This window comes from Gluconobacter sp. NFX36 (genome assembly GCF_049887835.1).
GTDB lineage: Bacteria > Pseudomonadota > Alphaproteobacteria > Acetobacterales > Acetobacteraceae > Gluconobacter > Gluconobacter japonicus_A.
This window is the reverse complement of the sequence record NZ_JAGEKJ010000008.1, coordinates 1-172,628: the sequence shown is the minus strand read 5'-3', so window position 1 is coordinate 172,628 and position 172,628 is coordinate 1. Positions and strand designations below refer to the sequence as shown.

General features: G+C 53.3%; 128 protein-coding genes, 5 pseudogenes and 4 riboswitches. Of the genes and pseudogenes, 58 read left to right on the top strand and 75 right to left on the bottom strand.

The window, feature by feature from the left end; all coding sequences use genetic code 11:
- From J4P41_RS10315 to J4P41_RS10285, 7 genes are all read left to right on the top strand, one after another.
- Positions 1–595, top strand: a 595-nt coding sequence (locus J4P41_RS10315; protein ID WP_426067058.1) for an autotransporter strand-loop-strand O-heptosyltransferase, incomplete at its 5' end; no start/stop codon positions are given.
- The gene (locus J4P41_RS10310; RefSeq protein WP_426067057.1) at positions 592–1,938 is read left to right on the top strand and encodes an autotransporter strand-loop-strand O-heptosyltransferase; all 1,347 of its coding nucleotides are present in this window, start codon (positions 592–594) and stop codon (positions 1,936–1,938) included. The genes J4P41_RS10315 and J4P41_RS10310, both read left to right, overlap by 4 nt.
- Positions 1,939–2,345: 407 nt before the next feature.
- Complete coding sequence (locus J4P41_RS10305; RefSeq protein WP_426067055.1) at positions 2,346–3,329, top strand: DUF1852 domain-containing protein; 984 nt, start codon at positions 2,346–2,348, stop codon at positions 3,327–3,329.
- 29 nt (positions 3,330–3,358) lie between these two features.
- Positions 3,359–4,387, top strand: coding sequence for a methionine synthase (locus tag J4P41_RS10300; protein WP_426067054.1), 1,029 nt, complete (start codon positions 3,359–3,361; stop codon positions 4,385–4,387).
- 601 nt (positions 4,388–4,988) lie between these two features.
- Positions 4,989–5,882, top strand: coding sequence for a LysR family transcriptional regulator (locus J4P41_RS10295; RefSeq protein ID WP_426067053.1), 894 nt, complete (start codon positions 4,989–4,991; stop codon positions 5,880–5,882).
- 1,033 nt (positions 5,883–6,915) lie between these two features.
- On the top strand, positions 6,916–8,142 hold the full coding sequence (locus J4P41_RS10290) for a dicarboxylate/amino acid:cation symporter (RefSeq protein WP_426067052.1): 1,227 nt from the start codon (positions 6,916–6,918) through the stop codon (positions 8,140–8,142).
- 1,112 nt (positions 8,143–9,254) lie between these two features.
- Positions 9,255–10,166 (top strand): NAD(P)-dependent oxidoreductase, encoded by a 912-nt coding sequence (locus J4P41_RS10285; RefSeq protein ID WP_426067051.1) that lies wholly within the window; start codon positions 9,255–9,257, stop codon positions 10,164–10,166.
- 164 nt (positions 10,167–10,330) lie between these two features.
- On the opposite strand, the gene J4P41_RS10280 is transcribed toward J4P41_RS10285, so the two are convergent.
- Positions 10,331–11,035: a GntR family transcriptional regulator gene (locus J4P41_RS10280; protein WP_426067050.1), complete on the bottom strand. Its 705-nt coding sequence runs from the start codon at positions 11,033–11,035 to the stop codon at positions 10,331–10,333.
- A 159-nt stretch (positions 11,036–11,194) separates the two neighbouring features.
- On the opposite strand from J4P41_RS10280, the gene J4P41_RS10275 reads away from it, so the two are divergent.
- From J4P41_RS10275 to J4P41_RS10265, 3 genes are all read left to right on the top strand, one after another.
- Positions 11,195–13,462, top strand: coding sequence for a TonB-dependent receptor (locus J4P41_RS10275; RefSeq protein ID WP_426067049.1), 2,268 nt, complete (start codon positions 11,195–11,197; stop codon positions 13,460–13,462).
- A gap of 85 nt (positions 13,463–13,547) precedes the next feature.
- Positions 13,548–14,861, top strand: coding sequence for a cation:dicarboxylate symporter family transporter (locus J4P41_RS10270; RefSeq protein ID WP_426067048.1), 1,314 nt, complete (start codon positions 13,548–13,550; stop codon positions 14,859–14,861).
- Positions 14,858–15,919, top strand: coding sequence for an Ldh family oxidoreductase (locus tag J4P41_RS10265; protein ID WP_426067047.1), 1,062 nt, complete (start codon positions 14,858–14,860; stop codon positions 15,917–15,919). The genes J4P41_RS10270 and J4P41_RS10265 overlap by 4 nt, the downstream gene beginning before the upstream one ends.
- 38 nt (positions 15,920–15,957) lie before the next feature.
- Here J4P41_RS10265 and J4P41_RS10260 read toward each other — a convergent pair whose 3' ends face one another.
- The 11 genes from J4P41_RS10260 to J4P41_RS10210 form a co-directional block, all read right to left on the bottom strand.
- On the bottom strand, positions 15,958–17,721 hold the full coding sequence (locus tag J4P41_RS10260) for a dihydroxyacetone kinase family protein (RefSeq protein ID WP_426067045.1): 1,764 nt from the start codon (positions 17,719–17,721) through the stop codon (positions 15,958–15,960).
- A gap of 40 nt (positions 17,722–17,761) precedes the next feature.
- Positions 17,762–18,781 carry an ABC transporter permease gene (locus J4P41_RS10255; protein ID WP_062018610.1) on the bottom strand — a complete coding sequence of 340 codons (1,020 nt, stop codon included), beginning with the start codon at positions 18,779–18,781 and terminating at the stop codon, positions 17,762–17,764.
- Positions 18,771–20,276, bottom strand: coding sequence for a sugar ABC transporter ATP-binding protein (locus J4P41_RS10250; protein ID WP_023941867.1), 1,506 nt, complete (start codon positions 20,274–20,276; stop codon positions 18,771–18,773). The genes J4P41_RS10255 and J4P41_RS10250 overlap by 11 nt, the downstream gene beginning before the upstream one ends.
- Positions 20,277–20,304: 28 nt before the next feature.
- Positions 20,305–21,225 (bottom strand): substrate-binding domain-containing protein, encoded by a 921-nt coding sequence (locus tag J4P41_RS10245; protein ID WP_426067044.1) that lies wholly within the window; start codon positions 21,223–21,225, stop codon positions 20,305–20,307.
- 60 nt (positions 21,226–21,285) lie between these two features.
- Positions 21,286–21,768: an RpiB/LacA/LacB family sugar-phosphate isomerase gene (locus J4P41_RS10240; RefSeq protein ID WP_426067042.1), complete on the bottom strand. Its 483-nt coding sequence runs from the start codon at positions 21,766–21,768 to the stop codon at positions 21,286–21,288.
- 14 nt (positions 21,769–21,782) lie between these two features.
- A complete protein-coding gene (locus J4P41_RS10235) occupies positions 21,783–22,622 on the bottom strand; it encodes a DeoR/GlpR family DNA-binding transcription regulator (RefSeq protein WP_426067041.1) in 840 nt (279 codons plus the stop codon).
- Entirely contained in the window at positions 22,619–23,383 is a 765-nt protein-coding gene (locus J4P41_RS10230; RefSeq protein ID WP_426067040.1) for a triose-phosphate isomerase, read from the bottom strand. Before J4P41_RS10230 ends, J4P41_RS10235 begins: the two co-directional genes overlap by 4 nt.
- Before the next feature lie 436 nt (positions 23,384–23,819).
- Positions 23,820–25,460, bottom strand: a complete 1,641-nt coding sequence (locus J4P41_RS10225) for a lactate permease LctP family transporter (protein ID WP_426067039.1) — start codon at positions 25,458–25,460, stop codon at positions 23,820–23,822.
- Positions 25,461–25,529: 69 nt separating this feature from the next.
- Entirely contained in the window at positions 25,530–26,996 is a 1,467-nt protein-coding gene (locus J4P41_RS10220) for a carbohydrate porin (RefSeq protein WP_426067038.1), read from the bottom strand.
- Between the two features lie 201 nt (positions 26,997–27,197).
- Positions 27,198–28,346 (bottom strand): FMN-dependent L-lactate dehydrogenase LldD, encoded by a 1,149-nt coding sequence (gene lldD / locus J4P41_RS10215; protein ID WP_426067037.1) that lies wholly within the window; start codon positions 28,344–28,346, stop codon positions 27,198–27,200.
- Between the two features lie 488 nt (positions 28,347–28,834).
- A complete protein-coding gene (locus J4P41_RS10210; protein WP_062018618.1) occupies positions 28,835–29,764 on the bottom strand; it encodes a LysR family transcriptional regulator in 930 nt (309 codons plus the stop codon).
- Between the two features lie 101 nt (positions 29,765–29,865).
- Here J4P41_RS10210 and J4P41_RS10205 point away from each other — a divergent pair, with 101 nt between their 5' ends.
- Complete coding sequence (locus tag J4P41_RS10205; protein ID WP_426067035.1) at positions 29,866–31,557, top strand: alpha-keto acid decarboxylase family protein; 1,692 nt, start codon at positions 29,866–29,868, stop codon at positions 31,555–31,557.
- A 189-nt stretch (positions 31,558–31,746) separates the two neighbouring features.
- Positions 31,747–34,179, top strand: coding sequence for a membrane-bound PQQ-dependent dehydrogenase, glucose/quinate/shikimate family (locus J4P41_RS10200; protein ID WP_426067034.1), 2,433 nt, complete (start codon positions 31,747–31,749; stop codon positions 34,177–34,179).
- 140 nt (positions 34,180–34,319) lie between these two features.
- Here the strand turns inward: J4P41_RS10200 and J4P41_RS10195 are convergent, their stop codons facing one another.
- From J4P41_RS10195 to J4P41_RS10185, 3 genes are read right to left on the bottom strand one after another with little or no spacing between them, the layout of a single operon-like run.
- Positions 34,320–35,825: an efflux transporter outer membrane subunit gene (locus J4P41_RS10195; protein ID WP_426067033.1), complete on the bottom strand. Its 1,506-nt coding sequence runs from the start codon at positions 35,823–35,825 to the stop codon at positions 34,320–34,322.
- A gap of 8 nt (positions 35,826–35,833) precedes the next feature.
- A complete protein-coding gene (locus J4P41_RS10190; RefSeq protein WP_426067031.1) occupies positions 35,834–36,910 on the bottom strand; it encodes an HlyD family secretion protein in 1,077 nt (358 codons plus the stop codon).
- An 18-nt stretch (positions 36,911–36,928) separates the two neighbouring features.
- The gene (locus J4P41_RS10185) at positions 36,929–38,593 is read right to left on the bottom strand and encodes an MFS transporter (RefSeq protein WP_426067030.1); all 1,665 of its coding nucleotides are present in this window, start codon (positions 38,591–38,593) and stop codon (positions 36,929–36,931) included.
- Positions 38,594–38,785: 192 nt separating this feature from the next.
- Here J4P41_RS10185 and J4P41_RS10180 point away from each other — a divergent pair.
- A pseudogene (locus J4P41_RS10180) lies at positions 38,786–39,721 on the top strand (LysR family transcriptional regulator); the annotation flags it as partial.
- Positions 39,716–39,836 (top strand): annotated as a pseudogene (locus tag J4P41_RS10175) (IS5/IS1182 family transposase); the annotation flags it as partial. The pseudogenes J4P41_RS10180 and J4P41_RS10175, both read left to right, overlap by 6 nt.
- 13 nt (positions 39,837–39,849) lie before the next feature.
- On the opposite strand, the gene J4P41_RS10170 reads toward J4P41_RS10175, so the two are convergent.
- On the bottom strand, positions 39,850–40,167 hold the full coding sequence (locus J4P41_RS10170) for a transposase (RefSeq protein ID WP_426067029.1): 318 nt from the start codon (positions 40,165–40,167) through the stop codon (positions 39,850–39,852).
- A gap of 455 nt (positions 40,168–40,622) precedes the next feature.
- Between J4P41_RS10170 and J4P41_RS10165 the strand changes: the two are divergent.
- A pseudogene (locus tag J4P41_RS10165) lies at positions 40,623–40,913 on the top strand (transposase); the annotation flags it as partial.
- A gap of 20 nt (positions 40,914–40,933) precedes the next feature.
- Here J4P41_RS10165 and J4P41_RS10160 read toward each other — a convergent pair.
- The 9 genes from J4P41_RS10160 to J4P41_RS10120 form a co-directional block, all read right to left on the bottom strand.
- Positions 40,934–42,391 carry a carbohydrate porin gene (locus J4P41_RS10160; protein ID WP_010504743.1) on the bottom strand — a complete coding sequence of 486 codons (1,458 nt, stop codon included), beginning with the start codon at positions 42,389–42,391 and terminating at the stop codon, positions 40,934–40,936.
- On the bottom strand, positions 42,388–42,798 hold the full coding sequence (locus tag J4P41_RS10155; protein ID WP_426067028.1) for a GlcG/HbpS family heme-binding protein: 411 nt from the start codon (positions 42,796–42,798) through the stop codon (positions 42,388–42,390). The genes J4P41_RS10160 and J4P41_RS10155 overlap by 4 nt, the downstream gene beginning before the upstream one ends.
- Positions 42,799–42,902: 104 nt before the next feature.
- On the bottom strand, positions 42,903–44,537 hold the full coding sequence (locus J4P41_RS10150) for a GMC family oxidoreductase (protein WP_426067027.1): 1,635 nt from the start codon (positions 44,535–44,537) through the stop codon (positions 42,903–42,905).
- Between the two features lie 21 nt (positions 44,538–44,558).
- Positions 44,559–46,019 (bottom strand): cytochrome c, encoded by a 1,461-nt coding sequence (locus J4P41_RS10145; RefSeq protein WP_426067067.1) that lies wholly within the window; start codon positions 46,017–46,019, stop codon positions 44,559–44,561.
- An 18-nt stretch (positions 46,020–46,037) separates the two neighbouring features.
- Positions 46,038–46,589, bottom strand: a complete 552-nt coding sequence (locus tag J4P41_RS10140) for a sorbitol dehydrogenase family protein (RefSeq protein ID WP_426067026.1) — start codon at positions 46,587–46,589, stop codon at positions 46,038–46,040.
- Positions 46,590–47,001: 412 nt separating this feature from the next.
- Positions 47,002–48,648: a TolC family protein gene (locus J4P41_RS10135; protein WP_426067025.1), complete on the bottom strand. Its 1,647-nt coding sequence runs from the start codon at positions 48,646–48,648 to the stop codon at positions 47,002–47,004.
- The gene (locus J4P41_RS10130; RefSeq protein WP_426067024.1) at positions 48,645–50,480 is read right to left on the bottom strand and encodes an FUSC family protein; all 1,836 of its coding nucleotides are present in this window, start codon (positions 50,478–50,480) and stop codon (positions 48,645–48,647) included. The genes J4P41_RS10135 and J4P41_RS10130 overlap by 4 nt, the downstream gene beginning before the upstream one ends.
- Positions 50,461–51,510, bottom strand: coding sequence for a multidrug transporter subunit MdtN (mdtN, locus tag J4P41_RS10125; protein ID WP_426067066.1), 1,050 nt, complete (start codon positions 51,508–51,510; stop codon positions 50,461–50,463). Before mdtN ends, J4P41_RS10130 begins: the two co-directional genes overlap by 20 nt.
- A gap of 2 nt (positions 51,511–51,512) precedes the next feature.
- Positions 51,513–51,671, bottom strand: a complete 159-nt coding sequence (locus J4P41_RS10120; RefSeq protein WP_234931137.1) for a hypothetical protein — start codon at positions 51,669–51,671, stop codon at positions 51,513–51,515.
- 419 nt (positions 51,672–52,090) lie between these two features.
- On the opposite strand from J4P41_RS10120, the gene J4P41_RS10115 reads away from it, so the two are divergent.
- On the top strand, positions 52,091–54,445 hold the full coding sequence (locus J4P41_RS10115; protein ID WP_426067023.1) for a TonB-dependent receptor: 2,355 nt from the start codon (positions 52,091–52,093) through the stop codon (positions 54,443–54,445).
- Between the two features lie 70 nt (positions 54,446–54,515).
- Here the strand turns inward: J4P41_RS10115 and J4P41_RS10110 are convergent, their stop codons facing one another.
- The 3 genes from J4P41_RS10110 to ybaK all read right to left on the bottom strand — a co-directional run bounded on the left by J4P41_RS10110 (position 54,516) and on the right by ybaK (position 57,470).
- On the bottom strand, positions 54,516–55,634 hold the full coding sequence (locus J4P41_RS10110; RefSeq protein ID WP_426067022.1) for an SMP-30/gluconolactonase/LRE family protein: 1,119 nt from the start codon (positions 55,632–55,634) through the stop codon (positions 54,516–54,518).
- A 128-nt stretch (positions 55,635–55,762) separates the two neighbouring features.
- Positions 55,763–57,007, bottom strand: a complete 1,245-nt coding sequence (locus J4P41_RS10105; protein WP_426067020.1) for a DNA/RNA helicase domain-containing protein — start codon at positions 57,005–57,007, stop codon at positions 55,763–55,765.
- Positions 56,991–57,470, bottom strand: a complete 480-nt coding sequence (ybaK, locus tag J4P41_RS10100) for a Cys-tRNA(Pro) deacylase (RefSeq protein ID WP_426067019.1) — start codon at positions 57,468–57,470, stop codon at positions 56,991–56,993. Before ybaK ends, J4P41_RS10105 begins: the two co-directional genes overlap by 17 nt.
- Before the next feature lie 717 nt (positions 57,471–58,187).
- On the opposite strand from ybaK, the gene J4P41_RS10095 reads away from it, so the two are divergent.
- Both J4P41_RS10095 and J4P41_RS10090 read left to right on the top strand, forming a co-directional pair.
- Complete coding sequence (locus J4P41_RS10095; RefSeq protein ID WP_426067018.1) at positions 58,188–60,602, top strand: TonB-dependent receptor; 2,415 nt, start codon at positions 58,188–58,190, stop codon at positions 60,600–60,602.
- A gap of 88 nt (positions 60,603–60,690) precedes the next feature.
- A riboswitch (Fluoride riboswitch) is annotated at positions 60,691–60,772 on the top strand.
- A 15-nt stretch (positions 60,773–60,787) separates the two neighbouring features.
- A complete protein-coding gene (locus J4P41_RS10090) occupies positions 60,788–62,122 on the top strand; it encodes a voltage-gated chloride channel family protein (protein WP_426067016.1) in 1,335 nt (444 codons plus the stop codon).
- A gap of 2 nt (positions 62,123–62,124) precedes the next feature.
- Here J4P41_RS10090 and J4P41_RS10085 read toward each other — a convergent pair whose 3' ends face one another.
- Genes J4P41_RS10085 through J4P41_RS10070 form a run of 4 tightly spaced genes read right to left on the bottom strand, consistent with a single transcriptional unit; the run spans position 62,125 to position 66,353 of the window.
- Positions 62,125–62,412, bottom strand: coding sequence for a hypothetical protein (locus J4P41_RS10085; RefSeq protein WP_426067015.1), 288 nt, complete (start codon positions 62,410–62,412; stop codon positions 62,125–62,127).
- A complete protein-coding gene (locus J4P41_RS10080; RefSeq protein ID WP_426067014.1) occupies positions 62,409–63,872 on the bottom strand; it encodes a PepSY-associated TM helix domain-containing protein in 1,464 nt (487 codons plus the stop codon). Before J4P41_RS10080 ends, J4P41_RS10085 begins: the two co-directional genes overlap by 4 nt.
- Entirely contained in the window at positions 63,869–64,138 is a 270-nt protein-coding gene (locus tag J4P41_RS10075) for a hypothetical protein (RefSeq protein ID WP_426067013.1), read from the bottom strand. The genes J4P41_RS10080 and J4P41_RS10075 overlap by 4 nt, the downstream gene beginning before the upstream one ends.
- 10 nt (positions 64,139–64,148) lie before the next feature.
- Entirely contained in the window at positions 64,149–66,353 is a 2,205-nt protein-coding gene (locus J4P41_RS10070) for a TonB-dependent siderophore receptor (RefSeq protein ID WP_426067065.1), read from the bottom strand.
- A 330-nt stretch (positions 66,354–66,683) separates the two neighbouring features.
- Between J4P41_RS10070 and shc the strand changes: the two genes are divergently transcribed.
- Positions 66,684–68,711, top strand: a complete 2,028-nt coding sequence (gene shc / locus J4P41_RS10065) for a squalene--hopene cyclase (RefSeq protein WP_426067012.1) — start codon at positions 66,684–66,686, stop codon at positions 68,709–68,711.
- A gap of 187 nt (positions 68,712–68,898) precedes the next feature.
- Here the strand turns inward: shc and J4P41_RS10060 are convergent, their stop codons facing one another.
- Positions 68,899–71,175, bottom strand: a complete 2,277-nt coding sequence (locus tag J4P41_RS10060; protein WP_426067064.1) for a TonB-dependent receptor — start codon at positions 71,173–71,175, stop codon at positions 68,899–68,901.
- 822 nt (positions 71,176–71,997) lie between these two features.
- Positions 71,998–72,750 (bottom strand): glucosamine-6-phosphate deaminase, encoded by a 753-nt coding sequence (nagB, locus tag J4P41_RS10055; protein WP_211568764.1) that lies wholly within the window; start codon positions 72,748–72,750, stop codon positions 71,998–72,000.
- 332 nt (positions 72,751–73,082) lie between these two features.
- Between nagB and J4P41_RS10050 the strand changes: the two genes are divergently transcribed.
- The 5 genes from J4P41_RS10050 (at position 73,083) to J4P41_RS10030 (ending at position 80,514) form a co-directional block, all read left to right on the top strand.
- Positions 73,083–73,340, top strand: a complete 258-nt coding sequence (locus tag J4P41_RS10050; protein ID WP_034880038.1) for a metal-sensing transcriptional repressor — start codon at positions 73,083–73,085, stop codon at positions 73,338–73,340.
- A 19-nt stretch (positions 73,341–73,359) separates the two neighbouring features.
- Complete coding sequence (locus J4P41_RS10045; protein ID WP_426067011.1) at positions 73,360–74,643, top strand: TolC family protein; 1,284 nt, start codon at positions 73,360–73,362, stop codon at positions 74,641–74,643.
- The gene (locus tag J4P41_RS10040) at positions 74,640–75,794 is read left to right on the top strand and encodes an efflux RND transporter periplasmic adaptor subunit (RefSeq protein WP_426067010.1); all 1,155 of its coding nucleotides are present in this window, start codon (positions 74,640–74,642) and stop codon (positions 75,792–75,794) included. Before J4P41_RS10045 ends, J4P41_RS10040 begins: the two co-directional genes overlap by 4 nt.
- A gap of 10 nt (positions 75,795–75,804) precedes the next feature.
- On the top strand, positions 75,805–78,885 hold the full coding sequence (locus J4P41_RS10035) for an efflux RND transporter permease subunit (RefSeq protein WP_426067009.1): 3,081 nt from the start codon (positions 75,805–75,807) through the stop codon (positions 78,883–78,885).
- A gap of 411 nt (positions 78,886–79,296) precedes the next feature.
- Positions 79,297–80,514, top strand: coding sequence for a cation:proton antiporter (locus J4P41_RS10030; protein ID WP_426067008.1), 1,218 nt, complete (start codon positions 79,297–79,299; stop codon positions 80,512–80,514).
- Positions 80,515–80,560: 46 nt separating this feature from the next.
- On the opposite strand, the gene J4P41_RS10025 is transcribed toward J4P41_RS10030, so the two are convergent.
- On the bottom strand, positions 80,561–83,194 hold the full coding sequence (locus J4P41_RS10025) for a M1 family metallopeptidase (RefSeq protein WP_426067007.1): 2,634 nt from the start codon (positions 83,192–83,194) through the stop codon (positions 80,561–80,563).
- 204 nt (positions 83,195–83,398) lie between these two features.
- Here J4P41_RS10025 and panS point away from each other — a divergent pair, with 204 nt between their 5' ends.
- Entirely contained in the window at positions 83,399–84,334 is a 936-nt protein-coding gene (panS, locus tag J4P41_RS10020) for a ketopantoate/pantoate/pantothenate transporter PanS (RefSeq protein ID WP_426067006.1), read from the top strand.
- On the opposite strand, the gene J4P41_RS10015 is transcribed toward panS, so the two are convergent.
- Positions 84,316–85,221 (bottom strand): LysR family transcriptional regulator, encoded by a 906-nt coding sequence (locus tag J4P41_RS10015; RefSeq protein ID WP_426067005.1) that lies wholly within the window; start codon positions 85,219–85,221, stop codon positions 84,316–84,318. The genes panS and J4P41_RS10015 overlap by 19 nt on opposite strands.
- Before the next feature lie 119 nt (positions 85,222–85,340).
- Between J4P41_RS10015 and J4P41_RS10010 the strand changes: the two genes are divergently transcribed.
- The gene (locus tag J4P41_RS10010; RefSeq protein WP_426067003.1) at positions 85,341–86,231 is read left to right on the top strand and encodes an NAD-dependent epimerase/dehydratase family protein; all 891 of its coding nucleotides are present in this window, start codon (positions 85,341–85,343) and stop codon (positions 86,229–86,231) included.
- A gap of 47 nt (positions 86,232–86,278) precedes the next feature.
- Here the strand turns inward: J4P41_RS10010 and J4P41_RS10005 are convergent, their stop codons facing one another.
- The gene (locus tag J4P41_RS10005) at positions 86,279–87,997 is read right to left on the bottom strand and encodes a M20/M25/M40 family metallo-hydrolase (protein WP_426067002.1); all 1,719 of its coding nucleotides are present in this window, start codon (positions 87,995–87,997) and stop codon (positions 86,279–86,281) included.
- Between the two features lie 124 nt (positions 87,998–88,121).
- Between J4P41_RS10005 and J4P41_RS10000 the strand changes: the two are divergent.
- Positions 88,122–88,637, top strand: a pseudogene (locus J4P41_RS10000) (histidine phosphatase family protein); the annotation flags it as partial.
- A gap of 40 nt (positions 88,638–88,677) precedes the next feature.
- On the opposite strand, the gene bluB reads toward J4P41_RS10000, so the two are convergent.
- From bluB to cobT, 5 genes are all read right to left on the bottom strand, one after another.
- Entirely contained in the window at positions 88,678–89,316 is a 639-nt protein-coding gene (gene bluB, locus J4P41_RS09995) for a 5,6-dimethylbenzimidazole synthase (protein WP_426067001.1), read from the bottom strand.
- A gap of 22 nt (positions 89,317–89,338) precedes the next feature.
- Positions 89,339–90,055: a CbtA family protein gene (locus J4P41_RS09990; RefSeq protein ID WP_426067000.1), complete on the bottom strand. Its 717-nt coding sequence runs from the start codon at positions 90,053–90,055 to the stop codon at positions 89,339–89,341.
- Between the two features lie 15 nt (positions 90,056–90,070).
- Positions 90,071–90,289 carry a CbtB domain-containing protein gene (locus tag J4P41_RS09985; protein ID WP_194257867.1) on the bottom strand — a complete coding sequence of 73 codons (219 nt, stop codon included), beginning with the start codon at positions 90,287–90,289 and terminating at the stop codon, positions 90,071–90,073.
- Positions 90,290–90,323: 34 nt separating this feature from the next.
- A riboswitch (cobalamin riboswitch) is annotated at positions 90,324–90,461 on the bottom strand.
- On the bottom strand, positions 90,458–91,225 hold the full coding sequence (gene cobS / locus J4P41_RS09980; RefSeq protein WP_426066999.1) for an adenosylcobinamide-GDP ribazoletransferase: 768 nt from the start codon (positions 91,223–91,225) through the stop codon (positions 90,458–90,460). Its footprint overlaps the riboswitch before it by 4 nt.
- Entirely contained in the window at positions 91,222–92,283 is a 1,062-nt protein-coding gene (gene cobT, locus J4P41_RS09975) for a nicotinate-nucleotide--dimethylbenzimidazole phosphoribosyltransferase (protein WP_426066997.1), read from the bottom strand. Before cobT ends, cobS begins: the two co-directional genes overlap by 4 nt.
- 60 nt (positions 92,284–92,343) lie before the next feature.
- Here cobT and cobU point away from each other — a divergent pair, with 60 nt between their 5' ends.
- From cobU to cobJ, 8 genes are all read left to right on the top strand, one after another.
- Positions 92,344–92,874 (top strand): bifunctional adenosylcobinamide kinase/adenosylcobinamide-phosphate guanylyltransferase, encoded by a 531-nt coding sequence (cobU, locus tag J4P41_RS09970; RefSeq protein WP_426067063.1) that lies wholly within the window; start codon positions 92,344–92,346, stop codon positions 92,872–92,874.
- Between the two features lie 37 nt (positions 92,875–92,911).
- A riboswitch (cobalamin riboswitch) is annotated at positions 92,912–93,145 on the top strand.
- Positions 93,146–93,265: 120 nt separating this feature from the next.
- Positions 93,266–93,658, top strand: a complete 393-nt coding sequence (locus J4P41_RS09965; RefSeq protein WP_010503290.1) for a DUF1636 family protein — start codon at positions 93,266–93,268, stop codon at positions 93,656–93,658.
- Positions 93,655–94,707 (top strand): cobalamin biosynthesis protein CobW, encoded by a 1,053-nt coding sequence (cobW, locus tag J4P41_RS09960; RefSeq protein ID WP_426066995.1) that lies wholly within the window; start codon positions 93,655–93,657, stop codon positions 94,705–94,707. Before J4P41_RS09965 ends, cobW begins: the two co-directional genes overlap by 4 nt.
- A gap of 7 nt (positions 94,708–94,714) precedes the next feature.
- Positions 94,715–98,083 carry a cobaltochelatase subunit CobN gene (cobN, locus tag J4P41_RS09955; protein ID WP_426066993.1) on the top strand — a complete coding sequence of 1,123 codons (3,369 nt, stop codon included), beginning with the start codon at positions 94,715–94,717 and terminating at the stop codon, positions 98,081–98,083.
- Positions 98,080–99,264: a precorrin-3B synthase gene (gene cobG / locus J4P41_RS09950; RefSeq protein ID WP_426066992.1), complete on the top strand. Its 1,185-nt coding sequence runs from the start codon at positions 98,080–98,082 to the stop codon at positions 99,262–99,264. Before cobN ends, cobG begins: the two co-directional genes overlap by 4 nt.
- Positions 99,261–99,902, top strand: a complete 642-nt coding sequence (locus tag J4P41_RS09945) for a precorrin-8X methylmutase (RefSeq protein WP_426066991.1) — start codon at positions 99,261–99,263, stop codon at positions 99,900–99,902. The genes cobG and J4P41_RS09945 overlap by 4 nt, the downstream gene beginning before the upstream one ends.
- Positions 99,899–100,624, top strand: coding sequence for a precorrin-2 C(20)-methyltransferase (locus tag J4P41_RS09940; protein ID WP_426066990.1), 726 nt, complete (start codon positions 99,899–99,901; stop codon positions 100,622–100,624). The genes J4P41_RS09945 and J4P41_RS09940 overlap by 4 nt, the downstream gene beginning before the upstream one ends.
- A complete protein-coding gene (cobJ, locus tag J4P41_RS09935; RefSeq protein WP_282859208.1) occupies positions 100,621–101,373 on the top strand; it encodes a precorrin-3B C(17)-methyltransferase in 753 nt (250 codons plus the stop codon). Before J4P41_RS09940 ends, cobJ begins: the two co-directional genes overlap by 4 nt.
- Here cobJ and J4P41_RS09930 read toward each other — a convergent pair.
- Positions 101,346–102,107 (bottom strand): cobalt-precorrin-6A reductase, encoded by a 762-nt coding sequence (locus tag J4P41_RS09930; protein ID WP_426066989.1) that lies wholly within the window; start codon positions 102,105–102,107, stop codon positions 101,346–101,348. The genes cobJ and J4P41_RS09930 overlap by 28 nt on opposite strands.
- 29 nt (positions 102,108–102,136) lie before the next feature.
- Between J4P41_RS09930 and cbiE the strand changes: the two genes are divergently transcribed.
- The 3 genes from cbiE to cobM are packed head-to-tail and all read left to right on the top strand — an operon-like array spanning position 102,137 to position 104,504.
- The gene (gene cbiE / locus J4P41_RS09925) at positions 102,137–103,357 is read left to right on the top strand and encodes a precorrin-6y C5,15-methyltransferase (decarboxylating) subunit CbiE (RefSeq protein WP_426066988.1); all 1,221 of its coding nucleotides are present in this window, start codon (positions 102,137–102,139) and stop codon (positions 103,355–103,357) included.
- Positions 103,354–103,740 (top strand): cobalamin biosynthesis protein, encoded by a 387-nt coding sequence (locus J4P41_RS09920; protein ID WP_426066987.1) that lies wholly within the window; start codon positions 103,354–103,356, stop codon positions 103,738–103,740. Before cbiE ends, J4P41_RS09920 begins: the two co-directional genes overlap by 4 nt.
- Positions 103,737–104,504, top strand: coding sequence for a precorrin-4 C(11)-methyltransferase (cobM, locus tag J4P41_RS09915; protein WP_426066986.1), 768 nt, complete (start codon positions 103,737–103,739; stop codon positions 104,502–104,504). The genes J4P41_RS09920 and cobM overlap by 4 nt, the downstream gene beginning before the upstream one ends.
- On the opposite strand, the gene J4P41_RS09910 is transcribed toward cobM, so the two are convergent.
- A complete protein-coding gene (locus J4P41_RS09910; protein ID WP_426066985.1) occupies positions 104,468–105,640 on the bottom strand; it encodes a cobalt-precorrin-5B (C(1))-methyltransferase in 1,173 nt (390 codons plus the stop codon). The genes cobM and J4P41_RS09910 overlap by 37 nt on opposite strands.
- On the opposite strand from J4P41_RS09910, the gene J4P41_RS09905 reads away from it, so the two are divergent.
- The 3 genes from J4P41_RS09905 to J4P41_RS09895 are packed head-to-tail and all read left to right on the top strand — an operon-like array spanning position 105,634 to position 109,033.
- The gene (locus J4P41_RS09905) at positions 105,634–106,956 is read left to right on the top strand and encodes a cobyrinate a,c-diamide synthase (protein ID WP_426066984.1); all 1,323 of its coding nucleotides are present in this window, start codon (positions 105,634–105,636) and stop codon (positions 106,954–106,956) included. The genes J4P41_RS09910 and J4P41_RS09905 overlap by 7 nt on opposite strands.
- Positions 106,953–107,561 (top strand): cob(I)yrinic acid a,c-diamide adenosyltransferase, encoded by a 609-nt coding sequence (cobO, locus tag J4P41_RS09900; RefSeq protein ID WP_010503276.1) that lies wholly within the window; start codon positions 106,953–106,955, stop codon positions 107,559–107,561. Before J4P41_RS09905 ends, cobO begins: the two co-directional genes overlap by 4 nt.
- Before the next feature lie 29 nt (positions 107,562–107,590).
- Positions 107,591–109,033 (top strand): cobyric acid synthase, encoded by a 1,443-nt coding sequence (locus tag J4P41_RS09895; RefSeq protein WP_426067062.1) that lies wholly within the window; start codon positions 107,591–107,593, stop codon positions 109,031–109,033.
- A gap of 6 nt (positions 109,034–109,039) precedes the next feature.
- Here J4P41_RS09895 and cbiB read toward each other — a convergent pair whose 3' ends face one another.
- Positions 109,040–110,032, bottom strand: a complete 993-nt coding sequence (cbiB, locus tag J4P41_RS09890) for an adenosylcobinamide-phosphate synthase CbiB (RefSeq protein ID WP_426066983.1) — start codon at positions 110,030–110,032, stop codon at positions 109,040–109,042.
- Between the two features lie 36 nt (positions 110,033–110,068).
- Here cbiB and cobD point away from each other — a divergent pair, with 36 nt between their 5' ends.
- From cobD to glgP, 3 genes are all read left to right on the top strand, one after another.
- Positions 110,069–111,106, top strand: coding sequence for a threonine-phosphate decarboxylase CobD (gene cobD, locus J4P41_RS09885; protein ID WP_426066982.1), 1,038 nt, complete (start codon positions 110,069–110,071; stop codon positions 111,104–111,106).
- On the top strand, positions 111,103–111,687 hold the full coding sequence (locus tag J4P41_RS09880; RefSeq protein ID WP_426066981.1) for a histidine phosphatase family protein: 585 nt from the start codon (positions 111,103–111,105) through the stop codon (positions 111,685–111,687). Before cobD ends, J4P41_RS09880 begins: the two co-directional genes overlap by 4 nt.
- A gap of 501 nt (positions 111,688–112,188) precedes the next feature.
- Positions 112,189–114,696 (top strand): alpha-glucan family phosphorylase, encoded by a 2,508-nt coding sequence (gene glgP, locus J4P41_RS09875; RefSeq protein WP_426066980.1) that lies wholly within the window; start codon positions 112,189–112,191, stop codon positions 114,694–114,696.
- Positions 114,697–115,133: 437 nt separating this feature from the next.
- Here glgP and J4P41_RS09870 read toward each other — a convergent pair whose 3' ends face one another.
- Positions 115,134–117,449, bottom strand: coding sequence for a TonB-dependent siderophore receptor (locus J4P41_RS09870; RefSeq protein WP_426066979.1), 2,316 nt, complete (start codon positions 117,447–117,449; stop codon positions 115,134–115,136).
- 347 nt (positions 117,450–117,796) lie between these two features.
- Positions 117,797–117,998, top strand: a riboswitch (cobalamin riboswitch).
- A 94-nt stretch (positions 117,999–118,092) separates the two neighbouring features.
- Between J4P41_RS09870 and J4P41_RS09865 the strand changes: the two genes are divergently transcribed.
- The 4 genes from J4P41_RS09865 to J4P41_RS09850 are packed head-to-tail and all read left to right on the top strand — an operon-like array spanning position 118,093 to position 123,015.
- Complete coding sequence (locus J4P41_RS09865) at positions 118,093–120,318, top strand: TonB-dependent receptor (protein WP_426066978.1); 2,226 nt, start codon at positions 118,093–118,095, stop codon at positions 120,316–120,318.
- Between the two features lie 2 nt (positions 120,319–120,320).
- Complete coding sequence (locus J4P41_RS09860) at positions 120,321–121,079, top strand: ABC transporter ATP-binding protein (protein ID WP_426066977.1); 759 nt, start codon at positions 120,321–120,323, stop codon at positions 121,077–121,079.
- Positions 121,076–122,026 carry an ABC transporter substrate-binding protein gene (locus J4P41_RS09855; protein WP_426066976.1) on the top strand — a complete coding sequence of 317 codons (951 nt, stop codon included), beginning with the start codon at positions 121,076–121,078 and terminating at the stop codon, positions 122,024–122,026. Before J4P41_RS09860 ends, J4P41_RS09855 begins: the two co-directional genes overlap by 4 nt.
- Positions 122,023–123,015 carry a FecCD family ABC transporter permease gene (locus J4P41_RS09850; RefSeq protein WP_426066974.1) on the top strand — a complete coding sequence of 331 codons (993 nt, stop codon included), beginning with the start codon at positions 122,023–122,025 and terminating at the stop codon, positions 123,013–123,015. The genes J4P41_RS09855 and J4P41_RS09850 overlap by 4 nt, the downstream gene beginning before the upstream one ends.
- A gap of 10 nt (positions 123,016–123,025) precedes the next feature.
- On the opposite strand, the gene J4P41_RS09845 is transcribed toward J4P41_RS09850, so the two are convergent.
- Positions 123,026–123,781, bottom strand: coding sequence for an SDR family oxidoreductase (locus J4P41_RS09845; RefSeq protein WP_426066972.1), 756 nt, complete (start codon positions 123,779–123,781; stop codon positions 123,026–123,028).
- Between the two features lie 39 nt (positions 123,782–123,820).
- Positions 123,821–125,161 (bottom strand): gluconate:H+ symporter, encoded by a 1,341-nt coding sequence (locus tag J4P41_RS09840; RefSeq protein WP_062018881.1) that lies wholly within the window; start codon positions 125,159–125,161, stop codon positions 123,821–123,823.
- A 384-nt stretch (positions 125,162–125,545) separates the two neighbouring features.
- Here J4P41_RS09840 and J4P41_RS09835 point away from each other — a divergent pair, with 384 nt between their 5' ends.
- The gene (locus J4P41_RS09835; protein WP_426066970.1) at positions 125,546–126,556 is read left to right on the top strand and encodes an LLM class flavin-dependent oxidoreductase; all 1,011 of its coding nucleotides are present in this window, start codon (positions 125,546–125,548) and stop codon (positions 126,554–126,556) included.
- On the opposite strand, the gene J4P41_RS09830 is transcribed toward J4P41_RS09835, so the two are convergent.
- From J4P41_RS09830 to J4P41_RS09790, 9 genes are read right to left on the bottom strand one after another with little or no spacing between them, the layout of a single operon-like run.
- Positions 126,536–127,753 carry a tetratricopeptide repeat protein gene (locus tag J4P41_RS09830; protein ID WP_426066969.1) on the bottom strand — a complete coding sequence of 406 codons (1,218 nt, stop codon included), beginning with the start codon at positions 127,751–127,753 and terminating at the stop codon, positions 126,536–126,538. The two genes, J4P41_RS09835 and J4P41_RS09830, sit on opposite strands and share 21 nt — an antisense overlap.
- Entirely contained in the window at positions 127,750–128,613 is an 864-nt protein-coding gene (locus J4P41_RS09825) for an alpha/beta fold hydrolase (protein ID WP_426066968.1), read from the bottom strand. Before J4P41_RS09825 ends, J4P41_RS09830 begins: the two co-directional genes overlap by 4 nt.
- Positions 128,606–129,646, bottom strand: a complete 1,041-nt coding sequence (locus J4P41_RS09820; protein WP_426066967.1) for a P1 family peptidase — start codon at positions 129,644–129,646, stop codon at positions 128,606–128,608. Before J4P41_RS09820 ends, J4P41_RS09825 begins: the two co-directional genes overlap by 8 nt.
- Positions 129,647–129,659: 13 nt before the next feature.
- Positions 129,660–130,433, bottom strand: coding sequence for an ATP-binding cassette domain-containing protein (locus J4P41_RS09815; protein WP_211568807.1), 774 nt, complete (start codon positions 130,431–130,433; stop codon positions 129,660–129,662).
- Entirely contained in the window at positions 130,430–131,263 is an 834-nt protein-coding gene (locus J4P41_RS09810; RefSeq protein ID WP_426066965.1) for an ATP-binding cassette domain-containing protein, read from the bottom strand. Before J4P41_RS09810 ends, J4P41_RS09815 begins: the two co-directional genes overlap by 4 nt.
- Positions 131,260–132,093 carry an ABC transporter permease gene (locus J4P41_RS09805; protein ID WP_426066964.1) on the bottom strand — a complete coding sequence of 278 codons (834 nt, stop codon included), beginning with the start codon at positions 132,091–132,093 and terminating at the stop codon, positions 131,260–131,262. The genes J4P41_RS09810 and J4P41_RS09805 overlap by 4 nt, the downstream gene beginning before the upstream one ends.
- Positions 132,090–133,037: an ABC transporter permease gene (locus tag J4P41_RS09800; RefSeq protein ID WP_426066963.1), complete on the bottom strand. Its 948-nt coding sequence runs from the start codon at positions 133,035–133,037 to the stop codon at positions 132,090–132,092. The genes J4P41_RS09805 and J4P41_RS09800 overlap by 4 nt, the downstream gene beginning before the upstream one ends.
- On the bottom strand, positions 133,034–134,515 hold the full coding sequence (locus J4P41_RS09795; protein WP_426066962.1) for an ABC transporter substrate-binding protein: 1,482 nt from the start codon (positions 134,513–134,515) through the stop codon (positions 133,034–133,036). Before J4P41_RS09795 ends, J4P41_RS09800 begins: the two co-directional genes overlap by 4 nt.
- Positions 134,512–135,840: an LLM class flavin-dependent oxidoreductase gene (locus J4P41_RS09790; protein WP_426066961.1), complete on the bottom strand. Its 1,329-nt coding sequence runs from the start codon at positions 135,838–135,840 to the stop codon at positions 134,512–134,514. The genes J4P41_RS09795 and J4P41_RS09790 overlap by 4 nt, the downstream gene beginning before the upstream one ends.
- Positions 135,841–135,994: 154 nt before the next feature.
- Between J4P41_RS09790 and J4P41_RS09785 the strand changes: the two genes are divergently transcribed.
- Positions 135,995–138,352: a TonB-dependent receptor gene (locus J4P41_RS09785; protein ID WP_426066960.1), complete on the top strand. Its 2,358-nt coding sequence runs from the start codon at positions 135,995–135,997 to the stop codon at positions 138,350–138,352.
- Between the two features lie 44 nt (positions 138,353–138,396).
- On the opposite strand, the gene J4P41_RS09780 is transcribed toward J4P41_RS09785, so the two are convergent.
- From J4P41_RS09780 to J4P41_RS09770, 3 genes are all read right to left on the bottom strand, one after another.
- Positions 138,397–141,087 carry a TonB-dependent receptor plug domain-containing protein gene (locus J4P41_RS09780; protein ID WP_426066959.1) on the bottom strand — a complete coding sequence of 897 codons (2,691 nt, stop codon included), beginning with the start codon at positions 141,085–141,087 and terminating at the stop codon, positions 138,397–138,399.
- Between the two features lie 100 nt (positions 141,088–141,187).
- Complete coding sequence (locus J4P41_RS09775; RefSeq protein WP_034880080.1) at positions 141,188–142,126, bottom strand: DUF4880 domain-containing protein; 939 nt, start codon at positions 142,124–142,126, stop codon at positions 141,188–141,190.
- Complete coding sequence (locus tag J4P41_RS09770) at positions 142,123–142,623, bottom strand: RNA polymerase sigma factor (protein WP_023941980.1); 501 nt, start codon at positions 142,621–142,623, stop codon at positions 142,123–142,125. The genes J4P41_RS09775 and J4P41_RS09770 overlap by 4 nt, the downstream gene beginning before the upstream one ends.
- Before the next feature lie 162 nt (positions 142,624–142,785).
- Between J4P41_RS09770 and J4P41_RS09765 the strand changes: the two genes are divergently transcribed.
- The gene (locus J4P41_RS09765) at positions 142,786–144,381 is read left to right on the top strand and encodes an alkaline phosphatase D family protein (protein ID WP_426066958.1); all 1,596 of its coding nucleotides are present in this window, start codon (positions 142,786–142,788) and stop codon (positions 144,379–144,381) included.
- Positions 144,382–144,395: 14 nt separating this feature from the next.
- Here the strand turns inward: J4P41_RS09765 and J4P41_RS09760 are convergent, their stop codons facing one another.
- The 6 genes from J4P41_RS09760 to J4P41_RS09735 all read right to left on the bottom strand — a co-directional run bounded on the left by J4P41_RS09760 (position 144,396) and on the right by J4P41_RS09735 (position 151,516).
- Complete coding sequence (locus tag J4P41_RS09760; protein ID WP_211568817.1) at positions 144,396–145,616, bottom strand: multidrug effflux MFS transporter; 1,221 nt, start codon at positions 145,614–145,616, stop codon at positions 144,396–144,398.
- Positions 145,609–146,346, bottom strand: coding sequence for a DeoR/GlpR family DNA-binding transcription regulator (locus J4P41_RS09755; protein WP_426067061.1), 738 nt, complete (start codon positions 146,344–146,346; stop codon positions 145,609–145,611). The genes J4P41_RS09760 and J4P41_RS09755 overlap by 8 nt, the downstream gene beginning before the upstream one ends.
- A 135-nt stretch (positions 146,347–146,481) precedes the next feature.
- Positions 146,482–147,927, bottom strand: a complete 1,446-nt coding sequence (locus J4P41_RS09750) for an outer membrane beta-barrel protein (RefSeq protein WP_426066956.1) — start codon at positions 147,925–147,927, stop codon at positions 146,482–146,484.
- A 48-nt stretch (positions 147,928–147,975) separates the two neighbouring features.
- Positions 147,976–149,340, bottom strand: a complete 1,365-nt coding sequence (eat, locus tag J4P41_RS09745) for an ethanolamine permease (RefSeq protein ID WP_426066955.1) — start codon at positions 149,338–149,340, stop codon at positions 147,976–147,978.
- Positions 149,337–150,131, bottom strand: a complete 795-nt coding sequence (eutC, locus tag J4P41_RS09740; RefSeq protein ID WP_426066954.1) for an ethanolamine ammonia-lyase subunit EutC — start codon at positions 150,129–150,131, stop codon at positions 149,337–149,339. The genes eat and eutC overlap by 4 nt, the downstream gene beginning before the upstream one ends.
- Before the next feature lie 2 nt (positions 150,132–150,133).
- Positions 150,134–151,516, bottom strand: coding sequence for an ethanolamine ammonia-lyase subunit EutB (locus tag J4P41_RS09735; protein ID WP_426066953.1), 1,383 nt, complete (start codon positions 151,514–151,516; stop codon positions 150,134–150,136).
- Positions 151,517–151,698: 182 nt separating this feature from the next.
- Here J4P41_RS09735 and qhpR point away from each other — a divergent pair, with 182 nt between their 5' ends.
- The 4 genes from qhpR (at position 151,699) to J4P41_RS09715 (ending at position 155,994) form a co-directional block, all read left to right on the top strand.
- Positions 151,699–152,760, top strand: a complete 1,062-nt coding sequence (gene qhpR / locus J4P41_RS09730; RefSeq protein ID WP_426066951.1) for an AraC-like transcriptional regulator QhpR — start codon at positions 151,699–151,701, stop codon at positions 152,758–152,760.
- Between the two features lie 40 nt (positions 152,761–152,800).
- Positions 152,801–153,223 (top strand): alternative ribosome rescue aminoacyl-tRNA hydrolase ArfB, encoded by a 423-nt coding sequence (gene arfB / locus J4P41_RS09725; RefSeq protein ID WP_426066949.1) that lies wholly within the window; start codon positions 152,801–152,803, stop codon positions 153,221–153,223.
- A gap of 14 nt (positions 153,224–153,237) precedes the next feature.
- Positions 153,238–153,783, top strand: coding sequence for a DsbA family protein (locus J4P41_RS09720; protein WP_426067060.1), 546 nt, complete (start codon positions 153,238–153,240; stop codon positions 153,781–153,783).
- An 81-nt stretch (positions 153,784–153,864) separates the two neighbouring features.
- On the top strand, positions 153,865–155,994 hold the full coding sequence (locus J4P41_RS09715) for a M3 family metallopeptidase (protein WP_426066948.1): 2,130 nt from the start codon (positions 153,865–153,867) through the stop codon (positions 155,992–155,994).
- A 4-nt stretch (positions 155,995–155,998) separates the two neighbouring features.
- Here J4P41_RS09715 and J4P41_RS09710 read toward each other — a convergent pair whose 3' ends face one another.
- Together J4P41_RS09710 and J4P41_RS09705 are read right to left on the bottom strand one after the other, a co-directional pair.
- A complete protein-coding gene (locus J4P41_RS09710) occupies positions 155,999–157,171 on the bottom strand; it encodes a cytochrome-c peroxidase (protein ID WP_426066947.1) in 1,173 nt (390 codons plus the stop codon).
- Between the two features lie 155 nt (positions 157,172–157,326).
- On the bottom strand, positions 157,327–158,982 hold the full coding sequence (locus J4P41_RS09705) for a phospholipase C (protein ID WP_426066945.1): 1,656 nt from the start codon (positions 158,980–158,982) through the stop codon (positions 157,327–157,329).
- A gap of 334 nt (positions 158,983–159,316) precedes the next feature.
- Here J4P41_RS09705 and J4P41_RS09700 point away from each other — a divergent pair, with 334 nt between their 5' ends.
- The 3 genes from J4P41_RS09700 (at position 159,317) to J4P41_RS09690 (ending at position 165,268) form a co-directional block, all read left to right on the top strand.
- Positions 159,317–160,669: an inorganic phosphate transporter gene (locus J4P41_RS09700; protein WP_426066943.1), complete on the top strand. Its 1,353-nt coding sequence runs from the start codon at positions 159,317–159,319 to the stop codon at positions 160,667–160,669.
- 189 nt (positions 160,670–160,858) lie between these two features.
- A complete protein-coding gene (locus J4P41_RS09695) occupies positions 160,859–163,228 on the top strand; it encodes a TonB-dependent receptor (protein ID WP_426066941.1) in 2,370 nt (789 codons plus the stop codon).
- A gap of 12 nt (positions 163,229–163,240) precedes the next feature.
- Positions 163,241–165,268: a phosphocholine-specific phospholipase C gene (locus J4P41_RS09690; RefSeq protein WP_426066939.1), complete on the top strand. Its 2,028-nt coding sequence runs from the start codon at positions 163,241–163,243 to the stop codon at positions 165,266–165,268.
- A 42-nt stretch (positions 165,269–165,310) separates the two neighbouring features.
- Here J4P41_RS09690 and J4P41_RS09685 read toward each other — a convergent pair whose 3' ends face one another.
- The 7 genes and pseudogenes from J4P41_RS09685 to J4P41_RS09655 all read right to left on the bottom strand — a co-directional run.
- Positions 165,311–166,084: an SDR family NAD(P)-dependent oxidoreductase gene (locus J4P41_RS09685; protein ID WP_061930817.1), complete on the bottom strand. Its 774-nt coding sequence runs from the start codon at positions 166,082–166,084 to the stop codon at positions 165,311–165,313.
- Between the two features lie 17 nt (positions 166,085–166,101).
- Positions 166,102–167,205 (bottom strand): ABC transporter ATP-binding protein, encoded by a 1,104-nt coding sequence (locus tag J4P41_RS09680; RefSeq protein ID WP_426066937.1) that lies wholly within the window; start codon positions 167,203–167,205, stop codon positions 166,102–166,104.
- 53 nt (positions 167,206–167,258) lie between these two features.
- Positions 167,259–168,086 (bottom strand): carbohydrate ABC transporter permease, encoded by an 828-nt coding sequence (locus tag J4P41_RS09675; protein WP_426066936.1) that lies wholly within the window; start codon positions 168,084–168,086, stop codon positions 167,259–167,261.
- 1 nt (position 168,087) lies between these two features.
- A complete protein-coding gene (locus J4P41_RS09670; protein ID WP_062024792.1) occupies positions 168,088–168,996 on the bottom strand; it encodes a carbohydrate ABC transporter permease in 909 nt (302 codons plus the stop codon).
- 12 nt (positions 168,997–169,008) lie between these two features.
- The gene (locus tag J4P41_RS09665) at positions 169,009–170,325 is read right to left on the bottom strand and encodes an ABC transporter substrate-binding protein (protein ID WP_426066935.1); all 1,317 of its coding nucleotides are present in this window, start codon (positions 170,323–170,325) and stop codon (positions 169,009–169,011) included.
- A gap of 32 nt (positions 170,326–170,357) precedes the next feature.
- Positions 170,358–172,004, bottom strand: coding sequence for an FGGY-family carbohydrate kinase (locus J4P41_RS09660; protein ID WP_426066934.1), 1,647 nt, complete (start codon positions 172,002–172,004; stop codon positions 170,358–170,360).
- Positions 172,005–172,330: 326 nt separating this feature from the next.
- Positions 172,331–172,628 (bottom strand): annotated as a pseudogene (locus J4P41_RS09655) (hypothetical protein); the annotation flags it as partial.

Below are 172,628 nucleotides of genomic sequence, written 5' to 3'. Positions count from 1 at the left end.
ACCGGCGATGGACCGTGATCTGCTCAAAACGCAGAGCGAAAGTCACCCCGGAAACCCTCAATCAAAGCGCCAAAAAACTAAAATCATCAGACAAGCGCATCAACAAACAGTTCTTCGATCCCTCCAGCTTATTCAGGAGCTAAAGACCCGAGGGTATCGTGTGTTCTGTATTGACAGAGAACACGTTAATGGCAGTGGTACTGTCTGGAACCACATCCCATTTGGCGCGGAGGATAAAACAGGCGCTCTTCCGCTTTCTGAGCGGGCGCGATGGATAAAATATGCCGAATTTTTCATAGGGCTTTCCAGCGGATTAAGCTGGCTCGCCTGGTGCGTAGGCACAACGCCTGTTGTGCTTATCAGTGGTTTTACCCGACCGGAAAATGAATTCTCTACGCCATATCGCGTCATAAACTGGCATGCCTGCAACGGCTGCTCAAACGATATTCGTTGCGTTCTCGATACCTCCAATTACCTCTGGTGCCCGCGCCATGAGGGGACACCCAGACAGTTCGAGTGTTCCAAACTGATCGCCCCAGAACAGGTCATGGACATTATCAAGACAATTCCCAACCTTCTAGAGGATACGCCATGACCGACCCAAAGGCGGCCGACATCTTCAAATCCATTCTGCAGGTTGGCAAAATTCCTGATTCAGCAGGCCCTGCGCCCAGTTTGAAAGACGCTGATCAAAACAAGGCGAATGAAAGTTCAGCTTCGTCGGGTGATGCGGACAATCAAGGCGGTATTCTGACTGCTGCTGCCATTCCCACACAGGAGGGACCGGAAGGAATCAGATATGATTTCAATATTGGATTGCGTGTTCAGGTTCCGGAAGGAAAATGGCGCGTACGCTTCTTTGATCTTGATACCGAAACGGTTTTTTTCGATGGAGAAGGAAGCAAATGCACTTTTGGCAGCCGAAAAAAACACTATCTGAGGGCAAAAATAGAAGTATTCCGGGACGGGGTGCTCATTTTTTCTCATATTTATGATGCTACCGATCGACCTGTCGCTATCTTGATGCCGGGCGGAACCATTGGTGATAGCATTGCATGGTTCACCTACGCGGCTCGCTTCAAAAAACAACATGGATGCAAACTTGTTGTTGTTCTCGCAGATCAGATGAAGGAACTTCTGGAGCCATCCTATCCAGATATCACTTTCATTCTTAGAAAAGATTATCTCTTAAAAAACAACGAATACTACGCAACGTATCATCTTGGCCTGTTCTTTGAGGATGAAGATAATTCCTGGCAGCCGGCAGATTTCCGGATGGTCGGACTTCATCGCACTGCAGGATATATCCTTGGTGTTTCTCCCGAGGAAGAACGTCCACAACTTGTTATTTCAGGTCAAAGGCCAATCGAGGAGCCATATGTTGTCATTGCGACGCAGGCAAGTTCCCAGTGCAAATACTGGAACAATCCCGAAGGATGGCATGATGTCATAGAATTCCTCAAACGATCCGGTTATCGTGTTGTTTGTATCGATAAAGATATGGTCTGGGGACAAGGTCTGCACTGGAACCAGATTCCGAATGGATGCGAAGATCAAACTGGTGCTCGCCCTCTTTCGGAACGCGCGAACTGGCTCAAGCATGCGGAATTTTTTGTTGGCCTCTCAAGCGGGTTAAGCTGGCTTGCTTGGGCTGCAGGAACACCCGTTGTGATGATTTCCGGTTTTACCCATCCGACGAATGAGTTCGAAACGCCGTATAGAGTCTTCAATACTCATGTATGTAATAGTTGCTGGCACGATATTCGTCATCCCTTCGAACACAGCAATTTTCTTTTCTGCCCTCGCCACAAAGACACACCCCGACAGTTCGAGTGTACACGGCATATTAGTTCGGGCCATGTGATTGCCGCCATTGAGGAAGCAATATCCCATATTTGCATAGAAACAGACGTCACAGCCAGAACATGCCGGGTGTAGCGAGGCAAATGGCTAGGAAGAAAACGGTAGGGCATTTGTGATCGCGTGTTGCGACATGCCTTCCGTCCTTGAGGCGTCAACCAGGCGATTTGAAATTTTTTTTGGCCGTAGGATCGAAATCGTGTGATGTGCCGCGAGGGAGGGCGTATCAATTATGACGGTCTGTGGATCTGCTCCCCCAAGTGTTAAAGCTAGAATTTTCTGGACGTAGATATGTATGCATGAATTTCATGTTTTTATGAAATAAAATCATTTTTTCTCACTAATCCTCTCGGGCATAACAGCATCCAACGCGTCTCAACATAACCGGCCTGAAAATCGCCGATTGGAAGCTGCACACACGTAAAATTCTCCATAGGTTCATAGCCTGATCTGGGGAATTTTTGCCCGAGCAAGGTGAAACAGGAATGTCTGCCAAATTTACGTTCTCGATCAAGAAAACCCGGTTTGATGAAGACTACACGCCTTCAGACGAAACACGCCTGACAACCAATTTCGCCAATCTAGCCAGAGGTGAACACCGGCAGGAAAATCTCCAGAAAGTCTTGCAGATGATTGATAACCGTTTTAACTCCCTTGCACACTGGGATAACCCGAAAGCAGATCGTTATTCTGTTAATCTTGATATTATTTCTATTGAAATGACAATCAATACGGGTGCAAGATCAGATGTCTTTCCACTTATAGAAATTCTCAATACGATCATTATTGATAGAATTAAAAACGAACAGATCTCGGGTATTACCGGAAATAGTTTTTCTTCTTATGTTCGTGATTACGATTTCAGTATTTTTCTCCCGGAACACAATCAGGGGCGCTTTGAGTTTCAGGTTCCCGATCATTATGGAGATCTGCATGGCAATCTGTTCAAATCGGCGATCCATTCGGACGCTTACAAAGCTCTGTTTGGCAAGAACCCTGTCATCTGTCTGAGCGTTTCTAGTAATAGAAGCTACCATCGGACAGAAAACCATCATCCGGTTTTGGGTACCGAATATGAACAGCGAGAGTTTTCTCTGACCGATCAGTATTTCGGGAAAATGGGCATGCAGGTTCGGTATTTCATGCCTGCTTTTGCCAGCGCTCCTTTGGCGTTCTATTTTATCGGCGATCTTTTGTCGGACTATTCCGATCTGGAACTGATCAGCACAATCAGCACGATGGAATCTTTCCAGAAGATCTATCGTCCTGAAATCTACAATGCCAACTCCCCAGCGTCCGACTGCTATCAGCCGAGCCTGACGCATCAGGATTATTCACTGACCAGGATCGTTTATGACCGTGAGGAGCGTAGCAGGCTGGCCGTTGAACAGGGAAAGTTTACGGAAGAACGCTTTATCAAGCCGTATCAGGATCTGCTTGAGCAGTGGTCTGTCCAGTTTCCTGTCTGATCCATCAAAAACACCAAGGCCGAATGATCATGAAAACACTTCTCCCGACCTCGACCGCCGGCAGTCTCCCAAAACCTTCATGGCTCGCAAAGCCGGAAACGCTTTGGTCCCATTGGAAACTGCAGGGTGAGGAACTTGTCGAAGGCAAGCAGGATGCCCTTCGTCTGACACTGGACAATCAGGACCGTGCCGGCATTGATATCGTCAGCGATGGCGAGCAGACACGCCAGCATTTCGTTACAACGTTTATCGAGCATCTGAGCGGCGTCGATTTCGAGAATCGTCAGACTGTCAAAATCCGCAATCGCTACGACGCAAGCGTCCCGTCCGTTGTGGGTGCTGTATCGCGCGAAAAGCCTGTCTTCGTCGAAGATGCCAGGTTTCTGCGCAAACTTACGAAGAAGTCGATCAAATGGGCTCTTCCTGGTCCCATGACCATGATCGATACCCTGCATGACGCGCATTACAAGAGTCGAGAAAAACTAGCTTGGGAATTTGCCGGAATCCTGAACCAGGAAGCTCGCGAACTTGAAGCCGCTGGTGTCGATATCATTCAGTTCGATGAACCTGCCTTCAACGTTTTCTTTGATGAAGTGAATGACTGGGGCATTGCGACTCTGGAAAAGGCTATTGAAGGCCTGAAGTGCGAAACAGCCGTTCATATCTGTTATGGCTACGGTATCAAGGCGAATATCGACTGGAAAAATACTCTGGGCTCGGAATGGAGACAGTATGAGGAGATTTTCCCCAAGCTGCAGCAGTCGAACATCGATCTTATCTCGCTGGAGTGTCAGAACTCGCGCGTTCCGATGGATCTCATCGAACTCATCCGTGGCAAGAAAGTGATGGTCGGCGCCATCGACGTAGCTACCAGTACTGTTGAAACCCCCGAAGAGGTCGCCAGCACCTTGCGGAAAGCTCTACAGTTTGTCGATGCAGACAAACTGTATCCGTCGACCAATTGCGGAATGACGCCGCTGTCTCGGCAGGTCGCAACGGGAAAATTGAACGCTCTGAGCGCAGGGGCTGCAATTGTTCGGAAAGAACTCTCTGCTTAATTGTTTGAGTTTTCGCTTTAAGCAAGAGGTACGCTGTGTGCGCGGAGTAACGTGGAGAGTAAAATCTTCTCCACGTTCTCGAAATTTCTAGCGACTTCAGTAGATCTGGGGCAGCTTACTGCGCAGTAAAGTGCCAGCGGAAAGTAGACTCAATTTTTGATAATTTTTATATCCGCCGGTTGGAGTTTATCCTCTTTTTTCAGCGAGTGTGCCCAGAATTAGCACAGACAGGAGTTTTTGAACCGCTCTGGGCGTAAGAAGGCTGCGGCAAATTTGGTAAATAGTTAGAAACAAGATTTCTGATCTTCGGGCTCCTATGTCTCGCCATCATATGATGATTTTTGAAAACGTCGAAGAATCGGAGGATGCTTTTTGATGCGAGACGCGGACGATATTTTGGTAGAAGGAAATAATTAAGGCTTAATTCTATCGTTATATTCTGAAAGATCTTCGTTATGGCTTCCTGCTACATGGCAGTGACATGCTCTTAACTGGTAATATAACGTATGAAAATTTCATCTTAGAGACAGGTTTTAAATAATGAATATAAATGATAATTTTTGATGATTGTATAAATTCAATGCATACCATTTGGTGAGACATGGCCATTCTCGAACGCAATCATCTGATGATCATCCAGGAAGTCGCCCGGGAAGGATCGCTCACAGCTGCGGGAGCACGGTTGAATCTGACACAGCCTGCTCTTAGCCATGCTGTCCGCAAGATTGAGAATCAGCTCGGTGTGAAGATATGGCGACGGGAGGGGCGGTCCTTGGTTCTCACGCAGGCCGGCCAGTGGCTTCTCTCCCTTGCGGACCGTCTACTTCCCCAATTTTCTCTCGCGGAAGAGCGGCTGGAACAGTTTGCTAACGGCGAACGGGGTATTCTCAGGATCGGGATGGAGTGTCATCCCTGTTATCAATGGCTACTCAACGTTGTTTCGCCTTACCTTGAGCGTTGGCCGAAAGTGGATGTCGATGTTCGTCAGAAGTTCCAGTTTGGCGGGATTGGGGCATTGTTGAGTAACGAAATCGATATTCTTGTAACCCCTGACCCTCTTTATAAGCCGGGTCTCATTTTTACTCCTGTTTTTGATTATGAACTTGTTCTTGTCGTAGGAAGTTCTCACAAATTGCATGGTTTGACATTTATTACGCCCGAACAACTGGCAGATGAAACGCTTATTACCTACCCGGTTCCTGCTGAAAGGTTGGATATCTATACCCAGTTTCTTCAGCCTGCTGGTATTGCCCCACGTCAGCAAAAGCAGATCGAAACTACCGATATCATGCTGGTGATGGTCGCGCATGGTAGAGGTATTGCAGTTCTTCCGCGCTGGCTGGTCGAAGAATATGCATCACGTTTTGATTTGCATTCCATGAGGATTGGTAAACGTGGAATTGCTAAACAGATTTTTCTGGGGCGCCGCGAAGCAGATGAGGATCTGCAATATCTCAAGGATTTTGTACACTTTGCTGCTGACCCGCAGGGATGATGTAAGCGTTATGTTTCAAAAGCTCAATGCGTTTTAGCTGCTCACAGCAGGTGATTTTATGACTATGTCTGACGAAATCCTCTTCCGACATGTGGATTAGCGTCGTAAGCCTCGTCGGCGATAAAGGCTTTGGGATAGACGTCATGGAACAAGAGTTGTGCTTCAGTGATTGTTGCCCTTTACTCGGGCGTCCAGGAAAGCATCGCAGTCTTTCCCGCAGCATCGACAATGACAGGGATTTTGATGGTCAGTCCGCCATGCTATCGCCCGATGACCTGATCCACGTCTCTGACCTTTTTAAATAGGCGTTGCCAGACACGAGCTTCGAATGAACGCCTGTGAGGCAATCCACAAGAGACTAAACTCAGATGACATGGCACGCCATTTCGTGCCGTTCTGATGGTGCCAGAAAATCGCAGATATCGTCTGTTGAAGGAGCCTAGGCCGGGCCTTGCTTTTCGGACGGACTTCTTCATAACAACTGTCAGCCAGAGGTCGACAAGGCACATCATCTATATCTGAATACATGAGGCTGGATTGACCTGTCTGCGGTGGCTGAATCCTTCTTTGCGAAGAGTGACTGACTTGAGGCCTTGATGAGAGCTGATCTCGCTATGGCGGCGCTAAAAGATGTCATTGCCTTGTGTCAACCTTTGATTTTATCGTGCTCATGAACGAAAAGGGAAACTGCTGGGACAATGGACAAGCAGTGAGCGTCTTCAATAACCTTTAAGGCTGAACTCTTGTGACGGAAGGCTTGGGGCACGCGGAAGAAAAGCCGAGCAAGCCACAACACTCTGTCTCAACAGAGCCTACAACCTACAGAGACTGTTTTAGTGCCCTCCTAGATCATGACGCGAAGCGGCTTAACAGACAGCCCATGGCTCATCTTGAGCGGGACATGTCCAGAGGAGAGATACCAAAAAATGATCTTGAAGGAATTGTCTAATTTTGTTGATTGCGATGCGATATATTTCTACTTTCCCGTGTCTCCTGCATAGAAGGCAAACGTTAAATTAAAGGAACCAATTTGTTGCATAAAAACCGGATGGTGCTGCTCATTCTTGCCGCAATGATACTGGGGAGCTTGGTAGGAGGTGTCGCGCATGCGTTTTTCCCATCTCCTGCAACACAGCAGATGATTGCCGGTGATCTGTCGATTGGTTCGACCGTATTTTTGCGGCTTATCAAAATGATTTTGGCCCCCCTGATTTTCTCCACACTTGTTGTTGGGATCGGTCATATGTCTGATGCTGCCGCGGTTGGAAGGATTGGCGGCAAGGCCATGTTATGGTTTGTCTGTGCGTCTTTGTTGTCTCTCACTCTTGGTGTGGTTCTTGTAAATATTTTCCAGCCAGGTGTGGGTATGCACAAAGTCAATATGATGACAGATACCCATCTGGCGGCGCATTCGTTAACTTTAGACGGCTTTATCCAGCATATGGTTCCGGATTCCATTTTCCGTGCGATGACGGATAATGAAGTTCTTCAGATTGTGGTCTTCTCAATTTTCTTTGGTATTGCCTGCGCGTCTCTGCCAGGTAAGGCAAGAGCTGTTTTGGAATGGGCGGAAAGCCTATCCTACATTATATTGAAGGTGACCGCATATGTTATGATGATTGCCCCTCTGGCCGTCTTTTGTGCCATGGCAGCGACTGTCACAACGAATGGATTTTCCATTTTGACTATCTATGGAAAGTTCATGGGGGAGTTCTATCTTGCACTCGCAATCCTGTGGGCGGTTTTGATTGGCATTGCATTCGCCTTTCTCGGTACGAAGGCCAAAAGACTTGTGGGCCTGATGCGTGAACCATTTCTTTTAGCATTTTCAACAGCCAGTTCCGAGGCTGCTTATCCGCTCATCCTGGAGCAGCTGGCCAAGCTGCCCGTATCACGGAAGGTTTCGTCTTTCGTTCTTCCACTTGGCTATTCCTTCAATCTTGATGGCACGATGATGTACTGTACTTTCGCTAGTATATTCATTGCCCAAGCATACGATATTGCACTTTCCTGGAGCACGCAGATTGCCATGCTTCTTGTACTGATGCTGACAAGTAAGGGAATGGCAGGAATTCCAAGAGCATCTTCAGTTGTGATTGTTGCGACACTTGGACAGTTTAATATTCCAGAAGAAGGAATTCTGTTGATTCTTGGAATCGATACTTTTTTGGATATGGGACGATCCGCCACGAATGTGATCGGAAATTCTTTGGCTGCCGCAGTGATTGATAAATGGGAGGGCACGCGCCCAAGTGTCTAGTTATCAGATGTTGAGGTTCGGGATCTGTTGATCTTATGGGGAAGGCTTCAGACTTTTCAAGAAGACTGAAGTCGAGCGTGGCCTGTGTTTTCCGACGGACACATAACCGGATCGTTGCGTCCTTTTTTCAAAGAAACGCGGCCGCACTGTGCGTTGATGAAGCTCACGCATTAAGGCGCGTTATCTATTTGTGCTGCGTTGGTATGATGCGATGGGCAACCCGGGGCACAAAGCGCACTTTACAGTTTATAGAAATGTTGGAGTGCCGAAAGAGTGGGGCTGAGGGGGCGATCTATCGGTGCGGTCTTCAAAACTGTTCTTAAAAAAGAATGTAGGACGCCCAATTTGGAAAATCAAAGACAGGGGATCGTCTGACATATCGTCCGACAAGCGCTCAGGGTGATTTGGTATCCTTCAACAGGCGCGTTGCTGATGCTCAACCGGAGCTATATAGCTCTTTATGGCAAGTATGATACAGTCTGTATTTCCCGATGATGCGTGGTTGGTCCGGGAACTTCTGATCCAGACGGCCTGTCCGAAAAGCAAAACTCCGCCTCGCGATTTGCGACGGAGCATGTCGGCGATTTTCTGACGTCATCAGAATGAGGCGAAGTGTCGATCCATTCCGCCTGAACTTGGCCATCGATGGGCGGCAGCTCAACTCTTCATCCGTACTGCTGGTCAGGATCGTCTACAACATGCGTAGCTTTCTGTTCTTTGAGAGGATCAGTGCAGCCGCATAGCGATCCTGGGCTCAATTCCTGAACTCCTCTGTGCGAGCGCGCGTAGTGCTGTAGCTGAGGAGGGAGTCATGGAGCCTGCCGGAACCTGTCAGTCAGCACATTTTTTCGACGCCTATGGTCATGACACGATGTCCGATCCTGAAAATCCGCCTTTGGGTATGCAAATTCGTGACACGACGGCGTGTCTGTTGCACGCTTCTGCCAGGTGATCATGGGGGCTGATTGTATCCGGAGAGTTCATCCTCGAAGGAGTGAGGAGTAATTGGGCGCATACGAGGCTGAATATGGCTTGCCAAAGCCGGTGTGCGAAGAACGTTAGCAATAAAATGCCATCTGACATTGCTCAGATGGGAAACGGGAGAGAGTGTTATGAAGATCGGATTTGTAGGGCTCGGTGCCATGGGGCACCCTATGGCAAGGCGTCTTCTCGATGCAGGACATGAGGTTGTTGTTTACAACCGAACTGCAACGAAAGCGGACGATCTGGTGGCACATGGGGCGACACGATGCGAAACTCCTGCTTCTGTTGCCCGGGATAGCGAAATCGTTTTCTCGATGATGTTAGACGATGCGACCACCGAAGAAATAACGTTTGGTAAGGACGGGATCGCAGTTGGACTGACATCACAGGCCATCCATGTCTGTTGCAGCACAATCTCGCTGACTCTGGCGCGACGGCTGAGAGACGGGCACACCGAGCGTGGGCAGATCTATGTCAGTGCCAATGTTCTCGGTCGACCGCCTGCAGCCGAAGCGGGAGAGTTGTTCGTCATGGCTGGTGGAGCCAGTCAAGCATTGGATCGGTTGGAACCAGTATTAAAATGCTTTGGGCCGAAAATCTTCAGGCTGGGCGATGACCCGATCCAAGCCAATCTTGCAAAACTGTCTTTGAATTTTATGATTTATTCGACCATTGAACAAATGGCAGAAGTCTTTGCGCTCAACGAAAAAGCGGGGACTGATCCGCGGAAAATTTTCGAAGTCATGACAGGTAGTTTTTATGACGCGCCGGTTCACATGAACTACGGTCAGCTGATGGTCAATCAAGACTTTGATTCCCCTGGGGCGCCTGTGACACTTGGACTGAAAGATATTGGGATGTTCCTGGATGCGGGTGGAGATTACGCAGTTCCATTGCCTTATGCCTCTATCGTCCGGGATCGCCTGTTGAGTGCTATTAGTGCAGGCGATGCTGATAGAGATTTTGTTGTTCTTATGGAGCGTGTACGTCAGAGCAGTGGTTTGAGATCGGAAGCAAGAAAGGATAAAGAGAATAATTGATGAATATGCAGAAAGTTCTGGAAAATACACGCTTGTAAGTGTGGAGGGTGACTGGTCCAGGCAGGAAGTGGAAGGTCTTATAACTGAGGATCATATTCTTCCTGTCTTGAGATATCGCGAACAAAATTCGTGTGGTTGGATTGAAAAAATGGGAACAGAAGCGATTATGTATTTCCAGGGAGGTTAGAGATTTCATAAACCCGTAAGGGAGAATCTTTTTTTATTGATCTGTTACTTAAAGCCTTATCAAGATGGGAGAAATGTTCGTTCATAATCTTGATCGCCTCCCTTTTATCGTTTTTTCTTAGTGAATTTACCATATCCCTGTGGTTGTTGCAGGATATTTGAGCTTCATGTGTAGACTGGTAAAGGGTTGCTATTAATAAAATTCTGGCCGTAAGCGTTTCAAGTATTTCAACAACAACAGAATTTCCATAAATTTCTGCAAGTTTAACGTGGAAATGCCCAAGCAGATAACTTCTTTTAGCGAGATCCCGCGCATCAATGGCTTTTTGTTGTTCGGTGACATGGTTTTCTAGTTCATTTAGAGCTCCTTGAGGAATGTTTTTCTGGGTAAAAAGGAGGCCAATTTCAACGGATCGGCGGGCCTCAATTGTCTCTCGGGCTTCCTCGATGGTGGGCTCGATAACAAACCAGCCCCGACGAGGTGAAACGGCCACAATGCCGCGACTGCTAAGGCGCATCATGGCCTCTCTTACCAACGTGCGGGAAACGCCGAATGTCTGTCCTAAATCTTTTTCGCCCAGTCTTTCACCGGGTAAAATTTTTCCTGAAAGGATGGCCGTCATGATGCGGTCTTCAATTGCGATGCCGCTGCATGGCAATGCGCTTGTGATATCGTTGCACATAAAAAAATTTTATGAACCTGCCCTAGCATAAGTGCAAGTGGGTTGGTGGTTCACATTCAAAACATTCCGGGTCCGTCTCTTTTTTGGTGGCGTTCAATGTGAATTTGTCTTATCTGGTATACAAGATTCGCAATGCCCGTGAATCATCAGATTTTCTGAATGCCCCATCCTGTCGATCTGGAAACGCCAGCGGTTGCAGCGACGAAGCAGGGGGTACATTCCGCATACGGGCGCACACACAGTGCGAAACGTCACGCACCAACGGCTTTGTCTGCGTCTGGTAGTGAAACGGTGCATGTCAGTGTCCGCCGTGGTGTGACGGGAGCTGGCCAGCACGAGGCGCATTCCGAGACCGTTTTGTCGCGCCAGGAACTTCAGAACCGGAATGTCCGACAGTTGACGGATATCGTTCGCGTTGCACCCAACCTGACAATTCAGCCCTCTTTTGGCAGTTCTGCGCTGAATTTTGCGCTTCGTGGCGTAGGGTTGATGGACTTTACCCAGAACAACACTCCGTCCGTCATGCCTTATGTGGATGGGGTGGCCTATCCGGTTAGTATTATGACGTCCGGAATGCTCTTTGACATGGATGATATTTCCGTTGCGCCCGGGGCGTCCGGTTTCACTCATGGACAGTCCACGACAGGGGGCGAGATCAATTTTCACACGGCAGATCCAACGCCTGACTTTCATGCTGGCCTGACAGAAGATATTGCCAGCTACGGGCGCAACCGCGTCGAAGGATATGTCTCCGGACCACTCTCCAAGTCTGTTTCGTTCCGTCTGGCAGGGCAATCCATGACCGGCGGAGGCTTTCAGCATAATTCCAAGGGAGAAGGATATGGCAATGCCAATATCGGTGCCCTTCGCGGGAAGCTTCGCTGGAAGATTGACGAAACTTCAACACTGGATATTGGCGGTCACTGGACGACGGATCAGTCTGAGTCGTCATCGGGTCATAACCTGTACAACAGCTATGGCGTTCCCATTACGTCCGATATCATGGAGACTGAATGGGGGCTTGATCCCCGTTTTGCAAAGATCATTGGTATTAACGCGAACAACAAGAAACCGCGTGAAGACAATATGTTCTGGGGTGCCAATGTTCGATACACCAAGGATTTCAACTGGGGTCGACTATGGACTCTGAGCGCGTTTGAAACGGTCGACGAGCATGAACTGACCAATCAGACGAATTCTGTTGCGTCCTATGGTAATATGTTCCGCAACAACCAGACAAATGTGTTCTCACAGGAAGTCAAACTTGAGTCTCTGAATCCGCATGCCAAATTTCATTGGGAAGTGGGCATGTATTACAGCCGGGCTCGGATGGCACAGAACTTTTGGTATGATTCCTCTGACCGGCCCAATACCACGCCATTGAACCAGACGTCTTATCGCCAGAATCAGCAGAACTTCAACCAGTACGTCCAGCTCTCTTACCGGGTTTTGCCCAAGCTGACTTTAATCGGGGCCATCAGCCACGAATCTGATGATCGTCAGATGTTGAATGTTCTCAGTACAAATTATGATCTGAATACGGGTGCCAGAACACGCGTCCAGAACTTTGGTAACTCCGGAGCACTGACCAACCAGTTTGCCGGACGTGTCGGGGCACAGTACCAGTTCAAGCCGAACATCATGGGTTATGTGATGTTCTCGCGTGGTTTCAAGCCGGGTGGATTCTCTGCCAATATCACCCAGGAAGCCAGCCAGCTGAAGCCTTTCAAGGTCGAACAGGTCCTGACTTACGAGGGTGGTTTCAAGACCATGCTCTTTAACCGCCGTTTGCGCTTTAATGCCGCAGGGTTCTATTACGACTATCGTGACCAGCAGCTTCTGGGCACCATTCTTGTGCCTCCGTATGGCGTACTTGGCGGTTATGTGAACGCTCCGCGCTCCAATATCTATGGCGCTGAGTTTGACATGGAAGCGCATCCGTTCAGTGGTCTCGTCCTGACACAGAATTTCGGTTACCAGAACGGTTCCTATTCCCAGTTCCAGAGCCTTAACCGTGGTGCAACCACAGCCCAGTTTGCCGCAACAGGTGTCTGGTCGCCGGTCAACACGAACTACAATGGCTATAATATGGGGCTGGCAAATCTGACGCTGTCTGGCGCTGCCACCTACTCATGGTCGATGTTCCGCGACTACAAGATGACTTTCGACGTGGATTACAACTATCGTGGGGCACAGACGCAGCCGCAGCACATTGGTGACGGTGGCATTTACCGTGCCCCGGCATACTTCCTCGTAAACTCCTTCCTGACCTTTGCCGCACCGAAACAGCATTGGTCTGTCACGGTGTATGGCCAGAATCTTGCGGATCGTCGCTACTGGCTCTCCGGTGGTACACAGGCGACATTCTATGGCGTGATGGCTGGTCTACCACGTTTCGTGGGTGCAAAGATGAACGTAACATACTGAAGGCAGAAGATTGGAGGCCTGTGATCCAGAAGGATTTCTCCTCCTGGATCAAGGTTTCTGAAACGATAGTAAGAAGAAGAGCTGGATGAAAAACGACACGACCCTCCCGGCAGGTGCAAAGCACAGGTTTCGTCCAGGAATTTTCTCTCAGGTGGTCGCGGCGACATGTCTGGGCGTTTTTCTGGGCCTGTTTGTTCCGCACCTGGCAGGAGAGTGCCGGTGGCTGACGGATCTGTTCCTGCGGCTTATCCTGATGGCTGTTGGTCCTCTCCTGTTTTGTATCGTTGTGACCGGCATCACAGGAGCCGGATCTCTGAGTGCCGTGGGACGTCTCGGTTTTCGATCGCTGATCTATTTTGAAGGCATGACAACGCTTGTGCTTCTGCTCTCAGTCGGGGCTGCAATGCTGCTTCGACCGGGGCGGGGAATGACCTTCACGCCAAGCGCGGAAGATCTGCATATTGTTTCGTCCTATGAAGCGAACGCCCATGTTCTGCACGGGCAGGGTTTTACCGGTTTTATTCTGGGTCTGATTCCACGCTCTCCAGTCGCAGCATTTGCTGATGGAAACATTCTGCAAATTCTGTTTTTCGCTATTCTGGTTGGCTGCTGCCTGTCCCGCATTGGGGATGCAGGGGCGCCTGTGACGCGCCTGATTGAAAGTCTTTCGACACTTTTCTCGCGTATGATGCGCCTGATCATTGCTCTTGCGCCGCTGGGTGTACTTGGGGCTGTTGCTACAACCGTTGCTGAATACGGTTTGGATGCCATTGGTCGGCTGGCATCGTTTGTTGTGCTCTATTTTGTGGCGATTGCCGTTTTCATCGTGGTGATTCTTGGCGGCTGTCTGCTGGCCTGCGGTGTGCATCCAGGGCGTTTTGCCCGTTATTTCCGTGAAGAAATCCTGATTGTCACGGCGACGACCAGTTCAGATTCCGTACTTCCCAGCATTATGGCCAAGCTGGAGACTATGGGTATTCCTCGACAAGTGGTGGGGCTTGTTGTGCCAGCGGGGTATTCCCTCAATCTGGATGCGCTCTCCATCTATCTCGGCTTTGCCATTGTCTTTCTGGCTGACGTTACCGGAACACCCCTGACCCTGACCCAGATGCTCTCCATGCTGGCGACGGCACTGATTACCTCCAAGGGCGCGCATGGTGTACCAGGCATTGCGATTGTTGTGCTTGCAGCGACACTGTCTGCTGCTCCGTCGATCCCTCTATCCAGTCTGGTCCTGCTGCTGGCTGTGGACTGGTTTATCGGAATTGCGCGCGCTGTGGGTAATTTGGCCGGAAACTGTGTAGCGCCCGTTGTTATGGCAGTCTGGAACGGGTCTCTTGATCGTAGTCGCGTTCAGGACGTTCTGGCCCCTCGTGGAAAAATGGGAGCTTCTTCATGAATGGCATGACGAACGTTCATTATTATCCGGAAGCCGTTCTTTCCAAGCAGGTCAAAGCCCAACTGGTTCATGCCGGTGCGCAGGACAGGGATGCGGACGCTACGACACGGGCTCTTCTGCATGCGTCCCGGATTGGTGTGGACAGTCATGGCGTCCGTCTGGTGGGGCATTACGTCCGGTTGCTCCAAACCGGGGGAATCAATCCGCGGCCCTCCACTGTTTTTGAAAGGACCGGGCCTGCGACTGGTCAACTGAACGCTGACGGTGGGCTTGCCCATCCTGCAGCCTATCGCGCCATGGATGAAGCCGTCCTGCTCGCGCGGGAGGCCGGGATCGGAGCTGTGGGCGTGCATCATTCCTCCCATTTTGGGGCGGCTGGGGCATTTGTGGTGGAAGCTGCCCGACAAGGCATGATCGGTCTGATCATGAGCAATTCTGATGCTGCTGTGTCCCTTTTTGGGGGAGCGCAACCGTTCCATGGGACAAATCCGATTGCCATGGCAGCGCCTGTGAAGAACTCCGATCCATGGTTCATGGACATTGCCACATCTTCCATCCCTTTCAATCGTGTGAAGCTTTATCGCTCGCTGGGTCTCCCGTTACCTGCGGGGGCTGCGGCGGACAATTCCGGGTATGCCACGCAGGACGCGTTGGCGGCATCTTTTCTTCAACCTCTTGGGGGAGAGGATTTCGGCTTTAAGGGCGCTGCACTGGCAGGATTGGTGACAATATTGGCTGGCGCATTGACGGGGGCAGCGTTGGACCCGGTTATGGTCGGGACAGATGAAGAGCAGAACTCCCGGAAGCGCCAGAATGTCGGCCATTTTGCGATTGCAATAGATCCGGCAAGGTTTGTCGGGCAGACTGCCTATGATTTAGCGATGGGCAGCTATCTGGATCTTCTGCGCAGCAGTCCGTCAGTAGATCCGCAACACCCTGTGATGGCGCCGGGAGATCGTGAATGGGCGGAAGCCAGACGACGGATCATCACAGGTATTCCGATTGATCTTGAAACCGAACGGGCCCTTCAACTGGATGGATCGAAAAGCTATTTATAATGATAGCTTTTCGATTTTTTCATCCTGACAAAAGGATATTATAGGCTGGCAGATTGGTGCCGTTGGTCTGTGGGGTAATAATTTTCCTGTAGTGATGCTTGCAGTTTTTGACCTACGACATCAGTGCAGAGAGCAAGAGACAGAGCGCCCGCATCGGGATGGCCCTTGCTTCTTTCCCCATGTGTTCGGGCGCGACCAAGCTTTGGCAGCAGGTCCTTTGTGGCTTCTGCGGCGGCCTGAGAGGCCTTGGCAGCTTGTGCCCATGCTTGTGGAAGGGGCGTTGCTTCAGCAAGTTGGGTCTCAAGTGTTTCGACAAATGGAACGAGCGCATCAATCAAGGTTTTGTCGCCGGGTTTGGCCTTACCCAAGGTCATGATGCGTTCCATGGCCTGTCGGGCACCCAATGCGAGATGTTGGGAGGAGGGGAGAGCATTATCGTCCAGAGCCAGACTGAATGCTCTCAGGCCTTCGCCCCAAAGCGCGCCAGATGTCCCGCCTGCGCGGTCCGCCCACGCATCTGCCGCAGCGGACAGGACCGTGGCAGGACCAGCTCCGGAGGCTGCGGCTTTGGAAGCGGCTGCCCGTGCCGCTGCTGACCCTCGGGCCATGCCCTGCCCATGATCTCCGTCGCCAGCTACGGCATCAATATGGCCAAGTTCCGCCTCTGCTTGGGCGAGAGCGTCTGCCAGATGAGCCATCATGTCAGAAACGCACTGTCCTCCATGGCGGCCCGCGGCTGTTGAGGATTTCATGTAGGTAACGCTGTTCTCAGTGGCAAGATCCTCAGGCTGCGTCTCTACGTCTCCGATCTGGCCGTGGCGTAGGGCGGCCGTATCGACGGGGGCACGCCAGAGTTGTTCCAGTTGCTCGTCAAGCCAGGTCAGGGTTAGGGAGCAGCCTGCCATATCAAGGCTTGTAACGTATTCTCCAACCAGGGGAGCAATGGCCGTTAGTCCGGCTTTTTCAAGCAGAGGGGCAAGAGCTTCCCAAAGAACAAAAAGCTCTTCCTGTTTCGTGCTTCCTAGGCCGTTCAGGGTAATGGCAACGCGGCGCGGTGCATCCGCCGGGAGTTCGCTGACAACCTTGTCCAGAAGGATCTGGGCGAGGGCCTGAGGCGCGGGAATGTTGTCTTCCCCGATGCCGGGTTCCCCGTGGACTCCCAGTCCAAGAGCCATGCGGGTGGAGGGAACATGGAACAGCTTGTCTTTCTCTCCGGGGAGTGTGCAGCCATCGAATGCCACGCCAAAGGTTCTCGTTTGGCGGTTCACCCGGTGCCCGATTTCCTCGACGGCATCCAGATCAAGGCCGGCTTCGGCGGCAGCTCCGACGATCTTGAAGATTGTCAGATCACCCGCGATGCCTCGGCGGCGTTCTCTCTCGCCTTCGGTGGCGCTGGCAACATCATCCATCGTGGCAAGGATGCGCACGTCGTAGCCTTCCGCGCGTAGTCTGTCTGCAGCGATGCCGAAGTTCAGGACGTCTCCGGCATAATTTCCGAAACCGAGGAGAATGCCTCCTCCCAGATCTGCTTGACGGACCACGCTCTGGATGGCCTGGGTGGATGGTGAAGCGAAGATGTCGCCTGCAATGGCTGCATCCGCAAAACCGCTGCCGACATACCCGATGAAAGCGGGGTAGTGGCCGGAGCCACCTCCGACAACTACGGCGACTTTTCCTTGCGTTCCCGGTTTGGCACGCATGACGCCACCACGGATCATTTTGACAAGATCTCTATGGACCATGCTGTATCCATGGAGTGCAGAGGCTGCGAATTCAGAGGCATTGCCGCAGATTTTGGTCATCTAAGTCTCTCCTTTTGCAGGATGGAAAGCTGCGGACGGGTCAGGACGCGTCGCGGTTGAGGTAATGGCGTGCGAGAGAGTCCAGAGAGATGGCCAGCACAACGATGCCGCCGCTCACAATGGACTGCCAGTAAGGCGAGATGCCGAAGAGGACGATGATGTCCTCAATGATGCCAATGATGACGGCGCCAAACACGGCTCCGACCGGGCTTCCCAGTCCCCCTGTAGTGGCAACTCCGCCAATGACAGCTGCGGCGATGGGGGAGAGGACCCAGGTGTCACCAATCGAGGGCTGAGCAGTTCCGAGACGGGCCACCATCAGGATACCGGCTAGCGCGGACAGGAAACCAGCCAGAGCAAAAGCTCCAACGCGAATGGCGTTGACGCGGATGCCGAGCATTTTTGCGGCCTGTGGATTGCTGCCGATTGCGTAGATGTAACGCCCGACAGGGGTGCGCATCATGACGAAGGCAACGATTGTCAGGCAGACGAGGAGGATCAGGAAGGGGACGGGTAGTCCGAAAACCAGGCCTCTACCCAGAAAGCTGATTTCATGTGGCACGCCTGTGATGGCAACGCCACGGGTGGCCACAAGATTGGCACCGCCATAGACGCCTGCCATGCCGATGGTCAGCACGAGGGAATGTAGCCGCAATTGGGTGATGAGCAGACCGTTCAGCAGGCCGCATCCAGCGCCCATCAGTAGGCACAGGCCGAGGGAAAGCCAGGGATTTAGCCCCATCTGCACCATCAGCATGCCTCCAACGACACCGGCCAGGCCACCGATGGCCCCGACGGACAGATCAAGTTCTCCAAGGATCATCAGGACGGCCTGTCCAATCGTAACCAGCCCAATAAAGGCCAGTGCACGCGCAATGATGATCATGTTGAAAGACGTCAGGAAGTGCGGGGAGAGCAGGCAGGAGATCCCGAAAATCAGGATCATCGCGCCAATGACGCCTCCAAGTGGGTTGGCAATCATCCGGGCGATCAGCGTGCGCAGGGAGGACGCCTTAGGAGGGGTGGGGGTAGCTCCGGGGAGTGTAGTTTCAAGCGACATGGCGGGTCTCCGTGGCGCCGATGATCGCGCCGACAAGCGTGTTGACGTCAGTGGTGGCCTGATCGAACGAACCGGTGGTGCGGCCGTCGTACATGGTGATGATGCGGGTGGCGCAGCGTTGGAGCTCGGTCATTTCGGACGACACGAGAATGATGCCGACGCCTTCTTCGGCGAGTTGCTGCATGATGCGATAAATCTGGAATTTGGTTCCGATATCGATCCCTTTTGTGGGTTCATCGAAAATCAGGATACGGGGGCGCCGGGCCATGGCACGGCCAATAATGGCTTTTTGCTGGTTTCCACCAGACAGATAAACAATCTTCTTGGCGGCTGACGATGTGCGGACATCGAACTTCTCAATCGTGTCGGAGACGATGGATTTCTCTTTGCCGGAAGAAATGATTCCGCCGCGTTTCATCTTTTCCAGAACGGACAGGCTGATATTTTCCCGCACACTCAACAGCGGGAAAATGCCATGATGCTTCCGTTCTTCGGAGAGATAGACCATTCCCATGGCAACGGCGCGATCCGTCCGTCCACGTGGAATTTCTTTATCGCTCAAGATGCAGCGACCGGCTTTTGCAGAATGGTACCCGAACATGGTCTGCATGACTTCTGACCGGCCAGCACCGACAAGCCCTGCAAAGCCAAGGATTTCGCCTTTGCGAAGCTGAAACGAGACGTCCGAGAAGCCGGGGCCTGTCAATCCTTCCACGCGAAGCAGAATATCGTTGTCGTCAATCGCGCCACGAGGCTGGAATTTTTCTTCCAGTTGAACGGAATTGCCAGACATGAGACGGATAAGATGCTCTTCCGTCATGCCGTCCATGGGAAACGTACCGACGCTTCGTCCGTTCCGAAGAACAGTGACTGTATCGCCAAGACTGAAAATTTCTTCCATCTTGTGTGAGACGAAAACGATGGCACATCCACTGTCGCGCAGCGTGGTGATGATGCGGAACAGGTGCTCTGTCTCATTGGCCGTCAGGGACGATGTTGGTTCATCCAGGATCAGGACCTTGAATTCGTCGCGGCAGGCTGCGCGTGCAATCTGGAGCAACTGCTGGTCTGGCACGCTGATGCGACTGACAGTTTGTCCTGGGCGGGCATGAATGCCAAATCGTTCAATGAACTTTGCAGCTTCCGCTTCCATCGCCTTGCGGGAAATGGTCACGCGACCAAATCCCGAATGATGGAAGGGCATGAACATGTTTTCCGCCACCGTCATGGACGGGAACAGATTCAGTTCCTGCGGGACGTAAGCGATACGGGAGAACAGGCTATGATCGGCAAGAGCATCATGCCCCTCGATCAGCACTTTTCCTTCATCGGGTTTGACCAGACCCGTCAGGGTTTTGATCAGCGTCGATTTTCCCGCGCCGTTTTCGCCAGCGAGAATATGGATCTTGCCCGGTTCAAGTGTCAGATCGACGTGGTCAAGCGCGACCACGCCGGGGTAGCTTTTACGGACAGCTTCTACCTGAAGAACCGCCATGATCGTGCCTCCTGCTTCAGAGCAGAGTTTAGAGAGATTTCTTGGTGATAACGTCGATGCCCGTATCGATGTATTTTGGGGTTTTTTGGCCCATTGCGCTCTGCCAAGCGGAGACGACGGCCCAGTAGCCCTGCATTTCCGGACGGCTGGAGGCTGTGGATTCAGCAACGCCATCCTTAATGAGCTGAAGCATGTCATTCAGGTTATCGAGGCCGACTTCCTGTACCTTACCCGCTTTTCCGCTTTCACGAATGGCCTGACCGATGCCCACTGGCCCGGAAGCGTCACACGCGACCCATCCAGCAAGATTGGGGTGAGCCTGCATAATGGCAGAGGCCTGTTTCTGACCGGTCTCGATGCTGTCGTTATCAATCCCTGTCGCGACGACTTTGATATCGGGATATTTTGCGAACACCTTCTTCTCGCACTCTGCTCGCAGGGTGTGGTTTGGTGCGGTCGGGACGCCCATCATGATGGCGACTTCACCTTTCTTACCAATCAGCGTGGCGAGACGTTCGGCCGCAATCGTTCCCTGCTCGCAGAAGTCCGCGCCAACAGCCGTGATGTTCATGCCTTCCGGGGGGAGGGAGTCGAACACGGTCATGGGGATTTTCTGCTCGATGGCTTCATCCATCGTGGCGCGATTACCCTTTTCGTCGAGCAGATCGAGGATCAACCCATCTGGATGGGTCGCAATGGCGCGCTCGATAATGTCGTTCTGGGAGGACACATCAGCGGTTTGGGGCGCGCGATATTCGATCTCAATCTTCTGGCCAGTTGTCTTGGCAATCATATCGGCTGCAGCGTGGGCACCGTTATTGAGCTTGTCGAACCAGGGATGGACGACCTTCGGGATCAGCACGAACCGTAGTGGTGTGTTGCTGTCGGTGGCCTGTGCTGCCAAGGGCGTTGCTGCCAGGAGAGCGCCAAGGAAAAGAGCTTTCTTCATGTTTCTGTCTTTCCGTATGATCCGTTCCGGTCCCGTTCCGGAAAACGGTACGATGTGATGTCAGCAGCTTGTTGTTGGCAGATGGTGCTCGGAATACTTCCGGCTCAGCGTCTCAATTCCGGCCACGTTGCCTGCTGAAGGGCCAGACGGGTCAAAGCTGTGTGCCAGCCAGGCATCCACAATGCTCTTGGCCAATTCCGGTCCGATGACTCGTGCACCCATGGTGATGATCTGGGCATCGTTGGAGAGCGCGGCACGTTCGGCGGAATAGGTGTCATGCGTCAGGGCCGCACGGATACCGGGAATTTTGTTGGCGGAAATGCACACGCCAATTCCTGTTCCACAGCACAGGATACCGCGATCAAAATTACCCTCCGTGATGGCAAGACCAACCCGTTCACTCAGTTCGGAATAAAGTTCCGGCTGGTTGTCTTCGGGGTGAGACATATCAACAATGGTATGAGGTGTTGTGGCTTGCAGATGTGCTGCAATGAGAGAGGCCAAGCCTTCACCAGCCTTATCGCCACCAATTGCGATACGCATGTTTTTCTCCATTCTTAAGGGAGGTATTCAGGAGTAACGTTGGCTTTATTCACCCTCGTGACGGGTATTTCCGCAATTTCCAGGTTAATCCCGGCGTTGCGGAGTGCGTCTTCCAGGTCCTTTTCAAGACCTGAGTCCGTAATCACCACGTCAAATTCCGTCAGATCAGAAAAACGGTTGAGCGTGATGACGCCGAATTTGGTGCTATCCACCAGCAGGATGCGCCGGTCGGAGATATTCATCAGAGCCTGTTTGGCTTTGATGATGTCCTGCTCCTGATGGTAGGCTGTCATTCCGCGAATTGCTGCCACGGACAGGAACAATGTGTTGACGCGCAGGGATGCCGCAGCCTGCTCGCACAACGTTCCGAAGAAGGCGTCGAAATCCGTGTTATAGCGACCGCCAAGCAGCAGAAGATTAACGTTGGCATTGCTGGTGAACAGGTTGGCTGTTCCCATGCTGTTCGTCACAACTGTCAGAGCAAGATTTTCTGTCAGACGTTCTGCAAGGAAACGGGATGTGGTGGAATCATCCAGTGCAATGATTTCTCCGTCCTGCACGAAGGTTGTGGCCAAGGCTGCGATTGCCTTTTTGGCTTCGACGGCACGGTGGCTGCGCTGGTCCGTGCTGCCTTCCGAGAAGGCTTTGGGCACAGTTGTGACGCCGCCATGAACACGTCGCAGAACGCCGCGTTCTGACAGAACTTGCAAGTCACGGTGGATGGTCATTCTGCTCGTCACAAAATGGCCTGCCAGTTCGTCGATCTGAGCGCCGCCCCGATCCCGGACGTAATCCAGAATATTCTGGCGGCGTGCAGAAACGGAGCGTGTTTCGAAAGCTGTCGGGGCAGTCATGCGACGACGCCTTCTGCCAGAGCATGGAAATGGTCGACATTCCAGGCTGCGCGCCCAACGAACACTCCGTTGACGTTTTGGAGGCGGCTGTAACCGGACGCGTTGTCCTGATTGACGCTTCCGCCATAGAGAAGGCGTACCGCGGAACCTGCTTCCATTCCTGCAAAATTGACCAGAACATTCCGCAGATGGTTATGGGCTTTATCAATAAACGGCACATCGGCAGGCCGTCCACCTGCTCCAATGGCCCAGACAGGCTCATACGCCATCAGAACTCTTGGGATGTTTTGTTCGGAAACGCCGTGCAGAGCGATTTTCAACTGCCGGGCGAGCGTTTCCAGTGTGACATCATGAGAATATTCTTCAGCGGTATCACCGATACAGACGAGTGGTCTTAATCCATGATGCAGCGCGGACTTTACCTTGAGATTAACGGTCCAGTCCGTTTCTCCGAAATGTGTGCGACGTTCTGAATGACCGATTTCAACCAGTTCTGCCCCACATTCGGAAATCATGACGGGTGATATTTCTCCCGTCCAGGCACCGCTGTCTTCCCAGTGCATATTCTGGGCGCCAACGATCACACGGCTTCCTGAGAGACTGTCACAGACATCCCTCAAAGACGTAAAAGGTGGGATGACGAACGGTTGAATGGTTGCCGGGAATGATAACCGGGCCAGTCTGTTGGCAGCTTCAGCGGCGGCTGAAGGGCCTTTGTTCATCTTCCAGCTTGTACCAACCCAGGTAGCGTCACGCTCCATCGCTCATCTCCGATTCGAGCATCTCATACGTAACGACTACACTGTTATATATAACTGTGACAATGATATAATTATCTCATAAAAAAGCTCTCATATCTGATTTTTGTGTTCCGTTTCGGAGTTGGTTAGGCCTTAAAATAATATAAATAATTGTTTTATAAGGAAATATATGGGGTTTCCGCTATGGTGGACGGTATGGTCATAAATTGACACTCATCACACCAATATGTGATTTAAGTGTTGTTTTTATGGGATTTTTGTTTGCTGCGAAATGAGCGTTCTTGGCATGTTATGATTGTTTTGCATGAAAAGGGCTTGTAGCCCTTGGACAAAAAAGGCTGACGGACGCCTGATTTGCGCGTCCATCAGCCAGTATAGTTTTTGAATTTACAGAGCCCAGAGCCGTCTTTTATCAGAAGGCCACCAGGATCGGGATCTAACCAAACAGATAGATCCGTATTATGAGCAGGCTACTCACCATAAGAACAAGTAAGATGCTCCATTTCAGTGTGAATTTGAGCATTTCTCCTTCGCGTCCAACAATTCCGACGGCGGCACAGGCCACGGCAATGGACTGGGGCGAAATCATTTTTCCTACTGAACCCCCTACAGCATTGGCGGCGACGAGCAGGGGGCCGCTGACATTAATCTGTTGACCTGTGGCTGCCTGTAATCCTCCGAACAGAGCGTTTGAGGATGTATCCGATCCTGTGAGGAAAACACCCAGCCATCCAAGGATTGGAGACAGAAATGTAAAGGCGGAAGATGTGGCGGCAAACAGGAGAGCAAGCGTTGCAGACAAGCCGGAGTAGTTTGCCAGATAAGCAAATGAAAGAACCATGCCGATAGAATAGATCGGAATTTTCAGCTCATTGAGTGTCTGGAAAAAGATTGCTGCTGCATCCCGGGGGCGGGCACGCAGGACGAATGTCGAAAGGATCGCCGTCAGCATAATGCTTGTGCCAACCGAGGATATAAGATCGAGTTTGAAGATGGAGTGATATGGCGTGGGTTCCAGAGACACTGGAGGCATTTTGATGATTAGGTCATTCAGATAGGGAAAGGGAAACGTGATGACGGTTGAAGCCAGCGGACCACCCGGTTTGAAAAGGTTTTTGAAGGGCACAATGCTCCAGATCGCTACGAACACCGTCAGAATGACAAACGGCATCCAGGCACGGATAATATCGCTGGTGCCATAAGTCTTTTCAGGTCCGGTAACAGATGTCGCCTTGCTGTTCTGAGGAAAACGGAAACTGGTCGCAGGCGTCCAAAACTTCAGAAAGAGAGGAATGACCACCAGAGTTGCCAGTGCTGCCGCAATATCAGGAAGTTCAGGACCGACGAACACAGCGACCAAAGTCTGTGTGATGGTGAAAGTCAGGGCTGCAACGAGGGTAATTGGCCAGACTTCTCGTAGTCCTCGCAGGCCATCGACAATCAGCACGACAAGGAAAGGAATGATAAAAGCCAATCCTGCCAGAAGGGGCATTGCAAGACGGGAGATCAGGAACGGATCTGCACCGATAACCTGACCACCGACAATGACGGGAATGCCCATTGCTCCAAATGCGCCAGGGGCAGCATTGGCGAGAAGGCAGAGGCCACCCGCGTAAAGGGGAGGGACGCCAAGACCCACGAGAAGCGCGGTTGTAATTGCAACCGGAGCACCAAATCCTGCGGCGCCTTCAAGAAACGCCCCAAATCCATAAGAAACGAGCAGGATCTGAATGCGCTGATCATCAGAAACTGTGACGATTGAATATCGAATAATATCGAAATATCCGGTTTTGACCGAGAGCTTGTAAAGGAAAACGGCAGCCAGAATAATCCATGCTATGGGCCACAAACCATATAGAAAGCCGTATATTCCTGTCGCGATCAGGTACGGTACCGGCATGCCGTAAAACAGGACTGCAATGATGGCTGTAAGGATGACAGTAATGGTGCAGGCGATATGGCCCTTCATGCGGAGAACCAGTAACGCCACAAAAAAGAATGCAATCGGTATAAGAGCGACCAGGCTTGAAACAATGATATTTCCGGCTGGATCGTAGATCTGGTTCCAGGGGGACATGGGTTTATTCTCCTGACTTCGTGCCGATAATGCATATCCATGCCGATGTCCGGCTCTGGATGTGAGGGTTTAAAGGTTGCCGATAAGTTTGAGGCCGATGATCGTTGCGTTCGGGATGACGGAGGTTTCCCCTGGTCGCATCTGGTATTCGAAAGAGGGCTGGAACAGCAGACCTGGCATTATTGGAATGCCATAATAGGCTTCCAGCGTTGCCGTATGAGTTTGTGGACCGTTTACGCCTGCCGGAAAGGGTAGTCCGGCCTGCTGGAGAAGATTTTGTCCGAGCGTGAGGCGTTTACTGATCTGGTAATAGGAGTACATCACGCCAAAGCGGTCGAGCGGACGAAACGGTATGACGCCAAGAAGCGAGGTACCGACGTAAAACTGGTCTGAGAAGACAGAGACTTGCGGAGTATTGTGAATATATCCTGCCATCAGATAGCCTCCCGCCATCTGATGCAGACCATGACTGCGGTAAATCATTTGATCGGCCTCAATATAGAACGTATCGCGTGCTTGAGGCCTCCGCACGGCATAGCGAAGGGCCATGGAAGAGGGAACATTTCCAATCAGGTCCGCGAAGCCGCTCGTGTCATGACCAAAACCCAGTTTGTAATGGCCTGGCAGTTTCCGGGGGCCAAAGAAGGGCTCCCAGGTCAGTTCGATCGGGAGCATGACGCCGGTTTGCTTCTCGCTGCCCCATGCCCATCCTGATGGATTGGATGTGAGTACGGAGGACGCATAAACGCCGGTTCTTAACGTCAGGTCACGTGTTGGGCGCAGTCGAACTGTGCCGCCCCATGTCGCCTTAGGATAGACGCTCCATCCCTGAACGCCCTTGATCCCCACCGGGGCCGAACACTGGATCATGAAGGTGCACAGGAGCAGCGATGTGCCATAGGTATGGGTGAGGGTGAGGCGACCGAGATTGATATTGATACTATTGCGCCGGAAGGATTTTTCGACATAAAAATCCGCCAGATGAGCGGCCATGTGTCCAGAAAGGCTGTAAACTTCTGAGAGCAGAATGCGTCGTTCTCCGACGTGATCGAAACTGATCTGTCGACCTGCCCGTTCCATTAGAACGCCATGCAAAATCCATCCATTCAGACCGAGCAGTTTTCCAAGATCGAGGTTGTTGATCAGAGTGAGTTCATGGGCATAAGACATGCCTCGGCTCAGGCCCCCGCTTACGTTGGCAAGCGCTTCTCCTTTATAGGCGAACTGGAATGTGTAGCCGTGTTTGCCAAGCCATGCTCTCGCTGGGGATAGTTGTGGAACCAGATTGCCGAAGGCTTGGGCAGGCACGAAATAGCCCGCAGACAGGTCGCGTTCCCTCAATGCATCGTCTCTGTGATTGAGGAGCGCAGACAGGCTTTCAGTATTGAAAAGGCTTTCGAGCTGATTGGGGTCTGAGAGATGTTCTCTCAGTCTGGGGTGAGTAGATGTGGCATGTGTTGTTTTATTCAGTTGAGTACAGGGGGCGTTGGGAGCGCTTCGGGCGGAATGGAACACTGAGAGTGCAACAAGCAACATGATGCCTGTCAGCTTTGCGCGTTCAGATATTTTTTTATTACTGATGTGCGATAAATTCGACGCAGACCATTGAAAGAAAGTATCGCACATAACTGCAATATTCCAAATCGGCATAGGTTACATGTAGGGAGAGGGTATTTTGCATGTTGTGTTCTTGTTGTGAGACACAACATGCGGTATTTTTACTTGGTATTTTTTAATTTATTGATCCCGTGCAAGTTTTTCGACGCTGTTGGATGTAATTTCCGAGATGGAGCGTGCTCCAGTTAGCGTCATTGCAACGCGGAGTTCTTTTTCAATGATGTCCAGCACGTTCGAAACTCCGCGTTCTCCGGCTGCTGCGAGTGCATAAACAAAGGCGCGCCCAAGAAGAACGGCATCGGCTCCGCAGGCGACCATTCGCGCAATATCCAGCCCGCTGCGAATACCTGAATCAGCCAGAATTTTCAGATCTCCTTTCACAGCATCCGCGATCGCGGGAAGGGCCCGAATGGTGGACAGGACACCGTCAAGTTGCCGTCCACCATGATTGGAAACGACGATTCCATTCGCGCCGAATTTGACAGCGTCTTTTGCATCTTCAGGGTCCAGAATACCCTTAATGATCATTGGCCCTTCCCAGAAATCCCGGATCCATTGCAGGTCTTTCCAGCTTATTGAGGGATCGAAATTACCTGCGAGCCAACCGATATAATCTTCAAGGGCTGTAGGCGTACCGCGATATGTTGAAATATTACCCAGATCATGCGGGCGCCCACGCAAACCAACATCCCAGGCCCATTTCGGATGTGTTACGGCCTGAGCATAGCGTCGCCATTTGGCCATCGGGCCGGACATGCCCGAATGGGCATCGCGATAACGCGCGCCGGGTGTGGGCATATCGACCGTAAAAACAAGAGTTGTTACGCCAGCGGCTTTTGCACGCTCCAGGGCGTCTCGCATGAAACCGCGGTCTTTCAGCACATAAAGCTGAAACCAGATTGGTTCCCGAACTGCAGCCTGTACTTCTGCGATTGGGCAAACCGATACGGTAGAGAGGGTAAAAGGAATGCCCTTGCGGCTTGCAGCGCGTGCGGCCTGTACTTCGCCTCGTCGAGCATACATTCCTGTCAGGCCAACCGGGGCGAGAGCGGCTGGAAAAGCCAGTTTGCGACCAAATAATTCAGTAGAAGTATCCAGGTCGGACACATTGCGCAAAATACGCTGCCTCAGAGCAAGGTCCGCAAGGTCTGCAGTGTTTCTTTTCAAGGTATGTTCAGAATACGATCCACCATCAATGTAATGAAATAAAAATGGAGGAAGTTTTCGAGCCGCTGCTTTTCGATAATCCGTCGCTGCCGAAATAATCATTGCAACTCTCCTTGGCGGTGATCTGGTCCCGCGTGCGCTTTGTTTGTGTTTCCGTCGGCCCGTCTTTCTTGCGGTCCGTCTAGCGCATTGTCTGGAAGAGAAATGGTTGGACATCCATTCGCTGAAACTGGCGTTATCCATATGTTTTCGATATATAAAAATTATTTTTTATAAAATACCTATATGTTTTAAGGGTTTAGAGGGTGCGTGTGCTTCTTGATGGCTCTCTATCAAAGAGACGTGATTACTTTCTGTGTTGTTTGATTTTTAGTCAAAGGGGTGTTTTTTATTTTGAGAAATTGGGACTATCCAATTTCTTTTTACTTAATCATCTGGTAACTAATTGGTTAATACTTCTCCATTTAGGATTGTACAGGATTTAATTTTCTCACGACGCCGCACTTGAAGGCGTTGGTCCTGCCTCGTTAATTACGTTTCAGCAGGATGTGTGGAAAAATTCTCTGTTCGAGAAATCACGTGATGATCGTTTAAGGCGCTGAAGCAGGTGTAGATGGGAGTGATGCGGTTGGCATTCGTCCAGCGAGTTCGCTGAGAAGATGGTGAAACCGTGCGCTCGGCCCTGAGAGTTCAGGCTGGCTGGAGGCCAGGGCGATAGAGGCGCGGGGCATAGGGCCGTCGATAGGATGGAATGTCGCGCCCTCAGCGTGGATTTGACTCAGATAGGCGGGAACAATCGAAACGCCCATCCCGGCTGCCACCATGGGAACTGTTGCTGCAATCTGTGGAGTGGACTGACCCAACCGGGGTGTAAAGCCCGCTTTCTGGCATGCTGCGATGATGGCGTCATAAAAACCGGGCCCAAGTTCGCGTTTGAAAATCAGGAAAGGTTCATTGGCCACGGCAGAAAGCGGGATACGGTCCTGCTGCGAGAGGGGGTGGCCTTTGGGAATGGCCAGAACCGTAGGCTCATCAAACAGCGGGTGAAGGGTGATACGCGGATCCGGCGCTGGCGGACGGACAATGGCTATGTCTAGTCGGTGTTCATGCAAAGCTTCGCAGAGTGCAGGAGTATTACTTTCGTCCAAAGTGATGACGATATCTGGCCAGCGTTCCCGGAACAGTCGGATAGCGCGCGGAATGAGGGGAAGGAGGGCGACCGCACCTGCCATACCAAGGCGTAGTCTCCCTTGTTCGCCTCGTGCCAGCCCGCCTGCCAGTAAATAGAACTCGCGTTCCATTTCCAGAATATGCCGTGCCTTTGCCAAGAGGTGTATGCCCCCTTCCGTCAAGGTGGCACCCCGTCGAGAACGATGAAAGAGGGAAAGCCCCAGTTCTGTTTCCAGCGCTTTGATCTGCTGGCTGAGGGGAGGCTGTTCGATATGCAGAGCTTCGGCTGCACGGGTAAAACTCCCGTGATCCGCAATGGAGACGAAATAGCGTAAGTGGCGCAGGTCCATGATCCATATGTATCATGTATGGAAATGCATTCAACTATATATTGGACTTTATTCCGTATCCTGCCGAGAGTCGTGTCAGACATTCCTCAGAGGATATCGTGATGAGCTTTACTGTTGGACATTATCTTGCTGAACGGCTGACGCAGATCGGTTTGAAAGACCATTTTGCTGTAGCGGGAGATTACAACCTCGTCCTGCTGGATCAGCTGCTCGAACATGGCGGCATGCGCCAGATCTATAGCTGTAATGAGCTGAACTGCAGCTTTTCTGCTGAAGGGTATGCGCGGGCCAAAGGGGCTGCTGCTGCTATCGTGACGTTCAGTGTGGGTGCCATTTCAGCCATGAACGGTCTTGGTGGGTCTTATGCGGAGAACCTGCCTGTCATCGTGATTTCGGGTGCTCCCAATACGAATGACTATGGTTCGGGGCGCGTGCTGCATCATACGATCGGCACGACGGACTATAATTACCAGCTTGAAATGGTAAAGCACGTCACCTGCGCGGCTGAGAGCATCACGGATGCTGAATCAGCGCCAGCCAAGATTGATCATGTCATCCGCACGGCTCTTCGTGAGAAGAAGCCGGCCTATCTGGAAATTTCCTGCAATGTGGCTGCGGCTCCCTGTGCTCGCCCTGGCCCGGTGGACTCTCTGCTGTCCTATCCGGCTCCGGACGATGCCAGTCTGAAAGCCGCTCTTAAGGAAGCGGAAGAATTCCTCAAGCAGCGTGAGAAGGTTGTTATCCTCGTTGGCAGTAAGCTTCGTGCGGCTGAAGCTCTTGAGGAAACCGTAGCTCTGGCGGACAAGTTGGGTTGTGCCGTTACAGTCATGAGTGCGGCCAAAAGCTTCTTCCCTGAGACGCACCCGGGTTTCCGTGGCGTTTACTGGGGTGAAGTCAGCAGCCCCGGTGCTGAAGCGGTCGTCAAAAGTGCAGATGGCATCATTACGCTCGCACCTGTCTGGAACGACTATTCTTCGGTGGGTTGGAATGATCTGATCCGTGGTGAGAACGTCCTTGAGGTTAACCCGGACCGCGTAACGGTCAATGGCAAGACGTTTGAGGGCTTTCGTCTGAAGGAGTTCGTGAAGGCTCTCACGGCACAGGTTCCTCATAAGCCTGCGTCTTTGACCGGACGCTATGAGCCTGTCGTTCTGCCAAAGGCTGAACCGTCTGCTCCACTGACGAATGACGAGATGACGCGTCAGATCAACGCTTTGGTGGATGGTAACACGACTCTTTTCGCCGAGACGGGCGATTCCTGGTTCAATGCGACCCGTATGCATCTGCCGGAAGGCGCGCGCGTTGAATCCGAGATGCAGTGGGGGCATATCGGCTGGTCCGTCCCGTCTGTTTTCGGTAACGCGGCAGGCTCCCCGGAGCGTCAGCACGTTCTGATGGTCGGTGATGGTTCGTTCCAGCTTACGGCTCAGGAAGTCGCACAGATGGTTCGGTATGAACTGCCGGTCATTATTTTCCTGATCAACAACTATGGTTATGTGATTGAAATCAAGATTCATGACGGGCCATATAACTACATCCAGAACTGGGATTACGCCGCACTTGTTAACGTCTTCAATGGCGGTGTTCCAGGTGAGGCAAGTGGCAAGTCGGGTCTGGGCCTGAAGGCTACGACGGGCGCAGAGCTGGCGGAAGCTATTGAAAAGGCGAGAAAGAACACTCGTGGTCCAACTCTGATCGAGTGCAAACTTGATCGCACGGATTGCACGGATGCGCTTGTCGCATGGGGTAAGCGCGTGGCTGCTGCCAACTCCCGGAAACCACAGCGTAGCTGAAAGCACAAATCTGAGACGGAAAAACCAGAGCCTTTGCGGGCTCTGGTTTTTTTTATGTCACTGGCGCTCGGCATGGCCTGTCGGCATAAGGCAGTAACCACTGTTCCAGAGTATCCAGGGGATGTTCTGCGGTGCAGAAATAGAAAATATTGTGGTGGATAGAAGGTCGCTCATGCGGAGTTTTTGGGTGTGAAGAATAATATTTCGGGAAAAGTCGGCGCTGATATACGCTCCGCATGTCGTATTTTGTTTGCGGCAATTATCTTCTGTGTTGGCTTTGCGCTTTTGGCTGGAGGGTTCCGTCTTATTCTTTTGGGCGGATCTTTTTATTATTGCGCCGCAGGTTTGGCGTATGTTGCCATTGGTATTCTCATGTTTCTGCGGCAGCGGTTGGCTTTGTCCGCGACAGTTGCGGTTTTTCTCGCCACTTTGCTTTGGGCGTTGGTTGATACGCCGGAAATCGGTTACTGGGCACTGTTGCCTCGTCTGACGGTTCCAGCGGTGCTCTGTGTTCTGGGGCTGTGGGGAGCGGCAACACTTTCAGATGTTGCTTCCGGGGCTTGCAAGGGCAGCGTTATCGGTGGTGCGGGTCTTGTACTTGCTCTTCTCGTTACGGTGTTTGAAGCCTTTACACCGCATGGTGCCATCCACAATGAGAGCGATGTTGCGACCCGCGCTAAAGATGTCGTGGCCAGTGATGATGTTCCGGATGACTGGGCGTATTTCGGTCGAAATGCACATGGAACACGTTATGTGCCGTATACGGCCATTACGCCTGAGAATGTTCGCAATCTAAAAGTTGCCTGGGTTTATCACACAGGGCGCCGCGTGACTGGGACTGGTACGGGCGTTGATGAAAATACGCCGCAGCAGATTGGGAATGTTCTTTATTCCTGCACCCCGGAAAATAAGGTTGCCGCGATTGAGGGCGATACGGGGCATGCTCTGTGGACGTTTGACCCACAGGCTCATTCCGCAGAGCATGTAAGCTGCCGTGGGGTAGGGTACTACGATACCGACAAAGATCTGACGCTGACAGCCGAGGAAAAATCTGTCGATCTGGAGGCGCCCTGTCGTCAGAGCGTCATTGTAAACACGGTCGATGCCCGTCTGATTGCTCTTGATGCGCATACGGGAAAGCTGTGCCCGAAGTTTGGAAACAATGGCGTTGTTGATCTGAAGTCCCGCATGGGGCCTGTCGAAAACGGCAAACGGTATCATCCTACGGGTATTCCCGTCATCATGGGTCATACGACGGTGATTGGTGGCTGGGTGCGCGATATTGTGCATGGCGAACCTTCAGGGGCCGTGCGGGCATTTGATGTGCGAACGGGGGCTCAGACCTGGACATGGGATGTTGGTGATCCGGATAACGCCAATGCCACAGACCCTTCCAAGACCTATACGCTGGAAACACCAAATGTCTGGACCATTCCGACATATGACCGTGATCTGAACCTGGTCTATCTGCCGACGGGTGGTGGCCCGCCGGATTATTGGGGTGGCGATCGCGATGCAGCGAAGGAGAAGTTTGGTGCGGCGATCGTGGCGGTTGATGCTACAACTGGGCAGACAAAATGGGTGTTCCAGACGGTTCATCATGATGTCTGGGACTATGATATTCCGTCCCAGCCTGTTCTTTATGATGTGAGTAACGCCAAGGGTGAGAGAGTTCCTGCTCTGATCCAGACCACAAAGACGGGCAATATCTTTGTTGTTGATCGTCGGACCGGGAAGCCGGTGACAGATGTGGTCGAGAAAAATGTTCCACTCCAAGGTGCGGCGGAAGGTGAGCATCTGGCCAAGACACAGCCATTTTCTGTTGGGATGCCGGGTATCGGCAATAAGCCGCTTACAGAAAATTCAATGTGGGGCGTAAGCACGTTCGACCAGCTCTACTGCCGGATTATGTTTCGTAACTCTGTTTATGAAGGTCCATTTACGCCACCTGGCGAGAAGCCCTATATTGAATATCCAAGTCTGCTTGGTGGGATGAACTGGGGCGGTATCGCTATTGATGAAGCCCGGGGCTTGATGTTCGTGAATGACATGCGCGTACCGCTGCGCATGATGCTTGTGAACGAAAAGAACGCTTCTCATTACACAATTTCGATGGATGAGGTTCCAGGCTTCATGGGCACTTTGCGCCCGCAAGTGGCAGGCCCTTATCGTGGTGTTCGTATTGATATTCTTCAGTCGCCACTGGCTGTACCGTGTAATACGCCGCCATTTGGAACGATGAACGCCATTGATCTGCATACGAAGAAGCTATTGTGGCAGGTTCCTCTTGGAACGGTGAAAGACACCGGCCCCATGGGTTTGAAGACTCATATGTCTGTACCAATGGGGCTGCCGACGCTGGGAGGCCCAACGGCTACGGCGTCAGGTGTTCTGTTTTTCGCGGGGACGCAGGATTATTATTTAAGAGCGTTGAATTCATTGACGGGTAAAGAGCTGTGGAAAGCACGGCTGCCAGCCGGGGCTCCGGCAGCACCTCTGGTGTTTCGCTCTCCGAAGAATGGCAAGGAATATGTCGTGATTTCGGCAGGCGGCATGAGCCACTCGCCAGATGTGAGCGATGAAATTATTGCTTACACGCTGCCTGATGGAGAAGGGGAATAACCATTTTACATTGATCCAGGATATGATTGTCTTGGGTCAAGTTCGATCAATGATCTTGATCGTTATGGACGAATGGAAGACGGAAGCAATGATCGCCCGTCTTCCATCCTGTTCTTTGGGATTGCTCAGAGGGTCATGGCTTAAAGCACTTTCTCCCATCCTCCCCCAAGAGCCCGATATAAAAGGGCTACGGATTGAGCGACGTTTGCGCGGGCTTCAGAGAGTGCGCTTCGGGTTGATAAAAGAGCACTTTGCGCTGTCAGAACATTCAGGAAGTCCCCAGCGCCCTGACTATATTGCAGTTGAGCAATGTGAACGGCTGTCTCGTTCTCGGTGACACTTTCCTCCAGCCGTTTCTGACGTTCCTGAGCGGTACTCAGATCCGTCATGGCGTCGTCGATTTCTTCCCAGGCATGCAGAATTGTTTTCTGAAGTGCGATCGCCGCTTCTTTCTGCTGGGCTTTACGAAGATGAAGCTGGCCTGTGAGCCGTCCCCCTTCAAAGAGAGGCAAAGTCATGGTCGGGCCAAAGCCATACTGACGAGAGGCCCAGGACCCAAGTCCACTGAACTGGAGAGCCTGAATATCGAGGCTGCCAGAGAGAGTTATACGTGGGTAAAAATCTGCAATGGCGACGCCGATGCTGGCCGTCGCGGCATGGAGGCGTTCCTGTGCTGCACGGATATCCGGTCGGCGGTCTGCCAGTTGTGAGGGCAGGCCGGTCGGGATGATTGTGGGCACAGGCGGAATGGCGCCGGGCTTGCCGAGGGTGCTGGCCAAAGCGCCGGGTTCACGGGCGACAAGGAAACTGAGGGCATTGATGAGATGCACTTCCTGACTTTTCAGAACAGGAAGGCGCGCCTCAAAGCTGTGCATCTGCCCGCGGGAATAAGCGACGTCGAGTTTGGTCGCTGTTCCTTGAGTAAAGCGGAGATTTGTCAGATCAACGCTATGACGTGCGATCTCGATGCTCTGCTGCGTGATGGCGATCTGGGCCTGAATATTCCTGAGCGCGATATAATTCTGGGCTGTTTCCGCCATCAGGGAAACAAGCACATTGCGCTGCATGTCTTCCGTGGCATGCATGGCTGCCGTAGCGGCTTCAACCTGCCGGCGAACATGCCCCCAGAAATCGACTTCCCAGGACGCGCTCAGCCCATATTGTGGGAGATTAAAGGCGGGATTGCCCTTGGCGCCATCAGCTGCCGCAGGTCCGAAGCCCTGCGCTCCGCTGGCAACATCCCCGGGACTGGCCTGTTCAGTCGTTCCCAGAAGGCCGAGGATACCGTTGGTGCTGGCGCGCTCGCGCGCATAGGATGCGGCTCCATCTAGCCGGGGCATCTGCGCGGCACTGGCAATGCGTCTTTCTGCCTGGCTTTCAGCAAGGTTTAGAGCCGCCGTCCGCAGGTCCAGATTGCTCCGGACAACCTCTGCTTCCAGTTGCGTCAGCACCGGATCGTTGTAGAGGTGCCACCATTGTGGATCGAGTGCGGCTTCGGTTGGGTGGTCTGTCGCTGGGGCGACACTCTCATGATAGTGCGCAGGCGATTTGTCAGTCGGCTTATGATAGTCCGGTCCGACCGTACAGGCGCTCAGTGCTGTGACGGACAGAAGAGCGGCTATTCGTGGCGATAGGGAAAAGCGCATGGACTGTCTCACTGCCAGACGTAACGGTTGTCGCGGGCATGTGGTCCTTCCGGCTGTGAGGCCGTATCCACTTCCGCTTCAACAGACATGCCGACGCGAACCTTGGCCGCCAGAGGCTGCCCGGCATCGAATGTCAGCTTGACCGGCACACGCTGGACCACCTTTGTGAAGTTGCCTGTCGCATTGTCCGGCTGGATCGCAGCGAAGGCCACGCCGGTTGCAGGGGCCAGACTGTCCACATGGGCATGGAGCGGATGGCCGGGGAAAGTATCGACCCAGATGGTGGCCCGCTGGCCTGTCTGCATTTTGGTGAGTTGGGTTTCCTGAAAATTGGCCAGCACATACGCTTTCTGAACGGGCACGACAGCCAGCAGACCTGAGCCCGGGTGGACATACGCGCCGATACGAACACCGCGCTCACCGACAATGCCGTCCACCGGGGCGGGAATGGTGCAATAGGACAGGTTCAGCTCGGCCTGATGTTCGGCGCTTTGTGCTTTGAGCAGAGCACCCTGCGCCCGCTGGATTTGAGCCTGAAGAACCGGGATCTGCTGTTGGGCACTGTCAACGCCAGCCTTGTCACGGGCGAGGGCTGCCATGGCTTCCCGGAGATGGGCATCAGCGCCCTGCTGTTGCTCAAGCGTGCTGGCGCCCCCCGCTGAAAGATTATGATAGCGGGTGGCGTTCTGTTGCGCGAAGGCCAGACTGGCTTCGTCGGCTTTGACGGTATCGGATGCTGCGGCAATCAGGCTGTCCTGACGGGCCAGCATGGCCTGAAGGTTGGTCACATCGCCTTCTGCGGCCACCACGTCACCTTTGGCGGCGGCGAGGGCTGCGCGATAGTCATCGTCTTCGATGTGGGCGAGTTCTTCGCCAGCGTGAACGGTTTCGTTGTCTTCTGCCAGAACGCGGTCGATTCGGCCCGAGACTTTGGGGGCAACGGTCGTGAAGTCAGCCGTGACATATGCGTCATTGGTCTTCTGATGAACGCCGTCACCCACGAAGAAACGATCGGCACTCCAGGCCAGTCCGGTCAGAACCACGACGGCACAGCCGGCGAGAAGAAGAGGCTTTCCATAAATCATGTCTGAGAGATCCGGATCTTAATGTGCGGGGGCGGAAAGGGGAGCCGCCGGAACAGGAGTGGAGACAGGGGCGGGAGCAGGCTTGGGGGCCGGGCCTTTGCCGGGCGGGTAGACGCGTTTTGGAAGAATAAAATTCAGAACGACGTAACCTGCACACAGCACGGCAACGACCAGATAGATATCGGCCAAAGCCAACACCACAGACTGTTCGTGCAGGTAGTCATGAAAGATTTCCAATGCGTTGTGGGAAACATGCGCCGTATCCGGGGACGTATTCTGGATCGCGCTCTCAATCGGGTTTCCCATGCTGGACAGGGACGTCGCGTTATTGCCGGAGCGGTCCAGGAGCATGTTGGAATGATACTGCTCACGGCGTCTGAGCAGTATCTCGAACAGGGCCGCGCCAACTGCGCTGGCCATCCCCTTGAGCATGTTCACCATGCCGGAAATAAATGGGCCGTCCGCCGGTCCGAGGGACATCGTTGCCAATACCAAGACGGGAATGACTACCATGGGCTGCCCTACGACCTGTAGGCCCTGCAGAAGATAGAAATTATCCCGCACCCAGTCGGGTGTGAGCCAGGTTCCTAGAAACGCCGCCAGCCCAAGGCAGCTCATGCCAATACCAAGCAGATAGCGGCAGTCCACCGAACGCATGTTGCAGAGGGCCGCCGTCAACGGGAGCATGATGAGCTGTGGCAGGGCCACCATCAGCGCGATAGGAGCTGTCTGGGACGGCCGGTATCCACGCACTTCTGCCAGATACGTGGACGGAATTTGTATCATCAGACTGCAGATGACCAGAACGCCCACAAGGGTAAGCATGGCCATCGCAATGTTCCGGTTCTTCCAGTACTGAAGCCGGAAAAACGGGCTGTGATGGTGCCACTCGTGGAACAGGAAGCCCACAAACAGTGCCCCACCCCAAAACGTCAGATGGGAAATAATCGGAGAGCGGAACCAGTCCAGGCGGTCGCCCTGATAAAGCACTGTGACCACGCAGAGAATGGACGGCACACCGATGAAGAAGCCACGCCAGTTGAACTTCATGAACCGTTCGAGATGCACCGGGTCTCTGGGAAGGCCGTAAGCCATCATGGCGATGGCAATGGCGCTCAGGGGAATGACTTCCCAGTACAGCCAGTGCCAGCCGAAGTGCTCAAACCACAGGGCTTCCAGCGGACCACCAAGATTGGGGCCAAATGTCGCACTCATGGCGTAGCCGCCCACACCAAACACCTTGATGGGAGGTGGCAGATATTTAAGCATCACGGTCATGAGGACGGGTGGCAGACATCCCGCACTGAGGCCCTGTGCTGCACGCAGAAAGCACAGGGAAACCATGTCCGGCATGAAGGGCAGGGGAATAGACAGAAGAGCCAGAACTGCCGTCATGAAGATCGAAAAGCGGTAGATTGAGAACGTCATGTAGAACCATGGCGTGAAGGCCATGGCGGCAATGTTGAAGGCTTCGTAGGTCGAGATGAACCACGTGCCTTCATCACGGCCGATATGCATGGCACCGCGGATGTCCGACAGGCCGATTTCGGTGATGTGTTCGTTGAACCCTGCGACATGCACAGCCAGCAACATACCAAGACACCCGATCAGAGTGCGTATCCCGAAGGGGGGCATGTAGGACGGTTGCGCGGGTAGCGCTGCGGTTTGTGAAGGTGATGCCATCAGCTGCTCTCTTGGTGTCTGAGTGCATCTATCGGGGTAACTCTTTGAGGAGAAAACCCTCACTTCGAACAGGTTAGGATTTCACTTTTTGGAAGGATGTCTGAGAAGCCTTTCATTTCTGTATGTTGGACTTCATCGTTCCTGTTTATGGTCACGGGAATGTTTGCTGTTACCTGAAGGAAGGAAAATGCCATGTCGGAAAAGCAGTCGCTCGGGCGTCGCTATGATCTGGATCTTTTGCGTTATCTTCAGGTTCTGGTGGAGGAACAGAGCGTTTCTCTTGCTGCGCGACGGCTTAAAGTCAGCGAGCCTGCCATGAGCCGGCACTTGGCCAAACTCAGAGCTGTTTTCGGCGATCCAATCCTCGTTATGTCAGGTCGCAGGATGGTTGCGACAGCCTTTGCGAACCGTATCCGCGACAGAGTTCAGGTTTTGGTGCGTGAAGCGGACGATCTGTTAAGTGAAGGGGCAACTCTCAATCTTAGAGGAATGGCACCATTATTTACTATTCGTGCCAATGATCTTGTTGTTGGGGCATTTGGGCGGGTTATTCTTCTGGCGCTCCGTCAGGACTGCCCGGATTGTCGAATTGTTTTTTCGCCTGAGTCCGAGGAAACGGCCAGTGAATCCCTAAGGGGAAACAGGATAGATCTTTATATTGGAGCTACAGATGATCTTCGTCCTGAAATTATGCGAAAAACTCTTTTTGAAACGAATTTCAATGCTCTGGTTAGAAAAAATCATCCAATATTCGAAAAAGAAATTACGCCCAAGGAATTAGTAAAGTATGATCATGTTAGCGTATCACGAAAAGGGAAGCAGAATGGTCCTATTGATACCGTTTTAAAGGAGAGATACGGGTTATCTCGTAGAATTGCTTTGGTAGTTCCAACGTATTACTCTCTTATTGAATCCATGAAGGAGGCTGATGTTATACTTCCTTTGCCGGAAATTGTGACTGATCGGCTACCACTGGCTTCATTGGGTTTGAAGACTTTTTCTTTCCCTTTTAAGCTTCCTCCTGTTCGCGCGTTTCAGGCTTGGCACCCTCGTGTAGATGCTGATCCTCTTCATCGTTGGTTTAGAAATACGGTTTATTTTGCTATTCGTGAAGAACAAGACCGACTTATTGAACGGACAAAGGGCGACATGAACACGAAGCTGTAATGCGTTCACCGATCAGAACGGACGACCGCTGAGTTTTTTCATGACTGCGGGACAGATCAGTGATTATACCGGTGCCTTGCTAGGGCCTGTTAGGCCTTGATATGGTCTGCTGTAGCAGCGATGAGGATGACGTGGATAAAAGATGCGGCGGTTTTCTCATATCGGATCGCGACCGCCCGCCACTCCTTAAGCCTTATCCACAAATTTTCGACCAGATGCCGTTGTTTGTAAGCCCATCTGGGACAGGCGACTTCTGGATCATTCTTCCTTGGTGGAATGACAGGGCGAGATCCTAGGTTCCAGAGATATTCACGGAATTTATGCGATGCATACCCATGGTCACAGACGACATAGGCTGATGGGTTTGGCTGGGCGACAGCGTGAAGGACAGTGCCCTGCCATGTCATCTGTAGCTACCAGACCTTCGTGCCAAAGCCTCCACATGAGCGGCCAAGCGCCTGAGGCACCCTCTTTATCGTCCTTTTTGGCGGCCTCGACCGCCTTGTGATGGGCACGGATCGTCGTACCCTCGAGAAAGATCATGAGGAGAGCCTGATCCCTGTCTTTGACCTTTTCAAAGAGGCGCTGCCATACTCCGAGTTTCGACCATCGAATGAACAACTGTGCAGCAACCCACCAGGGACCAAACCCTGGCGGAAGGGCGCGCTATTTCGTGTCATTCTGATGTCCTCAGAAAATCGCGAAAATCGTCCGTCGAGGTTTTTTTGTGGCGTCTTCCCCTTCGGATGGACTTCCTAGATTAATGGCTCCCATACGGACCAGGCGGTATCGGAAAAGACAGACTGCATCACGCTCATCATACACAGCCATGCAGTCCGTTCCGTTATTCAAGGCATAAAAGGTCCTAGACAGCCTTCCTACTGCACAATGGATGCCGGGAGACCAGGATTATGATGCTGGCTGGTTCAGGAGTGCCATAGAGAAAAAAGGGATCAGGCTTTGCATCCTGGGATGGAAATCTCGCGGACAGTCGGTCAAATATGACACGAGAAAATACAAAAGATGTAGCCGCATCGAAATTATATTCGGAAGGTTCAAGGACTGGCGGCGGGTCACAACCCACTACGACAAATGCCCGAGCGTCTCCTTCTCAGCCATCTGCCTCGCCGCAACCATTATATTCTGGTTATGAGTCCTGAGCCTAACGATAGTTTAGAAATTTGATGTTAACTGCCCACCAATAACCGCCGCATCTTTGAATGTCGTTGTAGCTCCCGGGCGTTGAAGATACTGAAAGTCGGCCTGTAAGGTTGTGCCGCGCATGATATGGGTGCTGTAAAATGCCTCGTAGACATTTTCCCAATTCTGTACCCCATAGACAGGGCCCCACTGATTAGCCAGAAAAGGAAGCCCAAGAGCCAGAGAGGATTCCTGCTGGAGGGAAACGGTGCGGCTCATGTCCATGTGTTGAAACATGATACCTGCCTGATCGCCACTGCGGTGCCAGGGCGTTCCACTTTCGACCGCGCCGATCCATTCATGGTCTCGCATGGCGACGAGATTGCCTTGCGCATATCCCACACCTCCAAGCAGAATGAGACCGTCCGTGATGCCAGGTCCGTTGCGAACCAGCATCTGGTCGAACATGAACCAGGCAGATGTCATTCCAGCTTCATAGCGGCGTTCCAGCCCTGTAGCCTGAAACGAATTTCCGTTGATGTCCTCATAGAGGTTGGGATAACGGGAGTTGTCGTACCAGGCACCAATCTTGTAATTTCCTCGGAGCTTGTTTTTGCCAAAAGATGGCATCCAGCCGATTTCAATCTGTGAAGAGACTTTTCCCAGACCACTCTGTGCCAAAGCCCAGCCGGATATCCCGCCATTGTAACTATGCGGAGAAACCGCGAAAACACCGCCCATAATGTAAGTTTCTTCGGTCGGTCGGAGACGCAGTACACCGCCAAGATTGCCTGAGGGCCAGTCACGACCGCCTGGAACATATTTCCCGGGCGCGAAGTTACTGCAAACAGAGACGTTCATGAAAGAGCAGGCAACATAATCGAAAGCAAAGAAACTACCTGTTGGAATATCACCCAATGACAGGATGATACGGTCATTCAGGAACGATTTATCTGCATACATGGAAACAAGATGAGCCACGACATTGCCGCGGGCGCCATAGATCTGTTCCGGGTTGGTGACTGAATCCCCAAGCGTATGGCTGAAGCTTCGCCCATGACCGTTAATCACGAGAAGATGAGTCCAAAGACCCTTGATTCCCGCAAGCTGTTGCCAGTCTACGTCCAGCTCTGCAGCGACCTGACCTGCAAGAACATTATCCCGTGTCCGGCCACCTGTAACATTGGCCATATATTCTTCGTTAAGGGCGACGTTCAGATACATGCCGTGTTTGGTCAGCCATGTCTGTGCACCTCCCCAGTCTCCGAAGAGATGAGGGTTTCCGTACAGAGATGGGACCAACGGCCCCACTGCGAATGTGCCGACGCCTTCCATCGCGAAAGCGCGGGATTTGTAAGAGTCAGGCGTAGAGAGGTTTTGAGACGTTTCGCTCTGTGCGAACGCATGACGGCTGGAGCCAACACTCCCGAAAACCGCACACAGGAAAAAAACAGCCAGTTTTTTCCTGTGCATGTGACGTCGGGTTTTCATTCCGTGGTCTTTGCCTTTGAGGTCTGCAGAAATGCAGTGACTGCGGACTGAGCCAGATGAGCGTCAGTTTCGCCTTCACCACCGCTGAGGCCAAGAGCCCCCACAAGTTCATTGTTCACCATGATCGGGTATCCTCCACCCGCGGGCAGAGCATTGGGGAGCGTGCTGATCATGTAATTCCCATTATTGAGGGCATGTTCCATGTCAGCAGTCGGGCGGGCGAAGGAAAGGGCTGTCTTGGCCTTACGGATGGCCAGTTCGATGCTTCCAAGTTGTGTGCCATCCATTTTTTGAAAAGAGACAAGATTTCCGCCGGCATCGACAATAGCGATGGCGACGCGGTTATGACTGGCAGTTGCCAGTTTCTTGGCTTGGTCGATGAGAGTATTGGATGTTTCCAGATTCACGGTCAAATCCTTTGCTGATGCGAGACCAGTCAGACTTGCTGATACGATGAAAATACTTAGAAAAGCGCCAATAGCGTGGCGTTGAAACACTGTGTTCAAAAGACTTACCCCTGTTTCAGGTCATTGAGAATGGCATCTGCCGCGCGTAATGACAGTGCGGCCATTGTTAACGTTGAATTGACCGTACCGGACGCTGCCATGGTCGCGCCTGTTGCAAGGAACAGATTGGAATGATCATGGGTCCGGAGCCATTCATCGACCACTGAATCCCGTGGATCGTGGCCCATGATAGTGCCACCGGTGATGTGGTTGTTGGGCGTAAAGTACGGAGTCATCTCGATTTCCGTACCGCCCATGGCTTTGGCGATATCCATCAGGCGTTGTCGTGAGATGGCAGCTGACTTCCGAACATACTCCCCAACATCGTAGGTGACTTCAGGATGTGGAATACCGAGAGCATCCTTATGGTCTTTGGAAAGAACCAGGCGGTTATTGGGGTCCGGGAGAACTTCATGGTTGGCATAAATGTCCACACCATGCGCCGTGCGACGGCGGATTTCTTCATCCAGCTTCTTGCCAACCAACCCCATGGACAGGGCTTTCATGCCGGCGCGGGAGTTCTGGGCCGTATTGTTGTAGCCGATCTGCGTGGCAGCATACTCCGAGCGGAAGTCGCCATCACGGAAGTTGGTGATGGAACTCATCTGGACTGAGCCTCCACCAGCCCAGATGGGTTCCGCAGACTGGAAGCTCATGCCGATGCCCGGATGGTCCATCATGTTCCGGCCAACAAGGTCTGATGAGTTGGCAATCCCATGAGGGTTTCGATCATTTGCCGCCAGAAGCAGCAATTTCGGTGTTTCGATCCCGTTTGCGGCGATCACGAATGTTTTTGCAACGACGCGATGGGACTGCTTGTCGGGATCATAGAAGCTAATCGCTGTGATGCGGTTTTTTGCATCTGTTTCCATCGCGTAGACGACAGCATTGGGAATAATTTTTGCGCCCAGCTTTTCCGCTTTTATTGCCGCGTATACGCCATTGTACATCGCGCCAATCGGGCAGATTGGCATGCAGTTGTTGTTACCACAGCATTGTGGTCGGCCATCATAAGGACGGCTGTTCCGTGCCTGCGGAACAGGAGTGTTTGAGAAACCGAGCTTGCTGACGATCTCCGTGAAAGTGCGGTCTCCATATCCGTAAGGCATGGAGGTCATCGGCCATGGATTTCTGCGAGGCGCAGACGGTGTAATCTCTTCGCCGTTTGGTCCCATCACGCCCATTTCGCACTCAGCCTCGTAATAGTAAGGCTCAAGTTCGTCGTAGCTCATGGCGTAATCGCGGCCCACGCCATATGTGGAATGCAGCTTGAAATCGTTGGGCAGGTACCGCCAGCTTGAAGCCGCCCAGTGCCAGGTTGTACCCCCGACGCCTTTGATGATTCCCTGTTTGTAAGCCGTCCGGTCCGGGCCTTTGACAATCAGGTAGTTATTGTCTGGGAAGTAGTTGGTATGCGGGGCCCAAGGTACGCTGGGGTAAGGTGTTGCATAATCATACTGGGACTTGTTGTCAGGCGGCATGTTCCGCCAGTTTTCTACGATCTGGGAGCGGTCCCGGCGGGGACCTGCATCCAGGAGCAGCACAGAAAGTCCGTTGCGGACGAGTTTGTGGGCGAGCAGGGAGCCGCAGATTCCTGCTCCAATGATGACGACATCAGCCGAAAGCGTTTCATTAGACATGATTTTGACCTTTGAATCTTATTAAGCGGAACGCTTTTTGCGACGGCTGATCAGCCACCAGAGGCCGCCTACCACCAGAATGGCTCCCAGGATGCCACCAGCTCCGAGAAGCAGCATCACGCCCGGGCTGGCGAGCTTGGCGAGAGGAACCTGCTTTCCGCCCGCTCGCACCTGTTTGACCGCATCTGCCGAGACCGTGGCCTGGGCATTGCCAAAGTGACTTAAAACGTAGTCCGCGATTGTGGCGATCTGCTCATCTGTCAGGGGCTGTACGAGAGAGTCTGGACCAAAAGCCGGCATCAGGATTTCGTGGTTATCCGTTGTGCGGTCCACACCGTAAAGAATACTGGCGATCAGATCATTTGGATTGAGCTGTCCGGTCGTCGTATTTCCTACGAGGGACGGATAATAACCGTCTTTGGACCCTTTACCGTCAGATTGATGGCAACTGGCGCACACAGCCTCGTAGAGTGCAGCACCATCGGTTGTTTTTGTCAGAGTACTATTGCTGCGACGGGAGTTAGCGTCAGCAACACTGTAACTGGATGGGCGGCCGGCATGCTCAAAATTAGCGACTGTTTGACCGCTTTCTGCCTTTGCTGGAACCGAACGCAGATATGTAACTATGGCAGAAATATCGGCATCCGGAAGATATTGTAGGCTATGCTCGATTGCTTCTGCCATTGGTCCTGCTGCACGAGCATGTGCGGTTTTTCCAGTCTGCAGATATTGGAAGAGATCTTGGTCGGACCAACTGCCAATACCGCTTTGAGGGTCATTGGTAATATTTGGCGCACGCCATGATCCTATGTCCGCACCAGCAAGATAAGCGGACTGATTGGGTGCTAGAAGAAAGTTACGCGGTGTGTGACATTCTCCACAATGGGCGAGCTCATCGACCAGATACCGACCACGGTTCCAGTCGTCATTGTGCGTATGATCAAAGACATAGGGTTTGCCTTCGATCCTTGCCGCAATTTTCCAAATACCGAGTGATGCACGAATTGAAAACGGGAAGGGGAGTTGCGTCTTGGGGGAAGGTGCATCTACGGGTTTTACTTCAGTCATGATGTAAGCGTAGAGCGATTTGACGTCTTCATCCGTCAGACGATTGTAAGCGTCATAAGGCATGGCGGGATACAGTTGCGCGCCATCGGCGCGAATACCGTGCCGGAGAGCCTTAGAAAACTGCTCCAGTGTATAGTTTCCGATACCGTGCGTCTTCGACGGCGTAATATTGGTTGAATAGATATTTCCCATTGGAGAAGAAATGGCATAGCCGCCAGCAAGAAACTGACCGCCCCGCCCATTGGTATGGCAGGCCGCACAATCAGCGGCAATTGCCAGATAATGACCGCGGCTGATGGAGGGGCGATGGGCTGAAGCAGGTGTTGGTTCTGTCGGTTGCGCCCGTACGTTCGTGCCTGCGAGAAGCAGAACGGTTGTCATGGCTGTGGCGGACAGAGGGCGAAAATATCGCATAATCACGGAATAAAGTCCTTAAAATGCCGGCATGACATCGACGGATGCGGGTTCTGAGACCCAGTAATTGGGCCCGTTATGAGCATATGTCGGAATGACCACGACATCGCGGGACGGTTGATACATGAGTGCTTTTTCGAAAGCGTAAACTTTAGCGTTTGTTCCGTCTTCGATGACACCTGAATACCACGCCCGGATAATCTGGAGGAGTGTGGGATGCAGGGGGTCATCTTTCATGGCTGCATCCAGTGCTTCGACATCCTGATAATTATTTTTAGTAATATGTTCGCGAAGAGCCTTTATTTGAGCAGAAAAATCATGCTTCTGAGCTTCAAATGCCAAGAGAAGTGCTGATCCGATATTGAGATCCAGATTTTTGTGACCGGTGGCAAAAGCGGAAAGCTGCATAAAATCCGAAATGCTATCGCGATTTGATGCCACAACGTCCTGAGTAGATCCTTTCGATGGGGTTCCAATTGCTGCGATTGTTAGGCAGGCACCGGAAAAAGCCAGAAGCTTTCTACGCGAAAGAAAGATTTGAACAGGGCCGGAATCAGCTATTTTTTCCAATGGCCTTCTCCTGAAGACATAATTTGATATGCGTGTGCCTCTTCATTCAAAATTTTCACGAATAACAGAAATGAATATTTTTTGTTTGGAATAACGCGATGGTGATTTTTCATTTTGTTACTGGTAACGTTTCCGAGATATTTATTATAAAATAATATATTCATATTTCTTGTTGATAAAAATTATCTCTAGTTGAGAAATTTCTAAAAAAAATTATTTTTAACTTATTTTTATTTTCTCAATTACTATTATTATCTTGTTTTAATATATCTTATAATATCTGTATCGTTAAAGAAAAATAAGAAATTTATTCTCTAAAGAATGTCATCAAGAAATAATTTTGAAATCACATCGTGTATTTCCATTGAGGTCCGGGGCTGCTCGCTTTGCTTAGGCAGATACCGGACGCAGTCTACAGTCCTTCATTTTGACTCAAGGATCCGGTCCCAAAAGCAAGGCTGGCCGCTGCGATCAAGGCTGCATAATACGCATCCGAGTGACTAAGCATCGCATCCAAATAAGCATTTTGCGAGATGCTGACTTGGGTCATTGATCCTACGCCACTCTGATATGCTGCTGTGGATGCCTTGAAACCCGTCATTGCAGCCGTCTCGAGCTTGTCGGATGCAGCATAGGCACTTAGGCTGGTATGCAGTGCATTTTCCGCAGCCACGATCTGCTTCACCGAGCTATCGATTGTCTGTTGTACTGTGGCTTCCGCACTGTCTGATTGGTCTTCTGCCTGCTTGAGGAGAGCCATTCGTGTCCCACCATCAAAAATGGGTACGGTAATTCCACCCAGGATCAGGCTGCTGAATGCATTACTTGAGAGGTTGAGGGTGGGAGGTGCTTCGCTTCCAACGCCTGGTACAGAGGAAAGTGCAAGTCGGCCTGTGGTATAGGCGACGTTCCCGGTCATAAAGATTTTCGGAAGGAACTCCCTTTTGGCGGCCTGAACTCTGCTTTTGGCGGCTTTTGCATGAGCATATGCTGCCAAAACATCTGGGCGACGTGAAACAGCCTGCTGGACGAGGGCATCCGTTAGTCGAATATCGTTCAGACCCAGAGGGCGCCCGGAAATATCCAGCGTCTCAAGTTTTGTGTTGGGCGAAAGCCCGATAGCATTCAGAAGCGCCAGTGCAGTATTCTGCTCGTCGCCTTCTGCTTGAACAAGTCTGAGCTCAGTTTGAGCTGTTGCCTGGCGCGCCTGGGTAACATCGACAATAGTTCCCTGACCCTGATGTAACCTGGCAATCGCGGCTGCTTCAACGAAGCGGGCATTATCTTGTGCTTTGTGCAGCAGAGCAACGCGGTTTTGTGCAGCAGCATGCGTATAATAGGCGGTCGTAACATTATAGATGATTTTCTGGTGGGCTGCGGTGAAGAGGATATTGGTCGCAATCTGTGCCTGCTCTGTGGCTGCGATGATCGCTTCACGTTTTCCGAAGTCGAACAAAAGCCATTCTAGACCAAGGGTCTGAATTTCGCCCGCTCCTGATCTGCTATTGCGGATACCTCCCAAGGCACTGTTCAGACCTGAATTGATAACGTCTCCTGCAACCCCACCATTATTGATGGAGGGGTTGGCCCCATCATTACGGCTATGATTGTAGCCGCCGACGACAGTTGCTGTCAGGCGGGGAAGATAGGTGCTCTTTGTGATGCCGACAGTCAGAGCGGCATCACGGGCAAGGTTCCAAGCGCGCCGTGTTTCAGGATTGGAGGACTGCGCAATATCGATCAGTTCAGACAGGGAATAAGCATGTCCAGTCTGGAAACCCAACTCGGAAGCTGGTGGCCGAACATGAATTTTCTCATTGGAAGGGAGGCTATATCCCGGTGGGACAGTCAGTGTGTGCGGACCTGGTTTGCCGGGTACCAATTCTCCTCCCACTGCGACATTAGGCTGCCAGGGACGATCAGGCCGGCCTGGAGCCGTATCGAGAGCTTGCGTAGCACAGCCAGACAACAGTAGCGGCGTCAATAAAAACCAGAGGCGACTAGAGGGCGGTCTGGAAGACGATACAAGCTGCAAGAAAATTTGAGGCGAATAGATCATGAGATAATCTGTTTCAGTCTTGCGATGCGATTGGAAAGATCAGTTTTCTCAGAAGTGATGAGCAGTTCTTCAGTGAGATTTGCCGTATCATCAAGAGCTTCTCTGGCAGCCCAAAGGCGGGGCTGTTCTGCGCGCATATGGAGCGGCTCAGACATGGCATACTCAAGTGTTCGCTCGCTTTCGGCCAATGCTGCCTGACTGCTGATAGCAGCCTGGACTTTATCCTGAATGGCTTGCGCCTTACCTTGCTTCTTCAGGCACTCTGCCAACTTCCGGAGGCTCGACCCGAGATGGTCATAGGCACTCGAAGGCCAGAAACTGGTGAACATCATATACGTGATAAAATTCCCAAGCATGATACCGACAATGCGGTCTCGTGCGGTGGCCATGTCAGCGGTTGGGCCATAGCCTTTCAAATCCGTTAGATAAAAGGCCAGACCTATCTGAAAACCAGCATAGGCAATCCGTTCGTCCCCTGTCTTGATCCACGCGGCAATTAGGGAGACGACGAAAACCAATATCAAAAAGCCGGTGATGTCATTCAGATGTGGCATGATCGCAATGATGGAGACGATCCCCAGGGTTCCTCCCATCAGAGCGCCTGTAATTCGTAATGTGAGCTTTGAAATCATTTCGCCCATTGTAGGAAGCGCTACGATGAAGCAGGTGATGATACAGGTATGGATACCGGGCCAGTCCAGTACTTTGAAGGTCAGATAGCTTAGCATCACCGCAGCGGTTCCTTTGACTGCGAAACGGACATGGTCAGGGTTGCTAAAGGCATCTTCTGTAAAAAAGCCGGATTTTTTCGGCTTGGATGGCGTTTCATTGTAAGCGGCAGATGGGGTTGTAAAATTCGGCAGAAGATTGGCCATCGCTTCTAGAATGGGTTGCTCGGGCTTTATGACAGGTCTTTGAATATCTGTAGGATAATCGCCGTCTGAAAAAATATCCGCCATGCTTTCAAGAGTTTTTACAAGACGACTGGACGGTTCTTCTCTCAGGGATGTTCGGCTCGCATGATCGGCAAGTGCCAGAATGGCAAAACTGTTGCTGGCAGCCTGTTTCAGGCAAGCCAGATCATGGGTAGACCAGATTTTTTCAAGTGCAGCCATTCTGGCAGACTTCATCATCCCTGTCGTACCGTCTCTAAGCAGAGCAGTAGCCCGTTCACGTGTCTGGAGGCCAGGGGTCTGAAGAAGAGAGGCGGCCACGCGGAGCCGGGCAGCGATGTCGTCTGTAAGGATTTTTTTTGGGGATGGGCAAATCAGAAGGCCCAGTACGATCATGACAGCCCCGGGGATGGCCAGAAACAGATCCGTATAAAGGAGTGCGCGTGTTACGATTTCCCCTACGGGAACCTGATCGATCGCCACCAATCCGTAAACTGTAATCAGACCCAGCATATAGGCTACGGGTTTGAGTTTGCTGGCTGACCCCAGGAAAAAGAAACTGAATGACAACAGGGCAATAACGATTACCAGTCCCATGGGATGATCAAGCGTCACGCGGACCAGACCGTAGATGACCAGAAGCAGGACGAGGATGAGCACATTGACGGCGATCCCGGCTACTGCATTGGTGACGCGGTCTTTCTGCCAGAGTGCCATTGTTACGAGAGCCGGAACTGCCAGTTCGGGTACCTGCCAGATTTCTCCAATCAGAACGGTCGTCGTGCAGGCTGCGGCCATACGAAGGGCATATCCAAGGCGCCCAGGCGATTGATCGCAGATTAGTCGCCAGATCCGGGCCATGGCCAGTCCTGGCATCATCTGTGCGTTAGGAAGGGGAGAGGGCGCGCTCGCCGCCGTATCAGGGACAGGCTGCGCCATGCCGGATCTCCACAGTCGCTGTAGCGCCGAGCCTTAGAAGATGTGGATTTGTTTTTTCCAACCTGATACGGACCGGGAAGCGCTGGGCGACGTGAACCCAGTCCATCTGACGCGGGACGACAGGTAACGATCGGGCAATACCAGCAGAGTCTACGGATAGAACACCCCAGCCAATACTCTCGACATGTCCTCGTAGGGGAATATGTCGATCAATCATGGAATAAACGGTCACACAGTCATTAATCTGCACGGAAGAAAGATTGATTTCGCGAATGTTGGCAGTCGCGTACCATTCATCATCGGAAATCAGCGTGAAAAGAACCTGGGATGGCGCGAGAACTTCGCCTTCTTTGACGCGTAGGCTGGTAACATACCCATCGGTTGGGGCACTCACGACGGTCTGACGAAGTTCGTATCTGGCATGATCGAGAGCTGCCTGGCTAGCATCCCGTGCAGCAAGAGAGCTTTTCAGATTTCCAATTGCCGTTGTTGCCGCAGTTGATTGATTTTGTGACTGCGAAAGTGAGACTTCAGCGTCATGCAATGCGACACGGGCCTGATCATACTGCTGCCATGGAATATAAGATTGTCCAGCAAGTGGTTTTAGTCGCTCAACTGTACGTGCGGCCAGATCGCGGTTGGTTCTGGCACGAACGACCTGATCTTCCGCTGTAGCTGCGTTCGATGTCTTGATACTGAGTAGGCGTGTCTGGTTTTCAACTTCCGCATTGGCGAGATCCAGATTGGCCTGAGCCTGTCGGACGATCAGTTCGTAAGGTTCCGGATCGAGCTGATAAAGGACTTCGCCTTTATGGACATGCTGATTGACGGAAACGCGCAAGTCCTTCAACCGGCCGCCAACTGTAGAGGCGATATGGACCACTTCTGCATCAATGCTCGCGCTGTCGGAGGAAGGGTGAGTGCTGTCTTCATGTGAGACATGGATGCCAAACAAAAGAGCCGCGCTCACACAGAGAACTGCAATGATGATACCAATTGGCTTTGTATGAGAGATACGAGTGCGCTGCATCATCAGGGACCAAACACCAGCGTCCACACCGTCAGCGCAGCGATGACGCCCAGAGCCATATAAGTAAAAAGCCGAAAGCTGAGGTTGGCATCAATTCCGGTTAGAAGAAATACCACTCGCAATCCCACAGCGACTGCCACACCAATAAGCCCACAGACCATCCATCCTGGAAAGTATGCACCGGCTACAGGAAAAGAGGGGGCTCCCTGAAAGGAACATCCTTCACTTGCAAGTAAAGAAAAATATGGGATGAAAAAACGCAGCCGAATATATCTCATGGTCAATGTCAGAGCTTTCTGCGTTTGAAAAACGAGAGAGCAAATCTATCACATTCCTTTTCAAACGCTACTACGTCGGCATGGTAGTCAATCAATTTTCGTCATTTGAAGTGTCTTTTGGATCATCAGAGATGAAGAGATTGTGAAGACCTCTGCGTGAGGGGCACATCCCGATAGCGTAGTTGAACCTAGGGAAAATCCAGTACAATTCTGGCTATAAAAATTTTTGTTGCGAATGATTATCACTAAAACTATATGGGTGTCATGTTGTGAAACATCAGCTCACATAAAAGAGGTTTTTGGTGACAAATTCATTGCGTACGCACATCACGTCTCTTTCCATTGCTGGTACTCTTTTAATGTCTTCGCAGGGTTATGCCGCAGCGCCTGAGACACACGGTCAAAAGCCAGATCGAAAACCTGACACATCAACGCGGCATTCAAAGGAGACTGCGGATATTGAAGGGTCAGATGTCGAACATCTGACAGTGCAGGGACATGGTTTTAACACCATGCATCAGGCTCTTGGGCTCTCCCGCATGCCGCAGGATGTGATGCATACGCCGCAGAACATCAATGTTGTGCCGCAAGCTCTGATGCAGCAGCAGAATGTCAAATCTCTGGATGAGGCTCTGAGGAATGTGCCGGGCGTGACTACGTCCATCGGTGAGGGTGCTGGTGGAATGAACGGGGATCAGTTTCTGATCCGTGGATTTCAGGCACAGAATGATATTTACGAAGATGGCCTGAGAGATTTCGGCGTTTATTCGCGTGATTCATTCAACTTTGAAAGTGTGTCTGTCATCAAGGGGCCATCTTCCGAAGTCTTCGGAAATGGGACGACAGGCGGCGCGATTAATATGGTGACCAAGACGCCTGGCTTGAAAAATCATTACTCGGCTGATTTTTCCGGAGGGTCAGGAAGTTATTACCGTGGCACCCTGGATATGAACCAGAAAATCAATGATTCTACTGCTTTCCGGATTACTGGGATGGGGGATGAACATAACGTTGTAGGGCGGGATTATATCTTCTCCCATCGCTGGGGTGTTGCTCCGTCCCTTGCATTCGGTATTGGAAAAAGAACGACGCTGGTTCTTCAATACATGCATCAGCAGGAAAATTCTGTTCCTGATTTCGGTGTTCCCGTCGTTACGAAACCGGGAGCGAAATATGGCCAGCCCATCACGGAATATGGCATCCGTCGTACGAACTGGTACGGCACCGATAACGATCAGAACGCCACAAATGCCAACATGGAAACCGCACGCTTCAGCTTTAAGCTGAACAAACACATCACGTTTTACGATGATTTGCGGGGAGGAGAATATTTCCGCTCGTTTGCAGCCTCGAAAGCGACCTGTGACACGACTTGCGTGAATAATTACTTCAATGGAGATGCATCAAAGGCTCTTGTTGCGCGCTCTGGTCCTAGCGGGGCGGGAAATGGCACCGGAGCAGGAACATACATGGCGCCGTTGCCATATGAACAGACGAGTTGGTCGGTACAGAATGTCGGCTCGATGGTTGCGGACTTCCATACTGGCTTTCTTCGGCATCAGATTGTGACTGGGTTTGATATTGAGCGTGTTAATGATGTTCGATCACAGTCGACTTATCTGAAACCAAAACCCTATGCGAGCCTTGTTAATCCCAATCCGCATGTGGGTAATCTTGAACTGGTTCCAGGGGACCTGAACCCCGGAGGACTGGTTTCTCTGGGATCTCTGGGCGCAAAGTCTCATAGTAATGGGTATGGGTTTGATACTGGTCTGTTCTTTTTCGATCAGGTCTGGTTTACCAAGTGGCTTTCTGTGAAAGGGGGCTTCCGTTGGGACCGCTGGCAGACGAGCTACAACCTGACTGGCGGAAACGTCGCTAAAAACCCCGATCAACACTTTCATGATGTCACAGGCGTTTTTAACCCTAATGCAAGTCTTGTCATCACGCCGGATGCGCATCAGACCTATTATTTTACATGGGCTAATTCGACGACCCCTATGGGAATGTATGTCACCAATGGGTCTGTACCGATCCGGCCAGGAACCAATTCCTTTGCGAGCCCGGAAAAGGCACAGCTTTACGAACTTGGTGCCAAGTACAGTATTTTGCATGACCGTTTGGGTCTGACAGCATCGCTGTTCCGGCTGGACAAGGGGAATGCATTGAATGCTGATCCTGTGACCGGCGAAATTCAGGGCTCTTCTGATCGGCAGCGCAATCAGGGCCTGGAGCTTTCTGTCGGAGGTGTCATTCTACCAGGATGGAATATCTCTGCGACCTATGCTCTTTACGACAGTAGTACGACGTATTCTGCCACCAAGGCGAACCGCGGCAAGAATGTTCAGTATGTGCCGCATAATCAGGCGACACTCTGGTCAGCATATAGTGCTTTCCCGAACAAACCTTACAACCTAACAGTGGGTGGAGGACTGACATGGCGTGAGCATGTCTGGCTAAATGCAGCCAATACCTTGCGCGCTCCGGCAAATCTGGATTTCAGTGCCATGATTTCCCATCGATTTAACCAGCATTGGAAAGTTTCCATGAATGGCTACAATCTGGCAAATAGACTGAATTACCAGAGTCTTTTCTCAAACCGAGCAACGCCGTCTGCAGGACGTATGTTCCTGGGTGAAGTTAGCGTCGCATACTGAGAGAATATTTTCTAAGTAATAATAAACCCACGATTATGCACGCGTGGGTTTATTATTTTATTTCATATAATTATTGTGGAAGTGTGATTTTAACTACGATGTAGGGTAATTCCTGCATATCTTTCCCATTGTGGAAATCTGGCAGTCGTGCCCACTGGCCGATTGTTGAGTACAGGCCATCCTTTCCGTAAGTCAGACCATCAGGCTCGATCATGCGGGGATCATGTGCGATTACGGAGAGTGTTCCATCCGGGGCATGCCTTAAAATGGCGTGACGTTCGTCGTCAGTGATGTAAAGCGAGCCATCTGGCCCCGTTGCCATACCATCGCCCATGCCTGTTTCGCCTTCATCATGGACGGAAGCTTCTATCCGCTTTTCTGTCGCGGTACGCTCAGAGAGCACGGAAGTTGGGGCTGAATAGAGCCTACGGCTGGTCTGTGGCTGCCAGTAAAGTGTCTGTTGGTCCGGGCTGATACCGATCCCGTTTGCTCCACCTTGGGGCATCTGGGCATGATTGGCATCATAACGCGTAGCACGACCATCCATAACTGCGACGACGCCCGTTTCGGGCATCACAGGTTTCGTGTCAGCCAGAATACGACGCTGCCTTCCCGAAGCGAGGTCCACCACAATCAATGCAGGGTGAATACCGGTCGAGGTGTCGGTAATGAACGCTGTGCCTGCTTTACCATGCGTCAGATCAATCCGCACGTCATTAACGTGACTGTCTGGCAAAAGGGTTGGCGCAGAAAGTGAGAGGACGTTCAAGACGCTGTTGGTGCCCGGGTCGATCTCGAACAGTTTTTGCGCTCCGGGAACCGTGCCCTGTCCAGCCAACATTCCCTCATCCAGAACCCAGAGATGGCCTTTCGCGTCTAAAGTCATGCCCAGGGGGGAAACAAAGCGATCCTGGGTTGCCGCATCTGGGAAAGGGGTCAAATGTCCGTTTGCATAGGTGGCCAGACGTGGTCCGGAATGATCTTTGACGCTGCGAGGGAAACCGAGGACCAGGCGGCCATCTGGTAATGCGGCAATTCCAGAGGGTTGGGCCTCCTGAAAACGCCCAATGATCTCGACATTACCTGACGAGATAGAGCCTTTGTCAATAGTGTCAGCCGCATATGCGCTGTAACAAAGAAAGAACGCACTAAAAAATGCGGCAAGAGCAAATGGGGACTTGAACGTCATAACGGGATCTCCTTGCATGATTTGAGCGGCGTACAAAAGAATAGCAAGTCAATCATTCTTGAGCGCTAAACATTATTGGGTAACCAGGACTGAACGCACGTGGTGGCGAACTGTTCTGTCAGAAATCTTCAATTGTCTAAAAGTCGCTTCCGGAGAGCAGGATCATGCGCATAGAGATACAGCCCTTTCATCCCGCGTGTCAGGAGAACATTCAAAGCGTTCAGAATGATATGTTGTTTCGCTTTATCAGGAGCCGCTATACCCTCGCGTCCCTGAAATGCGGCACTATCCTCATAACGCGACGGATCAACACGAATTCTGTCGGTTGTGGCATCGTAGGACAGGGAAGGCCCCAAAATAACGCCAGCGTAATTCAGGTCGAAGCCTTGAATGGTATAAACGGAGCCGACTTCATCAATGGTGTCCGGGCGCTCTGCCCAAGGCAGTTTCTCTTCTGGCTTGGAGCGGTCCCAGCGCAGGCGGAAATCTCCTTCTTCAATGAAATGGTCTTTGCCGTCTAAACAGTAGGGATAGTCGTAGGTCGATAGCAGTCGGCAGAGACCGACTTCCCGGTTGCGAGCCTGCAGATCTTCGTAAAGCTTTGCGCAGTCGTCATAGACGCGTAGGTCAAACTTCTGATCCCGGGGGCGGGGCAAGAGGTGGCCCTTTGTCAGCGCATCAAGCCAATGTCTGATTGCAGGCCCTGCTTCAATCCGGAATTGAGTAGTCAGATGCAGGGTTCGGGTCAAACGACCTTGGCAGAACTGATCCAGTAGGGTGCTGGACCAGTGACTTTTGAATTTCAGAACCTGCGACGGATCAAAAACGATAATAACCACCCGAGCCAGATCCAGGATTTCTTCCAGATGATTCTGTTGTTTGAAATGGTTGTAGCGATCTGGCCGGGTAAGAAGCAGGTGGGCCTCGTCGACCAGCACGATATCTGCTTTGGTCTCAGCTTTATGGTGGCGATTGATAAATGTTGTTGGACGTTCGAAGTCCGCTTTTTTAAGCGCCGGCATGTCTGCCGCGATATTGCGGTAGAGTTTCAGCATTTCGGGATGGTTAACCAGAAGCGCATTGCGCGTACCATTGAGTGGATCGGCAGAATTTTTGGAACGCGCTCGTGTCTGAATGTTATTAAAAATAGCATTCAGCACAACGCTCTTGCCGGTGCCCGCCGCGCCTTCAATGACGAGAAGTGCACTTCGGTCGTGCAAGTGTTCAGAGCAGAATGTCAGGACTTCCTGGACAAGAGTGCTCTGTTCCTTGGACAGAGAACGACACGGAGAGAGCTTTGATGTCGCTGTGTTTGTGTACGAGGGCAATGCTTCCCGAATGAACTCGTTCTGTTGGTTAGTCAGCCGCGACATCGGCAACTCTGGCGTCTGTAATGCGCTGGGCGTCTTGTGGGGAGATGCGTACAACGAAGCCTTGATGGCCCGCATTGATATAGACATATGTCTGGTTCATCGCATCCTGCGACAAAACAACGGGAATGGGCGTGAGTTGCCCGAAGGGACTGGTCCCGCCGGATTGGTATCCTGTCAGTTCGTGAGCTTTTTCAGGAGGCATCATGCGAGCGTTTCGCCCACCGAAAAGTGCTGCAATCTTCTTGAGATTTAACTTTTGGTGTGCGGGTGCCACCACGCAAGCGGGTTGTTTTTTGTCAATTTCAACAACCAGGGTTTTCAGAACGCTCGTTGGATCAGCACCAATTGCGTCTGCAGCCTGCATTCCGATCAAGCCGCCGTTTGGGTTATATTCGTAGTTGTGCAGACTGAATGGAATATTTTGTTTTTCAAGAAAAAGGGTAGCGCAGGTTTCGCGGGTCATATGTGATCTCCCATTTTGTCGCGAAGCATTCCCGACAGGAGCCGTCAGCAAGAGCATGACTGAAAGAAAACATGTCCTGTTGACCACTGAAGCAGAAGGACGGGTGCTTCTATGTCTATCCTCGCCCTACGCACAGGGAGGTTGGATATGGTGTATGAACGCTTTAGACAAGCGTCGCAATATTTGCTCTATGACGACCGTGCATAAATGGTCCTTTACGTTTTTAGGGCGGATAACTTTGGGGTGGCCAAGAGTTTTTCGCCCTTGGCGACGCCAAGCCAGCCACTTGTTAGGCATTTGAAATCTAAAAGCTCCTCCTCAGGGGAAGGAGGGCACAAAAGCATGGCATAATTTGTTGCACAAATCGGGCGATTTTCATGATTTTCTTTCGTCGTTCCGTGCGCATAACAAGACGGATATCTGAAAAAAATCACCAGAAGGATAGTCTTGAAAATTAAGTGTTCTCTTATATGCAACGGTGTGGTGCATTTTATAGGTATGTAAATATTTCAAATCATACACAAATACTTATAGATTTATTTTGGAAATAATTAAATATATTACAATATATAAAATAATATATTGCGACAAAAAAGTCACATTAAAAGATTATGAATGAAATTATTCAGAATAAATGTCATATATTTTCTTTGTCTGACTTGTCATGGGCGCTGTTATAAATATTTTCTGCGCAACAGACGACATATCTGAGGACGGATGAAGATGAAAACTGGTGCCAGACGCCTTACATTGCTAACAGCTACCGTGCTGGCTGGGGTATTTTGTGATGGAAGCGGCCATGCTGCTTCGCAGTCCCGTGGCAACCATCCTGCTGCAACGGGTGGTTCGCAGGTGAAGGCACATGGTCGGGTGCCGGTGAAGATCATGCATCCGCGTACTTCCGTTAATGCGCAGGATGCGGAAGCCATTTCCGTTCGTGTGTCGCGTCAGGCCCTGAATGGTGGTGGTGGCATGATGCGCCGGGAAATCGCGCCTCATTCCGTTCAGACGGTTACGAAGCAGTATATTGAGATGCAAAGCCCCGCCAGCACGGCGCTCGACATGATCAAGAACCTGCCGAGCGTCACGGTTTCGACTGTCGATAGTTCGGGTATTCTGGGAGGCAAGATCAACAGCCGCAGCCTGACAGATTCAGATATGGGCATTCTTCTGAATGGTGTGCCGGTTGCCACGGCATATTATCTGAACCAGAACGTCGATACAGAGAACGTCAACATGATTTCGGTCACACCGGGGTCATCTGCCATTGATCTACCTGTGACGTCCGCGGCTGCTGGCATCATGGACTCTCAGACTATGACTCCCGCTCACAAGTTTGGTGGTCTGATGGACTTTTCTTATGGGACGAACAACCTGTCCCGTGAGTTTATCCGTGTTGAGAGCGGCGACATCGGCAATTCCGGTATTCGTACGTTTGCATCCTTTTCCCATACCCATTCTCGCAACTGGAATGGCCCTGGCACCAACGAGCGACGGCATCTGGATTTCGGTGCTGCCAAGGACTTTGAGGATGGTTCGTCTGTAAATCTGTTCGTATCGTGGAACCATCAGTTCACAATGGAACCACTCAAGCCTACGGCGAAGCAGTTCTATAATAAGAAAGATGGGCTGGGGACGTATAATTATTCTTCATCTTATGACCCATCCAATCCTTCAAAGTATGGAATGCTGAATGGTAACATGTGGGATCAGGTCTTCGTGACACTGCCTGTACATCTGCATCTGCCAGCAAAATTCTCTTTCGATTTTAAACCATATTACGTTTATAACGGTGGCTATACTTACAACGGTAGCCTGTTTAACGGCTCTGGCCGTAACGCGACGATCGGGCAGGGTGGAAGCAGGATTACGGGGAGTGTCCCGACCGCATCCTACTACAGCGTGTATCGTCCGCATGCCGGGACTGTTGCCAAGCTGAATTATGATCCTGTCAGTTGGGATCATATGGAACTGGGATACTGGTTCGATTATCAGGACAATCAGGTCAATAACATGTATTCCGTGCTGCAAAGCAACGGCAGACAGTATTTCCCATACAACAGTTCCAAAGGGGTGTACGTCAATGGTGAGCGTTACATGCCTTATCAGGGAGATGCGGGCTGGAAAATTCACTCGCTGTTCTTCCAGAATACAGCAAAGCTGCTGAATGACCGTCTGACGTTAAACGGTGGCATCAAGGTTGCCATGATCAATCGCTGGACGGTCAACGGGGCCTCATCAACACCTCGTACGGAGCAGAACCAGGTCGTCCCGCTGCCACAGGTGGGGATCAGCTATCGCATTGATCAGCACAACATGATTTATGTGAATGCTGAGGGTGACTTCCGTATGCCTGATCCGGGATCGCTTGGTCAGGTCTATGACGCGCAGACGGGCGGCTATGTCGGGAATCCGTACAATCCGAAGCCGCAATATTCCATCAAGGAAGAACTCGGTTGGCGCTTCGACAATGATTACTTCATGACCGATCTGGAACTGTTCAACTATTCCATCACCAATCGTCTGCTTTCTACGAGCGTTTACATCAACAATCAGGCGATCAGTTCTACGATTAATGCGGGTAATCAGACTGCGCGTGGGGTAGATTTCATGATCTCAGCCCATCCGTGGCATCATTTCAGCCCGTATGTCTCTGTCGAGTACCTGAACGCGACAATGGATTCCAATATCCTGACGACGGGGTCGCTGAATGGCCAGACAGTCAGCGACCTGTTGCCGACGAAGGGCAAGAAGGCCGTTCAGTCTCCGCATGTTCATGCCAGCGCGGGTCTGACCTATGACGATGGGCATTTCTTTGCCAATGGCAGCGTCAGCTATGTCTCGTCCCAGTATGCAACATTCATGAATGACGAGAAGATTCCGGGTTATATCACCGATAATCTGTCGCTCGGTTATCGCTTCAATTCGTTCGGCCGTTTCAAGGCGCCGAAGTTCCAGCTGAACTTCAGCAATCTTGGAGGTGATTTTGTGCGAACTGGCGTCTACAGTCTTGTCTCCAACGCCAAGGCTGCCAAGGGCATTTATGGCAGCACCATCAGTTCCAGTGGGACGCCCACCTACTATCTGTATCCACGCTTCAGCGTAACGGGGAATATTTCCGTCGGGTTCTGATATTAGGTTAAAAAATGGCTTTCCCTATTTTCAGGGAAAGCCATTTTCAGATGATAGGGGTGACATCGTAGGGCGTGATCGCTAGCATCTTCGTAACGGCAATGGATTCTGCCTGACCATTATGGTCGAACCGCTCTCCAAGGCGAGATGCTGATGATTCCTGTCAAACCCGCTTCCCTAGAAGCATGACAGGAGAGATGTACCCAATGCGTACGCTTCAGAATTTCCCACGACTTCTTCAGATCGCGTTGCATTGGGGACTGATCCTGGCGCTGTTGGGCGTTAGTGTCGGCTCCGTTTGTGCGCTGTTTCTTTGGCTTCTCGATCAGGCGACGCAGTTACGGTTTCTGCATCCGTCTTTGCTCATAGGGCTTCCCGCAGCGGGTGTCGGGGTAGCGCTTCTCTATCAGCGTTACGGTGGCAGGGCTGCGGCGGGTAATAATCTGATTATCGATGAAATTCACAAGCCAGGCGGGGGTGTGCCGTTCTGCATGGCGCCTCTTGTCCTGTTTGGGACGGTCATCAGCCATCTTTTTGGCGCTTCGGTTGGTCGCGAAGGGACGGCTGTTCAGATTGGTGGCAGCTTTGCTGCGGCAATCGGGCGGATGTTCCGCCTCAATGACCGCGCAATGCGCCTCTTTCTGGTGGCGGGGATTGCTGCAGGCTTTGGGGCCGTATTTGGAACGCCGGTCGCGGGTGCCATTTTCGGCTTGGAAGTTCTGACGCTGGGGAGGCTGGACTATGCAGCGCTTCTTCCAGTTGCCGTGGCCTCCATTGTTGCGGACTGGACCTGCCATGCCTGGGGTATTCACCATGCAGCATATCATGTTGGTTTTCGGGGTATTCCGTCTGCCGATGGCACGATGTTCCATGTCGATGCGCTGCTTCTTGCAAAAGTCAGTTTTGCCGCCGTGTGCTTTGGTCTTGCCAGTCGGGCTTTTGCTTCGGGCGTTCATCGACTGGCAGGTATTTTTCAGAAACTCTGCCCGCAGGCATGGTTGCGCCCCGCACTGGGTGGGGTTCTGACGATTTTGCTGGTCGGTCTATTGGGAACGCGGGACTATCTCGGTCTTGGCGTGATGTCTCCTGACATTGACGGCGCCAGCATCATGAATTTTTTCGGCCACGGGTATTATCCCTTGAGCTGGTTCTGGAAGCTGGTCTTCACACTGGTAGCGCTTGCGTCCGGATTTAAGGGCGGGGAAGTTACGCCGCTTTTCTTCATTGGTGCCGGGCTGGGAAATGCGTTGTCGCCGGTACTTGGTGTGCCAGCAGATCTGCTGGCTGGTGTGGGGTTTGTAGCGGTCTTTGCAGGGGCGGCGAATACGCCTCTGGCCTGTACGTTTATGGCCGTTGAGCTCTTCGGGGCAACGGATGTCGTTTACTATGCGGCGGGGTGCTTCATTGCCTATCTGGCGTCTGGCCACAGCGGAATTTATCAGGCACAGCGGATTGGAACGCCCAAGACATCGCTTGCGCTCGAACGCTCAGGGGCGGTTTTGCGGGATCTCAGGAAATGAAACTACCGCGATGACCGCTTGCGGGCATTTAAAGCTGTGCAGATCAATGCCGCGAGCAACACCTCAAGGCTGAGCAGCCCTATCCAGGTTGTCGTGGCAACGATCGGGAAATCGCCGTCATAGAGTTCCAGAAGCAGGCTGAGCGTTAGAAGCGCAAAGCCAGCGACTTGCAGTCCAAGCCGATAAGAGGCGGGGGGAGATTTTCGGAAGAAAATGCCACCGCCACGAGCTGATCCAGCGGCGAGGAGCAGTATTGCGAATTGCCCGCACAGGAAAGACGGCCCGATCATGTCTGCTTTGCTTTTCCGTTGAGCGCACGGAAGGCGGCGTAACCAAAAGCACCAGAGAAGAACAGGCTCACAAGGGCGGTGCTTTGGGTGACAGGATTGGTCCATGGACTGCTCATCACTGCAATTCCAAAGCAGGCCAATGCGCAGGCTGTCAGCATCTCGGGCCATGTGCGTCTGGCAGGGCGCGCGAGAGCAAACACCAGTGCCAACCCCCAGACAATGAAAACGCATTGCACTTCATGATCTGCACGGTGCGCAGACATCGAGGGCAATAGTCTGTTGGCCAAAAAGTAGGATGCGAAGGCGAGAGGCGCGCCAGCCAGCACGCCAACGTTCAGACGATCTGTCAGAACATGCCCAAGATGGTGAGGCAGGCGAAGGCGTTTGACAGTCCATAGACGCATTCCGCTCCCGATGACGGCGGTCAGCATCAGGCCGGAAATGAAATAGAGCCATCGTGTTACGTCCGGTGTGAAGCGTGCAATGTGTAGCCCATACAGAAACGTGTAGGTGCGAACGGCTGGACGCGTCTCGATGTGCTCTTTCATGAGAAGTCCTGTCGTCCCATCGAACGTCAGGCTGTGAGAAAGGGTACTGATGGTACCGTTATTCCCGGCCATAACTGTGATCAGGGAGGCCGCGTCTGAGGGGGTGTAAATATAGACCTGTGAGATTCCAGTTCCTTTGAAGCGTTTTTCAGCCTCTTGCAGCACAGGGATGATAGGCGTCAGATGACCGGGTTTTCCGCTGGCAGGGCGGGATTCAATGGCTGGATTGAGGTCCGTATAGCCTGCCATGATGTCCTGCTTGTAAACAGCTTGCGGTCCCCATGGCAGTAACATTGTGACAAGAGTGACAGCTCCCGTGAAGGAAATCATCAGGTGGAAAGGAAAAGCGATAACACCCAGAAGGTTATGGGCATCCAGCCAGCTTCTCTGTCCCTTGTTTGGACGGAATGTGAAAAAATCTGCGAAGATGCGCCGATGAATGATCAGGCCGGTAACGAGACCTACGACTAAAGCGAGCGCAGCGACGGCAGCGATCAGACGACCATAGGGGTAAGGGAGTTGGAGTTCAAAATGAAAACGATAGAAGAACTCGCCTCCCAGAGTATCACGGATACCGTCCGGGCTGCCGGTGAGAGGGTTCAGGGCTTTCTGGATGTAGCTTCCATCAGGTCGTTCCCAAGTTCCAAAGACATAAGGTGCGCGATGGTTGGGAACGGCAAGATACCAGGCCGGTGATTTGGGTGTGTGATCTGTAAGCCAGGATACTGCACGGGCTGTTGCATCAATGGTTTGCACGGGGGCAGTCGGGAGTTCCGGCCGCATCCAGGTACTGATGCTTTCCCTGAAGACGCTGAGGGTTCCTGACAGTGCGATTGCGAACAGAACCCAACCTGTGATCAGGCCAAGACCTGTATGCAGCCATGCCATAGACGCCCGGAATGTTCCCTTCATGGGCGCCACCCTTTAAATACTGCCAGACTTATCAGGGCAAGGAGGACAACCACGGTGCCTCCCAAGACTTTGCGTCCGTCAGAAATAGCGAAGCTCATCATGAAAGTGACCGGCCAGATCAAGAGGCCAATCAGCATCCCAATCATGGCGCGTTCGACCCGCAAGCCGGGTAGCCAAAGGGCAATGCAGATCCCGGCGAAAGCCGAGAGTGCATAACCGCCGGGAACGGCTGCCAGAATTCGGCAGGTCAGATCCCAGCGTTTCAACGGCGATGATTTACCAGCTATAGCCAATGGTCGCCTGAGCGTTTCTACGCTCTCCGTAATAGCAGAATTCCTGACCATAGGAGGCATAGCTCAGGCAGTTCGCAACGAAGTTCTTGTCGAACAGGTTGCGGACGCTCGCTGAAGCATTCCAGCCACGAAGAGAGTGCGACATCTTTGAGAGGTCATAGCGGATAGAGGCATCGAAAACGGCATATTGTGGAACCCAGACGCTGCCATAGTTCGCTTCGCCACCGTAAGACTTGTTTGTGTAACGCATGCCGCCACCGAAACCGAAGCCCTTCAGTGGGCCGGACGGCAGGGTATAGAACGCAAAGAGGGAGGCATTACCACGGCCAGACTGGATGAGTGGCTTGCCAGTGGAATCATCCTTAACCTTCTGGAAGCTGACGGCTGCAGTGAGCATCAGATTTTTGAAAGGTTCGGCGTGCGCTTCAAACTCAAATCCGTCCGAATGAACTTTGCCACTTTCGAGGCTGTATGATGTGTTGGCTACAGCCACAAGGACGTTTGTTTGCTCAATGTGGAAACCGGCCGCACTCAGCAGGATGGACGTTCCCGGAACCTGATACTTCACACCGCCTTCAAGCTGCTTGCCAAGTGATGGATTGGCCTGACGGAGGGTTGCTCCTCCATTGCTGGAAACCAGACCAGACTGTGGCTGGAAGGATGTCGAGTAGCTGATATACGGCGCCAAACCGAAGTTGAAATGGTAGAGACCTGAAGCACGCCAGGTGATCTGGCTCGGACTTTGGCGGGTGTCTGATCCGTAAATATGTTCAACCTGGTGAGAGCGGTACCAGTCGTTCCGAATGCTGCCCGTGAGGATCAGGTGCTTCCAGCGGATTTCGTCCTGACCGTAGGCTCCGATCTGATGGGATGTTGTGTTGTAGCTGATGTAGGGGGCCGCAGCAGGGATGGCCATGTAGGAGACTGGGTGGAAAACGTTCAGATCTGGTGCAGAACCATAGAAGCCCTGTTCCGAGGCGGTCTGCTGCATGTAGTCAAAGCCAAACATCAGTGAGTGAGTAAGAGGCCCTGTGTGGACACGCCCTTTGAACTGACTGTCGAAAGCCAGATTATGCGTGTGTTCATTCGTCCCGAAAGCAGACCGGGCGAGGAGGCCGCTAGCTTCGTCTGTATAATAACCGCTGTTATAGACGCTACGGTATTGTGTTTTAATATCGTCGTAGCGACCACGCGACGTAAACGACCAGTCCTTGTTAAAGCGGTGATTGAAGATATACGTGATAGAACCGTGCTTACGGTTGAACTTCTCGTAGTTGGCATCACCATCATAGAAATTGCGCGGCAAATAGCCAAAAGATGCGCGCTTGAGAGAGCCAACCAGCGGCACGCCGCCATATGATCCATTTTCGGGATCGTATTGATAGTTACCAAGAATCGTGAGTGTCGTGGGGCCGTCACCACCAAGCGTAAAGGACGGGCTGATGCTGAAACGGCGGCTTCCTGTCCTGGCAAGCTGTGTGTGCTGACCGTTGACCGTCCCGTTGATACGGTATCGGACAAATCCGTTATCCGTCGCAAAACCACCGACATCTGCATCTACGCGATACAGGTCAAACATGCCGCCAGTTGCATTGACACCCCCGTAAAATCTCTGGTCCGTCGGAAGTTTGCTGGAGAGGACCGTCAGACCGCCCGGGCTCGACTGACCGTAGATTGCGGATGCAGGACCCTTGAGGATCTCAATGCGTTCCAGCCTTGAAGTGTCGGTCTGAGCACTGGCGTAACCCGTGGGGCTGTCCTGAAGTTTCAGGCCATCGAGGAATGTCGGGACCATAAACCCACGTAGCAGAAACTGATCATATCGCGTGCCTTCGCCCCCGCGTAAATCAGGCGTAATACCAGCAGCGTACCTAACAGCCTGATTGAGGTTCAGAACCCCTCGAATGTCCATTTCGTTACGGGTGATGACTGTAACGGATTGCGCTGTTTCGACAAGGGGAGTGTCCGTTTTTGTTGCAGACGACGCCACTGTAGAAGGCTTGCGTCCTTGCACACGCAGGCTTTCCACAGCTGTTGCTCGCGTTTCGGACGGGAGGACCTGTCGGGTCTGGGCAGCGGCTTTCACGTTTCCTGTTTGGTCAGGCTTTACGGTCTGATCTGCTGCGAAGGCTTCACTGCCCATGAGCAGGGACAGGGGGATTACATAAACGGCCCTGTTACGATGCATACCCAACATCTTTACTCGCTCCTGCTTGCGTATGGGTCACGGCTCCTATCGGTATTGAGAGTCATTTGCAAGTAGGATTGACCTAGATGCTTCATCCTTGTCAGGAGTGCGGCGGAGAAGCCGCACGTTACAGATCCTGTGGCTGCAGAGATCCAAATGATGGCTTTCAGGCAGCATCAAGTGCCGTTCTGTAACCCTCCGAAATTTCTGGACTTAAAAGGTCTGAAATAAATTGTCGCATCTGCAGATATCAGAGGCTGACGTTATGAGGTAAGACTGATAATAAGCTCCCCGAAACATGATTTTATAGACTATGTGGGTGTTTGGAGAATGAGTGCACCAATACTCAAGGGGATGAGTAACAGTCTGGCTCATACCGTGTCTTGCGCCTGTGACTGGTTGATTGGACAACAAAAAACAGACGGCCACTGGGTTGGATCAGTTGAATCCAATGCATCCATGGAGGCGGAGTGGTGCCTCGCTCTTTGGTTTCTTGGACTGGAAGATCATCCGCTCCGTCCGCGACTGGGGAATGCGCTGCTGGAAATGCAGCGGGATGATGGAGCCTGGGGCGTGTACCTTGGTGCTCAAAGTGGTGACATCAATGCAACGGTAGAGGCTTACGCCGCCTTGCGCTCTCTTGGCTATTCCGCGAACAGCCCTGTGCTTCTCAAGGCTGGTGCGTGGATTTCCGAGAAAGGCGGCCTGAAAAACATCCGTGTTTTCACGCGCTACTGGTTGGCTCTGATTGGCGAGTGGCCATGGGAAAAAACGCCCAATCTTCCGCCTGAGATCATCTGGTTCCCCAATAATTTCGTTTTTTCCATTTATAATTTTGCTCAATGGGCACGCGCAACTCTGGCACCGCTTGCCATTCTGTCTGCACGTCGGCCTAGTCGTCCTTTGCGCCCACAGGACCGTCTGGATGCGTTGTTCCCCGAGGGGCGCGAAAAGTTTGATTACACTCTTCCCAAAAAAGAGAGGGTGGATCTGTGGTCAAGCTTTTTCAGAACGACTGACACAGGGCTGCACTGGCTTCAGTCCAGATTCCTCAAGCGTAATACAGTTCGTGAAGCTGCAATTCGCCACATGCTGGAATGGATCATCCGACATCAGGATGCAGATGGCGGATGGGGCGGTATCCAGCCACCATGGGTATATGGCCTAATGGCGCTACATGGAGAGGGTTACCCGTTTCATCATCCTGTCATGGCCAAGGCTCTGGCGGCTCTCGATGATCCGGGGTGGCGTTATGACAGGGGAGAAGCATCCTGGATTCAGGCAACGAATAGTCCTGTCTGGGATACCATGCTGGCTCTGATGGCCTTGCATGACGCAAATGCACAGGAGCGCTTTACGCCGGAAATGGACAAGGCGTTGGACTGGCTTCTGAACCGACAGGTGCGCGTCAAGGGAGACTGGTCCATCAAGCTTCCGGATGTCGAACCGGGCGGATGGTCTTTTGAATACGCAAATGATCGGTACCCGGATACCGATGATACGGCTGTCGCCCTGATTGCACTGTCATTCTGTCGCCACAAGGAAGAGTGGAAGCGTAAGGGTGTTGATGAGGCGATTGATCGGGCTGTGAACTGGCTGATCGCCATGCAAAGCTCTTGCGGCGGGTGGGGTGCTTTTGACAAGGATAATAACAAAAGCCTGCTCTCCAAAATTCCGTTCTGTGATTTTGGCGAGGCTCTTGATCCGCCGTCTGTTGATGTCACGGCCCATATTCTGGAAGCGTTTGGTCTTCTTGGTTTGTCGCGCGATCTTCCCGTGGTGCAAAAAGCACTTGCGTATGTTCGGTTGGAGCAGGACCCTCAAGGACCGTGGTTTGGCCGATGGGGTGTAAATTACCTGTATGGAACAGGAGCCGTTCTGCCTGCTCTTGCGGCTATTGGGGAAGATATGACGCAGCCTTATATCCTCAAGGCGTGTGAGTGGCTGGTTTCCTGTCAGCAGGATAACGGTGGATGGGGAGAAAGCTGTGCGTCCTATATGGATATTTCATCCATAGGTCGCGGAAGTACAACTGCGTCTCAAACGGCCTGGGCCTTGATGGGACTGATCGCTGTGGGTCGTCCTCAGGACCATGAGGCAATTGCCAAGGGATGCCGGTTTCTGATTGATCGGCAGGAGGCAGACGGAAGCTGGACGGAAGAGGAGTTCACTGGTACCGGCTTTCCGGGCTACGGCGTTGGTCAGACGATCAAACTGGATGACCCAGCCTTGTCAAAGCGTCTGATGCAAGGAGCGGAACTCTCCCGGGCGTTTATGTTGCGTTACGATATGTACCGTCAGTATTTCCCGATCATGGCGCTTGCGCGAGCATCCCGTTTGCTGACTCAGGACATATGATTTTTTAACCGCCCCGAGAAAGAGAGCCCTAGCCCTCTTTCTCTTTTGGAGATTGGATTGATCTTGGTTTTTGATAGTTCGTTAGAACTGTACTCGCATGACGTGCGATGACAGATGCCTGAATATCTTCTTTTCAACCATCTGTCCCGTAGTAATCGTTATTATATTTTACCTATGAATACCGGTCTTAGAAATCGACGCTTGCGCTGCCACCTACAAAGAAAGGAGCGGCAACATAATATGTGCTGCTGCCCGCTGAAAGCTTTGATCCGTAGACACCGGTTGTCGCTTTCCCATTTGCAGCCGTGCCGTTTACAAAACCGAGATACTGCTTGTTTGTGATGTTTTGAATATTCAGGCGCAGGATCGGGTTTTTGAGAAAACTGAAGTCCTTGAAACGATAGCCTGCGTGAACATCCATTGTTACATAACTTGGAATGGAAGTGTCATTGTTGAATGTCGCATATTGTTTGTCGACATACTTCAGTCCAAAACCGCTGAAGAGGTGGCCATCATCGTAATCGAGGTGGAAGGCGACTTGGAATTTTGGCGTCTGCGGTGCAAATTTTCCTTTACTAAACACGTAATCGCCAGAGCTGGATGCCGCTACATTGCTGTCCGTTCTGGCATCTATGTATTCTGCAGAGATATATGGACGGAGATGGTACAAAATCGGTCTTGTTCCGATTTCAAAATCTACGCCATCTGCATGTGAACTTCCGCCGTTAATGCTTTGAGAGTAATAACTTCCGTTAGCCATAACAACTGTCTGGCTGTAAAGACGGTTAGTAAAGTTATAATGGAAGTATGTCAGTGTACTGTTGATCAGATCGCCCTGATAGCGAATTCCGGCTTCTTCGGAAATAGAAATTTCCGGCTTCATGTTTGTATTGGCCTGGGTGCTGTATCCCCTGCCAGACGTATAGGTTCCTGCATCATACAATGATGTATTCATTGGAATACGGAAATTGGTAGTAGAAGACGCAAAGAGCTGAATCTGGTTATTCAGCTTGTAGCGGATGGAAACTGCAGGCAGAGGCTCGTTCCAGGAACCATTAATATAAGAGCCTGTCGATGTATCAGGCAGGAAATTGTGCCCGTTACGCATGACGATGGCATATTTCAGGCCAGCTTCGAGTGTCAGTGTGTTGTTCAGTAGTGACAGGCTGTCATCGATGAACATGGTGTGGATGCGGGTCTGCGTCAGAGTATTCCGATACTGTGCCGTCTGACCGTTCGCGAGAACCATGTTCACGCCGCCACCATAGACATCATAAGGCTCACCCGTTGTCATGTTGACCAGACTATAGGGGGAGGTTTGAATTTGTTTTGAATATTCGAACCAATAACCAACCATCAAACGGTTGATTCCGGTATGGAGCGTTAGCTTCGTTACTGCTCCAGGGCGATAAGTCTGGGTGTTGGAAGGATTATAGAGAAGAATGCTTTTGGTGTTGGAAGAATTATACTGGCCAATCGAGGCAGACATGGTCTGACTGCCGTACTGCTGACTGCTGAGGCTTTCTGAATATGCGCCGCCGCCATTTCCGTTTCCGTACCAGAAATAGGGAGTTTCGGTTAAGGTCAGGTTATCTGTGAGGCGGAATGTAGATGGAGCACTCGCATAAATGTTTGTGAAGGGGTTTTGATGAAGTTTATAGTAATTGGCACTTGGATTATTTGAATCCCATTTGGATTGATAGGTGTAGTTCACCCCATATTTTTTCCAGTTTGCCAGAGACATGGATGGAAAAAGAGTGCTGTCTGACTGGTTTCCTACGATGGCAAGGGAGACGCGGTTACCGTTGCCCCATTCATTGACCCATTTTGTTTCGCCGTGGAGTTTCTTCTGGCTTCCGGGGCCGCGCCATGAATTTTCATCCGCAGCAGAGAACGAAATATATCCTTTCAGATTGGTATTGCCGATCTTGCCTGTGTCAACGCGAGCAAAGATACGACGAGCATTGTAACTGCCATACGTGCCGTCAAGGTGACCGCCAAATTTATCTTTCGGATCAAGCAGATACATATTGACTGAGCCGCCTGATGCGCTGATGTGCGGGCTGTCTAGGTCGGCGGACCCTTGCTCAACGTTAATCGTACGAAGATTCTCAGAATCTACGATTTCTTGAGGATAAACAGCATAGTTACCAATATCGTTGATTGGAAACCCTTCGAGTGTGAAGCCGATCTGGCTGGAATTCAGCCCACGAAGGGTCATGTTGCCGCCATTTAATCCGAGCGGATCAACCGATGTTGTATTCACGCCTGGAAGTAGCGCGATAAGTTGCATCGGGTTAACGCCGGGCGTCTGGGTGGCTATGAACTCCTGCGTTACGGTCGAGCGGGATTTTGCAGCATCTTCATGGACCATCAATCCTCCGCCTGGCGCGTTATGGCGGGCACCGTGGACTTGAACAGTTTCTGCTTTTTCAGCATCTGTCGGCGCTGTTGCGCCCATCATTGATGGACCACCGTCCCGATTGATTTGTGCTGTTTTCTTGTGGCTGTGATTACTCACAACCTTACTGCTCGTCCCCGTTGTCTGAGCGGACGCCCAAGAGGCGCTGATCGCCAAGGCAGACGTTGCGAACAAGAAATTTTTTAAACGAAAAAGCATGATGCCTCTTGCAGGGAAGGATGTTTTCTTCATGGAGTGCTTATTGGCATTATCTTCATAAGAAAAAAATAATAATTTTAAGGTTAATTTTGAATATTATATTACAAGTAATTTTATAATTACCAATGAAACTGTTTTTTACTATGTTTTCATGATTGATATATATAATAACATTTCATTATTATTGTTAATTGTAACCTATTATTCTTGTTTGTAATGGAATGAGGAACCGTGAGGTGGAGGAATTAAGAAAAGATATTTGGGTATTCGTTATCGTTCGGTGTGATACGATGCCATATTCATGATGGTCCAGTGCCTGTTCTGTGGTGAAGAAATGCCCAGAAAGGCTGTGAGGTGTGTGTCACTGTTCATGGGTGTGTCGTCAAAGAAACTTAATGGATTTCGTTCTTAATTCATTACGAGATTTATCTCGCGCTTTGATCAATAACTTAAGCTTATACAGAAGAATTTAGGGAGCGTGATGGTCTGAGGCGCAGATTTTTACGCGAAGAGATCATCTATCATGCGTATATTTATGGCACCTATTATGTAAAAATATGTCAATCATGTTTCGCTTGGATCGCCCCAGCTTGTATCAGCTTTGAAAATGAAGTTTTGAACTCAAGGTGCGTTGACCAGACTGCCTATATATTCTTAATTTTTCCATTAAGAGCCTTGCCTACGATTTCCCTTCCAGATTGAAGCGGCGGCGTCATCTAGAATGACGGTGCAGTCAGGGTGTAAACGAATGGCTGTAGCGCTGACGTTTTCGTTTATTGGTCCATTCAGCGCTGCATCAACAATAGAGGCTTTTCCTGCGCCAGTTGCCACAAGTACGATCTTGCGCGCTTCCAGGATCGTTCCGACTCCCATGGTCAAGGCGCGCTCAGGAACGCGCGATGGATCATTGCCAAACATTCCGGAATTTTGACGGCGTGTGATGTCATCAAGATGTACGACGCGCGTGCGACTGTCGAATGGGGAGGGGGGCTCATTGAAGCCGATATGTCCGGTGTTCCCAATTCCCAAAATCTGCAGTCCAATACCTCCAGCGCCTTGGATATTTGCTTCATACTCAGCACATTCTGCATCCAGATCTGTCGCGGTTCCGTTTGGCACGTGAATTTGTGCGACTGGCATGTTCACATGCGCGAACAGATGCTTCTGCATGTAATGGCGATATGAATTTTTGTCTGTTGGAGGGAGGCCAACATACTCATCCAGATTGAAAGACGTTGTTGTGGAAAAATCCAGCATAGCAGTCTCGTACCGTTCGACCAGAAGTCGATACACACTTTCCATCGTGCGACCTGTTGCCAGCCCCAACACAGGCCGAGGATTATGATGAATTTCGCAGGCAATTATGTCCGCAGCTTTTTTGAAAGCCTGCTCTGGGCGATCGGTGACGATGATATTCATAGTCGGAATGACGTCCTGTCTGATGCCGTTAGAAAGAAAGCGTGTGCCAGAGGGTAAGTTTTGACGTTCGTTCACAAGGGATGAGCAGTTCTTGAGAAATTTGTTCTGATCTGAGTGATATTGAGGTGCTCATGATCGATCATGTCAAGTCATAATTATGATCGTAAATTACAAAAATAAATCATCTATATGATCATTTCAATGCGGTTTCGTGGAAATTAAACTGAAACGGAGCAGTGGATTAAACAGAAATTTACTGATAGCCCGCTAAAGTTAGTCTCTTGTTGAGAGAAGAATATTGACATACCCAACCCCCTAGGGGATAGGGGTTTATGAAGCATAGAACACATGTTCAGAGTCTAAAGCAGGCGCATGGTCATCTAGCCAAAATTCTTGAGATGATGACAGAAGAGCGGCCGTGCGGAGAGCTTGTCCAGCAGATCCAGGCTGTTGAGAGTACTATTCATAACGCCAAGCGCCGTTTGATTCAGGATCATCTTGAACATTGCGTTGTAGATGAAGTGGCGAATGGAAATATGAGCCGGGAAACGGCCATCCGAGAATTTTCCGCCCTAGCGAAATATCTCTAAAGCAGGACTTTTTGTGCTTATGTACGGCCTTCTTTTAAAGCCTCTTCCGAACATTCGCACTTATCTTGGCTGTGCTCTGGGTTTAGTAACGCTCATTTTTTGCAGTCAGGCGCATGGGCAAACTGCACCGCGCGAAGTTTCAATATCTGTTCATGAAGCCATTGCAGCGGCCTGGAATAACGATCCTGTAAGAACCGAATTGCAGACCAATCAGCAATCAGCAGATGCTCGGGCTAAAGCTGCTCAATCATGGTTTGCAGGCGGTCCCACGTTGAGCGCTGATTACTACGATGATCGCATTGGAGGCTCCAACCTGGGATATATTACCTGGCAGGGTGGTGTTTCTGTGCCCTTATGGCTGCCAGGACAGGGGACGGCGACTGAAAAAGTTGCTCATGCAGATGCTCGCACAGCGCTCATGAGGCTTGAGGTCGAGAGAATGGTGGTGGCCGTTCGTGTTGTTGAGGCGGCTGGAAATGCCACTCTGGCGCGCAAAAGAGAAACTGCGGCCCTTTCGACCCTGGCAGCACTGCAAAGGATTTCCGATGCTGTTTCTCGCGCTGTTCGGGCAGGAGAAGCCGCGTCGGTAGATAGTCAGGCCGTCATGGCACAACTTGCAGATGCGCGGACAGAACTTGAAAATTCAAGGGAAGAAATCGTTACGTCCCGTACGACCCTTCAAACCCTGCTAGGGGTTGAGGGAATTCCTGATATTACACAGGCAGATCGTCGTTGGCTGGTTCTGACGCGCGCCAATAATCTGCGATGGATGGAAGATGATGACCCGCGGGTTCGGGCCGCTCATCAGGAAGTGATTGCTGCGCAGGAACAGGTCCATCTTGCGCGCGCGAGCTTCATGCCAAACCCTGAAGTGGGTGTGGATGCGATTGACCAAGCGCAGTACGGCAGTCCATGGGATACTCAGGTCGGTTTCAACGTCCGTGTACCACTTCCCAATGCGGTGACAACGACGCCGGTGACGTCTGCTGCACGGGACCGTCTTGCCATGGCCAGCCGGCAGGAAATTCAGGCCCGTAGAGCCGTTCAGAATGAAATGGCACAGGTGCGTGCCCGTGTGGAAACGGCAACAGCAACACTGAATAATGCCCGTGTTTCTGCAAGCGCGATGCTGCGTCGTGCCGATGCAATGGAACACTCCTGGCGGATCGGAGAAACTCCACTGATTGAAGCCCTTAGAGCGCGGACTGACGCTTATAGAAGCCTTCTGACACTGAACCAGGCCGAAATTGCATGGCATGAAGCCATTATCCGGATTGGAATCGCAACAGGAACGATGCCATGAAAAAAGTCACAGGTCTGGCCGTTCTGCTCATGTCAGGCTTTATCCAGCCTGTTATGGCAGAAACGCCCCACTGGCTTCTTCCTTTGAAACTTGACCCTGTAGCGCAACGAAACGCAAATTTTCAGCTCTGTACGACAGGGTATGGTGATCTGCATGACACTATACCCGCCATGGCTACCGTAACCGCAGACATGTCGCGTGTGGTGGTTATCCGTCCGGCAGGAGGTGGAAAGGTCACCGATGTTCTGGTTACTCCAGGGCAACGCGTCCATCAGGGACAAACTCTGATCAATTATACGGACCACACGCTGCACGAACTGCATCTGCAGCGAATGCAGGTTCAAGCCGCCCTGATGTCCGCGCGGGCCGCAGTCGCCGAGGCAGAACAGGCCTATAAACGTGGACTGGCTCTGTCGGGCAGTACTGTTTCGGCAGGTGAAGTCAAACGACGACTGGCGGCACTTCAGCAGGAGCGAAGTGCTGTGGTGGCTCGTGAAGCTGATATGGGCACGATTGAGCATAGAGTGAATGAGGAATTCACGTCCGTTACCGAAAAAATCGTCCAGGATGAAGCTTCTAGTCTGATTTCACCTGTTGACGGTGTTGTGCAGACCGTCAGTACGTCAGCAGCGTCGGATATCAATCCCGGCGAAGCTCTTGCTACGGTCGTCGATCTGTCTGCTGTCTGGATCGTGGCTCAGGTCCGCTCTCAGGAGGCGTCGCAACTAGCAATCGGGAACAGGCTTTTTGTAAAGCCAGCAGGAGACGCATCAGGAAAGCCACTGATCGCACATATCTCGACCATTGATGGCATGACTGATGCCACGACAGGGTTGGTGCGGGTTGTCTGTGTCGTCGATCATCCAGAAGAGCAATTGCGGCCGGGTAGTATGCTGGATGCATCGATTGAAACCAGCAGGGCGGTGCATGGCCTTGTGGTTCCTGCATCTGCTGTTGAACGGGTGGATGGCCATACCGTCGTTTATGTCAAAACCGGCCAGCAGGACTTTCAGCCTCATGACGTTAAACTCCTCCTCGAAAATGACGAACAGGCTGTTGTGGACGCGGATGTACCACAAGGAGCGTCTGTCGTCGGGCATGGAAGTTTCATGCTGAAGAGTATGTCGCTCCTTGGAAATGACGAGGACTGAGCAAACTATCATGCTGAAATTTTTCCAGACGAACCGCTTCGTTCTGTTGGGGCTTGTCTGCGTCCTGCTGATTGGTGGCTTGCTGACAATTCCCGGGCTTCCTGTTGAGCCAGTACCGGATATCTCGCCGAAGCAGGTACTCGTATCCGTAACTGCCCCCGGTCTGGCAACTGAAGAAGTGGAAAAACTCATTACATTTCCACTCGAAGCCAGCATGACCGGGATTCCTGGAGTGACGGACCTTAGGTCCGTTTCTCGTACGGGTGTTTCTGTTGTCTATCTTCAGTTTGACGATCATACGGATATTGATCTTGATCGCACACGCGTCAGCGCGCAGATGCAGATCGCTCGGGAAACAATTACTGTTCCTAATATTTCGGTTTCCATGGGGCCACTTGCCACCGGCATGGGCGAAATCATGCAGATCCAGATCAAGGGGGAGGGATACTCTCTCATGGATCTCAATCGCTTGATGCAGTGGACTGTTGTTCCACAGCTCAAACTCGTGCCGGGAGTGGTCGATGTTAACGTCAATGGTGGTGCGGAAGAAACATATCAGGTTTTGCTGGATCCCGCTCTACTGCGCGCCTTGGGTGTTACGGTAAGTGATGTCTACAAAGCTGTTGATGAGAACAATGCCTCCGCAGGGGGCGGTTGGATTGCTCATCACGCTGAACAGCAGGTTATTGTAGGGCGGGCTCTGATTGGCAGTCTCGAAGCTTTCGGGGCCATTCCTGTCCGGATGGGGGCAAACGGTAATGTGGTGCGTCTGCGAGACGTCGGGCAGGTAACCAAGGGGCCTCGAACACGACTTGGCGCTGTAACGCGAGATGGGAAGGGTGAAATTGTGAATGGTGTCGTTCTTATGCAGAACGGAGCCAGTTCCAATGCCACGCTTGCAGCCATCAATGCCGCTTTACCTGGAATTGCCCAGTCGCTTCCCGCAGGTGTGACTCTGGACCCGTTCTATACACGCTCGACCCTGACGGGTGAGACGATTGATACGGTCAAGGAAAACCTGCTCATTGGCGCGGCCTTGGTTCTGCTCGTTCTGATTGTCGTTCTGGGAGACTGGCGCGCTGCGCTTGTTATCGCATCCGTCATTCCGGCTGCCCTGATCTTTGCCATGGCTGGTATGAGGTTCTTTGGGGTTTCTGCCAACCTGCTAAGCCTCGGAGCGATCGACTTTGGCATGATTGTCGACAGTTCCCTCGTCGTGGTCGAGCATTTGCTTGCTATCCGGGGGACGAACAGAGATCGGGCGGCCTTGCCCGAACTGGCGACGGAAGCGCTAAGAGCCGTCATTCGCCCTGTGACGTTTGCGATTTTCGTGATCATTATGGTGTATCTGCCCATCCTGACGCTTCAAAGCATTGAGGGGCGCATGTTCAGCCCGATGGCGCAGACTGTTATTATGGCGCTGCTGGCATCGTTGATTTATTGTGTGGTCTGTATTCCGGTTCTGGCCGCGCTGGTCATGCACCGAAGCCCGCCAGACCACGAGACACGTTTCGTCCGGACACTACGTCGTTATTACGAGCCAGCACTGGCATGGAGTGAAAACCATAGCAGAACCCTGATCGTTCTCACGGGCGGAGCGTTTCTGCTTTCCGTGTTTCTTGCCAGTCGTCTTGGTGGAGAGTTCGTCCCCCAACTGGATGAGGGGGCATTGCTTGTGGTCGGGGTTCGCCTCCCAAGCGCCTCACTTCCAACTGTTCTGGATGGCGTGACACAGCAGGAAAAAATTCTCAAATCTTTTCCCGACGTTGAGACGGTCGTCAGCAATACCGGCACGTCTGCCATTCCTACAGATCCTATGGGAACATCTGAGACCGATACATACGTCTTTCTCAAGCCCCGTTCCCAATGGACCACCTCGTCCAATGAGGCTGGTCTTGTTGAGAAGATGAATGCGGAACTGACCACAAAAGTCCCTGACGCTCACTACTCCTGGACGCAGCCGATCCAGATGCGGATGGATGACCTTCTTTCCGGCGTCCGTACCCAGCTTGCCATTTCGATTTATGGAGATGATCTGGATACCTTGAATCAGCTGGCTCAAAAGGTTGTGACGGTGGTGCAGCGTGTACCAGGCGCGGCAGATGTCTCTTCAGAAAGCGAGGGGACAATCCCATATCTTCATGTGGATGTGGACCGGGATTCTGCAGCGCGTCTGGGTGTTTCCGTTTCGGATATTCTTGCCGAAGTCGAGGCGATTGGTGGCCATATCGGCCGATCAGTCACAGTCGACAATGCCATCATCCCAACTCAAGTACAGTTTAGAGAGGGGATTGCAAACTCTCAGGACAAAATTGCGCATCTTCAGATAAGGCGTGTGGATGGGACGGGCTGGGTACTTTTGGCGGATGTAGCACATATCTCGCTTGTGGATGGGACGTCACGTATTGATCGGGATACCGCCCATCGACGTGTCGTCGTTCAGGCCAATGTACGGGGACGGGACGTAAACTCTTTTGTGGCGGCTGCACAGGCAGCGGTTACAAAGCAGGTCAAACTGCCCCATGGATACCGCATGAATTGGGCGGGACAGTTCAGAAATCTTCAGTCAGCAATGAAGCGTCTGGAAATTGTTGTCCCTATCGCCCTTGCTCTTATTTTTGGTCTGTTGATTGCAGCACTCGGCTCATTCGGGGCAGCGGTATTGGTATTCGTCAATCTGCCTGTAGCTGCAACTGGCGGTATTCTGGCACTTGTTTTACGTGGACTGCCATTCAGTATTGCCGCTGGTATCGGATTTATCGCACTTTTTGGTGTGGCGATCCTGAATGGAGTGGTTCTGCTCAGTCAGATCCGAACCTACCGCCTGCAGGGTATGAGTGCAGCCAAAGCTGCTTTTTCTGCTGCCAGCGCACGGTTCCGGCCAGTGATTGCGACGGCTTCGGTCGCAAGTCTCGGGTTCTTCCCGATGGCGTTTTCTGGTAGTGCAGGTGCCGAGGTCGAACGGCCTTTGGCTACCGTTGTAATCGGTGGCCTCATTTCGTCGACACTTCTGACGCTTCTTGTTCTTCCAACACTTTATGCGCGGTTTTTCAAGGATAAATCTGATCAAGTGACAGATCCGGAAGCTTAAAAGGAGGGGCCCTTTATTTTCTGAGATATGACTAAGACCTGTGCGTTCGCGCCATTAAGGTCACGGTCAAGGTGATTTCCTTGTTGATTGACTGTCACTCAGGAAGGTGTTCTGACAGAATTGGATTGGAACTGATCTGATTACGGCGGTTATTCCAGTTTGTTCAGACAGTTTGATTTCCGGGCGAAGATAGATTGCGGTCGGACTTGTGACCTTTGCGAAGTATCGTCTTGCGGTGACTGTCTTGTTCGCTTTCCGTCGTAACGGCGACAGTCGGTTCTAAGGAGCAGGCGAGAAGGTGGACAGCAGTCTCTGCCCGCCTCACTTGCGCCATCGCGATTGTATCGGTTTGCACTTATGGCTTATAATCGCGTATCCTGTCCCTCCATATAGGTAAATTAGGGGAGGCTGATGACAAACATTACGGCACTTTTTGCAGATGCTGCGGTTTTCGTTTTTCTCCCGTGGGTTTTGTGGCGCCTTCTTTACAGAACAATACCGATTGTTGTCCTTCCTATACTTATCGGTATATTGATTTCCGTTTGGCATCTTCCGGTTAAATCACTTGATATTCCGTCTATGTACGGGAGCGATATTGGCTGGGTTGCTGTTCTGGTTCTAGCGTTTACTGCCGGGCTGGAGATGTGGCAGTCCCCCGAGGAGACAGCAGCAGACCATACCTTGCCGGCTCCCTCTTTGGGGCGGCTTCTGGGCGGAGCTGCTGTGGCTCTTGGTGGACCGCTGCTGGTAGGGTCTGTTCTCGCTTACGAATTTTTCCTGCCCTTGCCGGGATGGCATCCTCCCCATGCCCAGCCATGGGTTGCCGCAGCGTCGATCGGGCTATGTATTGCGGTCAGCGCGCTGCCTGTTCTGATTGGTGTCGTCAGGGAGCTTAATCCAGCACAGCGCCCACTGGGTCAGCTTGCACTCAAACTTGCGGTTGTAGACGATGCGGCGCTCTGGATCGGGCTGGCTGCTTTGCAGGTTGCAGAACGTGGCACAGCTGCACTGCATGGCTGGACCGGTTTGGAAGTGCTGGCGATTGCACTGCTAGTCGGACTGGCTCTGCTTGGGAACTGGGCGTCTCGTCATTTTCGCCATCCGCCTCTGGCCGTAATCTGGCTTGCTGTTCCCGTCTATCTTGCGGCCGGGTCCTGGGCGAGTATGCAGCTTGGTCTCCATGAACTGATTGGCGCCTATTTCGCGGGTGCGATTATGCCACCATCCTGGGTCCGTCGCCTTCCTGTTGAGAAGGTCGGGGCATTCTCCTTGATCTGGCTTGCTCCAATGTTCTTCGGCCATAGCGGCCTGAATATTGATGGTGACGCCCTGACATGGCCTTCTGTCATTGCTTCGCTATCTTTGGTCGCCATTTCGATCGTGACCAAGATTGTTGCCGTGTACATTTTCCCGCCCGCAGCAGGTCTCAGTCGTCGTCAGGCGCTGAGCGTCGGCGCGCTGCTGCAATGCAAAGGGTTAATGGAGATTGTCGCCGCAACGATCTTCCATGCTCAGGGCATGATCTCAGAATTTGCGTTTGCATCTTTGATGGTTCTGGCTGTGATTTCCACAGTCCTGACAGGCCCGATGTTCAAGCTTGTCGCGCCTCGACCCAAAATCGAAGCCTGAGGAATGGGAGGATCATTGGATCCTCCCAAACTCTGTTTTCTAAAAATTAGTGATGCGTTGAAAGCCAGTCGTGGATCTGTGTCTGAGTGGCACGGATGGCGTCCTGACGGGCATTGATTGTGTTGACCGCCTTGGCCGTCGCAATCTTGGAGCCGGTTGTCTTCGTGGCCCATGGATCACTCTGTAGAGCGGCCAGAACCTGCGGACTGTTGGAGTGAGCAGCAATGGTGGCGAGGAAGTCGTCTTGCGACCAAGGTGCAAGATGGGTGCGGATATCGGCCTCGTGTTCCTTCACCAACTTCCACACCAAATCCGGGTTTTCGCTGGAGGCTGCAACGACCGCGAGCGAACGGGCAATTCTTCCATTCGGAATGGCACCGCTATAAGCCAGTTCGACAGTCTTCCGGATCAGATCCGGGTTTGTTGCGCTGGCGAGTGCAGCGAAATAGCGCAGCTTCAACTCAGTGGCCTGCGTCGTGCGAACCTTGTCGGCCATAAAGGCCCAAGTCTGCTCGTCAGCGTTTTTCATGGCAATCGTTGTGACCGCGGCGACAAGATCAGGACGTAGGGACGCGGGGTTGGCCTTCCAGAGCGCAAAGCGACGCTTGGCTTCCGCGGTAACCTTTGGATCGTTGAAAGCTCCGAGTGCGCTGATGACCGATGGACGCAGCATCGTATCTAGAACATTCTCGTGAGGCTTTTCGTCCCAGCCAAGACGCGCCAGAACAGGGACCAGACGGCTTCGGGCATAGGCCTGAAAATCAGCGCGATCCGGGTTGCCAATTTCATAAAGGTCAATCGTTTCCAGACGGTCGATAATCTCTTCGAGAACCGCAATATCGCTCTCATGTGCCGCCGTCAGACGGTCCACGAGATCCAGATACGGAGCCAGCCCCGCCTGACCTGACCGGAAGAGGGCATACTGGTCTCCAAGCAGATTGGCGCGATCCACAGGCGAGAATTTGCTGATGGACGCAGCCAGTGCAGCCAACGCGCCCTTGTCGTAGGACACACGATAGTAGCCGCTTTCGCCAAGATTGAGCTTGAACGGTGCACCACAATGCCGCGTCGTGATGGTGACAGGCTCCGTTCCCAAAACGATCGTCTTGCTGGGAAGTCCGGGGCCACCAGAAACAACCGGGATGCTCCACGTCAAGGGCTGGGCCTGCGGGTCATGAATGGTGAAGCGGCTCTGCGTTAGCGTATAAGTCGCCTGATTGTTCTGGCAAAACGACGTCACATTAACCTGCGGAATACCCGGCTGTTCCGTAAAGCTGCGGGCGACCTTGGCAACGTCCTCGCCGGATGTGGAGGACAAGGCGTTCCACAGATCCTGACTGGTGGCGTTTCCGTATGCATGGGCCTTCATGTAAGCGCGCATTCCATCGCGGAACTTGTCTTCGCCCAGCCAGCCTTCCAGCATCCGGATGACGAGTTCACCCTTGCCATAGCTGATGCTGTCAAACGCCGAATTGGCTTCGCTGACGTTATGGATTGTCTGCTGGATCGGATGTGTGGTGGCGAGAGCGTCAATCGCCATCGTCTCTTCGCGGGTCTCATGCTGGCGCGGCCAGATGTCCCATTGAGGATTCAGCTTATCCGTGACCTTGATTTCCATCCAGGACGCGAAACCTTCATTGAGCCAGATATTGTTCCACCAGCCCATCGTCACGAGATCGCCCGACCACTGATGGGCCATTTCATGCGCAACGACTTCGTGGATCAACTCGCGAGTACGGGGCGTGCTGTTCTTCGGATCAAAGAGAAGAACATTGTCGATGTAGGTGAGGGCGCCCCAGTTCTCCATCGCACCGGCCTGATAATTGCCGGGAATAGCCAGCATATCCATCTTGGGAAGAGGATATTTTACACCGAAATAGGTGTTGTAATACGGCAGGATCTTCTCGGCGGATTCAAGGGCGTAACGGCCCTGTTCCTCAAGGCCTACTGGCGCATACACGCTCATGTCCGTGCCGTCAGCGCCGCCATGGACTGCACCCATATCACCCGCAACAAGCGCCAGAAGATAGCTGGACATGCGGGGAGTAGGAGCGAAAGACACGCGCTTGGTTTTTGTATCCTGCTGCGTGGTGCCGATGATGGGCATATTGCTGACGGCGACATCATCGAAGGGCAAGGTCACGTTGAGCTGGAAGCTCGCCTTGAACGCGGGCTCGTCCCACCCCGGAAACATCCGGCGTGCATCGGCGACTTCAAACTGCGTCACCAGCATCCGGCGCTTCTCGCCTTTGGCTGAGGTGTAGTCGTTGATATACAGGCCGTTCGGTGTTTTGAGGATCGGTCCCGTATAACTGATGGCGAGCGTATGCGGGCCTTTAGGGACCGCCTGCTCGAAATGGAGGGTTGCTGTCTGTGCGGCATCATCCTGCTTGATGATGGCGTGACGCGTTCCATCCAGAATGGCTGCCGAGAGTTTCAGGCCAGCCTGATTGAGGACAATATCCTGCGTATCGGTCAGGACGTTTACGTCAATGGTTTCCTGCCCTTTGAGGGTCAGATGCTCAGGATCAGTTTCAAGATCAATGACATAGGTTTCCGGAGCAACTGTCTTTGGAAGTTCTCCTGGCGTCTGCTGGAACGAGAAAGTGCCCTCGGCATGAGCCATCGCATAGGGCAGGCCGGCAAGAAGTGTACTAAGAGCCAGAAGGCGACGCATCATGAAGTCTGTCCTTGATCGGTAAAAGGAATAGCGAAAACGGCGTATGACGCTGTGTTTCAATGGTGATCTGAACGTTGCATACTCGGTTAGGACAGGAAAGGGTGGAAGTGAGATTACCGGACCTCTCCATCTTGGCATGTGTCAAAATCTCCCCGATGCCGGTATGAGGAAGTCCACTGCGCGAGAATGGAGACGTCCCGTTAGATGATGACACGCCTTTTCCCTGTCTGGGCCATTCTGGTGACGGTCGGCGCTATTGTATTTCCTGCACCATTCCTGAAGCTTCTGCCCATCATCACGCCACTTCTGGCATTCATCATGTTCACGATGGGCGTTTCCCTAACGGTTCAGGATTTCTCCCGGATCGCGCGCCGCCCTTATCCCGTTCTGGCGGGGGTGGGCCTTCATTATCTGGTGATGCCGCTCGCCGCCTGGGGCATTGCGCATCTGCTCGGGATGCCGCCTGCGCTGGCGACGGGTATGATCCTCGTCGGATGCGTTTCGAGCGGCACTGCTTCGAATGTCATGATCTTCTTGTCCAAAGGGGACGTCGCACTGTCTGTCAGCATCAGTGCGCTCTCCACACTGGTTGGGATTTTCGCGACACCATTATTGACCCGCCTTTATGTCTCGGCGGGAGTGTCCGTGGATAGTTGGGGCCTGTTTCGCAGTATCATTACGATGGTGGCGTTGCCTGTTCTGGCGGGTGTTATTGTCAATACACTCTGTCAGCGCATGGTGAAGCGCGTTGAGGCTGCTCTTCCACCCATCGCCATGGTGTCCATCCTGCTGATTATTGGCTGTGTAGTGGCTGGAGCAGGGCCTTCCCTTGCTCAAGCTGGTCCGCTGCTCATGCTGGGAGTGGTTCTGCATAATGCTATCGGACTTGCAGGAGGGTACTGGGGAGGGCGACTTCTGGGCTTTGATGAATCCGTTTGCCGAACACTGGCTCTTGAGGTCGGGATGCAGAATTCTGCTCTCGCAGCCACATTGGGCCGTCTGTATTTCTCCCCCGTTGCAGCCCTTCCGGGAGCTGTGTTCTCGGTCTGGCACAACATGTCAGGGTCTGTTCTCGCCACAGTCTGGGCTGGCCGCCCGTTAAAAGAGAAAAATTCTGACACTCAGGATGCCGCCAGATAATCCCGAAGGCGAGGGACCATGAAATCCAGAAAGGCTCTCACTCGGGGAGGGCTCTGACGGCCTCCCGGATAGAGCGCATGAATGTCTTCCTCATCCTGCACGCCTGCATCCGCTAACACTTCGATCAGCCGCCCTGCCTGAATATCATTCCGCACATGATATTCGCCTAACCGTGCCAATCCCGCACCCTGAACGGCCAGCCTGCGTACGGTTTCCCCGTTGTTGGCCAGAAGCGGTCCGCGCACTAGCCGATCAACCAATCTACCTTTTTCATGAAGAGGCCAGACAGGCGCTGATCGTTGGAAATTGAATCCCAGACACCGGTGATGGCTCAGATCTCTGGCAGTCTGAGGCGTTCCATATCGGGCCAGATAGGCAGAAGAGGCCACGATCTTGCGCGGCGCAGATCCAAGATGCCGGGCGGTCAATCCTGAATCCTGCAAACGCCCTACCCGGAACGCGACATCCGTTCGATCCAGATAAAGATCGGTCATCTCGTCTGAAAGGGAGAGGTCAATCACAATATCTGGGTAAGCCTCCCAGAAAGAAGGCAGAAAGGGTTCAAGCCCAAGCGTTCCGAATGCAACCGAAGCATTCACCCGAACTGTACCTTTGGGCTGCAGGTTGCCGGTCGTGAGACTGCGTTCAATATCATTAAGGTCCGCGATCAGGGCGGTGGCCCGCGCGTAATAAGCTTGTCCTTCCTGCGTCACGGAAAGGCGGCGTGTGGATCGCTCAATCAGGCGCAATCCCAGACGGGCCTCAATGCGTGCAATGAGCTTGCTGACCGTCGAAGGAGTCATTCTGAGAAGACGAGCGGTCTCTGAAAAGCTGCCGCTTTCCACAACTCGCACGAAAACCTGCATTTCCCCGACGCGATTATCCATACAATGCCACCTATGAATTCCTTTCACAGGTTTTGTGCAAGCTGAGGGAATTATCAAGCCTCAAAGAAAAGATCATCTTTCCCTCACGTTCCAGCTTTACTGAAGCAGAGGCAAAACAGATGAAAATCTTCATCACCGGCGCAAGTGGCTACATCGGGGGTTCCGTCGCAGCCCATCTCGCCGCAAATGGCCATCAGATCCGAGGCCTGATCCGCAATAAGGCTCGTGCAGAAGAACTTCGATCTTTCGGTATCGAACCCGTTGTTGGCACTCTCGACGATAGCGAACTTCTGATGAAGGAGGCACAGAACGCTGATGCCGTCATTAATGCTGCCGACAGCGATCATCGGGCTGCGGTTGAATCGCTCCTAAAAGGGCTTGAAGGCAGCGGAAAGCCGTTTTTGCATACAAGTGGCAGCTCCTTGGTCGGAGACGAAGCTCTTGGTGAACCGTCCGATGCGATTTTTACGGAAGAAACCCCTGTAGCTCCGGCGCCAGATAAGGTCGCGCGTATCGCAATCGATACTCTCATTCGGAATGCCGCACCTGATATCCGCTCAGTGGTTCTGTGCAACACCATGATCTATGGACGCCATCTGGGGCCAGTTTCGCAGAGTGTTCAGATTCCGCCTCTTGTGGCGCAAGCCCGGGAAAGCGGCATCAGCCGACATATCGGCCGTGGCCTCAATCGCTGGTCAAACGTCCATATTGCAGACGTTGCCGCGTTATACGAACTGGCTCTTACGAAAGCCTTAGCTGGCAGCTTCTACTTTGTTGAAAACGGCGAAGCATCGTTTCGTGAAATCACGGATGCGATTGGAGCCGCTTTAGGCCTTGGGCCATCACAGGATTGGGCCCCTGAAGAGGCGATCAAGCGCTGGGGCCGTGAACTTGCGGTGTTTGGCCTGAGTTCCAATAGTCGCGTCAGGGCTAACAAGGCGAGGCGGGAACTCGATTGGGCACCAGTCCATCATTCAGTGACGGACTGGATCCGACAGGATCTCACCTGAAAAAATTCCGAGCGGACGAAACACAGGGTCCGCTCGGATATTTTCTATTAATGAGCCGAGCGTGTTTCGTCGCTCTTCTCCCGAATGGCTCGGAATTCCGAACCACCCTTCCAGGTCGGCCAGTCATGCGAGAAGGCGGCGCTGTAGCCAACCTGACGCACGACTTCAACGTCCTGCGCCGCGCCGCGCACATCCCAGTCGGCGCTCCAGGCATCACAGGCCTGATGGTAGCAGGCCATATAAGACGTCAGCCACTTGCTGCCTGCTGCTGTTCCGCCATTGAGCAGATCGAACGGGCCAGCCATGTCCATCACGGCGAGAACGGGCACGCCAGCTCGCGCGAAGGGCAGGTGGTCTGCACGATAGAATGCGCCACGTTCCGGCATGGCTTCCGGCTGCGTTGTACGGCCCTGCTTTAGAGCTGCTGCAGCAAAGTCATCCTGAAGGGTGTCCTGACCCGCGCCGATGATGAAGGCATTATGAGCCGGTCCTGCCATCTGAAGAACATCCATCGTCAGATTGGCAGCAGTCTTGTCCAGAGGGGCGAGCGGATGCGCCACATACCAGCTCGATCCCAGCAGGCCACGCTCTTCACCTGTCCAGGACGCAAAGCTCACAGTGCGCTTCGGCTTCGGGCCGTTTTTGAAAGCACGCGCGATTTCAAGAACAGCGGCAATGCCGGAACCGTCGTCGATAGCGCCACGGCGGATGACGGTGTTACCCTGTGCATCGGTGCTCTTGCCAAATGCATCCCAGTGAGCACCGAACATGACGGTTTCATCCGGATAGGTCGAACCTGTGATCTTGCCGATCACGTTCTGGCTCTGGAGATGATCCACCTTGACCGACATATCAAGCGAGAACGTCGTGTCATGAATATTGACCGGGTGGAAGTCCGGCGAACGGGCTTGACGACGCAGACGATCCAGATCCAAACCGGCCTGGGCAAAGAGCGCATGGGCCGCATTGCCTTCGATCCAGCCAATCAGCGGAACGGATTTTGCGTCCTTGTCGTCATGCAGGATGTCATATTCCTCACCCTGCGGCGCAACAACGGTGCTCCACGGATAGGATGCGCCCGGCGTATCATGAATGATGAGCGCACCTGCGGCACCGCGACGGGCTGCTTCCTCGAACTTGTACGTCCAGCGGCCATAATAGGTCATGGTCTTGCCGCCAAAACGTCCGGCTACAGGTTCTTCCGGCCCCGCGTCAAAGTCTGGGTCGTTGACAAGGAAGACCGCAATTTTTCCGTGCAGGTCAACCTGTTTGAAATCGTTCCAGCGACGCTCGGGAGCGGTGACACCATACCCGACGAATACCATCGGAACATGGGACAGACGGAGGCGCTGGATGGGCTGCAACGTGGAGAGCGCCACGTCCTTAAGCTGATGCAGTTCCAAAGTATGGCCGCGCGTGGTGACGGTCGCTGTGGCTTTGGGGTCAGGGCGGGTGCGGATCATCGGGACGTTCTGCGTCCAGCCACCGTTCTCGCCACCCGGTTCAAGACCGATCTTCTGATACTGTTCGATCAGCCATTTGACCGTAACAGCTTCTCCCGGCGTACCCGGTGCACGACCCTCGAATTCATCCGACGACAATACACGCATTGTTTCGGACATCCGGGCGGGATCAATAGGGCCGGAGGCGCCGGTGTTGGGAGCTGCCTGCGCGGTGGAAAAGCCAATTACAAAAGGCGTTAAAGCGAAAGCCGCCAACCCGGTGGCCAGTCGTAAACGCCGGCGGAAAGACAATGTGTGCATCATGTCCTCAGTGTATTTTAAAGGCAGGTCTGATGAGATAACAGGTACTTTACACATCACATGGCTGTTCCGGAAATGGGCTAAAATCGTATGTAGGGCGGGTTGACGAAAAACATGCGCCACCCCCATGTTTCCACACATGAAACTTGCCACATTCCCGGTTCTTCTCTCACGTCATCCCCAGGTCGCAGAGGCCGAAGGCGTCTGTTACGGACGAAAGGATATGACACTGGTGGCAGGATGGGAGCCAGTTGCGGCTGGCCTGTTGACGCTCGCCAAAGGAATTGGCAGCTCAGTTATTTATACATCCCCGTCTTCGCGTTGTCTGGCTGTCGCGCAAAAAATGGCAGAGCGAAGCGGTTTGCCAGTGTTGCAGGATGATCGTCTTCAGGAACTGTATTTTGGATGTTGGGAGGGGCTGGCTTGGGCTGATATTCCGCGTCAGGCTCTGGACCACTGGGCTAGCGATCCAGAGGGTTTTTCTCCACCCGGAGGAGAAAACGGAAAAAGCCTTCAGGAGAGAGTGCAGTCTTTCTGGTCGGACCTGCTTCGGGTAGCGCGACCAGCGCTGGTCATTTCTCATGGTGGACCATTACGCCTGCTGGACGGTCTGGCACGCGGAATAAAGCAGCCGGACCTTCTGGCGCCCTCCATGCCGCAGGGAAGCAGCCGACTGTACTACGTTAGCGTCTTATCCACTGACGACGTTCCGGATTCCGTTTTTCCCAGCCCATGCGCTCCAGTTCAGGCGTATTCGCCTGTTCTGTCGGGTATCCCACGCAGAGATAGGCTACGAGATCCCAGTTAGGTTCAGCGTTCAGTATTGTTGAAACGGTCTCAGGATCAAGAATTGACACCCATCCTAGCCCGACCCCCGATGCTGTTGCGGCAAGCCAGAAGGTATGGATTGCCATGACGGTAGACCATGTCGTGGTTTCGGGCATTGTTGCGCGTCCAAGGCCATACCCCTGATCTGGTGTGGTTTCGCAAAAAACTGCAACATGGTGAGGAGCATCATCCAGCCCGGCCAGTTTGAGGCTGGCATATCCAGCTGCCTGTTCTCCGTCATATCCTTCAAGTGCGCGGGCATTGCACGTTTCGAAGTTTTTTCGGACTGCTGATTTCCGGGTTTGATCTTCTACAAGAACAAAACGCCAAGGCTCACTCAATCCTACAGAAGGAGCCAGCGTTGACGCCTGAAGCAGATCATCAAGAAGCGCAGGAGCAACAGGCTCACGTCTGAAATGACGGACATCTCGGCGCCAGGTAAAAAGACGCTCAAGATCAAGCCAAAAATCTTCAGAAAATGCAGCAGTTGTCACAGTTTTTTCTTTTCCAAACTTTTCAGTCGACTTGTTTCTGAAGGACGCGAGCCGCCAGCGGACCAAAAAGTAATCCGAGCGTAATCCACAAAACGGCCTGCATACCAATTGCGGCTTCACGAAACCGCCAGAGAACCGTCGCAGGAAAGTCCGAAGGCACTTCATCAATATCAGGCATTCCAGCCTGAACTGCCACGATGAGGCTGATGAACACTGCGATGGTCACGAGTATGCCATTCCATTGACCAAGGCGCCGGACAAGAGGTCGGCTGGTCATGAAAGCGGCGGTTGCTGCACAGAGCGAAAGAAGGATCATCCCGAAATAGGTTTCAGTTCGGAGCGTGATCGTTTCGGGCAAACCTACGGCAGGAGGGTTGGGAGGATATTTCAGATCCGGGACAAGCACAAAAATTACGAAGGCAGCGGCTGCCAGCAGGGCTGAAAGTGCGCGCGGCGAAAAGCGCCCGATACGACCGTAGGAAAAAGCGAAAACCGTTGCGAAAATCCCGCCATACGCTGCACCGTACATGACAGCAGCCGTTAGAAGCCCAAAGGAAGCCTGTACGGATCGGCTGACCAGTTCAGGTTCGGGTAACTCCCCAGAAGCAAGATCTTTAGCACTTTCGAAAGCGATGGCCAGATTGACCTGAGGCTCCCCAAAGATACGAGCGAACAGAAATGCGAGAAAAGCAGCAGCAACCCCGGCCATCATGCCGCGGGTCAGAAGGCGACCAGCCATGTTTAAGACCTGCCGTTAGTGGCAGGGGAAGCCAAGCAGATGACGGCCATCATGAACGAATTCATGCACTTCGTGGCCTGAGATCAGGGATGTTGCACCCTGTTCTGCGCCTACAAAGTAGAGCAGTATCAGGCTCAGTATGACTGTAAAAACAGTCCACGGCACAAGAGCACGAACGGGAATAGCAATCGGTGCTGGGGTGCTGCTGGAAAGTGAGGAGAGGCTCTGGCTCATGATGGGCTCCGCAAGGAAAATGTGCGTTCTGCGGTGAAACTGCTTCGGAAAAGGAGGTCTGACTCCGCATTGAGATGGCAAATGCGTTACAGTGGCGCGACCGCACCGGGTTTACACCGGTTTCCCCTTATTTTTCTGGTTATCAAAGTAATCTTCCACACAGGCGTGTCAACTGTTCCCTGTCGCAACGAGTGCTGTCAGAATAACACACTCCGTGATGCTGGCTGTGGCTCCCAGAACATCACCTGTATATCCGTTTAAAAACCGCTTTGCCGTAGCTCTTGAGACCGCTGCGACGCACAGAAACAATAGACACGTTAATACAGCGATACGGGATGAAACGCAGAGCACCGTGACACAAAACGCCGAGAACAGGCATCCCAGGACCTGATTCCGCGTCAACCTCTCCAATTGTCGTGCCAGGCCATTGTCCCGAGCGGGACGCAAAGTAAAAGGCAGAAGTGGCAGCACAGCTCTCGATAAGGTGCCTGTCAGGGCAAGAGCAGGAATGACCAGAATGATTGGTAATGCAGCAAGTGCTGTAACACGGATCAGAAGGCAGACCCCGAGTGCCAATGCTCCGTAACTTCCAATCCTGCTATCACGCATGATCTCCAGTCGTCGCTCTGCAGTATAACCGCCGCCACAACCATCAGCCATATCGGCCAAACCATCTTCATGCAGGCCTCCTGTCAGAAGGATCTGTATCGCGATGCTCCAGACTGCCGCGACTGTAACCGGCACATGAACAGCGCATAGGCCCAGAAAAACAAGGCCGGTTAAAACACCTGTAAAAGCGCCAATAAGTGGCCAGCACCAGACCGACCGGGATAAGGACCATTCCTCTCCCGTGACGCGCAGCCATCCCAAGGGAAGGCGCGTCAATAACCCGGCACCACAGGCAATATCTTCCCGAATGGTTCGCCAGAGTTTCATTCTGTTGAGGGCGCGGACTTCTGGGAAACAGAAGCTTCCGCGAATGTTGCCATGCCATTATGGCAGGCTATGGCGCCGCGCAGAAGCGGAATGGCCAGACCTGATCCTGATGCTTCTCCCAGTCTCAGTCCGAAATCCAGAAGAGGTTCCAGCATGAGAGATGCAGCCAGGTTGCGGTGCCCCGCTTCTGCGGAGCAATGGGAAAGACGTGTATGATCAAGTGCTTCCGGGGCTATCTTCACAAGAGGAAGAATTGCCGCGGTACATACAAATCCATCGAGCAAGACGGGAATGCCATGATGACGCGCGGCCAGAACGCTTCCCATGATAGCTGCCAGCTCGTATCCACCAAGGCGGCGGGCGACCTCTAATGGGTCGCTTAGAGTGGCCTTGTGAAGCATGATGGCCTCGTCAATGACCGCTGCTTTCAGCTTGAGCCCCTTATCGTCAAGTCCTGTCCCACGCCCGGCCCAGTCTTTGCCTGTTCCGCCCAGAAGAGCCGCGCATAGAGCGGCGGCGGGTGTTGTATTGCCAATTCCCATTTCACCGGGGCAAAACAAATCTGCGTCCTTTGGCACAGCTCTGTACCCAGTTGAAACAGCAGACAGAAAATCCTCTTCCGTCATTGCTGCGGATTGTGAAAGGTCTTCCGTTGCCTTCAGGTTCTGAAGGCAAACCACGTTCAGATCAGCTCCGGCAGTGCGGGAAAGCTGATTAATAGCCGCCCCGCCATGCTCGAAGTTCGCAACCATCTGGCTTGTAACGTCCGAGGGCCAGGGGGAGACGCCACGCTGAACAACACCATGATTGCCCGCGAAAATTGTGATCTGGACTTTATCCAAAACAGGGCTGTCCGTGCCCTGCCATTCACCAAGCCAGAGCGCAAGTTCTTCAAGTCGCCCCAGGCTGCCGGGAGGCTTGGTCAGTAGGGCATCTCGTTGCCTGATGCGGTCTCCCCAGGCACGGTCTGGCTCAGGTAGCGACAGACAGGCCGTCCTGAGGTCCTTCATGCTGGGGAAAGAAATGTCTGGAACGGAAAATGAAGCATCAGTCGGCATGAGGTGTCTTTTGTGCTGTTATCCGGGCACATGCAAGATAATGAGACGGGAGAAGACGTGATGCATTCGGATGGCCCAACAGGCCAGCGTCAAATTTCGCTTGTTCTGGGAGGGGCTCGATCCGGGAAGAGTGGCGTTGCTGAAGCCCTTGTCACTAGCCAGCCTGCGCCATGGATCTATCTGGCGACCGGTCGTGCCTACGACGAAGAAATGCACAGCAGGATCGCCTTACACCGTGCCAGTCGTGGGACCTTGGGATGGCAGACGATCGAAGAACCTTATGATATCGCGACCGTGCTTCGGAATGCAGGGCCGGAACCTGTTCTGGTCGATTGCCTCACACTCTGGCTGACCAATCTTATTCTGGATGAAAGAGATGTCAGCGCAGCGACAAAAGACCTGTTGTCCGCGCTCTCAGAGCGCGCGCATCAGACCGTTCTGGTGGGCAATGAAGTGGGACTGGGAATTGTTCCAGAGAATGCTTTGGCACGGCGTTTCCGGGATGAGGCGGGTCTTCTCCATCAGCGGATTGCTTCTATCGCGGACGAGGTGCTCTTCGTTGCGGCGGGGTTACCGCTGAAACTCAAGTAAGCGCTCTACAAGGCTTTTGACACTCCAGAATAGCAGCGATAGGAAAGAGGGTGATGGTTCCTCCGAAAGGAGGATGAAAAGGGAAGCCGGTGCGATCTTGTGGATCAAATCCGGCACTGCCCCCGCAACTGTGGACGGTTATCTGTCCTGCCAGCATGGCTTTTGGGCCATGCAGCCACTGGAAATACGTCCGGGAAGGTCTGGCAGGAGAGGAGGCGCTGAACGCGTCTCGGCCGTAAGTCAGGAGACCTGCCATCGGAGCCAAGTGTCATGATCCGGCGGGGTGCCCGGACTGTGAGGGCGCGCCGTTGCGGTGCGTCCCCTCCGAATTCCGGAGGCCTTTTACTGCGCCTTTTGTCATGCCCGTCCGGGCTGCAAGAGAGACGAAACCATGGCAGAAACCCTGCCTCAGACCAGACCCGTCCTGCATGTCTGCGTAACATGCCGTCGTGGATTGCCACTGACTGACGATCCCGTTCAGGGGCGTCAGCTTTACGAGGCACTTGCCCGGCATGCCGAGAAAGACAATTTCAGTATCCAGCCTGTAGATTGCATGGCCACATGTAGTCGCGGCTGCGTCGCGGCTGTGTCGATGCCGGAAAAATGGACCTTGATCCTTGGGCAACTTGGTCCAGAGAAAATCGAGGACCTACGGACGTTCCTAGGCCTCTATCGAGCCTCAAAAACGGGAACAGTCATGCCGTCAAAGCGCCCGGCTTCTCTTTCTGATATGATCCTCGCTCGTCTGCCAGCGTCTCTTTCTGTCTCACAGGAACTTTCATGATGTCCCAGTCCATTTCAGGTATCGGCCGCAAAATTCCCGTTACGATTATCACAGGCTTCCTCGGTGCCGGAAAAACGACGCTTTTGCGCAATCTACTGGCGCAAGCGAACGGGCGCAGGATCGCTATTGTGATCAACGAATTTGGTTCTCTTGGAATCGATGGAGAAATTCTGCGCTCCTGTGGCATCGAAAACTGCCCGGATGAAGATATTGTCGAACTGACAAATGGCTGCCTGTGCTGCACCGTTGCAGACGATTTCATTCCCACCATGCAGGCCCTGATTGATCGTCCCGATCCACCAGAACACATTGTCATCGAGACGTCCGGTCTTGCGCTCCCCAAGCCTCTTCTGAAAGCGTTCAGCTGGCCTGATATCCGTACACGCATGACGGTGGATGGCGTGATTACGCTGGTGGATGCACCTGCCGTAGCAGCAGGCCGTTTTGCCGATGATCCGGCTGCAGTAGCAGCCCAGCGGGCGACTGATCCGTCTCTTGATCACGATAATCCTCTCGCTGAAGTCTATGAGGATCAGCTGAATGCGGCAGATCTGATCGTTCTCAACAAAACCGATCTTCTGGAAATCGCCGAGACGGATGCTGTCGAGGCAGCCATTATCAAGGCTGTACCGCGTAAGGTCGTAACACTGCGGGCTGTGGAAGGACGACTGGACCCGGCCGTTTTGCTTGGAATTGGAGCCGGTGCGGAAGATGATCTTCAGGCGCGACCGTCCAATCACGATGGAGCGGATGATCATGAACATGATGATTTTGAGAGCTTTGTTGTTGTCATGCCAGAGCAGGTTGGTGTTGATGCGGTCCTGAAGCGCCTCAGTGACGTGGCGGGTACGTTCGATATCCTGAGAATGAAGGGTTTTGTGGCAGTACAGGGCAAGAAAATGCGCCTGGCTGTACAGGGCGTGGGAACACGCTTTCGTCATGAATTCGATGTGCCCTGGACAGACGGCACGCGTGACGGACGCTTGGTCGTGATCGGACAGACCGGTCTGGATCGCGCAGCCATCGAAGCCGCGTTACTGGGCGCCTGAGTTCGTCATGCATCTTCTTGTCCGCGAACGACATGGAATAGACGATCAGGACGTGGCCGAGGATCTCGACCATGCGCCAACGGACGTCGTGTTCCTGTCTTTTTCGGACAGTGATCTTCTGGCGCTGGAACAGGCCTACGAAAAGCTGAACGCCTCGTCCCAGGGAGGGGCTGGCTTCTCACTGAGATTGGTCAATCTCTCGCGGCTCAGACATCCGATGTCTGTCGATCTGTATATCGAACAAACACTTTCTGAAGCGCATTGTGTTGTGGTGCGTCTTCTGGGGGGGATTGATTACTGGCGATATGGTGCGGAAGAAGTCAGAAACTCCTGTGCCAGAAAGTCCATTTCGCTAGCCTTGCTACCGGGAGATGCCCGTCAGGACGCAAGGCTGGAAGAATGGTCCAATGTTCATGCGACCGTTCATGAACGGCTCATGGGCTTTCTGAAAGAAGGAGGTCCGGACAACACCCGCCGCGCGCTGATTCTGATGGCACATCTTGCCGGATGTGGCGCAGATCTGGCTGGGATGCCGGAGCCTGTGCCATCGGCCGGGCTATATCGCCTTGGAAAGCCCAACCTCTCTTTGCGGACAACAGTTGTTTTCTATCGCGCCCATCTTCTTGCCGCAGATACAGCGCCCATCGACTGTCTGGCAGATGCCTTGGAGAGGGCTGGTCTCTCCGCAGACGTGCTCTATGTTTCATCTCTCAAAAATCCTGACGTCGCCGAATACCTGCGTCATCATCTGACCCAGTCACGTCCGGACATCATCCTGAATGCAACCTTCTTTTCTGCTCGGGGAGAGGACGCATGCTCTCCGCTGGACGACGCGGATGTGCCGGTCCTTCAAGTATTGCAACCCAATTCAACCTGTCAGTCATGGGAAGAGAGCGGACGCGGCCTGTCTCAATCCGACCTCGCGATGCAGGTTGTTCTTCCTGAACTGGATGGGCGGCTTCTGGCAGGACCTATTTCGTTCAAGTCAGAAACGGCTCCCGGGGATGCAGCGAGGCATGATCCTTATCCGGCAGGCATATCGGCTGTTGTCGCCCAGGCAAATGCGTGGGCAAGACTGAGGAATCTGAAGTCCGAAAGCAGGCATCTGGCCTTGATCCTGTCTGACTATCCGGGCGCAGAGGGCCAGTCGGCTCACGCCGTTGGCCTGGATACGTTTGCCAGTCTCTGTGCGATTATGGAGGCACTGAAAGATGAAGGGTACAGTTGCGGGGGCGCCGAAACATGGTCCAAGGCCCAGTTTGTAAACTCGTTATGTAACAAGCCAGCCCAGCAGATTCTGAGCCTTCAGGAGTATCGGGAAGCATTTGAAAGTCTGCCAGATCAGTTCCGGCAGTCTGTTCTGACCGCGTGGGGCGAACCAGAGGACGACGCCGCTTTTCAGGACGATGGCTTCTGCCTGAAAGCCCTGAGACTTGGGTATATAGTCATCGCAGTCCAACCTGATCGTGGCGCAGCACTGGACCGCAAGGCACAGTATCACGATCCTGATACGCCCCCGCGTCATGCCTATGTCGCGTTTCATCTCTGGCTGCGTCAGGTGTGCCAGATTGACGTGATGGTTCATCTTGGAACGCATGGCACTTTGGAGTGGCTACCGGGAAAAGCCGTTGCACTATCGCAAGACTGTGCTCCTGCTGTTCTGCGAGGCGCATTGCCTGTTCTCTATCCTTTTATCGTCAATAATCCAGGGGAGGCTGCGGCTGCCAAACGGCGTCTTGGTGCTGTCACCATCGGTCACATGACGCCACCTGTCATGAAGGCGGGACTTGATGCTGGAATGGCCGAACTGGAGCAGTTGATTGACGAATTCGCGGAAGCCGACGGTCTGGACCGTCGACGGGGTGCCATCCTACGGCGTGACATTCTGGACCGTGCATCCGGAATGGGCTTGCTGGCAGAAAGCGGTGTAAAAGCGGGCGAGGGGGATGAAGCCGAGGCTCTGGCCCGTCTGGATGCCTATCTTTGTGATGTGAAAGATCTTCAGATCCGGGATGGACTGCATGTTTTCGGGAAAATCGCCCCTCATGCAGACAGACTCGCCGCGATGGTGTCTTCGGTCGCTCAGACGCCAGCGGAAGAGATTGCTCTCCTGATTGAAGCCAGTGCGGACGCGGAAATGGCTTCACTACTTGCTGGGCTGGAAGGACGCCTTGTTCGACCTGGTCCTTCGGGCGCGCCGACCCGGGGACGAGTAGATGTTCTTCCGACTGGCCGTAATCTGTTCACCATGGACCCTCGGGCCGTGCCAACGGCATCCGCTGTGGAGTTGGCAAGAGCACAAGCCCAGCAGATTCTTTTGCGACATCTTCAGGAAGAGGGCGAACCACTCCTGCGCATCGTGATGGATCTGTGGGGCTCTTCTACGCTCCGGACTGGTGGGGAAGATCTGGCACTGGCGCTTCTTCTGATGGGCGTTGAACCTCTCTGGGATGCGTCCAGTGGGCGTGTTTCCGGAATTGAGGTTACGCCAATCGCTGTTCTAGATAGGCCACGGGTAGACGTCACACTCAGAATTTCGGGTCTGTTCCGAGATGCTTTTCCCGGTCAGATTGCCTTGTTCGATCAGGCCGTTCAGGCCGTCTCTGCCCGCGAAGAAGGGGAAGAGTGGAACCCTCTCGCCGCCAGTGTCCACGATCTTGAAGGAGAAGAACGCAAAGCGGCAACAGCAAGGATCTTCGGAGCCGCTCCGGGAACATACGGAACCGGTATTGAGGAAATGCTGGCAAGAGGAACGTGGGAGACGCGGTGTGAACTCGGTCAGTCCTATCTTGAAGGGAATGACTGGATGTATGGGGGGGGACGTGACGGTACGCGGAATGCGGTAGCTTTGGCAGAAAAGCTCAAGCAGACGGATGCTATTCTGCATGTTCAGGACCATGCGGAAACCGATATTCTAGAGAGCCCTGACGTAGCCGCACATGAGGGGGGGCTTTTTGCCGCTGCCGAGATGTTGGGAGCAGATCCTGCCCTTTGGCATGGCGACACATCCCGTCCAGACGCACCACGTCTGCGCGATACTGAAGCTGAAGTTGCGCGGATCGTCCGGGGGCGCTTGGCAAACCCGCGGTGGTTGGAGGGTATGCGACGCCATGATTATCGTGGGGCCGCGGAAATGGCTCGTGGGCTGGATGCACTATGCGCCTTCGCGGCAACGGTGCCAACGCGGTTCGATCACCAGTTCGATCTTGTCTTTGCGGCTACACTTGGAGACGAAACCTGCGATACGTTCCTGAGACGCGCCAATCCGCAGGCGCGACATGCGATGCGAGAGCGCTTTCAGGACATGATCCGTCGCGGTCTGTGGCATCCCCGGAGCAATAGCGTAACAGCTTTTCTGGAAGAGGAGCAGGGATGAGCGATACCTCTCTGGTCCGTGGCTGGTGTCCCGATCTTTTTACGCCGATGAAGGCTCGCGACGGTTTTCTCGTGCGGATCAGACCTCCAATAGAAGGGCTCGATGCGGGGCAGGCGCGCGCGATAGCCGCCATCGCGTCCGAACATGGGAACGGTACGATCGAACTGACGAACCGGGGGAACCTGCAACTTCGCGGCTTCTCGCTGGAGGGCGCTCACTTGGCCGGTAAAATTGCAGTGGAATGGGGGATCGCTGACCCTAACCCGGCACGGGAGCGAAGACGGGCAGTTCTTGTTTCTCCTTTGGCTGGATATGATCTGGCCTGTAGCCCTGATACACTCGCTGTTTCCAGAAGACTTCAGACAGGGCTCCTGGCGCATGATCGGCTTGACAGCCTGAGCGGTAAGTTCGGGTGGGGTGTGGATGGCGGCGGATTTGTGCCTGCAGGAGCCATCTGTGCCGATATAGTTCTTCAGGCGCAGCAGGATAGGTGGGCCGTGCGCTGTGGTGGTCTGACAACCGAGATCATGGACGAAGAACTGGCGGTTCAAAGAGTTATCGCTCTCTCTGATGCATTTGCCAGACAGTCAGACGTCAAGCGTCCAACCCATAATGATGGCGCCACAAAAACCTTGTTGGAGAAGGTAGGGTTACGGAAATATCTTCCAACCGAACCTGTCCCGGTTTTCGTGCTTCCTGTGGGCCAACTTCCCGGATGCAGGGTCGGAATAGGGCTTCCGCTCGGTAGGCTGCAGGCTGCTGACTTCAGTTTTTTGGCCGAGCAACTCGGAGAAGACCGTTTGCGCGTGACGCCTTGGCGAGGGGTCATCATGCCTGAAAATACCACAAACCATCCAGGTTTTATCGTGGACGCTGCTGACCCGCGCCTTCGGATTGAAGCGTGTGTCGGTGTGTCAGGATGTGAAAGAGCAACAGAGGATGTTGCCGAAACTGCCCTGGCTCTGGCATCTGACGTTCCTCCTGGTTGTGTGCTGCATGTTTCAGGCTGCGTAAAAGGATGCGCTCATCCCGGCGCAGCAGATATGACGCTCATTGCCAGAAACGGACGATATGATGCTGTGCGCAATGGGTGCACAAAAGATACGGTCTCGTGGTCCAACAGGGACTTACCCGACATCCGGGCCCTGCTATCCCGCGAACTGAAGGAGATACAGGCTTGAGCGCCGGACCTTATTCTTACGACTACATCCGGGATGGCGCTGCCATTTACGCCCGATCCTTTGCCACCATCCGGGGCGAAGCGGACCTGTCTGCTTTCACACCCGAGCAGGCACAGATCGTGGTTCGCATCATTCATGCCTGCGGGATGGTTGATGTCGCAGGTTCAGTCAGCATGACAGCCGATCTTGTGAGTGCTACACGGGACGCTTTGAAAGCGGGTAAGCCCATTTTGTGCGATTCAGAGATGGTCGCGCACGGTGTCACCCGGGCGCGGCTTCCAGCGAATAACGCTGTAATCTGTACTCTGCGTGATCCCCGCACGCCGGAACTCGCACGGACCATTGGGAATACGCGCTCAGCCGCTGCTCTCGATCTGTGGGGAGACCAGCTTGAAGGAGCCGTTGTTGCAATCGGGAATGCCCCGACTGCCTTGTTCCATCTTCTGGAGTTGATTGACGGGGGCGGCCCACGACCTGCAGCCATTATCGGTATGCCGGTAGGATTTGTTGGGGCCGCTGAATCCAAGGATGCCCTGGCTGAAAGATTAGACTTGCCGCATGTGATTGTTCGCGGGCGTCTGGGAGGAAGTGCAATGGCTGCCGCAGCCATCAATGCACTGGCTAGTGAAACCGAATGACAGACGCTACGGTCTATGTTGTGGGTGTGGGCCCGGGTGATCCTGAACTCATGACGTTCAAGGCAGCGAAGGTTATCGCCCAGTCTCCCACAATCGCGTATTTCTGTCGGCATGACCGGATGGGCCATGCGCGCCGCATTGCGGACGCTCACATTGCGGAAGGGACGCGCGAATTGCGATTTGCGTATCCGTTCACCACAGAACGTCAGGTCAATGATCCGTCCTATCATTCTGATATGTCGTCTTTCTATGATGGCTGCACGGGGCAGATCGAAGCTGAAATCCAGCTTGGAAGAGATGTGGCGATCCTGTGCGAGGGAGACCCGTTTCTATACGGGTCTGCGATGTATCTGTTTGATCGTCTGAAAGCCGGTATCCCCTGTGAGGTCATTCCCGGCATCACGGGCATGAGTGGATGCTGGACGGAAGCCGCGCTTCCCATGACCCATGGTGACGATGTATTGTGCGTCCTGCCTGCCACCATGCCGGAAGATGATCTGGCTCACTGGCTTGAAAAGGCGGATGCGGCCGTCGTTATGAAGCTTGGGCGCAATCTTCCCAAACTTGAGGCGGCCCTGAAACGCGCTGGCAGGATGCAGGACGCTGTTTACGTTGAGCGTGGAACGCAGGATGATGCCCGCGTCATGCCTTTGACAGACATGTCCGAACCTGCACCCTACTTTTCCCTCGCTCTCCTGCCAGGGCGCCGGGGTCTCCGATGAGTCGCATTTTTGTCATCGGACTTGGGCCGGGTAATCCGGATCAGCAGACGCCAGAAGCGCGCAAGGCGCTATCTCTGGTAACGGACGTGATTGGCTACGGGCCTTACGTAGCCCGTCTTGAACTGCCCGAAACCGTTGTGCGTCACCCCTCTGACAACAGGGTGGAACTGGATCGCGCCCGACATGCTCTGGAACTTGCAGGGCAGGGACGCTGTGTTGCGATCGTTTCAGGCGGGGATGCCGGTGTCTTTGGTATGGCTAGCGCGCTGTTTGAGGCGATCGACCATGGATTGGAGCTATGGCGGACTACCGAGGTCACTGTCGTTCCCGGCGTGTCAGCCGTACTCGCGGCGGCGGCCCGGATCGGCGCGCCTTTGGGAGGTGATTTTTGTGTCATGTCCCTGTCAGACAATCTCAAGCCATGGGATGTTGTTTGCCGCAGATTAAAGCTGGCAGCAGAGGCCGGATTTGTAATTGCGCTATACAATCCGCGGTCTAAAGCGAGGCCATGGCAGCTTGGTGAGGCGCTGGATATTCTCCGAACCTGTCTGCCGGGTACAGTGCCAGTTGCGTTTGCCCGCGCCATTGGACGTCCCGATGAACGCCTCACGCTCACGGATCTGACGAATGCTGATCCAGAGTGTGTTGATATGAGCACGCTTGTTCTCATTGGCAGTGAACTGACCCGGAAGATTGAGAGGCCTCAGGGAGACGCCTGGCTCTACACGTCCCGGTCAGTTCCAGCATGACGATGCTTTTGCAGCCAGAGAAGTGCCTCATCGACGGTCGAAGCAGTCTCTGCCAATGGCAATATCGGACGATCAATCATGATAACCGGCAACCCAAGGTTGCGGGCTGCAGCAAGCTTGGCGGACGTCGCCTCGGAGCCCGCATTTTTCGTGACCAGCACCTCAATGGCATGATTTTTCATGAGGGCCATTTCACTGGCAACCGTAAACGGCGGCCGGGCGAGGAGAAGCGTCACATTCTGCGGCAGGGACGACGATTCAGGCGCGTCAATGCTACGCAGGACATAATGATGTTGAGAGGCGTGCTGAAACGGGCTGAGATCCTTCCGGCCCGTCGTCAAAAAGACGGTCTGGGGAGCATCTCCAAGCGCCGCCGCGGCAGCTTCAATACCCGAAACATGCGTCCATTGATCCCCCTCGACTTCCGTCCAGACTGGGCGGTCTATCCGAAGCAAGGGAATACCGCTGCGGGCACAGGCCATCGCAGCATGGCGGCTCATCTGGGCTGCAAAAGGATGCGTGGCATCCACAACGGTCCCCACGCTCTGGTCCCGCAGGAAATCACGCAGTCCGTCCGCTCCACCAAACCCACCAATTCGCACCGAAATAGTTGGCAAAACCGGATTTTTCGTTACCCCGGCGAGGGAAAAAATGGTGTCATACTCGTCACGAGAGCCAAGCAGCTGAGCCAGTTGGCTGGCTTGGGTAGTGCCCCCAAGGATCAGAACGCGCATAGAATTTGTCCCTCTGCCGGAGCAGGCCGATGACAGCCCCATGGCTCAGCGTTATCGGAATTGGCGAGGATGGTGTCGAGGGGCTTTCCTCTCTTGCGCGTCAGATCATCGCTCAGGCGGAAATCGTTGTCGGCGGAGAGCGTCATCTGAGGCTGGCGGGCAGCGTGATCCGGGGAGTAACAGAAACTTGGGGTTCGCCGTTTTCTGACGGGATACAGCGTGTTCTGGAGATGCGCGGAAAACCCGTAACCGTTCTGGCTTCTGGAGATCCGTTCTTTTTTGGCGTCGGAAGCACGCTTTCCAGGAATCTTGAACCCAGAGAACTGATCTGCGTACCCGCACCATCTTCAATCGCTTGGGCCTGTGCCCGTCTTGGATGGTCACAGCAAGACGTTCGTGTTCTTTCACTCTGTGGGAGACCTTTGGAAACACTTGCACCGCATCTACAACCTGCTTTGAGACTGGTTGTCCTTTCTGCTGATGGGAATACACCCGGAATGGTCTGCCGTTTTCTGGCGGATCGAGGGTTTGGCAAGTCCCGAGTTCACGTTCTGGAGCGTCTTGGTGGTCCAGACGAGTGCATACGTCGTTTCCGGGCAGAAGATGGCACTTTGCCTGTCGCGGATCTCAATCTGATCGGAATTGAGGTCGAGGCAGATAAAGACGCGCGGGTTATTCCTCTGGCGTCTGGTCTTGATGACGATCTGTTCGAGCATGACGGGCAGATTACCAAGCGCGAAATTCGTGCCATCACCCTCTCCACGCTTGCGCCGAGAGCGGGGGAGGTTCTGTGGGACATTGGAGGAGGGGCCGGATCGGTCGCGATTGAATGGATGCTGCGCCACCCCTCAAATCGCGCGATCGCTATTGAACAGAATTCAGAACGGGCAGCCCGGATCAGCCGCAACGCTCTGACGCTGGGCGTTCCCGGTTTGCAGGTCGTAGAAGGTCGTGCGCCCGGGGCGCTTGTATCTCTGGATCGTCCTGATGCCGTGTTCATTGGCGGGGGCCTCACCAGCGAGGATATCTTCCTGCAGGCGCGCAAGGCGCTCCCCGTAGGAGGACGTCTTGTCGCCAATGCTGTGACGCTTGAAGGAGAGGCCATACTGGCAGCTCAACATGCGAAATATGGTGGCACCCTAACGCGCATCGGCATTGAACGGCTCGACGCGGTGGGTCGTCTGCACGCATTCCGGCCCTCCATGCGAGTCACCCAGTATGGGACGACAATCTCAGGGGACAGTGAATGATTGTTGCAGGGATTGGCTGTCGGTCAGACATCACCAAAGATGCTTTGTTGTCGCTGGTCCAACGTGTGTCGGCTGGTCACTTATTAGCCAGGCTCGCTGCTCCGGCCTTCAGACAAGGGGAACCGGCCATTTCTGCTCTGGCGAAAACTTTGAAAATTGAACTGGTCTGGATCAGCGCAAAGGATATGGCTGAACGACAGATAGAATGTGAAACCCATTCAGCAGTCGCTTTTGAAAAAACCGGTTTCAGTTCCGTGGCTGAGGCGTGCGCTCTTGCCGGTGCAGGGCCCAAGAGCCACCTGCTCGTCACACGACAGAGCGACAGAGACGTGACCTGCGCTCTTGCGGTATCATCAGACACGACAGGGATAGAGAACGGATGACGGTTCATTTCATTGGCGCTGGTCCTGGCGCAGCCGATCTTCTGACACTCCGTGGTCGTGATCTTCTGGCGTCCTGCCCAGTCTGTCTCTATGCGGGCTCCATCGTCCCTGAGGAAATGCTGGAGCATTGCCCTCAGGACGTCCGCAAAGTAAACACTGCGCCGCTTTCTCTGGACCAGATCGAGCAGGAATATGTTCGAGCTTATGAAGCCGGACAGGACGTTGCACGTCTCCACTCTGGGGATCTTTCCATTTACAGTGCAATCGCCGAACAGACCCGTCGTCTGGACAGGTTGGAGATTCCCTGGACCATGACACCTGGTGTGCCTGCTTTCGCTGCGGCCGCGTCTGTTCTCGGCAAAGAACTGACAGTCCCCGAAGTGGCGCAGACTGTCGTACTCACCCGCGTTAGCGGGCGTGCATCGTCTATGCCTCCCCGGGAAACATTGGCAGCTTATGCAGCGACGGGAGCAACGCTCGCCATCCACCTTGCAGTCCATGCGCTCGAGCGGATCGTAAAGGAGCTGCTGCCGTTTTATGGGGCAGACTGCCCAGTGGCAGTCGTTGCACGGGCAACATGGCCGGACCAAATTACCATTCGGGCAACACTTGGCACATTGCTGGAAAAAGCGGCCGAAAGCCCCGTCGAACGGACCGCGCTTGTTCTGGTGGGGCCTGCTCTTGGCGCGGAAGAATTTCGTGAAAGTGCGCTGTATGACCCCGAGTATCAGAGACGTTTCAGAGGTGGGTTACCCACTGGATGACTGCGCCCAACGCACTGCCCTTGCCGGTCAAATACCAGCACATCCAGCATAACGTTACTGCCTTCCAGAACGCTGAGGGCAAATTGTCGTGCAACATTGGCGATATGATCCCCAAGCGGGATCCCCGCCTGGGATGCGAGCAGAAAAGCTTCTGCAACGGTTGGCGTGAGGGCAATGGCCTCCGCAAGGTCCGAGGCGGCACCAGCAGTCGTCGCCAGCGCCGCGAGGGCAGTCATGTCGGCGCTTCCACGCTTGGAATGCAGATCCATCCGGCCCTGAGCCAGTTTCGTCATTTTCGCAACACCGCCCCCGATCGTCAGACGTGGAACCGGATGGCGTCGGATATATTTGAGAACACCACCTACGAAATCTCCCATTTCGATCAGAGCGGTCTCCGGCAACCCGTAAAGTTCCTGAACAGCACGTTCAGAGACGTTTCCAGTGGTAGCAGCCAAGTGGGGAAGATTAAGGGCACGCGCGACGTCAATGCCTCGATGGATACTGTCGATCCATGCGGAGCAGGAAAAAGGTACGACAATTCCGGTTGTACCCAGAATAGACAAACCGCCAACAATCCCCAGCCGACTGTTCAGTGTCTTTTTCGCCAAGGCGATCCCGTTTTCGACCGACAGCGTCACTTCCGCGGAAACATTCGATCCGGAAACGTCTTCAAGCGCGCGAATAATCATCTGGCGGGGAACAGGGTTAATGGCGGGCTCTCCGGGCGGCAGAGGCAGACCGGGGCGGGTAATGGTGCCTACACCGACACCCGCTACGAATGTCACACCGTTTCCCGATGGATGTTCCCGTACCGTCGCATGAATGAGAGCGCCATGCGTCACATCCGGGTCATCGCCCGCGTCCTTGACGACGGCCGCCCAGGCTCCGTTTTCGTTGAAGCCCTGACCAGCAAGAACGAATCTGGCCGATTTGCCGCCGGGAAGAGTGATGAGGACCGGATCAGGGAACTGACCCGTCTTCAAAGCCGTCCATGCTGCCTTGGCCGCCGCCGTAGCGCAGCTTCCGGTCGTCCAGCCATATCGGAGTGGGGGCGCTTTGGCAGTCATCAGGTACAGAATACGATATTTATGCCTGAAAGCGAGCCACACACTCTGAACGAAGGCAAGAAATGACACGCGCTATCATGATTGCTGCTCCCCGTTCAGGCGGAGGGAAGACAACGACGACCCTCGGGCTGCTGGCGGCTCTACGCGGAAGAAACATTGCCGTTCAGGCGGCGAAAACCGGGCCAGACTATATAGACCCTGCGTTTCATGAGGTTGTGACAGGACGCTCCAGCCTCAATCTGGACAGTTGGGCCATGACGCCCAGCCTTTTGGAAACCATGCTGGCCCGGTCTGCTGAAGGGGCGGACCTGCTGGTGGTTGAATCGGCTATGGGATTGTTTGATGGGCTGCTCGAGCCTGAAAAGTCGCGCGGAGCACCATCGGATATCGCGGCCCGTTTCGATATTCCGGTTGTGCTGGTTCTGGATATCTCAGGACAGGGACAATCAGCCGCCGCCATCGCACATGGCTTCGCAACACTGGACCCGGATGTTCGTGTTGCGGGTGTTGTTCTGAACCAGGTTGCGTCCCCCCGTCATCTTTCCATGGCGCGTGAGGCTGTGCTTGCGGCTGGAATCCCGGTTCTGGGAGCCTTCATGCGTGATCCGTCTCTAAAATTGCCAGAACGGCATCTTGGACTGGTGCAGGCACGAGAACAGGCGACGTTAGAAGAGCTCCTCCAGCGCCTTCAAAGCCGTGCGGAAGAATCTCTTGATCTCGATAGTCTTCTGCAGGCCGCATCCCCATTGAACGCGCAGGACAGAGGAGAGCTTGCAGTCCTGCCCCCTGGACAGCGGATCGCCATTGCGGATGATGCTGCATTTTCCTTTCTTTACGGGCATGTTGCAAAAAGCTGGCGGCAGGCCGGTGCAGAACTGATCCCGTTCTCGCCTCTCGCCAATGAGGGGCCTGATGAGAGCTGCGACGCCTGTTGGCTTCCCGGTGGATATCCGGAACTGCATGCAGGCTCTCTGGCTGCGGCCGATCAGTTCATCAACCGTCTTGCAGCTTTCTCCCGAACGCGCCCGGTTCATGGAGAATGTGGAGGCTTCATGGTGCTGGGACGGACGCTTGAAGATGCTGATGGCATAATCCATCAGATGACCGGCCTTCTCAGCCATGAGACAAGTTTCGCAAAGCGGAAAATGAATCTTGGCTACCGGGAAGCTATTCTCCAGACGGATTGCGCTCTGGGTACGAAAGGCGCGGTTTTTCGTGGGCATGAATTTCACTACGCCCGCGTGACAAATCCGGGAACAGACTCTGCGCTGGCACTCCTTCGCGATGGGAATGGCAACGATCTGGGGTTAGCAGGCGGATATCGTGGGCATGTGTCAGGTTCATTTTTTCACGTCATGGCAGGCAGAGGCAAGGACGCGGCATGAGCAATTCGGATGAAAACGCCCGCTATCGGGAAAAAATGCAGAAACGCAAGGATGTTCAGGACCAGGAAGTCGCATCCAAGACCGTGGAAAAAGGTATTCTGGCCGTTCACACCGGATCGGGAAAAGGGAAGTCAACGGCGGCTTTCGGCCTTGCTCTGAGGGCACTCGGTCATGGCCGACGGGTTGTGGTGGTACAGTTCATCAAAGGGGCCTGGATGACGGGGGAAAGGTCTGCTCTGGAGCGTTTTGATGATCTTCTTGAGTGGCACACCATGGGCGAGGGCTTTACATGGGAGACACAGGATCGCTCAAGGGATATCGCGGCCTGTGAGCGCGCCTGGGAGGTTGCGAAAGCAGCTTTGAAACGTGACGATGTCGGTTTGGTGGTTCTGGACGAACTGAATATTGCCCTGCGTTATGACTACCTTCCGCTGGAGCAGGTTCTGTCTGACCTCAAAGACAGACCACTCATGCAGCACGTCGTCATTACTGGCAGAAACGCCAAACCTGCTTTGGTGGAAGCGGCGGATCTGGTAACGGAAATGACACTGGTGAAGCATCATTTCAGCGCAGGCGTCAAAGCACAGGCCGGGTTTGAATTCTGATGGATAGCGCACAGAAGACGCGGGCTCTCATGTTTCAGGGAACCGGCTCCAGCGTTGGAAAATCGGTGCTGGTTGCGGGTATTGCCCGTGCTTTGACGCGACGTGGACTAAAGGTAAGGCCCTTCAAACCTCAGAATATGTCCAATAACGCCGCCGTAACGCGCGATGGTGGTGAAATCGGGCGTGCGCAGGCCCTGCAGGCACGCGCTTGCGGCGTTGATCCAACGGTCGACATGAACCCCGTTTTGCTAAAACCGCAAAGCGAAACCGGCTCACAACTGGTTGTCTGTGGAAAGATGCGCGGAACCGTTCGGGCTCGGGAATATCAGGGCGTCAAAACAGCCCTTTTGCCAGAGGTTCTCAGTGCCTTTCAGCGGCTGGCGGCAGACGCGGATATTGTTTTGATCGAGGGGGCAGGGTCTGCGTCCGAAGTCAATCTCAGGGCAAATGACATTGCTAATATGGGGTTTGCTGAGGCAGCGAATGTCAACGTCGTTCTGATTGGTGATATTGATCGAGGCGGCGTAATTGCCAGTCTGGTAGGCACCAAAGCCGTTCTGCCTGACACGGATGCCGCGCGGATCAAGGGATTTATTGTCAACAGAATGCGTGGAGATGCCTCGCTGTTTGCTGCAGGTATGACCGTTATCGCGCAGCAAACAGGTTGGCCGCCTCTTGGACTTGTCACGCATCTGGCGCGCGTCGGAGATCTGCCAGCCGAGGACGCCTCAGACCTTATAACGACCACGGGTGCTGCGAGTGGCCTTCACATAGCTGTGCCGCATCTGCCGACAATTGCCAATTTTGATGATCTCGATCCCTTAAAATCCGACCCGGGCGTTTCTCTGGATATTGTTCCGCCGGGTCGGCCACTTCCCGTGTGTGATCTCGTTATTCTTCCAGGATCAAAGGCGACTATTTCTGACCTGAAGGCCTTCAGGGAACAGGGGTGGGATATAGATCTCAAGGCCCATGTCCGTCGGGGAGGTCGAGTTCTGGGTATCTGTGGGGGGTATCAGATGCTTGGCCACACGATTGAAGATCGGGAAGGCCTTGAAGGCTCCTGCGAAATGGTGGAAGGGCTGGGTCTGCTGAATGTGAAGACGGTGCTGACAAAGGAGAAACGTCTGACCGAAGTGTGCGGAACACTTCTTCCAGAAAAAATCGCACTGTCCGGATACGAAATTCATATTGGCCGCACGACCGGTACGGATTGCAGCAGACCCTTTGCTATTCTTGAAGGACAGCCTGATGGTGCCGTTTCTGCAAACGGGCAGGTCTGGGGAACGTATCTGCATGGGCTGCTTTCCGGCGGCAAGGCACGCGCAGCACTTCTCGCACGTCTTGGGATGCCACTTAGTTCCTTACAGGATCAGGATGAGCGTGTTGAAAACGCCCTTGACGAGTGGGCTGACCATCTGGAGAGCTGTCTGGATCTGGACGCGCTTTTATCGCTGGCTCAGCCTGTTTGATGCGCGTCAGAGCCAGAGCAACGACACCAGGCCGATAAGAACAAGACCCTGAACCCCACATGCCCGACGATAGAGCCGGAGTGCCCTTGCAAGATCGTCCTGTGTCGCTTCCGATCGGCCATTGCCCATCCAATGGTCTTCAACCATCACACCACCATAGACACGGGGCCCTGCAAGTTTGAGGCCCAGTGCACCTGCCATGGCAGCTTCCGGCCAGCCTGCATTGGGGGAGCGATGATAGCGGGCATCGTATCTGACGGCCCGAAAAGCCCCCGATGGACTGGCCTGCCGCATCGTCATGGCTCCAAGAATGATCCACACTGCAGAAAGACGGGAAGCGGGGAGATTGATCAGATCATCCAGCTTCGCAGAGGCCCAGCCAAAGGCAGCATGACGGGGCGTAAGATGGCCAATCATGCTATCCGCGGTGTTGATGGATTTATAACCTACAACTCCAGGCAAGCCAGCAAGCGCCGCCCAGAACAGCGGTGCGACGATCCCGTCCGAGAAATTTTCAGCCAGACTTTCGATGGCTGCCCGGATCACGCCGGCTTCGTCCAGTTGCTCGGGATCTCGCCCTACAATCATGGAGACAGCTTTCCTGCCTCCCGCCAGGCCTTCAAGCTTCAGGCCATACAAAACGGCGCGGACGTGTTCCCAGAGGGATCTTTGAGCAATAAGGGCGCTTGCGACCAATCCTTCCAGAATATGGATTTCCAGAGAAGTGGCGATCAGGCTCAAAAGCTTGAGAGACAACAAGACAATCAAGACAGGAAGGGACGTCAGCAGGCCAAGAGCAATGATACCTTTGAGTTTGCGACGTCGTGGAGTGTCATTGGAATGGTTGAGCCGATGATCCAGTCGGGCGATAAGAGCGCCAACCCACGTTACGGGATGGCCAATCAGACGAAACAGCCAAGCGGGATAGCCAAAAACGGCCTCGGTTGTGCAGGCGAGACAGGCAACGGAAATCGTGTGGGAGAGAAAGGAGACGCTCATGAACCTGCATATTTCATCCGGATGCCGTGATCTAACATGACCGCCGCCATGCTGAAAAATATGCCAGCCCATGGCGGGCAGGTTCGTCAGGTCATGCGATCTTTTCCCGAAGCGCCGCAGCCCTTCGTGGATCTTTCAACTGGGATCAGCCCTTACGCTTACCCTGTCGATCAGGCGGCGATAGGGGATTGGACACGATTACCAGAAGCGGAAGAAGAAGAAGCGCTCCGGCAGGCTGCTGCTCAGGCTTACGGCGCTGCATCTTCCGATATGATCGTTGCCGGGCCAGGAACACAGATGCTTATCGCACTGTTGCCAGTGGTCCTGCAGGCTAAACGTGTCACGATTTTTGGCCCGACATACTCTGGGCATGAGCAATCCTGGCGTAATGCAGGAGCAGACGTTTCAATTGTGACGGATTGTTCCAGTTTTGAAAACGCCGTTGATCAGCCGAATCAGGTCTGTGTCCTCTGCAATCCTAACAATCCAGACGGCCGCTACCTCTCGATTGCACACCTTCGAAAGCTCTCAGAAAGATGCGCTAAATCAGGGTCTTATCTGATTGTAGACGAGGCTTTTGCAGATTTTGAAGAAGAAAATACAGTTTCTCTTCTTCCTTCTCCGAGTCTGATCATTTTGAGATCTTTTGGGAAAAGCTACGGATTGCCAGGGATAAGGCTTGGTTTTCTAGTGGCCTCCAAGAATCTTGCAGATCAAATGCGCACATTTATGGGTGATTGGGCTGTCAGTGCTCCCGCACTGACCGTCGGGTATCAGGCGCTCACCAATACGACATGGATTACCCGTATCAAGAAGCGTCTTGATGATGACAGGACAAGGCTTAACGCCGCTCTGACCAGTGCTGGACTACCTGTGTATGGATCAACCCGTTTGTTTACTTTGATCCACACAGAACAGGCGTCTGAACTTTGGATGTTCCTGTGCCAAAAAGGCATTGTGACGCGCGTTTTCCCACAACGCCCCGTCGAGTTGAGGTTGGGAGTACCCCGTAATGAGGAAGAGTGGCACCGGTTGGAAAGAGCACTGCCTGACTGGGCGTCCCGGCCCAAATGAAGCTTTTCTGTTTCGCATTGCCGATGTCGCCAAGCCTAAAACAGGGCGTTTTCCCTGATGAAAAGGTTCTGCGAGACTTTTCAGGGCTACAAAATCTCGCCTGGCCGAGGGCTGATCAATGGGTTGTCGGGACTTTGCCAGAAGGCGCAGAACAACTGGTAGAAACTATCGGAAAACCAGTTACGGTCGCCCCAGAATTGTGTTCTCGTCATTATGGAGCGTGGAGCGGACGCCCTTTGAAGACAATTTCAGCAGAAGATCTGGAGAAATGGCTTCATGATCCGAAGTTTGTGCCGCCGGCCGGAGAAAGCCGCAGCATGGTCTATCATCGCGTGGTGCAGTGGCTTCGGAAGATCCAGACAAAAGATGAGACAGTGGCGGTAATGGCGGACGCCGATATCGTCCGGCTCCTGATTCTGGCCTCTCTTGGATTGGATGCGACTTGGGAAAATCTACTGGATGTCGCACCGACAAGCTGGAGCATTCTCTCTTACCGGACACACTGGCGCCTTCAGACCCTCTCTCTTCCTCCTGAAAAATCAGGTTTTGAAACTACTTTCGGGTCAAAAAACGATCATTGATCCATGCCGCTGCGCCAACAGCGACAAGAATTGGTCCCAGAATAAACAGGGCGGCGATAAGGCTAATAACAATAATAACCCCAAGCGACATGCTGTTTTCTCCCAACCTAAAAAAGAAACTTTCACGCACGGAAGCACGTTTGCCACGGTTCCCGCATATATCTGACAGATTTGTGCTTCATAATCACCTCTAAAAAGGGGAACGCCATGCGTTATTTTCTGTTTTTCCTCTCAGGAATAGCTTTTACGCATTTCTGGCTGCGAAAAATCGCGCTCAAGAATAGTCCTACGTTGTGTAGTTCGTGACTTGATTACTGGAGAGAAACTGGCCGCAAGTGGTCGAAAATATGATTTTCTTTCCGGGAATAAAGCATGACATCACGAAGTATGTCTGTGATGTTCTGAAAGCGTCTTTCTTTGGCTTTGGTGCGTTATACTTCTGGTCAACGTGCTTGTGTGAGGCAATGTCCTTCAGGCAAAAGCCATGGGAGTTCCGGTCTAATGACTGCAACATCACCCCGTCCATCACGGACGACAGAAACAGCTTTGAAAATTCTCGCACTGGATCTTCACTGGACCTGGAACCATGAAGCCGATCTTCTGTGGCAAAGTATCAATCCTGACCTCTGGGAAAAAACGCGCAATCCCTGGATTACGCTGACCAGGACACCCAAATCAGACCTTGCAGCAGCTCTGAGTGATCCTGACACCAAAGCGTTGATAAAAGCCAGTATGGCGCGACGGAAGTACGAACTCGAACGGCGTACCTGGTTTACTCAAAAATACCCGGAAAGCAGTCTGTCTGAAGTCGCCTATTTCAGCATGGAATTCATGCTTAGCGAGGCTCTTCCCATTTATTCAGGTGGGTTGGGAAATGTAGCCGCCGATCAACTCAAAGCCGCCAGTGATCTGGGTGTACCAGTTGTCGCGGTAGGGCTCCTGTATGCACAAGGGTATTTCCGGCAGGAAATTACGCCTGAAGGCACGCAGAAAGCCCTTTATCCCTTTAATGACCCCGCTCATCTCCCTATTCAGCCCGTTCTAACGCCTGACGGCGAATGGTTTCGCCTGTCTGTCCAGACTGCGACGGGTGAAATCTGGCTCCGTGCCTGGAAGGCTGTCATTGGACGGGCGACCCTGTATCTCTTGGATACGAATGACCCTTCCAACCCTCCCGCCATTCGTTGCATTACCACGCAGCTTTACGGAGGCGATGCCGAGCTTCGACTGCGTCAGGAAATGGTTCTGGGTATCGGGGGCTGGCGGCTTCTGCATGCTCTCGGACATAGACCAGAGATCTGCCATCTGAATGAAGGCCATGCAGCCTTCGCCGCATTGGAAAGAGCGCGGTGCATTGCAGAAGACCTGAATATTCCGTTTTCACAAGCGCAGATTATCGCTCGAGCCGGGACACTTTTCACAACCCATACTGCTGTTCCTGCCGGATTTGACCTTTTCCCGCCTAAACTCATCGAAAGCCATCTGACGTTTTATTCGGAAGAACGCCTCGGTCTCCCCATTCAGGAGTTTCTGGCCCTCGGGAGACTCAATCCCGAGAATACGGATGAGTTCTTCAATATGGCCTATCTGGCCATGAAAAGCAGTTGTGCCGTGAATGGTGTCAGTCAGTTGCACGGAGAGGTGAGCCGCTCCCTTTTTGCTCCGTTGTTTCCTCGTTGGCCGCAAAAAGAAGTTCCGGTTTCCTTCGTTACCAATGGCGTTCATACCCCTACGTGGGATTCTGTTGCAGCGGACGATCTCTGGACCAGAATAGCGGGGAAGGGACGCTGGCATGGAACGCTCGAAGGCCTGGGAGACGCTGTCCGTCATCTGGATGACGAAAGTTTATGGCAGATGAGATGCGCCTCAAGGCGTGGTCTTCTTCAGGCGTTATCCGAAGAACTTCCCTCCCGACAATGTACCGTCGGAGAGGATGGGCTATGGTGCCTGCCAACCCCCGCTCTCAGGCCAGACGCACTTACGATCGGGTTTGCCAGACGATTTGCGACTTACAAGCGGCCGGATCTTATTCTGCATGATGAGGAACGGCTTGTCAGACTTCTGAAAGACGAAAACCGCCCTGTTCAGATCATTCTGGCTGGAAAAGCTCACCCCAAAGACATGGAGGGGCAGGCCATGATTACGCGCTGGGTCAACTTTTGCCAGCGTCAGGACATCGTGGGCAAGGTCGTTTTTCTGGCAGATTACGATATGGCTCTCGCACAGAAGATGATCCAGGGCGTAGATCTCTGGCTGAATACGCCGCGTCGTCCGTGGGAAGCCAGCGGCACAAGTGGCATGAAGGTTCTGGTGAATGGTGGCCTGAATCTCTCTGAAAGGGATGGATGGTGGGCGGAAGCCTATACCCCGGAAGTCGGATGGGCATTGGGGGATGGGTTGGAGCATGGAGGGGACCCGGCTTTCGATTATACCGATGCACAGGAACTGTATCGACTGCTGGAAGAACACGTTTTGCCAGAGTTTTTCGAACGGGATGAACAAGGCATTCCTCGGGCCTGGACCGCCAAAATCCGGGAGAGCATGGCTCGTCTGACACCGCATTTTTCTGCAAATCGCACTGTTCGCGAATATACGGAGACGTTCTATCTGCCTCTGTCAGAGCGCTACAGAGAGCGGCACCAGATCGATAACTCCTCCGCCCCCGATATTTTTGACCGTAGTAAAATGCTTCAGGCAGGATGGAGCAGCCTTCGGATTGGAGAAGTGGTTATTCCTGATAAGGAGAGTGGTAAATCTCCTCATGCTTTCATCCATCCCGGAACGATCGATCCAAAATTGCTCGATGTTCAGCTTTATGCCGAACCAATAGAGGAGAAGGCGCGGATCGTGCCTCTACATCGAACTGAAGATCTTCAGGATGGGTGGATCGCTTACGAGACAGATGTGAATCTGGAGGGAGAAATCTCTGATTATACGCTTCGTATAATACCCGTTATGGACGGTCTGTGCGTTCCTCTGGAGGCGCCTTTCATCCTTTGGCAACGATAAAGGATATCTGCGTGGTCGCCAGGGGAGTTGAGTATCATGTCATGAGGTCTGACACTGTACTTTACTCCGTCTGTGCGATCTACCCCAAGCGTGCACCCATGCAAAAAGACTATCCTAGATTAAGAGGCATTATTTTCTTTTGTGTGAAGAAAACTTATCTCTCCCGAGTGTTTTCTTCCATGGAGGGCTGCACACGCCTCGTGTTCCAGCGGCAGCCGGAGAAAGATCATGGAAAAACGTTGGGTTCTTCTAACAATTATTATCGTTCTCGCGGCTCTCATCATGCTGTTGATGTGGTCCAAGCAGACCGATCCCGGTACTATAGGGGCAGGCACACATACAGAGAAAACTGCTCCCCAGGCGCTTAACACCGTGCCTCCGTATCCTTTGAGCCACGATGTGTCTCAGTCAATTCGTAAAGCAGCCTAAAGCCGACGTCAGAAGTTTGACCGGAGCGTAAACATGAAGTTTCTCGGCTCTCCGTAGTAGTTATAATAGTAAAGATTACCGAGGCGCTGGTAGTAACGCTTGTTGGCAATGTTGTTCAATGTTGCAGACAGGGACAGGTATTTGTTCCACTGATAGCTGGCCTGAACAGATCCAATGATGTAGCCGCCCTGAGTGACGGTGCGGTTGGTACCAAAAGTGCTGGTCTGGGCATTCAGACCGCCTCCGATACTCCAAATGTTTTTCTGTGCTCCATGATAAGGTTCAAAGCGATAATGCGTCCACAGCTTCCACAGGTGCTTGGGTGAGTTCCCGGCATAGGTCAGGCCGGCCTGGGTCGCATTTCCATTATTGACGATCTTGTTGTCGTTATATGTGTAGCTGGCGTTGATGTCCCATTCTTCCAGCGGGCGACCAATCAGTTCGGCTTCCGCGCCTTGACTGCGGGTCTTGCCGGTAGCGACATAACAGTCATCCACCCCACCCGGGCCGCAGATGGCACCAATTGTACTGTTGTAGATTGCTTCGTTCTTCTGGATGATCTTGTAGCCTGACAGCGTCATGCCCAGATGGCCTTTGAAGAACTCACCCTTGATCCCCCCCTCAAGCTGATTGCCTCGAACAGGGGCAAGGCGTCCGGTTGTGTCGAAAGCCGATTGCGGGGAGAAGGTAGAAACATAGCTGACGTAAGCCGTGACGTTTGGACGCAGATGGAGAACGCCGCCGATATAAGGGGTCAGAATACCTTGTTGATCAATGTCGGTGCTGGTTGTGCCAACGGTTGGGGAAATACGACGCGTCTTGCTGACGTAACCACTGACGCGACCGCCAATCAGAATAGCAAAAGGTGAAATCGGTTTGATTTGTGCCTGGCCGTACACGCCCCACTGGGTCGAGGGCTCCCAGTAGCGATTGCTGATCGTAGGAAGCGCAAGGGATGTAATAGAGCCTGAGGCCGTCAGCGGAATTCCTCCCAGCGCAGCATAGCTGCGGGAATTTACGCTGGCTCCGCCACCTTCATAGACGTAGCGGTCATAATTGGCGCCCATCATCAGGGTATGTCGCTGCCCGAAAAGATGCACTGGCCCCGTGACATAGGCATCCAGACCGTCATTGGTTTCGTCATACCGAGTATTGGCGACGACAAAATTTCCGGTTCGGGCCGTAGCGTTATAGGCATTGAGGTATGCATATTGCAGCGTTGTATCGGCCGTTCGGTGCCGATAGTTGATGCGCCCGCGCCATCCATGTGAAAACAGATGCTCGAGTTGAGCTTCTACTTCCGTCATGGGTACTTCGGATTTCCCCCAGTTAGCGCCAACAAAGGTACTAGTTGGCAGATTCAAATCCGCACCGTTGCTGGCACGGGGAAGCCCCATATAGCGCGTTGTATCGTTGGTCTGGGACGTGACTGAAACAGTCAGTGTGTCACGGCGGGTCAGGTGGACATCTGTTGCGCCATAAATCGTCCACCGACGGTCGTAGGCGTTGTTGTAGAACTGATTGCGATCAGTCCCTGCAAATACGAGACGTGCAGAGATGATCTTTGAATGTGCGATGGGTCCACCCACGTCCAGTGTGGCGTGATAGTTATTCCATGACCCGGCAGAGAACGAGGCATTTCCCTGGAAATCGTTGGTTGGGCGCTTGTGCACGAAATTGACGCTACCACCAGGTGTGCTGGAGCCCTGTAGCATGCCATCTGGTCCGCGCAGAACCTCGATACGGTCATAGATTGCCAGATCATACTGCTGGCTGAGGGTCAGCCCCCCCATGGATGGAACGCCGTCATACTGCGCCTGCAGAGTAAATCCACGCGCTGTGTATCCGCCAGTTCCATCTCCATACATGTTGACGTTGACACCAGCGACCTGTTTGAGGGCAGCATCAACCGTATTGAGATTCTGGTCTTTCATCTGCTGGCTACTAAGCACCGAGATGGATTGAGGAACGTCCATGGGCTTAAGCAGCATCTTGGTCGTAGAAACAGCCGAGACAGTATAGGTGCCGGTCCCATCCGTAGATGCATCCTTGCGGTGACCTTCCACAAGAAGCTGTTCGATGCTTCCGGGCGGCTGGTTGTCGTCCTGAGCGTTTGAATGTGCTTGTGTTTTGCTGCCTTGGTGAACGGAAGGGGTTTTGGTCGAAGGCGTGGGAAGGAGTTTTTTATGTCCGTCTTCAGGTTTCCCAGTATCGTCAAACGTAGCGGCAAATGCGCCAGTCCATGACCCGGACAGCAAAAAAGCTGTGAACAACGCAGGATAAAGCTTCTTCCGGGGTAAGGAACCCGACAGGACAGGTTTCATGGAATGGTCTGACTACCCCCAGCAAGAGTAAGTGTTCGCGGAAATGTTACATATATTTCTGAAAACTTTTTATGAAGATGATACTCATTCTCAAAAAGAGCAATATGAAAGTTAAATGTTTTTTCAAAATAGAGGTGTTGCGAAGCGATTTTCAAAGAGTTTTCAGAGGTATCATAAGCCTTGGAAAATGTTTGATATATATACCCCATAGGGGAATCGTTCAGAACAGGTCTGCTGCGCTGGTTTGTCTCACTTCATCAATATTGCAATACCAAAACTAAATTTAATTCAAAAAGCATATTGTTATGTTATAACATATATGTTTGACTGTTTTGGAGTTTCGGTTATGTCCCTTGCTCACGGATGGTTCCCCGAGAGGGGATGAAAAGGGAACGCAGTGAAATGCTGTGGCTGCCCCCGCAACTGTAAGTGGTGAGACAGATCACACGGAGGCTTTTACGCCCGACCACTGAAGCATCTGCTTTGGGAAGGTTTGTGACCTGTCATTGATCCGCGAGCCAGGAGACCTGCCATCGAAAATGGTTACAGACGAAGCGGAAGGGCGGGGTGCACCGGACGCAGTGAGAGTCTTCTTCTCTCACTCATCGTAGTGACGCATTGTTGAGTGAAGTTTGCGTTATCCATGAGGAAAAAGAGTTTTGTTGGTGTCCTGCCTGTCGCGGCACTCACCGTGTTCCAACCAGCATTCGCCCAGACGGAAGATGTTCGGAAGACCGAAACAAAAGCAAAAGAAGAGCACATCACTGCACATGGCCGGGTACAGTCTCTTAAAGACACAGCGGCAATTGGCGGACGGCTTGGACTAACGGTTCAGCATAACCCTGCAACCATCAACGTCATCCAGCGAAGTGTTATGGAGCAGCGGGGTTATGCTCACGCTGAAGAGGCCGCCGATAGTGCTCCGGGCGTGTCATCTGGTGGCTCGCCCGGAAGTCCGGCTCAGATGATGATGCGTGGCTTCAGTGGAAATCAGGTTCTGATCCTGCGGGACGGGATCTATTATGGCCCAACCACCATGGTAAACCGTCCACTTAACAGCTTTAACCTAGAGAGCGTTCAGGTTCTTAAAGGTCCATCATCCGTTCTGTACGGGCAGGGTGCTGTGGGCGGGACCGTGGACATGCGAACACGCGACCCTGCATTCGATGGTCCTCATGCGAATGCGCTTGTGTCCTATGGCAGCTTTAATACCTGGAATGCAGGTGTTGGAGGCTCTGTACCAATCACTGATACCTTGGCAATCCGCAGTGATTTCAGCCGCACGTCCTCAGACGGGTATGTTACAGGGGCTGACCCGCACAGTAACGATTTTACGACAACATTACTTTGGCATCCGTCTAAAAAGTTCACAGCTCGTCTGAGTGTGGACTATCTCACGGATCGACTTTCAACCTACTACGGAACGCCTCTTGTTCCACTCTCTCGGGTGCATGATGGGGTCGGCGGTCTGCTGTCTTCCTCCAAAGGGCTTGGGGTCAGCCGATCTTCACTATGGCGATATTACAATACAAAGGACGCTAAAGCAGGTTCGGTCAACGTAACACCCACACTGCATTTAACGTGGCAACCCACTGTAAATACAGCTTTTCATAACAAAACTTATGTCGTGTATGCCAATCGCACATGGAACAATGCTGAGTCCTATAGCTATATCAGCACCCCGGGCCAGATAGATGCGAGTGGAAAGGCAATCGCTCCAGGACGCGTCGGTCGTGATCGGTTCTATGTATACATGAACCAGCATCAGGTTGGAGACACCGTGGATGGGCAGTTTGATTTCCATCTCTTTGGAATGAAAAACCGTCTCGTGGTTGGCGGGGATGCCTATTATGTACGGCTGATCCGAAACCGTGGGTTTCCTGATGCTAATTATGCAGACAGCGTTTCTTTGGCCAGTCCGGAACGGACGCAAACGGGTAGCTTTGCCGGCGAGTATCCTTACACAAAGTCACCCACAACGATGGTTGATGCCGGTATCTTCATGGAAGATGTACTGACAATCCGCGATAACTTTCGGGTTGTAGGAGGTTTCCGTTATGACTGGCTGAAACTGGATCGTCAGAATTACAGGCAGAATGGGACTTTTAACGCGGGAACAAGCTTCAAAGGCACCTACCACCCTGCCAATTTCCGTATTGGTCCTGTTTATGATCTGACGGACAACATCAGTCTTTATGGTGTTTATACGACCGCCGAGGACCCACCAGGCTCTAATATTTTCCTCGTCAACAAAGGTCAGTTCAGTCAGTTGAGCCGCTCTCGACAGGGCGAAATAGGAGCCAAGGGATCGTTCTGGAAAGGGCATCTGACCTCGACGTTATCCCTCTACGATATCCGACGAACCCGCGTTCTGGTCGCAACAGGGGTCGATACTGTTGCGACGGCCGGGGTGCAGAAATCTCGTGGTATGGAATGGCAGGGGGATCTGACACTTGGCAAACACTGGAGCCTCTCCGGAAACGTCGCATACACATGGTCGCGGTATGGCTCTTTTCATCCGTCAGCATCCGTGAATGCGTCAGGTAATCAAGTCCCGAATGTTCCTGCTGTGACGGCCAATCTCTGGGGTGTCTGGTCCCGCATCGCGGATCTGCCAGTCGATCTCGGGGCAGGAATGCGGTACGTCTCTGCACGTCAAGGAGATTATGCTAACACACTGAGTTTGAAAGATTATACTCTGGTTAATCTTTTCGCCGCATGGCACGCTTATCGTGGTGTCACGGTGTATGGCCGGATTGACAATGTGGGTAACAAGCACTTCATCCAATGGGCTGACACAAGCTATCCAAGCGAAGTGATGCTCGGAGCCCCACGATCCTTTTCCATCAGCCTTCAGGCCGGCTTCTGACGGTGTCAGACATCACGCTGCAGGCTACAGGATTAGGATACGAGGAGGCCTTGGCTCTGGCGGATTTCTCCGTCAGGGCTGGTGAGCATATTGCGATTATCGGGCCGAACGGTGCCGGCAAGAGCACTTTGCTAAAACTCCTGGCAGGCTTGTTGAAACCCTCCAGTGGCTGCGTCACACTTGCTGGCCAACCACTCCACAGTCTGACACGGCGAGAAATTGCCCGGCAGATTGCATGGTTGTCCCAAAGCGATGATGTTGCATCAGAGTTTCTTGTCTCTGATTACGTTGCTCTTGGCCGATTGCCCTTTCAAGGGATTGAAGCTTCGGCCGAAGGGAAGGCCGCAATACAGACTGCCATTCATCATTGTCGTATCAGTTCATTAATGCCGCGAACCATGGGAAGCCTATCAGGCGGAGAGCGCCAGCGTGTTATGCTGGCGCGCTGTCTGGCACAAGCGCCCCGTATCCTGCTGCTGGATGAACCGACCAATCATTTGGATTTATCTGCACGTTCAGAACTTCTGATCCTGCTTCGAACGCTTCCCATGACTATTCTTGCTGTTTTGCATGATCTTTCTCTTGTTCCTGATTTTGCAGATAGAACGCTCCTGTTGAGAGAGGGACGTCTGATTATGGATGACGCGTCACGGAAGGTTCTGTTTTCGCCGATGTTCGAGCTGGCATTTAACCAGAAAGCGCATCAGGTTAGGCTCGACGATGGACATGTGTCGCTTTTGTTCAGACCAATACAGCCGTGAAAAACTGTCTGAAAGCATTTGGTCTGGGCGCGCTTCTGAGTATCCAGAGCGCATTTTCTTATCCGGTCACGATCCAGAGCTGCGGTAAGCCAGTAACCATAACGCATAGGCCAACCCATGCCGTCGTTCATGATGTCAACATGGCAGAAATGGCTTTTGCGCTCCACTTACAGCCATTCATGACGGGAGTGACCGGAATTTCTGGCTGGAACAAGCGAACGCCCTTATTCGAGAAAGAACTCGGCGATATTCCGGAAATCGCTACACATTATCCAACACTTGAGCAGCTTCTGAACGCTAGAACGGATTTCTTCTTTGCGGGCTGGAACTACGGAATGCACGTGGGAGGGGACGTCACACCGGAGACGTTGGCCGCACAGGGTATTCCGACACTTGTTCTCTCCGAGAGCTGCATGAGAGCGGGGCAGGTCTATGCGCTTCCGACGCTGGACTTGCTGTATGGTGATGAAGACCGTTTGGGACAGGTTTTTGATCGCACAACAGAAGCTCAAAGCCTTGTAAGTGGCTGGAAAATACGAGTTCAAGCTGTTCAGAAGCAGCTGGCAGGGCGTCCTCCTGTGCGCGTGTTTCTTTATGATAGTGGCCGGGATCGTCCTTTTACGGCCGGGAAATATGCCCTCGCGACAGAATTGATGCATCTGGGAGGTGGGCAAAACATTTTCAGAGATCTACCGACAAACTGGGGGCCTGCCTCATGGGAAAGCGTTGCTGTCAGAGATCCGGAAGCTATTTTGATTATCGATTATGGCGACGGTATTGAACAAAGCCTGGCGTTTTTGAAAAGTCATCCTCTTTTGATTGATATTGTGGCGTTAAAATCTAATCGTATTATGGCTGTACGTTATGATGAAATGACGCCTTCTCCATCCAATATTGATGCCATTGAAAAAATATCCATATTTCTGCATCCCGAGACTAAGCCATGACCCGGAAAAATAGTCTTTATGTTGCCATACCTGTTATTGTCGGACTTTGTTTTCTGGAAATTGCGCTTGGTAGCGCGTCGTTATCCTGGCAGACGTTAAAAGTAGCTTTCTGGGCAGGGCCTTACAGTCATGACATTGCTGCACGCATTATATGGTCATTACGAATACCCAGATTTTTTCTCGCTTTTCTAACAGGGGCTACGCTTGGCGGGGCAGGTGCCCTTCTTCAGGCCGCGACACGAAATCCTCTGGCCGATCCTTTTTTGTTTGGTCTGTCCTCTGGGGCAGCAACAGGGGCCGTTGCGGTCATCGTTTTATGTGGTGACATGCTCGGCATTTGGACGGCAGCAATTGGAGCTGCAACAGGAGCGTTGTTTGCTACGGCTACTCTGCTTCTGCTGATTGCTGCCAGAAGAAAGAAAAATCGTGTGATTTCGACCGAACGTGTCTTACTCTCGGGGCTTGCGGTCTCATTTGTTTTTTCAACACTGACCAACCTTCTGATTTTCTGGGGCGACCGAAATACGGCACAATCCGTGCTATTCTGGACGATGGGAAGTTTTTCAGGTGGGTCGTGGGCAGCACTTCCCATCGTCGGTATTGGTTTTCTGACAGTTTTATTGGGCGGTCTGATCTATAGCAGAGATCTTGATGCCCTGATGGCTGGTGAAGAAACGGCTGCTTCACTTGGCATCCATGTTCAGAAACTTAGGCTTTGTGTTCTAGTAGTTTGCGCTTTTGGCTGTGCCATGACAGTCGCTTTGTGTGGTCCTATCGGTTTTGTCGGGCTGATTATTCCACATCTTGTTCGTCCACGCTGGGGCAGCGCTCTGAAAAGAAGTTTCATGCCAATTATGGTTGCCGGAGGGATGCTGACGGTCCTGGCAGATATCCTGAGCCGGTGTCTGTTACCGTCTCAGGAACTGCCAGTCGGAATTGTAATTTCAGCAATCGGCGCAGCATTTCTACTGGCTCTGCTCCTGCGCTGATAAGCTTCTCTTAAAGCGAGACGGTGATCCCGCCGTCCACATACAGAACGTGACCATTTACAAACGAGGACGCCGAGGATGCCAAGAAGATGCAGGCTCCGGTCAGTTCATCCAGTTGACCCCATCGTCCGGCAGGCGTGCGCTTCTCCAACCATTGTGAGAACTCTGCGTCATTGACGAGAGCGGCATTCAAAGGGGTATCAAAATACCCAGGCGCAATTGCATTGCATTGCAGGCCATGTCTGGCCCATTCCGTGGCCATCCCTTTTGTCAGGTTCCCAACGGCCCCTTTGGTTGCAGTGTACGGCGAAATATTCGGGCGGGCGAGGGCTGTCTGCACACTCGCAATATTGATAATCTTTCCGCTCTTTCGGCCTAGCATATGTTTTGCGACAGCCTGACCAACATTGAAAATGGATGTCAGGTTTGTCTGGAGAACCTTCTGAAACATCTCCGGCGGAAAATCCTCTAGAGGCGCCCGATGCTGCATTCCGGCATTGTTGACGAGAATATCGATCGGGCCAGTTTCAGCCTCAAAGCGATCAATCGCAGCTTTGACAGAAGCATGATCCGTAACGTCGAAAGGGAGTGTTTTCACACCGCCCAGTTTCTCGGCCGCTGCAAGCAGTTTTTCAGAATCACGACCATTGAGAACAATCTCGGCTCCCGCAGCCTGAAGCCCCTGGGCCAGACTGAAACCAATTCCCTGAGATGAGCCGGTTACGAGAGCACGACGGCCCGTCAGATCGAAAAGAGTGGTACTCATGGTGGAGTTTTTCCCTGTGTATATCTGTAATCGATGCTGTCAGATGACCATGGACGCCCCGAGGCAGAACAGGAGCCCCAGAACCGCAATAATCGTTTCCAGAACCGACCATGTTTTGATGGTCTGAGGGACGGTCAGGCCAAGATATTCCTTCATCTGCCAGAACCCGGCGTCGTTCATAGGACCGAAAGCGACAGATCCTGCACCCGTCGCAATCACCATCAGTTCAGGTGACACACCCTGTGAATGAGCCAAAATAGGGCCTGCGATACCGGAAGCCGTGCTCATGGCGACAGTGGATGAACCACAGGCAACACGGACAATTGCTGCCAAAAGCCAAGCCAGAACCAGAAGGGGTACATGTGCGCTAACAGCAGCATCCGTGATGGCTTTTGAAACGCCACTGTCGATCAGTTCGCGCCCGAAGCCACCACCCGCACCAACTAGGAGCATGATGAGCGCCGTTGGCCCGAGGCATTCATTGGTGAATCTCAGGATTGTCTCACGGGAAAAGCCACGCGCGAGACCCAGAACATAAAAGGACATGACTGTTGCCAGCAGCAGGGCAATATCGGTGTTTCCAATGAAATGCAGGAACGTATTGGGCGCGCTCCTGGGCGTCGTAAACAGATCAGCCGCAGACCCGATCAGCATGAGGATGACAGGGCACGTAATGGTCAGGACTGTAATGGTGAAGCCCGGAAGATTTGAAGGAATTTCGCGGCTGACGAACTGCTCTGCCAGCGGATTTGTCTCGGTGATGGGAACACGCGGGCTGATAAATCGCGCAAAAAGCGGGCCGGCTATGGCTGCAATAGGCGTTCCGAGGATGACCCCCCAGAAAATCGTCGTTCCTGTATTCGCATGATAGGCGGAGAGCGCCAGAAGTGTCGCTGGATGGGGCGGGATCATGGCATGGGTGACGGAGAGCGCCGCTCCCATGGGGAGAGCCACCCGAAGAATGGACGTGTTGGTTCGCGCTGCCAGTACGAAGGCCAGAGGAAACAGTAGAACAACGCCAACTTCAAAGAAGACCGGCAAACCAACCAGTAGCCCGATCACCATCATGGCCCAGTCAATTCTCTGCCGTCCGGCTCGTTCTGAAATGGTCAGGGCAATCCGGTCCGCACCTCCGGATTCAGCAAGCATTTTACCGAGCATGGTTCCCAAAGCAATGATGGTTCCCACATGCCCAAGGACATGTCCTGCACCGGCTTCAAAAGACGCCACCACCTGATTGGGAGGCATACCGGCGCAGAGGGCAAGGAGAAGTGAAACGCTAAAGAGAACAATGAACGGGTTCAGGCGAAAACGCGCAATCAGGACGACCACGGCAATGATCGCAGATGTTGCAAGAAGAATGGCAAAGGTTGTTGTCATATGGAACGCAGCCCCGTCAGAACGAGAAAGAGGGTCAGGAACGAAAGTGAAAGAACGACGGAATCAGATCCTCCGCGAAGATTGCCAGCATCATTTTCCATATCCTTTGATGAACCGAATTCCGCTATAAAGTCTGCGTCATGAGGATCAGGAAAACGGGATCGACATCTCAGCATGGCTGAAGATCAGACATCAGAAAATATGGAAGAGCACTGTTTCTTCAAATATTTCTGGTATTTTGATCGCTCCTTAACGCCTTGCGGAAAACTCAAGTCGTGACAGGATGTTTAACGCAACACATGTGATGGACGAGCATCAGGATGCAGTGACGGGTGCGTGCGCTTTTGATCTGTCTGGTCTCACAGACTGTCGAGGATAAAGACCATGATTCCATTTTCTGTTCTTGATCTTTCGATCATCACACGGGGTTCCGGTCCGCGGGAAGCGTTCCGACATTCGATTGAGTTTGCCAAACGGGCGGAAAGCCTTGGCTTCCATCGGTATTGGCTTGCTGAACATCATGCCATGCCTGGCATTGCATCTGCCGCAACGGCAGTGCTAATCGGGCAGGTAGCAGGTGCGACAACCCGTATCCGGGTGGGATCAGGTGGTATCATGCTGCCCAATCACTCTCCGCTGGTGATTGCCGAACAGTTCGGAACACTGGAAACCCTTTTCCCCGGACGAATTGATCTTGGGCTGGGGCGCGCTCCCGGGGCAGACCAGAGGACGGCGCGGGCTCTTCGACGTGATCCAGCTGCGCCTGATAGGTTCCCTGAGGACGTTGTGGAGCTGCTGCATTATTTCGAGCCGTCCTCTGAAGAGGACACTCATCTCATCAGGGCTGTGCCGGGGGCGGGTCTTCATGTCCCGGTCTGGATTTTGGGCTCATCGCTGTTTTCCGCTGTTTTGGCTGCTCACCTGGGGCTTCCTTATGCGTTTGCTTCCCATTTCGCCCCCGCACAGATGGAAGAAGCCATTACCCTCTATCGCGCCAGGTTTGAACCTTCTGAACGATGCGCCAAACCGCATGTTATGCTGACAGTGAACATTATCGCTGCTGATGAAGAAGCAGAAGGCAAACGTCTGGCGACATCGCTTTATCAATATTTTGTGGCGTTAAAACGTGGCCGCCCGATCGCCTTTCCGCCGCCTGTGAACAGCGGTCCTTTTCCCTGGTCAGCAGAAGAGCAGCATATGCTAGGGCAAACGCTGGCCTGTACGTTTTCGGGTTCAAGAGAAAGCGTTTCTGCGCAGGTTCAAGCTTTTGCAGATCGCCACAAACCTGACGAACTCATGATTGCTGTCCCGATTCATGATCATGACAGCCGGTGTCGATCTCTCGAACTTGCAGCTAAAATCCGAGTCGAAATTTCAGGGCGACAGGTTGGCTAGCTGACGGACGATATCTTTATGGATCTGCATGAACAGATCACGTTGCGCATGGCTGCCACCAATATCCTGAAGGTGAGGGAGGGCAGCTTCAAAGTATCGCTGGGCTGTGACTGGATCATGGTCCAGATAGGCTTCCAAACCACGAGCCAGGGGAATGCCGACCAAAGTCCAGGCTTGCTGATCTGGAAGGTCTTTGTCTGAAAGGTTCTCTATACGCTGGAGTAGATGCCTCCCCTCGGGGCGGCGTGCTTTCAGAAGGCCATAGAGATATTGCAAACTCAGGAACGGTTGACTGACATCCTCCTGCCTGGGGGCAAGCCATTCCGCAAGATCATCCCAGCGCTGCCCCACATCCGCACCTGCCAGTTCAAGACGGACGAGCAGGGACACAGCACCTATCTGATCCTGCGAAAAACTCCGCTCCCGTCCCCAGCAATGCTGATCGTAAATATCAAGCGCGTCCGCTACCCGGCCCTGAGCCAGATAGAATAGAGCGAGATGCCACCAGAGATGCGTGTACATGAAAGAGGTCAGGTGCTCCCAGCCAGCCGACCGCTCTTCCAGAAAGGCAATACCTTCTTCAATCCGTCCCTGCGTCAAAAAAACATGCGCAAGAGCATGTTGCGCCCATGGCTCGGAAGGGTCCATCTCAAGAGCGCGTCGTGCGGAGCGTTCAGCCGCAGTCAGGTCGTGGCATTGTTCAAAACCAAACGCCAGCATTCCATGCAGTGCGGCAATATCTCCTGCAGCATCTTCGCTCTTCAGGGCGATAGCCAGCATATCCGTGAACCGTCCACGAATAAAATCATGATACTGCCTGAGTTTCAGTGTGACCAGATCCCGCGGCCATTCGGTCAGGATCGTATCCGTCAGAGCGATAATTCGATCCGGATCTTCTGCTATCGAAGCTTCCAGAACCGAAAAGAGCAGTTTTTCACGTGGAAGCGCTCGATCAAAAGAGGCGCTCGCCCGGTCCCGATAGCGCAATGCTTCAGCAGGGATATCTCCTGTTTCGGACAACATCCAGAGAAGTCCTGCATAAGTATTCGCCAGACAGTCATCGGACTGATCCGCGACACCAAGAATGTCCACCAGTTTGAGATCGTAGCCGAGATAACCGAGAATAAAGGCGTTGATACCTTGTAACGTTTCACCATCGCCTGCGGACACTGCGTTGCCGAGAACGTCCTGGCTCATGAGCGCGTCTCCTGCCCAGAGGAAAGATGTTTGAGAGCACTCTCAATGCAACGATTTACGGTTGCAGGCTGTTCCAGCATGATCTGATGGCCACACTCCGGAAGAATGTTCAGGGAACTTCCGGATATAAGCGATTGAAGTTTCTTTATTTCTTCGAGAGGTACGATGCCATCCTGCTGGCCAGCCAGAATGTGCACTGGCTTTCCGAATTGTCTCAAAACATCATGATCAATGGGTTGTGCTCTCGCACGGACAGCATTGATCATGAAAAGACTATTGCGTTTTGTGGCCTTGCGTTCGGCCTTCAGAAGGTTTGGATCAACCGTTGAAGCCCAGGCTAGAGCTTCAAAACGTTTTTGCAAAAATGGCCGTGCCAGGGATGACAACCAGAAGGGCAGCCGGTCCATCCAGTTCCCAAACATGGGCCCCTTCAGACACGGCGCAAGAGAGGCCGGTCCAAGAAGAATAAGCTCATCAATCGGAACCGCCTGTTCTGCCTGCAACAGACCCGCAACCCATTCCAACGTCACACGACATCCAAAAGAATGTGCAACAAGAATGCGCTTTGAAGAGGGATAAGCCTTCAGAATTGCAGCGAGATCCTGCACCGCATAGGAGCTTACGAACGCCTGTTCATGGTGAGAGCGCGCACTGTCGCCATGGCCGTAAGCATCCCATGCAATAAGATTGACGTTCTCTTGAGAAAAATGTTCCCACTGCAAACGCCACTGCTGTCGGTTACCGCCCAACCCATGAACAAAGATCAGGGTCGTATCGCTACTTTTTTGAAGTGTGGAAAGAGCCAGTCGTCGCCCGGGAACGCGGAAGAAATTGGTCGGGGCAGGCAGAATATCAGCCATGGTCCACATTTCCCTGTTTCACATCACCAAAGCGTTCCTTCCATGTTGGAAGGAAGGGCTCTCCTGGCAATGGTGAGGCTTCATACACGCCACGGGCGATGGCACGAGCTGTAACCTGCGTCGCGGCGTGAAGGATTTCCGTCCAGATTTCTACAGAGGCAGGGGCAGGTGCGTGACCTGTGGAAATACCAAAAACTGCGTCTCCATCCTGAGGCAAATGGGCCGGAAAGACCCCGCGGGCGATACCATCCTGTGCCAGGATGGCAAGGCGTTTGGCTTCGGCCTTTGTCAAAATCGCGTCAGTCGCGATAACACCGATCGTGGTACCGGCCACATAGTTTGGCTTCATGCGCAAAGCTAGGTCGTTTTCTGTGAGGCATGATGGAAATCCTAAGCCGCCGAATTCATTATCCCGTTCAAACGGAGCACTCCAGAAATGTGGGCCATTGCCAACGGTCGCGGTTCCGACGGCATTGACCACCATCAGGGCGGCAACGGTATGACCTGATGGCGTGATGGTACTTGCAGACCCCAGTCCTCCTCTGAGGAGTGTAGTCGTCGCTCCGGTCCCAGCTCCTGTGGTCCCAAGAGCGAACTGACCCTTACGGGCTCCCTGTGCAGCCTGGTAGCCGAGTTCGGCATACGGGGAATACCGGCCCCAGTCTTTGTTGCCTCCATTCACAAGGTCGAAAAGACTTGCCTGAACGACGATAGGAACACGAACCTGATTGTCGGGAGTTGGCAGATCTGCAGCCTGTTCCCGCAACCATGCCTGCACGCCGGCGGTCGCATCCAGCCCATAAGTGGAGCCACCTGACAGAACGATGGCATCAATGCCGCCCACCAGCATTTCAGGTTCCAGCAGAGCATTTTCCCGTAATGCCGGTGCACCTCCAAGAAAGCTGCCAGACGCTATTGCAGGTCGATCAAAAAGGAGAGCTGTGACACCTGTCCGCTGATCGAGGTTCTGAACATTGCCGACGCGGATACCGGGCACGTCTGTCACGAGATTATTGAGCGATTGGGAAATCATGGTTCAAATCGTTTCAAAGACTGGCGTCAATCAGGGCGCGGGTCGTGGGATGCTGAGGATGGTCCAGCACTGAGAGGGTTGCGCCGGTTTCCACAATCCGCCCCGCGTCGAGTACGGCAACACGATGAGAAATATGCCGGATAACAGCCAGGTCATGACTGACAAAAACATAGGAAAGACCATGTCGGCTCTGAAGATCCAACAGCAGGTTCAACACGACAGCCTGTGTGGAAACATCCAGCGCAGAGACCGCCTCATCCGCGATGATGACGGAAGGGCGTGTTACAAGAGCCCGGGCAATGGCAATGCGTTGTCGCTGCCCTCCGGAGAACATTCTTGGATAACGATCAGCCGCATCCTCCGGAAGGGCAACATCTGCCAGAGCCTGCCGAACCCGACGTTCCTTTTCTTCATTGTCCAAGGGCGTCTGATGGAGAGGCTCTTTCACAATCTGCCGTACGGTCTGGCGAGGATCGAGTGCCCCTTGAGGGTCCTGAAAAATCATCTGGATGCTGGGGCGAACGTCTTTCCTGACTTGCCTCCTAGTATCGATCAGGCTCTGCCCCCGGAAGAAGATTTCTCCTTTCTCCGGTCTTACAAGGCCTGTCAAAATACGGGACAGGGTTGATTTTCCACTCCCGGAAGACCCAACAATGCCCAGTGTTTCGCGCTCTGCCACATGAAGGCTGACATCCTGCAGAACGTTTTTTCTGAGGGGAGTAAAAAAGGAGGATTTGTGTGTGGCTACGCTGAACTGAATGTTCTTCGCTTCCAGAAGAATGGTCATGGCTGAATACCTTCAGCGACATCCGAGGGAACAGGAATGTGCGTCAAAGAAGGATGGCCTGTTCCATGCAAAGACATGCTCAGAAGTGAGCGGGTATAAGGATGCTGCGGCCAATCAAAGAGTTGCTCTGTCTCGTTGCTTTCAACAAGGCAACCCTGTTGGAGAACCAGGACGCGCTGTGCGTGACGCCTTATGACACCCAGATCATGGGAAATCATGAGAACGGCCATCCCGTGTTCAACGGAAAGATCCTTCACAAGGTCCATTACGTCTGCTTGCGTTTTGCTATCCAGCGCAGTTGTAAATTCATCGGCAATGAGAAGGGCGGGCTTACAGGCAATCGCCATTGCGAGAAGAACGCGCTGACGCTGCCCGCCAGACAAGGCGTGAGGATACGCTTCTGCAGAGATTCCCACACTGCTTAGGCCCACGCGATCCAGCAATGTCTGGACGTGCGACGCGATGTCTCGTGATGAAAGTGCATTGTGAAGCCTGAGTGTATCACCAATCTGTTGGCCAATACGGCGGATTGGGTTGAGGGCTGTCATGGGCTCCTGAAACACCATGGCGATGCGGCGCCCCCGGAGATCGCGAAAAGTGCGCTCAGAAAGAGCTGCAAGATCCTGCCCTTCAAAAATAATCTGCCCAGAGGTTTTAAAGCCATCCGGTAGCAGTCCTATCAAGGCGTGGGCCAGAGTAGACTTCCCAGATCCAGATTCGCCTGTCACAGCGACCGTCTCACCAGGACTGATCGTAAACGACAATGGGTGAAGGATGGATTTTGCTCCGGAGAGAACCGCTAAATCCTGAACAGAAAGGAGTGTCGTCATGGCAGGTGTGCTTCGCTACGGGTAAAAGGGCGCTCAAGAAGATCTCTCAACCCGTCTCCCAACAGGTTGAAGCCAAGAACAAGCACCATGACCGCGATCCCCGGCGCGGCAACCAGGAAAGGATGATCAAAAATATGGACCTGATAGGAGGCCAGCGCTCGCCCAAGATCTGGCTGTGGGGGGGGAGCGCCTAACCCCAGATAGGATAAACCTGCCTCGGACAGGATAGCGAGAGCCAGAGACGTTGAAGCATGAACGATCAGGATTGGCGCGATATTGGGGAGAATATGTCGGACCGTCACAGCTATTGGTCCCAATCCTGCCATGCGCGCGGCTGAGATGTAATCCAGCACAATAATAGACTGTGCGGCCTGTTTTGTAATGCGGATCTGTGCCGGAATACCGAACAGGGCGATGGCGAGAATCTCACCTGTCGCAGAGGCTCCCCGTAGCGTCACGAGCATGGCAGCAATGAGGATGGGGGGGAATGCCAGCCCAAGATCGGTGGCACTCATGACAGCCCAGCCTCTTTTTCCACCTTGCGTGCCAATAAGCCCCAGAATGGTGCCGGTAATGGTTGCGAGTGTGACGGAAATTACCGCAATGACTGTTGTATTGAAGGCTCCGGTCAGAACATAGCTGGCGAGGTCCCGCCCGAAGGGATCGGTTCCTAGCGGATGAGCGGAAGAGGGCGGAGCATAGCGGTTTGGTATGTCAATGAATGGTGCGTGACCACCATGCCAGACCCAGACAACTGCTGCTGGAAGAAGACAACCAAGAAGCAGGATAATTCCGGCAATCAAGCTATTGGGAAGACGCCTTGAGATCATGCGTCGCCTCCTGCAAGCCGTGGGTCCAGCCAGTGAATGATGACCGAAAGGCACAGGTTCAACACCAGGACACCCGCAACGATCAGCATGACAAGATTTTGCACAACCGGAATGTCTCGCTGATTCACGGCTTCCAGAAGAAGCTTGCCACATCCTGGAATGTTGAACACGTTCTCAACGATGATTGACCCTGTTACGAGAACAGGAAGCTGAATTCCGACCAGCGTCAGAACTGGAATAACCGCATTCGGGATTGCGATCCGCCAGAGAACGCCTTGGCGACTGTAACCTTGGGCACGGGCGGTACGGATAAAGTCCTGTCCCAATGTGTCAATCAGAGATGATCGCATGAATCGTGCAATGATTGCGGCTTGTGGAATCGCAAGAGCGAGTGCCGGTAAGGTGAGGGCACGAAGACCGGAAAAAACGCCGTGATTCCAACCACTGAATCCCCCTGCGGGAAACCAGTGCAGGGTCAGGGAGAACAGAAAGGTCATCATCATGGCAAGCCAGAAATCCGGGATGGATTTCAGGAACTGAAGCAATACCATAAGCATCAGATCCAGCCGTTTTCCACGGTTGGTCGCTGCGACAGACCCAACGGGCAGACCGATGAGAAGGGCAAGCCCGGTTGCAAAGATAATGAGTGGCAAGGTGCTCTGAAAGCGTTCAAGAATCAACCCGGAAACCGGCACACCATAAACGTAACTCGTGCCCAAATTTCCATGGAAAAGACCGGAAATCCACCGAAAATAACGGGAAGCAGGAGCCGCATCGAGACCAAGCTGATGATGCAGGGCAGCAATGCTTTCAGGACTGGCGTCCAGGCCCAGCATTACGGTCGCGGGGTCACCTGGCAGAACAGTGAGCAGCGCAAAAACGATTACGCTGGCAACAGCCAGCACAGCAAACCGCCCGAAGAAAGTTTGAGCAAAACCGGTCATCGTGGCTCCCAGAATACATCAGCCATGGGGCAGGCTGCGATCTGCTGATCAGTCCAGAGACCTGAGATATGGCGGTTCATGACCGTGTCCCGAGGGCGGGAATACAGGAAAACATTGGGTTCATCCTGTGCAAGGCGGTCTTGCATGGCAACTGACAAACGATGTCTCTCTTCAGGGTTTTCTGTTGCCTCGTACTGCTCGAAAAGACTGTGGAACACTGGATTTCTGTAGTGGAAATATATGTTGTCGCGGTCATAGATACCAATGTCATGAGGCTCGGTATGAGCAATGACCGTCATGTCAAATTTGCCCTGCCCGAAAACCTGCCCGAGCCATGCTGGCCATTCGAGAGGCTGTAATGTCACGATTAGACCGATCTGTTCGAGATAGGCTGCGACAATTTCGCTGGTATCCCGCGCATAAGTAATGGGTGGGTAGGAAAGGGTAATCTGCGTACCCGGTCGGACCCCGGCCTCTTTTAGCAGTTCGCGAGCATGTTCGGGATTATAAGGATAACGGTCAGGAAGCGCGACATAATCTGGGTCATTAGGCGCCATATGCGATTGCAGAACCGTGCCCTCGCCATCAGCCCCAGCCTGAACAAGCGCATTACGATCAATGGCGTAGGCAATTGCCTGGCGGACCCGAAGGTCATGAAACGGCTTGCGGGCATTATTGAGAGCGAGAATGGCCTTGAAGGGGAAGGTGCCACGAACAATCCGAATGCTCGGATGATCTATAAATCGACTCAAAATTTCCGGCGCAGGGAAGGACGGGTAAGCATCCAGTTCCCCGGCGAGAAGGGCATTACTCGCAGCAAGAGGATCAGGCATGAACCGGAACGTTACTGTTTTCAGAAAAGGTGCTTTCCCCCAGTAGTCCGGATTGCGTTCCAAGGTGACATGGTCGCCGCGCTGCCACTCTTCAAACCTGAAGGGCCCTGTTCCAACCGGGTGACTGACATTGCTGTCTGAAGATGCCGGTGACAGGATGGACGCGTCATTCCATGCTAGTTCGTAGGCAAAACTGCCATGAGGTTTTTTCAGCGTCACATCCGCATGCGCGGGGTCCGGGCAGACGACATCGACGATATTTGTGAAAACGGTTCGATCCGGATTTGTGCTATTTGCAGCACCCGCACGAAGAAGCGAAAAACGGACGTTCTCGCACGTAAGGGGCGATCCATCATGGAAGCGAACATTGTCCTGCAAGGTGAAATGATACACACGTCCGTCGTCTGAAACCGTCCATTTCCGGGCCAGAAGAGGTTGAACGTGACCTTCACGATCCAGTCGTGTCAGTCCTTCATAGATATTGTTGTATGTGATCGTTCCAACCGCCTCACTTGGCGTGCGGGTTGGGTCCAGACCAGGCGGCTCAATGGAAACGCCAATACTCATGGTATCGCGCGGGGCAGCCAAAGCTGGCAATGCCAGCCCGAGGCTCGCTACGGCAATCAGAACGAAAGACGGTTTCATGGGGTCTCGCCGGGAGCCGGTCGTTTTAGTCCCAGATGCTCACGCAGGGTCGTGCCTTCATAGGCGGTACGGAACAGACCTCGGCGCTGTAGTTCAGGCACAACATGATCCACGAACAGTTCCAGACTCTGCGGCAGAATAGGGGGCATGACGTTAAAGCCATCAGCTGCGCCTTCCACAAACCACTCTTCCAGTTGATCTGCAATCTCCTTCGGACCGCCATAAATGGACCAGTGCCCGCGGGCACCGCTGACTTCCAGATACAGGTCACGCAATGTCATGTTCCGCCGCTTTGCCATTTCAACCAAAAGCGTTTGACGGCTGCGGTTTCCGTTGAAGTCTGCAGGCGCCTCTGGGAGAGGGGCGTCGAGAGGCAACCCACGAAGATCAGTGCCTGTCATTCCCCCCAGAAGAAACAGACCAACATCCGGATGCGTGAGATCATCGAGTTGTGCCCGGAGATCCTCAGCCTCCATCTGTGTCCGCCCTACCAGAGGATAGACGCCCGGCATGACTTTCAGAGATGCAGGATCACGACCAATATCCCGCATCCGACGATGCAGATCGAGGCGAAATGCTTTTGCTTCTTCAAGAGTCTGCTGCGCCGTGAAAACCATTTCGGCGGTCTCAGCAGCAAGCTGACGGCCAGGCTCAGACGATCCCGCCTGAACCAGAACAGGCCGGCCCTGCGGAGAACGTGGAATATCTATCTGACCTGCGGCCGTGAGAAATTCTCCCTTGAAATCAAAAGGGCGACGACCTTCGGGCCTGAAGAACTCTCCACTCTCTATGTCTCTCTGGAAGGCGTCGTCATCCCAGCTATCCCAGAAATTCTGCACAATCTGGGCGAATTCGCGAGCCTGCTGATAGCGATCTGCGTGAGGCACGTGGCTTGGATGTCCGTAATGAATGGACTCTTTCACGTTCGCAGTCGTGACAAGGTTCCATCCTGCGCGTCCGCCACTAATCTGATCAAGGGACAGAAACTGTCGAGCCAGATGATAGGGTACCGAATAGGTCGTGCTGACGGTGCCGATCAGGCCAATCCTGTTTGTTGTGGCTGCGAGAGCAGCAAGAAGAGTTAAAGGCTCAAAAGACGCCGCGTAGGTCATGCGGCGGAAACCGTCGATAGTGGCTTCGTCGATGGAGCTTGTAAAATCAGCGATAAACACAGCATCGAAGAGTCCGCGCTCAGCAAGACGTGCCTGTTCGAGCTGCTGCTGAAAGTTGCTGCCAGCGTCCGGAGCTGAGCCGGGATGGCGCCAGGCTGCCGCATGATGGCCGGTTGGGAGAAGGAATGCGGCGAGTTTCATCTGGGAAGCCATGGGTGTTCGATCTCTTGTCTTTGTCTCGGTCAGAAATACAAAAAAATGTTGCGTTCACAGCATAACCTGTTGTGAATCGTTTTTCTATCCCTTAAACGCTATCCGATAGTTGTTTTATATAACAACGATAATTATTAGTTGTTAGGCGGAACCGATGCACGACGTTCACACTGCTCCGTACCGCAGAAATGCCCTCCTTGTCCGTGGGCGAACTGCTCTTGTCTCTACGGTAGCACTGCTACCGCTCTGGAGTATTGCAGCATATGCGGAAGATAGCGCTCCAGCCAAAAAGCCAGCGCAGGTTAATACGCGAAAAGGGGAGCCTCTCTCCTCTAAAATCACTCATGTGCGTCCGGCATCGAAACCGCAGACTCATGAGGCATCCCGTGTGGAGAACGTCGTCGTAACGTCTGAACGTAAGGCCGACAGTCCACAGAATATCGGAACATCCATCAGCGTTATTTCAGCAAAAATGCTGGAAAATCGCAACATTAACAATGTGTTTGATCTGCAATACGCAACGCCATCGCTACAGATACAGCCATCTTATGGCAGTGGGCAGTTCACTTATACCATTCGCGGCGTTGGCTTTAATAACTATTCCAGCAATAATTCTCCAACCGTTGGTATCTATATTGATGAAGTTGCCAATCCTGTTCCGTTCGGAATCAACGGCATGATGTTTGACATGCAGCGCGTGGAAGTGTTGCGTGGACCACAAGGAACGCTATATGGTCGAAATACCACAGGTGGTGCGATCAATTACATCACCAATAAGCCGACTGACAAGCTAACAGGGGGTGTTGCTGCCCAGTATGGCCGCTTCGATAGCGCGAAGATTGATGGTTATATTTCCGGCCCTATCAACGACAAACTCAAGTTCCGTCTGTCCGGTGAGACGCAACAGGGCGGTGCGTGGCAATATAATCCGGAAGCAAAAGCTCACCTTGGTAATGTTGACCGTGGTGCTGCGCGACTTCTGGTGGATTATGCACCATCAGAGAGTTGGAAGGTGGAGTGGAACCTGCATGGAAGCCGTGATCGCTCTGACGGGACAGGTCCTTATGCGTGGGGGCCCATTACCAGCCTGAGTTCGACCAACCCGATGCCAGCCTCTGCCAGTCGCTACAATACGCGATGGGGCACGTCGGCGCAGTTTGCCAAAGAGACTGGCCTTACCCCGGATCAGAAGCCTTATAGCCATATTGATACCGGGGGGAGCAGCCTGCGGGTCGAGAAGCATCTCCGGGATTTCACAATCACAAACCTGGCCAGTTATGATTACATGCAGCGCAATGAATACGATAATTTCGATGATTCATCGCTTTCGCTCGCCGATGTGAAATTCAATACGCGCGCTAGTGTCGTCTCGGATGAGCTACGCTTCTCATCGAATACGACTGGGCGTCTTCACTGGATTGGCGGTATTTATTATGGCTATCAGTGGCTGAATGACCGGTATCAGTCGGGTTTTGAGGCGCTTTACAACACCGATGGCGATGTCCGTTACTCACAGACAGTCAATACCATCAGCGGCTTCGGCCAGGTCACATATGATCTAACGTCTAAACTGCAGTTGGTTGGTGGCTTGCGGATCGAGCATGAAAAGCGCACCTTGGATAATGTTTACGCCCATTACCTTGTCAACGGCGTTGTGACCAATCCTCAGAACACAGTCGCGCAACAGGGCCAGTCCTATACGCTGCCATCTGCCAAATTTAGTGTTCAGTATCATCCATTCAGTCATGACATGGCCTATTTCACCTTTAGTAAAGGTGTAAAGTCGGGCGGCTTTACGGTGTATAACTCTTCTGACGTCACGCAGATGACAAATCCGTTCAAACCGGAGCAGCTTTATGCGTTCGAAGTGGGAAACAAGTTGATCCTTCCGCGCTATAATCTTCGGATCAATGCGGATTTCTTCTACTACGACTATTTTGATCGCCAGGTGCAATCGATTGCTTATAGCCCGACGACGGGGTCTGCGATCGGGTTGTTCGTCAATGCTCCGCGTTCACATATGTTTGGTGGTGAGTACGAAGTGGAATGGTCACCGATACCAGGTCTGCGTGTCGCCCAGTCTGGAGCGTATGTTGAAGGGGCCTATGATGAATTCAGCGCCGTTACGAGTTCAAAGAAGGTCAACGGTGTCTGGGTAGGCGTGAAACAGGACGTTTCTGGCCGGAGTGTGGAAGTCCCACATTTTACGGCTAATGGCTCTGTCGATTATACGTGGCGCCTTGGCCGGTATGACCTTGTTTCTGGTGTGGATTACAGCCTTCGCACGACAAGCACTGCGCTTAACGATGCAAATACCATTCCAGGTTACACCCTGTGGGGCGGGTATATTTCTTTCGCCCCCCGTAAAGGACACTGGAAGATCGAAGGCATTGGTCGAAACATCACAAACAAGCATTACGATGTGACACGAGGTTATTTCGTTGGGGGCGATAACATCGCCGTCGCAGGACGCCCGGCTACATGGGAAGTTCGGGTTCGGGCAGATTTCTGAACAGCAAGGGGATGGCGAAAAAAAGCCATCCCCCCAAATCAACTTCAGAAAGACGCAGCCACCGTACCAAAGAACATGCGTGGTGGTGTCGGGTATCCGACATAGGTTGAGCCATCGCCTGCCGTAATCGTTGACCAGGACCGGGTGTTCGTCAGGTTGCTGACGTTGAACTGCAGTTTAAGGCTCTGCATGTGAGGAATGTGCTTGAATGTATAGCCAGAGCTGAATCCAAGCTGGAAACGGGGCGGAACCATGATGCTGTTGGTGATCGTTCCAGGTCGTACGCCCATATAGGTACCAAAAAGCTGGGCATTGAATCCTGCCTGATTATAATTGATTGCAAACTTGTCGGACCAAACAGGAATAGCAGGGACTTTCTCGCCTTTTGTGGCGTAAAGCGTAGAACCATCCATGAAATCACTGCCGTAAATGCTGCTTACATAGGACACAGCATCATAAACGGAGAAGTGTTGACCAAAGCGCAGAGTGAAAGACAGATCCATACCATTGGTCGAAACGCTGCCCAAATTGGCTACCGTGCCGCCAACGCCTGAAATACCTTGATTGGGTGGTTTGATTGCTCCCAGTCGATTGAAGAAATCGACATGGTAGTATTCAAGCTGTCCACTGATGCCCGTCAATGGCCCGAGAAACAGAGGGCGATTGGTTCGAATGCCCGTTTCATACGTCCAGGATGTTTCGGGTTTTCCAGTCCGTTTGAAGTCTTCAAATGCTTCCTGACTGGTCACAGCCCATGGGGATGTGCTGCCATAGCCTGTCTGGGCGAAGGAATTCATGTTCTCCTGAATGTTGGCGAAAAACTGCTCATGTGGCGTAAAATTCCACAAAGCACCCAAAGCAGGAAGGAAAGGCTTGTAGGACGGAATAGTCCCACCCGCGACAGTATGCGTGCTGGTATCGACGATCGTCTTTGCACCCTTGACGGAAGACGCCAGGGATTGCGGCAAAGCAGCAATCGGCAATGTTCCGTTGGTATACACCATTTCGGATTTGAAACCCGCTGTCAGCGTCAGGTGAGGGGTGACTTTCCAACTATCCTGCAAATGCGTAACGAAAGTGTTGGTGTAGAACGCGTTCATCCATTGTGTGAAAAGTGGGTTGGTCGCGCGCTTGTAAGGTGTCAGTGTGTCTGTCGCTGTCAGAGGATACCATAACCGCCCCTGAGTGTTGTTGTTGCGCTCGTACCAGCCCCCCACTTCGATGTTATGGTGACCGAGGTGATAATGCAGCGTACTGGTCAGGCCGCCACGATAATCTTCATATTCCGTGGTGCGGACGGCAAATCCCGTTCCACCCGTAGCATTCCAGACCTTGGGATCAATTCCGGCGTTGCTATATGTAAACTGACCATTCTTGATGTATTTTGAACCTGTCGGATCAAGATATGTCCCGAGAATGGTCAGAATGGCATTCGTGCGAATGGATGTTGCAACCACGCCCGCGCCGTCATCATAGTGGAAATAAAGCTGGTTATCCCAAGTCAGGTTCGGAGAGAACCGATGTGAGATTTTCAAATAGGTGAGGTAATCCGTACGCTGTGCTGCCGAGAAATAGTACTTGTTATTCGGCGTGCCGGGAGCTGCGGATTTTGAAGTCATTGACGGATAATTCGCCATCGCAGCACTCAGATCCGGAAAGAATGCGCCGCGTGCGTAGAGGTCAGTAGGTGCCGTCAGACCCTGTGTGTTTGGTTCGGCCTTGTTCTGCCAGTCAAAATACGCAGTGATCGTCGTATTCTGTCCTTTGTGAACGAATTTTCCGTTTACCTGATAGCCACCTTGACTATTGCCTTCACCAAGATTCCATGGGCGGGCATCCTGTCGTGAAAAGGAAACATAGGCTGAGTTGCCATTCCCAAAATTTCCGGTATCGAGACGAGCGTAGGTCCGAAATGTGGAATAGCTTCCAAAGGTCTGACGGATGGTTGCCCCGGCTTTTGCTTTGGGATCGCGGGTTGTGAATTCAATTGTTCCGCCCAGATTGCTGGTTGATGCGGTCCCGAGAGCGCCTGCGCCTGAAGATAGGGCCGTTTGACCAATGTTTTCGCTGATGGCAGCCCGCTGCGGGGAGAGGCCGTTATAGTTGCCGTAAGCTCCTGCACCGAGTGGTACACCATCCAGAGTATACCCAAGCTGCGTGTTGGAAAAACCATGAACGTAAATGCTTGAATTCTGTTCGTTATTTCCCCAGGGATCAACGTTTGTGAATGTGACGCCAGGTAGCAGATCAAGAGCCTGCATCGGATTTTGACCAGGCATCATATCCTGCATCTGGTCACCGCTGATACTCAGAACAGATCTTGTTCTGTGGCCCGTAGCAACAATCTGCTCAATATCGTTCGCTTCCCTGACACGAGGGCTGCGTCTTGCCTTGGACGGTCGTTTTGCACCTACTGCGCGCCGGATGATCATGCCACCACCGGGAGCGACTTCAACCGTCAGTCCGCTTCCGCTGAGAAGTTTTTTCGCAGCAGCATCCGGGGTCAATGCGCCACTGACGGAAGGCGCCTGAAGATGTTCGACCAAATCGGGTGAGAAAAGGATGCTCTCTCCCGTCTGTCGGCTCAAGGATTCCAGCGCCTGTGCCATCGGCTGCCGATCAATATGAACATTTGCCGCGCCTGTCGGAGTGGCAATCGCAGTCGGGGTCAGAATGGTCATTCCCACGGTCAGAAGCAAAGCTGCGCGAAGGGGGCACCGGACGTTCACGGCCATGTATTCTCTATCCTGTTGGCGATCGCAAAAAGCGCTCTCCCCAGAAAGACAATGACAATTCAAAAAACCTCAGGACATTACCTGTGTTTTCATGAAACCGTCACAATGGCCGGAGCATATAATGATTGCCTTGTTCTTGCAGTCTGACAGGAAGCAGGCGCGGCAGCATACGCAGAAACATATCGCCTTGAGAGACGAAATAGATCCCGCTCAGCTTGAGGTTTTCCAATGTTGGAGACGTAATGGTGATCTGCCGTGAAGTGTAACGCTGGATCTGGGAAATGGCGTCAGGCAAGGGGGTATTGCGAAAAATGAGCCTACCTGTCTGCCACGAAAGGAGAGATTCCATATTGGGGTAATCGACACTTACCCGCCCGTTCTGGAAAATCCTTAATCGCTGACCGGTTTTTATCCAGACATCATTTGAAGCCCCCCCACCTGTGCTCAAAAGGATCTGCCCCCGAACTGCGGTAATGTCAGTACAGGCACTGTCTGTGCGGATATTCGTCGATGTCTGTTCTGGCAAATGAACCGTAATGTTCCGGGCTGACAGATGAAATTCCTTTCGATGACCAGGCGAAAGGAGAATTTGTCCCTTATCCAGTCTCGCCCGACTGCCATCTTCAGACAGAACCATCCGGCTTCCGGAATCCAGTAGGCAGGAACCGTAATCTGGCAAAGGCACTCGCAACGTGTGACCGACAGAGGTTTGCAGAATACGGGAAGCCTTTGCACTTTTGTTCACGGGAAGCAAAGTAACCGTCCCCAAAGAGGCAAGAGCCAGCAAAAGGCGCCGTCGAATTTGGCTCTGTGGTACAGATGGAACCTCGACAGTTTGCAGAATGTCTTTTGTCTGCACCCCGCCGCCAAGCTCCCAATAGTCTGTCAGAAGCTCCACGGCATCCGCTCTGCAGGCGTCGCCGCGCATCCATTGAACAAACTCGGCGCGGTCATTTTCAGTGCAATCATCCGCGTGCAGACGCGCGATCCATTCTGCAGCACGCTCTCGTGTGGCGAGCATATTTTCAGAGGGGATCACTGGTCCATCCATGAAGAAAGAAAGACGAGCGCCTTGGCGATATGTTTTTCCACGCTGCTTTCGCTAACGCCCAGGGTAACGGCAATCTCTCGATATTTCATTTTTTCAACACGGTTGAGCAAAAATGCCTGCCGCGTCCTTTCAGGAAGCTGGCGGCACCCTTCGTGAAACCGCGTCATTCTTTGAGATGCTGCATAAGCTTCTTCCTGAGAAGGCGCAGGATCATGCAACTCCAGGATCTGATCCTGTTCTCCAGTGGTGGAAACAGTGCTGGAAGATGCTTTTTTCAGATCATTCAAATGAAGATTAAAGGCGCTTCGGGTAATATAGGCTTCCGGATGGGTGACCTGTCCCCGTGAGCGTTCATAGTAATTCGCAAGGGCAGTTTGCAGGTGATCTTCAGCATCATCACGGTGCGTGAAAGTTCTGATGCGTCGGCGCAGACGCAACCATTCCTGCTGACAGGGAAACCAGTTTTCCGCCAAGGATCGTCTCATTCATTCTGAAGGATGGACAGCGTGCGGCGATGCATTACGGAATTTACGACGTCAGGTCTGTGACAGTTTCATGAAGAACGCGGGCAGGGCATGGGCAAACGGGGCGATCCGCTGTCTTGAGTGAACACACATCTGCTCGACCTCAGCGAAAGACTCTGAACGATGTTTTTGAACCGTAGACGCGTACTGACCGGCCTTGGAGCGGGTCTTCTGTTCACCTACCGTCTCAGGCAGCTTTCTGCTGCCGCCCCCCATAATCTGGACAAGAAACCTACGTTTGACGTGTCCCCATTCCAACTGGGCGTGGCGTCCGGCGATCCTGCAACAGACGGTTTTGTCATCTGGACGCGTCTTGCGCCCCGCCCCATGGAAGAAGCGGGGGGAATGACGCACCTGAAACCTGTTCTGGTGGATTGGGACATCAGCGAAGATCCGAAATTCTCAACGGTTCTTCGCACAGGACAAACCATCGCTCATCCTGAACTGGCGCATTCCGTGCATGTTGAGGTCGAAGGATTGCAGCCTGATCGGCCATACTGGTATCGCTTCCGCATCGCAGGCCATGAAAGCGCGATTGGCCGTGGGCGGACGCTGCCTCTGCCGGGTGCTGAGGTCCAGCGTCTCCGGTTTGTGGCGGCAGGCTGTCAGCATTATGAGTTCGGGTATTATTCCGCATGGCGCGCCATCGCGAATGAGAACGTCGATTTTATCTTCCATTACGGCGATTACATTTACGAAGGTGCAGACATCGGCGCTGGCGTTCACACGGTTTACGGCAAGCCCTTTACGGCAGTTCGCCGCCATTTCGGTCCGGAAATCTACTCTCTGGACGAATACCGCCGGCGCTATGCCCAGTATAAGATGGACCCAGATCTTCAGGCTGCACATGCTGCCGCACCGTGGCTCGTCAGCTTTGACGATCATGAAGTGGATAACAACTGGGCAGGAGACACAGATCAGGACGGGACACCGCCGGACCTTTTCCGCCTGCGCCGTGCTGCAGCCATGCAGGCCTATTACGAGAATATGCCGTTACGCGCGAGTTCTTTGCCGGATGGGAGCCACATGCAGATATACCGAAGCTTCCGCTTTGGTGATCTGATGAACACGTTCGTTCTGGATACACGCCAGTACCGTAGTGATCAGGTCTATGGTGACAAAGATGCTCCGCAAGGTGCGGATGTGTGGTCACCAGAACGCACGATGATGGGCACTCAGCAGGAAGAATGGCTCTTCAATGGGCTGAGCAAGTCCGACACACGCTGGAACCTGTTGGCTCATCAGGTCATGGTCATGGATCTCGCTCATCGGAAATCAGCCCATTCCGAGCTGCTTTACAGCATGGACCAGTGGTCAGGTTACATGTACAGCCGAAACCGGCTGCTTCAGTTCATCGGGGATCACTGTCCCGGAAATGTCGTCAATGTTACGGGCGATGCGCATCGGCATTACGCGGGTAATCTCGTTCTTGACCCTGACAAACAGAAACCGGTTTCTGTGGAGTTCCTGGCGACGTCCATCTCGTCAGGTGGCGATGGTATCGGCGATAATGATGCACACAGCCAGTCCGTTCGCCGTGAAAACCCGCATCTTAAGGCTACGACTGACAAACGTGGCTATGTCATCTGTGATGTTGGTCGGGATGTCTGGCGTGCAGATCTCAAGACGCTGGATCAGGTCAGCAACCATGATGGGCAGCTTTCCACCTATGCGAGCTTCGCAGTGGAGCGTGGTCGTCCAGGTCTTGAAAAAGCCTGAGACGACCCATGTCATCAGGACGTTACATCGTCCTGATGACGAGACGCCAGCCGGAAGCAGGTGAACAGGCCGGCCAGGGAGGTCAGCAAAAGGACCAGTCCCATGGGAAGGGCACTGGTCTTGCTCAGCCCCACCAATGGCGCGGCCACACCACCTATCAGAAGGTTTAGTGACCCGAGGATCGCGCTGGCACTCCCGGCGCGGTGTCCCTGTTTTGCGATGGCAAGAACGAAGGTTGCCGTCAGGATCATTCCGATACAGGTCATGTAGAGGAAGATCGCAGCCACCAGCAGGAAAAGCGGCCCCTTGAGCGTTGCAATCAAGGTGATGAGAGCCGCCGCGACTGTGATGCAGATGACTGAGGCCCGCAGGAACGTGTCGGTTCGAGCCATACTGCCCGCTCGTCCGATCAACCAGCTTCCCCCCACCAGTGCCAGACCGTTGATGCCGAAAAGGATACTGAAGGTCTGCGGCGTTACACCGTAGATATCCTGGTAGACGAAAGGAGTTCCGGCGACATAGGCGAAGCTGCCACCATGAATAAGACCGACAGTCAGGGCATGGCCGATGAATTCGCGATCCGTCAGCAGGCTGTGGAATGTTTCCAGTGTCGCACGGGGAGAGTTGGGAAGACGCCTGTGGAGTTCCAGTGTTTCAGTCAGGCGAGCCGCCACCAAACCTAATGCAAGAACACCAAATCCCGTCAGGAACCAGAACATCGTGCGCCATGTTGCTGATGGCAAAGCCAGAATGGCGCCTCCAAGCATTGGGGCGACCATGGGCGCAACTGCGTTGATGATCATCAGCCGCGAGAAGAAACGAGCGAGATCCGGGCCGTTGAAAACGTCTCTGACCACAGCGCGGGAGAGGACCAGACCTGCAGAAGCCGTGAGGCCTTGCAGAAAGCGGGCAACGATGAAAGTCGTAATGCTGGAAGCAACGGCACAGAACAGCGATGATAAAGCAAAAAGAGCCATGGCCCCCAGAAGCGGGATCTTACGCCCTCGGGCGTCGCTGAATGGGCCAACCAGAAGCTGCCCGACTGCAAGCCCTATGAGTGTACTGGTCAGACTGAACTGAACGGCTGTTTCACTTGCCTGAAAGTCATGCCCGATGTTTGGGAAACCGGGCAGATACATATCAATATTAAGTGGCCCCAGACATGTCAGAAGCCCCAGAATAATGATGAGATCACGCTGGACGGGACGAACTGTTTCGGCTGACGTGTCAGTCATGAACTGGAACCTTGAGAATGGATACGCCTGAGGCGGTCATGCGGGAAAGTTCGTCGGAAGGGGCGTCTTCTGAGACAATGAGCGTATGAACAGTGTCCAGCGGAGCAACAGGAAAGCGACCACCCGACCCGATCTTGCTCCCCTCTGCCATGACCACGACGGTTTCGCTCCGGCTGAGAACTTCGCGCTTGAAAGCAGCTTCCTCCGGATCCCATACGCTTGGGCCCTCGGCGGAAATCGCCCAGACACCCAGAGAGCAGAGATCGAACCGGTAATGCTGAAGCGATTGAACAGCCACCGAGCCAATGACTCCTCCGGTCGCGTCATCAAGACGTCCACCAATCATGATAGTTTCAATCTGGCTTGCATCGCTCAAGGCGACTGCCACCGCAGGGCTGGAGGTTACGACCGTCAGTGGCATATCCCGAGAAAGAGACGTTGCTAGGGCAATATTGGTGGAGCCTGTATCAATGAAGGCCACCTGTTTGGCTTTGAAAAGACCCGCAGTATGGCTGGCCAGTGCGTTTTTAAGCGCAATATTTTCCCCCATGCGGGCATGGATATGCGCCGCAGCCGGCTGCATACGGAGTGCACCACCATATACCCGACGGCATTCGCCAGCTTCTGCAAGTTCGCGCAGATCACGACGGACCATATCAACGGGTACATGCCATTCAGTAGCCAGATCGGCCGCAAGGACGCGCCCGTGACTTAGCAAACGGGCACGGATCTGGCTCAGGCGTTCGTCTTTGAGGATGGGATTTGCTCCGGCAGGGCGTAAAACACGCGCAAACCGTCACAAACACGCAGAACCTGTCAAGAAGTTTCGTGCTCTGTTGCTTTTGGCAGTCTCAGGTGTGGCAGATCAGAAACTCAGAACGGCATCCAGATTGAACCAAAGCATATTGCTGGTTCCATTATTGACTGCTGCGCCAGAGACCGTGGCAGCCTGATTGAAGGGGTGCGTTCCGTTGAGAGACTTATCCAGACGAATTTCCGGACGAACAGTCAGGACGCCACTTCCAAGGTGGCGGTTAACGAAGGGGGGTCGATAGGCCACGCCGACCGTCAGGGCACCGTAAGTCGTGGGAGGCGCGCCATAGTAAAAATAGGGCCGGTTTCGCAGGGAGTTCGTGTAGGACATATTGCCGGGATACTGATTGATGATGCCGCCGGTATTGTCGCGGAAAATTTCACCGCGAACGTTTAAAGTCAAAGAGGGGTGAATGTCCCACGACAGGTAGGACGTGACGCCGTAAGCATCATCGCGCGACGCATCATCATGAAGGTAAAGTGCCTCCGCCATCAGCGAGAGAGTTTTGTTGACATGATAGGTAGCCAGAAGGCTCGCATTGTATTGCATGAGACCATTTGCGGCCTTGCCGATGCCTGAACTGGTCCAGCCAGCGGGAGAGGTTCGACTGACACCATTGTTTCCCTGCGGTCCGAAATGACCGATAGCATGCAGGTTCAGTTTGCCCCCCATCAGATTATTCCAGGCGAAGCCGAAATATCCTTTGGGGCGACTGTTGTTCCCGGCCTGACCAAACGTCGTGGAATTGCCTGCATCGATGCCTAGGATCCAGTCCATATGCTGACTAAGATGCATTGTTGCGATGATGCCAACCGTTTCGAACGGGACGATATAGTCTGATGCGTAATTGAAGGAGTAAAACGGGCGGGCGAGGGCAGGTGTGCCTTCCGCGCCGATGAGGGCATACATCTGCCCGGCCTGAAAATCGATCCCGTGACGAAAGATCCACGGCGTGTGAACGTCAATATGCGCCTGAGTAGGGGCCCACTGATAAAGCCCGGTGAGCGTACCGTCTCCCATACCGATTGTCGGATCGAACCGCGCGTCTGATCCGTACATGACTTCAGCAACAAAGCCGATCCCATAACCTCCACCTATGGACGTGATGGGATGAGATATCGAACCCATGATCTGATTAAGAGTCACGGTATTGGCGCGGTCCAGATAGAACTGGCCGAAATTTCGTCCAGACCGTGTCCATGGATTACCGCTGATCCCCGCTTCAACCGTCAGATGACCAACCAGCCCATCCCAGTAGGATAGGGAGTGCCCAGTCTCAGGTGAGAACAGATTCCCCGCTTTCAGGGCCGGGATATCCGGATCAGTGCTGTCAGCCTGATGGGACGTTGACGGTAGCGTCGTCGGTGGATTGGGGTTGGGTGTCCCGTCCGGCGTAATGGCTATGTTCGACGTGGCGGCTGCCTGAGCGTGAGCAAAAGACGGGAGGGCCGTTCCAACGAGCAGGCAGAAGACTGCCAGGACGTGTTTGTCCGACACGCGAAATCCGTTCCTGAAAGTTTCGGGGAAAGACGACAGCGAATAAACTCAGACCTCGACCCTGAGCCGCGTTTGTGCGTTCTGGTATTTTCGCATGAAGACAGCGCTCAGGATCGCCATGAATGCGATGTAGATCGCGCAGACTTCGGGATTGTAGTATGTCACGGCTGCCAGAAGGACGACTGCGCCAGTCAGAGCGATGCCGGGCAGGACGGGGTAGAGCGGTGCGTGGTAAGTGCGCGGCAGGGAAGGCTCTGTTCGACGAAGGCGGAACAGGCTGATCATACTCAAGATATACATCGTGAGAGATCCGAACACAGCCATGGTCACAAGAGTTGCCGTCAGGGACTGACCGTGAATCGAAATGACATCATCGGAAAAAATGGCTGCAATGCCGATGACGCCACCAGCAATCGTAGCCGTATAGGGTGTATGAAAACGCGGATGAACTTTGCCGAGAACCGCCGGTAGAAAGCCGGCACGTGCCATGGCAAAGATCTGTCTTGCATAACCCATGATGATGCCATGCAGGGACGCGACCAGGCCGAACAGACCAAGCCAGACCAGCATATGCAGCCAGCCGCTGTGCGCCCCTACAACGTGTTTCATGGCCTGCGGGAGGGGATCATTCAGATTGGCAAGAGCATGCCAGTCTCCGGCACCTCCAGCAAAAACCATGACGCCAAAGGCCAAGAAGACAAGCGTGAGAACTCCCGCAACATATGCGATCGGGATAGACCGGCGCGGATTGCTGGCCTCTTCAGCCGCCATGGCCACACCTTCGATGGCGAGAAAGAACCAGATGGCAAAAGGAATGGCCGCGAAAATGCCCCCCATGGCTTCCCAGCCGAAATGAGGGGCTACGCCCCAGCCGTCATGCAGGAAGTTGTCCCACGAGAAGGCGGGAGCGACGACGCCCATGAAGACGAGCAACTCAATGATGGCGGCAATCGTGATGAACAGTTCGAACGTCGCTGCAATATGCACGCCGACAATGTTGAGTGCCATGAAGATCATGTAGGCGCCCAGAGCCGCGACTTTGGGCGAGAGATGCGGAAACTGAACGTTCAGGTAAGCACCGATTGCGAGAGCAATCGCAGGGGGCGCGAAAATGAACTCGACCAAAGTGGCGAGACCCGCAATCAAACCGCCCCATCGGCCCAGGGCGCGATGGCTATAGGCGAACGGACCACCAGCCTGTGGGATGGCGCAGGTAAGCTCCGTAAAGCTGAAAATGAAGCTCGTATAGACCAGCGCGACAAACACAGTGGCGATCAAGAAGCCAAGTGTTCCGGCCGTTGCCCAGCCGTAACTCCAGCCGAAATATTCCCCGGAAATAACGAGACCAACGGCAATCCCCCAAAGATGAAATGCACTCAGGGACTTGTTGAGATGCGACGGCGCATTGCTCATTGGTCGTTGTCCTTTTCAAGAAGGGGAACGGAGGTTTCGAGGGTTACGACTTCAGGAGCAGCATCTTTGAGACCCACGCCTGTGAGCTTCAGGTGGCTGGCTTCCCGCATCAGCCAGGAAAGCTTTGCTGCCGCAACCGGGACAGTCATGCCGTGTGGGTGGATGTTCGAGAGGCAGTTCCGGGATGAATCGGGGCAGCCAACATACGGCCCGTAGGTCAGATAGACACCCATACTATCAGCCACGCTGAGACCGGGTCTTTCACCAATCATCATGACAACCATCCTCGCACCAAGCCTCACGGCAATGTCGTCGCCTAACGCGACACGGGCTTGGGTAGCGATGACCAGAGGCGCGACGGTCCAGTCAGCAAGCTGTGCCTGCATAGCCCGGAACAGGGGAATGGCGCTCTGCTGTGTGGCAAAGGACGACAAGCCGTCTCCCGCGACGAAAACCACATCCCAGTCACCTTTTGGAAGCGTAGTAGCGGCTTCCGGATCAAGTCGCCGTCCAAGGTCCGGGCGGCGCAAATAGGTCGAACGGTCGAGCGCACGGCTCTGAACGCAATAGTATGGCTCGTCGCCTAGGGAACCTGTCAGGGTTTCAATGTTCAGAGGCGTATGAACGGCATCCCTTGCCTGTGCATGAGAGGCTTGAAAGTCCAGAACATCGTCGGTTTTCAGGGCATTCCCTGTACGGCCCAGCCCAATCCGTGCACGGGTGAGTTCGCGCAGGTCCCGCCATGGATCTGGCGTCCGGGAAGATGAGGGGGTGATACGGTCGTCTGTCATAGTCAGCGCACCATCTGCCCCAGAAGTGTCTGTCCGGGAGGGACGTCGAGAACCCTGTCGTTCCGCGCATCATACAGACCCATCCGCTCCAGCCAGCCCGCAAATTCCGGCGCTGGTTTCAGGTTCAGAAGTTTGCGAAGACTCAGAAGGTCGTGGAAGGACAGGCTCTGGTAGTTGAGCATGATGTCATCCGCACCCGGAACCCCGATCAGGAACGTGATGCCTGCTGCCCCCAGAAGGACCATCAGGTTATCCATATCATCCTGATCTGCTTCGGCGTGGTTGGTGTAACAGGCATCACAGCCCATCGGCACGCCGAGCAGTTTGGCGCAGAAATGATCTTCCAGCGCGGCCCGGATGATCTGCTTGCCGTCATAAAGATATTCAGGGCCGATAAAGCCCACGACCGTATTCACCAGCAGGGGGTTATAAGCCCGTGCTACGGCGTAGGCTCGGGCTTCCACGGTCTGCTGGTCAACACCGTGATGAGCTTCGGCGGACAGCGCAGCGCCCTGACCCGTCTCAAAATACATGACATTATTGCCAAGAGTGCCACGATTGAGAGCCAGCGCTGCCTCATGAGCTTCTTTCAGAATCCCGAGACTGACGCCAAAGCCCTCATTGGCTTTCTGTGTCCCCGCAATGGACTGAAAGACCAGATCGACCGCGCCGCCACGGTTCATGATCTCGATCGTGTTTGTAACGTGTGTCAGAACGCAGGTCTGGGTCGGGATTTCGTAACGCTGACGAGCATGGTCGAGCATCTCCAGAAGGGCGAGACCATTCGACACGCTGTCAGTCGCGGGATTAATGCCGATGACGGCATCCCCCATCCCGCGCAGAAGACCGTCCAGAGTTGACGCTGCAATTCCCTTCAGATCATCTGTCGGGTGATTGGGTTGAAGACGCGTCGCCAGACAGCCTTCCAGACCAATAGTGTTCCGAAACTTCGTAATGACCCGGATCTTGCGGGAGACCGTCATGAGATCCTGATTGCGCATGATCTTGCTGACAGCGGCCGCCATTTCAGGCGTGATCCCGGCAGCGATGGAAGACAGCGCTTCTGATGAGGCCTCATCGGACAACAACCAGTCCCGGAAACCACCAACGGTCAGCGACGCCACAGGCGAAAACGCCTGAGCATCATGTGTATCCACAATCAAACGCGTGACATCATCTGCCTCGTAGGGGATGAGCACTTCCTGCAGGAACGTGGTGAGCGGGAGGTCGGCCAGAGCGTAGCGTGCAGCAATTCTCTGAGCATCCGAACTGGCGGAAAGTCCCGCGAGATCGTCACCGGACCGCGTGGGAGAAGCCTTGGCCATCAGGGTTTTCAGGTCGTCGAATATATACCGTTCCCCTCTCAGGGTGTATCCGTAAGCCATGGTCACAATCCTGCTTCACTGACCTGTTCGAACTCCATCAGGAGATGCTCAAAGTTTTGTCCGTTACCGCAATTATATCTCTTTCGGATTGATTGTGACTTGACGACAAACGACAAGATTTTGACATTTGACAACAATACGCCCAACACTCTGCGTTGAGTGAGCAGCAACGTGAAGATGCAATGCCATCCTTTTCAAAGTCTTCTAAGTCAGAAGCCCATGTTCTTGCCGCAGCCGCAGCAGGAGTAGAAGATTTTCTGACATCCCAAGGGGGAGACATGGAGCGGATTGCCGGACGTTCCGGCCTTTCCACGCAACAGTTTGCCTTGCCCACCGATACTTTGAACCTTGCGTCTTATTGTCGTCTGTTTACCGAAGCCGAAACAGAGACGCGCAATGGAAATATCGGTTTGCACTTTGGCCAGCAGTTCAAACCCCACCAACTTGGCCTCATCGGCTACATCGCCCTGTGTTCAGATACCGTCGAGCAGGCAGTCCGCAATCTGGCTGCCTATTTCGGGTATCATCAGGCTTCTACTGTGACATGTCTAACCGAAACCGCCGAGACGTTTCAGCTCGACTACATGATCACTGACCCGACCATTCAACACCGTCGCCATGATGCCGAACTGACGATGGGCATGTTTGCAAATATCCTCCGAACAGGATTGGGGCCAGCCTGGACCCCTCAGGCTGTTCTGTTCGCCCACGATCAGCCGGAGCAGGCGGGAGAACACCGCGACGCGTTTCAGTCAGATATCCGTTTTGCGGCAGGACGAAATGCGCTGATCTTCCGGAGAGATAGGCTGGAGACACGGATGCCGAGAGCAGATGCTGGCCTGTTGCAGATCATGAAATCTTCTCTGGTAACATTGGCCCGGGGCCCTGAGAATGCGAAGTCAGAACAGGCGCCGTCTCTAAGGCAGCAGGTCATCATGCAGATCAGGAGCTGCCTGCCGCATGGGGGCTGTGAGTTCTGGGAAATCGCGGAGAAACTTACCCTCTCTCCCTGGACGTTGCAGCGTCGGCTGGGGCAGCTAGGGCTTTCCTACTCTGCTTTACTGGATGAAGTCCGTCAGATTGACGCCATTCGCCTTCTGACGGAAGCCAATAGAGACATCAGCGAAATCGCCATTCTTCTGGGCTACACCGAAACAAGTGCCTTCAGCCGGGCTTTTCGACGATGGTTCGGAATGTCTCCCCGTGTCTGGCAACAACAGAATAACGGACGCCCCAGTCGATAGGTATTTCCTGGGAGAGACCGCCTCGTGTAGGAACGCATGCATGAGTGTTGAAGTCATGCCCGGTCTGATCCTCAAAGACGAAGATCTAAGAGTGACCTATATCCTTGCGTCTGGCCCAGGTGGCCAGAACGTCAACAAAGTTGCAACAGCAGCGCAACTTCGGTTTGACGCCGCAAACTCTCCGGCACTGTCAGAGCGTGTACGGACGCGTCTGCTTGAAATTGCAGGCAGTCGCGCAACCCGGGACGGAGAAATCGTGTTGACAGGGCGACGCTTCCGCACGCAGCTTCGCAATCGGGAAGACGTTATCGAACGTTTGGCAGCCATGATCCGGGAGGCCGCTCATCGGCAGGTCTTCCGCGTTCCAACCCGACCGGGCAAGGCGGCCCGTCAAAGACGAATGGACGGAAAGTCTCGCCGGGCGGGGATCAAACGCAATCGCAAGGTCCGTTTGGACGATTGAGAAAGAAAGACATGATGGCACATCTGTCCGCACTGACATGGGGAACAGGCACGAGAATATTTGAGATCTTCCTGGAACCGACATGTCCGTTTTCGGTCAAGGCGCTCCGTAAAGTTCCTTTGCTTCTTGAAAAGGTGGGGCACGAAAATCTGACAGTTCACATCCGGCTTCAGTCCCAGCCATGGCACATGTTTTCCGGCGTGATCATCCGCGCCATTCTTGCAGCATCCACTCTGGAGCAGGGTCGGAACAGAGCACATGACGTCCTCCTTGCCGTGGCAGACCATCGGGAAGAGTTCGAGTTCACTGATCATTGTTCTGGCCCGAACATGGATGCCACTCCAGCAGAAATTCTTGAACGTCTTGAGGCTTATAGCGGGGTCGCCCTTGCTGAGGCCTTTCTTCTCGAAGACGTCACGAAAGCCGTGAAATGGCATGCGAAATATGCTCGCCAGAACGGTATTCATGTGTCTCCTACCTTTATGGTGGATGGGTTGATTGATGCAGCATTCAGTAGCGGCGACAGCGTGGAAGACTGGGCGGCCCGTCTATTCCCGTAACCGGCTGACGAAACAGAGGGTTGTACGTTGCGCGGCTTCTCCCATACAGTCGCGGTAACGTAAGACTTTCAGGATGTTTCAATGACTTCCAACCTCTGGGTAAGGGCTGCTTTTGCCCTGTCTATGGTTTCTCTCGCCGGAACTGAGGCACACGCTGCTGCGGCCAATCCGTTCTTCACGGCCAGCACGCTCCCTTATCAGGCCCCACGCTTCGATCTGATCAAGGATAGTGACTACGCGCCCGCTTTCGAGCGGGGCATGGCCGATCATCTGCGCGAAATTACGGCCATTGCGAACAACAAGGCTGCCCCCACGTTCGACAACACGATCGTGGCGATGGAAAAGGCCGGCCGTCTGCTGGACCGGGTGCAGGAAACGTTCTTTGGCGTTTATCAGGCGAATAGTGATGCAGAGCTGGACAAGGTTGAGAGCCGCGAAGCGCCGCGCCTGTCCCAGCATGAAGATGAGATCTATCTTAACGAGCGTCTGTTTGCGCGCGTCAAGAAACTGCATGATACCCGCGACAGCCTGAACCTGAATGCCGAACAGGCGCAGCTTCTGGATGTGTATTACCAGCAGTTCGTTCATGCTGGCGCAGAACTGTCCAAGGCCGACAAGGTCAAGCTGCGCGCCATCAACACCAAGCTGGCCAATCTTGAGTCCGTCTATCAGCAGAAGCTGATCGCCGCTGCGAAAGACGGCGCCCTTGTCGTTGACAGCAAGGATGCATTGGCCGGTCTTGATGATGGGGCCATCGCCTCGGCTCAGAAGGACGCGGAAAGCCGCAAGCTGACCGGCAAATGGGTTCTCCCGCTTCAGAACACGACCCAGCAGCCCGCTCTTGAAAATCTGAGCAAGCGCGAAACCCGTCAGGCCCTGTTCGAACAGAGCTGGAACCGTGCGGAGAAGGGTGACAAGAACGACACCCGCGCCACGATTTCCGAACTGGCCCAGCTACGCGCCCAGAAAGCTGCGCTGTTCGGCTATCCAAGCTTCGCCGCCTATACGCTGTATGACCAGATGGCCAAGACGCCCGAAGCGGCCGAAGGCTTCATGCAAAAGCTCGTTCCGGCCGTGGCGGCCGAGCAGAAGCGGGAAGGTGCCGTTCTTCAGGACGCAATCCATCGTGATGGCGAAAACTTCACGCTGAAGCCCTGGGACTGGAACCGTTACGCGGAGCAGGTACGCCGCGAGAAATATGCGCTGAACCAGGATGATGTGAAGCCATACTTCGAACTCAAGACGGTTCTGACAGACGGTGTGTTCTTCGCGGCCAACCAGCTTTACGGGGTCACATTCAAGCAGGTTACAGATATTCCAGTCTATAACCCGGACGTTATGGTGTTCGAGGTCTTCGACAAGGACGGCTCACAGCTTGGCCTGATGTATTTCGATTACTTCAAGCGCGACACGAAATCCGGGGGCGCCTGGATGTCCAACTTTGTTGGCCAGTCCACGCTCCTTGGCACAAAGCCCGTCATCTACAACGTGGCAAACTTCACAAAGGCCGCGCCAGGCCAGCCACAGCTCATTACGTCTGATGATGTGACGACCATGTTCCATGAGTTCGGTCATGCGCTACATGGTCTGTTCGCAAGCCAGACGTACCCGACGTTGTCCGGTACGAATGTTGCCCGTGACTTCGTGGAGTTCCCGTCCCAGTTCAATGAAAACTGGGCGCTGGACCCGAAGGTCCTGGCGCATTACGCCCGTCACTATAAAACGGGCGCGCCTATGCCACAGGCATTGGTCGACAAGATCAAGAAAGCCGCCAAGTTCAACCAAGGCTATGCTCTGGGCGAAATTGTTGCTGCGGCTGAACTGGACATGAAGTGGCATGCCCTTCCGGCAAGCGCTCCGCGTCAGGATGCGGACAAGTTCGAAGCCGATGCTCTGAACAGCATGGGTCTTGATGTGGCGAACGTCCCTCCGCGGTACCGGTCCAGCTATTTCCTGCATATCTGGTCCAATGGATATTCGGCTGGTTATTACGCTTATCTGTGGACGGAAATGCTGGATCAGGACGTGTTTGCCTGGTTCACGCAGCATGGTGGCCTGACGCGTGAAAACGGCCAGCGCTTCCGTGACATGATCCTGTCCAAGGGTCACACCATGGATTACGGGCCGATGTTTGAAGCCTTCTATGGCAAGGCACCGGATATTGAACCGATGCTGGCTCATCGTGGTCTGACAGCTGACAGCCAGAAGTAAAAACTTACGGGCGGGTGGGAGGCCACCCGTCCGTTAAAGTTTCCAGGAAGCGGATGATAGCCGTCCGCTCCTCGGGCGTCAGTGCTGGCTGATCGCCCGGTTTGCGATCCATTGGGGCATCGGTTCGATCAAGGTTTGATTGATACTGCGCCGGTAGATCATCCGCTTTCCGAACACGTCCGTGTGTATCACGGCTATAAAATAGCTCCGGCTGAATGTCTCTCAGAACGTAGAAATCCAGAACCCGTCGGAGATCATGAAAAACGCCATTGTGGAAAAAGACCTTGCGATCTGCCACGTTCCGGAGTGTTGGGGTGGCGAACATTCCACAATAAGCGCCTGACTGTTCCGCTCCTCCGGGCATGGCTTCGCACAGCCCAAGATCAAAATGACCGTTCTCATATGGTCCCATGAGAGCCATATTGCGTGGAGCACCAAGGGCTTCGTATTGGCGGTCCGTCAACAGCGGTGGCAGATTTCCCGAAAGAGGTCGATCCAGATGGCACGCGGCGCAGTTGCCCTTCATGGGATCGTTGAAAAGACGATATCCTGCGCTTTCCTGCGGTGTAAACCGGGTCTTCCCCTCAAGCCACGCATCGAACTTGCTATTGTAGGGATGAAAAGACGGCTCCTCGATCTGGTAGCGTGCCAGAGCGAACAGGGCTTCAGAGACAAGCAAATCTGGTGATGTTTCGGCAGCTGGGCCTGCGAGAGCTTTGAGACGCTTAGTATAAGGAGCGTTTTCAATCCGGTTACGGGCGATTGACGACGTAGAAGCCATCTCTGCCGGATCAAAAAGTGGGCCGGACGCCTGCTGCTGAAGGGTATCAGCGCGTCCATCCCAGAAAAGACCACCCTGCGGAACAATAGCCGTCGCGGAACTGGCGATTGCACTTTTAGCGGCGTGTGAGGCGCTTGCGCCAGCAGAGGGCAGGACAGGGGCAGTCTCGCTTTCCGGATTATCAGGTCCGATGCTGAAATTGGGTACATGCTCCAGATAGGCGAGAGACGGGATGGCGCGTCTGCCAGCGCTTTTCAGGTCTTTTCCACCCATGAAAACGGATTGATTATTTGAAGGGCCGTAATGGTGACGAGGGTCGTGACAGGATGCGCAGGACAGACGGCCAGAACCAGAAAGAAGTGGATCGTAAAAGATATCCCGCCCTATCAGGGCCATTTCTGACAATGGCTCTATTCCGGGCCGTTTCAGGGAAACAGGGCAAGGATTGCTGCCATCTGCTGTCGACAGGCAATCCTGAGCCCGGAGTTGTTCGGGTAAAAGCAGGCCCAGAAGGAGTCCAAAACAGAGGGCCTCCCAGACTGTTCGTGAGATCAAAGCGGGGACGCGGGTAGCTGCGAGGCAGGCTCGCCCGTCTCAGGATTCAGGAAAACAGGAGACAGACGTGGCTGACGACCGAAATCGAACAGGTCCGTCAGGTCTGCGGCATCTGCGTCGAAAGACCCTTGGCCAAGGCGCTGACCATGGAGCCAGTTGTCCTCGATGAAGCGCGTAATCGAACTTTGCGTGATCTGAACATGGCTGATGAAGTTGGTCTTGGCCCATGGCGAGATTACGATCAGCGGGGTCCGTGTCCCTGGGCCACATCGACCGTTTACAGGCTGGCCAGAGACCCCAGTCGGAGCCGGAGCCGTTCCGCAACGGCCTGGACCATCCAGTTGATCGGCCGGGTTGTCATAAGAGCCGTGGGTGGGTGTGACATAGGCATGATCGTACCAACCATCCGAATCATCGTAAGCGATGATAATGGCCGTATCCCGCCAGTCCGGACTGTGCTGGATCAGATTGATCACACTGACGACACCGCGTTGCTCATCCAGAGGGTCCGAGTACCCGGCATGTCCATCCTGAAGAGCAGGCATCTTGAGAAACGATACTGCCGGAAGATGACCAGCCCTGACAGTCACGTAAAAATCTTTCAGATCATACTGATGATTGGCCGGGTCTTTATGAATCCCATCTTTCTGAAAAGTCTGGCCTATGACATCCGATGATGAAGGGCGCGCATGGGTCGGATTGGCCGTGCTCGCGTAATACTGGAACCAGTTGTGATGGGGAATATAGTCAGGAATGTTCTGCGCCACGATTGTGGAGTAGGTCTGGCGTTTGCAGCCCGTCGTTCCATCAGGATTACGGACAGTCAGATCAAAACCTCCCATGAATCCTCCCCAACTGACATGCTGCTGGTTCAGAAGGTCTCCAATATTGCGGCTTGTCATCATGACCTGTTCGGTCGGGACAGAGCAGACATCTCCAGCCGGGTCAATGTCGTTAACCATAGTCCAGCCACCTTGACCATCCGGGATGAACGGAGACTGGACCTCGGGTGTGGAACGCTTTTGTGCGGACTTCACGATCGTCATGCCGTTCGTCTGGCCTGACACGACTTCGAGCGCACCCGGTGTGGATGGACCGTATGTATCGGTATAAGCCGCATCACTCATGGCGAAGTTCTGCGCATAATTCCAGAAGGCCGTGACGGTGTTGCCGTCAAAATACCCCATAACCTGCCCACGGGTTGAAAAAGCACCTACGCCACCGGGTGTCCCACGCCCTGTATAACGCGGAAACAGATCGGCCAGACCGTGATGATACGCCTGCTGTTCGGCGCTGTAAGCATGGTTCTGATCCGCCGTGCTGGCCTGAGTGCGATCCAGTCGAAACGGCAGTGACGCGTCTTTTCCGTTTTCCGCACGTGTATTCGGGTTCTTCAGCAAAAGATCAGCGGTGACGAGCGTATTGGCGCGTGGTGTATTGGAGCGCGCCTGAAATGTCGGTTCACCTGGTGGGTTTACGGCAGATGGATATGTACCAAAGTAGTGATCAAAGGAGACATTTTCCTGATAGATCACCACCAGGTGCCGAATAGGCGTCGCGGTTTCTGTTTTCTGAGGAGCGTCTTCTGCATGGGCTGAAGCCAGCAGAAAAGGCGTGAGGGCAGAAAGAAGGAGAGTGGCGCGAAAAGTCATGCAGGCGGAAATCTAGCATCTCTTGAGGAATAGGAAGCGGGGCGTCTATCTGCCCGTTCTGTACCGGCAAAAACAACATGGAAGCCAGAGATTTTCTCTGGTTGGGGTTTGTTGTTCCAGGCAGACATGAGTGTCTCACGCCATAGTTCATGGGGCTGCTTTTTTTCGGGCTGGTTCATCGGATAGCCTTTTGTGTGAAGCAGGCGACAGAGCCATTCGTCTCTTACCTCAAGGCATGAGAAAGAAATGTGATTGTTCCATTAAATGATGGAAATAATTCCCCCTGATGAAACTTTCATGAAAGACGCTCAGGCAGTCTTTGGCAAACACCTGAATGCTGCACTTCGCCCCAGAGTCTATCTGGTCAATCATCGCGCTTGGACTGTGCTTTCTGCTGGTCTGCGTGTTTGAATTTGCCAATGGCTTCCATGACACGGCAAATGCCGTTGCAACGGTCATTTACACCAATTCTCTCAAGCCCAAGGTCGCGGTCGTCTGGTCCGGTCTGATGAATCTTCTGGGTGTGCTCCTCGGCGGTATTGCCGTGGCTTACACGCTGGTTGAACTCCTCCCCCCGGATGTACTTTCCCCACCCAACGGAAATCCTGCCGTTCCAATGCTGGTGGCTCTGTTCGGTACCGCCTTGGCCTGGAACCTGCTGACCTGGTGGTTTGGCATCCCGAATTCGTCTTCCCATTGCGTGATCGGCTCGCTTGTCGGCATTGCGATTGGAGACTCCTTTCTTCATGCCCGTGACCTGGGACATAGCGTGGACTGGAACCAGATCTGGAAAGTTCTGACGACACTCGCTGTTTCACCACCACTTGGCTTCATTGGTGCAGGTATCCTGTTCCTGCTCATCCGGAAGTTTGTGCATCTGCCGGCGCTTTATCAACGCCCCGAGCCACACCACAAACCCAACCCGATTGTGCGAGCACTGCTGATCACGACTTGCACGCTGGTCAGTTTCTCGCATGGTAACAATGATGGGCAGAAGAGCATTGGCCTCATCATGCTGACCATCATTGGTCTGATGCCTGCTGCATTTGCCCTGAACCCGCAGGTTCCGGTACAGTACGACGTCATTCGTCAAGACGTTCAGGCGGCGCGCCCTCTGGTGTCAGAGTTTGATCGCTACTCGTTCAAGGCAGATGCATTAGCGTCTATTGATCGTCTTGAAAAAGGTGCGGAAATCCACGCAAGCCCAGCTGAGACGCGGGGAGACATCTATCAGGTTTTGTCCGGGTTGCGTTCGGTCACGTCTAACCCTGCTGCTTCAGATGCGCAGAAAAAAGAAGCGGCAGCACTCGCCAAGAAGCTACGTCCGACGGTGGAATATGCCCCATTCTGGGTTCGTCTGCTCAGTGCGCTTTGCCTTGGTGTTGGAACGATGATCGGATATCGCCGTATCGTTCAGACGCTGGGTGAGGGAATTGGAAAAGCTCACCTCAACCCTGCGCAGGGTGCAGCCTCCGAAGTTGTCGGGGCAGGCTTGATCATGACGGCTGGCTATACGGGCCTGCCGGTGTCCACAACGCACATCATCACGTCTGGTGTTGCAGGAACGATGGTGGCTTCCGGGTCGGGCATCAACATGCACATGCTGACCAAGATTGCTCTGGCGTGGCTCTTTACCCTGCCTGTCACAATTACGGTTTCGGCGATTCTGTTCTACATTCTTGCCTGAACGACCATCAAAAAAATTGTTTTAAGATCGAAAAAGGCTCGCCTCTCGGCGGGCCTTTTTTGTTGGCCGTATCAAATGTGAAAACCATGTTTCAATGTCTTGAAACGATAACACGACAGAAAGGAAACGCCTTCATAACGTTTTCGCAAATTCACGGGCCGATTTGCGCCCTAGCGGGAACACACAAGAATGAAGATGATACTTGCCCTGACGACCTGTTTGAGCGGAATTGTCGCTCTCTCAGTTCCTCAGACTGTGTTTGCAAACGATGCAGCTTCCAGTCATTCCCCGCTAAAGGCCAAGTCGCACAATACACAGGCTAGAAAAGTATCTGCCAAAAAGAGCGCGCCGCAATCCACTGAAGCGGCATCCGCAGAATCCGTCGTTGTTCTTGGGGCAGGCGCCGCTCGTGAGACGCAGACCATTTCCCGCAGGGCCATTCAGGAAATGACGCCAGGAACAAGCCCATTCAAGACTTTGTCCAAGCTGCCAGGCGTCATGTTCACGTCGTCTGACCCCCTGGGATCCTATGAATGGTCCCAGCAGATCGTTATTCGCGGGTTTGATCAGAGCCGCCTCGGCTTCACGATGGACGGCATTCCTTTGGGAAATCTGGCCTATGGTAATGATAACGGTCTCTCTATCGGTCGCGCTCTTGAGACCGAAAACAATGGCCCCTCGACACTGACGCAGGGCGCGGGTGCGCTGGGTGTAGCGGCATCGAACGATCTGGGCGGTGCGTTGCAGTTTACATCCGTAGATCCGACCAAGAAATTCGGTGTAGATGTGGCTGGAACAATCGGCTCGGCGTCAACTTGGCGTACATTTGCCCGTATCAACAGTGGCGAACTCAAAGGCGGTGGCCGCTTCTACGTGTCCTACAATCATCAGGACGCCAACAAGTGGAAGGGCGATGGTGTTCAGGTTCAGGATCAGGCCAATGCCAAGTATATTCAGCCATTCGGAGAGCATGTAAAACTTACGGTTTTCGGGGACTGGTCAAAGCGTAAGGAAAACGATTACCAGGATCTTTCGCTCGCCCAGATCAGTAAATACGGATACAGGCTCGACAACATTACAGGTAACTATGCTCTCGCCAAGCAGATTGCCACGGCCTATCAGACTGGAACGGCCTTTCCATCCAGTGTCGAAAATCAGGACACGGTCTATTACAATGCAGCAGGTCTGCGTGAAGATGCCATGGGCTATGGTCGCCTGGATTTTGATATCACGAGCCGTCTTAAAGGCTTCGTGACCGGATATGGTCATACCAACACGGGTGAGGGCGCATGGGTCACACCCTATCTCGCGACGCCAGCGGCTCTGGGAGGCTCACCGCTGACGACCCGTACCACGGAATATGACATCCACCGTGCAGGCTTTATCGGGGGCCTGACGTACAAGATCGCAAACCACACAATCGACTGGGGTTTCTGGTTCGAAAACAACAATTTCGAGCAGGCCCGTCGTTTTTACCCGCTTCAGGACAGCGGGGCTCCGTCATCCATTCACTGGTATCAGGGAAATTCTTTCTACACCCAGTGGCAGAGCACATTTAATACCAAAACATATCAGGTTCATCTGGGCGACACATGGCAGATCATGCCAGCACTGAAGCTCACCTATGGCTTCAAATCTCTCATCGTGGATAACTCTGCTCGTGCTCTGAGCGGCAATCTGATGGGGACACCGACCGGAACAACCTACCCATCCGGCTCTTTGAGTGCCTCGAATGGTTTTCTGCCGCAGATTGGTGCGAACTATCGCATCAACCAGCACAACGAAATCTTCGCAGACTACGCGCGCAATATGGCCGCTTTTGACAGCGCCCAGACGTCAGGTCCTTTCTCCACAACGACAGCTGGCTTTGAAGTGCTTCAGAAGAAGCTGAAGCCCGAGATGTCCAACACGGAAGAGCTTGGATACCGTTTCCATAACCGGACGTTTCAGGCTTCCGTCACAGGGTATTATGTCGAGTTCCAGAACCGTCTTCTGGCTGTGACCCAGGGCGTCGGTATTCAGGGCAATGCCTCGGTTCTGAGCAACGTGGGCGGCGTTACGGCGCGCGGTGTAGACGTCGCGGCCAACTGGAAATTTGCACGGAACTGGTCGCTGTTTGCGTCCTATGCTTTCAACAACTCCCTGTATGATGACAATGTGTATGCGGATGGTGTTGTGTCGGCTCGCATCAAAGGCAGACACACGGTTGGGATGCCATCCAATCTTGCGAACGTAGAGCTTGGCTATGATGACGGCGCAATCTGGGGGAACGTCCTGATGCAGTTTCAGGACAAACGTTACTACACCTATACCAATGATGCATCTGTTCCAGCCAACGCCGTCTTTAACCTGAATGTTGGCTATCGCTTCCAGAGCCAGAACTGGTTCCTGCGGGGGCTGGATGCGCAGATCAACGTTACGAATCTCTTTGATAAGAAATATGTGGCGACGGTTGGAAGCAATGGCTTCGTCAATTCCGACCCATCCGGAACCTTCCAGACGCTTCAGGCCGCAGCACCCCGCATGGTCTTCTTCACGCTTCGCAAGCACTTCGACTGATTGGACCCGCACATGACCGGACCGCTTTCCAGCCGACGCAGATTTCTTGAACTGGGAGCCGCTTTTGCGGCTGCCGGAACACTGCCCGGTAATCTGCAACAGGCTCTTGCGGTTCCGGCCAACCGGAAAACAGGCACCATTCAGGATGTCGAGCATGTGGTGATCCTGATGCAGGAAAACCGCTCTTTCGATCATTATTTTGGGTGCCTGAGCGGTGTGCGGGGATATGGAGACCCTCGTGCCGCACAGCAGCCCGACGGAACGTCCGTCTTCGCACAAAAGACTGCTAAGGGTTCAACGGTTCTGCCGTTCCGCATGAACACGGTGCATACTTCGAGCGCCTGCATCGCCAGCTTGGATCATAGCTGGAAGGGCAGCCAGAAAGTCTGGAACGAGTGGGATTGCTGGATCCCGCACAAGACCGCCATGACGATGGGCCATTTCACGCGCCGGGATATTCCGTATTACTACGCGCTCGCAGATGCCTTCACGATCTGCGATGCCTATCACTGCTCGATTTTTGGGCCGACCAATCCAAACAGGCTCTTTCTGTTTTCCGGAACAAACGGATTAAGCGTCGGACATGATGGCAAGCAGGCGGTCGAGAACGTCGATGACGGGAACGTCTCGGCCGATATGCGCCACGACAATCCGAAATTTCAGTCCTTTCAATGGACGACTTACGCCGAAGAGCTTCAGAAAGCTGGTGTGTCCTGGAAGGTTTATCAGGAATACGACAATTTCGGAGACAACGCTCTGGCAGGGTTTACCGCTTTTCGGGAACTTTCCGAGCAGTCCTGGCAATATCAACAGGGGCGTCGGATTGTTGAAGGCTCCACGGCTGAAAATGCTGCGACATCTGAAGGGCGCTTCCTGATCGAGGCATTTGAAAAGGATGTGGCTGCAGGGACATTGCCGCAGGTCTCCTGGATCGTGCCTGCTGCTGCGCTCTCTGAACACCCGAACGCACCGCCCGGCTACGGCGAGCATCTGATTTCCCGCCTGATGGATGTGTTTGTCCGTTATCCAGACGTATGGTCCAAAACAGTTTTCATCCTGAACTATGATGAAAATGACGGCTTTTTCGATCATGTTCCGCCTCCGGTTCCTGCACTTGAAGGAAACGAGGGGAACAGCACGGTGTCTGTCACCGGTGAGAGCTATCATGGCGTTCCTGTAGGTCTTGGACCGCGTGTACCTGCCATCCTCATTTCCCCCTGGAGCAAGGGCGGACGTGTCAATTCGGAAGTGTTCGACCACACGTCTGTTCTGATGTTTCTTGAAAAGCGCTTCGGTGTTCAGGCTCCCAACATCACACCCTGGCGGCGTGCTGTCTGCGGGGATCTGACATCTGCTTTTGACTTCTCCGTCAAAGATACACGCTGGCAGGCCGATCTTCCCAATACAGACGATTACATGCCACAGACCCGCAAGTCCTGCATGTTACCTCCACCTCTGGTTCCGCAATACCAGACGTTGCCACGGCAGGAAGAAGGGCAGAGGGCGACGTGTGCTCTTCCGTATCATCTGGCAGCAGACCTGATGGTGAACACAGAGAAAGCCGAGATCGTTCTCAACAACACAGGTGTAAAGGGAGCAGTTTTTCGCCTCTCAGGGCAAGGCCCGTCACGTCATTATACTGTTGGTGGGGGAGCCACATTAAATATTTCGCTCCATCCGCATGATGACTTCACGCTTTCTGGACCCAACGGTTTCTACCGCTCTGGCAAAAACATTTCAGATTTGCAGGTCCGTGTTCGCGAAGAGACGGAAGGCGTGACGCTGTTTCTCAAAAGCATTGCGTTGGAAGGTGCGGAACTGGTCGTTGAAGACGCCTATGGTGCGACAACTGACTGGACTGCTCTTCTAAAGCCTGGGCAGGAGCTATCCCGCTTTTATCCGCTTGCTGGAAGTGACTTCTGGTATGATCTGACGGTCACCCGTCGCAAGGGCGGCACAGCAGGGCATATACAGGTTGCCGGGCATGTGGAGACCGGACGGCCAAGCCGGACTGATCCGTTGATGGGTCGCCGGACTTGAGACATCCGGGTCTGATGACAGGCCCGGTGTTTCGAATGTTGATTACCAGACAGTAAAGCCAGCATCCACGTTGACGATCGAACCCGTCATCAGGCTCGCAGCGTCCGAAGCCAGAAAGTGCACGACGGAAGCGACTTCGTCCGGCTGCCCTACACGCCCCATTGGTGTCCCTGCAATCCAGGCATCATACAGTTCCGGCTTTTCCATGCCGAAGCGCGTCAGGGTTGTTTCGATATAGGTTGGAGCAACGGCGTTGGCACGGATGCCGTGAGGCGCCCATTCCGCGGCCAGGGAGCGGATATACTGATGCACTCCCGCCTTGGAGGCATTGTAAGCCGCCTGCTGTTGTGGGCGGTTAACAATCAGCCCGGACATGGAGCCAATCGCAACAATCGCCCCTTTCTTCTGCTCAAGCATAATGCGACCTGCGGCCTGGCAGCAGCGGAACATGCCATTCAGGTTGATGTCGACCTGCTTGAGCCACTGGCTGTCCGTCATGTCCTCCGCTTTGACTTCAGAAATACAGATCCCGGCACAGGCAACCAGAATATCCAGATGACCTTCCTGCTCATGCACGGTCTTGATAGCGGTCTGGACGCTTTCCGTATTCGTAACATCCATACGGATGCTGCTGACATCCAGCCCTTCACCACGAAGTTCCTCCGCAGCTTTTGCAGCCAGAGCCTCATCCAGATCCGCGATTACAACGCGTGCCCCAGCTTCAGCCAGAGCCGTCACGCAGGCCAGGCCGATATTCTGTGCACCGCCGGTCACAACTGCGGTACGGCCATCGAGACGAAGTTTTTCCATGTACATTTTAAGTATTCCTGAGTTCAGGCGGCGAGGGGATGACGACGACAGGCTTCAAAGGCCAGTCCATCGGGGGCAAAAAGGTGACAGTACTGAGGAGGTAAAGTCAGGCTAACGCGTGTTTCGACTTCGATGTCTGTAAAGCCATCCGTCTGCACAACAACGACCTGACCGTCTTCCAGACAAACGTGAACGAGTGTGGTCGCACCCAGCCGTTCGATAACTTCGACAATACCGCTATTCGGGCCGGGGGCGGCGAGTTCAAGATGTTCAGGCCGGATACCGAGCGTGAGCTTGGTGCCCGGCAGAATTCCGGGCGGGGCGACTGGAACATGCATGACTGTTCCGTCCCGAAGCTGAACCGTGGAACCTTCCCCGTTGCCATCCTGGAAAATGGCGGAGAAGAAGTTCATGGGAGGGGAGCCGATGAATTTCGCCACGAAGAGGTTGCGAGGGTGATGGTACAGTTCCAGCGGAGAACCAATCTGCTCAACAACACCCTTCTGAAGAACGACAATCTTGTCAGCCATGGTCATGGCTTCGACCTGATCGTGGGTCACGTAGATCGTCGTGGCACCAAGTTTACGATGAAGAGCCGAAAGCTCCACACGCATCTGGCCACGCAGAGCGGCGTCGAGATTGGACAGCGGTTCGTCGAACAGGAACACCTTGGGATTACGCACAATGGCGCGCCCGATGGCCACACGCTGACGCTGCCCGCCTGAAAGCTGGCCCGGCTTATGGTTCAGGTAGGGCTCAAGCTGAAGCGTGCGGGCGACATGCTCGATCTTTTGCCGACGCTCTGCCTCCGGCATCCCGGCAAGCTTCAGACCAAATTCCATGTTCTTGTAGACGTTCATATGCGGATAGAGCGCATAGGACTGGAACACCATCGCCAGACCGCGCTTACCGGGCTCCACGTCGTTGACGCGCTGACCATCAATCAGCAGATCGCCAGACGTGATATCTTCGAGGCCAGCAATCATGCGCAGAAGTGTGGATTTACCGCAGCCGGATGGCCCGACGAACACCACGAATTCCTGGTTCTCGATCGACAGGGAAATGCCCTTGATGATTTCTTCCGTAAGATACGTCTTGCGGATGTTCTTGAGTTCAAGCGTGGCCATGGGTCAGATCCCGTTTTCAAGCATGGGGGCAACGGCAGGAAGGAAGAGGTCGGTCACTTCACGGCTCCGAATGTCAGGCCGCGGACAAGCTGCTTCTGGCTGATCCAGCCAAAAACAAGAATGGGAGCCACAGCGAGGGTAGAGGCGGCGGAAAGCTTGCCGAAAAACAGCCCTTCCGGGGACGAGAACGAGGCAATGAAAGCCGTCAGCGGGGCAGCATTGGAAGACGTCAGGTTCAGGGACCAGAAGGCCTCGTTCCAGCAGAGGATCAGCGACAGCAGGGCCGTGGACGCAATGCCGGGTAATGCCAGAGGCAGAAGGACCATTGTCATTTCCTGCCAGCGGGTAGCGCCATCCATACGGCCCGCTTCCAGAATGGGAGCCGGGACTTCACGGAAGAATGTGAACAGCATCCAGACGATAATCGGTAAGTTCGTGAGCATATCCACGATTGCCAGACCGGTGCATGTGTCCAGAAGGTGCGTGTTGCGGGCCAGGAGATAAATGGGAACCAGTACGCCAACCGGGGGCAGCATCCGGGTCGAGAGCATCCAGAGCAGCGTGCCGCGCGTTCGTTTTGAAGGCATGAAGGCCATCGAGTATGCGGCCGGAATGGCCAGTAACAGGGCGCCCGCTGTCGCACCGACTGACACGATGACGGTATTAAGTGCAAAATGCCAGTAACTGGCACGCTCGAAAACTTCCGCATAGCTGCTGAGCGTTGGCACAAAGAACAGTTTTGGCGGCGTTGATACCGCTTCCACTTCGCTCTTGAAGCCGGTCAGAATCATCCAGAAAATCGGGAAAAAGAGCCAAAGAGCAATGCCCCATCCCAGAAGGGTGACGGCAATCCGAGTACTGCGTTTCGTTTTGACGGCCATCTCACACCTCCAGATTGCGAGCAACGGAACGGACGAGAAAGACCGCAACGATATTGGCGATGATGATGGCGATAATACCACCGGCAGACGCACCGCCCACATCGAACTGAAGCAGGGCGCGAGAGTAAATCAGGTAAGCCAGATTGGTAGACGCCACGCCAGGGCCCCCAGCCGTCGTCACAGATATTTCTGCGAAAACCGTCAGCAGGTAGATCGTCTCGATCATGACCACGACACTGATCGCACGCCCCAGATGGGGCAGAATAATATGACGGAACCGTGCGATAGGACCTGCGCCATCCATACGGGCGGCTTCTTTCTGCTCGCTGTCCAGCGACTGAACGGCTGTGAGGAGAATAAGCACGGCGAAAGGCAGCCACTCCCATGCAACGATCATCATGACTGTCAGAAGCGGAAACTTCGCCAGCCAGTCGATCGGTGTGAGGCCGACAGCCCGCATCATGGCGGAATAAACGCCATAAATCGGGTGCAGCATCAGGTTCTTCCAAAGCAGGGCGGAGACCGTTGGCATGATGAAGAACGGGGAAATCACCAGCACACGGGCAATACCGCGCCCGAAAAACTCCTGATCATACAGGACGGCCAGAAGTGTCCCGCCACCAACACTGATGACCAGCACGCCCGCCACGAGAATGAATGTGTTCAGAAGGGAGTGCAGGAAATCAGGATCGGTTAACAGGTACCAGTAGTTGCTGAAGCCTGCGAAGCCGTGAAGCGTCGGGTCCACAAGATTATAATTCAGGAGGGAGTACCACAGGGTCATCCCCAGCGGGACAAGCGACCAGACCAGAAGAATCAGAACAGCCGGAGAAAGAAGCAGAAAACCTGCTCCTTTTCCCTTCTGTGCGGAGGCTCCCGGTGCGGGGCTATGTTCGACAACGGCCTGCATGGCATTGGAGCCTTATCTGGCGCGGCCGGACTGGCGCAGCGAACGGGTTACGGAAGACTGTGCGGACGCAAGAGCCTGATCGACCGTCATCTGACCAGAGAGTGTAGCGGCAACGGTCTGTCCGACCTGCGTTCCCATGGCCTGGAACTCTGGGATGCCCACGAATTGTGCGCCGGTGTAAGGACGTGGCTGAGCCGTCTGTCCGTTCGGATCAGCCGTCTTGATGGCGTTCAGCACGAAAGAGGCGAACGGTGCAGCCTTCTGGTACTCAGGGGTGGCATAGGTGGATGCGCGCGTGCCGGCAGGAACAGCAACCCATCCTTTACGGTCGGCAACCAGCTTCACGTAATCCTTGGACGTCGCCCATGTAATAAAGGTCTGGGCATCGGCACTCTGATGGGAACTGACCGGAACGGCGAGGCTCCAGGCCCACAGCCATGTCGGGCCCTTGCCATACGGACCTTTGGGAGCCGGTGCGAAACCAACCTTGTCAGCCACCTGTGACTGCTTCGGGTCGAACAGCAGACCACCAGCGACGGTGGAATCAATCCAGATTCCACAATGGCCGCTCGCAAACAGCGCGAGGTTTTCGTTGAAACCATTGGACGTGGCGCCTGGAGGACCATCTTCCTTCATCGCCGAAACGTACCATGTCAGCGCCTTCTTCCAGGCATCAGACGTCAACAGAGGCTTCCAGGACATATCAAACCACTGGGCGCCATAGGTATTGGCCAGTGAACTGACATAAGCCATGTTCTCGCCCCAACCCGGCTTGCCGCGCAAACAGATGCCATAGGCCTGACCGGACTTGTCCGTGATCTTGTCCGCAAACTGGCGGATCTGGTCGTAAGTCGGGTCTGCTGGCATGGTCAGGCCAGCCTTCTGGAACAGATCCTTACGGTAATATGTCATGACGCTTTCTGCGTAAAAGGGCAGGGCGTACAATTTGCCGTCAGACGTCAGAGCGTCACGCACAGATGGGAGAACGTCATTTACGTCATAGGCTGCATCCGGCTTGAGTTCCGTCAGCCAGCCCTGCTTGGCCCAGATGGGAACTTCATAGTTGCCAATGGTCACGACGTCGAACTGCCCTGTCTTCATGGCGATATCGGTCGTAACACGCTGGCGAAGGACGTTTTCTTCCAGTGTTACCCAGTTCAGATGAATATCCGGATGGGCTTTCTCGAATTCCGAGGAAAGCTGCCGCATGACGATCATATCGCCGTTATTCACGGTGGCGATTGTCAGAGTGCCAGCAGCATGAGCAGAGGAGAGAACTGAACCGCTCAAGAGAAGGGTCAGGGCGCAGAGTGACTTTAGACGGGACATGAAACTCAGACCTTTCGAAAAAGGATGCAGGATCAGTTAGAAGGGGCAGGTTCGAGGACGTCCCGCATCTGCTGACGCCATGCGAGTTGGCTATTCAGCATGTCATGGCAGATGGAACGTTTGGCTGAATGATAAGCGGTAGTGCGCTCATCAGGCAGGATTTCGGTTCCGGCATGGCTCATCCGGGCCATGGCGGTGCGAAGGTCCGCGTATTCGCCGCTGGCGACGGCACCAAGTATGGCTGCCCCCAGAAGAACGGAGTCCGGCTCTTCGGGCAGGAGAATGCGACAGCCTGTTGCGTTAGCATGCTCACGCAGGAAAACGTGATTCTTGGTGCTACCCCCCGTGGCGAGGATCGTGTCGATCCGGTAGCCTTGAGCATTGAGCGCATCAATGATGTCTTTGGTGCCGTATGCGAGACCTTGCAGCGTAGCGAGATACAGCTTCGCCAGATCATCCGTATTGGCTGAGAGGCTTAGCCCGCTCACGACACCCTTTAGGTCAGGATCAGCGTGTGGGGAGCGGTTTCCATGGAAATCCGGGAGCACATGAAGGTTCGATGTACTCGTTCCCGGAAGTTTACCCTGCTCAAGAGCATCCGCGCGATCGTTCAGCAGGGCGTATATGTTTGTACCCGACTGTTCTGCTTCCTGCTTGAGGGCAGGACCAGCAGCATGCTTGGAAATGACAAAGTCAATCAGCGCGCCAGTTGCAGACTGACCCGCTTCATTGAGCCACATGTCAGGAACCATGGCGTTCCAGTATGGCCCCCAGACGCCCGGAACAAATCGCGCTTCTTTGGACGCTGCCATATGACAGCTGGACGTGCCACAGATTAGCGAAATTGAGCGCTCAAGTACATCATCTGAAAGCGCTCCCGCTGCTTCAATACCGAAGACGCCAATACCACCTGCATGCGCATCAATGGCAGACACTCCAACAGGAATACCGGGCTCAAGACCTAGCTCAGCAGCGGCCTCAGCACTCAGACCTTCACCAACGATCCCGCCCAATGCACGAATATCATAACCAATCCGGGAAAAATTGTTCTCTGTCAGTTCCTCAAGACCAATGGCTTTGAAATACGTGTCATCCCAACGATCTTCATGAGCCAGATAGGTCCATTTACAGGCCGTGGAACATGCTGAGCGAGAGAGAGATCCCGTAGCCCTCCATGTCAGAAAATCCGGCAGATCGAAAAAATGCCCAGCTTTGGCGAAAATATCGGGCAGGTTGCGTTTGAGCCAAAGAAGCTTTGGCGTTTCCATTTCCGGGGAGATTTTGCCTCCCACATAACGCAGGACGTCGTAGCCACCGGCATTGATTTCGGTGGTTTCCTTCAGGGCACGATGATCGGCCCACAGGATAATATCCTGCCCATCCGCACCTTCAGGATCGACAGATAACGGACGGCCTTCTGGATCAAGGACGACAAGAGAGCAGGTTGCATCGAAGCCAATACCTGCAATCCGATAGGGCTGATCGAGTTTGGAAAGCGCCGCGCGTGTTGCGGTACAAACAGCCTCCCAAATATTGGCGGAAGACTGCTGGGCATAGTTGGGGGCTGGCGTCCATGTACATGTCGGCTGGACGGCAGAGGCCTTCTTTTCCCCATCAAGAGTAAAGAGACCTGCTCGGGCGCTCCCTGTTCCAACATCAACTCCAAGAACCAGATCCATAAGGCCATACCCAGTTTGTAACGTGCAGATTACCAAGATCCCGGGAGAGCTATCTTTTCAGAGTCATTCACAACGCCTGAGACCTTCAAGGCCATGACAAGCATGGATGACCTTGGAAGAAGCTCGATAACGCTATGTTCTGTCACTCCAAAAGATAACGCTTATTCCAGAATACATAACGGTATTTATGTTACATATAGCAGATTGACTGTCCATAGTGCGAAATGGAATTTGGAAAAGAAAACGTACAGATCGCAAAAAGATGAATGTCACGGAGATCTGGAGAGGGGGCGACAACCAGTGCCACCCCCTCTCCAGACGATACGTTATGCTGCAACAGGGGTTGGTGCATCTTCAGCCAGAAGGCGCTCGGTCTTGAGGTCGATCCAGAACTTTTCTGGAATGTGATGACTGAACCATGCCAGGTTTTGCGTGAGCTGACCGGTATTCCGGGTGCCTGCACAAAAAGACGAAATCGCCGGGTGTGCCACGACAAACTGGAGGGATCGAAGAACTGTTTGTTGATGCGCTTGTCTGATGATTTTAGTTTTTTGGCGCTTTGATTGAGGGTTTCCGGGGTGACTTTCGCTCTGCGTTTTGAGCAGATCACGGTCCATCGCCGGT

What these genes read in the sequence shown, in the direction of transcription:
- J4P41_RS10310 (WP_426067057.1), top strand. Translation starts at nt 592, where the DNA reads ATGACCGACCCAAAGGCGGCCGACATCTTCAAATCCATTCTGCAGGTT.
- J4P41_RS10305 (WP_426067055.1), top strand. Translation starts at nt 2,346, where the DNA reads ATGTCTGCCAAATTTACGTTCTCGATCAAGAAAACCCGGTTTGATGAA.
- J4P41_RS10300 (WP_426067054.1), top strand. Translation starts at nt 3,359, where the DNA reads ATGAAAACACTTCTCCCGACCTCGACCGCCGGCAGTCTCCCAAAACCT.
- J4P41_RS10295 (WP_426067053.1), top strand. Translation starts at nt 4,989, where the DNA reads ATGGCCATTCTCGAACGCAATCATCTGATGATCATCCAGGAAGTCGCC.
- J4P41_RS10285 (WP_426067051.1), top strand. Translation starts at nt 9,255, where the DNA reads ATGAAGATCGGATTTGTAGGGCTCGGTGCCATGGGGCACCCTATGGCA.
- J4P41_RS10280 (WP_426067050.1), bottom strand. Translation starts at nt 11,035, where the DNA reads ATGTGCAACGATATCACAAGCGCATTGCCATGCAGCGGCATCGCAATT.
- J4P41_RS10275 (WP_426067049.1), top strand. Translation starts at nt 11,195, where the DNA reads ATGCCCCATCCTGTCGATCTGGAAACGCCAGCGGTTGCAGCGACGAAG.
- J4P41_RS10270 (WP_426067048.1), top strand. Translation starts at nt 13,548, where the DNA reads ATGAAAAACGACACGACCCTCCCGGCAGGTGCAAAGCACAGGTTTCGT.
- J4P41_RS10265 (WP_426067047.1), top strand. Translation starts at nt 14,858, where the DNA reads ATGAATGGCATGACGAACGTTCATTATTATCCGGAAGCCGTTCTTTCC.
- J4P41_RS10260 (WP_426067045.1), bottom strand. Translation starts at nt 17,721, where the DNA reads ATGACCAAAATCTGCGGCAATGCCTCTGAATTCGCAGCCTCTGCACTC.
- J4P41_RS10255 (WP_062018610.1), bottom strand. Translation starts at nt 18,781, where the DNA reads ATGTCGCTTGAAACTACACTCCCCGGAGCTACCCCCACCCCTCCTAAG.
- J4P41_RS10250 (WP_023941867.1), bottom strand. Translation starts at nt 20,276, where the DNA reads ATGGCGGTTCTTCAGGTAGAAGCTGTCCGTAAAAGCTACCCCGGCGTG.
- J4P41_RS10245 (WP_426067044.1), bottom strand. Translation starts at nt 21,225, where the DNA reads ATGAAGAAAGCTCTTTTCCTTGGCGCTCTCCTGGCAGCAACGCCCTTG.
- J4P41_RS10240 (WP_426067042.1), bottom strand. Translation starts at nt 21,768, where the DNA reads ATGCGTATCGCAATTGGTGGCGATAAGGCTGGTGAAGGCTTGGCCTCT.
- J4P41_RS10235 (WP_426067041.1), bottom strand. Translation starts at nt 22,622, where the DNA reads ATGACTGCCCCGACAGCTTTCGAAACACGCTCCGTTTCTGCACGCCGC.
- J4P41_RS10230 (WP_426067040.1), bottom strand. Translation starts at nt 23,383, where the DNA reads ATGGAGCGTGACGCTACCTGGGTTGGTACAAGCTGGAAGATGAACAAA.
- J4P41_RS10225 (WP_426067039.1), bottom strand. Translation starts at nt 25,460, where the DNA reads ATGTCCCCCTGGAACCAGATCTACGATCCAGCCGGAAATATCATTGTT.
- J4P41_RS10220 (WP_426067038.1), bottom strand. Translation starts at nt 26,996, where the DNA reads ATGTTGCTTGTTGCACTCTCAGTGTTCCATTCCGCCCGAAGCGCTCCC.
- lldD (WP_426067037.1), bottom strand. Translation starts at nt 28,346, where the DNA reads ATGATTATTTCGGCAGCGACGGATTATCGAAAAGCAGCGGCTCGAAAA.
- J4P41_RS10210 (WP_062018618.1), bottom strand. Translation starts at nt 29,764, where the DNA reads ATGGACCTGCGCCACTTACGCTATTTCGTCTCCATTGCGGATCACGGG.
- J4P41_RS10205 (WP_426067035.1), top strand. Translation starts at nt 29,866, where the DNA reads ATGAGCTTTACTGTTGGACATTATCTTGCTGAACGGCTGACGCAGATC.
- J4P41_RS10195 (WP_426067033.1), bottom strand. Translation starts at nt 35,825, where the DNA reads ATGCGCTTTTCCCTATCGCCACGAATAGCCGCTCTTCTGTCCGTCACA.
- J4P41_RS10190 (WP_426067031.1), bottom strand. Translation starts at nt 36,910, where the DNA reads ATGATTTATGGAAAGCCTCTTCTTCTCGCCGGCTGTGCCGTCGTGGTT.
- J4P41_RS10185 (WP_426067030.1), bottom strand. Translation starts at nt 38,593, where the DNA reads ATGGCATCACCTTCACAAACCGCAGCGCTACCCGCGCAACCGTCCTAC.
- J4P41_RS10170 (WP_426067029.1), bottom strand. Translation starts at nt 40,167, where the DNA reads ATGACATGGCAGGGCACTGTCCTTCACGCTGTCGCCCAGCCAAACCCA.
- J4P41_RS10160 (WP_010504743.1), bottom strand. Translation starts at nt 42,391, where the DNA reads ATGAAAACCCGACGTCACATGCACAGGAAAAAACTGGCTGTTTTTTTC.
- J4P41_RS10150 (WP_426067027.1), bottom strand. Translation starts at nt 44,537, where the DNA reads ATGTCTAATGAAACGCTTTCGGCTGATGTCGTCATCATTGGAGCAGGA.
- J4P41_RS10145 (WP_426067067.1), bottom strand. Translation starts at nt 46,019, where the DNA reads ATGCGATATTTTCGCCCTCTGTCCGCCACAGCCATGACAACCGTTCTG.
- J4P41_RS10135 (WP_426067025.1), bottom strand. Translation starts at nt 48,648, where the DNA reads ATGATCTATTCGCCTCAAATTTTCTTGCAGCTTGTATCGTCTTCCAGA.
- J4P41_RS10130 (WP_426067024.1), bottom strand. Translation starts at nt 50,480, where the DNA reads ATGGCGCAGCCTGTCCCTGATACGGCGGCGAGCGCGCCCTCTCCCCTT.
- mdtN (WP_426067066.1), bottom strand. Translation starts at nt 51,510, where the DNA reads ATGCAGCGCACTCGTATCTCTCATACAAAGCCAATTGGTATCATCATT.
- J4P41_RS10120 (WP_234931137.1), bottom strand. Translation starts at nt 51,671, where the DNA reads ATGGTCTGTGGGCTTATTGGTGTGGCAGTCGCTGTGGGATTGCGAGTG.
- J4P41_RS10110 (WP_426067022.1), bottom strand. Translation starts at nt 55,634, where the DNA reads ATGACGTTCAAGTCCCCATTTGCTCTTGCCGCATTTTTTAGTGCGTTC.
- J4P41_RS10105 (WP_426067020.1), bottom strand. Translation starts at nt 57,007, where the DNA reads ATGTCGCGGCTGACTAACCAACAGAACGAGTTCATTCGGGAAGCATTG.
- ybaK (WP_426067019.1), bottom strand. Translation starts at nt 57,470, where the DNA reads ATGACCCGCGAAACCTGCGCTACCCTTTTTCTTGAAAAACAAAATATT.
- J4P41_RS10095 (WP_426067018.1), top strand. Translation starts at nt 58,188, where the DNA reads ATGAAGATGAAAACTGGTGCCAGACGCCTTACATTGCTAACAGCTACC.
- J4P41_RS10090 (WP_426067016.1), top strand. Translation starts at nt 60,788, where the DNA reads ATGACAGGAGAGATGTACCCAATGCGTACGCTTCAGAATTTCCCACGA.
- J4P41_RS10085 (WP_426067015.1), bottom strand. Translation starts at nt 62,412, where the DNA reads ATGATCGGGCCGTCTTTCCTGTGCGGGCAATTCGCAATACTGCTCCTC.
- J4P41_RS10080 (WP_426067014.1), bottom strand. Translation starts at nt 63,872, where the DNA reads ATGAAGGGAACATTCCGGGCGTCTATGGCATGGCTGCATACAGGTCTT.
- J4P41_RS10070 (WP_426067065.1), bottom strand. Translation starts at nt 66,353, where the DNA reads ATGCATCGTAACAGGGCCGTTTATGTAATCCCCCTGTCCCTGCTCATG.
- shc (WP_426067012.1), top strand. Translation starts at nt 66,684, where the DNA reads ATGAGTGCACCAATACTCAAGGGGATGAGTAACAGTCTGGCTCATACC.
- J4P41_RS10060 (WP_426067064.1), bottom strand. Translation starts at nt 71,175, where the DNA reads ATGATGGGCGCAACAGCGCCGACAGATGCTGAAAAAGCAGAAACTGTT.
- nagB (WP_211568764.1), bottom strand. Translation starts at nt 72,750, where the DNA reads ATGAATATCATCGTCACCGATCGCCCAGAGCAGGCTTTCAAAAAAGCT.
- J4P41_RS10050 (WP_034880038.1), top strand. Translation starts at nt 73,083, where the DNA reads ATGAAGCATAGAACACATGTTCAGAGTCTAAAGCAGGCGCATGGTCAT.
- J4P41_RS10045 (WP_426067011.1), top strand. Translation starts at nt 73,360, where the DNA reads ATGTACGGCCTTCTTTTAAAGCCTCTTCCGAACATTCGCACTTATCTT.
- J4P41_RS10040 (WP_426067010.1), top strand. Translation starts at nt 74,640, where the DNA reads ATGAAAAAAGTCACAGGTCTGGCCGTTCTGCTCATGTCAGGCTTTATC.
- J4P41_RS10035 (WP_426067009.1), top strand. Translation starts at nt 75,805, where the DNA reads ATGCTGAAATTTTTCCAGACGAACCGCTTCGTTCTGTTGGGGCTTGTC.
- J4P41_RS10030 (WP_426067008.1), top strand. Translation starts at nt 79,297, where the DNA reads ATGACAAACATTACGGCACTTTTTGCAGATGCTGCGGTTTTCGTTTTT.
- J4P41_RS10025 (WP_426067007.1), bottom strand. Translation starts at nt 83,194, where the DNA reads ATGATGCGTCGCCTTCTGGCTCTTAGTACACTTCTTGCCGGCCTGCCC.
- panS (WP_426067006.1), top strand. Translation starts at nt 83,399, where the DNA reads ATGATGACACGCCTTTTCCCTGTCTGGGCCATTCTGGTGACGGTCGGC.
- J4P41_RS10015 (WP_426067005.1), bottom strand. Translation starts at nt 85,221, where the DNA reads ATGGATAATCGCGTCGGGGAAATGCAGGTTTTCGTGCGAGTTGTGGAA.
- J4P41_RS10010 (WP_426067003.1), top strand. Translation starts at nt 85,341, where the DNA reads ATGAAAATCTTCATCACCGGCGCAAGTGGCTACATCGGGGGTTCCGTC.
- J4P41_RS10005 (WP_426067002.1), bottom strand. Translation starts at nt 87,997, where the DNA reads ATGATGCACACATTGTCTTTCCGCCGGCGTTTACGACTGGCCACCGGG.
- J4P41_RS09990 (WP_426067000.1), bottom strand. Translation starts at nt 90,055, where the DNA reads ATGGCTGGTCGCCTTCTGACCCGCGGCATGATGGCCGGGGTTGCTGCT.
- J4P41_RS09985 (WP_194257867.1), bottom strand. Translation starts at nt 90,289, where the DNA reads ATGAGCCAGAGCCTCTCCTCACTTTCCAGCAGCACCCCAGCACCGATT.
- cobS (WP_426066999.1), bottom strand. Translation starts at nt 91,225, where the DNA reads ATGAAACTCTGGCGAACCATTCGGGAAGATATTGCCTGTGGTGCCGGG.
- cobT (WP_426066997.1), bottom strand. Translation starts at nt 92,283, where the DNA reads ATGCCGACTGATGCTTCATTTTCCGTTCCAGACATTTCTTTCCCCAGC.
- cobU (WP_426067063.1), top strand. Translation starts at nt 92,344, where the DNA reads ATGCATTCGGATGGCCCAACAGGCCAGCGTCAAATTTCGCTTGTTCTG.
- J4P41_RS09965 (WP_010503290.1), top strand. Translation starts at nt 93,266, where the DNA reads ATGGCAGAAACCCTGCCTCAGACCAGACCCGTCCTGCATGTCTGCGTA.
- cobW (WP_426066995.1), top strand. Translation starts at nt 93,655, where the DNA reads ATGATGTCCCAGTCCATTTCAGGTATCGGCCGCAAAATTCCCGTTACG.
- cobN (WP_426066993.1), top strand. Translation starts at nt 94,715, where the DNA reads ATGCATCTTCTTGTCCGCGAACGACATGGAATAGACGATCAGGACGTG.
- cobG (WP_426066992.1), top strand. Translation starts at nt 98,080, where the DNA reads ATGAGCGATACCTCTCTGGTCCGTGGCTGGTGTCCCGATCTTTTTACG.
- J4P41_RS09940 (WP_426066990.1), top strand. Translation starts at nt 99,899, where the DNA reads ATGACAGACGCTACGGTCTATGTTGTGGGTGTGGGCCCGGGTGATCCT.
- cobJ (WP_282859208.1), top strand. Translation starts at nt 100,621, where the DNA reads ATGAGTCGCATTTTTGTCATCGGACTTGGGCCGGGTAATCCGGATCAG.
- J4P41_RS09930 (WP_426066989.1), bottom strand. Translation starts at nt 102,107, where the DNA reads ATGCGCGTTCTGATCCTTGGGGGCACTACCCAAGCCAGCCAACTGGCT.
- cbiE (WP_426066988.1), top strand. Translation starts at nt 102,137, where the DNA reads ATGACAGCCCCATGGCTCAGCGTTATCGGAATTGGCGAGGATGGTGTC.
- J4P41_RS09920 (WP_426066987.1), top strand. Translation starts at nt 103,354, where the DNA reads ATGATTGTTGCAGGGATTGGCTGTCGGTCAGACATCACCAAAGATGCT.
- cobM (WP_426066986.1), top strand. Translation starts at nt 103,737, where the DNA reads ATGACGGTTCATTTCATTGGCGCTGGTCCTGGCGCAGCCGATCTTCTG.
- J4P41_RS09905 (WP_426066984.1), top strand. Translation starts at nt 105,634, where the DNA reads ATGACACGCGCTATCATGATTGCTGCTCCCCGTTCAGGCGGAGGGAAG.
- cobO (WP_010503276.1), top strand. Translation starts at nt 106,953, where the DNA reads ATGAGCAATTCGGATGAAAACGCCCGCTATCGGGAAAAAATGCAGAAA.
- J4P41_RS09895 (WP_426067062.1), top strand. Translation starts at nt 107,591, where the DNA reads ATGTTTCAGGGAACCGGCTCCAGCGTTGGAAAATCGGTGCTGGTTGCG.
- cbiB (WP_426066983.1), bottom strand. Translation starts at nt 110,032, where the DNA reads ATGAGCGTCTCCTTTCTCTCCCACACGATTTCCGTTGCCTGTCTCGCC.
- cobD (WP_426066982.1), top strand. Translation starts at nt 110,069, where the DNA reads ATGACCGCCGCCATGCTGAAAAATATGCCAGCCCATGGCGGGCAGGTT.
- J4P41_RS09880 (WP_426066981.1), top strand. Translation starts at nt 111,103, where the DNA reads ATGAAGCTTTTCTGTTTCGCATTGCCGATGTCGCCAAGCCTAAAACAG.
- glgP (WP_426066980.1), top strand. Translation starts at nt 112,189, where the DNA reads ATGACTGCAACATCACCCCGTCCATCACGGACGACAGAAACAGCTTTG.
- J4P41_RS09870 (WP_426066979.1), bottom strand. Translation starts at nt 117,449, where the DNA reads ATGAAACCTGTCCTGTCGGGTTCCTTACCCCGGAAGAAGCTTTATCCT.
- J4P41_RS09865 (WP_426066978.1), top strand. Translation starts at nt 118,093, where the DNA reads ATGAGGAAAAAGAGTTTTGTTGGTGTCCTGCCTGTCGCGGCACTCACC.
- J4P41_RS09850 (WP_426066974.1), top strand. Translation starts at nt 122,023, where the DNA reads ATGACCCGGAAAAATAGTCTTTATGTTGCCATACCTGTTATTGTCGGA.
- J4P41_RS09845 (WP_426066972.1), bottom strand. Translation starts at nt 123,781, where the DNA reads ATGAGTACCACTCTTTTCGATCTGACGGGCCGTCGTGCTCTCGTAACC.
- J4P41_RS09840 (WP_062018881.1), bottom strand. Translation starts at nt 125,161, where the DNA reads ATGACAACAACCTTTGCCATTCTTCTTGCAACATCTGCGATCATTGCC.
- J4P41_RS09835 (WP_426066970.1), top strand. Translation starts at nt 125,546, where the DNA reads ATGATTCCATTTTCTGTTCTTGATCTTTCGATCATCACACGGGGTTCC.
- J4P41_RS09830 (WP_426066969.1), bottom strand. Translation starts at nt 127,753, where the DNA reads ATGAGCCAGGACGTTCTCGGCAACGCAGTGTCCGCAGGCGATGGTGAA.
- J4P41_RS09825 (WP_426066968.1), bottom strand. Translation starts at nt 128,613, where the DNA reads ATGGCTGATATTCTGCCTGCCCCGACCAATTTCTTCCGCGTTCCCGGG.
- J4P41_RS09820 (WP_426066967.1), bottom strand. Translation starts at nt 129,646, where the DNA reads ATGATTTCCCAATCGCTCAATAATCTCGTGACAGACGTGCCCGGTATC.
- J4P41_RS09815 (WP_211568807.1), bottom strand. Translation starts at nt 130,433, where the DNA reads ATGACCATTCTTCTGGAAGCGAAGAACATTCAGTTCAGCGTAGCCACA.
- J4P41_RS09810 (WP_426066965.1), bottom strand. Translation starts at nt 131,263, where the DNA reads ATGACGACACTCCTTTCTGTTCAGGATTTAGCGGTTCTCTCCGGAGCA.
- J4P41_RS09805 (WP_426066964.1), bottom strand. Translation starts at nt 132,093, where the DNA reads ATGATCTCAAGGCGTCTTCCCAATAGCTTGATTGCCGGAATTATCCTG.
- J4P41_RS09800 (WP_426066963.1), bottom strand. Translation starts at nt 133,037, where the DNA reads ATGACCGGTTTTGCTCAAACTTTCTTCGGGCGGTTTGCTGTGCTGGCT.
- J4P41_RS09795 (WP_426066962.1), bottom strand. Translation starts at nt 134,515, where the DNA reads ATGAAACCGTCTTTCGTTCTGATTGCCGTAGCGAGCCTCGGGCTGGCA.
- J4P41_RS09790 (WP_426066961.1), bottom strand. Translation starts at nt 135,840, where the DNA reads ATGGCTTCCCAGATGAAACTCGCCGCATTCCTTCTCCCAACCGGCCAT.
- J4P41_RS09785 (WP_426066960.1), top strand. Translation starts at nt 135,995, where the DNA reads ATGCACGACGTTCACACTGCTCCGTACCGCAGAAATGCCCTCCTTGTC.
- J4P41_RS09780 (WP_426066959.1), bottom strand. Translation starts at nt 141,087, where the DNA reads ATGGCCGTGAACGTCCGGTGCCCCCTTCGCGCAGCTTTGCTTCTGACC.
- J4P41_RS09770 (WP_023941980.1), bottom strand. Translation starts at nt 142,623, where the DNA reads ATGAGACGATCCTTGGCGGAAAACTGGTTTCCCTGTCAGCAGGAATGG.
- J4P41_RS09765 (WP_426066958.1), top strand. Translation starts at nt 142,786, where the DNA reads ATGTTTTTGAACCGTAGACGCGTACTGACCGGCCTTGGAGCGGGTCTT.
- J4P41_RS09760 (WP_211568817.1), bottom strand. Translation starts at nt 145,616, where the DNA reads ATGACTGACACGTCAGCCGAAACAGTTCGTCCCGTCCAGCGTGATCTC.
- eat (WP_426066955.1), bottom strand. Translation starts at nt 149,340, where the DNA reads ATGAGCAATGCGCCGTCGCATCTCAACAAGTCCCTGAGTGCATTTCAT.
- eutC (WP_426066954.1), bottom strand. Translation starts at nt 150,131, where the DNA reads ATGACAGACGACCGTATCACCCCCTCATCTTCCCGGACGCCAGATCCA.
- J4P41_RS09735 (WP_426066953.1), bottom strand. Translation starts at nt 151,516, where the DNA reads ATGGCTTACGGATACACCCTGAGAGGGGAACGGTATATATTCGACGAC.
- qhpR (WP_426066951.1), top strand. Translation starts at nt 151,699, where the DNA reads ATGCCATCCTTTTCAAAGTCTTCTAAGTCAGAAGCCCATGTTCTTGCC.
- arfB (WP_426066949.1), top strand. Translation starts at nt 152,801, where the DNA reads ATGAGTGTTGAAGTCATGCCCGGTCTGATCCTCAAAGACGAAGATCTA.
- J4P41_RS09720 (WP_426067060.1), top strand. Translation starts at nt 153,238, where the DNA reads ATGGCACATCTGTCCGCACTGACATGGGGAACAGGCACGAGAATATTT.
- J4P41_RS09715 (WP_426066948.1), top strand. Translation starts at nt 153,865, where the DNA reads ATGACTTCCAACCTCTGGGTAAGGGCTGCTTTTGCCCTGTCTATGGTT.
- J4P41_RS09710 (WP_426066947.1), bottom strand. Translation starts at nt 157,171, where the DNA reads ATGGCCCTGATAGGGCGGGATATCTTTTACGATCCACTTCTTTCTGGT.
- J4P41_RS09705 (WP_426066945.1), bottom strand. Translation starts at nt 158,982, where the DNA reads ATGACTTTTCGCGCCACTCTCCTTCTTTCTGCCCTCACGCCTTTTCTG.
- J4P41_RS09700 (WP_426066943.1), top strand. Translation starts at nt 159,317, where the DNA reads ATGCTGCACTTCGCCCCAGAGTCTATCTGGTCAATCATCGCGCTTGGA.
- J4P41_RS09695 (WP_426066941.1), top strand. Translation starts at nt 160,859, where the DNA reads ATGAAGATGATACTTGCCCTGACGACCTGTTTGAGCGGAATTGTCGCT.
- J4P41_RS09690 (WP_426066939.1), top strand. Translation starts at nt 163,241, where the DNA reads ATGACCGGACCGCTTTCCAGCCGACGCAGATTTCTTGAACTGGGAGCC.
- J4P41_RS09685 (WP_061930817.1), bottom strand. Translation starts at nt 166,084, where the DNA reads ATGTACATGGAAAAACTTCGTCTCGATGGCCGTACCGCAGTTGTGACC.
- J4P41_RS09680 (WP_426066937.1), bottom strand. Translation starts at nt 167,205, where the DNA reads ATGGCCACGCTTGAACTCAAGAACATCCGCAAGACGTATCTTACGGAA.
- J4P41_RS09675 (WP_426066936.1), bottom strand. Translation starts at nt 168,086, where the DNA reads ATGGCCGTCAAAACGAAACGCAGTACTCGGATTGCCGTCACCCTTCTG.
- J4P41_RS09670 (WP_062024792.1), bottom strand. Translation starts at nt 168,996, where the DNA reads ATGCAGGCCGTTGTCGAACATAGCCCCGCACCGGGAGCCTCCGCACAG.
- J4P41_RS09665 (WP_426066935.1), bottom strand. Translation starts at nt 170,325, where the DNA reads ATGTCCCGTCTAAAGTCACTCTGCGCCCTGACCCTTCTCTTGAGCGGT.
- J4P41_RS09660 (WP_426066934.1), bottom strand. Translation starts at nt 172,004, where the DNA reads ATGGATCTGGTTCTTGGAGTTGATGTTGGAACAGGGAGCGCCCGAGCA.